We start from the raw sequence: 230,686 nt of genomic DNA, 5'->3' as shown, positions 1-230,686 counted from the left end.
ACACCCATAACTGCTTGATGTACTTGCACTTCAGAAGCATAAAAGCTTCCTTCCCCTAATTGATTAGGATTTGGTTTGTCCAAAAAATCATCGCTACACGAAAACATGGAAAAAACAATCGATAAACTTATAAATATCTTGATTAAATTTTTCATTCCTTAGTTTTTTAAATATTAAAATTTCAATGTTGCCCCAAGAGAAATTGTACGTGCCAGAGGATAAGGTGTTTCATCTACTCCAGGTCTTAACCCACTACGATCGTTCGGTTGAGGATTACCATATTCATAACCCGAAAAGAGGTAAAGGTTGTCTCCATTAACATAAATCCTGGCTCCATCAAGAAAGGAGCTTGCATTTATAGGAATTGTATACCCTATGGATAGGCTTCTCAACCATACATGGCTTGCATCAGAAATATAATAACTGTTTCCTTCGCGTTCCCATTTCCAAAAATTGGAAGTAGGACCCGCATCACCAGACATGGTAGTATACCTAAATCTATCTGCTGCTTTCGTCTCTACATTGAAAACCCCGTCCACATTCATAGTGGTATGTTCTATTTCTGTAAAAACTTCATAGTTTTGCGCTCCGGTGAAAACTACATTAAAATCAAAAGCTTTATAATCTAGGCCCATATTGAACGCATAAACAAATTCTGGATGTGGATTACCTATTTCAACATAATCTTGAAAGTCATAGGTAATCTCACCATCTCCATTAGCATCCCAATACTTGAACGAACCTGGTACGGCACCATCTTGAATAGGTGAAGCGTCAATTTCCGCCTGTGATTGGAACACTCCTATGTTTCTATATCCATGTATCATAGCAATTGGCCTGCCTACCTGAGAAACATGATGTGCACCATAGATACCACCAGTTCTAATTTCGTCATTATCACCATCAATTTCGAGTACTTTGTTTTTATTGAACGAAATATTGAAATTACTACGGAACTTTAAGTCTTCGGTAATATTAGTTTTAAAATTCAACCCTAATTCAAAACCTGTATTTTCTACTTTACCAATGTTCGTAAAGGTGGTCTCAAACCCGGTTATAACGGGTATATTCACAGGCAACAGCATGTCTGTCGTAGTTTTTTTATAGTATTCCGCTACAAAGCTAAGGCGATTGTTGAACATCGTTAAATCGATGCCATAATCAAATTGTTCGGATTTCTCCCAACCTAGGTTCGGGTTGGAAAGTGAGTTTAGTATCTTACCCGCTTGAAAACTTCCGCCAGTAATATAATTCGTTGTTCCAAGCGTAGATAAACTTGGGTAATTACCAATGTCGTTGTTCCCCGTGGCACCAAAACTAGCTCGTAGCTTTAAATCATTCAGCCATGAAACATCTTGCAAAAAACCTTCTTCAGAGACTCGCCAACCTGCTGAAACGGCAGGAAAATTACCCCACCTATTATTCGAGCCAAATCTGGAACTTCCTTCCCTACGATATGTGGCAGAAACTAAATATTTGTTTTTATAATCATAGTTGAGCTGCGCAAAATAGGCTAAAAGACTCCAACTCGATTCTTCAGATTCGGCCGACAAAGATTCTGCTTGTTGCAAAAATCGAATATCATCATCAGGAAATTTCGTTCCATCTCCATCAATCGACCTAACTGTAGACTCCTGTGAAGTATACCCCAATAAGGCGGTAATACTATGAACATCGTTTAACACCTTTGCGTAGGAAAGCAATTGATCTGCAGACCAATTAAAGGTTTCCATATATTCCTCGGACAGATCTGCATCATTCGGCGCCGGCTGGTTCCATGTAAAACCTGACAAAGTTGATGGCGTAAACTGATTATATCTAGAATTGACTATACTAGCATTAAGCGTTGATTTGAACGTAAAGCCTTTCAAAAACTTGAACTGTGCGTAACCGTTGGCCAGTAACCTGCTTGTGTTCATGGTGGTTTTTTGTTCATGCAGTATTTGTACGGGGTTGGCGCTATTAAAAATTAAGTCACCCGGAGTATCCTTATCACCCAAATAGGCATTAAAACTTCCATCTTCCTCATAAACCGGTTCTCTAGGGTCTACCCATAATGCAAGTCCGACAGGCGTATGTCTAGATCCTGCACCGATAATTCGTTCATTCGTTTTGGATCCAGATAAATTAACCCCCACGGTGATATTATCAGTAATCTTATTGTCTACTTTGGCCCTAACATTGAAGCGTTCAAAATTTGTTTTGATAACGACCCCATCTTGATTCATGTAGCCCAAGGTAATTAACGATGTTGTCTTTTCATTACCAGAAGCGATCGAGAGGTCATATTTCTTGAATAAGGGCGCATTAGCTAATATCTCATCCATCCAATCTGTAGAAATCGTGTTATTCTCCGGATTGCGAATGCCTGCAGGAATTTCACTTTCAGCAGGTTCCGATCCATTGGCAGCGATATATCTATCGATCCAACTCGATTTTTGAAATTCCCCAAATTCTACGGCATTCATCATATCAAGTCTACGTGAATTTGGAACATCCTGAAAACCCGTGGTCACATCTAATGTAACACTGGTCTTACCTACTTTCCCTTTTCTTGTAGTAACGAGAATTACCCCATTTGAGCCTCTAGCCCCATATATTGCGGTCGAAGCCGCATCTTTTAATATGGAAATAGATTCTATATCGTTTGGATTCAAACCATCGGAAGATTCAAGAGGAAATCCATCAACTACCCATAGCGGATCATTTCCTGCTCCCAATGACCCCAAACCTCTAATGGAAATATCAAGATTCTGGCCGGGGCGGCCTGAGCTTGACGCAACGTTAACACCAGGTGCCTGACCCAATAACATCCTTGATACATCTGCAGCCGGTACATCCTTTACTTCTTCAATATCAACTACTGAAACTGCCGAAATGATATCTTTCTTTCGTTTAGTACCATAACCCACCACTACTACTTCGTCAAGAGCATCGGTATTCTCAGTAAGGGTTACATTAATATTCTGCTGACCTGCTACGGGCACCTCTTTAGATATAAAACCGATAAATGAAATCAACAAAACAGCATCATTACCTACCTCTAAGGTGAAGTTGCCATCAAAATCGGATTGGGTACCATTGACCGTACCTTTCTCTACGATACTGGCACCCGCTAAGACAACCCCATCTTCATCGACAATCACACCACTTACCGAAGATTGTATGGGCTTCGATTCCATTATTGGCTTTATGTCATTTGATCCTACAGTGGAAACGACCTTTTTAAGAACAATATATTTATCGTACACCTCGAAGGTTACCTCTCCATCTTGAAAAAGTTTGTCCAATATTATATCGATAGGCTTTTTCTTCATTTTCAGCGTTACCTTTCGATTTAACTCTAAATCTTGGTTCTTATAAAAGAACCGAAAATCAGTTTTGCCTTCTATCTCTTTAAAGGCCTCTATTAGTGTTACCTCTTCCAAGTTCAAGCTAATTTTTGTGATTTGGGCATAGCCTTCGTTGGCATTCATTTGAAAAAATGAAATAATTAAAAAGAAGACGGTCATCTTCATTTTCAGATTAAGTTGCGAAGTCGTTTTTTCAAACATCTTCTTGATGTTGGTCATTTTCATAATTGGGAATGATTTTGTTGGTTAGCGACTGTTGTTCTGTCATGTCGTAAATCGAATTGTGTGCTGTCAATTTTATTTAATTCATTGGCTTCATATAATTTTATATTTTCAATTGTTAATCTCGCTTCAGAGCGAAGAAGGAAATATTACGATGCTATCATCGTTGCCTGCTTCAAAGTCAAATTTTGTATTTCTTTTAAATACATTCAGTATTTCGGATAAAGTTTTCTCCTGAAAAGTTCCGGTATAGCGAATGTCGTTCAACTCTTGGTGCTTGTTAATAATCTTTACATTATAATTCCGTTCCAAAACCTTTACAATATCTCCGAATCTGTCATTAACAAAGAATAATTTACCATCCATCCAAGCGATAAAGCGCTCCACATCAACTTCCGCTATTGTAAATTCGCCATTTTGCATTTTAGCCTGTTGGTTAGGGGAAATAACCATCCTATCAGTATCATTATATTGTTCAGTTGCACCATAGACGCCCACGCTCCCCTCGACTAGCACAGTAGAAGTACTCTTCTCGTTATCGTAACTGGAAACATTGAATTTCGTACCAAAAACACGAACGTTCATTCGTTCGGTATGTACCACAAATGGCTTTGCCTTATTTTCCTCGACATCGAAAAAAGCCTCTCCTTCAAGATATACATCCCTATTACCAGCTTCGGCAAAAACTTTGGGGTATCTTAATTTTGTTCCCGCATTTAGGTGAACGACCGTACCATCTGAAAGTTCGATAACAAAACGCCTGCCATAGGGCACCATCAATTTATTATATACAAGACTGGTTTCTGAGGTGGAAGATGCGGCATATTTAAGTTTATTGTATTCTTGCTGTACGATTTTATCACCTTTGGCATTGGTAATAGCGACATTCTCAGTTTCATCAATAACCTTAAAGCTACCATCTTCTAACTCTAACACAATCTCAGATTCAGGAGCAGCTACTTGTGGCACCGAAACAGATTTCATCTTATCATCCTTTTGCACAAAGGTGTATAGACCAAAAGAAGTAGTAATCAACAAAATGGCTACGGCCGCATATTTGAAAAATGTATGCGCTCCTTTGGGAGCGTCACCCTCCTTTTCGGAAGTTGCCTTTATGATGCGCTGGTAAGCAGTTTCCACATCAATTTTTCGATAAGCAAAATCCAACCTTTGATTGGTCTTGATCATCTCTTCAAAATAATCCCTGTTCTGAGGATTACTAAGCCATTTTTGAAGAATTTTCAGTTCTTCTATGGAGATGGTATCAGTAAGAAATTTCAGTATTAAAGTTTTCAATACACCAAAGATTTGTTTATTATAATTTTAGTTATGATGCATAAAAATTGATATACCCTTAAAAAAATTATAACTTTTTTTATTTATTCACTATTTAGCCTTCTTTTTTCTACTGTTTTCGCTTTTTATATTTCCGACATCTTAAAAAAGAGGATTCTCTTAAGACTGCCCTAGTTACTGAATTTGAATTCTTGGACTACCAATGTTCCTATAAAAAAGATGTACATTCGAATTTGCTTTTTAGATGCCGAAATGCCGTTTCATATTTTTTGTCAATCGAATATGTTATACCGCTTGGGACGATATATTATGTTTAGCGCAGGTGCTATTTACTAAAAAAATTATAGTATACTTAAACTTATTGTTACTTTTCACTATTAACTGAAGCGCTGAATTGAAAATAATATCAAATAAAATTGTTGTATAATAATGGATGAAGAAGGTATATGGGCACGTATACAGCAAAGCGATAGCCATGCGCTAAAAATACTTTTTGACCAACAGTATAGGCCTTTGTGTGTTTATGCTTTACAATTCGCCCAATGTCTTCCAGATGCAGAAGATATTGTTCAAGGCGTTTTTATTAAATTATGGACCAAGCGCGAGGAACTTGATATAAAAACCTCTATAAAAGCATACTTATACAAATCTGTGTTCAATGCCTGTATGCAAAATGTGCGTAGAGATAAAAAAACAGAGGGTACGTTGGATTTTATAAAACACAAAGTACTTCAAGAACAAACACAGGAAGACGATTCGGAGCTGTTGGAAAAAATAGAAAAGATCAAGATTTTGGTAGATAGCTTACCCGACCGATGTAAAGAGATTCTATTACTGAGTAAAAAGGAAGGCTATAAAAACAAAGAAATTGCCGATAAGTTGGGAATTTCAATAAAAACTGTTGAATCACAAATGCGAATCGCCTTCAAAAAAATTCGAAAAGGATTTGGAAAAAACAATGATGAAATTGTGCTCATGATATGTGTTTATAATCTTTAAAAGATGTAAAAGCTTGTTAAATTCTTAATGTTTTTTCAAGACTGCATTGAAATCTCTTTGCTCTTTTTGTCTTCTTTTTCTGCATAGCTTCGTTAACTCAAAAATTATTGAAGGCAGTTGTTGGATATCATTTGAGATTCTCATAACAAGTTTGCCTTGCTACACCACAAATTTGCCCACCTTCACATCAAAAAGTTTTAAAACAAGTGAGTCAATGGTATGTTTGTCATGTAATTAATACGAAGTAAAATTTTTCATTTTCATATAGTGTTCTCGTAAAAGAGCTTGGTCTTAGTTGATTGGGCTCTTTTTAGTTTCCCCCTTTTGTGATTGCGCTTTAACTGCATTCTTCTTTTCTTGGAATACCTTAGTGCTCGTTTTCATATCGGCGTACCGGGGGTCCTGTATATAATCTTGCTTTTCCATTTTTATGACTTCGATACTTAAAAAATCGAACTCGCTTACAACTTTTCCGTAAAAACGATAAATTCCCTTGCCCCTAAAGCGATACTGGGCCGCTACAGGTGGAAAAAGCACCGTATCGAACACCTCGCCCTGTTGATCTACCAGGGTGGCAAAGTGCATTTGTTTTCCCGAATGGGTTTTGGTATTTTTTACTGTCACCAGATAGCCATAAATATCGATGTGCCGATTTAGATAACGTTTTAAATCTTTGCTTCCCGATTTATTTTTAGGCGGCTTGACCAAGAGTTCAAACGGACTGCACAGACAGAAACCTAATAACTCCCACTGGGTAAAAGCCATTTCGAGATCAGTAGTATGCAGGGTAGGAATTTTAAAATCTTGATGTTTGGGAGGAAACAATTTCGGATGGTCTATTTTCACGCTCTTGTTCAAAAACATATGGGCATTCCATAACAACTCATGTTTGTTTACTCCCGTAAATCGAAAGGCATCTATCCGTATTAAAATACTCAATTGTTCTATTGATATAATGATGCGATCCAGAAAATCTTCTAAAGAGGCAAACGCCCCATGACACAACCGTTCTTTCAAGATACGTTCCATCACACGACCTTCCAAATCACGTAGGTACATAAACCCCAAATACAATTGTTTACCATAAATACGGTTGACAGCCAAACTTTTATTGATACAGGGCGCATGCACGGTAGCCCCTAACATTCGGGCTTCGTGCACATAAAACTCTGAACTATAAAATCCGCCACCATTATTGAGCACCGCCACCATATATTCCAAAGGATAATACGCCCTTAAAAACAAACTCTGATAACTTTCGACGGCATAAGATGCCGAATGTCCCTTGGCAAAGGCATACCCCGCAAAACTGGCGATTTGTTCCCACACTTCGAAAATAATACGGTCTTCTTCTCCCTTTTTTCGACAGTTTTCAATAAACTTCTCCTTTACTTCTTGAAACTCGTCACGTGAGCGGAACTTACCACTCATACCCCTACGCAAGACATCGGCCTCCCCTAAGGTAAGGTCGGCAAAATGGTGGGCGACTTTGATAACATCTTCTTGATAGACCATGACCCCATAAGTGTCACGCATGATATCGAGCATTACGGGATGTGCTTTTTCTTCAGCCCTACCCTCGTTTCTATGGCGCAATATATACTCGCGCATCATACCGCTTTTGGCAACACCGGGCCTGATGATAGAACTTGCCGCCACCAATCCCAAGTAATTGTCTACCTCCAATTTTTTGAGCAGCATTCTCATGGCGGGCGACTCCACGTAAAAACAGCCCATACACTGGGCAGTTTTTATGAGATTATTGATTTTGGGGTCTTTTTTAAATGCAATGATGTTATGAATATCGACTTTCGAAAATTCATCGGGACGATCACGTTCTAGTATTTCCATCGTTTCCTTAATCTTGGCCAGCCCCCGTTGCGCCAAAATATCGAATTTAAACAAGCCTACATCTTCGGCAATGACCATATCAAACTGTACGGTCGCGAACCCTTTGGGCGGTAGATGAGTGGCCGAAAACCAATGCAAAGGCTTCTCACTGATCAGAATACCCCCAGCGTGTATACTCAAGTAATTGGGCATACCTTGAATCAAGCGACCATACTTTATAACCAATCGCGAAACATCATCAAGATCTTCAAATCGATACCTACCTTCCGATAAAAAGTCGATTTCGCTTTTGGGCAAACCAAATACCTTGCCCAATTCGCGCACCACACCTTTATCTTTAAACGTAACGTAGGTGCCAAGTAAAGCAACGTTCGGAAATGTATCAAATATGTATTGCGTAATCTCCTCACGGTCTTTCCACGAAAAATCGATATCAAAATCTGGTGGATTGGCCCTATACAGGTTAATGAACCGCTCAAAGTACAAATCAAGTTCCATGGGATCTACGTCGGTAATTCGTAATAGATAAGCCACAACACTATTGGCTCCACTACCGCGCCCTACATAGAAAAATTTTTGTTCGCGGGCATAGGAAACAATATTCCAATTGATAAGAAAATACGAGACAAAACCCATAGTCTTGATAAGCTCCAATTCTTTTTTCAAGCGTTCCATAACGGCATCGCCACCATCAGGATATCGATAGGGAAGCCCTTCTTGGCATAATCGCTCTAACATCACCTCGTCTTCCTCCTTTGTTGCATTATACGTTTTTAGGTTCTGGGGCTTTCGTCCGGCAGAAAAGTCAAATTGAATACTACAAGAGTTTAGTAGTCGTTCCGTATTCTCCAAAATAAAAGTGTACTCCGAAAAGGCCATCGCCAAGTTTTGAATGGGAAACATTTTTTCCTCCTCATCGGCTTCCTCGGTCTTGCAAAGCTTGCTCAACAAGGTATTGCTTTCAATTGCCCGTAGCAGTCGATGGGCATTAAAATCACGTTTATTGCGAAATGTAACGGGTTGCTGCACTACCAGTTTGTCATTTAGCGCCAACAACCTGGAGAAAGGCAAACGCCTCAGGTCGGCAATGGAAACACCGATAAACTCGTGTTCAGCAAACGATTTTTTATCGGTCAATACCACTTTTTCAAAAGGATAAACAACATACGCATGTTTGAAAAGTGGAGCTATCGAAGGCAGGTCCTTTTGCTGATGGAGGTGTTCAGACAAAAAATCATTCAACTCTTGATACCCTTCGTTGTTTTTGGCAATACCCACATAACATTGATCGGCGCCATTTCTGAAATCGACACCAAGTATAGGTTTTATTGCATATTCGGGAGCCTTGCGAACAAAATTAAGTGCGGCCGAAGTATTGTTGATATCGGTCAACACCAATTGGGTCACCTGATTGTCTTGCGCCAATTGCAACAGTTCCACCTCTGAAAAGGTGCCGTAGCGCAAACTATAATATGTGTGACAGTTGAGATACAATTGATTGTTCGTTGATGTTTGTCAGTCGAATATCATGAATTACCAACTGACAACTTATTTTACTGTTTTCGATGTGCCAAGACAATAGGTGGCTGACCATTGAACGGGTTGTGCATTCTACCAATGGTTCTTGCTCCCATGGCCGAAGCACGTATAACACTTTTATCGCCATAACGTTTTCTGATATAATCCATAGCATGGTACAGGTTCAATATTTCTTCGGTATCGTCGAATAAATTGATCTGGTAATTGCCCGATACCAAATGACTGAACCGAATACCCACCAAACGGACCAACAAACGTCTGTTATAAAGCGTCTTAAACAGTTCTAAAATCTTAGGAATCAAAATATGGTCGGCACTGGTATAGGGGATTCGTAACTGTTTGGAATAGGTGTTAAAATCGGAATACCTAATTTTCACGGTGATACAGGCCGTCAGTTTTTCGCCGCGCCGTAATTGATAGGCCAAATTTTCTGTCATAGCAATGAGGATACCGTTTAACATCACCACATCAATGGTATCTTTATCGAACGTGCGCTCGGTAGAAATCGATTTTCGCTCGCAAAAGGGAATTACAGGGGTATTATCGACCCCATTGGCCCGTTTCCAAATAACGGTACCGTTCTTGCCCAATACACGCTGCATTACATCTACCGGCATTTCTTGTATGGTACGTATCTGTCGCAGACCGAGGTTACGTAAAGTTTGATAGGTCTTATCGCCTACCATAGGTATTTTTTTTATGGATAGCGGAGCCAGAAAAGGTTTTTCAAATCCGTAGTCGATTTTCAATTGATTGTTGGGTTTGGCCTCATTGGTAGCTACTTTGGAAACTACTTTATTGACCGATAAACCAAAAGAAATTGGTAATCCTGTTTCCTTAATAATCCGTTGTCGCAGTTCCGATGCATATTTATAAGAACCGAAAAAGCGATCCATTCCGGTAAGATCTGCATAAAATTCATCGATACTCGATTTCTCGAATAACGGTACATGTTCTTTGATAATCTCGGTCACATCATCAGAGTGTTTGCTATACGTACCTGCATTGCCTTTGATTGCTATGGCTTCTGGGCAGAGCTCTTTAGCCATTTTCATAGGCATGCCAGAATGTACCCCAAACCCCCGCGTTTCATAACTGCAGGCCGCAACAACACCGCGATCACTAAGCCCCCCTACAAGTAAAGGCTTATTTTTCAATGCTGTATTAATAAGCCGCTCTACGGAAACAAAAAAAGTGTCCAAATCTAAATGTAATATTGTCTTGTTCATTGCATACCAAAATGGTATGCTAATTTATGGAATATTTCCTATTATTTGGAATATTTCCAAATATAATGATGTTAAAAAACAATCTGTATTGGTTCAAAAAAAGAATTAAAATTATGATAACTTTAAAAAAGCCATAATTTAACACCCAGTTAAGAGCCGCTCAAGTGAAACAAAATATTTTTACCGCTTAAATAATCGCCATGTCAAACTTTACAAAAGTCATTCTCTTCCTTTTTATTCTTGCATTCCATATCGATACAACTCATGCTCAAACCGAAAACAAAGCCTTTTCCCACACCGTAAAAACGGAAAAAAAGCCTTGGACCAGCAAACCTTTTTATAATAACCCTGAAAATTTTCAGTTTGCCATCGTAAGCGACAGAACAGGCGGCCATCGCGAGGGAGTTTTCGGCGATGCGCTTCATAAAATAAACAAACTATATCCTGAGTTTGTCATGAGTGTTGGCGACCTTATCGAAGGGTATACTAAAGATGATTCGCTCATCGATGAACAATGGGCCGAATTCGACAGTATTTTAGATCCGCTCTCTACCCGGTTCTTTTATGTAGCTGGTAACCATGACTATTCCAATGCCGAAATGGGCGTTCAATGGAAAGAACGCTACGGAAAAGATTACTACCATTTTATCTATAAAGATGTACTTTTTTTGATACTCAACACAAATGATGGTGACGGCGTTCTATTGGGCGACGATCAAATTACATTTTTAAAGAAGACCATTTCAGAAAATACTGATGTGCGGTGGACCATGATATACATGCACCACCCTTTATGGGCCTTTGGAGACATGAACGGATTCGACGAAATCGAGGCTTCTATGGCAGACCGAAAATATACCGTTTTTGCCGGACACACCCATCGTTATATGCACCATGTCAAGAATGATCAAAATCATTATGTTTTAGGTACTACCGGTGGCGGCAGTAAACTAAGGGGACCAAAATTCGGTGAATTCGATCATGTCGGATGGGTAACCATGACCGATGAAGGCCCCAAGTTGGTCAACCTAAGCCTCTCTGGTATTATCGACCAAGATGTAAGCAACCCAGCAACCCAAATAATGGCAAAAGCCTTGATCGATGCTACCAATTTTAAAACATTGGTGCTTAGCAAGGATGAAAAACGAAAAATTTTGATGACGTTGAATAATGCCTCGGAGGATACCATTCATTTTAGAGGCCAATTATTCCATCACCACCAAATTCAACCAGACATCTCTAAATTTCAGTTAAGTCTACCGCCCCAAAGCCAACAACAACTAGTTATCGCAACAAAACCAATCGGAGATTCAGAAACTTCGGAATGGGACCCTCTAGAAATGCAATGGGAAATGGGATATGACAGTGCGTTTATGGCACCTGAATTTAACCTTCACGGTACGGAAACCATAGAATTAACCCCTTCAACTGTCGGAATCGAAATGACGAAAGAGGATATTTTCATCAAAGAAATTCAGGTAGAAGCTTCGCATCCATACCAAAATATTCAAGCAAGATATACAACCAACGGGGGAAATCCAGAAATGGGATCCAGCATTCTTCCTGAAAAACTGACACTTAACAATAGCACGGATATCAAAATTATGCTTACCGATAATGAGGGATATCGCAGCGCCACCTTTGATAAAAAATATGAAAAAATAAAACCAAGTGCTGCGGTAAAACCGAAACGACCCAAAAGAGGACTGTCGTATACGTATTACGAGGGCAACTTTACCTCGGTACCCAATTTCGCAACGCTTTCATCTCCAAAAAAATCGGGAGTGGCAACAGAACTAGATCCTGATAAAATAGGAGAACGATTAGACCATTACGCCATTCAATACAAAGGCTATATCGAAGTGCCCGAAACAGGTATTTATACCTTTTATCTCAAATCAGACGACGGTAGTAAGCTGTACATCGACGATGAATTGGTCGTTGACAATGACGGTTCTCATAACACGAGCACCAAAAAGGGACTAAAAGCCTTAAAAAAAGGTATGCATACGGTACGAATCGATTATTTTGAGGACTTTTTAGGTGAAGTGCTTCAATTGGAATATGCTGGTATGGGAGTGGAAAAATCGCCAGCATCTTTTTGGCATTGATTTAACCAATAAAGAGGATAAAGGTCATCGTTTTAACGTAAAATGACCCTTAAAAACAGAACCGTCTTCATTTACGAATCGAAACCAATAATCAGAAGATGGCATCGACAGGCCTTGGTAGGAACCATCCCAACCTAACTCAAGCGGCGATATCTGTTGCAACAGCTTTCCGTAACGATCGTAAATAAAAACAATGGATTTGGGAAAATGTTCCGCTCCCAAGATATTCCAATAATCGTTGGCCCCATCATTGTTCGGTGTAAAGAATTTTGGATATCCCAAAGCGACTACCTCTTTCGACAAGGTTCGGCATTGGCCCAAATCACGAACATACACGGAATGTTTACCAGGTAACACATCAAAGGAATTACGCTCTTGAAAATATAGCCCATCAATGGAATATTGAAAATCACCATCACCCGCTACATCAACAGTTATGATCAATTGGTCTGCGAAATTATTTACGCTGGCTGTAAGGTCTTCCGGAACGTAAGCGGGATTCACTTGAAAATAAACGGTTTTATCACAACTTTTACCTTCCAGTTCATTGGCCACCGTTAAATTATAATCTCCTATTTCAGTCACTTGAAAAAAGCGGGTCGTGGCTACTATGACATCCTGCTGGTTCATCCATACCCAACTATCAAAATCACCCCCATCAAGCGTCAAATCCGGATTATCTGGACATACCACATAGGTAGCTTCCAAATTGGGTTCCGGTAAAGACAAGAGTTTCAGCGACACTTGTGATAGGGCATAGCAATCTCCCGCAGCTCGTGATTGCACTCTTGCATAAACAGTTTCCTGTAAACCCTTGTTTTGATATTCCGTTTTTAAAAGAGCATTTTGCCCATTAGCGGCATCCATTTCATCAGCAAAATAAGATACCTGATATGCCAATGGGCTTTGATCAGCCAAAATATAGGCATCTATCTGCGAAAGATCAAATAAGGCAGTTCCGTTTGAATTCAAATCACATTGCACTAAAATAGCGTCTTGTGCTTCGGGGATTTCATAAATAGTTACTTGTCTGGTTTCAATTTTAATCCGCGTGCCGATGGTCACGGTAACGCTTACGGTATAATCACCAGGGGCTTCATAGGTGTGCGAGGGGCTCGGCACTAAAGAGGTGTGCCCATCACCGAAATCCCATTCCGTAAAATCGATAGGTTCGGTGGCCATGACCGAAAACTCGGTAGCATCACCAAAACAAAACTTTTCGGCCTGAATACCCAATTGGAACAAAGAAGTTATAAAAGGTGGCAAGCCGTGCGTACTGACCCCTGACCCCAGGTCAATAAAATTTCCTTTAAAAGAACTTGACAACCCCAATTGCTCTGGTCGCTCTATTACGGAAAGCGACTGAAAGCTGGCGACATAGATTTTACCATCTAACGCCATCTGTAATCCACCCGCCATTTTTCCGGGCACATTCAAAGGTGTTTTTGAGTTGACAATATCGACCGCCTTCAAATCGAACTGGTAGATATCATCATTTAAAATAGATACATAAAGCACATTGCCATAGGGTGAAAATTCAACGCCATAAAAATCACTGCTTTGGGATTGCATTAAAACCAAAGGGTTCGAAACTTTTCCCGTGGCCGTATCAAAATCTAAAATTTCAGCACCGACAAAAGCATGGCTAACGGCCAACTTTGTTCCGTCAGGCGAGGTCTTCAAATACCCTCTACTTTTAAAAACGTCGTTTCCTTCCGTAACAAAATCCAAACTAAAACCGACATTGCTGACAACCGGGGTCGGGTTAACACCGGCCGCAGTAATTAAATAAGCCAAGTAAGCATCGTTTCCCCAGTCGTGCGCGATGACCCATACATCTTTACCGTTCTTATGCTGAACTGCCGTGAGTTTCTCGGCAACGGGATTACGCAATTCAATATTTTTTCTGATAACCCCACCCATTCCGAGATTTTCATTCATATCTACTTCGGAGTAATGCAACCCCCCCTGTACTTGAAAATAGGAAGTGAAAATATAATAGCGATTCGTACTTCCGGGTGCTGGAATGATGATACCTGATTGGGTACTTGAAGAATGCCCCATTAATTCGGTGCCGTTTGGCATAATGTCGTGATTGCGGTTCCAGACCGTACGACCGTCAGTATAAAACAAAAGATTGCCTTCGGCATCGGCGAAAGTAGCACATCCTTCTACGGTGTTCAAAGCGCCATCTTCCAATACCACTGGAGACCCAGAATTAAAGTCGAGTCCGGCATTCTTTCCAAAATACCAGATAGCCGCTTCTTTTTGGGCCGTAGCCAATTGAAAGCACCATAGAACCAAAAAGGTTGTGAAAATCCTTTTCAAAATTTAAGTAGGTTAAGTTTTTTAGTAGAGGTTATGTTGATTTGGAATTCATTTAAGCCCCTCTTTTTTAACGGATAAAAATCCGACTAAGTACATCTTTTACAATTCAAATGAAAAGAAGTTGTGAAAGGTGAAATTATCGTATCGTACACAGCAAATAATGGTTATGAAGTGCTTATCAGAAAAACAATTTATTCTTCTCCTCGGCCTATTTTAAGCCATCTTTAAAGCACAAAAAGCATTATTTAATCAAAAAAAGATATTGTTAGCCAACATTTACATCAATTATGTGTTAATTAGATAATGATTATGATTGAAATCGGGGAAACCAAACATAGACTTAACTATAATATGTGCACTAGAAATAGAAATTTTCTGTTACTCTGTTTCTTTGTGTGCCAATTCATTTGTAGTCATACCCCTTATACTTCCAATACCACCGGAGTGGTTTATCAAACTATAGAAAAATCGGCTATTGAAATTTTACATCCTAACAAGAGTACGGTTTGGACCATTTCCGAACCTGCAAGCATAGCATGGAAAACCTCGAACATTGATTCAAAAAAATCAATACGCTTTTTTCTGGCTCGAGATGACATGGTTGTGCAAGAATTAGGAACTTTTAAAAATACGTTTACTGCCGACGGTATAAATCTGGCCAAGAATATTAGTTCTGGAGACACCTACCAAGTAGTGGGTATTGAACTTTTTCCTGACAATAAATACCAAGTGGCCAAATTTGCCACACCTTATTTTTCGATACGAAACGAAGAGGGCGACGCCCGAAGAAATGCTTCAAAATACGGCAATGGCCAACAAAATATAGCGGAAATAGCAGAACCTCCCCACCGGCAATCGTTTGAAGGCCGAAAGATTTCATATACAAAAGAGCTTGTTTTTGAAGATGAGAAAATAAGTATTGATATATGGGATCATGGGAGGCAAGACAATGATATCGTTTCTATATATCTAAACGGAGAGACCATTATTTCAAAGCATCTTTTGACCTATCGAAAAAAACACATCACCATTAGATTAGACCCAAGCAAATCAAATGACTTGTTTCTTTATGCACATAATTTAGGTAAAGTTCCACCGAACACGGTGTCCATTAAAATTACCGATGGTAAAACCACAGAAGATATCGTATTAAATTCCGATTTAAAAAGTTGCGAAGCTGTTTTAATCAAAATTAAAAAATAACATAAAGCAAGTTTGTCAAAAACCTTTTTTTGACCAAAAATCGATACGGGCGGCTCGATGAATATGCTGAAGAAGGCCATGTTCAATGAATCCTCAAAATACAAACATAAATTTGGGTTATATTTGTTTCAATCATTTCGAGCAACTTGGATAAAAAACAAACCACTTTAAAGGACATCGCGGCTGAACTAGACGTTTCTATTTCTACCGTTTCAAGAGCTTTACAAGGCAACCCCCGCATTAGCGCCCGAACACGGGAAAGGGTGCTCGACTTGGCACAGAAATACAATTATTTCCAAACAAAACATATCAATCCTTTTGCGCCAAAAAAAATCAATGCCGTAGGCGTCATAGTACCGGGGATTAAATACCATTTGTATGCGATGGCCATCTCGGGTATCGAGAAAGTCTTGGAAATGCACCAAATGCAGATCATCATTTGTCAATCAAATGAATCATACGACCGAGAAAAGATTTTGGTCAAAGAATTGTTGGATATTGGTGTGTCGGGGCTGATTGTTTCCCTAGCTGGTGAAACTAAAGAATTCGACCATTTTTTGGAAGTGAAGAAAAGAAAGGTACCCTTAGTTTTTTTCAATCGTTTATGTGATGAGGTCGAATCTGACAAAGTGATAATTGATAATTTTAAAGCTGCCTATGATGCCACTCAGCATTTGATTGCCGTTGGTTGCAAGCGCATTGCCTATATTGGCGGCCCAAAAATTCTACAAATTAGTACCACGCGTCTTTTAGGTTACAAAAAAGCATTGGTAGATGCTAATATTCCTGTTGAAGAAAAATTCATCGAATACTCCGATTTCACGAGAGAAGGTAATCTTAGTACTGCAAGAAAATTACTGTATTCCCCAGAACATCCCGATGGCATTTTGGCCTTTAGTGACCAAGTTGCCATTGGTGTTATGCTTGCAGCGAAGGAGCGAGGACTCAAAATGCCCGAAGACCTTGCCATCATTGGCATCAATAACGAACCTGTCGACGAACTTTTAGAACCTACATTAACCAGTATAGACCAGCCGAGTTATGAAATGGGCATCGAATCTGCAAAACTTGTTATTGATCGGATTGCAAATTATGACAAAGAAATATCAAGAAAAGTCTTAAAATCGAATTTGATAATCCGAAAATCGACCAACAAGAACAAGTCTTAAAAACACGTTCTTGCGGGCAGACCTTTTTTCGAATCTATTTTTGAAGTCTTACTAATACCACCCAATCTTTTTCTCTTTCTTTAGGAGGATAGCCCAAATCGACACGTCCTTCGGCTTTCACATCTTTAATGGAACCTTCCATAAGGTCTCCCCCATTTCTTGGATCATACCATTTGACCGAAAACGAATTTCCCGAATCACCCATGTTCAATGTAGTCGTTTCGGTACCGGGATGAAGATAAACCGCATATACCTCACCAAGCTGTGAAAAACAATAGGATACCTTATCACCCAACAAATCGTCGGAAGGGCTCATTTTCCAGAACGGAAGATACTTTTCAAAAAACACCTTGGCATGATTATTCTGATTCCAGAAAAGATCTCTACTCCGATAATCTTGACAAGTCAAATCTGAATGGGGACTCGCATACCCAAAATACCATTCTACACCATAGCCTCCGGCTATAAGCGTTCCCCAAAGCGCATTTCCGCGAGCATCATCGTGCTCGCTGTCTTCTTCATCTGGCAAAAGTGCTACCTTCGCTTTGCCAGGTTCGTCAACCGCAATAGCCCATTTTTTACCTGTCGCATCCGATTTTTCCCTCCATTTCAAAACCCTAGGGTGCACATCCTTAAAATCTTCCTCGCTTAATTGCAATGAAGCTCCAGTCAATGCTGATTGATCACCTATCAACTCAGCATATCGGTAGTCTTGATCAGGGAAGGTGTGAATCACTCTATGCGAATTATAGGGGTCAAGTTTTGCAACATAATCCGTCACTTTTATCACTTCTTGTATTGGCTGATTGTTTTCTTCGCCAATATTCCAATTCATGGCCAAATGATGACCGAAACGCGCAATGAGTTCGCGGTAGTACAATTTCCCTTCGACCCCAAAAACTCCATTATCCATTAAATGATCGGTCTCGGTCTCATGGGTCTTAAAGTGTAGAAACATTCCCTTTCTATCGCCATAATCAAAAATACGCTCCCATTGTTCCAATTTAGAAACATCTAAACGTGTTTTATGAAACATGGTCTGCCAAGCCTCCTTATTCTTTTTATCATTCGCATAGGTAGTATAGGCCTCTTCGGATACCTTTAGCCGATACGGAAAAACGTTACGATCATCACCATCTACGTTGAACGTCAGAAAGGAAAATACATTCAGCCCTTCGGAAGCCAGATAATTGATGGCTCCAAACAAATTTTTTCCTTTTTCGCCTTGCCATAACAGATCACTGGCATCTTCATCAAAATCTTTTCGATGGGGCTCCCAAGTTTTTAGTAAGCCAAGGGCATTGGTGGTAGCGTCGAAATCGTCAAAAGCCAAAATATTTTCAGGAGCATCAACGCCAACCTTTATGAAATAGTTACCCGAATCCTTGAACTTAAGATAATGGTCATTAACATATTCCAATTTACCCTTCGATCTATTGTCAATTCCCGTTTTATCAGATTCCCCAACAGTAAAATTACCGGTTACGCCATCCATAAAATTGGCACTGGGCGCGTCGTTAGCTCCATCTGCAACGGCAATATTACTGGCCTTTTTAAAAGATACTTCAAAATTCCAAACACCAGTAGTATTAGGTGCAAATCGTACCATCCACTTATTGCCTTTCTCACTTTCCGTTTCTGCGGCATTACCATCCGCAGCATAAAACCCGGGAACTACAAAAGTTTGATCATCATTGGTAAATGTAACATCTAGTCGATAATCTAAAAAAGGATTTATACTATCCAATTCACTTGCGGAAGGACCATTGAATACCAATTCTATTTTATGCCATTTTTTTAGTTCACCCTGAACCGCATAATCGGGTTCGGAGGTACAGGAACAAAACAGGGCTACTATAAAAAGCAATGTACTCGGAAAGGAAAATGTTTTAAGAAAATAGTATTTCATGTTTTGGCTTTTTGATGTTCTCGATTATTGATAGGAGTTTTTGCCTAGTGTGGACCTCCGGTAATTTCTTCAAGCTTGTTGAAAAAAGCTTTTTTTCGAGGAGAACTTATTCCCCAATTAATGGGCACGGACTGATAACCATCATCAAAGCCTTCGTCTTTCATCCTAAAATCAAAATAACCCCATGAGGCATACGCTTTTACTGCCTCGACAAAATTGTTAGATGGTTTATCAAAATCAAAATGATCATCTTCATTAAAAACTATCGGCATGGGACGGTATGATGGCAGTGCGCGTACTTGTGCGACCAACTCCGTAATTCGGGCCGGATCACCAACCCCATTACCGTGTATCAATACATAATCGGATACTTCTACTACTTTATCCGGTGGAAGGGTATTTCCGTTAAAGCTTGTGGACACTAAAAGATTGGGAGCGTTTTTCTTTACTCTTAGAATGAGTTCGTGAATTCTATCTTGACCAATTATAGCGTGTTGATATGCCTTATTGTTACTTTCATTGGCTACTTCCAAAATTATGTTGGTATAGCCCTTCTTCTTTATCCATGCAACGGCATTGTCTACTGCCGCAATAACTGCTTGTTCATCTTTTAGCCGTTCATCTTGCCCAAAATAGAAGAGGCTTAAGTTCACTATCATGCCTAGTTCATCTGCTTTTTCAATGACGCGTGCCATTCTTTTTGCAAAAGCTGGACGCAAACTACCATCGGATTCGTAGGCATTGTTTTCCCAAGGTTGTACTCTTGAGTATCCTTCGGGACTACCCCCTTGAAAATTAATATTAAAGGCCAATAACCCTTTGGCATACCATTCGCCCATAGCAGCTATGAATTCAGCCGTATTACGATCGGCATCCCATGTTTTGGTATCAGGGTACTTCCAACGGTCCACAGTTTCCGGATTCAAGTCATCAAAAACCCCTTGAACCATTCGAGAATTCATCAATAGACCCTCGATTTTATGTCCTTGCCAAGTGCGCCCCTTATAGGTGAGCTCCCCATTGATCAAAAATTTATCGTTCACTATGGTTACTACGGTTTTTCCTGCTTTTTTTTCGGGTGGAGGTTCATTTCCAAATGAAATTGAACAGCCAAATACGATAAGTAGCGATAATAGAATGTGTTTTTTCATGAAGTTTTTAAGTTGGAGTTATTGCCTCTTTATCTTAACAAAGTACCTGTTTCAGATAAACTACCGAAACGGCACATCAATACACAGAATTACAATAATGCAATTAATTGCACAATATGTCTTTTTATATTTAATTATCATTGTGATGCCATATTTAAAGCAATACTATTAAATAAAAATTAATAAAGCAATCAATATCTTAATAATAAAGAGCAACTATTTGCGCAACTACAGCGCCATTTACTGAAACAATCACTGTGCACAAACCAAAATGCCCGTTCAAAGGATTAGAAAAATAATTGAGAATATCTGAGCCCCTCTATGTAAAATCTTATAGCAAGAGGCAATCAACTCAACTTCATTACAAACACCATAAACCTACGCTAAAAAAAAGATTACAACCTACAGCCTCAAAAAGCCAACAAACAAAATTTTGCGCAATTTTTTGTCAATAGGCACTTCCGAAATAAGCAGTAAAATTATACTTCAGTCCGATTATTTATATATATTTGCTCCATAACCAAGCTTATCATCAACGAAAAAATAGACTTGTGCAAAAATGCGCAAATAAAAAGATCAATATAATTTACAGGAAGTTAAAATGGGAAAAACGTACAAAATCGCTGTAGTCAATGGTGATGGAATAGGAACCGAAATTGTTCCTGCAGGAGTTTCCGTGCTAGATGCAGTGGCGGAAAAATATGGATTTAACCTTGATAAAGAAGAATTCCCTTTTGGAGCTGGGTATTTTAGGAAACATGGGAAGTTCATGTCTGACGATGCCTTGGACATTCTAAAAAAATTTGATGCCATTTTTTTTGGAGCAGTAGGTTTGCCAGAGGTAGACGATACTTTACCCGCAAAAGATTATACCTTTCGGGTAAGGACCTCTTTTGAGCAATATGTTAATTACAGACCTGTAAAATTATTTCCAGGTGTAGAGAGTCCGCTTCGCTATAAAACTGAAAAAGACATAGACTTTGTGGTTGTTCGTGAAAACAATGAAGGGGAGTTCGTACAGAGCGGAAAAATAATGCATGGAGACAAGCCGGGAGGTATGGCCATGGATACCAGTATCTTTACCAGGTTTGGTATTGAGCGCATCGCACATTATTCTTTTAAACTGGCCCGTAAACGAAATAATAAAGTTACCAATGTAACTAAATCCAATACACTTATTAATAGCTTGGCCTACTGGGACAGAGTGATTGCAGAGGTGGCAAAAGAGTACCCAGATGTGGAATATACTAAAATGTATATCGATAATGCCTCGGCAAGTTTTGTATTGCGTCCGGAAATTTTTGATGTGATCTTAACAACAAATCTTTTTGGCGATATTTTGTCGGATCTTGGTGGAGCCATCATGGGCAGTTTAGGTTTGGGCGGCAGTGGAAACATCAACCCTGAAAAAGATTTCCCATCAATGTTCGAGCCCATTCACGGATCGGCTCCTGATATTGCTGGACAAAATATAGCAAATCCTATTGGACAAATTTGGTCTGCAGCCATTATGTTAGAACATTTGGGCGAAACGGAAGCAGCTAAAAACATTATGGACGGTATCGAAGCGACAACGGCAAAAGGCAACTTGACGAAAGATCTTCGTGGTACCGCTTCTACATCAGAAGTCGCCCAAAGCGTGGTAGAATTTATTAAGACAACAAAACTATCAACCGTCTAATTGCGATGATAGACCAAAAAGTCATTGATCTTACCTTGCCCATTAATGGGAATAGCAGCGGCGTATTTATTGAACCAGCCAAAACTTTGGCCAAAGATGGTTGGAACGCTACTACCTTGCATCTATATTCACATAGCGGTACTCATATGGATGCACCACTTCATTTTGAGGTAAACGACAAGACCATTGACCAAACTCCTGTACATCGGTTCATATCAGAGGCGTGGGTGGTCGATTTGACCGATATTAGCCCCAAAGAGTCTATCACAGTTGGCCATTTACACAGCATAGCAGCATCGATTGAAAAAGGACAAAGCATTATACTCCATACCGGGTGGAGCAAAAAATTGGGTACCGATGAATATCGAAATGCCCTCCCGAGAATAAGTCCCGAATTGGCCCATTGGCTAGGACTAAAAGGTGTAAACATTCTAGGAGTTGAACCGCCTTCTGTTGCCGATGTCAATAATTTGGAAGAGGTTACTCAAATCCACACCATTTTAATGAAAAATGATGTTATAATCGTGGAAGGCCTTACCAATCTCGATGCGCTTTCAAAAAGTAAAATCACCCTTATAGCAATGCCTTTAAAGGTGGAAAATGGCGATGGCGCACCGGCACGGGTCATCGCATTGGAAAAACAATAAAATTTATGCTGCGCACAACTCTTTTACAATCAATTGAAGAAGGGAATCGACTACTTGGCCGTGAAGCCGAAATACGTGCAGAACTAGCAAAAAATCAAAAATCGATAGTCATTTTAGATGATGACCCTACCGGCACACAAACGGTTTACGATGTTCCGGTAATTACAGAATGGACGGAAGAAATATTAGAAAAAGAACTCCTTTCAAGTCCTGTATTTTTTATCTTGACAAATTCCAGAAGTCTTCACGCTGAGGCTGCTGATACATTAGGCCAACTAATAGGCACACGGCTGCATAAACTAGCGGCCAAACATCAAAAAAAGCTTATTGTAATTAGCCGAAGTGACTCTACTTTAAGGGGTCATTACCCCAACGAGGTCAATGCCCTTGCAACAGGATTACATTTACGAAATGCGAAACACCTACTGATTCCCGCTTTTTTTGAAGGCGGTCGCTACACCCACAATGATATACATTATGTAAAAGAGGGTGATAAATTTATACCCGCTGCGGAAACACCTTTTGCCAAAGACAACACCTTCGGATACGAGTCTTCCAATTTAAGGGAATGGATTATTGAAAAATCGGAAGGGAAGGTAACGCCTGATCACATCGCCAGTGTCTCGGTTCAAATGCTGAGACAGCAAGCACCAGAAGCAATAAAGACCATACTAGAACAACCTAATACTACCCATATTGTGGTCAATGCCACATCTTATAATGATTTACAGGTCATAGCGCTGGTCATTCTCCAAAATACGGGTTCGTTCATTTTTAGAACTGCTGCGTCTTTCATAAATGCGATATCGGGAATCGCCTTACGCTCTTGTTTGAGCAAAAATCAAATCTTAGGAAAGCCTACTCAAAACGGAGCGCTTGTCATAGTCGGCTCCTACGTTCCAAAAACGACTGCCCAGTTGGAACATGTTAAAAAAAATTGTAATGCTGTTTTCCTAGAATTGGAAGTGTCCAATGTTCTAAATCCTATTCTTTTTAGCAAAGAACTGGCATCGTTGGTAAGCCAAATAGACCGACATATAGCCACGGGAGAAGATGTAGTGCTATTTACCAGCAGAACCGTAGTTAAAGGTAGCACCAAAAACGAAAGTCTTGAAATTGTCAATCGCGTTTCCGACGCACTTATTGCTATCATAAAACAAATTGAGAACAGACCCAAATACCTTGTAGCGAAAGGAGGCATCACTTCTAGCGATGTAGCTACCAAAGGACTAGGGGTTCGGCGTGCAACCATTCTTGGCCAAGTACTCAAAGGCGTACCCGTTTGGAAATTAGGTAAAGAAGCAAAATTTCCGGGGTTGCCCTATATCGTCTTTCCAGGAAATGTTGGTGATAATAACGCACTCCTAGAATTGATCACACTTTTGAAATGAAACCAACATGAAAACACAAAAACACTTTCCCAAGCGCTATTTTATGGTAATGGGCACCTTTCTTTTGGCTTTGTTACTCTATGTAGATCGTGTTTGTATTTCGGTCGCCAAAGAACCTATTTCAGGTGCTTTAGACCTCAGCGATAAACAAATGGGATGGGTTTTGGCCGCCTTTTCATTGGGTTACGCACTTTTTCAAACCCCTGCCGGCATGTTGTCGGATTCCTTAGGCCCTCGCAAGGTACTCTCGGCGATAGTGGCCATTTGGTCAGGATTTACCGCTTTAACGGGAGCGGCATGGAATTTCAGTTCACTTCTAGTCGTTCGATTTCTTTTCGGCGCAGGAGAAGCAGGTGCATTTCCGGGCATGTCACGTGCCATTTACAGTTGGATTCCTTTACAGGAGAGAGGCATCGTTACCGGTATCAATTTTTCCGGATCCCGCCTAGGTGCTGCATTCGCCCTTCCCGTGGTCGCCTGGATGATTGATGATTTCGGATGGCGTATTTCATTTGTAATTCTCGGTGGTATCGGTGTACTTTGGGCAGTTGTTTGGTTTCTGCTTTTTAGGGACAAACCGGAAGACCATCCAGGCATTTCAAAACAAGAAAAAGAATTTATTCTCTCGACAAGACAGCAACAAAACACCCAAGCGGAAATCAAAAAAATAAGCTTGGGACATTTATTAAAATCAAAGAATATATGGCTGGCCATGGGGCAATATTTTTGTAGCAACTTTACCTTTTTCTTTGCACTTACCTGGCTCTTTCCGCACGTGAAAAGTGAGTATGGCCTAAACACATTAGAAGCTGGTTTTTACACCGCAATACCTTTAGTTTTTGGAGCTTTCGGAAATTGGACATCTGGGGCACTCAGTGATCGCATCTACAAAAAAGGGAATTGGGACAAATCTCGAATTCTTCCAGCGTCTATCGGATTCTTTCTAGCAGCTTTAGGGTTAATCGGAAGCATTTATATGGACAGTGCCGTGGGAGCTATTGCATTTTTAAGCATTGCCATTTTCGGAGCCGACATGACATTGCCCCCATCATGGGCCTTCTGTGTCGATATCGGCAAAGAACATTCGGGAGCCGTATCAGGCACCATGAATATGGCAGGAAACATCGGAGCGTTTTTGACCGCATTGGCTTTTCCTTACCTACAGGCCTGGACGGAATCTACAACCCCATTCTTCGTAGTTGGCGCGATATTGAATATTATTGCAATTGCATTATGGTACCATATGAAACCACAACAACATTTTTCGACCTATTAAAATCAACCGCATGGTGAAACTAAAAGGAGTTTGCATTGGAGCAGGTTATTTTAGCCAATTTCATTTTGAGGCATGGCAACGCTTAGAAAATGTTGACATTGTAGGTGTTTGCGACTCGACCACAGAACACACTCAAACGGTTATAGAGAAATACGGATTCAAAAATGCCTATAGCGACGTAGAAAAAATGTTTCTGAACGAACGACCCGATTTCGTTGATATCATTACACCGCCCGAGACACATTTAGAACTTTGCCAGCTTGCCATAAAGCATAACATCCATATCATCTGTCAAAAACCACTGGCTCCCACACTGGCCGAGTCAACGGAAATTGCAAAACTTGTCGAGACATCTGCAGTGAGAATGATGGTACACGAAAATTTTAGATTCCAGCCGTGGCATCGCGAATTAAAAAAACTCTTAGATAGAAATACGATAGGGCAAAAATTACATACGATCAACTTACGAATGCGCATGGGCGATGGTTGGCAGACCGATGCTTACATGAACCGGCAACCGTATTTCAGAGAAATGGAACGATTGCTCATCTATGAGACCGGCGTTCATTTCATAGATGTATTTCAATATTTAATGGGCGACATTATTACAGTTTACGCCAAACTAAGAACCTTGAACGCCAACATAAAAGGTGAAGATTTTGCTTGGGTGCATTTTGACTTCGCCAGTCAAGCTTTAGGATTTTTAGATGCCAATCGATACAACGAAAATACAACCGAAGACCCCAGGCTAACTTTCGGAGCAGTATTAATTGAAGGTAATGAAGGAAGTTTGCGCCTCTATGATGATGGAAAAATTACAGTTCATCCCTTGGGAGAACCGGAGAGACTGCATAAATACACTTTTCAGAACCAAAACTTCTCCGGGGACTGTGTTTTTAATACCCAATCCCATTTTATTAAGAACCTTATTTCGGGAAATCCATTTGAAACCGAAGTCTCAAGCTATCTTCAAAATTTAAAAGTTCTTGAAAAAATTTATGAATCCAACGAAAAAGGGATTCCGCTTTCCGTCGAGTAATACTGATCAACTTCCAAATACATCCATAAAAGAAAGAGTTGGCCAACATGGCTTCTCTAAAACCTATTACTATTTCAGGATAAACTTACGATTACACCACGATTAAGGTCAACATACCCTCATATATGAAGCCGATGATTTACAAAGTGGGCATAATACCTTCAATTTGTTTGTAAAAATAACAGGAGCGCTTAACTTAGATGCCAAATAAAGACCAACGCACTATGAAAAGATTCAAAGCTCTCGATGTTTTCCGGGGATTGACCATTTGCCTCATGATCATTGTTAATACAACCGGAGACTGGGACTTTACCTTTGCACCATTGCTACATGCGAACTGGCATGGGTTCACCCCAACTGATTTGGTTTTTCCTTCTTTTCTTTTTGCGGTCGGAAACGCCTTTGCTTTTGTAAAAACCCGATGGGCAGATAAACCGCTGTCCGAAGTTTTTCAAAAAATCATAAAGCGAACCCTGATTATCTTCTTTCTAGGTTACCTCATGTATTGGTTTCCCTTTGTATCATGGACGGATTCGGGAGACCTGACGATGGTTCCATTTAGTGAAACAAGAATTTTAGGGGTATTGCAGCGAATAGCGATTTGCTATTTTATCGGGGCCGTTATGATCTATTTTCTAACGAACCGTCAGCTTATTATTGCCTCGGGTGTTATTTTACTCGGCTACTGGGGATTGCTCAGCGCCTTCGGCGACTACACTTTAGAAGGAAACTTGGTACGAACGGTTGACAGATTTCTTTTGGGAGACAGTCATCTTTATGGAGGAGATGGAATTCCATTTGACCCCGAAGGCCTTTTGAGTACCCTACCCGCGATCTGCAATGTGATCGGCGGTTATCTGGTTGGTAAATTTGTTATTCAAGGCGGAATCAATTACGAAAAATTATCCAAAATGCTCATGGTGGGTGCTGGTTTGCTCGTACTTGCCTATCTATGGAATATGAGTTTCCCGGTAAACAAAAAGTTATGGACAAGCTCTTTCGTAATTCTTACCACAGGACTTGATATCATCGTATTATCGATACTTATCTACTCCATAGAATTCGTCAAAAAACCAGTGAACTATTATTTTTTCGAGGTTTTCGGAAAGAACTCCCTGTTCATCTATCTCTTATCTGAATACCTTGCCATTACTATGCTTTTTATTCGTGTAGACGGAAATCAAAGCTTGTATAGCTACATCTATGAAAAAGGTTTTAGTTGGATTGGCCCGTACTATGGGGCATTCGCTTTTGCCCTAGTTTTCATGCTACTTTGCTGGGCTATCGGCCTTTGGTTGGATAAAAAGAGAATCTATATAAAAGTTTAGAAATACGCTTTGGCCAGCTTCATTGGAAAATTCTTAAATGTTTGAGGCGTTAGGGCCCTCAATGGAGCAAAAATTCCATCATTATTAGCCAAAAGTCGCGTAGTCCGATTTAGATTTTAGCTTTAGATTTACAATGTTGCCTGAAACAATGTTGTACTATGAAGACAAAATTTTTATTATCCTGCTGTATATTCTTATTCTCCCTAGGTTCCGTTTTACATGCCCAAGAAGCCTTTGAGAATCCGATAGTCAAACAAGGCAGGCTAGGTTCCCCGCTAGTAGAAACCTCCCCATTTGTTTTTAAAGACAAGTTGTACCTGCTGGAAAACCATCAGCGTTTTTGGGATTTACCTAATACCAAGCCGGGAGATTATTTTCATGAAGATGAGATTCGCATTCGTGATGTTGCTTCCGATAAAATAGCGTCGGTTCCTTTAAAGAACCACGGCTTCGGTACTGTACTGACCTATAATGACCGCGTTTATGTTTTTGCAGGCAGCTATGGAGAAAACAAGCCATGGCGCAAGATGACGGAAATCAGTATGACCAGTTCTGCCGATTTAAAAACATGGACCGAACCGCAAACCGTACTAAAGGCATCAAAAGACGAATTCTTCTTCAACACAGCCGTTTGCAGGGGAAAAGATAGCTTTATCTTACTTTATGAAACCAATGACAAAAGTTGGAAACCTTTTACATTGCGGTATGAGAAGTCAGATGATTTGATAAACTGGGAGGCCATACCCGACGCCATCTACGGTCGTGATAAATATGTAGGGGGGCCAGCATTATATTATGAAGATAATTGGTATTATACACTTTATCTAGAGGACCTTGAAAATGGGTATGAAACCCGTATCACCAGATCTAAAGACCTTGTTCATTGGCAAGATGCTCCGGCAGATAGACCTTTTGTCACCTTTGACCCAAGCCATAAGAACATTCCCTTAAGACCCTCCGAAGTTTCGGAAAGTAACGCTTCCGATGTAGAGCTCTGTTATTTTAATGGGCAGACCATTCTATATTTTACGGGAAGTGACCAAAAAATTGGTGGCGATCTACAATGGGCAACTTTTGATGGAACACCATCGCAATTGTTCCAACATTTTTTCAAGGATACGAAAGCATCTACAGAAGTCACTCCAGAGCATGAGGGCGATTGGGCACCAGTACTTATCGCGGCAGATAACCAAGATGATGCTATCCGGCCCCAATCAGTTACTACAAAAAATATTAGTGACAAACCTTCGGCTCAACAACTAGCGTATCAAGAACGTCAATTGGGAGCCTTTATTCACTTCGGTCCGGCAACCTATACCGCTTCGGATTTTATGACCGTGCCTCCTGTGGACATTTTCAACCCCACACAACTTGATGCCGAACAATGGGTCAAAACTGCCAAGTCGTTTGGCGCCGAACACATTGTCTTAACTGCCAAGCACCACAATGGATATTGCTTATGGCCCACAGAAACAACCGATTATTCGGTTAAAAACTCCCCTTGGAAAGATGGTAATGGCGATGTGGTGGCCGAATTTGTCAAAGCCTGTCGAAAATATGACATGAAAATTGGGTTATACATTTCCGGTGGCGATAAAAATTTTGGCTGTACGAGTACCCCCGATCCACAAGGAGAGCGAAAATTGGTAGGTGATATCAATGGTTATTTCCCCATATTTCTAGAACAACTAAGAGAACTTTTGACCAACTACGGCCAGGTTTCATACGTTTGGTTCGATGGAGCATATGACCCTTTCGGTTGGGACGTAATGGTGGCCGAAACTCTTAAACCATTGGGAACAGCTTATGGAGATGCCATTCGATCCATGGTGCGAAATTTACAACCGAACGCAGTAGTGATGGGAGGCACCAAACCCGACATTCGATGGTCGGGCAGTGAGCAAGGCTGGGCCGCCTACCCTTTATGGAACATTGTAAAACCCGGCGAAGGACTCAAACATTGGATTGGGCCGCAAAATGCTGGCTGGGTTCCTGCCGAGGCCAACTTGCACACACGAAGCACTTGGTTTTGGGCGCCAAATTCAGACAATACCCTTCGAGACCTTGATTATCTCAAGACCGCCTATACTGAATCGGTTGGCAGGGGCGCAAACCTTCTCATAAACATGACCCCCGACACCAGTGGCCTAATACCAAAAGTGGAGGTAGAAAGGCTATCGGACTTCGGTAAAATTTTAAAAAATACTTTTGACACTCCCTTAGGTAGTGTAACACCCACAACGGGAAAACCGATGAAGGAAGTATCAATAACTCTATCCAAGAAGCAAAAGATCAGCCTTTTAGTCATCGAAGAAGCTATCAAATATGGTCAGCACATTACGAATTATACAGTAGAAGCCTTGATTAAAAATAAGTGGGTTCCAATAGCTGAAGGTCAAAGCATAGGAAGAAAGAGAATTCAAAATTTCGACCCTATTAAGACTAATAAAATCAGGCTTAAGATACACGGTGAATCGAGCCAATTATATATTAAAAGTTTTGAGGTCTTTTAATCCGAGGGCAAAACTATTGAAGTTATTTTCTTTAGGTACCTTTCTAAAAACTACCATCTCTGAACTATTAAAACACCAACTGTCATTAAAGTGGCAAAGCAAGTTGAATTAACTAACATCATATTTTTTTAAGGTAAATCTGCCTTAACAATCTCGATTGTGCCGAATACATTTGACTTCTACAAACAACAGCGAATGAAGAATTATCTACTGAGAATTATAATGCTACTTAGCACTGTAGGCTTTTTATATAATTGCTCGCACGATAAAGGGTTCGAAGGAACATGGGATTATGAGACCAATGACGACCATGGTATTATTGAGCTCATGAGAAATGGTAATTCCTACACAGGACAAATGATTTCATTTCAAAAAGGAACAAAAACTCTTGAAAATTTAAAAAGTGAAAACAATACGCTTTCTGCCGCTATAGCCCCTTCTGGAAATGTACTTCTTTTGAATAGGGACTTTAAAGGAGAAAAGTTGACAGGTCATATTCTTGTTAAGGACACAAAAGTTCAATTCACCGCCACTAGGGCATCTGAAGAATACAGCCCATTAAACAAACCCGAAGTCAATTACATATTATCAGATTCCGATTTGGCCGATTATGAAAAAGATATAGACCACCAAGGTTTCATTAAAGACATTGATAAATCTAGTTTGAAGCGCGGTGCCCGTGTTTTTAATTCCAATTGCATCAATTGCCATGGTACTCCAGAGATGGAAGGCTCAATTCCGCTATCTACAAAATTTTGGGAGCAATCCTTCAAATTCGGAAACGACCCCTATGCCATGTATAAAACAATCACTAAGGGTTCGGGGTCTATGCCGCCACAAATAACGCTGACGCCTCAAGAAAAATATGATGTTATACTTTACATCAGGGAAAAATTTGTACGACCAACAAATAGTGAACAATATTTTAAAGTGAGTTCGGGTTATTTGGCGCAATTACCAGAAGGCGCTTCACGAGGTCCTGCAGTAAAACCGTACCATCCTTGGTCCGATATGGACTATGGGAATTTTTTTATGAACACCTATGAACTGGCAGATGCCGAAACCGGACCCGAACGATTTCATTCAGCGGGGCCTCCTCCTTACCCGGACGAAAACTATCTAAAAAATAACTTTGCCTACAAAGGTATTGCGGTACGCCTAGATGAAGGTTCGGGAGGGATTTCGAACGGCAAGGCTTGGATGATTTTCGACCATGATTTAATGCGTGTGGCGGGCGGATGGACCGGGGAAGGATTTATCGATTGGAAAGGTATTCTGTTGAATGATCAGCACGAGACATACCCTAGAACCATTGGTAAGCTACATTTTGAAACACCTGTTTCACCAGCTTGGGCAAATCCCGCAAATGGATCATTCGCAGACCCTCGGTTCAAAGCACGCGATGGCCGCAGATTCGGTCCGTTGCCAAAAAAATGGGCTCATTACGAAGGTATTTACCATCATGAAAACAGTACTATTATTTCCTATACCGTAGGCAATGCCCATGTTTTAGAGCAACTGGGTATGGAAAAAATGGAATCACAAACCATATTTACCAGAACCTTGAATATAAGTCCGTCTGCAACGGCCTTAAAAATGAGAATTGCTCCCGAGGGAACCAAAGTCGCCATAAAAGGGAAAGGTGCCTCATTAAAGAACTCCCAGGGATTTGTCGTTCTAGAAGTTCAGAAAGAAAAATCGGCCAATATTAAACTGTTCATTACCGAGGCGGGTGCTGATGGACTAGATCAATTTGTTGCAAAAGCCGTAGCTCCGCAATCTTTGACAAAATATACCAAGGGCGGCGATCCGCATTATCCTCAAGAACTTATTACGACCATTGTTAAAGGAAAAGATGAAGGTCCGTTTGCCGTTGATCAACTTACCCCTCCTTTTGACAACCCTTGGAAAAGCAGGATGAAACTCAGCGGAATCGATTTTATGAACGACGCCAATACCGCAGTTGCCTGTACGACTGATGGCGATGTTTGGACAATTACCGGACTAACCGATGATTCAGAAACCTTAAAATGGAAAAGAATCGGGTCGGGTTTGTTTCAACCATTGGGCATTAAAGTGGTCAAGGAAAAAATCTACGTTATTTGCCGAGATCAAATCGTACGTCTTCAAGATCTGAACGAAGATGGTGAAACCGACTTCTATGAAAATTTCAATAATGACCACCAAGTAACGGACCACTTTCATGAATTTGCCATGGGTCTGCAGACCGATCGGCAGGGCAATTTCTATTATGCTAAAAGTGGGCGGCATGCGCGTGAGGCGTTGGTACCCCAGCATGGCACCTTGCTCAAGGTCAGCAAAGACGGCTCACGTACCGATATTATAGCCACTGGCTTCAGGGCAGCCAACGGCGTCTGCATTAATCCTGATGGCAGCTTTATCGTAACGGACCAACAAGGATTCTGGAACCCCATGAACCGGGTGAACTGGATTGAGGGCCAAAACAAATTTTACGGCAATATGTGGGGATACAACCCACCAAAAGACACTACACGCACCACAATGCAACCACCCATGGTCTGGATCGATATGGAGTTTGACCGGTCACCCTCAGAGCTTTTATGGGTCAACAGCAAAAAGTGGGGGCCCTTGAACGGTAGTTTATTGAGTTTTTCATACGGTTTCGGCAAAGTGCAGTTAGTGTTGCACGAAAAAGTCAACGGGCAAAGACAGGCTGGGGTAATCGATTTACCAGGTATTAAATTTCTTTCTGGTGTAATGCGGGGTCGTTTTAATCAAGCAGATGGAAACTTGTATGCCTGTGGCATGTCGGCCTGGGGAACGTCTCAAATGATAAAGGGAGGGGAATTTTATAGACTTCGTTATACGGGCCAGCCGTTATCTACACCGCTAAGCCTATCCGCCGAAAAGGATGGCGTTATACTGACTTTTAGCGCAACATTAGATATAGATAGCCTAGAAGACCTAACAAATTTTGAAGTACAAACTTGGAACCTTGTGAGAAGCAGTAAATATGGATCTAAACGCTACAACACCAAGGCCCTTAAAATCAGTGAAATAATGATGTTTGAGGATGGCCGTACCATCAAGCTTGTGCTACCGGAAATTGAACCTGTCGATGTAATGACGATTGCCTATAAAATCAAAGATGTCCAAGGCAATGTTTTCGAAGGCAAAATACAGAATACAATACATAATCTGAAAGAAGCAACACGATCACTTTAGAAAAATCGTTGAAAAGAGGCAAAGACTTTATCTTATTTGTATTTGAAGATTTCAAACATATCCATCTAAAAAATAAAACCCTGATAATCAAATGATTACCAGGGTTTCTATCTGTACTCGAGGCGGGAATCGAACCCGCACTCCGAAGAACTGGATTTTGAATCCAGCGCGTCTACCAGTTCCGCCACTCGAGCAGCATTAAATTAGGACTGCAAAATTAAAAAAAATGTTGGGATAAACACAAAAAATAAAAACATTTATCCTTTAGCAACACAAATAAATTTTTAAATTTGCACCTCCCTTAGAAAAAGGTTTGCCAAATAAGTGTAAAACAATACGTTACCCATGCCATACCAAGTACCTGAACCCAAAATTTTTGCCTGTACCCAAAGTTCTGAATTGGCAAAAAAAATATCGAAATCGTATGGCACCGATTTGGGCAACGTACTCTTTTCGCGGTATAGCGATGGCGAATTTCAACCTTCTTTTGAAGAATCTGTTCGCGGTACCCGTGTTTTCATTATAGGGTCTACACACCCAAGTTCAGAAAACTTAATGGAAATGTTACTCATGCTCGACGCTGCTAAAAGGGCTTCAGCACGACACATAACAGCGGTCATGCCCTATTTTGGTTGGGCTCGACAAGACAGAAAAGATAAACCTAGGGTTCCGATCGCCGCTAAGCTCGTAGCCAAAATGTTAGAGGCTGCCGGTGCGACCCGTATTATTACCATGGACCTGCATGCCGATCAGATACAAGGTTTTTTTGAAAAACCTGTTGACCATCTATTTGCCTCTACCTTGTTCTTACCCTATTTGAAGAAATTGAATCTTGATAACCTTACCATTGCATCACCTGATATGGGAGGATCTAAAAGAGCCTACGCCTATTCAAGAGCATTACAGTGCGATGTGGTCATTTGCTACAAACAAAGGGCTAAGGCCAATATAATCTCTCACATGGAGCTCATAGGCGATGTTCAAGGTAAAAACGTAGTATTGGTAGACGATATGGTCGATACGGCAGGTACTTTGACCAGGGCAGCTGATTTAATGATGGAGCGAGGGGCCAAAAGTGTTCGCGCTATTACAACACATGGGCTACTTTCAGGAGATGCTTATGAAAAAATAGAAAAATCACAATTGTTGGAGTTGATCATAACAGATTCAATTCCTATAAAAAAAGAAAGTGGTAAAGTGAAGGTACTAAGTTGTGCCGAGCTCTTTGCCGATGTAATGCACAGGGTACACCACAATACTTCGATCGCTTCGAAGTTTCTGATGTAACCCGTAACCGCTTCGAAAAGAATATTCTTGAGAAGATCAAAACAGCGAATTATTAATTTTTAATATATATAATGAAGTCAATTACAATTAAAGGATCAGAAAGAGAAAGCGTGGGCAAAAAGGCAACGAAGGCCCTACGTAATGCTGGAAAGGTTCCTTGCGTAGTGTACGGAGGGGAAAAACCATTGCATTTAACAGCACACGAACTAGAGTTCAGAGATTTGGTATACACCCCCAACGCGCACACAGTCGTGATTGAGTTGGATAATGGTGAAAAAGTAGATGCCATCATGCAAGACATCCAATTCCACCCAGTGTCGGATAGAATTTTACATGTCGATTTTTACCAATTATTCAAAGACAAGGAAATCACCATGGATATACCTGTTAGGTTGCAAGGCAACTCACCAGGGGTACGTAATGGTGGTCGATTATTGTTTAGAAAAAGGAAGCTCGCCCTTAAGGCTTTGCCGGCTAACTTACCCGATTTCTTCGATGTTGACATTTCAAAATTGAAAATTGGCGACAACATTCTTGTTGAGTCTTTATTAAATGACGATTTTACCATTCTTCACCCAGATTCAACAGTGGTGGTACAGGTTAAAACGCAACGTGCGGCCGTAGTGGTTAGTGACGATGAAGATGAAGAAGGAGTTGAAGGAGAAGAAGCAACTGCTGAAGGAGCAGAGGCAACTGCCGAAGGCGCTGAAAGCTAGTAAAAACTAGTATAGTTTTAATACGAAAGCATCCTGATGAATCAGCTATCCGGATGCTTTTGTATTTTTATCCATTTCATATCATCATGCTGCACTTCTTAAAATCAATATTCACAAATAAAAAGGCATTACTTGCGGAAACAGAAGCCATGAAAAAATTTTTGATCATCGGTCTCGGAAATATCGGTGCCGAATATGCAGAAACCCGACATAATATCGGATTCAAGATTTTAGACGCCTTGGCCGAAAAAGAACAATTTTCATTTGAAATAGCCAAGCTTGGTGCCGTTGGTTCCTATAAAATTAAAGGGCGAAGTGTACTTTGTCTAAAACCTTCCACATACATGAACCTAAGTGGAAAAGCCATAAAATATTGGATGGACAAAGAGAAAATTCCTTTGGAAAACATTCTTGTGGTAACCGACGACATTAATTTACCCTTTGGAACGATTCGCGTAAAAACCAAAGGAAGTGATGGTGGACATAATGGATTAAAAGACACCCAATTATTTTTACAGACTACTTCCTATAACAGGTTCCGTTTTGGCGTAGGCTCTGATTTTGGCAAGGGAAGACAGGTAGATTACGTATTGGGCGAATGGAATGAGGAAGAAAAGAAAAAGATGGGGGAGCGCCTTTCTAAATCGGCCGAACTCATTAATTCTTTTGTTTTGGGGGGAATTAAAAACACTATGAACACTTTTAACGGAACATGATCTATTCTTTAAAAGACTTTAAAACTAAAAATCCCTGAATCGGAGGTATTACCATTTTCATCTTTAGTAACCACCTTCCAATAATATACCGTCTTTGACGAGACACTCACCTTTTTAGCTGAACTTCCTGAGGCGAATGTACCAATTAGCGTGGCTGGGGGCGTTTCGGTAGAAAAATATAAATCAAAATCGGCGATATCGTTATCTAGATCAAACCCCGACCATTCAAGGGTAATCTCATTATTAATGTCCTTAAAAACAGATTCGCTTAATTTTGGCGATATTATCTCAGCAGGAAAAGGGGCATATGAAGTTTGTGCACCAGGATTGTAAAACATCCATTTTTCACTCGTACTCGTTTTTTGCACTTTTGTGTTTTTTGAAATAACTACCCAAGAGAAAGGTGTACCCTTCTGTAATGGCAGTGTCTCGGAAAGTAACTGGGTACTCTTGGTCTGTGTTGTACCCGTGTTTAAATTAGTCACCCGAAGTTCATAAGTTTCAGCATGATCGGCCGCCAACCATGTAAATCGAACAACATTGGCCGATTCACTAGAAGTTTGAACCGGGGCACACTCTGTGTTTTTTGCTGGTAAGGACAATAACACTGCCTCCGGTGACTTCGGAGCATCCTTTTTACAACCAAACAACAGCATACCGACTATAATTACCGAAAATACTCTCATTGTTTTATAACTTTTAGTGTTCCCTGCACTTTTCCTCCAATAAAGTTTACAAAATACATCCCAGCAGGCAAGGCATCAAAATCAAGTGTCATTTCTGCGCTGTCAACTATATAACTTCCACTTTTAACCAATTGACCACTGGCCCCATAGATAGTTATCTCAACTTTTTCGACCACCATACCTAAGAAGATATTCGTCGAAGCTCTAAATGGATTCGGATAAATAAAAGGTTGGTCGGATGTTATAAACTTTTCCACATAAACCCCCTGACATGGTAACTCACCATATACTTTAAGACTGTTGGAACCATTTTGCAAGGGCAGAAATAGTTCGCTTGCCTCGGTCTGCAGCAATTCTCCATTCAAGTCAATTGTATAGATAGCTGCACCTTGCAAATTCAATTGCACGTATTTTCCATCTTGGCTGGTTTTTGAAGTAACCACTAAAGGTTCTGGTTGTGTAACAACTACTTCAAAACAATGTTCAAGATATTTCAAACTCCCATCGGTTCCATTAATACATGCCATATAAGTACCTGCCGCCAAATTCTCCAGTGTGTAAGTGCGTGAAAAGTCTTCAGTAATATTGACCCCATTTCCCGTGACGGTAACCGAATATTCCAAGTCGATTTGGGGAACAATACTCAGTTGCCCATCATTGTTGTTTCTACAAGATTCGCTCTGTACGGAAATAGAAAAATTAGTGCTAGGGAACCTGTAAACCGCACATCCGTTGGCATCGACCTCTTGGCCCTCAGCGGTTCCCAGACATGCATCGTCACCATCGTCATAAATGCCATCTTTATCGGCATCAGGCCTGAATTCACCTTCCACACAAACATCCAAAGAGAAAGCCCTGAGCGCACCGCCATCGGATTGAACGTTATCTGAAACCTCTAAAACCCATTTACCTAAAATCGATTCGCCCTTAAAAGCATCTAAGGAACCTAATGGTTTAACCGTTCCGCTTATTGCTGGCTTGCCATCGCATTCAAAACTGTCTGCATCATCATCAAAAGTGGCATTTATATTTTCGAGGTCTCCACAACTACTGGAAACAAGTACCACGGTAGTTCCCGCTGGGGAGGTCAAACTTATCGCGAGATCAGAGAGAAAAGTATGATCCACGGTAAGATTCACATTGATATCCGCCAAAGGCAAATCCTCTAAAAAGGTAATACTCGAAGTTATCGTTGGTTTCCCAATTGGCGTTATCTCGATTGGTAACCCATCACTCTCTTTATTTTTACAACTAAACTGAACTGTGGTAAAACCAAATGGCGGCCCGAAGTCCCCATCTCCACAAGCATTTATCGGCTTCACCCTCCAAAAGTATGTGGTTGCATTTATCAACCCCGATGGTCTATAGGTATTTGAAAATACGGTCGCAGATTCGACAATCGTATTGAATGAGGTGTCAGTAGATATCTCTACCTCATAGGAGGTATATGAACTGTCACTCTCCCATTCCAATGGCATTCCCGTAGAAGTATCTTCGAGACCATTTGCCGGTGAGAGCAACGCTACATCTGGAAAATCGGCATCATAGATGCTCACCTCCAAAACCACTTTTTTCGTCACACTTGAAGAAGTTGCAAGAACTTCAATATTGTAGTTATCTTCTGAAACCGCTCCAGTATTGCTCAAAATCAGGTCAACTGAAGTATTATTACTCGTAGCGGTTTCGGGGAAAAAAGTAATATCTAGTCCGGTCGGAGGTGAAACCACGGTAAAAGTGGTCTCCTCAGTAAAATCCAAGACGGGTTCATAATTAAATGTCACCACCAAATCGTCGGGTTGGCATACCTCATATTCCAACTTGTCGAAATCGAGGAGAATTTGTGATGCTGTTATCGAAAAATTAGCGGTGTTGACGGCAAAAAAAATATTATCATGGGCCCTGACCATAATACGAGCCTTGGAAGTAGGGTTATTCGGGACAATTATTTTATGGTCACCATCATTCGGCACATCTTCCGCCAAGACAATGGGAAACGTGAGCCCATCATCAGTAGAAAGCAGTATATCTACAGTTTGTGCAAGAACAGGCGCTTTATGGGTTTCGGCTACATCCCAAATTATATGCTGTACATCACCTGCAATATACGTCTCACTTTCAGCTTGGGAAGTAACGATAAAAGGACCTGCACCACCTACCACGGCAACGTTGACCACGTCGGATACCACCTGTCCGCCTCCAAGAGCATTGTCACGAACAGTTAAGGCAAAGTTCATTTCCCTTCCTACATCTGAAACAGTTTCCCAGTTAGAATTTACAAGGGGCATGGTTTGGGTAAGATTGCCTGATAATATGCTCGTCAACTTCGGAAAGTATCTTTTTGGGGATAATGAAGGTGGCAGCGACCGAAAGTTCGCCCCACTCGGATTTGTTGGTCCGAAAGTGGCCTGTGTCACGACTCCATCATCGATTTGTTCCCATGTATAACTCAATACATCGCCCGAATCGGGGTCTGACGCACTCCCTTCGAGTATAAATGCCGTGGACCTAGGAATCACAAAATTTCCAATAGGAATTATTGCAGGTGGGTTATTGTCAAGATTCATTATTTCAGCACATCCGATGCTTGCCAAATAGCTAGAAATCTGTACAATGCTGTTATGATGAAAATAATCACTGCCGTTCGAAGCGACGTTGTTGACCCCAGTTATACCGGCATAGCCCATAATCGTAGTACCACTCGCTGGCTCCGCCTGCACCTGTGTGCCCTCAGATTCAAAAGACCAGGTATGGTTGGCACCAAGTTGATGGCCCATTTCGTGGGCAACAAAATCAAGATCATATAGGTCTCCCTCAGGACTGGGGCTCGATGCATAGGCACTACCTTTTTTATCATCTACACAGACAGAACCTACAAAACCCGCATTGCCACCGGGATCATCGTCGTGAAACAAATGGCCTATATCATAATTCTCTTCTCCAATAATATTTCTGAGCGTATTCTGAACTTCAGAATTCAGGTTACCGTCATAAGGGTCTTTTTCTTCATCGGTAAAAATCACCTCATCGGTATTTGCAACAAGCTGAAGTGTAACAGCCAAATCCCTCTCAAAAACCTGATTGATTCTCGTCACAGTGGCATTGATGGCAGCAAGGGCATCGACGACTTCTCCGCCGTGGAATTGTGTATATTCAGCTGAGGCAGATACCGCCAATCTAAATTTTCTAAGAATCTTATCATTGACCAACTTTTGCGTGGTGGTTTGTAACTGCTTTCCTGCTATAGACCCTGTGTCACAGATGAAGTCAATATCTTCAGTACTATTGGCATCCCTATTATAGGCCATATATGCATTCTCACCAACTTTTTGCAAAAAAGTACTGCTTTGCCCATCACCATGTACGACCATGCTCTGTATACCCTTATGCGAAACACTGAATCGTATAACGTCATTCGCATTCTTCAGACTGCGCCCTTTATACGATTTTATAGATGGATATTTGGCGGCAAGTTCAGGAGCTAGTACTTGGGCTTCCGAAACCAGAAAGGGTATGAGCTCTCCATTTTCATCCGGAAAATAAACTGTTTTAAAAGAGCTTTTAGCTGCTGGAAAAGTTTCCAACCCCCGCTTAAAAGCTTTCTCGTCTAAAGAAAATGCTTTTCCTTTTTTAAGTTCAAAACGCTCCAACATTTTTCCCTTTACATCATTTTGTAAAGCTTCCTGTTTCCAAAAATTACGCTGTGCCGTGCCGTAAAAGGAAAGAAATAGTATGGTAATTGAAAAAACTAGACGTAGTTTTGTAGCCATCAAGGGGTTTTTCACTCAGAATCAAATATAAGTCTTTTTATTATTTTTAGTACGTGGTAACAGTCCAAAGCATCTCCAAATACGACAAAAAGCATTCCACGGCCATCACCATTGGCACTTTTGACGGCGTGCATATTGGGCATCGTAAAATCTTGGATCGTTTAATCAAAAGCTGTGCCGAAACGGAGCTTAAATCGACTGTGCTTACTTTTTTTCCACATCCAAGAATGGTACTTCAGAAAGACACCAATATAAAACTTCTGAATACCGTTTCTGAAAAAACCAATATACTCAAGGAATTTGGAATCGACCAGTTGATCATACACCCGTTCACAAAAGAGTTTTCGCGATTATCGGCAACTGAGTTTGTGAGGGATATTCTTGTAAACAGCCTTAAGACCAAGAAAATTATTATTGGCTACGACCATCGTTTTGGCAGAAATAGAACCGCCAACATTAACGACTTAAGAGCTTTTGGCAACGCATTGGATTTCGAAGTAGAGGAAATACCCGCGCAAGAAATCAATGATGTTTCAGTCAGCTCCACCAAAATACGGAAAGCACTTGAAACAGGTGATATACTTACGGCCAATAAATATTTGGGCTATAAATATATGCTGACGGGCACTGTAAAAAAGGGCAAGGGTCTAGGTAGGCAGCTTGGGTTTCCTACGGCCAACGTTTTCATTGAAGAATCATACAAGTTGATTCCTAAAAATGGCGTATACGTTTGTAAGAGCACCATTAAGAATAAAGTGGTATACGGAATGATGAACATAGGCTACAATCCTACAGTGGCAGGAAATGGAGCCGAGAAGAGCATTGAAGTCCATTATCTGAATTTTGATGAAAATCTCTACGAGACTACTATACAGGTTGATATTTTGAAGCGTATTCGTGATGAACACAAGTTCGATTCTATCGATGCCCTAAAAATACAGCTTCAAAAAGACAAAAAAACTTCGCTTGCTTTCATAAGACAATAAATGCTAGACCGGTGGCTTTTTTCGAAAATCGATAATTCCCCATTGATCATTTTCCGAATAATATTTGGAATTTTAGTGGCTTTAGAATGCTATGGCGCCATGGTCACCGGCTGGATTCAACGCACCTTGGTCGAACCTCGTTTCACCTTTAACTTCATAGGCTTTGAATGGCTACAACCGTTACCCGGAAACGGCATGTATTTGTATTTCTTTGTCATGGGAACCTTGGGTCTCTGTATTGCCTTGGGGTACAAATACCGATTCAGCATTATTGCATTCACCATATTGTGGACAGGTGTCTATTTAATGCAAAAAACATCCTACAACAATCATTACTACCTACTTATATTAATCTCATTTTTTATGTGTTTTTTTCCAGCAAACCAGAACTACTCTTGTGATGCTAAAAAAAATACAGCCTTGAAGACCGATGCGATGTACTCTTACGTCAAATGGATAATAGTACTTCAACTATTCATCGTATACACTTATGCCGCTATTGCCAAAATGTACGGAGATTGGGTCGATTTCAGAATCATCAAGATATTAATGCAAAGCAAGGCAGATTATTACCTGATCGGCGAGATGCTTCAACAACCTTGGATGCATCGGATAGTAGGGGTTATGGGCATTTTGTTTGACCTACTGATCGTACCCGCGCTTTTATGGCGACCGACGCGAAAAATAGCCTTTTTCGCATCCCTATTTTTTCATGTTTTTAATTCCGTTGTTTTTCAAATTGGAATTTTTCCCTATTTAGCTCTCGCCTTTAGTGTATTCTTTTTCGAACCCGAAACCATAAGACAACTCTTTTTCAAAGGAAAAAAACCTTATACAAAGCAGGAGTTCAGTCCACCGTCCTATAAAAATATTGCGCTTTTCGGCGGAAGCCTCTATTTTTTGATTCAGTTAGCATTACCCCTGCGGCACTATTTTATTAAAGATGATGTGCTTTGGACAGAAGAAGGCCATCGCATGAGCTGGCGCATGATGCTACGAAATCGAAGCGGCAAAATACAATTCAAGGTCGTGAACCGAGAAAAGAATAAATCGACGATTGTAGACCTAAATGACTATCTGACCTCGAAACAGAAACAAAAGATTGGAGCTTATCCCGATTTTATATGGCAATTTGCCCAGCAATTAAAAAAAGAATACGCTCAAAAAGGAGAAGACATTTCAGTGTTCGTTTTAAACTCCAAAGTAAGTGTTAACGGTAAACCTTACAGGGCCTTTATAGACCCAAAGGTAGATTTGGCCAGCGAACGCTGGCATCATTTCAAACACCATGATTGGATACTGCCATCAGCCCCAACAAACTAAAGAGAACCATGGGCGAAAAGAAATTGACCAACTCCCTTTTATATCTAATGGCCATTGGGGCCGGACTGGTAGTGGCCAATAATTACTACAATCAACCCCTATTAAACCAAATTGCCAATACATTTGGAGTTTCAGAATCGAAAGTAAGTAATATACCTCTCTTTACGCAATTGGGCTATGCTTTTGGCTTGCTGTTCATTATCCCCTTGGGAGATAAAATTTCCCATAAAAGAATAATAATGGTCGATTTTCTGGCCATTGTACTCTCACTACTTCTTGCTGCCACAGCCAAATCGCTACTTATGCTGACTGTTGCAAGCTTTTTCATTGGTGCCTCGTCGGTAATTCCGCAATTATTCGTTCCTATGGCTGCCTTACTCGCCGATAAAAATAGTGTGGGTCGCGCCATTGGTATTGTCATGAGCGGTCTATTGATCGGTATCCTAGGCAGCAGGTTCATAAGCGGGTTCGTTGGTGAACATTATGGTTGGCGAAGCATGTATTACTTGGCTTCGGGCCTTATGATTATCTATTGGGTTTTACTAAAAATACATCTGCCAGAACTTCACCCCGATTTTAAAGGAACCTATGTAAAACTCATGAAGTCAATACTACATTACTTCAAAAAAGAGCGTTCGGTACGATTGGCCGCTTTGAGGGGAGGATTGGGTTTTGCTGGATTCAGTGCCTTCTGGACTACCTTGGTTTTCTTGATGGAAGATTCTTTTAATTATGGTAGCACGGTAACCGGATCTTTCGGTATTTTAGGAATCTTCGGCGCTCTTGCCGCTTCAAAAGTCGGAAAAATGAGCGATCACTTGAATAAAAATTTGCTTATTACCATAGCATCAATGGTTATGATTCTATCTTGGGTCATATTTCTATTTTCTGAAAAATCAATTTTTGGTTTGATCATAGGGGTCCTTTTAATCGATATGGCGCTACAATCGCTTCATATTACGAATCAGAATATCATTTTCTCTAGAAATCCAGAAGCGCGAAATCGCGTAAATACCATCTATATGGTCGGCTACTTTATCGGAGGAGCGCTAGGAACCGTTACAGGAGCCTTGGCTTGGGAAACCTATAAATGGACGGGTGTAGCCACTTTGGGACTTGTCTATTCCCTGTTGGTATTGGTATTTCATTTACTTTTCAAAAAACCTGTCGAATAACCAGGGGGTATCGCTCAACTTCATTCCCATCAGTCTTAAAATGGATAAAATTCGTACAAATTCACGTATTTTACCATAACAGTACACCAAGTATCCGTTTATAATCGGAAGATTAGTATAAATTTGCACCGTAAAATCAGGAAAGAATGTTGCAGCTTCAAACTTTAAGAGATAATAAAGATACAATCATAGCCGCTTTGCAAAAACGGAACATCGATGCGGCCCCCATCGTCGACAGTGTGCTCCTATTGGATGAAAAGCGACGATCGACTCAAACCGAACTAGATAATACCTTGGCAGAAAGCAATAAGCTATCTAAGGAAATCGGCAACCTCTACAAAACGGGAAAAGCACAAGAAGCCAATGTTTTAAAGGAAAAAACCGGCACTCTTAAAGAAGACTCAAAGCGCTTTGGTGACGAGTTAAATGCCATAACCGAGCAATTGCAGCAACTGCTCTATCAAATACCGAATGTACCCCACGAGTCAGTACCCGCCGGAAGCACCGAAGACGACAACGAAGAAGTCTTTAAAGAAGGTGATATCCCCGTTTTGAAAGAAGGTTCTTTACCGCATTGGGAGCTGGCAAAAAAGTATGACATCATAGATTTTGAACTCGGTGTAAAAATTGCGGGAGCGGGTTTTCCTGTGTACAAAGGAAAAGGTGCCAGACTACAACGTGCCCTGATTACTTATTTCTTGGATAAAAATACAGAAGCTGGCTACACCGAAATGCAAGTGCCCCATATGGTCAATGAAGCATCTGGCTATGGCACCGGACAATTGCCCGATAAAGAAGGGCAAATGTATCATATAGGTGCAGATGACCTCTATTTAATACCAACGGCCGAAGTTCCCGTAACCAATATTTTTAGGGACGAAATTGTCAATGAACAAGATTTTCCTATTTGCATGACGGCTTATACCCCTTGCTTCAGAAGGGAAGCAGGAAGCTATGGTGCCCACGTACGTGGCTTAAATCGCTTGCATCAATTTGACAAAGTAGAAATCGTACGTGTTGAACATCCCGAAAAATCGTTTGATGCACTAGATGGTATGGTCGAGCACGTGAAAAATATTTTAAGGGAGCTGAAACTTCCTTATCGCATTTTGCGTCTTTGTGGCGGAGATCTTGGCTTTACTGCCGCCCTAACTTATGATTTCGAAGTCTTTTCAACAGCGCAAGACCGATGGCTGGAAATAAGTTCGGTTTCGAATTTCGAAACCTACCAAGCCAACCGACTTAAACTTCGGTATAAAGATGAAAACGGAAAGTCGCAATTGGCCCACACGCTAAATGGAAGCGCTTTGGCACTACCACGGGTCTTAGCTGGAATTTTAGAGAACTACCAGACGGCCGAAGGAATTCAAATTCCTGAAGTCTTGGTGCCTTATTGTGGTTTCGACATGATAAAGTAGAAACAAATTCCATGGGTACCGTAAATAGTTACAATACCCATGAATTTCGAAGATTACATTTCTCCTTCGCCGACTTCCTCTCCTGAAGCATAAACCACATAGTTTTTGTTCGTGGTGTTAAAAGTGACGGATATTGGTTTTTCGTTTCTTACCAAATCGACATAGTCACTAAATCGATCTATAGGTTGATAACCCACACCGGTTTTGATGCTTTCATTGTAAGTGTTTGCAGGTAAAGCACCATCTCTAAAAATAAGATAAAGCCTATAACCATCTGCACAATACAAATTGATTCTTCCAGAATTTTCTCCGTTCGGATATAGGAACGCTGCGTAGCGTTCACAGTTTTTTCTAAATGCTGCCATTTTTATTAAGTTTAATATTACTACTACATTATATATCTAGTTTTATAAAAATAATGTAAGATAGTTGGCCGTTAATACCTCGTTGTACGGCTGGCCAATAATTTTGTATGGATGGAATAAAAATGAGGATTACCGCTCTACCCGTTTTAAATACCCGAGCGCCAACCATAAATAATCTGCGTATCTTTACAAAAAACTTGATTTGAAGCAATTTCTCTTCATTTTGGCTTTCTGCTTCGTGCAATTGGCATTGGCCCAAGATGATTTCTTGGCCAAACAATATTTTAATGATGGCGACTTTGAAAAAGCGGTAGTTTTTTATGAAAAATTGTTGGATAAAAATCCGCGAAGAACCGATTATGCTGAAGCACTCATTGCCTGTTATCAGCAACTGGAGCGCTATAAAGATGCCGAAGCCTTCTTGTTAAAAGCCATCAAAGGCGATTATGCCTATCCTACCCTACTCATTGAACTAGGATACAATTTCACATTGCAAGACCTTCCGGACGAGGCTACGATATATTATGAAAAAGCCATTGCAAAAATCGATGAAAATCCGAATTTTGGATATGGTGTGGGTTATCGTTTTCAAAAGTACGCTTTGCTTGACCAAGCTCTAAAGGCCTATTCCAAAGCCATGGAACTGAACCCCAAACTAGATTACAATTACCATATGGCCCGCATCTATGGGGAACAAGGCGATATCGATAAAATGTACGAATCGTATCTTAGGTTGATTAGTGAGGGAAAAACATCCAAATCGAATGTATTACGAAATATAGACGCCTTTATTACCGCTGACCCCGAAAACGAAAATAATATAAAATTAAAAAGGGTACTGCTACAACATGCGCAAAAAGACCCCGATCTCTTGTGGAACGAACTTTTAAGTTGGCTTTTCGTTCAACAGAAACAATATTCAAGTGCATTTAGACAAGAAAAAGCCATTTATAAGCGAATGGAAGGCAGTTCCATGCAACGCATGGAAAGTCTCGGCGATATGGCCATGAAAGAGGGAGCGGTAGCAGTCGCAAAATCGATTTTTGAATATATTGTAGAAAACACTAATGATGAAGTCACCCAACTAAATGCAGAATTGAACCTTATCGATATCCAAATTTTAGATGCCGACGAAAAGAGCCTCTCAGAAATTCAAAAAAGATATGACGAGTTGATAGATATTCATCGGTACAAAGGTAAAACCCTGCAACTCCAAATAGCCTATGCTAATTTTTTGACCTTTAAAAGAGACACCCCACAGGCCGCCATCGATATTCTAAAAAAAAGTCTTGAACTACCCCTGAACGAACGCGGAAAGGCTTTTATAAAATTGGCCTTGGGCGATATTCTAGTCTACGGCAAAAAATTCAACGAAGCACTGATTTATTTCTCTCAAGTGCAACAAAACCTCAAAAACGATGTGCTTGGACAGAATGCGCGCTATAAAGTGGCACAGACCAGTTTTTACAAGGGTGATTTTGATTGGGCACTAACCCAACTAAAAGTGCTTCGGAGTTCAACCTCACAGCTCATTGCCAATGACGCCATGCAGTTGAGCCTTTTAATATCCGACAACTCGCTGGAAGATTCTACCCAAACAGCCTTGAAAAAATATGCACGCGCCGATCTCTTGGGCTATCAAAACAAGACCAAAGAAGCCATTGCGGTTTTAGATGATATCTTACAAAACCACAAAGGGGAAAAAATCGAGGACGAGGCCTTGTTAAAACAAGGTGAACTTTTGGAGCAGCAAAAAGATTACGAGTCCGCAGAATTCAACTACATCAAGATTACGGAATTCTATAGCAATGGAATTTTGGCAGATGATGCCCATTTTGCATTGGCCGAACTCTACCGAAACATAATGCATGAACCTGAAAAAGCAAAAGCCCAGTATGAAAAAATAATTTACAACTATCAAGATAGTTACTATTTTCCACAGGCCCGTAAGAATTTCAGGATGTTAAGGGGAGACAGCATCAATTGACTTTTACAAGAGCAAGCTAGTCCAAATTTAGCCAGGCGAACACTTTAATTTGAATACATGTATATCTACAACGTAACCACCAATATTGAAAATGCCGTTCATGACCAATGGCTGCAATGGATGAAAGAAACGCACATACCTGACATGCTGGCCACCGGTAAGTTTCTATCGGCAAAAATGTGCAAAGTTTTGGTGGAAGAAGAAATGGGAGGCATGACCTATTCGGTACAATTTACCACGGCCAACAAGGAAACCTTGCAGAGCTATTATGACCAAGATGCATCTCGGTTGCGTGAGGATGCCCTCAAGCGTTTCCCGAACCAATTTGTATCGTTTCGTACCGAATTGGAAGTTGTAAGCGAACATTGAGCAGCATGACCCATATGTTCACTTATGGTTCTTTGCAAGAGGAAAAAATTCAATCTGCCCTGTACGGCCGCAGCTTAAAAGGCAAGAAAGATTGTCTATTAGGCTATGTGATGCTAGAACAGAAAATATTTGACCAGTATCCTGTAATCCGACCTTCATTATTAAAAACTGACGTTATTTGCGGTATGGTATATGAAATATCGGAAAGGGAATTACTAAAAACAGACGTTTATGAAGGAAACTCCTATAGACGAAAAGAAGTAGTGTTGCAATCTGGAAAGTCAGCCTGGGTATATGCAAAAAACACTACGGATTAATTGATAAAATGTCAGGGCATGTCCAAGAAAAAAAGAAAGAAAGGTAAAGTCCATTATTCGGAAAAAGGAAACAATCCTAAATTTAAGAGTAGCAGCCCTGTAAAAGCAAAAAAATACTTGGGACAACATTTTTTAAAAGACGAAAGTATTGCGCTTCAAATTGCAGAAACACTGTCGTTAAATGATTATGAAAAAGTTATCGAAATTGGTCCGGGTACCGGGGTGTTGACCAAATATTTATTATCGCGTGATATCGACTTGATCGCTATGGACCTTGATGAGGAATCCATTACCTACCTCAATCATAGTTTTGCGCTAGAGCATTCTGAAATTCTAAACGGAAAGGGCTCGCTCAAGGTTATTGAGGGAGACTTTCTAAAGTTTGATATCAAAACCCTATTCGGGGAAGACCAATTTGCCATTACGGGCAACTTTCCGTATAATATTTCGACGCAAATTGTTTTTAAAATGTTGGACTATCGTGACCAAATACCTGAATTTTCGGGAATGTTCCAAAAAGAAGTCGCCCAACGCATTTGTGAAAAAGGAGGTAATAAAACTTTTGGCATTCTTTCCGTTCTGGTACAGGCCTTTTATGATGCAGAGTATCTTTTTACCGTATCTCCCCAAGTTTTTGACCCTCCTCCCAAGGTAGAATCGGGAGTAATACGGTTGGTTCGCAAGAAAAATTTCAAACTAGATTGCGATGAAAAACTTTTCTTTAGGGTCGTGAAAGCGGCATTTAATCATCGTAGAAAGACCATTCGTAACAGTTTAAAAACATTTGACCTTTCAGATAATCTAAAAGAAGATGCTATCTTTGATCTTCGTCCGGAGCAATTGGCCGTAGCTGATTTTGCCGAGCTTACGAAGAAAATAGCAAATGACACCATTTAAACTCACAGATGAGCTTTTAGCTGAAATCGAACAGCTGATCGAAAACCAAAAGAATGCCGACCTCAAGGCGCTTTTGGAAGAGGTACATTATGCCGATATTGCAGAGATTGCCAACGAACTTGATGAAGAGGAAGCAACTTATCTGATCAAACTATTAGATAGTGATAAAACTTCCGATATTCTCACCGAAGTCGATGAGGATGTTCGTGAGGCTATTTTGAGCAACCTTTCTTCAAAAGAGATTGCCGAAGAGCTTGGTGAACTAGATACCGATGACGCCGCGGATATCGTTGGTGAACTTCCTAAAGAAATTGTACAAGAGGTTATCTCGGAAATCGAAGATCGAGAACACGCCAAAGACATTGTAGACCTTTTGCGCTACGATGAAAACTCGGCAGGCGGTCTCATGGCCAAAGAGCTCGTAAAGGTCAATGAGAACTGGAATGTGCTGACCTGTGTTAAAGAAATGCGTGCCCAGGCCGAGAACGTTACTCGGGTGCATTCCATTTATGTGGTCGACAATGAAGAAAGATTGAAAGGTCGATTATCGTTAAAAGATTTGCTGACGACTTCTACTACCACGCACATCAAAGATGTATACATTTCGAATGTAGATTGGGTAAACGTAAATGAAAAACCCGAAGAGGTTGCTAAAATAATGTCCAAATACGATTTGGAAGCCATTCCCGTCATTGATGAAGTTGGTCGTCTGGTAGGTAGAATTACTATTGATGATATTGTAGATGTCATAAAAGAAGAGGCTGAAAAAGATTACCAAATGGCTGCAGGTATTTCACAAGACGTGGAAGCCGATGATAGCATTTGGGATCTAACCCGTGCCCGTTTGCCATGGCTGTTCTTGGGGCTGGTCGGTGGCGTGGGCGCAGCGGCTATCATGGGTGGTTTCGAGGCAATGATTAGCAAACACGCCATTTTATTTTTCTTTACCCCTTTGATAGCGGCCATGGCCGGTAACGTAGGCGTACAGTCAAGCGCGATTATCGTACAAGGTCTTGCCAACGATGATCTCAAGGGGAGTGTGGGAAATCGATTGATCAAAGAAATGCTTTTGGCTTTATTGAATGGCGTAATTTTGGCTGCTATTTTACTTTTGTTCACTTGGTTTTGGAAAGGTGAATTTCTGGTCGCTCTGGCCATATCTATTTCCCTGATTGCCGTAATTTTAGTGGCAGGCTTTATAGGCACATTTATTCCCTTGTTTCTCCATAAAAGAGGAATCGACCCCGCAATAGCTACAGGACCCTTTATCACTACCAGTAACGACATTTTTGGAATCTTGATCTATTTTTCGATCGCCAAGATCGTTCTGGGTATTTAAACCTGCCTTACTTTCGATAGAAATTTTTCGTTATATTTATTGCTCTACGTTTCCCCTTCAACCTTAAAACCATAGTTATGAAACAAATGGGCATTTCAGGAGGCGGAACTAAAATCGCCGGATTCTTCGGCATCGCAGAATCAATCATCTATGACCGCGGGTATATTCCCGATGTAATTTCAGGAATTTCCGCCGGGGCCATTTTGGCGTTACCATTAGCTCTGGGCAAACGACAAGAAATAAAAAATCAGGTTCTCAACCTTGAAATGGATGACTTTTTCAGCACCTCTCCTATCAAGAAAAACGGAAAACTCAATACGTGGAATGCAATTTGTAAAATAATTGGCGGGAAACATTACTTGGGTGAGCAGAACAATCTGGAAAAACAATCGCCAAAGTAATCTCAAGAACCGAATTTGAAGCCTATAAATTAGATGTCACCAAAGCAATTTGCATTGTGGGTTCGGTGGATTTTTATACCGGAAAACGATTCTATATCAATCTTAAGACAGTCTCTTATGAAAATTTCCTAAAATTCGTTAACGCATCGGCATCGATTCCCATTTTTACTTCCGGGGTTGCCATGAACGGACCCATTTATGATTTTGAAGGAGAAACAATAGACTTCCCAAAACTACTTTTATTCGACGGCGGGGTACGAGACCATAGTCCGACCAACAAAATATTATCGAGTGAAAAAAGTGAGTTCCAAATATCGGAAACCACAAGTATCTTCTCCCAACCAGATAATATCAGACAGGTTCTGACTCCCAAAAATTTCGTACCAAGCAATTTACTCAATATTCTTGAACGCTATGTAGAGATTACCAATGCAGAGGTTTCCAAGAATGATGAAGAACAAGAGAAAAAGACCATTGAAAGCAAGGATATTTTCGACCACGGAACTTTCTATCTACCCCGCATCATGCAAGGAGTTTATGACGTGGATAAAGCAAGTCTCAAAAAACTGTACGAGGAATCAAAAAAACAGGTCAATGATGGCACTTGGAACTCCAACCAAGCCATAGTATAGTAAAAACTTTTGATTCCTCTCGCATACATGCCCCATTGTTGGGGTTGTAATTGTATATAACAAAATTCAAAAAAATTATTCTTCTGTAAATCATCCATTTAATAGTACCATTTCATAATTATTATATAAAAACATTCTGTATCAAAAAGGTTTAAATAAACCAACGCCTTTCGCAGTTTCAAGGATGTTCTTATATTGAAGATCTAAAATGCCGAAGAATGGCCAAAATACCTATGACAGAAAAAATGAAGGTTTTACATATAGATACAAATCACCCTCTTTTGATTCAACAATTGAATGATTTAGGATTTGAGAACGATGAGGATTATACCTCATCAAAAACGGAAATAGAGAATAAAATCCATCTGTATGACGGACTCATCATACGTAGCCGTTTTTCGATAGACCAATCTTTTCTGGAAAAAGCTATTAACTTAAAATTTATTGGCCGATTAGGCGCAGGATTGGAGAATATCGATACCCGTTACGCCAAAGAACAGGATATTTTCTTGGCTGCCGCCCCTGAAGGAAACCGTAATGCCGTTGGTGAACACACCTTGGGCATGCTGCTTTCTTTATTCAATAAATTGAACAAAGCCGATAAGGAGGTACGATCCGGAAAATGGGATCGGGAGGGCAATCGTGGTGTTGAGCTCGATGGTAAAACAGTCGGAATTGTCGGTTATGGCAATATGGGCAAAGCTTTTGCCAAAAAACTTAGGGGCTTTGATGTCGAGGTTATCTGTTATGATATTCTAGGTGGGGTGTGCGATGAAAATGCCAGACAGGTCGGTATTCTCGAACTACAACAAAAAACCGATGTACTGAGTCTGCATGTGCCGCAAACCGAGAGCACCATAGGAATGATTAATGAAGCATTCATCAATGCCTTTAAAAAACCGTTTTGGTTATTCAATACCGCCAGGGGCAAATGTGTGGTAACCAAAGATTTGGTCGTTGCATTGAAATCAGGTAAAATTCTCGGTGCCGGACTCGATGTGCTTGAATATGAAAAGTCGTCTTTTGAGAGCATGTTTATACCCCATGAAACATCAAATACTGGCGAGAAGCAAGAAAATAAAATGCCAGAGGCCTTTCAGTACCTGGTCGAATCGGATAAGGTGTTACTCACCCCACACGTGGCCGGCTGGACAATAGAAAGCAAAGAAAAGCTGGCTCAAACCGTTGTAAATAAAATCAAAGCAAAATTTTGCTAACTTTAATAGCTGAAGCGAACTGTTCTTATTTTTTCGGGCTCAATCGCTGCCATGTTTTACCTTTTTTAAACTCGGTAAATATGCTTTGACGTAGACTTCGGCATAAAGGGTTAAAAAGAACTTTTTCATCATGTCTGATTGTGTTCATAATTGAATATATCATTTTTCATCGTTTCAGATTTAATACTTCAACCCAAAAGTTAATGGCCATGCAATACAAAGCCGATTCCCCAGATGATTACATCGCGCAACTCCCTGAGGAAAGGCAAGAAGTGGTTTCACAAATAAGAACGGTGATCCTTCAAAATCTGCCTAAAGGGTTCGAAGAGCAAATGAGTTATGGTATGCTGGGCTATGTGGTGCCGCACACTATTTATCCTAATGGGTATCATTGCGACCCTAAATTGCCCCTACCCTTCATAAACTTGGCTTCTCAAAAAAATTTTATAGCAGTTTATCATTCGGGCATATATGCGGATCCCAAATTATATGATTGGTTTGTCTCGGAATATGCCCGACAGTGCAAATACAAACTCGATATGGGCAAAAGTTGTGTGCGTTTTAAAAAAATGGATGATATTCCTTACAAACTAATCGCCGATCTGTGTACCAAGATGACAATCGATGATTGGATTACGCTATATGAAAAAAACATAAAAAAGAAGTAAACTATGAAGAACAGGGTAACTGGTCTGGGCGGATTCTTTTTCAAGAGCGATAACCCAGAGAAAACAAAGGAATGGTACAAAAACCACTTGGGACTTGCAACGGATCAATACGGTTGTACTTTTTGGTGGAAAGACAAAGACGGCAAGGATTGTTCGACACAATGGAGTCCGATGGATGGAAAAACTACCTATTTTCAGCCTAGTCAAAAACCATTTATGATGAACTTTAGAGTAGAGAATCTGATTGAATTACTTGACGTTCTGAAAAAGGAAGGCGTGACCATAGTCGGAGAAATTGAAGAATACGATTATGGTAAATTCGCTTGGATAATGGATCCCGAGGGAAACAAACTGGAACTCTGGGAACCCATTGATAGCGCATTTCTTTGATTCCAAAATATTCGCTACATTTAGATTTGTATTAACCAATACCAAACCGTGATGTCAGAAGATAATAAAGATTTTGAAGATAAGGCCGAAGACGCCTTTGACAGTGCCAAAGAAAAAGCAAGTGACTTCGCTGATGAAGCAAAAAAAACGGCCAATGAGTTCACCGAAAGTGCTAAAGAGGCCTTTAGTGGGACCGGAGGGGAAAACAAGAAAGTGCTGGCCGGTATCTTGGCCATTCTATTAGGGTCTTTGGGAGTACATAAATTTATATTGGGGTATCAGAAGGAAGGTTTTATCTTATTAGGTATTTCTATTGCGGCTTATGTACTATCGTGTTTTGCCATTGGACTACTTTTTGTTTGGATCCCAGGTGTCATCGGTTTGATCGAAGGCATTATTTACCTCACCAAATCTGACGAGGAGTTTTACAACACCTATCAAGTGGGCCGAAAACCTTGGTTCTAAAAGACGAAGTACGGATTTGATTGGCTTAGGAAACAAATTCCGGAGCTGAAAACCCTTTGGCCATATTTTAGTCGCAAAGTGCATTTCAAAAAAATAGGATAAGGTGAAAGTTCTATCCAACCAGCACTAGAACGAGTTAATATCGTTACACCAACCTAATTTCCGTTTTGGAAGGCTTCGGTAAACTTTCGTTCCAATTCGGCCTGAAATTCTTCCATAACCGGTTTTACGGTACTTTCGGGCAAATCGGCAATCTTAATATACATCAGTCCGTCTACGGAATTATTGAACAACGGATCAACATTAAACGCCACAACTTTTGCATTTTGCTTGATATACTTTTTTATCAAGACTGGCAGGCGAAGGTTGCCCGGCTCTACTTCATCGATTAGTCTATCGAATTTATTGAGGTCGGCTTGGGTTTCATCGAAAACGAACTCTTTGTCGGCATCCTTTAATTTTACTTTAAATTCTTTTTTCGGTCTTACATATTGGGCAACATAGGGGTCCCAATAGTTACTCTTCATAAACTCGATCATCAACGATTTTGAAAAGTTCGAAAATTGATTGCTTATACTTACCCCACCTATTAAATACTTGTGTTCGGGGTGGCGTAAGGTGGTATGTACTATGCCTTTCCAAAGTAAAAACAATGGCATGGGCTTTTGCTGATACTCTTTTACGATATAGGCCCTACCCATCTCTATCGATTGCTGCATCATTCCGAAAAGTTCAGGCTCGAATCGAAAGAGGTCTTGTAGATAGAATCCATCAATACCATATTTTGCAAAAATTTCCGAACCAAAACCCATGCGATAGGCGCCCACAATCACTTTCTCTTGATTATCCCATAAAAACATGTGATGATAGTAATTGTCGAATTCGTCAAGATCAATCGAATTATTGGTTCCTTCCCCAATGGCCCGAAAGGTAACTTCGCGTTGCCTTCCGATTTCCTTTAGTGTAAATGGCATTTCATTTGCCGGGGCAAGAAAAACCTCATAATTCTTACTTTGCAACAGTCTTCTATCTTTCTCGGTCAGTTTTTCGATTTCACCCTGAATGACCTCGGTGCGAACTGCCGTTGCAATTTTTCGCGGAGCTTTAGGAATTTTTAAAGAGGAGGGAATCTGGTCGATAAGTCGCTCTTTCTCGTATGCATTGGAAAGAATATACGTCTTTCTGCGTAGCAGGGCGGTATACTCTTCTAAAGTCTCTTGCTCATCTTGCATGTTCACCGATATAGGCTGACCTATGCGAACCTTGATCGGTCTGTTTCGCTGACTGTATACTTCCGAGGGTATTTTGGCCGTGCGGAATACATCGTTCATCTTAGCCAAACGATAGAAGAGTTTGCTATTCTTGGCGTGGAAATATATAGGAACTACCGGCACTTTGGCCTTGCGTATCAATTTCAATGCGGCCTCTTCCCAGGGCCTATCGACAATTAGTTTCCCGTCTTTGAAAGTCGATACTTCCCCTGCAGGAAAAATACCTAAAGGATGGCCATCCTTAAGATGCTGTAATGCACTTTTGAATCCAGAGATACTACTTTTAACATTTTTATGGTTCTCGAACGGATTGACAGGAATAATATAGGGATCGATAGGCACCATTCGCTGCAATAGGAAATTAGCCATTATTTTATAATCGGGTCTTTGTTCGGCCATCAACCTCAAAAGCAGAATACCGTCTATGCCGCCCAGTGGATGATTCGAAATGGTAATATACGCACCTTCCTTTGGCAATCTCTTAAAATCTTCTTCGGGAATCTCAAAATCGATTTCGTAATGTTTCAGAATGGCATCGGCATATTCTGTACCATTGAGGTGTTTTATGGAGTCATAAAACGAGTTGATACTCGATAATCTCGTAACCTTCATGAGAGACCAAGCAATAAGGTTACCGAGAAACCCGAACCTATCAACATTAATCGCTTTGGCCACTTCTTTTGCGGTCACTAACCCCATAAATATAGCTTTTTAGGAAAAGCTAAAGATAGAAAAAACACAAGACTGCCCTCCTATTTTAACAAAAGATAAGAGCCTTGGATATATTATTTCACCACTAGCTGCAAAGTTTCTTTTCCTCTTTGTTCCAGTAATACTTCGTGTCCGTTCTGTAAGGAAGCTATGGCTTCGGCATTAAAATGGCGTATGGTGTATAAAGACACTCCTTCGTGGCACACTACCTTAAATCGACTTTTTAAAATATTCAAAAGCTCGTCAAGCCTACCGAACCGATTATCGACGCAAACCGAAAAGCTAATGGCCGAATTCTGTATAAGATCTACCTTCATTTTATGTTCATGAAAAAGCAGGAACAGCTCACTAATACTGCTTTCAACAATGAAGGAAAAATCCAAAGACGAAAGTTTCATCAGAACCTGATTTTTCTTCAATATAAAACAAGGCACTTCTGGTTCTATACCGACTCCTTTTCCAACGGTGGTACCAGGATCTTTAGGACTTATAAAAGATTTTACATGTAATGGAATTTCTTTGCGCTGCAGTGGCTGCAAGGTCTTGGGATGAATAACCGACGCCCCATAAAACGCTAACTCAATCGCCTCTCGATATGATATTTTATTTAGTAATTGGGTTTCTTTAAAATACCTAGGGTCTGCGTTCAAGACACCGGGAACATCTTTCCAAATGGTCACTGAATCGGCATTAAGGCAATACGCTAATATAGCTGCGGTATAATCGGAACCTTCCCTACCCAATGTTGTGGTAAAATTGTTGTCGTCACTACCCAAAAATCCTTGGGTTATATTCAAAATCTTCCGATCCACTTGATCAACAACATTTTTTTGTGTCTTTTCCCAATTAACGGCAGTATCCCTATAACTATCATTGGTTTTTATCAGATTTCGTACATCTACCCAATTATTCACAATACCGATCTCGTTCAGATAAGCACTAATAATCGTAGTAGAGACCAATTCTCCGTAACCGACCACTTGATCGTACACAAAATTGTAATTCGGTGATTTATTCCAGGTCAAAAAACCTTGAACCTCATCAAACAATAGTTTGATCCGTTTAAAAATCGGATGTTGGTCATTATCAAAAAGATCTGATAGAATGCCGCCGTGATAATCGATTACCTCTTGAACGACCGAGGCCAGATTCACCTTATCATCAAAATAGGCTTTGACTACGGCCTCCATGGCATTGGTCGTTTTGCCCATGGCAGAGACTACTAATATGGTATTCTCATGCCCTGTCAGTTCTAAGACACTGACCAAATTTTTTACGCCATCGGCATCTTTTACCGATGCCCCTCCAAATTTAAAAACCTTCATATACTGTTTATAAAATTTTGTATCCCTAATTCATCCAATTGTACAACATCCCAATCGCGCATCACTTTGGCACCTTTACTTTCATAAAAAGAAATTGCCGGTTCATTCCAATCTAAAACCTCCCAACATATACGTTTCACTCCAAGCGCGTGACCGTAACGTACCACTTCGGTCAATAAAGCAGTCCCAAGTCCTGAACCTCGCATGGCCTCGGTAACGATTAAATCCTCTAAATGAATAACCGCACCTTTCCATGTAGAATACCTTGGGTAGACCAAGGCCATACCTACAAGCTCATCTTCCGACTCGGCAACAAAACAATGGAATAACTTCGTTGGTCCAAAACCATCTCGTATTAAATCTTCTGCCGAGACCTCTACGGCATTATCTTCTTTTTCAAAAACAGCCAATTCTTTAATAAGTTCCAGTACTTCTGGCATATCATTAGCTACGGCTTCGCGAATTGCAAACTTCATATTTGTTACAAATAAAACACAAAGTTATAAATTTAAAAAAGGAAATATATCCACAACTACCTTAGTTTCACAAAATACCCGATATTTGTGGTCATCTAAACAGTCCACCCTTTATGCAGCAAAAACACAAGACCCTAGGCGAGTTTATCATCGAGAATCAATCAGAGTTCCAATATTCTTCAGGCGAACTCTCAAAATTGATCAATGCACTGCGGTTAGCCGCTAAAGTAGTGAACCATGAAGTGAACAAAGCGGGACTGGTCGATGTATTAGGAGCCGCTGGCGACACAAACATTCAAGGAGAGGATCAACAAAAACTCGATGTGCTCGCGAATGAAAAGTTCATTCAAACGCTTAGCAACAGGGAGATTGTTTGTGGCATTGCCTCAGAAGAAGAGGATGATTTTATCAGCATCAATAGCAATGACAAAAACCACCAAAATAAATATGTGGTACTCATTGATCCTCTAGATGGCTCATCGAACATCGATGTAAACGTGTCGGTAGGCACCATTTTTTCTATCTACCGCAGGGTCACTCCCATCGGTACACCAGTTACTTTGGAAGACTTTTTACAGCCGGGCAGAGACCAAGTCGCTGCTGGATATATTGTATACGGCACCTCTACGATGCTCGTTTATACTACGGGCCACGGAGTAAATGGATTCACCCTGAACCCCGCCATTGGCACATTCTACCTTTCACACCCGAATATGGAATTTCCCGTAGATGGAAAAATATACTCAGTGAACGAGGGCAATTACATACATTTTCATCAAGGGGTAAAAGACTACATCAAATATTGTCAGCAAGAAGAAGGTGATCGACCTTATACCTCGCGATATATTGGTTCGCTGGTTTCTGATTTTCACAGAAATATGATTAAGGGTGGCATATATATGTATCCCAAGAGCAGTGTTACCGAACAAGGGAAACTCAGACTTTTATACGAATGCAACCCAATTGCGTTTTTGGCCGAACAAGCCAACGGATTGGCTATAGGTGGCCGCACTAGGGTATTAGATATACAGCCTACCGAACTACATCAGCGAATTCCGTTTTTTTGCGGAAGTCGAAATATGGTTGCAAAACTTCAAGAATTTCTAGAAAAATACCATTGATAGTCACCTAAAAAGAGGCACTATTGTTTTAGAAGGTATATATAATCATCAAAATCGATACGACCGCTAAAGACCTGTACAGATCTTTTGATAATCTTGTCTGCAGTTTCACCAGAGAATCCAAGTCCGGTTGCATATTTACGCAGCAATGCCATTTCATCGTCGTCAATATGGTTGTCTGCAAAAATTATTTTGAACAGATCGTACAGCCGCTCAAGCCTTTTCTCCGAATTTACCGGTGGGTCTATAGGAAACTTTTTTGCGGGATCCATTACTTCTTCATACTCTTCTTCGGTAATATCCAACTTGCGGGCAAATTGATCCAAGACAGCCTGCTCTTGCTCGTTTATCGACCCATCGGTCGAGGCCAAAGTGGCTATTGCGGCAAAATGCGCCAAATTTCTTCTATGTTCACTATTACCGTATAAATCAACGAAAGACATATATCACAATTTTATTGGGGGCAAATATAATTTTTTTAGAGGTCATATTTTATAATCTCCAAAACTTTGTTTTCTAATCAAATTCGTATTTTCACAAAGCTATGGAAAAACCACTTCTTGCATTCACGAATAAAGGTATTTATTGCAGTGCGGCCAAAGTTTATCTTGATCCTTGGAAACCTGTAGACAACGCTATAATTACCCATGGCCATGCCGATCATAGTCGCTGGGGCAATAATCGGTATATCACCCATCACCGAAATGTTCCTATCATAACACATCGCCTTGGCGAAATCGAAGTAAGCGGAAGGGAATGGGGCGAAACCTTTACCATTAATGGCGTTCAGTTTTCATTGCACCCGGCCGGTCATATCATAGGATCTTCCCAAGTTCGAGTCGAATACAAAGGGGAGGTTTGGGTATTTACCGGCGATTATAAAACAGAGAACGACGGCATCTCTACCCCATTCGAACCTCTAAAATGCCACACTTTTATTACCGAATGTACTTTCGGATTGCCTGCTTTTAAATGGGTACCTCAAGATGAAGTCTTTTCGGCCATCAATGAATGGTGGGCACAGAATCGGTCAGAAGGAAAAACATCCGTTCTCTTCGGATACAGCTTGGGAAAGGCACAACGGTTATTGAAATATTTAGATACCGATATCGGAAAAATATACACTCATGGGGCTATCGAAAATATGACGGAAGTATTACGCCCTTTGGTCGATTTTCCCGAAACATCACGTATCACCCCAGAAACAAAAAAAGAAGCACTCCTCGGAAACATCGTATTGGCGCCGCCCAGTGCCCACGGTAGCTCTTGGATTCGAAAAATGGTGCCTTACGAAACGGCCTCGGCCAGCGGCTGGATGACCTTTCGGGGCGCCAGACGAAGGCGTGCCATTGACAAAGGTTTTGTACTGAGTGACCATTGTGATTGGCAGGGGTTGATCGAAAGCATTACGGCCACCAGTGCCGAAAAAATTATTTGTACCCATGGCTACAGCGATATATTTTCACGTTACCTACGCGAACAAGGCTATGATGCTCGTACCGAGGAAACCCAGTACGAAGGGGAACTGGCAGAATTAAATTCGACTAAAGAAGAAATCACGTCAACAAACTGAAAAAATTGCGCCTCAGAACTCACCTATGTTCTGTTTTGTCAGCAATACATATGAAATGAAAACATTCGCAGCACTCATAAAAACCCTCGACAGCACCAACAAAACTACGGTGAAGGTGACGGCACTGGCCGATTACTTAAAAGTGGCAAATGATGCCGATAAGGTATGGACCATCGCCATTCTCTCCCATCGGCGTCCACCACGCCCCGTAAATACGACGCTATTGCGGGCGTGGGCCTCCGAATTGGCGAATATTCCGTTGTGGCTGTTTGAAGAAAGTTATCATATCGTTGGCGACTTGGCCGAAACCATTGCCTTGGTCGTTCCGTCAACAGCGTCATCCTCTAAAAAAAGCCTTACTCAATTTTTGAAAGAGATGATCGCCTTAAAAAGCAAAACGGACACTGAAAAGAAAGCCTATCTTTTTGAAAACTGGAACGCACTTGATTATTATGGCCGTTTCGTCTTCACCAAATTGATTACGGGCTCATTTCGAATTGGGGTCAGCCAAAAGCTAATGACCCGGGCCTTGGCAAAGGCGACAGGTTTAGATGAAGATGTGCTCGCATATAAGTTAATGGGCAATTGGGATCCCAACACGATTTCGTTTCAGAAATTGATTCTGGAAGAAAATAAAAGTGATTACCTATCAAAACCTTATCCGTTCTATTTGGCTTATGCCATAGAAAACGATGTGGAAGATTTAGGTGATGTTTCACAATGGTCAGCCGAACATAAATGGGACGGAATTCGTTCCCAGGTCATTCTTAGAAACAACGAATTATTTGTATGGAGCCGTGGAGAGGAATTGGTCACGGACAAATATCCTGAGTTTGAAAAATTTGTGGGTATTATTCCCAATGGAACGGTCATCGATGGAGAAATACTGCCCTATCCCAAAAATCAAATCGGCACCTTCAATGATCTTCAAAAACGCATTGGAAGAAAAACGGTTTCTAAATCTCTTTTAGAGAAAGTCCCGGTCATTTTAAAAGCATACGATTTACTGGAATGGGAAGGCGTAGATATTCGGAACAAACCCTTTTCCGAACGCAGAAAGTTACTGACCGCACTATATCGTGAAATTCATACTGCTAAAAGCAATCTTGAAAATCAGATTCCCCTGCATCTTTCTGAAACCATGCATTTCACGACCTGGAATGATTTGACCCGAGAGCGGGAACGTTCCCGCGAGGCACGCAGTGAAGGCTTAATGCTCAAGCGAAAAGATTCTCCGTATTTAGTTGGCCGAAAGAAAGGGGATTGGTGGAAATGGAAAGTTGACCCTCTCACCATCGACGCCGTACTCACTTATGCCATGCGCGGTCATGGTCGCCGTAGCAATCTTTTCACCGACTACACCTTCGCCTTATGGCAAGAAAATGAGGAAGGTAAAAAAGAGTTGGTCACTTTCGCCAAGGCCTATTCCGGGTTGACCGATGCCGAATTCCGAAAGGTCGATGCCTGGATAAAAAAGAACACCCTCGAACGTTTCGGTCCGGTACGTAGTGTAAAGCCCCATCATGTTTTCGAAATTGCCTTTGAAGGCATTGCATTGTCTAAACGCCACAAAAGCGGAGTGGCCACGCGCTTTCCGAGAATTTTGAGATGGCGGCATGATAAAAAAATAGAGGATGCCAATGCGATACAAGATTTAAAGGAATTAATACTTGCCGAAACTCCTAAAGCTATAGAAACCAAAGACAGCTCCAAAAATATTATAGAATGATATTGGTCTCGCAAAACTATTATATTCCAAAAACAATGACCCCCAAAAAAGATGGGCTATTGCTTTGGCCTAAACATTCACTTCGTTTGTAAGTCATGACCAGGGACGAACTGTACCATATCGCCGAAAATTGGTTTCAGCAACAAGACTGGAAACCTTTTCCGTTTCAAAAAAAGACATGGCAAGCCTTTTTACAAGGGAAACATGGATTACTGAACGCACCCACGGGTAGCGGGAAGACTTATGCGCTTTGGTTTCCTATCGTACTCCACTACATCAAAAAAAATCCGGAGTACCGCACCAAGCATAAAAAAGGATTAAAAGCTATTTGGATTACCCCTCTACGTGCGCTATCCCTAGAAATAAAACAATCCGCAGAGCGAATAACCGAAGATTTAGGAACACAAATGACAGTGGGCATACGCACCGGAGATACCAGCACTAAAGAAAGAGCACAACAGAAAAAACTGATGCCCGACCTCTTGATTACTACCCCAGAAAGCTTGCAACTACTGCTCGCTACCAAAGGGTATGATCGCATTTTTAAAGACTGTACGGCCATAGTCGTCGATGAATGGCACGAACTTTTAGGCACAAAAAGAGGCGTTCAAATGGAACTGGGTCTGTCTCGTTTAAGGAGTGTGGCCAAAAACCTCCGTATCTGGGGTATTTCGGCTACCATAGGAAATCTGGATCAGGCACGACAGGTGCTGCTCGGGCCAAATTCAAACGCCTTGGAAAATTCGGTGATGATCAAGGCTAAACTGAATAAAAAAATTACGGTCAAAAGTATCATTCCGAAAGAAATGGAAACTTTCCCTTGGCGGGGCCATTTGGGCCTACGTTTGCTTGAAGAAGTAATACCTATTATCAATAACAGCAAAACCACCCTATTATTTACCAATACACGTAGCCAGTGTGAAATATGGTTTCAAAAAATTCTTGAAAAGCATCCTGAATACGCCGGAGAGATGGCGATGCATCATGGCAGCATCAATAAAGAGACGCGGCTTTGGGTAGAACAGGCTATACGCAATGAAAGCCTGAAGGCGGTGGTTTGCACCTCGAGCCTTGACCTCGGAGTCGACTTTGCACCTGTTGAGACAGTAGTACAAATAGGAGGACCTAAGGGCGTTGCCCGATTTCTGCAACGTGCTGGCCGAAGTGGTCACAGACCTGGCAAGGAAAGCGTCATTTATTTTCTGCCCACGCACGCGCTCGAATTGGTCGAGGCATCGGCCTTACAGCAAGCTGTAAAACAACTAGCGGTAGAAGACCGCATACCCTATTTGAATAGTTTCGATGTTTTGTTACAATACCTTACTACCTTGGCAGTTTCCGACGGATTCTATCCTGATGAAATTTTCCCTGAAATTCAACAAACCTTTTGTTATCAAGCCATGTCAAAAGACCAATGGCAATGGCTCTTAAATTTTTTGGTTTTAGGCAGCCAGAGCCTTCAGACCTACGACGAATATAAAAAGGTAGAAATCGAGGAAGATGGCAAATTTAAAGTCAATAACAGAGGAGTGGCCATGCGACACCGCTTTCAAATTGGCACAATCGTAGGTGATGCCAATTTAACCGTAAGGTATCAAAAAGGTGGATATATCGGCTCGGTCGAAGAATCATTTATTTCAAAAATGACCCAAGGGGATGTCTTTACCTTTGCGGGGCGTAATTTGGAATTCATCCGTATCAAAGACATGCAGGTACACGTGCGAAATTCATCCAAAAAAACCAATAAAGTTCCTAGTTGGATGGGCGGACGACTGACACTTTCGGCGCAAATGTCGGAATTGCTGCGAAATGAACTGTATTCCGCGGGATTGGACAAAAAAAACCAATCGGTAGAAATAAGATCGCTTTCCCCTTTGTTTGACCGCCAACGCATAGAAAGTATTGTGCCCAATTCTCAAGAATTTTTAATAGAAACCTTCAAAACCCGAGATGGGTACCATCATATTTTTTATCCGTTTGAAGGTCGGTTTGTGCACGAAGCTATGGGTAGTTTGCTGGGGTACCGAATTAGTCTGCTCTTTCCAATCACCTTCTCGCTGGCTTTTAATGATTACGGATTCGAACTACTTTCCGATAAAGAAATCGATATACAACAAGTCATCGACAACAATCTATTTAGCAAAGATTATCTTTTAGAAGATCTGCAAAAGAGTCTAAACTCCACTGAAATGGCCCGTAGAAAATTTAGGGATATTGCAGTTATCAGCGGCCTGGTCTTTACCGGATACCCTAATAAGGGAATAAAAATGAAACACCTTCAGAGTAATTCACAACTGTTGTTCGATGTATTTCGAGATTACGAGCCAGACAACCTGCTGTTTCAACAAGCGTTTACCGAGACCTTTGAACATCAATTGGAAGAAGGTCGTTTACGTCTGGCCTTGGAGCGCATCGCTATCCAAGAAATTGTTTGGAAGGCTTGCAAAAAACCGACACCCTTTTCTTTTCCCATTATCACGGATAGATTGCGGGAAAAACTCAGCAGTGAAAAACTGGCCGATCGCATCAAACGCATGACCGCTATGCTGATGAAAAGAAGATAGCCGTACGTTTATAATTTTCAACGGTAACCACGGGACTTTTTGCTAATTTCGCATGGCATGAACACCCAATCTACTCTAATTCGAAATCAAACCATTATTTTTCACCCTTCGGGCACCCTTTTTTGGGAAGAAAAATCAATGCTCTTAATTAGTGATGTGCATCTTGGTAAAGTCTCGCATTTTCGAAAGTTCGGGGCTGCGGTACCGTGGAATGCGATTACAAGAAATTTTGAACTAATGGACGAAGCCATCAACTTCTTCTCACCCGAAGAGGTCGTATTTTTAGGCGATTTATTTCATTCTTCTCTTAATAGCGAGTGGAAACTTTTCGAGCAATGGATGGCCACCGTTATCTCGAAAGTCATTTTGGTGGCTGGCAATCACGACATCATATCTCCCCTGAAATATGAAAATTTGGGTATTGATGTGCTCTCTGAAATGATTTCCGATGAATTTTTATTGACGCACCATCCTGAGGAACGCGATGGTTATTTCAATTTTTCGGGGCACATACATCCGGCCATTCGGTTACGGGGCGAAGGTCGGCAATCACTCCGGTTACCATGCTTTTTTAAAAGTACGAATCAAATGATATTGCCAGCTTTCGGCACTTTTACCGGCAGTCACATTCTTGAACCTAAACACGACAATGAGGTTTACGCCATAACCGAAGACGCCGTGTTTAAAATAGAATTGAGCATACCAAATCGCGGAAGACATTTTTCATAACAGCGCATTTTTAGGCTATTTCAGTTAATTTTTGTCTCTTAAAAAGACTACATTGGTATGGATAACTCCACCAAATAGCCAACGCGCAACATGAAAAAAAAACTCGCCATCTTCAACCTTTTATCAGTAATCTTGGTAATCGGAGTCAATTATATCTCACAATCCGTTCGCCTGAATGATTTAACCATTGGTGAAATCAGTGCTAAATATGTTAACCTTTTTACTCTCGCTAGTTACGCTTTTGCTATTTGGGGCCTTATATTCTTGAGCCTATTGGCATACGCCATTTTTCAGGTACGCCGTGCTTTTTTTAGTCAAAAAGAAAGTACGTTTATTGAACAGACGGGCTATTGGTTTGTTATAGCCAATATTTTGAACTGTAGCTGGGTTATTGCTTTTGTTTATGATTATACCGCTCTGTCGGTTTTAATTATGCTAGGCATTCTGTTTTCACTCCTAAAAATCGTTCTCAATACCAACATGGAACGCTGGGATGCCCCAATCGAAATCATCGCATTTGTTTGGTGGCCGATTTGCCTTTACAGTGGTTGGATTACCGTTGCCACGATCGCCAACATCTCCCTTTATTTAACCAAAATGGGTTGGGATGGTGCTTTTCTTTCAGAAGAGCATTGGACGATTGTCATGATAATCGCAGCCACAGCAATCAATATTGCCATGATTGTTTACAGAAATATGCGAGAATTTGCCGCTGTAGGCATTTGGTCCCTATTAGCAATTTTTGTGCGACACAACGGTTCACTTGACACGATAGCCTATTCGGCATTGTTCTGTAGTTTTATCCTATTGGCCGCAATCGGCATACATGGCTATCAAAATCGGAAGACCAACCCAATGTCCAAATTGATGGAACGGATAAAAGAATAACAAACTATTCTCAATGGTAAATAACAAAAAATACCTCTTGCCATCATTTCAAAATTCAAACCATACTCTTCATATCGTTGCCCCAGGAAGGATAGGTAAAGATTGTTCGTTGTATATCATTTGTGGTCATTCCATTATTTATGGCCATAGCAAATAAATTTATGGTCTCTGCGGCATAAGGTCCCAAGAGGTGTGCTCCAATTATTTTATCGGTACGTTCGTTTATTAAAATTTTATAGGAATATATTGGACTATTGAGACGTTTGGCATTGAACCAATCGGAAGCCGATTCTTTTTTAATGACCACATTTTTATAACGTTCCTTAACTTGTTTTTCCGAATAGCCTACGGATGCAAGATTAGGCAATGTAAAAACTGCGGAAGGCACCACGGGCACATCGATTTTTTTTGTATTTCCCGCTATAATATTATGAGAAACAACATACCCTTCTCGCCCCGATAAAGGTGTCAGTGGTACAGAATGATTCGAAACATCACCACAAGCGTATACATTTTGGTTGGATGTACTTTGTAGGTATGTATTCACTTTCACTCCATTTTCATCGAACGCGACATTCCCTTTTTCAAGTCCCAACTCAGCCAATGCAGGTACGCGCCCTGCAGTATTAAAAATTAACTTAGTCGAAATACGCTCCGATTTCCCATTCTTTTCATAATTCAACTGGTATTTCTTTTTTGATTTTTTCACCGCATTGACAGTGGCATTAAATATGAAATCTATGCCCATTAGTTTTGAATATTCGGTCAATTCATCCACTAAATCCGTATCAAAATCGGCCAATGGTCGATTACCAGTATCGATTACCGTCACCTTGGCCCCCGCTCTGGCAGCCATATGAGCAAATTCCATACCCACATAACCGGCGCCGATGAACGTCAACCTCTTTGGCATTTTCTTTAAATTAAGGAAATCATCACTGGTCTTTAAATGTTCGGCCCCTTTAAAAGGTAATTCGCGTGGTGTATAGCCTGTGGCAATCACAATTTTATGGGCCTTCACCGTTTTACCTTCTACGGACAGTGTATTTTCATCAAGAAAATGGGGCGATTGATGATATAGTTTTACACCCAGCTTTGAAAGTTTGTCTTCCGTCTTCACAGGAACCGCGTTCGTAAACCCTTTTTTAAATTTTTGCAGTTTTTTCCAGTTGAGGCGAGGTAGTGTTACTACTTTCTTTTCTTCAAGGTGTCCGGCCATTTCCAGAACTTCAGTTCCTGCCAAGAGCACTTTTTTCGGATCACAGCCCCTATTGGCACAAGTACCCCCAAACTCGCGATAATCGGCCATGGCCACAGTAAGTCCACCCTTGATACATGCTTCAGCAACAGTCTGCCCTGCGGTTCCGCTACCAATAACAAATACATCGAATTCCTCTATTTTCATAATTTTTGTATTTCTAGAGATGTGATTCCCGCTGTCACAATATCCAAATTTTAAATACCAAAGATTAACCCATATTCTAAAATTATGAACGCTGTCAGTTAAGCACATATTCCTATCTTTGCAGTTCAAAAATTGAAATAACCCTCATAGCAACAGGGTTAATTCGACCATAAGGTTTGACCTATTCGATATGGATATAATCAGACCATAGGGTTTCATTAAAAATTAACGGTTGACCCCAGCTACAATTCAACAACTGTTCGAACAGTCTCCACAGACACGGAAACTGAGGGACGCTATTGCCCAAAATGCCGATCTTGATAAAAGCATCGTATTAAAAGGACTCACGGGTTCTTCATTATCCTTTGTACTTTCGGATGTCTTTTTGAATTCAGAAGTTCCTTTTTTATTGGTTTTCGATGATAAAGAAGAAGCGGCCTACTACTTAAACGACCTGGAACAAATGATTGGGGAAAAAGACGTGCTCTTCTACCCCGGAAGTTACCGTCGGCCCTACCAAATTGAGGAGACCGACAATGCCAATGTCTTGCTTCGGGCAGAAGTTTTGAACCGTATCAATTCTCGAAAAAAACCCGCGGTTATTGTCACCTATCCCGATACCCTTTTTGAAAAAGTAGTTACAAGAAAAGAACTCGACAAGAATACCCTGAAAATAAAGTTAGACGATTCTATTTCGCTCGATTTTCTAAACGAGGTACTTTTCGAATACCAGTTCAAACGTGTCGATTTTGTTACGGAACCCGGTGAATTTTCGGTTCGTGGGGGTATTGTCGATGTATTCTCATTTTCACATGATGAGCCCTACCGCCTTGAGTTTTTTGGCGACGAAGTCGATAGCATCCGTACTTTTGATGTAGAAACGCAACTTTCGACCAATAAGGTCACTAAAATTACCATCATCCCCAATGTAGAGAACAAGTTTTCAAATGAGTCTCGTGAAAGCTTCCTCAAATACATACCAGAAAACACGGTAGTCTTCGGAAAAAACACCGACCTAATTTATGATCGGCTAGATTCATTCTTTCAAAAGGCCGAAGAAGCATTTACCAAACTTTCGTCAGAAATAAAACATGCCAAACCGGAAGAACTGTTTGTAAACTCCAAACTACTTCGAAGTCAGTTACAGCAATTCTCAGCTGTAGAATTAGGTGCGGCTTCGACTGTGCTGCACCCAACAGGTGACGCCACAGCGGCACCGGTAATAGTTTTCAACACCAAACCCCAACCGGCTTTCAACAAAAAATTCGATTTGTTGATCGACGACCTCAACAACAACCATAAAGCCGGTTATTCGAATTATATATTTTGCGCGTCTGAACAGCAAGCCAAACGGTTTCATGATATTTTTGACGAAGTTGGTCACGATGTGCATTATAAAACACTGGTTTTTCCATTATATCAAGGGTTTATTTCCGATGATCTTAAGCTCGTTTGTTACACAGACCACCAGATTTTTGAGCGCTACCATAAATTCCACCTTAAAAACGGATACGCAAAAAAACAGGCAATTACGCTCAAAGACCTCAACAAACTTGAAATCGGTGATTATGTGACCCATATCGATCATGGTATCGGAAAGTTCGGTGGACTTCAAAAAATTGATGTCGAAGGCAAAAAACAGGAAGCCATTAAACTGATGTACGGCGAGCGCGACATTCTCTATGTTAGCATTCATTCGCTACATAAGATTTCAAAGTTCAATGGAAAAGATGGCGCCCCGCCAAAAATTTATAAATTAGGTTCTGCCGCCTGGAAGAAATTAAAGCAGAAAACGAAAACAAGGGTAAAGAAAATAGCTTTCGACCTTATAAAAGTTTATGCCAAGCGACGGTTACAAAAAGGGTTCCAGTACGACCCTGACAGTTACCTGCAATATGAATTGGAAGCTTCGTTTATTTATGAAGATACCCCCGACCAGACCAAGGCCACTGAAGATATTAAAAAAGATATGCAAAGTGAGCGCCCCATGGACCGTTTGGTCTGTGGTGATGTGGGTTTTGGAAAGACCGAAGTGGCAATTCGAGCAGCTTTTAAGGCGGTTGACAATGGCAAGCAGGTAGCCGTTCTCGTTCCTACTACTATTTTAGCCTTTCAACACCAACGCACTTTTGCCGAGCGGCTCAGTGATATGCCCATAACGGTCGATTACTTAAATCGTTTTCGAACGCCCAAGGAAAAAAAGGAAACGCTAGAAAATTTGGCTTCCGGAAAGGTCGATATTATCATCGGCACCCACCAGCTGGTCAATAAAAATGTGCAGTTTAAAGATTTAGGGTTGTTGATTGTCGACGAAGAACAGAAATTCGGAGTTTCCGTCAAAGACAAGCTCAAATCAATAAAACAAAACGTTGATGTTTTGACCCTTACAGCAACGCCTATACCACGAACGCTGCAGTTCAGCTTGATGGCGGCACGGGACTTGTCGGTCATCAATACTCCACCACCGAACCGCTATCCGATAGAAAGTGAAGTCATTCGTTTTTCCGAGGAAACCATTCGTGATGCCGTACAATATGAAATTCAACGGGGCGGACAGGTGTTTTTCATTCATAACCGAATCGAAAACATCAAAGAAGTGGCCGGCATGTTGCAACGTTTGGTGCCCGATGCCAAAATAGGAATCGGACACGGCCAAATGGAAGGTAAAAAACTGGAAACTCTAATGCTGGCCTTTATCAATGGGGAATTCGACGTGTTGGTTTCCACCACCATTGTAGAAAGTGGTCTGGATGTTACCAACGCGAATACGATTTTTATCAATAATGCCAATAACTTCGGGTTGAGCGACCTCCACCAAATGCGGGGCCGAGTAGGTCGAAGCAACAAAAAAGCCTTTTGTTATTTTATTACGCCCCCTTTTCATATGATGACGAGCGAGGCACAAAAACGTATTCAGGCACTCGAGCAATTTACCGAACTCGGCAGTGGTTTCAATATTGCAATGAAAGACCTTGAAATAAGGGGCGCCGGTGATTTGTTAGGTGGAGAACAAAGCGGTTTTATCAATGAAATCGGTTTCGACGCCTACCAGAAAATCTTGGCCGAGGCCATTGACGAACTTAAAGAAAATGAGTTTAAGGAACTGTATGAAGAGGTAGAAGGCCATCACGAGAAAGTCTTTGTAAAAGACACGCAAATCGATTCTGATTTTGAGTTGCTCTTCCCCGATGATTATATTAATAATATCACCGAGCGCCTGAACCTCTATACCGAACTGAATCAAGTTAAAGACGAAGAGGGGTTACAGAAATTCGAGGCAGAATTAATCGACCGTTTTGGAGAGCTTCCCTCGCAGGTAGAAGACCTCTTGAACTCGGTGCGTATCAAATGGATTGCCAACAGTATAGGGTTGGAAAAAGTCGTTATGAAAAAAGGAAAGCTCATTGGCTACTTCATCTCGGATCAACAATCGCCATTCTACCAAAGTCCCGGTTTTATGAAAGTAATGCGGTTTGTTCAAAGCCAGCCCCAACTCTGTAAGGTAAAGGAAAAACAGACGCGAAACGGACTGCGATTATTATTGGTCTTTGAACGCATTACTTCGGTCGACAAAGCACTGAAGGCCATGGCACCTTTTGAACAACAAATGGCCGAGGTTTCATAGTTCTTAATTTACTTTCGAACTACAGCATGGTTATAACTTCGATTTTATATATTTTAGGAGGATGATTTTTCAATCACTTTACTAACACTTCGACCATGCTACCCGTCAAAACAATTTCAATTTTCTTATTATCATCAATTTTCGCCCTGTTTATTTCATGTACTGAAACACCATCAAAACCGCGTGTACTTATTTCTACGGATATCGGTGGAAGTGATCCCGACGACTTTCAGTCTATGGTACACCTTTTGCTCTATGCCGACACATTGGACATTGTCGGTTTGGTATCCTCTCCACCAAATGGTGGCCGTAAAAAGCATATTTTAGAAGCTATCGAAGCTTATGAAACCGATTATACCAAATTAAAAGAGCGATCTACCGAGTATCCCTCACCAGATTACCTGAGATCGATTACTTCACAGGGCGCCTTAGATCCCCAAAAAACCGACAAGCCAGACACGGCCATTAGCGAAGGGGCGCAACGGATTATCGACGAAGCCCACAAACCCGATATAAGACCACTATACGTTCTTGTATGGGGCTCGATTACGGATATCGCCCAAGCACTACAGGCGGCGCCCGATATCAAATCGAAAATAAGGGTGTACTTTATAGGGTCGTGGAACACAAAACTAGACCCCCTAGCTAGAAACTACGTCTACAACGATCATCCCGATTTCTGGTTTATAGAAAATAATACTACTTTTCGCGGCATGTATATGGGCGGATATAATGAAATGGATTACGGAAACGAAAGCTTTGTAACTTCGAACGTAAAAGGAAGGGGTGCCTTGGGAAATCTTTTTTACCAAAAGAAGAAAGATATTAAAATGGGAGACACCCCTTCTGTACTTTATTTGCTCCACGGAGATCCCGAAGACCCAGAGTCGGAAAGTTGGGGAGGTCGCTTTCAAAAAACGGGCCATGGCCCAAATTACTTTACAGACCTACAACAACCCGAATATCAAGAGGGCGACAAACCCGGAGCAAAAACTGTTAACAAATGGCGCCGCGACTATCTAAACGATTGGAAAAAAAGGCAAGGCGTACTTTTAAATTAGCCTTCCTCAATTTTAATGTCGGTCATTTACGAATTTGAAATTAATTAGCTACGGCGCACGGCCATTGGTTTTGTGATTGGCTTTGCCTATATTTAGCTCAATCAAACCACCCTATATGAAATCAAAGCACAACTCTCGTAGAGAATTCGTAAAACAAAGTAGCCTCGGTGCTTTAGGCCTTACCTTATTGCCCTCAATGTACGGCAAAGTTGCCCCTAGTGACCGTTTAAGAGTAGCCCACATCGGTGTGGGAGGCATGGGCAACAATCACATGGCATGGTTCGCAGGCCTACCCGAAGTCGATGTGGTAGCCCTTTGTGATGTCGATGAAGCACATCTGGCATCCAGCTTAAAAACAATGGAAACGCTGCAGCCCGGCAAAAAGGTGGACGGTTATGGCGATTTTAGACATATTCTAGATCGAAATGATATAGATGCCATTACCTGTGCTACTCCCGATCACTGGCACGCCCAGATTGCAACGCTAGCTTTTCAGGCCGGTAAAGATGTGTATGGTGAAAAACCGCTCTCGTATGATGTAAAGGAAGGGCAAATGATGCTCAAAAACCAACAGAAGCACAACCGTATTTTTCAATTGGGTACGCAGATACATGCTACAGATAACTACCACCGCGTTGTTGAAATCATTCAAGCAGGTGCCATTGGAAAGGTTCATACCGTTCGTTTGTGGAAAAACGATGGTTCACCTGATTTGGGCCACCCCAAAAGTGTGGCCGTGCCAAAAGGTTTGAATTGGGACATGTGGCTCGGACCGGCACCTTATGTAGATTATGTACCCGAGCGCTGTCACTTTACCTATCGCTACTTTTTAGACTATTCCGGAGGAATGTTTGCCGATTTCTGGTGCCATATCGCCGATGTCGCCTTTTGGGCATTAGAACCCAAGGGATTAAAAAGCATAGCCGCCAGAGGTGAAGAAGCTGCGGGAATTTCCGATACCCCCAAGTGGATCGAGATTGACTATGAATTCGAAGATCTAAACTTACATTGGTCTACCAACCCACCCAAAGTTCCCGGTGCCCAAGAAATGGAAATCGGCGCCTATTTTGAAGGAGACAAAGGAACTTTGATCTGTGATTACAACAACCGTAAGATTACCATCAACGGAGAGACCGTCACCGATATACCAGAAGTACCAAAAAGTATTATTCGGTCGCCTGGCCACCAGCAGAATTTCGTTGATGCCGTAAAGTCGAGAACTCAATCCGAATCAAATCTGGCCTATGCCCGAGAAATGACATTGCCTATGCATTTGGGCTTGATTTCATGGCGATTGGGAAGAAAACTCGAATGGAACCCTGATAAAGAAAAGTTTATCGGTGATGCCGAGGCCAACAAGCTGTTATCACGAAAGGCTCGAAAGAAATGGCGATTGGTATAAAAAGACGGCACTATTTTTTTCATAGATAGAATATACACCCTCATGAAAAAACAACTGATTTGGGCCTTATGTACTATGTTTCTACTAACGGGTACATACGCCCAAGAAACCAAAACACAAATTAAACAAGAAAAAGCGATTACCGTTTTAATTGCCGAATATGCCCAAGTCAGGGAAACCAAAGACACCGTAGCGCTAAAACAGCTGCTAACTACCGAAATCGATCAATTGGTTTCAACAGGGGAATGGCGTCGCGGTAAAAAAGGAGCCTTAGAAGGAATGATGCGAAGTTCGAACAGTAATCCGGGCAGCAGAACCCTGACCGTTGATTACATTCGATTTTTAAACACCGATACGGCCATTGTCGATGCGCGTTATGAAATACAAAATACCGATGGTAGTACTCGAAAAATGTGGAGCACTTTTATTGTTGCCTACGAGGAAGGCCGTTGGAAAATAACCGCCATTCGCAATATGCTGCCAAAGGAGTAACCGCAAGCGACTTCCAAAAGTTTTAAGGGAGGTTCATACCCATATAGAATTGATGTGGATAATGGTATAATATCCTGCAAGGGTTTTGAATATTCATTATGACACCATAAATTTGAGCTTAATCGAAACTAACGTCGTTCCAACAAGGGGCAAAAAATGAATAGCCTATGAATTTTGAACCTCATCATTTGTTGGAAGCAAAAACCCGTGGTGATTTAATCGCGATTGCGAAAAAAAATAAAATTCCGATAGCCAAGACCTTAAAAAAAATAAGTTACGAGGAAGAACTTGCCAGATTGCAGGCCGAAATGGTCAACCTCCAAAATTGGATAGTGCAGCAAAAATTACGAGTTGCCGTACTATTCGAAGGAAGGGATGCATCAGGAAAAGGAGGTTCGATAAAACGATTTAAAGAGCACCTAAATCCCCGAACATCAAAGGTTGTTGCATTGACCAAACCTACCGATGTAGAACAGGGTCAATGGTATTTTCGACGCTATATAAAAGTGTTGCCCAATGCTGGTGAAATTGCCTTTTTCGACAGAAGCTGGTACAATAGGGCGGTTGTAGAACCTGTGATGGGCTTTTGTTCCAAAGAACAATATAAAAAATTCATAGTTCAAGTTCCCGAATACGAACATTTACTTTACGAGGATAATCTAAAACTTATAAAATTTTGGTTTTCCATATCTAAAAACGAACAAAAAAAGAGGTTTAAAGACCGATTGAACAATCCTTTAAAAAGATGGAAATATAGTCCTGTAGATATGAGAGGACAGGAATTATGGGACAGCTACACGCACCATAAGGAAGAGATGTTCAGTAAGACACATACCAATTTTAGCCCCTGGGTCATCGTAAAAGCAAATGATAAGAAACAGGCCCGACTTGAAAGTATGCGGTACGTACTATCGCAGTTCGATTATAAAAACAAAGGAGAATCAAAGGTTTCCCTATTACCCGATCCCAATATCGTAATGCGGTACCACAGAAGTATTGTTCAGATCGACAAATAAAAAATTTATCAAATCCGACTAGTCTCGAGGTAGCGTAAGAAATAATTTATGAGCAAATCTGAATTAAACAACAAAGAAGTCGCCCTGCTCAACTCGAAGCTAGGCCTACATGCACTTTTAAAAAACAAAAAGGTCGACCTTGTCAAATCATTGGAGGAGGTAGAATATTATCTCGAACTACAAAAAAGACAAGAAGAGCTAATAAAACTGCAGGCCTGGGCCATTGAGAACGACGAAAAGATTGTCATTCTTTGTGAGGGGCGTGATTCCGCCGGAAAGGGCGGGGCCATACGAAGGTTCACCCAGTACATTAATCCGAGGCATTACAGAATTGTCGCCTTGAACATACCGACGGACGACGAAAGAAAACAATGGTTTTTTCAAAGATATATCTACCAATTGCCAAAGCCGGGCGAGATTGTATTTTTTGACAGAAGTTGGTACAACCGGGCCGTGGTTGAGCCTGTGAATAACTTCTGTACCGAAAGCGAATATGAGATCTTTATGTCGCAGGTCAACGATTTTGAAAAAATGGTTATCCAGTCGGGGATCCACCTTATCAAACTTTACTTTTCCATCTCGAAAGAAGAACAGGCCAAACGTTTTAAAGATATTAAAAAAGACCCCTTAAAACGTTGGAAAATGACGGCCGTTGATGAGCGGGCACAAGAATTATGGGATGAGTATAGCACGTTTAAAGAGCAAATGTTCGAAAAAACGAACACGGTACATGCTCCGTGGACCATTATCAGCGCCGACAAAAAATCAAGCGCTCGGTTGAATGCTATTTCACATGTTCTTGAGACGATTCCATATAAGTAAATCCGGGATTAAGTAAGTTAGGTCACCCTAAAAGGACGGTCGTTCAAATATGACCACAGGCGTTTCTTATTAAGTGCCTGTAATAATCGGATAGCATCAATGATGCTATCCGATTGGTGTGTATAATTTGAAAACACCATAGAACTACTAATTCAAACAAAGTCAAAGTGAATATATTCTCTTATCATTTAGTCGAACTTCCCTTTTTTGAAGCGATAAAGAGAATATTCTCGAATCCAATTCCTAAGAACTCCAAAGGGCTGATTCACTCAGAGTACATGACAGCCATGAAATTGGGTTCCCCAATCTTATCTACCTCTAGAATTTTAATAGGACAAGTGGCTATTTTTATACAATGGGAAAATGAAACTGCACTTGAAAATTATTTGGTACAAGACCATTTTGGAAGATTATTAGCAAAAGGTTGGCATGTACGCTTGTCTTTTATTAGAGAATGGGGGAAGTTTAGTGAATTCAAAATACCAGACTATAAAGACAAATTAGAAAGTCCAAATTCTCCAGTAGTTGCTGTAACAATAGCAAGAATGAAACCTTTTGCAATTCCCAGATTTATCAATTGGGGTAGGCCTGTAGAAAAACTTGTTAGAGACCATTCAGGAACTACACTTTCATTGGCATCAGTAAAGTTTCCGAATACAGTCTCAACTTTTTCAATTTGGAAAACGGAAAAAGAAATGACCGATATGGTTCATGGTCATAGTCCGGTTGAAAAGCCTAATAGACATTCCGCTGCAATGAAAGAAAGGATTTTCATTTTGAGTTCATCACATTAAGATTTAAACCTATGGCCGAGTTTGGTAAGTGGAAAGGACAATCAAATTTTATCCCCAACACTTAAGAGTTCCAGCAAAAATGGGAATAGCATATAAAAAACAAAGTATACAAGATTGGATTACTCAGCAATGGGTCATTATTTTTGGGGAGAAAATTGACAAAACAAAGCACAAATGGCTTTTAGGTCCTTTTGGAGGCACAAATGGCATTGGTCAAAAATTTATTAGCCAATTAGCAGAAAAAGAACATTTGGTTATTGAAAACCAAAAAATGAACAAGGGTTTAATTGAATCAATCGACCAACTAAATCTCTCTACAAATGAATTAAACGCTTTATCTCAAGATGTGATTGACTTTTATCAAAACACATCTAATTATGACCTTCAACTAAAAGCAAAATGGAATCCATTATTTAAAGGTTTCGGCATTTTGGTAAGAATAATATTCAGTAAAAGAATAGAACAACTAAATGTTCCGATTCAAAACGTAGAGAACTCATCAGGATTGACAAGTGAAATAATTCAACTACTCGATTCTGAAACAAATGAAGTTAAAAGAACAATTTGGCTTCGAGCATTTAAATCAACAGGCCAAATAGTTTATTCGGGAGTTTATGAAACTTGCACTATACCATCTGGCAAGTCATGTATAAAAGCAATTTTCACTTTGCCAAAAGGAAATGCAACAGTCATTTTAACTCCAAAAATTGGAGAAAATGGGGAACTCATTCTAGATTCCGAAGGACAAAAAATTGGAGATAGCGGGTTTTACTTTTTGCTAAAAGACTCAAAAGGACAACTATGGACTAAGTTCATTAAATCATTTAAAGACCAGCTCGTAGTAAGAAGTGAGAATGATAGAATTACTGCCACACAAACTTTGACATTATGGAATTTAAGAGTTCTGAAATTTGAATATGAAATAAAAAAACGAAACACAACAAGTTATAGCCAATATCACAAAACTTAATGTTAGAAGGAATTGTAGATTTATTAGTTACTGTTTTGGATTTATTCTTAATCGGTTCTTCCTCAACGAAAAAGAGATATTTCAAAATTGACCGAATTGTTCAGGACTGGGCAACAAAAGTTGGACTTCATACTCAATACGAATATTAAGGTGAAAAGGCTCGGTCTTTGAGTATTAAAGATGACGCTGGGAATGACTACCAACTTTGGATTGAAACCTTAAAATGGGGTCGAATAAAAGTTGGCACCACAAATAATAAAAGTGAAAGAAACCAGAAAATTTGGAATATGAAGTGTAGAATCTCAAATCTGACAAAAGTTTTATTTGAGGCTTATGGAATTACTGAACAATGGATTTCGAAAAGCGGGAATAGCAGAACGTTAAAATAAATTCTGGCCACAACAACGCCTAAAATTTCTTGCTGATTCCATAAACGAAAATCACGCGCAAAAAGCTATCTTTAGGTTCGGCTGTATTGTCTCTCCGACAAATCACAGCAACGAATCTTAGCCCAACCCCTAAACACCAATTTAGTATGGGAGATCAGAATATAAATATAAAATCCGACGACCAAGCGAAAATTGATTTTTTAGGTCACTTGATCGATGATCTTAAAAGTCTTGAATATATGTTCAATAATGGGATGATAGAGGATGATATCATACGCATTGGTGCCGAACAAGAATTCTGTCTGGTTAATGAACAATGGCGACCCGCCAAGAATGCGCTCGAAGTACTTAAAACTATCAATGACCCACACTTCACAACTGAATTGGCACAATATAATTTAGAAATCAATCTAGACCCTATTGAGCTTTGCAAAGATGCATTTGCCAAAGTTGAAAGTCAAATCCGGTCACTTTTGAAAAAAGCAGAAACGGCAGCAAACAATAACCATAGTAAAATTATACTGACCGGAATTCTCCCTAGTATTTCAAAACAAGAACTGGAATTCGAGTATATGACCCCCCATGAGCGTTATTATGCATTGAACGATTTACTTAAAGAAGCGAGAGGTGGAGATTTCAGGTTGCACCTTTTAGGAGTTGATGAACTTTCTATCATGCACAATTCGGTTATGTTCGAAGCGTGTAACACGAGTTTTCAAATGCACTTGCAAATAAACCCGAATGACTTTATACCCAGCTATAACTGGGCTCAGGCAATTGCCGGACCCGTTCTTGGTATAAGTGTAAATGCACCTTTGCTATTGGGCAAAGAGCTATGGAGCGAAACACGTATTGCCCTTTTTCAACAAAGTATTGACACGCGATTCGTTTCTATGGCGCAAAACGAGCAAGAAGCCAGAGTCTCCTTTGGAAATAATTGGATAACCGGAAATATAGTGGACTATTATAAAAACGAAATTTCCCATTTCAAGACGTTGCTTACTAAAGAAATTAAAAGCAGCTCGTTCGATGAATTAAAAAAAGGTAAGATTCCTAAGCTGGGCGCCCTCAATCTGCTCAATGGCACAATCTATAGATGGAACCGACCATGTTATGGTGTAGGCAATGGCAAGCCACATATCAGGATCGAGAACAGGTACATTCCATCAGGGCCCACCGTAACAGACGAAATGGCCAATTTTGCATTTTGGGTCGGACTCATGACTGGTCGGCCAGCAGAATTTGACAATCTTCCGGATGTTATGGAATTTAGGGACGCTCGATCCAATTTTATTCGCGCAGCCCGAACAGGTTCCGAATCGATTATGAACTGGGTGGGGAATGCGATTCCATTAGATGAACTTGTGCTGAATGTATTATTGCCTATTTCAAGAACCGGACTTGAAAAGATGAAGATTGACAAAACAGACATAGATAAGTACCTCGGGGTAATCAAAGACAGAATTTCCACACATACAGGTTCACAATGGATGGTAAAAAATCATCGCAACTTTAAGAAAAAACTAAAACCTGATGATGCATTGATTGCGCTTACGGCAGCCATTCATGAAAATCAGAATTCCGGAAACCCTGTCAGTGAATGGCCACCCCTCTATGACTTTACTTCTTTTACTTCTACGGCGCGTTTGGCCTGTCATATAATGACCTCTAAACTGGTAACGGCACACGCTACCGATTTAGGACTTTTGACCCTTCAATATATGAAGTGGAATAACATACACCACTTACCTGTAGTTGATACAAATGAAAAATTGGTCGGTCTTATTACCTGGCAGTATCTAAAACAATATTGGGATTTGGTTCATAATACCGATAAATTGATAAGTGCTGGTGAAATAATGGTCAAGAATGTTATCACTATTGAAACATCGACCCCAATAAAAGAAGCGGTTGAACTCATGAAGAAACACGAAATTGGCTGCTTACCTATTTTACATGATACACAACTGGTTGGCATTATAACAATTAAAGACATAATTCATTTTAATGACTAAAGTTCATAGTAAAGCACTGGGTGAAACGATTCATGTCAATCGTATTATCGGAAGAGTTGATGGCAAGACGCCAGGGCCATGCTTAATATTTTTTGGAGGTATTCATGGAAATGAGCCCGCCAGTGTTTTTGCATTGCATCAGGTAGTTCAAGAGCTAGGGCATAAACAAAAAGACCTTTCAGGTTCATTTATTGCAATAAGTGGCAACCTTTGGGCGCTTGAAAGATCGGTACGATATCATAAAGCGGACCTGAATCGATTGTGGAGCGCCCATAGAATGGAGGCACTTAAAAAGGAAGGTGTCAGTCCAAAAAACGAAGATGAAAAGCAACAACTTGAAATATTCGAATTGCTACAAGGCATTTTGGATACCGAAACAGGGCCATTTTATTTTTTTGACCTCCATACTACGTCTAGCGAAACCGTTCCATTTATAACCGTAAATGATAGCCTGATAAACAGAAAGTTCACCTCTCAGTATCCCGTTCCACTCATTCTAGGTATCGAAGAATATCTCGATGGCCCTCTTTTGAGTTACATCAATGAACTAGGTTATGTTTCATTCGGATTTGAAGCAGGACAACATGATGAACTAGTTTCGATAACAAACCATAAGATTTTCATCTACCTATCACTTGTTTTTTCGAATGCCCTAAATCAAAAAGCTATAGAATATGACCAATACCTATCAATTTGGAATTCAATCATGCCAAAGCACCCGGCATTTTATGAAATTTATAATAGATTTAATGTAAATGAAAATGAACACTTTGTTATGAAACCGGGCTTTTCGAATTTTCAATCTATTGATAGAAATGAAAATCTGGCTACAATCAATGGAAACGCCATCTATTCAAAAGAGAAGTCCATAATATTCATGCCGCTCTACCAAAATCAAGGTAGCGACGGTTATTTCTTGATAAGAAAAATACCAAAATTTTTTTTATGGCTTTCAAGTATCTTAAGAAAGTATATGATAGACCGCGTTTTTGTATTATTCCCTGGTGTAAAATGGGATTCAAAACTAAGGGATACAATGGTTGTCGACCTTCGCATAGCCAGGTTTATTTCTAAAAAGCTATTCCACCTTTTTGGATACCGAAGTAAACAAATCGACCAGCACCATTTACTCATTAAAAACAGAGAATATCGGTCAAAAAAGCAAGATTATTGTCAAGAAAAATGGTTTTAAGGAAAAGTGAGTAATATGGGCTGTACCAAATAGGGCAAATAACTCCTAAATCTAAAACATGGACATGTTTAAGAAGTCCTCCAAAAATTTTAGCTCTTAGCGAGCTAAGAATAATGAATTTGACTTTTAAAAGATGTGTCAATCAACGTAAAACGGTAAGCATCTCTAAAAAATGACCGATTTTATATAAACTAAACTATTTAGAAGTAGCAGAATAATTCTTAATTTAATCAGCAAAAATATCTTATTCAAGACTTGTAATAGATGAATGAAACAAACCCCAAGGTTGACGAATATTTTAAAGCTGCCTCAAAGTGGCGGGAAGAACTGCAACAATTAAGAACAATACTTATTGATTGTAATCTTACCGAAGAATTAAAGTGGCGAACACCCTGTTACACATTTAAGCAGCACAACATCGCCTTATTGGGTAGTTTTAAAGCCTACTTTTCACTTAGTTTCTTTAAAGGAGTTTTATTGAAAGATGTACACGGTCTGCTAGTAGCTCCTGGAGAAAACTCTCAATCTGTTCGAATGCTTAAATTCACCGATGTTCAAGAAATTGTCACAGCGGAACCGCTCATAAAAGCCTATATTTATGAGGCCATTGAAATAGAAAGGGCAGGACTCAAAGTAAATTTAAAACAAAGCACAAATCTTGTATTTCCCGAAGAATTCCAGCAGAAACTCGATGAATCTCCCACTTTGAAATCTGCTTTTGAAGCTTTAACTCCTGGTCGTCAAAGGGCATACAATCTCTTTTTTTCCGCACCCAAACAGTCTAAAACCAGAGTAGCACGGGTTGAAAAATATCGGAAACGAATTCTCGACGGAATAGGAATCAATGATTGTACGTGTGGCCAATCTAAAAAATTGCCGCAATGCGATGGTTCGCATAAATACATTTAGCAAAGCGATAAATCCGAGATATTTTAGAACCCTTTTAATATAGGTGATGCATAAGTTTACATCGATTCCTTTTTTCCTCTTTCTTGCCCTTATCGGTTTCTCAGATTTATCAGCACAGAGTGAGGTTGCGCCCGATAACATCAAATTTGTGCGGCAGGGGGTCCGCAGATTGGTATTTGACGCCGATCAAAGCATTCCGCTGGCCGTATTAAACCCCAATGAGGTCATTGAAATGTCGGTCATGTACCCCGTTCAAAATTATTTAGACGATCATGCCGAAGTAGTTTGCATTAACAATCAACTGTCGATTAAATCGAAAAAAGAGACGCAAACTTCAATATGGTTCGGAGGTTTTAACCCTTTTGCAACTTACACAATAGATTTAGCCTACTGCACGGGTGAAGGTGCTATCGGTTTTGAGTTCTCGGACGCCAAAAAGACAGCCCAGTTTTTCATTACGATTAAGTACAAGAGCGGTCAACTAGTTGATGTAAATCAAAAAGTCGTTAAAAACTCCCAGACGATTTCAAATGAATCCATCGCCACGAAAAATGGCAAACAAGGAACGGTAGGTGGTAAACTTATCCTTCAAATGTTGGGTAGCGGACTGACATTGTTTGCCCAACGTGACGGTTTGCCCACACCTATAGGACAAAGCGATTTTAATCAGCATATTGATTTACGCAAAAAGGAATATATCAATACATTTCATTCTTCTTTGTATCTGAATATTACGAATGGACAGCTACGCGTTACTAAGGTGGCATCGGCTTTGAGCAGCGGTATGGGCTTGGCCGATATACGGGCTATCACCTATGAAGACGGTGAACCTTTGCTCGACCAAGATCGGCTTTGGTACACCATGAGCATCAGGGGTCGTGCACTCCCCCATCATCTTCAAGGTGTTTTTAGCCTCGACCCTACCGTGTTCGATATCAAGTTTGAAGGTATTATTCTATTTGACCGTAATGACGGACTCCTAAGAAATGAAGTGGCGTCTCATATTTTCTTTGATCGACAAGAAGGTCTATGGCGGGGTTTGACCACCGGATTTAGTGCTCTTGCACGTCCCAAAGAAGAAGAAAAACAACTTTTGGCCGTGGAGAGCAGAAAAGACCCTCGTTTTGGGTTCTCTGTAATGAAGGCAACTCCGTTCGGCATTGTAGGCGATATTGAAGACCCGCATATTTTATTTGATACTACGGCCAACAAATGGCGCATCCTGACTTGTGAAAATCAGGAGGGTTACAAAGCTATCATGTTAGAATCGGAGTTTTGGAATAAAGGTTATCGACGAATTGCTGGTCCGGTTACGCATAATTCCACGGGTACTTCCATTCAAAAAATAGGAAATAAACGATATTGTTTTTCTGGAAGTAAAGAACGTGAAATTTACATCTATACTTATCCCGACCTTAAAGAGGCAGGTACCTTAAAAATGGATTTACCTCCATGGGACTGGAACTCGGGGACAAGGGTTTGGCCCAATGTCGTTCAATTGCCAGAAGGCTATCCCTTTCGTTATGTCGCCTTAATGATGGATAGGTTGAACTATCCGGGTTTAGAAGGTCCGAATTGGTCTTATGGTGCTTTATACCTATATCACGGTTATGATTAATTTAGGGCCCTAAGCAATGGAACATTTCAGTTCGATTGCTTTATATTCGTATATATTCAGAATTCGTATGGGCAATTTACTTCGACAAGTATTATAAGAATAGTAATTACCGAAAAAACTACACTATGAAAATAAATGACGCCTTCCATTTTGACCTTTATCAGGCAAATACCGCACGTTATAATACCATGCAATACCGTCGCTGTGGCAAAAGTGGTATTCTTTTACCGCTATTATCTTTGGGACTATGGCATAATTTCGGTCACACCGATGACTTGACCGTAGGTCGTAGTTTATTACGTTGCGCGTTCGACAACGGAATTACCCATTTTGATTTGGCCAATAATTATGGACCCCCATTTGGTGCGGCCGAAGAAAACTTTGGCCGTATTTTTCAAAAAGATTTTAAACCCTATCGCGATGAACTCATCATCTCCAGCAAAGCGGGTTGGGATATGTGGCCAGGGCCGTACGGTAATTTTGGTTCGCGCAAATATTTAATCGCTTCGGCGAATCAAAGCCTGAAACGAATGGGTTTAGAATACGTTGATATTTTCTATCATCATAGACCGGACCCCGACACTCCTTTGGAGGAAACCATGGGAGCATTGCATCATCTTGTTCAATCAGGTAAAGCGTTATATGCGGGTATTTCACAGTACCCTGCAGCATTGACCGCCAAGGCCGCCAAAATCATGAAAGATTTGGGAACACCCTTATTGATTCACCAACCCCGTTATAATATGTTTGACCGCTGGGTTGAAGACGGGTTATTGGACGAATTGGAAAAACAGGGAATGGGATCCATAGCCTTCTCGCCACTCGAACAAGGTATTCTGACCAATAAATACCTAAAAGGTATTCCAGAGGATAGTCGCGCCAGCAAAGATGGCCGCTACTTAAAGAAAGATCAAATAACTCCCGAAGTTCTCGAAAAAGTCGGCAGCCTTAACAAAGTGGCCGAAAAACGGGGGCAGAGTCTGGCTCAAATGGCCATCGCATGGCTACTCAAAGACCACCGTATTTCAACGGTACTTATAGGCGTTAGCCGTGAAGCTCAATTGCTCGATAACTTAAAAGCCCTTGACAATATAGATTTCAGTGAAGCGGAGCTCAAAGAGATAAAAGAGATATTGGGATAATAAAAATACTGGATGTCCATTTTATTTAAAACAAGAGTTCTATTTGTATTAAGCTTACTATGCATTGCGCCATTAGTTAAAGGTCAATCGAGCGATTTTACGACGGAGACCGAGATGCTTTTGAACCGTCTAAATTTGGAAAATGCAGGGCTACATGTAGTGTCTAAACAAGATAACCTTGAAGCGACAGGGAAAGAACTCTTGAAATACTACAAGAAAAGAAGCTTTGTAAAACACCCCGTTACGGAAGGTTCCTCAGATATTAATATTTCCGAAAAGGATAAAAAATGGGCAAACGATGCCCTTAAGCATGTATTTGTTGGGCAACCGGCATACCCCTCTCATTTTTGTGGTGATGATATCGACTGGAATTCCAGACCCGTGCCCGATAACGAATGGGTATGGCAACTCAATCGCATGTATTTTTGGAATGCCATGGGAAAGGTCTACGCCAAAACGAGCGATGAGCGCTTTGCCAAAGAATGGTGTGCCCAACTAGTCGACTGGACAAACAAAAATCCGCGAGACGAGGCTCATAAATACGCATGGCGCTCCATCGAAGCAGGTATTCGGGGCCGCAGTTGGACGGGCCTATTCCATCAATTTATCAAATCGGAACATTTTACCCCAGAGGTATTGGTGGCATTTATGAACAGCTGCTATGAACATGCTGAATTCTTGATGACGACCTATAGTTCGGGCAGTAATTGGGCGCTGATGGAAGCGGAAGGCATGGCCTTTATTGCATTTACCTTTCCTGAATTTAAAAATTCGCAGAAATGGAAATCCGAAGCAATTCTTCGACTCAACAAAGAAATGAGCCTACAGGTAAATGCCGACGGACACCAGCGGGAACTAGCCATGGGCTACCACATAGGCAGTATCGGATGGTTTTATAGAACCTATGAATTGGCCAAATTAAATGGTCTGGAAAGTGCATTTCCTGCATCGTTTATCAACAGTCTAGAGAAAATGTGCGAAGTCCCTATGAAATTAGGGCTTCCCGATGGAACAAATGCGCAGTTCGGCGATGCTTGGGCAGGGGAGCCTATGCAATATTCGGAGAAATTCAAAGATTGGTCTGATCGTTTTAACCGTAAGGATTTTCTTTTTCTCGCAACAGGTGGCACACAGGGAACAGCACCAGAACAAAAGGCCTATGCTTTGGAAGAAAGCGGGTTGTATTCGCTGAGAAGCGGGTGGAACAAGAATGCCGTGAGTATGGTATTAAAATGTGGTCCGAATGGGGGCGGACATTGCCAGCCTGATAACGGAACCTTTACCCTGTATGCCGGTGGACGAACACTGATGCCCGATTCGGGAAGTTACATTTACAGTGGTAATCCCGAGGGCCGCAAATGGTTCAGACAGACCAAATCACACCAAACACTTACCCTAAATGGGGAAAACACACAGTACGATCCGAAATTGCTCCTCTGGCAACCAGGCGAAGACCTTGACATCTTAGTTGTTGAAAATGCCGGCTATGATCAGCTCACGCATCGACGCTCCGTATTTTTTGTAGACAAAAGATATTTTGTCATTGTTGACGAAGCCATAGGAAAAGCCACCGGCGATATTGATTTGCATTTTCAACTCGCTCCCGGTAACGCTGTATTCGACCACAACCGTTTTTCCGTTAATTCTGATTTTAAGGAAGGTTGGAATGTACTCGTGCGTACACAAAAACAAAAGGGGCTGGAACTATCGGAGGAAGAAGGCTGGGTATCGTTTGAATACACCAAAAAAGAACCCAGGCCGGCCTTTCGCTATCGATTAAAAAAGACAAGCGCACAGCAGCCAGTGCACTTTACAACCTTAGTAACACCTTACGAAAAAGAAATACCCGATATCAAAGTAAAACTTGATACCCTTTCAAAAGTAAGTCATGACCACCTTCAAATTACCGTAACAGAAAACGGTAAAAAACGAATTGTAAAATACAATTTGTAAAATATTTCGCAGGCAAGGTAATCAAATATTGGAGGGAGTAATCGATAAACTAAACCCACTTTAATAAGCAGATTAAATGTTACTAGGCCCTATTATTGAAAACAATTTGGCGCAACTATAGGGATGAATTCGCATCTATTGGACAATAGTCTAAGAAACGAATTTATGAAAAACAATATTTTTATAATTACATTACTATTAGTCAGCAGTTTAATATCTTCTTGCTCCTCGGATGACGATTTAGTTTATCAAAGTGAATTTGAAAATAGCGAGAAGGCTTGGATAGATTTTAGAAACGCATCAAATAATTCATATAAATATGTAGTTCTTAATGGTTCCCTTTTAACTACTTATGGATGGCAAACTACCATAACTGTTTCTAACGGGGTAATTATTGAACGAGATTTCAGATACACATCTGGTGCAGAAGATTTTATTCCTGTGGACCAATTGGAATGGACTGAGGATAAAAATAATATTAATAGTTCAGAACACGAATTTACAAGCGCCTCCCCTGCATTGACCCTTGATGAAATCTATGAAAAGGCCAAACAGGAATGGCTAATAAAAAGAAATGATGCAACGACATACTTCGAGACAAAAAACAATGGGTTAATCTCTACTTCCGGCTATGTTAAGAAAGGTTGTATGGACGATTGCTTTATCGGAATTACAGTTAGTAGTATAACGGCGCTATAAAAATTGACTTTACTTCAATATCCGAGACGGAAGCCTTTGCTGTGCATGCCAAACTAAAGTCGAAGGTAAAAGAGGCCTGCCCTAGCGGGAAACCATAGGAAGGAAGGTTAACTGTTTAATCTTAACTCCCCGACACCCGACTAAAGCATCGGCACCCACCCCTCTTGGCACAAAGAGTGAAGCCCTTTAATTGAACCTTTATCAAAAAATTGAACCAAGTGGCTCCTTCCTTTTTCAAAGGGAGGTGTCCCGCCCGAGCGGGACGGATGATTTAAAAGCTCAAAACACCAATAGTCCAAACTAAATCTTTCCTTCCTATATAAACAGCAAGTCCAAAATTCCATTGGGTTTTATTATCTTTCAAGAGTGGTTGGAAATTTTGACTATTTCGTACCACCAATGTAACAAAGTACACAAACCAACATCAAAAAAATGAAACGTAACCTTTATGCTTTCCTAGTATCAGCAATCCTTTTTTCTTTTTATGGCAGCGCCCAACCCCGACAAGAACTGGTCGAGGTCATTGTAACTCCCAACCATACCGACTGGACCTATGATATTGGTGATCAGGCAGAATTTTCAATTTCGGTATACAAGCACAACGTGCCTTTAGATGGTATTGAAGTCAATTATAGCATTCAACCTGACCCAGGATATCGATCTATTGCAATTTTAGACGAAGGAACCCGTAAACTCAAAAATCATACAACTAAAATAAAAACCAAAAAATTCAATGAAGCCGGCTTTCTTCGATGTACCGTTTCCGTAAAAGTAGATGGAAAAGAATATTCATCGTACACCACTATTGGCTTTGAACCTGACAAAATCAAACCTACCACAACATTGCCCAAAGATTTTGAGGCCTTTTGGAACGAGGGTAAGGAAAAATTGGCAAAAGTACCCATGAATCCGGTATTGACCTTAATGCCCGAACGCTGTACCGACAAGGTCGATGTCTACCATGTGAAATTGGACAATGTAAAAGGCAAAATTTATGGTATACTGGCAAAGCCCAAGGCGGCAGGAAAATATCCGGCCATATTACATGTGCCCGGTGCAGGCATACGCGCTTACTATGGTGATGTTGGGGAAGCTGCGGAAGGTTTTATCTCTTTCACAATTGGTATCCATGGTATTCCTGTTAATCTTGACCAAAGCGTATATGACGATTTAAGGGCAGGACCTTTAAACAACTACCAAGCATTTAATTTAGATGATAAAGAAAACGCCTATTACCGCCGTGTCTATCTTGGTTGTGTCAGAGCCGTTGATTTTATCGAAAGTGTCGACGGTTTTAATGGGGAAGACATTGCCGTAACCGGAGGTAGCCAAGGAGGTGCACTTTCGATTGTAACAGCCGGACTCGATGATCGCATCGATTATTTGGCGGCGTTTTATCCCGCGCTCTCAGATATGACGGGATTTCTACACGGCCGCGCCGGTGGTTGGCCACAGATTTTTGTCGATGAGTTTACCAACAAAACCGAGAAAATCGAAAATTCAAAATATTTCGATGTGGTGAATTTCGCGCGATTTGTTAAAGTACCGGGCTGGTACAGTTGGGGCTATAACGACAATGTCTGTCCGCCAGCATCTACCTATTCTGCATATAATGTGTTGCCTGGCAAAAAAGAATTACATCTCTTTCAAAAAACCCAACATTGGACATACCCCGAACAGCAAGAACTTAAAAACGAATGGCTGTTCACCAAACTAAGGGAATAATGCAGATTAAAAAATAAGCTGCCAATCTCATAAGGACTAATTAATGAGCGAAAAAATAAACCTTAGGGAAGCCATGTCCATTGGTATTGGCGGCATGGTAGGCGGTGGTATTTTCGCAGTACTTGGTCTCGCGGTTTCCTTGGCCCAAGGTGGTACCCCCGTAGCATTTTTATTCGCCGGGCTTTTGGCTTTGATTACTTCCTATAGCTATGTGAAATTATCACTCGCCTACCCAGATCGGGGCGGCACCGTCAAATTCATTAATCAAGGTTTTGGCAAAACGGTGTTCAGTGGTGGACTCAATAATGTGCTCTGGGTCAGCTACATCATTATGCTAGGGCTCTACGCTTCGGCCTTTGGCTCGTATGCTCCGAATTTATTTGAATTGACTGCCGATAAGACTTTAGACAGCCACCTTTATTCAAGTGCGATAATCGTTTTGGCAACAGCTATCAACTACTACAGCATCAAGGTGGTGGGGGAGATAGAATCGTATGCCGTAATCATAAAACTGATTATCCTTCTTTCGTTTGTGCTGGTCGGAATATACGGATTGACAGACAACCCGAACCTCGCTCAGTTATCCTTTGAAAATTGGGAAAGCCCCATAAACCTATTGACAGGTGGTATGGTCATTTTCGTGGCCTATGAAGGGTTTGAACTAATTGCCAATTCTGCACCTGATATTGAAGACCCAAAAAAGAACATCCCCAGAGCCTATTATTACTCCGTCATTTTCGTTATTTTTTTGTACATCATAATTGCTGTTGTCACAGTGGGCTCCTTGCCATTTAAAGAAATCGCAACCGCCGAAGACTACGTCTTGGCCGAGGCCGCCAAACCCATGTTGGGTCAAATCGGATTTTCCATCATCACCGTTGCCGCCTTGATATCGACTTTTTCTGCCATAAATGCCTCGTTGTATGGTGGTAGCAGAGTCAGTTATGAGATTGCCGAAGATGACGAATTGCCACATGAACTGACCAATATGTTATGGAATCAGCCAATAGGTTTGTTCATTACTGCGGTACTCACAATACTATTGGTCAACACCCTTCACCTTGAAAGTATTTCAACGGCCGGAAGCATTGGTTTTTTATTGATTTTTGCCATGGTGAATTATTCAGGTTTTAAGTTATCGAACAAAATCAATGCAAACAAAACAATTCCTTTGGCTGGCTTCACCTTATGCCTATTGGCAACTATAATTTTGATTATTCAGCAATATTCTGACAACAAAATCGGGGTAATCGTTGCAATTTCAATTATCTTGATATGCTTTTTGATCGAACTGATTTATAAAAAGATGGAAAGCCATAAACTAGGCGCCTAGGAAGCCAACACTATTTTCTTCGGAAATGAGCCGGAATCACTTAAATATTACATCATGCAAAGCAAATCTTTTTACGTATTCGCAGTACTATTGCTACTTTTTGGTAGTTGTAAGGAAGATAAGCCTTCCCCCTATACCGAAAACGGCATTCTCAATGAAGTGGTCAAAATTAGAATTGATTCTACCCTAAAGAAATTTGTCGATTCAGGAAATATTGCCGGAGTTTCGGCATTGATTTTTGAAAAAGACAAAGAAGTCTATTACAATGCCTTCGGATTTGCCGATCAGAATGCCCAACAACCTATGGGCCGCAATACGATCGTACAAATTTATTCCATGACAAAACCTATTACAGGAACGGCCCTAATGACCTTATATGATGCCGGAAAGTTTGAGCTTGACGACCCCGTATCGAAATACGCACCAGAGTTTGCAGATATCAAAGTCTATGCGGGGGAAGATACACAAGGGCAACCTATTCTTGAAACACCACATCGCCCAATGACCATTCGGGACCTTACGCGTCATACCGCCGGTTTCGGAAGAAACAGCGATATTCCAGGGCTGGGTAAGCTAATCTCTGAGGCCGATGCTTTAAATCGTGAGAACACTTTGGTACAAATGGCCGAAAAAATGGGAAATACCCCACTTTATTTTCATCCTGGTGAACGTTGGGAATATGGCCCATGTGTCGACGTACAGGCTTTTTTAGTCGAACGTATTTCTGGGCAGACTTATGCCGACTACGTCAGGGAGCACGTTTTAACTCCGCTTGAAATGAACGAGACCCGGTACTTCGTTCCTGAAGAAGATAGAGACCGTTTTTCAGCGATGTACCTACGGAAGGGAGAAGGCAATCTAATGCAGTTGCCCGACGAACAATCAAAATCAGATTACTTGAACCATTGGCCTCTGACACGTGGTGGTTCTGGTTTGACTTCAACCCTCGATAACTATATGCGTTTTGCCCGTATGCTGGTGCACAAAGGCTCTTTAGATTCCGTCACCATTCTCAAACCGGAAACGGTCGAATTGATGGCGACCAACCAACTGGCCGACAGCGTGAAGGAACGTTCTTTTTTACCCAGTAAGGGCCAGGTAGGTTTTGGAATCGATTTTGCGGTGCGATTGAAGCCTCCCGTATCCGCAGAAGAAAATAACGGTGTAGTCGGTGAGTTCTTTTGGGATGGTGCCGCAAGCACCCTTTTTTGGGTCGACCCTGTGAATGAACTTACCGCTGTGTTATTTGTTCAGTTGTTTCCTTATGACCAGATAGGACTTCATAAAGGTTTCAGAGATGCCGTTTACGGTAATTTTGAAACAGGCAATTAGAACTATATCTAATATCTTGACTCTATTTTACAGGGTATAGCAGTTAAATCTATTAAATTTGGTGTGATTTTTGGACGTACTAAACCATGAGAAATACTTTTTTTGCCTTCCTATTTTTGACTACTTTTTTTGCCTCTGCCCAGCACACCATCTCAGGAACTTTTACCCCTGCCAAGGATTATACTTGGTTGCTTGCCTACCGCTTAACGCCTATTGGGGAGGCTTATGTGGCCGATACTGCGATTGACAAAGGCAAATTCACGTTGAAGATTCCTGAAAACTCCCGAACGGGCACCTATCGATTGGTATATGCCGTACCTAAGGAAGAATTTTTCATCGATATCATATACAACGGAAAAGAAGATGTACAATTGGACTTCAATGCGGATCAGGGTGTTCGATTCACCGAATCAAAAGAAAATATTCTTTTCGCATCTTATTTCAATGAAATCAATAAAATAGAACTACAAATTGTTAATTTTTATTCCCAAGAAAAAACAGATGTACCAGAGTTCGAGGCTATTCTCAAAAAAATGGCGGCGACCCAACAATTGTTCGAAAGCAGAACTGAAGGTCTTCTTTGCAATCATTTTATCAAAGCCAATCGCCCGTATATTCCAGAAAGATATGTATCCGTTTTCGAATACGTTCGACTTAAAAAAGATTACTATTTTAAGCATCTCGACATAAACAGTAGCATATTACAAGCTTCGGGCTTCTTGACCGAGAAATTGACCAATTATGTATTCACTGCAGTTCCTTTGGAGGAAATGACCCCTACCCAAATGGAAAAAGCAATGGAAGATAACGCGCGTACGCTCGATGAACATTTGTCAGAAGTAAGCAACTCATACAAGTTTCATGTATTTCACTCCCTTTGGAATCAAGCGACTGCCAATAATTTGAACCTTCTTTCCGATTATATTTATTCCTCTTATTTAAAACCATTTGCTAGCACTACTGAACAACAACAAGTTGTGACGGAAATCGATGTGAACAAGCGGCTACGAATCGGAGCCATTGCGCCTGAAATAACTTGGAAAGAAGGCAATTTTGACAAGAAATTAAGCGACTTATCAGGGGCTGAGAATTATGTGTTGATCTTTTGGAGCAGCACCTGTTCGCATTGCTTGAAAGAGCTACCTCAATTGCACAAGGCGTTGAGTCGCGAACCCAACGTCAAAGTGGTTGCGGTAGGTCTTGAAGATGACGATAGTACTTGGAAAACGGAATCGGCCAAATTGGGAAATTTCGAACACGCTATTTCTCTGGGAAAATGGGAAAGTGAATATGCCAAAACCTATGCTATTGGCCACACCCCGACTTACTTTATCCTAGACAACGCTAAAAAAATCGTGGCAAAGCCAGAAAGCGACAGAGACGTGATATCGTTCTTAGAGGGGAACTGATAGTAAGTCGCATATTGGGCTACAAGGTCTTTAGATCCTTAATCGTTTTAAAGGCAATGTCGACCTGATCATCATCGACTAAAATTGTAAATTCGTTTGTTGTAGAAATTACTTCGTAAAGTACAATGCCTTCCCAAGCCAAACGTTGAAAAATAAAGTAGTAGATACCTGGTACAGAAACATTTTCAGCAGGAAGTTTCACGGTGATTGACGATAGGTCTTCGGCTTTTTGTGTACATTTTTCACTTTTGAAAACAGTTTCCACCGTATCATCCATGATATTACTGATAACAATATTGATTTCATTGACACCTCTTGAGGAGGTATAAAAAATATCTTGATTATCATTGATCGCTTCCAAAAGTTTGGCCTGTTGGCCAAGAATCGAGTCAGAAGCCAAAAACGTATAATCCGTCAACGACGAGCGTACGGTAATCTCACCAATATTCTTGAGTACTTTGATTATTTTATGTGTGGCCCGAAACTCCAAATCATCGGAAAGTCGCTTTAAAGCCATAACGATGGCACCATTGCGAATTTCCTTTCCAAGTTCCCCTTCGATTTCAGGCTTGACAATTCTTGATAACGATGTAAGGTTGATGATGCCCTGTGCCAAAGCGCTTTGTAAAAAAGGTTTTTTCTTGATATAGTGCTCAACAACCGAGGAAATGGTTTTCATTTAAAAATCGATTTGGTACAAAAATAACATATTGTTATAAATAAAACAAATTGTGCAAAATTAAATTAATGTATCCTGTGCTTCAAAAATGGTAAAAAGCCCCTTCGAGATGCTCTATCCTAAAAATCTTACTGTTCTTTAAAATAGCAATGATGTCAAAACGCACTTCGATGTCTAGATTTCGCTCGGTGACATAATTATCCGCTCCATTGACCAAAAGCTGAATTTTCTTTTTGGTCACCGTGTCGGCTATATTAATAATCTGGTCATTGCTCCGGGCACGCACTTCCACTATTGCCAGAATATCGTCTTTTTGGGCAATGATATCGATTTCCGCCTTCAAGAACCTATAATTCCGGCATTTGATGGTATATCCCTTCTCTATTAGATAAGCGACAGCAAGGTCTTCACCTTCTTTTCCAAACTCATTGTGTTTTCCCATAAAAATCAATAAAACCAACTCAAAATAGTGTATTTCATCGAAAAGGTTGACACTTCAACGTCTAAATTATGAGTAAGGTTGTAAATTCCTCATCAGAATAACGAAAATACTGGAATCAGAATACTATCCAAAGAGTTTAAGCGTTAAGAATTTGCCCCTAAGCACATGAACGTTCTTAAAGCCTAAAATAACTATGGAATACTTCGTTAATTGTAATTCTTCTACATTAGCGCCGTACACTATTCCCTTGGATTCAACCAAGGCGGCGCATCTCTATAGAAGACTTGGTTTTAGTGCCTCTGTGGCTACTATTGAACAAGCTGTTGGACAAACGGCCAGCACATTAGTAGACAGCTTAATTGCCGAGGCATTTAACATGGCACCCATTCAAGCTCCCACATGGGCAGATTGGACCAATGCCAACTACCCAGAAGATGATCAGCAGCGCAATCAAATTAAGAATACCCAACTTTCGGAATTCCGATTGACTTACTCCAATGCATTACTGGACAACAATCTAAGAGATCGATTGAGTTTTTTTTGGAGCAATCATTTTGTCACAGAAATAGACATCTACAACTGTAATTCCTTTCTATATTATTATATTGATTGCCTACAGCGCAATGCCATCCGAAATTTCAAAACATTTGTTAGCGAAATTGGTCTGACAAGCGCAATGCTTTACTATTTAGATGGCGTTTATAACAACGGAAATAATCCCAACGAAAATTACGCCCGGGAACTCTATGAACTTTTCACTTTAGGAGAGGGAAACGGCTATACGGAAGAAGACATTATTGAAACTGCAAAAGCATTGACGGGCTACGTAGAGCGAGGCGAAATAGGCTGTACAGCGGTAACGTTTAATCCAGAACGTTTCGACGCTGGTAGCAAGACCATTTTGGGGCAAACCGGAAATTGGGGGTACGACGATGTCATCGATATTCTATTCGAGCAACGAGCTGACGAGATTGCGGAATTTATCTGTAGAAAGCTTTATGAATTCTTTGTGCACCCTGACTCAAGAGATGAGACAGGCAACGCACAAATTATTATAAGTGGAATGGCAAGCACGTTTGTGTCTTCCGATTTTGAAATAGCTCCCGTTTTGGCACAGCTGTTTAAAAGCCAGCATTTTTTTGATGACAACGCCATTGGCGTGATTATCAAGAGTCCGTACGATATGTACTTTAACTTTTTTAAAGAAACCAGCTTCACATACGACGATCTCAATATCGAAGAAGTAAACAATTACACCCGACTTTTAGGCCAAACACTCTTCGACCCCTTTGATGTTGCCGGTTGGCAACGTGATCGCTCATGGATAAACACCAATTTCATGATCGGTCGTTGGTTGACCATTGAAACTATTATCGAAGGTTTCTATCAAAGTGATAATGAACAGTTCCGATCTTTTGCCTTGTCGATTACAGGAAATGACGGTACTGATAGTAACAATCCTGATGTAATCGCAAGACAGATTATAGACTTTATATTACCCAAAGGCCTGCTTGGCGAACCAGAATATGAGAAAGCCTTCGCAATATTCAGAAGCGACGTAGATGACACCTATTATGAAGGCGGTATCGATGAATCATGGACATTGGCCATGTGGCAACAAGCCCCATTTCAAGTGTATCTTTTGCTACAATATCTAGCAAGACAACCTGAGTTTCAACTAAAATAAACCCTACATACTATGTGCGATAGCAATCATACTACCCCCCATAAAGGCATAGACCATGATGGTCACGATCTCGAACACAAAACTTGGAGCAGACGATCGTTTCTTCAAGCCTTGGGCATTGCCGGTTCAGGATCCATGATGATGGGCAGCAATTTTTTGACCGCTTCGGCACCTTCCGCATTGACTTCGGCCATTGCGGCAGCAGAAACAGACAATATTTTAATTTTGATACGACTCTCCGGAGGTAATGATGGTTTAAGTACCGTTATTCCTATTAATCAGTATGATTCATATGCCAATGCGCGACCGAACATCTATATTCCCGAAAGTAAGGTCTTGAGGCTAACCGACGAATACGGAGTGCCCTCCTATATGAAATCATTACAACCCATGTGGGAAGAAGGTCAATTTAAGGCTGTTCATGGTGTAGGTTACGAAAATCAAAGTTTATCACATTTCACTGGTTCCGACATTTTTGCCAACACCGATTTGACTTCTACCGGGTTTAGTGGTTTAAACACGGGGTGGATGGGTCGCCATTTTGAGAATTTATTCCCAGATTATTTAATGACCCCACCGCCAGCACCAGCTGCTATACAAATTGGACAATATGGAAGTTTGGTTTTTCAAGGTGAGGAAACCAACTATGCGTTTGTGACCTCCAATGTAGATCAATTAGAAGAAATAGCCGAATCAGGTGTCGTTTATGGAATGGAAGATGCATTGTTCGATAGCTGTATGTATGGTGATCAATTACAATTTTTGAGGGGTGTTGCCAATACTACCTATGAATATTCAGGCTTGATACACGAAGCCTATGAACGCGGACAAAATCAAGTAGAATATCAAGATAACGGTTTCGCTAGACAATTGGCCCTTTTGGCCCGATTGATAAAAGGAAATTTGGGAACCAAGGTTTATATGATATCAATGGGGGGCTTTGACACCCACGGCAATCAAACACAGACCCATGAACGCCTGATGACAAACCTATCGGTGGCCATAGATAATTTTTACGACGACATTGCCTTTACACAACAAGATGATAAAGTACTGAGTATGACCTTCTCTGAATTCGGAAGACGTATATTCGAGAACGGTTCTAATGGTACCGATCACGGTAAGGCGGCCCCGACCTTATTTTTTGGTTCAGGTCTGAATGGGAGTGCTTTTGTAGGGGAACACTCTTCATTGGACAACCCTAATGGACGTGGCAATTTAGAATATACCATGGATTTTAGAGATCTTTATGCTACGGTAATGGCCGAATGGCTTTGTGTAGATATACCCTTGGTAGAACAACATCTACTAGACCACCCCTATACACCTGTAAATCTAGGGTTTAACTGTAGTGGAACTGATTTCCCCGACATTGTTTACAGTGATGGACAACCAACATTGCCTACGCAGCCAGATCCAGATTCTGATAATCCCGAAGATCCTATCGAACAAACACCTGATGCCTTGAACGGCATCGTTCACCGACCCTTCTATCCTGTAGAAAACAACCCACATATTTATTTGGAAATGCCGTTTAGCGCCCATGTAGATATTCAATTGTACAATATTCTTGGTCAAAATATGGGTACGGTCTTTAATGAGATTATGATGGAAGGATCAACAGAAATTAATATTCGTGAAAAAATGCCATTGTACTTAGCAGCTGGAAAATATATTTATAGAATTCAAGTACAAGATCATAAAATGAGCAAATCTGTAATGCTGGCTTAAATTCGCCCCCGATCTCTTTAAAACCTTCAACAATAACGATTGCGGTATTGCTGGAGGTTTTACTTTTTAGTTTTATGAAGGTTTGTTCCCTTGTAAAAAACGCTATTTTTGTGGCCTAATTCACTTTTGATGCCTGAAACCACAAAAAATGCCCTTTCAAAGGCCAGTAGATATACTGTCACCGCCGCACTGCCATACACCAATGGTCCTATTCATATCGGTCATTTGGCCGGAGTTTACGTTCCTGCCGATATCTATGTCCGCTACTTACGCCTGACGGGGCAAGATGTCGTTTTTGTTGGGGGAAGCGATGAACATGGAGTGGCCATTTCGATGAAGGCCAAAAAGGAAGGGGTAACCCCAAAAGATATCATTGACAAATACCACGGTATTATTAAGAAATCATTTGTAGACTTCGGTATCACCTTTGATAACTATTCCCGTACCTCTGCCCCGATACATCATCAAACAGCTTCCGATTTCTTTAAAAAATTGTACGACCAAGGCGATTTTATCGAAGAAACTACAGCACAATTGTATGATGATGAAGCCAAACAGTTCTTGGCCGATCGTTTTGTAATTGGTACTTGTCCGAAATGTGGTTATGACGAAGCCTATGGCGATCAGTGCGAAAATTGTGGGTCTTCGTTGAATGCTACCGATTTAATCAATCCGAAATCTACCATTACCGGTGGAATTCCTACTTTAAAGGAAACCAAACACTGGTTTCTACCCTTAAATCGCTACGAGGATTTTTTAAGAAAATGGATTCTGGAAGGACATAAATCGGACTGGAAACCCAATGTCTATGGGCAGTGCAAATCTTGGATCGACGGCGGATTGGAGCCACGAGCCGTAACCCGGGACCTTGATTGGGGCATTCCCGTTCCTGTCAAAGGCGGAGAGGGCAAGGTACTCTACGTATGGTTCGATGCGCCCATTGGCTATATTTCATCAACCAAAGAGTGGGCAGAAAAGAATGATAAAGATTGGGAGCCCTACTGGAAATCGGAAGACACTAAATTGGTGCATTTTATCGGCAAGGACAACATCGTTTTTCACTGCATCATTTTCCCTGCAATTTTAAAGGCGCACGGCGATTACATTTTGCCCGACAATGTTCCGGCCAATGAATTTTTGAATCTAGAAGGCAACAAACTCTCCACTAGTAAAAACTGGGCAGTCTGGTTGCACGAGTATTTAGAGGAATTTCCGGATATGCAAGACGTACTGCGCTATACCTTGACCGCAAACGCCCCAGAAACCAAGGATAACGATTTTACTTGGAAAGATTTTCAAGCCCGAAATAATAATGAATTGGTTGCCATTTTCGGAAATTTCATTAATCGTGTCGTGGTTTTGACCCAAAAATATTATGAAGGAATAGTTCCGGAGCCTTCAAATTTTTCTGAAGTCGATCTGGCAACTTTGCAAGAACTTAGAAAATTTCCACAAACCATATCCGATTCTTTGGAGCGCTATCGTTTTCGGGAAGCAGGACAAGAATTGATGAATTTGGCCCGTTTGGGTAATAAATATTTGGCCGATGAAGAACCTTGGAAGGTCATCAAACAAGATGAAGACCGGGTGAAGACAATCATGTTTGTGGCCCTTCAGATTGCTACAGGTTTGGCTATCTTAAGTGAACCCTTTTTACCGTTTACCTCGAATAAATTAAAAAACATTCTAAATTCTACGTTGACCGAGGATGAAGTTTCAACCTGGCAAGACGTTCCCACCAAAGAGGCTTTGCTTCCATCCAATCATAAAATTGGACCATCGGAACTCCTTTTTAGAAAAATTGAGGATGAGGAAATTCAAGCTCAGCTTAATAAGCTAGAGGCTACCAAAAAAGCGAACGAAAACGAAAATAAAGTAGTAATGCCACAAAAAGATACAATCAACTTTGATGATTTCACTAAAATAGACATGCGTGTCGGCACAATTTTGGAAGCCGAAAAAATGCCGAAGACAAAGAAATTAATGGTATTGAAAGTAGATACCGGTATTGACACCCGCACTATCGTCTCGGGTATTGCCGAAAGTTTCGAGCCCGAAGACATCGTCGGTAAAAAAGTGACCGTATTGGTCAATTTGGCTCCTCGAGCGCTCCGTGGCGTTGAAAGTGAGGGAATGATTTTGATGACCGAAAACACAGATGGCAAATTGGTGTTTTTAAATCCTGATGAAGAGAATGTCGGGAATGGGGAAGGCATCAATTAGTTTGCGGGTATATTCATTGATCAAGCATCGTAATAAAGCGAGCCGGTTGTAAGAATTGCATCTGACATCAGGCTTTCTACAGGGTCTTCACAGAATGACCCTACTTCGTCGAATTCACTAATTGAACCAGGGCCTATGCAACTTCTCAAATATATTTCCAATCACACCAATCTCCCTGAAAAGAGCATTCAGAATACGGTGACCCTACTCAATGAAGATTGTACCATTCCTTTTATTTCGCGCTATCGCAAAGAGCGCACGGGTAATTTGGATGAAGTGCAAGTGGGGGCCATCCTAAATTTCAAGAGTCAATTTGAATCTTTGGAAAAACGAAAGGATTCCATTATTAAAGCTGTCGAAGAACAAGGCTTACTTACTACTGAGCTTCGCCAAAAATTTCAACAATCGGCAGATTTAACTTCTTTGGAAGATTTATACCTTCCTTTTAAGAAAAAACGAAAGACAAAAGCGGAAACCGCCCTAAAAAATGGATTGGAGCCACTGGCCAAAATCGTTATGGTCCAAAATGCTACCGATATTGATGCTATTGCCTCAAGATATTTGAATAAAAACATCGAAAATAAAGAAGAAGCCCTTGAAGGCGCACGTCATATTATAGCCGAATGGATAAATGAACGTAGTGATATCAGAAATCAGATTCGGCATCAACTGGAAAAATTAGGTCAGATAACCACCAAAGTAATCTCCACAAAAAAAGAGGATGAAAAAGCCCAGAAATTCAGGGATTATTTTGATTGGAGCGAACCTATAAACCGTTGTCCTTCACACCGACTATTGGCCATTCTGCGCGCGGAAAACGAAAAATTCATACGTGTCAAAATTGAAATAGATGATGAAAGCGCTATTGAAAAAATACGGCAACGCCTTTTAAAATCAAAAGGACCCTGTACGGAGCACATCAATCAAGCAATTGAAGATACATACAAGCGCCTATTATTTCCTTCGCTATCGAATGAGCTTTTAAAAAAGGCCAAAGAAAAAGCCGATATAGATGCCATTCAAGTATTTTCTAAAAACCTAAAACAACTTTTGCTCGGCGCCCCTTTAGGCGAAAAGCGCATTCTGGCCATTGACCCTGGGTTCAGAAGCGGTTGTAAAGTCGTCTGCTTAACAGCCCAAGGAGATTTAGTACATAATGAAACTATCTATCCGCATGCCCCAAAAAATGATAGTTCTGGAGCCATAAAAAAAATAAGTTCATTGGCCGATGCCTATAAGATAGAGGCAATCGCTATTGGTAACGGTACGGCATCCCGAGAAACGGAACGCCTGATAAAACGCATATCATTTAAGAACCCCATAGAAGTCTTTGTTGTCAGCGAGGCCGGCGCTTCCATTTATTCCGCATCAAAAATTGCCCGTGACGAATTCCCAAATTATGATGTTACCGTTAGAGGTGCCGTTTCCATTGGACGTAGATTGGCCGATCCCTTGGCCGAACTCGTCAAAATTGACGCCAAATCGATTGGAGTTGGCCAATATCAACATGATGTGGATCAAACAAAACTAAAGACCTCATTAGATTCTGTGGTAGAAAGCTGTGTGAATGCCATTGGGGTAAATATTAACACAGCAAGTGTTCCCTTATTGAGCTACGTATCGGGTATTGGCCCGAAACTGGCTGAGAACATCTTCAATTATCGCAATGAGAACGGTGCATTCAAAAGTCGCTCTCAAATTAGAAAAGTACCACGTTTGGGCGCAAAAGCTTTTGAGCAAGGTGCCGCGTTTTTACGGATTAAAGAAGCTAAAAATCCTCTGGACGATTCTTCCGTGCATCCTGAAAGCTATGCTGTAGTAGAAAAAATGGCCAAAGATAAGGGTGTCGTTCTCACAGAATTAATCAGCAACAAATCTATATTGCAAAATATTGACCTAAATTTATATTGTACCGATAGTATTGGGTTGCCCACACTGAAAGATATTTTGGAAGAATTGGAAAAACCGGGATTGGATCGGCGCGAAAAAGCAAAGGTATTTGCATTCAATCAAAATATTCGGGCGATAACCGACGTTCAAGAAGGGCAATTACTACCGGGAATTGTAAATAACATCACCAACTTTGGCTGTTTTGTCGATATTGGCATTAAAGAAAGTGGACTCATTCATATTTCCAACCTATCGAATAGCTTTGTTAAAGATGTAAACGAACATGTACATCTACACCAGCAGGTAATAGTAAAAGTTTTGTCGGTAGACGTAGCTAGAAAGCGAATTCAGTTGGCAATGCATCAGTAAATTCGATGGTTATGAAAAACCTTTTAACTATTCTATTTCTCGCTTCATCGGTCTCCTTGTTCTGTCAAGATACTTTAAATGACAATTCAGAGACACGTTGGAGCATGTTCAAATACGATTTTGGTAATATTATCAAAGGCGTTGGCTATTCGTACAGTAGGCCGCTACACTGGAAAGGAAAACAATGGAAAACTTTTGGAGGGGTGGTTGCAGGCACTGGAGTACTTTATCTTCTAGACGACGACTCATCTCGTTTTATAAGCAACCAACGGGAAAGCGTACCACAGTTTATAAGAGACTATGGTGAATTCTATGGCAACCCTGAAAACAATTACATGGTTACTTCAGGAGTCTACTTAACTGGTCTAATAACAAAAAACGAAAAATTACGAAGAACAGGGGTACTTCTGATATCGTCGGCTACGGCCGCGGGGCTTTTACAACAAATTTTGAAGTCATCGGTGGGTAGGGCCCGACCAGTAAGTGGCAAAACCAAGGATACATTCATGCCTTTTAGTGACAGTAGAAATTTTCATTCCTTCCCCTCTGGCCATACCATTATGGCGTTTACAAATGCCTATGCCATCGCCAAGCAGTTTAAAAGTCCCTGGGTAAAATCGGGAATCTATTTAGTCGGTTTGATCCCAGGAGTTTCCCGTGTTTGGGATCGCCAACATTGGGTTACCGATTTTGCCATAGGAATTGCCATTAGCATCTTCACTGTTGAATCAATCGACCGGTATTTAGATGCGAAATACGATAAGAAATACAATGATGGTTCTAAAAATTTAAGTTGGAACCTCAATTTTGGTCCCGGTCAAATGGGTCTTGCCATACATTTCTGATGGCACCTACATTATGGTAATCAATAATTTGTAACTTTAGACAAAATCATTTTTTATGTTGTCTAAAAAGTTGGAAAAGGCATTAAACAAGCAAATTAGGATTGAGGCCGAATCGTCACAAATTTATCTCTCCATGGCCTCATGGGCCGAAGTTAAGGGTTTAGGTGGAATTGCAAAGTTCATGTACACACAATCGGATGAAGAACGATTGCACATGCTCAAACTCATAAAATATGTCAATGAAAGGGGCGGTCACGCCCAGATATCGGATCTAACCCAACCTAAAACCGAATTTGGCACCTTTCAAAAAATGTTCAAGGAGTTACTAGACCATGAAATTTTGGTTTCCGCCAGCATCAACGACTTGGTACATATTTCTTTGGAAGAGAAAGATTATGCCACCCATAATTTTCTACAATGGTATGTGGCAGAACAAATTGAAGAAGAAGCATTGGCACGAACCATTCTAGACAAGATTAATCTTATAGGTGACGACAAAGGCGGCCTCTATCTTTTCGACCGTGATGTTCAGCAAATTACAGCCAACAGCGCCGCCGATACACCTAATTAAATTTAACAAATATCTTTTATTTAGATTGATTTAAAATAGTATTTTTGGTGCGTTTGGAAAAATTGCATCATGGGCAAAAAGAAAAAAGCAGCCAAGAAAGAAGAAAAGAAAGCCAAAAAATCTTTGAAAAAAGAACGTAAAGCAGTTCTTAAAGAGATGGTTCCCAAAGGTTGTAAAACTAAATGTTGCAAAAAATATAAAAAATGCGAATCCAAACGTTGTGGGCGTTGTCCATGTTTCGACCTTCTAAAAAAGGTAGCTTAAACCTCCATACTTTCTTTTTTTCATATTCGATTACCAGAAATTTTCTGTTTTTCATTATTGTTTGTTTGTCTTTTTTTCAGACAAGTGCACAGACAATTTCAAAACAGTCTTCACCTCCCCTTTCAGCAGCAAATAACGAAGAGGGTATGTCTCCCGAAAGGTTAATGCGCATCGATGCTATGCTCCAAAAAGCAATTTCAGACGGAGAAGTACCGAGCGTTGTAGCGCTTATTGCCAGAAATGGGAAAATAGTTTTTCACAATGCCTACGGCATGGCCGACAACAAATCTAAGAAAGCAATGGAGAAAGATGCCATTTTTAGAATTGCATCTCAAACCAAGGCCATTACATCCACAGCCGTGATGATGCTCTGGGAAGAAGGGAAATTTAAATTGGATGACCCTATTTCCAAATATCTCCCCGAATTCGGAAAAGCCGAGATACTGGATACGTTTAACGAATCTGACTCTACCTATTCTACAAAACTTGCGAAAAACCAAATAACAATTCGTGATTTAATCACGCATACCTCCGGCATTGGTTACGGAATGATTGATGGTGATGACCGTTTTAGAAAAATATACCAGAAAGCGGGGGTTGTTGACGCTTTCACTTCAGAGAATATTAGTATTGGGGAAAACATTAAAAAGCTATCTCGGCTTCCACTACATCATGAACCGGGTGAAAAATTCACTTATAGTGAAGGCTTGGATGTGCTAGGCTATTTTATTGAAGTGATTTCGGGAGTGCCATTTGATAAATTTCTGCGAACCCGTATTTTCGACCCATTGGGCATGAACGATACGTGGTTCTACCTTCCGAAAGCGAAACACAATCGTTTAGTCTCTGTTCAGTCAAAAAATGAAGACGAAGAATGGGAGAGGTTCGAAGATTCAAGATTTGAGATCGACTACCCTATAAAAGGAGCCAAACGGTTTTTCTCAGGTGGCGCCGGACTTTCAAGTACCGCAAAAGACTATGCCACCTTTTTGCAAATGTATTTGAACGAAGGAGAATTGAATGGAAAAAGAATTCTTAGCCGTACCACGGTGCAAAGTATTATGGGCAACCAAACAGCCGATAAGTTCGGTAATGGGCTGAAACATTACGGACTCGCCTTTGGTGTAGTGACATCCGACGGTCAAGATGCTGGAGGACAAGGGAGCACGGGAACCTTTGATTGGGGAGGATACTTTAATACCCAATATTTTGCCGATCCCGAAGAAAATATAATCGGCATCTTAATGAAACAGACCCAAGGACCTGTAAATGACCAAACGGGCTGGAAATTTAGACAAATGGTCTTTTCAGCCATTGACGATTAAAAAACCACTAACGTACCAAATTCGCTATTGATTCTAGAATATTTTTTTAGAATGCCCGTTCTCTTGTTTCAATTTGTTAACCTTTATAACCGAATACCATTAAAACACTAACATACAAATTAACTACAATTATGAAGAAACACTTGACACTACTATTAATTTTGGTCTGTACCGGTATCAATGCCCAAAAACTAAAAATCGCACAAGGCGAATTTGATTTTTTAAAGGGTCAAAAAGAAGTAAACGTTGAATTCGTTTACGATAATATGACCCTACTTAAGAAGAACCTTACCAACGAGCAATATGTAACGGAGCATGCTGCCGAATTGGAAGAAAAAACTAAAGGTAAGGGCACATCTTGGGAAAAAAGCTGGTATGCAAGTAGAGAATTGATATACGCCCCAAAATTTCTTGAACTAATGAATCGATATTTTCATGAAGATCATGGAATTTATTTTGCTGAAGATTTAACCGATTCGCCATATACACTAATTGTTGAGACTGTTTGGGTTTATCCAGGTTGGGATGCAGGCGTTATGAAGCAACCTGCAAAAGTAACTACCTTACTGAAGTTTGTCGAAACAGCGAACAAAAGCAATGTTCTTGCCGAAATCACCAGTAAAGAAGCTCCAGGAGACCAATGGGGCAGTAGCTTTAGCAATGAAGACCGCATTGGTGAAGGGTATGCCAAAACAGGAAAATCATTCGCAAAATTGATTCTGAAGAAAGCTTTTTGATATTACTCACTAAGCTACGAATAAGTAATAAAATCTTCAGTTAAGCTATACCTTTCCCTCTGTTTCCATATCCGTAATATGGGCAACCGTTTTAACCAATCGAGAGTGGTTTTTCACAAACGGATTGGTCTTGTCCCAAACATACCCTGCCAAAACAGCACAAATCTGCGCTTTGATTATTGTGTTTTCTTGTTTGTGAAAAAATATTTTTTGAAGGTTTCCAGTATACCATTCCTTCACATAAGTAGCAAAAACGCCGACTCCTTCTTTGATATATTGCGAATATTCAATTTCCCAATCGACTTTTTCATCTCGCAATTCCCGTGTAATCAATTTGGCCGCCAAGAGTGCCGATTCTGTAGCAAAAGTTACACCAGAGGAAAAAACGGGATCCAAAAATTCAGCGCTGTTACCGGTAAGCACAAAACGCTTCCCATATAACTGTTTTACCGATTTCGAGAAATTCTTTATCATTTTAGGCTCAAACTCATACTCCAGACGCTCAAATCGGTCATTATAATAGCCCGACAACTTCATCATAGTCCTAAGTTTTTGGCTGTTATCGCCTTCAAAAGACTCCAAATATTCCGTTTTCCCAACATAGCCAATACTGGTGTATCCATTTGAAAAAGGAATAACCCACAACCAGGTGTCAGTATCGATTACATCAAAGGTGATCAACGTACCCTCTTTTCCTTTGGGCCTATTCTCCTCTTTAACATGTGTAAAAATCGAAGAATGTTCGGGTATCGTAGAGGGTTTTTCCAAATCAAGCAACCGGGGCAATACACGACCGAAACCACTGGAATCAATAATATATTTCGCTGAGACCTGAAACTCTTGGCCTTCTTTATCTTTAATTGTTGTGATGGCTTCTTGATCGGTAAAGGCCACATCAACGACCTCTTGCTCAAAGGCAATTTCGACACCGCGTTCTATAAGCGTATCCGTTAAGGTCTTATCGAAATCTGCACGGGGTACCTGCCAAGTCCAATCCCAACCCGAAGTATGTTTCTTTGAAAAATCGAAATTGCAAATTTGACCGTTCTTCATAAACCGGGCGCCTGCCTTAATTTCAAATTTCTGTTTTTCGAGACAGGGCAACAAACCCACCTCCTCGAAATGATGCATGCATCTAGGCAAAAGGCTTTCACCAATTACAAATCGAGGAAATTTACTCTTCTCGACAACTTTAATTTTTAGTCCCTGATTAAACAAATAAGCAGCAGCAACACAGCCTGAAGGCCCCGCCCCAATAATTAATACCTCCACCTTTTCATTATTCATCCCTTCAATAAAATATAGATTCGTTAATTATTATAAATTTGCAAACCAAATTAACTAATTTTATTTATAAATTGATGCTTATATAAGCTTGATCCAATCATAAATGCCAAAAATAAAAGGAAAGTTAGAGATAGAGGATTTTTACAAAGTTATTTTTGAAGATGAACCTATCTCAGTTGACAAAAAGGTCTTTGAAACTGTGCAAAAGAGTTTTGATTTTCTTAAAGAATTTTCGAAAAACAAAGTGATATATGGTGTAAACACGGGTTTCGGCCCGATGGCACAGTATAAGATTAAAGATTCGGAAAGAATTCAATTGCAGTATAACCTGATTCGAAGCCACGCATCGGGCACGGGCAACCCTATACCCCCGAAATATGTCAAGGCGGCAATGCTTGCGCGTTTAAACACCTTAAGTTTAGGCAATTCAGGGGTACACACATCGGTTATTTCCTTAATGACCGAATTGATAAATAAAGATATAATTCCTTTGATTTATGAGCATGGTGGGGTCGGTGCTAGTGGAGATTTGGTACAATTGGCCCATTTGGCACTAGTACTTATCGGCGAAGGCGAGGTTTTTTATAAAGGGGAAAGAAAATCCACCCAAGAGGTCTTTGAAGCAGAGAACCTTGAACCTATTACCGTTGAGATTCGGGAAGGGTTAGGATTGATTAACGGTACTTCGGTCATGACGGGAATTGGTGTAGTCAACACCATTTACACAAGAAGGTTGTTGGAATGGATGATTGCTTGTTCTTCGGCAATCAACGAAATCGTTCAGGCATATGACGACCATTTGTCTAAAAATCTCAACCAGACCAAAAGACACCTTGGGCAACGGGAAATTGCGCGAGCAATGCGCAGTCACCTGAAAGATAGTACCCTTACACGCAAACGTGAACACCACTTATATACCGACAATAATGGTGTTACCGTATTCGAGGAGAAAGTTCAAGAATACTATTCACTGCGTTGTGTACCTCAAATCTTAGGACCTATTTTAGATACCCTGAACAATGTAGAGGCTACAATGATCGAGGAGGTAAATTCAGCAAATGACAACCCTATTGTCAATGTAGAGGACCAAAATGTATACCATGGTGGTAATTTTCATGGGGATTATGTATCACTTGAAATGGACAAACTTAAAATCGTGGTCACTAAAATGACGATGTTGGCCGAAAGGCAACTGAACTATTTGATGAACTCAAAATTGAATGACATCCTTCCGCCCTTTGTAAACCTCGGCAAACTAGGGTTGAATTTCGGTATGCAGGGCGTTCAGTTTACCGCCACCTCGACTACCGCCGAGAACCAAATGCTCTCAAACCCCATGTATGTACATAGCATACCGAACAACAACGACAACCAAGATATTGTAAGCATGGGCACCAATGCGGCATTGATTACCAAAAAAGTAATCGAAAACGGTTTTGAAGTCATGGCCATTCATCTTATCACTATAGTTCAGGCTATTGAATATTTGAAGGTTCAAGACAAAGTTTCTTCCAAAACCAAAAACATGTACGATGCGATTAGAATGATAGTTCCCCCCTTTGAAGAGGATGTAGTAATGTATCCTTATGTTAATGAAGTCAAGAACTATATTATTAACCATCAAAACAAATAAAACAATGAAAGCGCTACAAATTCTATTTATTGCCTTATTTCTTAGCACCTATTTAGTGCAGGCACAAAAATTGGCCATGGTCAAAGAAAAAGACCTTGTAGGCTATATTGATCAATCAGGAGAATATGTTATTCAGCCTAAATTCGAAAAAGCGCTGAGCTTTTCCGGAAAATTTGCCGGCGCCGAGAAAGATGGAAAATGGGGGTATATCAACACCTCAGGGGAATGGGCCATTCAACCGGAATATGACCGGGTAAAAGATTTCAATTCCGGAATTGCGTTGGTCTTAAAAGACGACCAATGGAACTATATTGACGCTTCAGGAAAGGTTTTAGAGACACCCGTACCTGATAAATACTATGATTTCAATGATGGCGTCGCTATTTTTAGAAAAGAGGATAAAATAGGCCTTTTGGGAACCGATGGAAAATTCATCTTGGAACCTAAGTTCGACGAGATTAAAAATTTCTGGGATGGCCGTGCCAAGGTAAGAAATGGCGAACTCTGGGGCATGATTGACAAGAAGGGGGAACTGACCATCCCCACGGAGTACGATGAAATCGGCCGTTATAACAAAAATGGGCTCTGGGGAAAAAAAGGAGAAGATTTGGGTATTTTCGTTGATGGCAATCTTAAGGTTGTTTCAGGCATAGACAAAGTTTGGGATTTCAGGGATGGATCTACCCTCACATACGCCAGAAGTAATAAAAAAATGGGGTTTCTCAACAACAAGGGCGAATGGGTTATCGAACCCAGGTTTGACAAGGCCAGAGCATTTAAAAACGGGTTGGCACCTGTAGCCAATGGCAAAAGTTGGGGCTACATCAACGAGAAAGGTGAAGAAGTCATCAGTTTTGAGTACAAAGACGCTGAAATATTCGCTGATAACGGCCTGGCACCGGTGAAAATAAAAGATTGGGGGTTTGTCAATAAATCAGGATCACTGGTCATACCCGCCGAATATGATATATCGGTAGGCTTTGCATTTTTTCAAAGCGGTGAAGACAAAGGTTTTATCGATGGACTGGCTCGGATAAAAACTAAAAAAGGTTGGGGATTTCTTGACGAAAAAGGAAAAGTTATAGGCGATCAATGGTATAAGAACGCTGAAAATTTTGTCGATACTTCGCAATAGATTCTTGCAAATTATTACATGGAAAACAAAACAAAATACGCACTGGTTACCGGTGGGTCGAGGGGAATAGGCCGAGCAATATGTGTGCAATTGGCCAAAGATTTCGACTACAAAATTCTTATTAATTACAATAAAAATATTGAAGCCGCCGAGCAAAGTCTAAAACAGGTAGAGGAAGCAGGAGGCTCTGGCGAATTATTACAATTCAACGTTACCGATGCCGATGCGGTCAAAAAAGGCCTCGACCAATGGCAAGATAACCACAAAGAAGCTGTCATCGAAGTCATTATAAACAATGCAGGAATTACTAAAGATGGGCTTTTCATGTGGATGAGCCGAGAAGACTGGTCTGACGTTATTGATACAAGTTTAAATGGCTTTTTCAATGTTACCAATCATTTGATACAGAAATTATTGGTGAACCGTTACGGAAGGATTGTCAATTTGGTGTCGGTTTCCGGGTTGAAGGGCACCCCTGGACAAACCAATTATTCAGCTGCCAAAGGAGCCATTATTGCAGCGACCAAAGCACTTGCACAAGAAGTAGCCAAAAGAAACGTTACAGTAAATGCAGTTGCACCAGGATTTATCAAAACCGACATGACAAGCGAACTTAACGAAAAAGAACTTAAAAAAATGATTCCGAGCAATAGATTCGGCAAGCCCGAAGAAGTGGCACACTTGGTTTCGTTTTTAGTTTCCAAAAATGCATCTTATATTACCGGTGAAGTGGTGAACATTAATGGGGGCATCTACTCCTAAAATGATTTTGACAGATGAAGCGAGTGGTGATTACGGGGATGGGAATTTATTCGTGTATCGGAAAAAACTTGAAAGAGGTAAAAACATCCCTCTATGAAGGGAAATCCGGAATTGTCTTTGATGAACAAAGGAAGGCCTTTGGCTATCGATCTCCGCTGACCGGCATGGTAGAAGCTCCAGACTTAAAAGCACTGCTTACAAGACGACAAAGAATCAGTATGGGCGAAGAAGCCGCCTTTGCCTATGTTGCCACGATGGAAGCCATTGAAAACGCCAAATTGTCCCAATCATTTTTTGACAAGAATGAAGTCGGCATTATTTATGGCAATGACAGCACGGCAAAATCGGTTATAGAGTCCATAGATATTGTTCGAGAAAAAAAAGATACAACATTGGTAGGTTCTGGGGCCATATTCAAAGGCATGAACTCATCTATCACCATGAATCTTTCTACCATTTTCAAATTAAGGGGTATCAACCTTACCATCAGTGCAGCCTGTGCAAGTGGTTCCCACGCTATTGGAATGGCCTATCATTTGGTAAAAAGCGGAATGCAAGATTGCATCATCTGCGGGGGAGCTCAAGAAATTAATCACTTTGCCATGGCAAGTTTTGATGGTTTGGGTGTATTTGCTACAGATATCGAAAATCCTGAAAAAGCTTCACGTCCGTTCGATCGTAAAAGAAACGGCCTTGTGCCCAGCGGCGGGGGCGCCACGGTAATTGTCGAGAGTCTTGAATCTGCCCTTGAACGAGGTGCGCCCATTCTTGGCGAAATCGTCGGTTATGGTTTTTCCAGCAATGGCGAACATATCTCGACACCGAATGTTGAAGGTCCGGCAAGAGCCATGACTAACGCACTAAAAGATGCGGGCATTGAGGCAAGCAGCATTGATTATGTAAATGCCCATGCCACCTCTACGCCAGTAGGAGATGCCAATGAAGCCAAAGCACTATATCAAGTCTTCGGTGAAAGTGCACCTTACATAAGTTCGACCAAATCGATGACCGGACATGAATGTTGGATGGCAGGGGCGAGTGAAATCATCTATTCTATGATTATGATGCAAGATTCGTTCATCGCTCCGAACATAAATTTAGACGAACCCGATGAAGATGCGGCCAAATTAAACTTAGTTAAGAAAACCTTAAATAAAAAAATTGACGTATTTTTGTCCAATTCATTCGGATTTGGCGGTACCAATTCCGCATTGATTATAAAAAAAATGCTTGCTGCTGATGAATAAAGAGGTTATCATTGAAAAAATAGACGACTTTCTCATTGATGAATTTGAGGTTGAGGAAGATGAAATTGCTCCAGAGGCCAACCTAAAGGAAACTTTAGAACTTGACAGTCTAGATTTTGTCGACCTTGTCGTTGCGGTTGAAAGCAACTTCGGGGTGAAATTATCTGGCGAGGATTTCGTTAATGTGGTCACTCTTCAAGATTTTTATGACCTTATCGAACGAAAATTAGGTTGATTACCGTAAAAACGGGAAATGGCAACGGAATGGAAAGGAAAATCCAGAGGCACGGTATTAGGTTATAGAATTTTTATTTTCTTTATCAAGAAATTGGGCCTTCCAGCGTCTTATTTTTTACTTTATTTTGTCGCCCTTTATTACTGCTTCTTTTCCGGGGACAGTGCACGTTCTATCTACTATTACTTTCGAAAAAGAAGAAAATATTCGACCTTTAAAAGCCTATACTCCGTTTACAAGAGCTATTTTGTTTTCGGTCAGACCATTATTGATAAAGTAGCTATATCTTCAGGTCTTCGCAATAGGTTTACCTACGAATTTGATGGCATTGAACGTATAGAAAACCTACTGAAGAAAAAACAGGGCGGCATTATGATCAGTGCTCATGTGGGCAACTTTGAAACGGCTGCGCACTTCTTTGAAGACCTTGAAGACCTTGACTCAGAATCATTGATCAGCCTGGTCACTACCGATGCGGAACATGCCAATATCAAATCATACTTAGAAAGTGTTACCTCCAAGTCAAAAATCAAATTTATATTGGTCAAGGAAGATATGTCACATATATTTGATATTAAGAATGCATTGGATAATGGAGAATTGGTGTGCTTTACAGGTGACCGATATTTTGATGGTCAAAAAACCTTGACTGCCAATTTTTTAGGAGAAGACACGCGTTTTCCCGCTGGCCCCTTTCTGTTAGGTTCCCGCCTTGATGTTCCGGTGCTCTTCGTATATGTAATGAAAGAGACTCGCAAACATTATCATTTATATGCAAGAACTGCAGAGGTGAAAAAAAGGGATGCCCCGGCATTACTCGAAAGTTATTTAAACAGTGTTGATTGGATACTAAAAAAGTATCCTTTGCAATGGTTCAATTATTATAATTTTTGGAACACAAAAGAAAACGAATGAAGCAAGTACTGGTAATTTATTATTCCCAAACAGGACAACTGCACGAAATTCTCAATAATATTACAAAGACTATTGCAGGGGGAGACCAAGTAAATATCTCCTATTTAAAGATTGAACCAAAAAAACCTTTTGAATTCCCTTGGGACTCAAAAAAGTTCTACGGAGTTTTTCCTGAATCTTTTCTTCAAATTCCTACGGAATTAAAGCCTGTGCCCCCCGAAATACTCAATAACAAATATGACCTTGTTATTCTAGGATATCAAGTTTGGTATTTAACCCCATCCATTCCCATAAATTCTTTTTTAAAATCGGATGCTGCTGAAAAGTTATTAAAAAACACTCCCGTAATTACCGTTGTTGCTTGCCGTAACATGTGGATCCAAGCACAAGAAAAAACGAAAAGGCTGTTGGCAGCTGTAGGTGCAAATTTGGTGGGCCATATCGCTTTGGTCGATCGGCACATTAACCACATTAGTGTCATCACCATTGAGCACTGGATGCTTTCAGGCAAAAAAGACCGTTACAAAGGTGTATTCCCCAAACCTGGTGTTTCCGACAACGATATTCGAGCCGCAGAAAAATTTGGTTTACCGATACGAGCGGCATTACTGAACAATAATTTTGAAAGTTTGCAACAAGAACTACTGGCCTTAGATGCCGTTCGAGTCAATCCTTTTTTGGTCATGACCGACGAAAGAGGTAATATCGTATTTTCAAAATGGGCGAACCACTTGATAAAAAAAGGAGGCCCCAGGGATCCCGAAAGAATGAAGTGGATCGGAATATTCAAATATTATTTGTTATTTGCGGTCTGGGTTATAACCCCTATAGTTTTTATTGTATTTTTGCTCACTTATTTGCCCATGTACCAAAAGAGAAACAAGGAAAAACGCTATTATTCCTCTGTTTTACTAAAGGATAATTGATGAAGGACGTTTACATTACTAGAATATCCAAGTTTTTGCCCAATAGGCCCGTTGACAACGATCTTATGGAAAAAATACTGGGAATAATTAACGGGAAAGCCTCTAAAGCCAGACGTATAGTATTGCGTAACAACCAAATCAAAACCCGATATTACGCGGTTGATGATGAGGGTCAGGTCACCCACAACAATGCGCAATTGACTAAAGAAGTCATAGAGCTCCTGTGCGATGAAGAATTCACCACAAAAGATATTGAGTTACTGTCGTGTGGCACCTCTAGTCCGGATCAAATATTGCCTTCCCACGCCTCTATGGTCCACGGATTTCTAAAAAATCGGAACATGGAAATCAACTCTGTTTCTGGCGCATGTTGTTCAGGTATGAATGCCCTAAAATACGGCTATCTCTCTGTAATGACTGGTCAAGTAGCTAATGCTGTTTGTGCAGGGTCGGAAAGAACTTCTTCTTGGATGAAAGCTGATGTTTTCGAGAATGAAGTAGAATACTTGAAAGAATTGGAAGATAGTCCCATCTTGGCTTTTAATAAAGAATTTTTACGCTGGATGTTATCCGATGGATCGGGCGCCGTTTTATTGCAACCCGAACCGAAAGGAGAAACTCCATTGAAAATAGAATGGATGGAGGGCTATTCTTATGCCCATGAAATGGAAACCTGTATGTACGCCGGTGGTGACAAATTGCCTGACGGCCACTTAAAGCCATGGAGTGAGTACCCCGCCGAAGTATGGGGCAAAAAATCATTGTTTGCCATGAAACAAGACACCCGATTATTGGGTGACAATATCTTGGTCAAAGGGGTCGACAGTTTGAAATTGGCCTACGAAAAAAATAATATTACGCCTGACGATGTCGATTATTATCTTCCGCATATTTCTTCTTATTACTTTAAGCAAGGTTTATATGATGAAATGAAAAATCAGGGGATAGAGATGCCTTGGGAAAAATGGTTCTTGAACTTACAGAAAGTCGGCAACGTTGGGGCGGCATCCATTTATGTCATGTTGGAGGAATTGGTAAATTCAGGTAAATTAAAAAAAGGAGATCGAATATTGCTGCACGTTCCTGAAAGTGCAAGATTTTCATACACATACGCCTACTTAACCGTATGTTAAATGAATTTACTCCCGTACGCCATAACCGATGAAAGTGTTCTTCTTGACCTAATCCCTCAAAAAAAACCTTTCGTGATGGTAGACAAATTACTCTATTTTTCACAGGAACAAGTAGTTTCCGGACTTTCTATAACAGCAGAAAATCTCTTTACGGAAAACGCTATCTTCAATGCGCCAGGGTTAATTGAGAATATGGCCCAAACGGTAGCCTTACATACTGGATACGAGTATTATTTAAAAAAAGAACCTGCTCCAACAGGATATATAGGAGCAATTAAAAAGGTAGAAATCATGGCCTTGCCAAAAATTGGTCAAGAACTGATAACGACTGTCACCATTTTACACAGTATAATGGGAATTACTTTGGTACAGGCCGAAGTTAAATGCAATGAAACTATAATTGCCCTTAGTGAAATGAAAACTGCATTGGCATAATAAGTGAAACAAGTCCGCAATAATATAGACATCAAAAAATTTCTTCCGCATAGGCAGCCCATGCTTATGGTTAATAATATTGCCTATATCGATGCCGATTCGGTAACTGCAGAATTTAATATTTCTCCGGACTGCGTTTTTGTCAAAAATAATGTGCTCTCAGAAACTGGTCTAATTGAAAATGCGGCCCAGGCCTGTTCCGCAATTGTGGGACAAAGCTATTTTGAAGTCGATGACCTCGAAGGAGAGGGTAATAATATTATTGGGTACATCAGTGCCATCAAAAAAGTGGTTATAAGCGATTTGCCCAAAGTAAATGAAACCTTGATAACAAAGGCCAAGCTCATTTCACGATACGACACCGATACCATGAGCATCTGCACAATACAGGGCAGCACTTTTAGAAATGATGATTTAATCGTAGATTGTACTTTGAATTTTTTAATTCATGAGCTCTGATGAAGAAGAATGAAGTGCCCCAAGACAAAAGCAATCTAGAATCGGCAAATATCAAAGATATGTATTATGCCGTTGACGAGAACGGTGAGTATACCACCGAGCTGAGTACAGGTTGGGCACCAAAAACCATCGCACTTGACAATGCCATACAAGACATAGAAGAGCGGGTAGAAGAAGCAAAAGCACAAGTTTTAAACAACAAATTAAGCCCTATTGCCTACTACATGGAACTTCATAAAATGGATCTTGGTATTTTAGCAAGTTATGTTGGGTTCTGGAAATGGCGGGTAAAAAGGCACTTCAAACCCGCAGTATTTAAAAAGCTTACACCAAGAACATTACAAAAATATGCCGATGCCTTCGATATTTCCATTGAAGAATTGAAGAAAGTAGATTCCTGAACCATGAAGATAGATTTCACACACAAACAAGCTGCCCATTGCGAAAATGGCGTAGTATCGAACCTTATGCGCCACAATGGTTTTGAGGTCAGCGAACCCATGGTATTCGGCATTGGCGCAGGACTACTTTTCAGCTACCTGCCGTTTATAAAGGTAAATCACGCCCCAGTTTTCACTTATAGAGCAATGCCAGGTTTAATTTTTAATCGATTTGCCAAACGAACGGGCATCAAAGTAAAGCGGGAAAAATTCAATAGCCCGATGGCCGCCAAGGCAAGATTAGATGAAAACTTAAAAAAGAATAATCCGGTAGGGCTTCAAGTCGGGGTATACAACCTTCCCTATTTTCCCGACGAATATCGCTTTCATTTCAATGCACACAATATGGTTGTTTATGGCAAAGATGGGGGCAACTATCTCATTAGTGACCCCGTTATGGAGTCGGTGACCACGCTTACCGAAAAAGAGCTCGAAAAAGTACGTTTTGCCAAAGGGGCCTTTGCTCCGAAAGGCCACATGTATTACCCTATCGAATTTCCGGAAGCGCTTGAATTGGAAAAAGCCATTGTCAAAGGCATAAAACAAACTTGTAGGGATATGACCGCCCCAGTACCCATTGTCGGGGTAAAGGCAATGCGCTGGGTCGCCAAAAACATCAGAAAGTGGCCCGACAAATTAGGAACTAAAAAAGCAAACCATTATTTGGGACAAATTGTTCGCATGCAAGAAGAAATCGGAACCGGAGGTGGTGGCTTTCGCTATATATACGCTGCCTTTTTGCAAGAATCAGGTAAGCTTTTGAATAACGATGCGCTACTAGAGCATTCCAAAGAAATGACCATTATCGGAGACCAATGGCGTGATTTTGCAGTGGATGCCTCCCGCATTTACAAAAATCGCAGCAGTCAGACCGATGCCTATAACAAAGTAGCAACTCAGCTTGAGGCCATTGCCAAAAAAGAAGAAGCCTTTTTTAAGGCGTTGCGAAAAGCGGTTTAAATAGTCTCTGGCAAAGGCGTAATTTCAGTCAATGCAATCTCTGTTTTTACGAATTCTATGAAGATTTATATCTTATGATCCAAATCAACCAACTATCTAAAAAATATAAAGGCACCGACTTTTTTTCGGTATCCAATTTGGATTTGATTATTCATGAGAAGGAAATTTTTGGATTGTTGGGTCCTAACGGGGCCGGAAAAACAACCTTGATCTCGATGCTTAGCTCTTTGCTAAAACCGACCTCAGGTTCATTTTCCATAAATGGGCTTACCTATCATGATAATAAAAATGAGCTTAAGCAGCTCATTGGTATCGTTCCTCAGGAGTATGCTCTCTACCCTTCCCTGACTGCCTATGAAAATCTTTCTTACTTCGGAAGTATGTACGGCTTGAAGGGTGAAGAATTGAAAGACAAAATCCATGGGCATTTAAAAACTCTGGGGTTGGATCAATTTGCACATAAAAGAATCAAAGCTTTTTCCGGGGGCATGAAGCGTCGCATCAATCTTATTGCGAGTATACTACACCAACCGAAGGTGTTGTTTTTAGATGAACCCACAGTTGGCGTTGACGTACAATCGAAAAATGCAATAATAGCCCATTTACTGGCGCTGAATGAGACCGGCACCACAATTATATATACCTCGCATCACTTGAATGAAGCGGAAAACTTTTGCACCCGTGTCGCTATTATCGATCATGGTGAAATTGTTTGTAAAGGTTTTCCCAAAGAACTAATTGCCGCACAGGAAAATGCTTATAATTTAGAGGAAGTCTTCTTGTCCCAAACCGGAAAAGCCCTTCGCGACCATGCATAAACTGTGGGCCTCGACATACAAGGAAATGCTTTTGCTGGTTCGCGATATTGGCGGATTGGCCATTCTATTTATCATGCCGTTACTCTTGTTAATTGTTATCACACTCGTTCAAGACAGTACTTTTAAGACGATTACCGACACCAAGCTTCCTATTTTAATGGTAGATTATGATAAGGGTACCGTTTCGGAAAACATAAATAAGAATTTAGCAGAATCGAATTCCTTTGAAATAATTACCAAATCCTCGGAGGAGGAGGCCAAAGAACTGGTTTTAAAAGGCGATTATCAATTGGCAATCGTCATACCCGAAAATCTTTCCGTAGACCTCGATCAGAAGGTCAATGAAAACGTAGATGGTATACTCGCCAAATTCGGATTGGAAGAAGAGGAAGGAAGTATTCCCATTGTAAATTCAAAAATGGAACCTAAAGAGGTAAAACTCTATTTTGACCCCGCCACACAACAATCCTTTAAAAGTGCGGTAAAGAACGGTATAGACCGGATGATATCAAAAATTGAAACCCAAACTATTTACAGGGCATTTCAAGAACAATTGACCGAAGATGCATCCGAAGTTATTTTTGATACCGAGAGTTTTATCACCTTTACCGAGATTGTTCCGGGCAAGAACAGTGAAAATATTATTCCGAATTCGAGTCAGCACAATGTTCCGGCTTGGACGCTCTTCGCCATTTTTTTCATCATTTTGCCCCTATCGATAAATATGGTCAACGAAAAAAACCAAGGTACTTTTGTTCGCTTGCGTACCCATCCGGTTTCATATGCAACAGTTTTAGGCGGCAAGACCTTGGTCTACACTAGTGTTTGCTTGATTCAATTTGCGCTAATGTTGCTGGTCGGGGTGTTCCTGTTTCCGGTAATGGGACTGCCAGAATTGGATGTTTCCGGAAGACTACCGCTACTTTTTGTAGTGGCCTTATTTGCCGGCCTGGCCGCCGTCGGATTGGGACTATTATTAGGCACGGTAGCTAGAACACAAGAACAATCGGCACCTTTCGGCGCCACCTTGGTTGTAATTTTGGCCGCCTTGGGCGGCGTTTGGGTTCCCGTATTCGTCATGCCAAAGTTTATGCAGCTGCTTTCGAATATATCTCCAATGAATTGGGGGTTAAATGCCTTCTATGATGTATTTTTACGCCATAGTGGATTTGCTGAAATTATACCCGAAATAGCCCTACTGTTCGGCTTTTTTGTTGTCACTACTTTAATTGCCATTGGCTATAACCAACGAAAAAATGCGGTCTAAAACCAATAAAGAAATCACATATACCAGCGAAATACGGGTACGCTTCGTAGAAACCGACCCCCTGGGCATCGTCTGGCACGGTAACTATATTCAGTACTTTGAAGACGGCAGGGAGGCCTTTGGGCGTCACCACGGCATTTCGTACCTAGACCAGAAAGACCATAACTTCTCCACACCTATCGTAAAAAGTAGTAGTGAACATAAATTGCCGTTACGTTATGGTGATGTCGCCACGGTAAAAACCATCTATATTGATTCTAGGGCAGCTAAAATGGTCTTCCGATACGAAATTTTCAACCCAGAAGGGCAACTGGTCTGTACGGGTGAAACTATTCAAGTTTTTGTAGAACTTGGCGGTGAAATGTCTTTGACTATTCCCGATTTCTTTTTGGACTGGAAGCGAAAAGTCGGACTTTTAGATGAATAACACCTATCTCTCACATAATAATATTGTTTCATCCTTTGGTTTTGATTCACAGGCAGCAGTAGTCAATATCAAAAATGAGGTGTCGGGACTACAACTGGTCGATAACCCAAAAATGTTGCCCGAACCATTTTACTCTTCCCTTATCCCAGCTGAAAAAACCCGGTCCGTTTTTGAGACTTTAAATCCACAACAAGAATATACCCGCTTAGAGCAAATATTATTAGTTTCTTTAGAAAGGGTAATCAAGAAATCTCAATTGGAATTAAATGACAGGGTCGGCCTCATCATATCGACTACCAAAGGAAATATCGATGTGCTTTCGGAAGACAGTCCTTTTCATAAAAACCGGGCGTATTTGGGTGAGTTAGGCAAAATTGTACAATCTTTTTTTGGGTTTAAAACAGAACCTATTGTTGTTTCAAATGCTTGTGTATCGGGAATTCTCGCCGTAGCCATCGCCAAACGATTTATTAGCCAAGGCCGTTTCGACCATGTTTTTATTGCCAGTGGTGATTTGGTTACCCCTTTTATACTATCGGGCTTTCATTCTTTTCAAGCGTTAAGCCCTACCCTTTGTAGACCATATTGTAAAACTCGCTCAGGCATTAATATTGGGGAAGTGGCGGCAAGTGCCCTGGTCACGAGAAGTGATGCCAATTTAGCGGAGGAAGCCGTCAAAATTTTAGGCGATGCCTCTTGCAACGACGCCAATCACATTTCGGGTCCGTCACGCACAGGAGAAGGACTGTACAGGGCAGTAAGATCGGCCCTCAGTGAAGCCGGTCTGGTTTCCGAAGAAATTGACTATATATCGGCCCATGGCACGGCAACCTCTTTCAATGATGAAATGGAAGCTATCGCTTTTGACCGATTAGGCATGCAAAAAACACCTTTGAACAGCCTAAAAGGATATTTCGGGCACACCTTAGGTGCCTCTGGCCTTATGGAAGCGATTATAGGCATGCATTCATTGCACCAAAACACCCTATTCACATCTAAAGGATTTCAAGAATTAGGCGTATCAAAACCCATAAATGTTATCACAGAAACCACCCCAAGAGAGCTGAAAACATTTCTAAAAACAGCTTCAGGCTTTGGGGGGTGCAATGCAGCCGTAATCTTTCAAAAATTGCAAAAATGATGAAAGACAATTACCGAATAGCATCCTATTGCCACATCAAGAACAATGAAATATCTCTGAATGGAGCGCTTATATTTAAAGGAGAGGGGCCTTTCAAAACTTTTATAAAAATGGCTTACCAACATTTCGCCGTTGATTATCCCAAATTCTTTAAAATGGATAATTTGAGTAAGTTGGCATTTATGGCGGGCGATGTACTTTTAAAACACGAAAAGGTATCCCCCGAACAGGAAGAAAATATCGCCATCGTTTTTTCTAATCGGGCATCAAGTTTGGATACAGATCGAAAGCATCAGGAATCTATTCAAGACGTAACGGCGTATTACCCGAGTCCGGCAGTATTTGTATATACCTTACCTAATATTTGTATCGGTGAAATTAGCATCAAGTACAAACTGTATTCCGAGAATAGTTTTTTTATCTTTGATGCCTTTAACCCCGATTATTTATTCGAATATAGCAGTAGCATATTAGATTCCGGAAAAGCCGAAAAGGTACTTTGTGGCTGGGTTGATTTCGATGAAGAAAACTACGAAGCTTTTATATATCTAGTTTCACGAGAAGGCAGTTTCATACATAGTACAGAAGAAATAAAAAGATTATATTAAATACCATGGGAGATATAAAACAAGAACTAAAATCAAAAATTATAGAGCAATTGAACCTCGAGGATGTTACTGTGGATGAAATCGCCGATAATGATCCGTTGTTCGGAGATGGATTGGGACTAGATTCTATCGATGCTCTTGAACTTATCGTAATGTTGGATAAGGACTACGGTATTAAACTATCAGATCCCAAGGAAGGGAAAAAGATATTCGAGTCCATTGAAACCATGGCCAATTATATTACGGCCAATAAAACTAAGTAGTCGCATTATGGCTGCTTCCTTTGACTTATGAAAGGCAGCCGACCTGCTAGTTAAAACGGTATCCCTAGAGCCCAAATGGCCGACTAAATCGAAACTTTTTTCCTCTAACCAGAAGGTTTATTCTTCGCCGTCAACTAAGGAAAGAATCTCCTATATCGTCGATATTCGTACTTTCGTAATGAATTATTTCAGTTTCTATAAATGAACAAAGGTATCGCCATAACAGGAATGGGTATCATTTCCGCCATTGGAAACAATGTGGAGGAAAATTATAGTGCCCTGATTTCAGGTAAAACGGGAGTTTCCAAAATTTCCCAGATTGCCACTATCCATAAAAATGCCATTAAAGTAGGTGAAATTGATTTGACCAACGAGCAACTGGAAGCGCAATTGGGCTTGACCCCAGATAACAACTACTCAAGAACCGCCTTATTGGGTGCGATTGCTGCCAAACAAGCCGTGGCCAATGCACAAATCACCAATATGAAAGACTATCGTACCGGTTTAGTCTCCTCTACGAGTGTTGGCGGCATGGATATGACCGAAAAGTATTTTTATCAGTATTTGGAAGACGAAGCTGTGCAAAAATATATCGACGGACACCATGCAGGCGATTCAACCCAAAAAATTGCCCAACAATTGGGTATTGATAAAAGTCTTGTAACAACAATCAGTACAGCCTGCTCCTCAGCGGCCAACGCGATTATGTTCGGGGCTAGATTGATAAAATCGGGGAAATTGGATCGTGTTATCGTGGGCGGATCCGATTGCTTGTCTAAATTCACCATCAACGGTTTTAAGACCCTAATGATCTTATCCGATACTGATAACACTCCTTTTGACGAAAATAGAAAAGGACTGAACTTAGGCGAGGCTGCTGCATTTTTAGTACTTGAATCGGATGAGGCAGTTCGTGCAGGAAACAAAAAAGTTTTGGCCTACGTAAAAGGATACGGTAATGCCAATGACGCGCATCATCAAACTGCTTCGTCAGAAAACGGGGACGGCGCTACCCTTGCCATGGAAAAAGCCTTAAAGGTTGCCGGAATGCAGCCAGAAGATATCGACTACATCAATGCCCACGGAACAGCAACAGCGAACAACGATCTTTCAGAGGGGCGGGCGTTTCAACGTATTTTTGGCCATAAAACACCTGATTTCAGTTCAACTAAACCCTATACCGGACACACGCTAGCAGCAGCGGGAGGAATCGAAGCCGTATATGCTGTACTCGCGCTTCAAAACAATACCATCTATCCCAATCTCAATTTTGAGACGCCTATGAAAGAATTTAATCTGGTGCCTCAAACCCAAACCAAAGAAAAGGAATTGAACACGGTATTATCCAATTCGTTGGGGTTTGGTGGTAATTGTTCCACAGTCATTTTTTCAAAAAAGCCATGAGTAAAGTTTATATCAGCAGCGTAGCTTCCATCTCATCACAAAGAACTTTTGATAATTCGGAGTTTCTAGATGAAATTATCGACCATGACGATACGGTGCTGTCCGTTGTTGACCCTAATTACAAAGATTATATTCCTCCCGCCGCTGCCCGTAGAATGGCTAAAGGCATAAAAATGGGAGTCGTGGCTTCAAAAATCGCGCTCCAAGAAGCGGAGTTGGAAAATGTAGATGCCATTATCACAGGAACCGGACTTGGTTGTACGGTAGATTCCGAAAAATTTGTCAGTGCCCTTATCGATAATGACGAACAATATTTGACACCTACCTCCTTTATTCAATCAACGCACAACACTGTTGGCGGTCAAATAGCCTTGGGGCTCGGTTGCAAGGGCTATAATTTTACCTATGTGCATGCTAGCATTTCTTTTGAATCGGCACTTTTAGATGCACAATTACAACTGGAAAACGATGAAGCTTCAACAATTTTGGTGGGAGGGGTCGATGAATCTGGAGACCATACGGTTAAAATACATCGACTGATAAACCACATAAAAAAGGAAAAAGTAAAGTCTTCCAGCCTCTTTAAGTCTAAAACGAAAGGAGCCGTATTCAGTGAAGGAGCAAACTTTTTCGTGCTATCAAATTCAAAAAAAAATGGCGCGTATGCAGAGCTAGGGGCTGTTGCGACCTACAATACTTTGGCCAAAGAAGATTTGAACGAGGCGCTTACTGTTTTTTTAAAGGAAAACCATTTAGACATTGATGATATCGATATCTTGGTTATGGGCAATAATGGCGATGTTGCTTTTGATGGTTGGTACCACGAACTGAGTGACGGTTCTTTTAAGAATACCCCGCAAGTAGCTTTCAAACATCTATGTGGTGAATTCTATACGGCATCAGCCTTTGGTACTTGGTTGGCTGCAAAAATGATTAAGGCACAAAGGGTGCCTGAAATCGTAAAACTCAATAAGGAAGCTACCACGCAGATTAACACCGTATTGCTATATAACCAATATCGGGGCGAAAATCATAGCTTCACCTTATTACACAAATGTTAAGGTTCAGTACCATAAACGGGCTTGCAATTGCCATTCTCTTTATTCTATTTACAGGAAGCACATTTTATAATATACCCTGGTGGCCCTATCTGGTTTGGGCGCTGGTTTGGTTTACATTGACCACTATCGGTTCATTTCATGTTCGATGGAATTACCACATCAATGCTTTGCATTCAAATAAAAACAAGGTAGAAAATCATATTGCCCTGACCTTTGACGATGGACCACACCCAGAATTTACTCCTAAAATTTTACACCTTTTAGCGCGGTACAATGCCAAGGCCACCTTTTTTTGTATTGGCAAAAACATTGAAACCAACGAAACCCTATTTAAAGACATTGTGACTGCAGGGCACACTATCGGGAACCACACTTATTCGCATACTAAAAGTTTTGGTTTTCTGAGTGCAGAGAAAGTAATTGACGAATTACAAAAAAACAATGTTATTGTACAACAACTTACGGGTAAAGAAATAAGACTGTATCGCCCAGCTTTCGGGGTTACGAATCCGAATATAAAAAAGGCACTAAAAGCGACAGGGTTACAAGCGATTGGATGGAGCATACGTTCATTGGACACCACCCAGCGCTCCGAAACACAAGTACTAAGGAGAATCACCAAGAGTATCGCCAAAGGCGATGTAGTGCTACTACATGACACGAGCGACAAAACCGTAGCAGTTCTGGAACAGTTATTGTTATTTTTGCAAGAGCAGAATTTACAGTCGGTCACGATTGACCAGTTGTTTAACATTAAGGCTTATGCATGACATTCCCATCTTATCCACAGTCCACGCGATAGCGACGCGAGTCGGAGTTGGTTTTTTACTTCTTTTCCTATTTTCGGCTAGTCTACTTGCACAAACCAAAATGGCTCCTGCCGAGGCTACAGCACTCGAGGCAAAGGTCAAAAAACTAGCGCTTACCACCGAAACTATTACCAGTGACTTTATACAGTACAAGCATCTTGATTTTTTATCCAGTGATATAAAGTCAACAGGAAAATTGAGCTATAAGTCTCCGAATCTTGTGAAATGGGAATACCTTACTCCTTTTGAATATGCGCTTATATTTAAAGAGGAAACTCTTTACATCAATAACGAGGGAAAAAAAAGTAATATGGATATGGGTTCCAATAAGCTATTCGAACAACTCAACAAGCTCATCACAAATAGCATTAAGGGAGATATGTTCGATACGGAAGAGTTCCATATTTCTTACTACGAAAAAGATCATGATAGCGAGGTTCATTTTGCGCCAAAAAACCAAAAATTCTCCGATTTCATTAAGGTATTTCATCTTACTTTCAATGAAAAAGGAGAAGTAATAGCGGTAAAAATGGTTGAACCTTCCGACGATTACACACAAATTATTTTTTCAAATCGAATGGTAAACACCCCTTTGTCGGATGCGGTATTTGGTCATTAGTATTTCCGTATTCTTATTATCATGCGGTTCGTATCCGAAACGTCATCAATTTGAATTGTCGGAAACCACGAAAGACTACAGTATCAATCCCTATTTTTCAGATCCGGCAAAAGACTATGTCTATAAGGCCGATATATCGATTTTTGAGAAAAATTTCAGCGGCATATTCATAGTGAAGAAATTGGGGCCAGATATACACAGAGTGGTTTTCACTACAGAAATGGGCAATAAGATTTTCGATTTTTCCTTCTTGAAGAACGGGTTTAAGGTAAATTATGCAGTGCCCAATATGAACAAAAAAATATTGATTCGTATCTTAGAGAAAGACTTTAAAGCCCTGATTACCGAAAATCCTTTATTGAAAACAAGTTTTAAGAAAAATGAAGAAACCATTCTAGAATGTGTAATTGGCGATTCAAAGCATTACTATTATTCCAAAGAACAAAGACTGTACAAAATAGTACGTGTAGCTCGTGGAAAGGAAAAAGTAGAATTCAAATTTTCGGAAATTGATGGGAACAAGTCAACTAACATCCAAATTCTGCACAAAAAATTTGATTTGAAAATCTTATTAAAAGCTATTTAACATGAGAAGAATAATTATCATAGCGATACTGTTTTCATCTGGCTTCATCTTCGCCCAAGGAAATACAAAAATGGCACTGCGAATGGGCTTGAACAATGCCAAAATTTTAAATTCGACCTTACACACCAAACCAGGTTTGTATGTAGGATTGGCTTTGGCCGTACAATTTACCGAAAACTATACCCTTCAGCCCGAAATCACTTATTCAAAACAGGGTGGCGCATCAGAAACCCAAGGGCTCGAAGATATCGACATAAATTACGTATCACTTGGTGTTGGAAGTAAAATTTTTACCCAAGACCAACATTTTCATTTTATCTTGGGCCCTAGTTTAGACTTTAACTTTGACGATAACTTCATTAGTCTTGTGAATGCCAACGGTGACAATCTTGAGGTCACACCAATCGACTTTTCGCTTTTCGGAGGTATTGGATATGAATTCGATTTCGGACTGGCCCTCGAACTGCGATACAAGCAAGGATTATTGGATTTAGATTTCAACGATGACGGTGATTATGGTGATGATATTGAGAAAAATCAGTTGAATAGGGTAATACAAATAGGCGCATTATATAAATTAAATTTCTAGCGGAAATACGCTTTTGACATTAAGTTCGACTCAAAACTTTACCTTTGGGGCGCTATATAAATACCAACGGTTTTAGAATATGTTGATAAAAGAACTATACACGATAAAAGCTTTTGAACAAAATGGAGAAAATGTTGCCGCCACGGTAAAACTTTATAAAGAGCATGATATTTTTAAAGGTCATTTCCCCGGAAACCCCGTAATGCCGGGGGTTTGTATGATTCAAATCATTAAAGAACTTACCGAAAAAGCTGTAGGCAAAGAGTTGTTTTTATCTACCTCTTCCAATATAAAGTTCATGGCTATTATTAATCCTGAAAAAAATGACACTTTGGTGCTAAATCTGACTATTTCTGAGGATGATAACCAAATAAAAGTAAAAAACACTTCCTTTTTTGACGATACATTGGCATTAAAATTGAGTGCTACTTTTAAAATCTTGAATTAGATGAAAGTTGTAGGCCTACTTATTGTTCTTCTTTTTTCTACGTGGGCAAACCCTGACCTTTCGGAACTTCGAAAAAATTACCCAAAGGCATCCAATAGTGAAGCGATTACCAATGCACTGCAAAACGAGCTTATCAATGTGACAAAAGAAGATGCAAAAGTATTAGTAGCCTATAAAGGGGCCGTGTCTACATTAATGGCCAAATATGCGAAAGGAATTAGGAATAAAAAAGATTTTTTTAAGACCGGGGCCGAACTTATTGAATATGCCGTTGAAGCAGAACCGGAGAATGTAGAGATTCGGTGCATTCGATTGAGCGTTCAAGAAAATTCACCTAAAGTCGTAAATTATAAAGACGATATTCCTGAGGACAAGCAATTTTTATTAAACAATTATAAAAGTACTTCTTCAAAAGCCGTTGCTGCGTTTATTAAAAATTATGTTATGGAATCTTCCCTCTTCGATACGTCTGAAAAGCAATTGTTTTAGGAAATCCATTATGTATCTTTGTTGAAACTTAAGCCCTTTCACCGAGAAGTGGGGTTTATAATCGATGAGCCTTGCCGACTTTCACCCCTTCCAACGCTGAAATTATGACACAGCTCGAATGTTGTGTTATAATTCCAACCTACAATAATTCCAAAACCTTAAAAAAGGTGCTGGATGGCGTATGCACATATACATCTGACATTTTGGTAATCAATGATGGCTCTACCGATAACACTTCAAAAATTCTTGCCGATTATCCTTCAGTCGAACAAATTCATTTAGAGGAAAATAAAGGCAAAGGCAATGCGCTCAAAATCGGATTTAAAAAAGCTGTAGAACAAGGTTATCAATTCGCGCTGACCATTGATTCAGACGGACAACATTTTCCGGAAGACATTCCCATTTTTATAAATGCACTAAAAGAGGAATCTTCAAAAAAGGTGCTATTGATCGGTGCACGGAATATGGGTCATTCCTCAGTGCCGAAAAAAAGTAGTTTCGGCAACAAATTCTCCAACTTTTGGTTTTGGTTCGAAACGGGAAAGTGGCTAAAAGATACTCAATGCGGCTATCGTTTGTATCCATTATTTGCATTGAAAGACCTTAAGTTTTATACACCAAAATTTGAATTTGAAATAGAGGTTATCGTACGTGCGGCGTGGCATGGCATCAATGTTAAGAATATTCCCGTGCAGGTGAGTTATGACGAATCGGAACGTGTTTCCCATTTTCGGCCCTTGGTAGATTTTACGCGCATCAGCATTTTAAATACGTGGTTGGTTATTCTTGCCATCTTTTATATAAAACCTAGGGACCTACTTCGAAAGCTCAGAAAAAAGGGATTCAGGCGATTTTTATATGAAGATTTCCTGCATAACCAAGATTCAGCAAGAAAAAAGGGACTGTCGATTGCCTTGGGGGTTTTCATCGGACTCTCACCGCTATGGGGATTCCAAACGCTTATCGTGATTTTTTTGGCTATCCTTTTTAAATTAAACAAGGTCATAGCCTTTGCGTTTTCTAATATAAGCCTTCCCCCGTTTATTCCTTTTGTACTCTACGCAAGTTCTAAAGTGGGGCAGTTTATTTTAGGGCAGCAGTACTCGTATACCATGGAAGAAATCACTACAGATTTCGAAGTACTGAAACATCTGAAGGCCTATATCGTCGGAAGTCTTGTGTTATCAACGACTTCAGCTATCGTTATTGGCCTTTTGGGATATATATTTTTATCCATTTTCGAACGAAAAAGAATAGCCGTCAACAATGGGTAGGTTATTCTATAGCACATATCAATTCATAGCAGCACGTAAGTGGTGGGGTGCCCTTGGATCGGCACTCCTGCTCGTTGGTCTGATATCCGTAGGTTCCAAAATTCAATTTGAAGAGGATATTTCAAAATTGATACCCATAAACTCCGAAAATGCCGACTATCAAAAGGTACTAAAGACCGCTAATTTTGCTGACAAGATCATTGTAAACATTCAACGTGATGAAACAGGTTCTGTCAATGACCTCACCCAATACGCCACCGCATTTATAAACAGTCTGAACGCCCATTGCGACACCTATGTAAAAAATATACAGGGTCAAGTTTCCGACGACGATATTTCAGGTACTTTAGACTTTGTTTATAAAAACTTGCCTCTCTTCCTCGATGCATCCGATTACAACGAAATCGCCCAAAAAATCAAAGAAGATAGCATTGCCGCGATTACTAAAGAAAACTACAAGACTCTCATTTCGCCGTCGGGCATCGTCGTCAAAAAAACAATTCTCAAAGACCCTTTAGGACTCTCTTTTATCGCTCTTAAAAAGTTACAGCAATTGGGTGTCAGTGATGGTTTTATACTAAAAAACGGATTTTTGATGAGCGAAGACGAGCAACATATTTTGCTTTTCATAACTCCCGTTCATCCTTCGAACGAAACTGCCGAAAATGAAAAGTTTGTAGAAAACCTCTACCAACTTCAAGACCAGTTGAACCGAACTTATACCGGCAAAGCCAAAGCAGACTATTTCGGGGCAGTTTTGATTGCTGTTGCCAACGCCCAACAAATCAAAAGTGACATTCAATTTACCGTGGGTATAGCCCTAACACTGCTCCTTCTTATTCTTGTTTTCTTCTACAAAAAATTGACCCTCCCTCTTATTTTATTTATGCCAACAATTTTTGGCGGACTCTTGGCCATTGCACTTCTTTACCTGATACGCGGTCAAATTTCGGCTATTTCACTAGGTATCGGAGCCGTGCTGCTCGGGGTAACCCTCGATTATTCGCTGCATATTCTTACCCATATTCGAAATGGCGAACCCATCAAAAAACTTTACAAAGAAGTTACCTCCTCAATTTTAATGAGCAGTGTGACTACCGCCTCAGCTTTCTTGTGCTTATTGTTCCTAAAATCTCAGGCGCTTCAAGATTTGGGTATTTTTGCGGCTGTCAGTGTCATGAGCGCTTCGGTGTTTGCGCTACTTTTTATTCCCCAAGTTTATCGAGTATCGGAAAAGCAATCCATTCCGAAAACCTTTTTAGACCGCATTGCCGCACATGATTTCCATAAAAACAAATGGGGACTTGCCGTACTTGGCCTCTTATTGCTTGCAAGTATCTTTACCTATAAACAAGTAACCTTTGACAAAGACATTTCGAAATTAAACTACGAACCCAAACCTTTGGTCGATGCGAGACATCGGCTAGAGTCACTGACCGACATGGGTTCAAAATCCATTTATGTAGCCGCTTACGGGGGTGACAAGGAAAAAGCGCTACAAACTAACGACACCATCTTTTCCGTACTTCAGCGACTAAAAAACGATGGCCGTATTATCAATTTTAGTTCTATTGGCGCCTTGGTGCATTCCCAAAAGGTACAGGAAGCTAAAATCATTCAATGGAAAACGTTCTGGGACACCAAAACGATTGATTCCGTTAAAAACAACCTAGTTACGAGTGGAAACAGTTTTGGTTTTAAACCAGATACCTTTTCGCCTTTTTACACCCTGCTGAATGCCGATTTTGAGCCTCTGCAAATCGAGGACTATAAAAGTATAAATGCTTTTTCCATCGATGACTACGTGACTACAGCAAACAACTTCACCACGGTTACCTCTTTGGCAAAAACAGATTCCACCGGGGTATCAGCTATACATAATGCATTAGTCAATATACCTCAAACCTTGGCAATCGATCGTCAAGGTATGAATGAAACTTTCCTAGGGACGCTAAAAAATGATTTCAACCGATTAATCGGTTATTCGATTCTCGTTATTCTACTCTTATTATTTTTCTTCTACCGTAGTTTTTCTTTGACTTTAGTTACCAGCATCCCCATATTTTTGACCTGGTTTTTAACGCTTGGGGTTATGGGCTTGTTGGGCCTGCAGTTCAATATTTTTAATATTATTATTTCAACCTTTATCTTCGGCTTGGGCATCGATTACAGCATATTCATCACCAAGGGTCTACTTATGGAGCTGCGTACCGGGGAAGAAACATTGGCCACCCATAAAACGTCAATAATCCTTTCGGTCATTACGACCATCTTAGGTGTGGGAGTGCTCGTTTTCGCAAAACATCCGGCGTTATATTCTATTTCGTTAGTCTCGTTAATCGGTATTCTATCCGCTGCTTTTGTCGCCTTTACCGTACAACCTCAGTTATTCAGACTATTCGTAGGCAGTAAGCATAAACGCCCTATCAGCTTTCGATTATTTGTTCATTCCGTACTTTCTTTTACGTATTACGGCCTAGGGGGCATTGTTCTTTCTGTATTCGGAGTGTTACTTAGAATCATTCCCTTAAGCCAAAAAATAAAAATGGCATGGTTTCATAAATCCATTTCCAAATTGATGGGATCGGTATTATACACCAACCCTTTCGTTAAGAAAAGAATAATCAATACGCACAACGAAAGCTTTGACAAACCAGTAATGATTATTGCCAACCATACCTCATTTTTAGACATTTTGGCCATAGGTATGTTGCATCCTAAAATTATATTCTTGGTAAACGACTGGGTCTACAACTCCCCTATTTTTGGCAAAGCCGTTCAGGCAGCCGGGTTCTATCCGGTCTCCAGCGGTTTGGAAGAAGGCGTCGAACATCTGAGAAAAAAGGTAGCCCAGGGGTATTCGCTCATTACTTTTCCCGAGGGCACCCGTTCCAAAACGAACAAAATAAAACGCTTTCATAAAGGCGCCTTTTTTCTTGCTGAGCAATTTCAATTGGATATTTTACCCGTACTTATCCACGGAAACTCGGAAGTGCTCCCAAAAGGAACCTTTATTATCAAAGATGGTAGCATCACCTTAAAATTATTGGAACGAATTTCCGCTGATGATACTACATTCGGAGTAGGATACCGAGAGCGTACCAAAAAAATAGGTGCTCATTTCAAAGATGAATTTCAACGGCTGAGAAATGAAATCGAAGACGAAACCTATTTTCATCAATTGATTTTAGAGGATTATCGGTATAAAGGGGATTCACTGTATTCTACCGTCAAGAAAGACCTTCAAAGTAATAAATCAGTGTATAAAGTATTATTGGAGCATATCCCTAAAAAAACTCATATTGTGCATCTTTCAAACTCTCAAGGCCAATTCGACTTTCTATTACTATTAGATTCCAATAATCGAAAAATAACCACCTATATTGAAGATTTAAATGTCAGAACTATAGTTAAAAGTAGCTATATCACCAACAATTACAACAACCTCCATTTTGTCGGTTCGATAGAAAAAGCTTTAACCGAGAGAGCCGAAGTTCTTGTTATTGGTCTAAATTCCAACCAGAGTAACGTGTGGAATTCCGAAATAAGCAATGAAATTCTTATATTAATCGTATTGAACACGAATAAGGGTGTATGGCCAAAAAATATGGGCGTACCGGGTTTCAATATCGTGACCCAAAATAATAATTTTATTGTTCTCAACCGAGGTAAGGTAACCCAAGCATGAAAGAGATATACGACGTAGTGGTAGTTGGTAGTGGTTTAGGCGGACTAGTTGCCGCCAATATTCTTGCCAAAGAAGGACTCAGTGTTTGTGTTTTGGAAAAAAACAATCAGTACGGTGGAAACTTACAAACCTTTGTACGCGAAAAATCCATTTTCGACACGGGTGTGCATTATATCGGCGGACTCTCGGAAGGTCAAAATTTATATCGCTATTTCCGCTATTTGGGAATTTACGATGACCTCATCCTTAAGAAGATGGATGAGGACGGATACGACATCATCACTTTCGATGGCGACCAAAATGAATACAAACACGCCCAAGGCTATAAAAATTTCGCAGCCTCGCTCACAGCGCAATTCCCCGATGAGGCCAAAAACATTCAAAAGTATTGCGAGGCCATGCAAAAAACCTGCGATAAGTTTCCGCTATACAACCTGAAATTGGGCAAACCCTATTACGACGAGGAAGAACTTTTTCAGCTACCCGCCCGTGACTATATTAATTCTTTTACGAGCAATACTAAATTGCAGGCCGTTCTGGCGGGCTCCAATCTATTATATGCCGGGGAAGCAGGTAAAACACCCTTCTACGTGCATGCGTTATCAGTCAACTCCTATATTCAAAGTTCGTATCGATGCGTGAATGGTGGAAGCCAAATTTCAAAATTGCTCGTTCGCAAGCTGAAAGAGAATGGTGGTGAGGCCTACAAACACCAGGAAGTGGTAAAATTCGGTTATGAAGACAAGAAGATTACTTCTGTCACTACCAAAAAGGGGAAGCAAATAAAAGGGAAACTTTTTATCAGTAACATCGAACCTAAGCTAACCCTAAAATTAGTAGGCGAGGAAAAATTCCGGAAATCGTACACAAAAAGGGTAGACCAAATTGAAAGCACCATTTCAGCCTTTAGCCTGCACATCGTATTAAAACCCAAAACTTTTCCCTACCTCAACAAAAACTACTACCATTTTAAAGACCACACCAAGGTATGGGACAGCCATAGTTATACGCAACAAAGTTGGCCTGAAAGCTATATGGTATCTATGGGAATCAAGAAAAATACAGATGACTGGGCAGATCAATTAACGGCAATAACCTACATGCGTTATGAAGAGGTAGCACCATGGGCCGACACCTTTAATACAGTCGCCCAGAAAAATGATCGAGGACAGACCTATGATGAGTTCAAAAAGGCTAAAATCGAGCAATTTTTGACCGAGTTGGAGAAAAAATTTCCGAATATCCGTGATTGCGTACAATCGGTCTATACATCTACCCCACTATCGTATCGTGATTATATCGGTTGCAACAATGGTTCTATGTATGGATATTCAAAAGACGTAAAAAGTCCGCTAAAATCATTTATTTCACCAAAAACCCGGATCAGCAATCTCTTTTTCACGGGTCAAAGTTTGAACATGCACGGTATTTTGGGTGTTACCATTAGCGGAGTGGTTACTTCATCCGAAATATTGGGCAGGGAATATTTATTGAATAAAATATTGGAAGGGGATAATACCCCAAAAGAAAAACCAATCGTTTGATGGAAAAATTCAAGACTACACCAATACCACGGGTACAGAACATTTCCAAAGAAGAGTTCATTTCGAGCTATTACAAGCCACAGCGACCCGTTTTAATTGAAGGCCTTACCAAAAACTGGTCTGCCTATAAAAAATGGAACCTCGATTACATTCAGCAGTTATCGGGTGATCAAGTCGTTCCGCTTTACAACAACGAACCGACAAAAGGCAAGCAAAACTCCGCTGCACCGGCAACCGAAATGAAATTGTACGATTATATAGAACTTTTGAAAACCGAACCTACGGACCTTCGTATTTTCTTCTATAACATTCTTGAACGTATGCCCGAGCTTGCCAAAGATTTCGAGTATCCCGACATAGGCTTGAAATTCTTTAAAAAACTGCCTGTTATGTTTTTTGGAGGGACCGGATCAAAGGTATTGCCGCATTACGATATGGACCTTGCCGACTTGATGCACTTTCATTTCCATGGTACGAAAAGTGTAACGCTTTTTAATCCTGAACAATCAAAATACCTCTATAAGGTACCTTTTTCCGTACACAACTTGGAAACCATTGATATGGATAATCCCGATTTCGAAAAATATCCGGCGCTAAAACATGTCACAGGTATAGAAGTAGAAATGAACCATGGTGATGCGCTTTACATGCCTAGCGGATACTGGCATTTTATAAAATACTTAAACGGAGGATTTTCCATCACACTCAGGGCCCTTCCAACAAAACCAGGACGCTTGCTAAAAACAGCGGGCAACGTGTTCTTTATGCGTCATTTTGAGAACATTATGCGCAAAACGATGGGACAAAAATGGGTCGATTTCAAAGAAAGCGGAATGATACGCCGCACCAATAATAAATATGGGAATCTAAAGGTATAATGTTCAAAACCGTCAACACAACGCGTATTTTACATTTTCTGCCACTGCTCTTGTTATTGGCATCTTGCGGTGTCTCCAAATCACTAAAGAGTGTTCCTGACATTGGTAAATACGATGCCGAAACACCTAATCGAATCAAAATTTCAGATTCATTGTACGTTTCCGAACACGGTCGACTTACCCATAACAAACAAGGCCTTTGGGAATTGTATGCAGAGGGAAACCCTTTACAAATCGGTCTTACCACCGGGAGTCTTACCCAAGAGCTTTTTCATAAACAGGAAGACGCATTACTTACCAAAGTCGATGAAATGGTGCCTTCGAAAACCAAGCAATACCTGCTTCGCAAATTCTTGGCCTGGTTCAACAGGAAAATGTACCTGAACATCAGCAACGAATATAAAACGGAAATTTACGGACTCTCGCAATATGCTTCGGATACCTATGACCACATTGCCGAAGCGTATCCCAGAATACTTTATCTACACAGTGCGCATGATATTGGCCATGCACTTCAAGATTTGGCGTTGGTAGGTTGTACCTCCTTCGCGGTTTGGGGCAATAAAACAGCGGACGGCAAGCTTATCATCGGCCGGAACTTCGATTTTTATGCCGGAGATGAATTTGCGAAAGAGAAAATCATCGCCTTTATCAACCCAGAAAAAGGGCATAAATTTATGTCGGTAACTTGGGGCGGTATGATCGGTGTGGTTTCAGGTATGAACGACCAAGGCCTCACGGTTACGATTAATGCCGGAAAATCAAAATTCCCTACAGCCGCCAAAACGCCCATTTCCATAGTAACCCGAGAAATATTGCAATATGCCTCGACCATAGAAGAAGCCGTTGCCATAGCAAAGAAACGAAAGGTCTTTGTTTCAGAATCTATTTTTGTGGGTAGTGCCAAGGATAAAAAAGCAGCCATCATTGAGGTATCGCCAGAAAATTTCGGGGTGTACGATGTCCCCAATTCCACTCAATTGATATGCTCTAACCACTTTCAGAGCACTGCCTATGCCAATGACAAAAAAAATCAAGACCATATTTTAGAGAGCCATAGTCAATATCGCTATGATCGTATGGAGGAACTTCTGGGTGAAAGCACCCAAGTTACCCCGCAAACCGCTGTTGACATTCTTCGCAATAAAGAAGGATTGAATGACAAAGCCATCGGTTATGGCAACGAGAAGGCTTTGAACCAATTACTCGCGCATCACGGTATCGTATTTAAACCTGAGGAACTCAAGGTCTGGGTTTCGGCCAACCCTTATCAACTAGGTGAATTCGTGGCCTACGATCTGAACACGGTTTTTCAGGATGCGGAGAAGAAAACGCTCAAAGTAACTTTGGCAAAAACAGCAATGAACATTGCGGAAGACCCATTTCAATACAGCACGGCATTTAATAATTATCAGATTTATCGGAAACTAAAAGAAAAAATAAGTGCCGCCATTACAAACGATGAACATCTATCACCTGAAACGCTGGAGGCATTAAAAAAAAGTAATCCTGATTATTGGGAAGCTTACTACCTCATAGGAAGATATCATTATGAAAAGGGATATTACACCGCCGCACTGAACGCTTTTACACTGGCTAACACCAAAGAAATTACTACTTTGCCTGACCGGAAAGGGGTTGAAAAGTATATTAAAAAATTAAAACACCGTTTACATCCATGATTCCTGAAATAGAAAAAGCATCATCAGAACGTATAAAAGTCTTTCAAGAAGGCAAATTGAAGGAGCTCATGGTATACTTACAGGAGAATTCGCCCTACTACCAACGCCTTTTCGAAGAATACAAAATAGAACCACAGCAAATAAATACTTTGGAAGATTTGAACAAGATTCCGACAACGTCCAAAGAACAATTACAGCAGTACAATGACGATTTTTTATGTGTTCCGAAATCAAAAATAGTCGATTTCGTAACCACTTCCGGCACGTTGGGCGAACCGGTAACCGTCGGGCAGACCGATGCCGATTTAGATCGCCTCGCCTATAACGAAGCGATTTCTTTTGCTTGTGCAGGCGTAGAACCAGATGACATCCTGCAACTCACCACCACCTTGGATCGGCGATTTATGGCGGGACTCGCCTATTTTCTGGGAGCACGAAAACTGGGTGCGGGCATTATCCGGGTTGGGGCCGGTATTCCCGAACTGCAATGGGATACCATTCTCAAGTTCAAACCTACTTACCTGATCGTGGTTCCCTCTTTTCTATTAAAGCTCATTCAATATGCCGAACAAAATGGAATTGATGTAAACGCTTCTGGAATAAAAGGAGCTATTTGTATCGGGGAATCGTTGCGCAACCAAGATTTCTCACTCAATATTCTGGCAAACAAGATAAAATCGGCTTGGGATATCGAACTGTATTCCACCTATGCTTCCACCGAAATGAGCACGGCCTTTACCGAATGCCATGCCCAACAAGGCGGACACCAGCATCCGGAACTGATTATCGTAGAAGTGTTGGATGACAATGAGAATGCGGTGCCAGCAGGTGCGGTCGGCGAACTTACGATTACCACGCTTGGTGTCGAAGCTATGCCTTTGCTTCGATTTAAAACCGGTGATATGGTGGTGGCCCACACTTCTAACTGTAGCTGTGGTCGCAATACCATACGTTTAGGACCTTTGGTAGGAAGAAAAAAACAAATGATCAAATACAAGGGCACCACTTTATACCCGCCCGCCATGGACAATCTTTTGAACGATTTTAGCGAAGTGGAAAGTCATGTCATCGAAATATACCACAACAGTATCGGCACCGATGAAATAGGTATAAAGATTGCAACCGACACACCGACCGACCGATTATTACAAGCGATAAAAGATCATTTTCGATCCAAACTTAGGGTATCGCCAAAAATCGAGTTCTGCGAAATCAAGATCGTACAAGAGCTCCGGATGTCAAAATTGGGCCGTAAGCCCGTTACCGTTATTGATCGCAGGTGACGAGAGCAACGAAGCAGTTACATGACGCCATTGCGAGCGCAGTGAAGCAATCCGTTGAATTTGTCTCCGACCTCAACAGTTTGCTTTGTCGTCTCAAGTTGCAAACCTCAGAAACAATACGTGCGGCCCCTCGCAAAAACGCCATTGCGAGCGTAGTGAAGCAATCCGTTGAATTTGTCTCCGACCTCAACAGTTTGCTTCGTCGCCACAAGTTGTAAACCTCAGAAATAATACGTACGGCTCCTCGCAAAAACGCCATTGCGAGCGCAGCGCGGCAATCTGTTGAATTTACCTCTCTAATTTAAAAGCTTACCTCATTACATTGCAAACACCCAACCCTCAGATAAATCTTTCCAATGTGGGTTTATAGACTGAATCAAAAGTTCCTTTCGTTTTCTATTACCTGCCTTTAGTTGCTTTTCTCTGGCTATGGCTTGAACAATGCTATTATATTCCTCAAAATATACAAGTTTCCCACAGTTATATCTGGCAGTAAAACCTTTATAATATTTCGTTTTATGTTGATAAACCCTTTTAACCAAATTACTTGTTACCCCACAATAGATTACGGTGTTATTCTTATTGGTTATTAAGTAAACGAATGATTTTTTCATCTTGTTGTTTTAAAGTTCCATGACGCCATTGCGAACGAAGTGAAGCAATCCGTTGAATTTGTCTCCGACCTCAACAGTTTGCTTTGTCGTCTCAAGTTGCAAACCTCAGAAACAATACGTACGGCCCCTCGCAAAAACGCCATTGCGAGCGCAGTGAAGCAATCCGTTGAATTTGTGTCTCATATAGATTTATCACTTCGCCACAATTTCTTTGTAAAGAGACAACTTTATAAAAACCAAGCAATCCCATGACCGCATAAATACAGAACATGGGATTGCTTTATCAGGTTTGTGGAAATACTACTTCCCCAACATCAAAAGTTCGTTGCAGCGGACTTCGGTTATATAGCGTTTTTCACCCTCTTTGGTTTCATACGAACGGTGCGTCAATTTACCCTCAACAGCGACCTGCTTGCCTTTGATTAAAAAGTTCTCGACAATATCCGCGGTCTTACCCCAGGCAACTACATTATGCCATTGGGTGTCTTCTACTTTTTCGCCCTTCGCATTTTTATAGCTTTCGCTGGTGGCGATTGAAAATTTGGCGAGCTTGTTGCCTCCATCCAAGTTTACGATTTCTGGGTCGTTACCCAAGTGTCCAATCAACTGTACTTTGTTTCTAAGTGCATTCATAATAAAAGGTTTTAATGTTAAACAGTTAATACTATCGAACGGCTGTAATACTGAGACGAACCCAATATTAATTCGACACTGCAAACATAAAACGGACATCAAAAAAGATTCGGTTCGGAAATAATTACTTTCGTTTGTAAACGTTTGTAGTCGTTTAAAAATGGCTTGATGCCCCTAAATATGGGAACTAGAAACATCAAAGAGAAATTGTATTTTTAAACCGGATACTACATTTTTGACTAAGTTGTCGCATCCCCCTCTTTAAATAGAGCTGTAGATTTGCCCTTCAATTGGACATGACCATGGGCAAAACAGGAATGGCAACGGCCTTTAACGCCTTCTTATAACCTCTAAATTCAACTTGAATATTCTTAGTATTCGAATTGACCGTATTATCAAATAGATTTTCATAGTAGGCTATGCCTTCCAATAAATTGTTTTTAAAGGATGTCCATTTTTTAATGTGCTTAGCCGTTATTTGATCTGTAAAACTAGCGATGTCATTTTGTAAATAATCGATATACATTTTCAATTCTTTAACGAACATATTCGGTCTATTCGCTTCGGCAAGAACAGAAGTATTTCCGTAGATATGTTGAACCATTTGAGATAATGACACTTTTTTATCAAAATAAGCCAAGTTGGGTCCTGGGCAAATAACAACACCTTGCTGTTGCCCTTTGATGCGCATATCATTTTCAATATATGAGGCATTGGCGAGCCCAACGCAAAGGCATGATTTTTCTGTAATTTTCGTTTTAGTCGCTTCATAATTGCTGTAAGACATCGTTTCTTTTTTAGCTTCAAGCTCGTTCAGCTTTATATCTTGATACTTTTTTGATGCGGTACAAATACCTTCAGGACCAAACTCTTTACTCAATGCCAGAAACTTTTTGGGGCAAGAGCTTCCCGCCTTATAACTTTTTATTCGGCTTTGTTTATAAAAATCATTGGACGAGCCCTTAATGGTATTAAAAGGAACTCCCAGAGGTGAAATATCACTTAAATACAAATCCGCTTCTTTAGCATTCGCCAACAAAGTCCGTGTTTTTTCATCCACTGATGTGGCCTCAGGTACTAATAAGAAAGGAGTTCCCCAACCTACGGAATCCACTTCGTAGGTGTCCATTAAAAAATTGTGTTCAGCTGCCGTACCTACACCACCTTGTACGGTAATATTAATAGGTAATGGTTCTTCAGGAACAAACAGTTCTTTATCTTGTAGGGCCTTTTTTAAAACCGTGTGCGTGTCTTGTAGCAATTCGTGTTTTTTGTTTTTGAATTCTTCCAAAATAGGACCTAACAAATTGCCCTCGGTAGCAAAGGCGTGACCACCACAATTCAAACCCGATTCTATGCGGTACTCGGAAACCCAAAGGCCTTTTTTAGCTAAAAACTTTCCTTGAATGATCGCCGAACGAAAATCGCTGACCTTTAAAGTGATTCTCTTTTTCAATTGGCCTTTTGCATCGGGGAAAAAATCTTTGAAATTTTCGAAATAGCTATACAATCTTGGGTTCATCCCTGCCGAAAGCACTACAGAAGATTCGAGGTTGCTATTGGCGAAGCCTCGGAGTGCCGCGTGCGCATCATTAAATGCTACTGGTAGTTGTTCGTTTTTATTGAAATTATCTTTGTCAATTTTGGTCATGATATTCACATCGATATCTCCGGCAACCAGCTGTGAATCTATATACTTTTTGATATTTTCCTTAAACAACATACCTTCTTCCAACAAACTCAAAAGGCCTTCTTTTAAACTGGATTTATTGGGAAGAATCGCTATAAAGTTTTCAAGGGCAGACTTGCTTTCCGATAATTCTGTTTTAAATCTTTCGAACTTATCTTTCACGAGCGTATCGACTAAGTTTAAGTAAGCAGTGATACGTTTGGCGCGATAATCTTCGGCTTTCTTTGAAATCTCTTGATATTTCAAACCGAATTTCTCACTGTAAAATGCATTCATTCTTTCTAAAAGTTCATCATCAACAATAGAAATTACGGACGAAATTCCATATTGAGCGACACGAATCGGACTATCTACGGTATAGGCTAAACCCATTACAGGAATATGAAAACTATGTGCTTTTTTAGGTACTACCATGAGTGTATTTTAAAAAATAATTAAACTCCAAAGATTGTAAATTCATCGAAGTTAAAAGCTGATAAAAATCATACTTTATATCTTTTATCGCCCAAGATTCAAAAACATAATTCCGGTTTAATCATAGACCGATTTGATAGCCACAGTTAATGGAGACGCCCACATATATTCATGTTTAACGGTACACTCCCAAGATTTCAGTATCTTTGATTTTTTCCAAATAAGACGATCAATGACAAGAATTTTAGTTTTTGCAACGCTATTTTTGATTGCGTTTCAACTCTCCGCCCAAGAAGACCAAAAAGATAAAAAAGAAGACAAATGGGATGTCGCTGCCCCCCAAGGCAACTTTAACTATAAAGACCATACGTTCACGACCGATGAGGGCACTTGGATAAACCTAGATGTGAGTCCTGATGGAAAAACGTTGGTTTTTGACCTTTTGGGCGATATTTATACGCTTCCCATTTCAGGTGGTAAGGCAACTCCGCTCCGTACTGGAATTCCTTTTGAGGTGCAACCTCGTTTTAGTCCCGATGGAAAGCATATCTCGTTTACAAGCGACGCCGGTGGAGGCGACAATATTTGGGTGATGAATGCCAACGGCAGCGATCCCAGACAGCTTACCAAAGAAGACTTTCGATTATTGAACAACGCCACCTGGATGCCCGACGGCAATTACCTTGTGGCACGTAAACATTTTACTTCGGGGCGATCTTTGGGTGCTGGCGAAATGTGGCAATACCATATCAGCGGTGGAACCGGACTGCAATTGACCAAAAGAAAGAACGACCAGCAAGATGTCAATGAACCCAACATTTCCCCAGACGGCAAATATCTTTACTATAGCGAAGACGTCTATCCCGGAGGTTCGTTTCAATACAACAAAGACCCCAACAAACAAATCTATGCCATCAAAAGATACGATTTCGAAACGGGCGAAACCACGACGATTACCGGAGGCCCTGGAGGCGCCGCGAGGCCACAGGTATCTCCCGATGGCAAAAAACTGGCTTTTGTCAAGCGGGTACGTACCAAAACGGTGCTTTACCTACATGATCTGGAAACTGGGGAAGAATGGCCCATTTATGACCACCTGAACAAAGACCAACAAGAAGCTTGGGCTATTTTTGGGGTGTACGCCAATTACAATTGGATGCCTAACAATAAGGAATTAGTTTTTTGGTCTGGAGGAAAAATACATAAAATAGATATTGAGACCCTCAAGGTTACGCCCATACCTTTTACCGTCGATGCTGAAATCAAAATAGCGGAAACCCTTCATTTTGAAAGTCCGGTTGCCCCGGAAACATTTACGTCTAAAATGATTCGGCATGCGGTGACCTCCCCAGATGGAAAAAACCTTATTTTTAGTGCACTAGGGCACCTTTGGACCAAAAAACTGCCCAATGGCAAACCTAAGCGCTTGACACAGGCCACCGATTTTGAATTTGAACCCAATTTCTCTCCCGACGGAAAACAAATTATTTATGTAAGTTGGAACGACGAAAATTTAGGAAGCATTCATTCGGTACCCGCTACTGGAGGAACACCCAAAAAGCTGACCACTACCAAAGGAATTTACAGAACGCCAGCCTATAACCCTTCGCAAACCCTAATTATATATCGAAAGGAAGACGGCAACAACGACCAAGGAACGACTTTCACCAAGAACCCCGGTATTTATACGATGACATCGACAGGAAGCGATATTAAATTGATTTCCAAGACGGGGGAATATCCCTCTTTTACTCAAGATGGCAAACGTATATTTTATCAGACCGGAGGCACCTATTTTGGCAATTTGACCAAAACGCTGGTTTCCGTAGACCTTAACGGAAAAGATAATAGAACCCATATCAAATCTAAGTATGCCAATCGGCTCGTACCCAGCCCTAATAACCAGTGGATCGCCTTCACCCATTTGCACAAAGCCTATATTGCGCCCTTGGTCTTGAACGGAACCGAAATTGACCTTGACGACAAATCGAAATCAGTACCGGTATCGCAAATCGCAAAAGACGCAGGCATCAACATCCATTGGTCAAAAGACAGTAACAAAGTACATTGGACATTAGGCGACGAGTACTTTACCAACAATATCAAAGACCGTTTTACCTTCTTGCCCGGCTCCCCGGAAAAAGTAGTCAAGCCTGATAGCACAGGCATCAAAATAAATTTGAAGATTACTACCGATATTCCTAAAGGAATTATCGCTTTTACCAATGCACGTATGATTACTATGGAAGGTGACGAGGTCATCGAAGATGGTACCATAGTCATCAATGGCAACCGAATCGTTAAAATAGGTTCATCCTCATCGGTTTCGATTCCAAAAGATGCTAAAGTCTATGATGTTAAAGGAAAGACCATTATGCCCGGCATTGTAGATGCCCATGCCCATTTAGGTGCGTTTCGATACGGGCTCACCACACAAAAGCATTGGCCATTATACGCCAATCTGGCTTTTGGAGTCACAACGGCACATGATCCATCCGCCAATACCGAAACGGTGTTTACAATGTCCGAATTGGTCAAAAGCGGTGATATGGTCGGGCCGCGCGTTTATTCCACCGGGTTTATTCTCTATGGTGCCGATGGGGATTTCAAGGCAGTCGTAAACAATTTGGACGACGCCCGTTCTTCAATCAAAAGAACAAAAGCTTTTGGTGCCAAATCGGTAAAAAGCTATAACCAGCCCCGTCGCGAACAACGCCAGCAGATTTTACAAGCGGCAAGGGAAATGGAAATGAACGTGGTTCCCGAAGGAGGTTCTACCTTCTTCGCCAACATGAGTATGATTATGGATGGCCATACCGGTATCGAACATAATATTCCTGTAGCACCGGTCTATAAAGATGTCAAAGAACTATGGAAAACCAGCAAGTCGGGCTATACCCCTACACTTATCGTAAATTATGGTGGAATGAACGGCGAGTACTATTTCTACCAAAAAGATCAGGTTTGGGAAAATGAAAAACTGCTAAAATATACACCCCATGCCATAGTTGACGCCCGTTCAAGACATCGTACCATGGTGCCTGACGAAGAATATGAAAATGGTCACATTTTAGTCAGTAATGCAGTAAATGCTTTGGCCAATGCAGGCGTGAAAGTGAATCTAGGTGGTCACGGACAGTTGCAAGGTCTTGGTGCACATTGGGAATTATGGATGCTGCAACAGGGAGGAATGACCAATATGGAAGCCTTACGTGCCGCCACCCTTAACGGCGCCCAATATATTGGAGCGGGCAACGATATTGGATCGTTAAAAGAAGGTAAGCTAGCGGATTTGATCGTACTCGACAAAAACCCTTTGGATGATATTAGAAATACCGAAACCGTGAAATATACCATGGTCAACGGCCGTCTTTTTGATACGGACACTATGAACGAAATTGGGAATACAGAGAAGGAACGCAGTAAATTCTGGTGGGAAAACAATCGGTACAACGCTGCTTTTAAATGGCATGAGTCTTCACAAAGTTTTACACTTCCCAAATGCAGTTGTGATTTAGGCCACAACTAGGCTCATCAAAGAATACACCGGTTATTTACTGCCCTGTAGCCTAGTTAGGTTGCGAAAGAGGGGTATTTGCCTCTGCGGGCGGAGAGTTAAAAAAAACATCGTCATTTTACCTTGTTTTATAATCTCTTTAGTGGCATTTGTCATATTGTTTTTTTGCCTTAATTTAGAGACTCTCAGAACATTAAAAAAATGGAACAGGTTACAATAAAAGCCTCAATCAAATCTTCGTTGAATAAAGTTTGGGACTATTGGACAAGCCCCGAGCATATTGTCAAATGGAATACAGCTTCTGAAGACTGGCACACAACAAAGGCAGATAACGATCTTCGGGTTGGAGGTAAATTTATGTCGCGAATGGAAGCCAAAGACGGTAGTTTTGGTTTTGACTTCGAAGGAACCTATGACGAGGTGGTACCCCATAAGCGTATTGCCTATACCCTGGACGATAATAGAAAGGTAGTCGTTACCTTTACCGAGAAAGAAGGCAAAACAGAAGTTGTCGAAACCTTTGAAACCGAAACGGAGAATCCCGTAGCTATGCAACGTTCTGGATGGCAAGCTATTTTGGATAATTTTAAGGTTTATACGGAAAAGCATTGATGCCCTAAAACCAATTTATGTTAAGCAAAAAACAATATGCAAACGGGCAAAAAACCTATAAGTTAATGGATAATATGCTCACCTACTTTTTCAAAAACGGGGCTTTAAAAGCCAGAGGTCCTTTCGAAGATGAAAAAATGCAGGGGGAATGGAAATTCTATCGAGAAACGGGCCAGCTTTGGCAAGTGGGCAATTTTAAGAATAACATAAAAAACGGCCCATGGGTACGATATGATAAAAACGATATCATCGAATACAATGAAGTTTTTGAAGACGGTAAAATCGTAAAAAAAGCAACATAACGCTATTATCTTAATGACATGAATAACGCAAAAAGTAGTGTGGATAACTATGTACAGGATTTCCCAAAAGAAACACAGGAAATTTTGGAACTAGTGCGCACTTCCATCAAAAAAGCGGCACCGGAAGCGGAAGAAACCATCAGCTATGCCATGCCCACCTTTAAATTACATGGTATCTTGGTTCATTTTGCCGCATTTAAAAACCATATCGGGTTTTATGCCCTCCCATCAGGAAACAAAGCTTTTTCCAAAGAGCTTTCAAGTTATAAAACAGGAAAAGGGTCTATTCAATTCCCCATTAATAAACCCATACCATTAGAATTAATTACCAAAATCGTCAAATTTAGGGTTAGCGAGAACATTGACAAAGCAACTGCCAAAAAACAGTCTAAAAAGAAATCTAAAGATAGTTGACAAAGAAAACAAAGACCAATGAGCAGATTGCTATTCGCACAACCTATTTCAGTATTGTAGGCAATATGGGGTTGGCCTTGGTCAAGGGGTTGGCCGGCCTTTTCGGAAATTCATACGCACTTATTGCCGACGCCATTGAATCTACAACCGACATTTTCGCCTCGCTATTAGTCCTCTTTGGATTAAAATATGCCAAACGGCCCGCAGACAAGAACCACCCCTACGGGCATGGAAAAATAGAGCCCTTAATTACTTTCGTAGTCGTTGCTTTTCTAGTTACCTCGGCTACAATAATTGCTTATGAAAGTATTCAACACATAAGAACACCCCATAAAATACCAAAACCTTGGACATTGCTGGTACTTGGTGCAATTATTATTTGGAAAGAAATATCATATCGAATAGTTATTAAAAAGGGAATAGAAACGAACAGTACATCCTTAAAAGCAGATGCATGGCACCATCGAAGTGACGCTATTACTTCTGTAACGGCATTTATCGGAATCTCCATAGCCCTATTTTTTGGCAAAGGTTACGAAACGGCAGACGACTGGGCCGCTCTTTTAGCTTCGGGTTTTATATTGTACAATAGTTATTTGATATTCAGGCCCGCCCTCAGCGAAATCATGGATGAGCACCTCTATGAAGACCTGATAGATGAAATCAGGGCAATCTCGATTCAGGTTGATGGAATTTTAGGCACTGAAAAATGTTACATACGCAAGGCTGGTATGTACTATCATGTCGACCTTCATGCTATGGTCGACGGACAAATATCAGTAACACAAGGGCACGACTTGGCCCATAAACTTCAAGACGCCCTAAAAAAAGAAATACCTAGCTTAGGTCATGTGTTGATTCATATCGAACCAGACGATTTATAATACAGTAAAAGAATGTAAAACGCTAGATTTGAGAAAATTCTACTCCAAATTCTTTCTGATATACCTACGGTATTCTAAAAAGAGAAATAACAGCGACTTAAAAAAAAGAACATGCAACACCCCTTTATTGCTGACAAAACTTTTAAAGATTTTAATAACGTCAAGCAGCGGCTTACCAAAGCGGAATATGAAAACTGTATTTTCGAGCGCTGTAATTTTGCTGACGGAGATCTTGCCAACCAAAATTTCATGGAATGTAAATTTATAGCATGTAATCTCAGTAATACCAATCTTACCAATACCATTTTCAAGGATTGTCTGTTTAAAGAATCTAAAATGGTCGGCGTCAAGTTTTCAGACTGCAATTCTTTTCTGATGTCTTTCACTTTCGAAAATTGCATACTCGACTTTGCTTCTTTCTATCAATTAAAAATTAAAAACACTCGTTTTATTGCTTCTAAACTTGAAGGTGTCGACTTTACAGAAACCGATTTAAGCGGGTGCCAGTTTGACCGATGTGACCTTAAGGGTGCTATTTTTCAGCATAGCCTTTTGGAAAGAGCAGATTTTAGAACGGCCTTCAATTATAGTCTGGACCCTGAAATTAATCGTATCAAAAAAGCCTTGTTCGCTGCCCCAGAAGTTGTAGGCCTGCTCCAGAAATACGATATTGTAATAGAACAACAATAAATACTAAAAATGTCACGCACTACCTTAGTTATAGTTCTTCTACTCATCAACCTTGGCCCACCACCATTTCTTGTCGCGCAAAAAATAGCGAAAACAATTGAAATCAGGGGCGTTTATGGTAATCCGAAACCGCTTTGGGAAAAAGGCCATAGTCTGAAGGAGCTTGGTGTCAATTCCATTTTCGTGCATAGTGGCGCATTGACCCACGAGATGGTGAAACGTGCCAAATCTGAAGGTGCCCTGGTATTTGCCGAATTCGCGACCTTGAACGGAAAAAACTATGTTGACGAACATCCCGAAGCTTGGGCAATAAATGAATTGGGTGAAAAAGTGAAGGCCGCCTCTTGGTTTATGGGCGTATGCCCTACCGAACCTGGTTTTCGAAACTACCGTATGAACCAACTGCGCGAATTGATTAAAGAATTTGAACTCGATGGTGTTTGGATGGACTACGTACATTGGCACGCGCAATTCGAAGAACCAGAACCCATACTACCTGAAACCTGTTTTTCCAACAGCTGTTTAAAGACATTCGCTAGAGATTTCGAAATTGAAATTCCCGAGGGCAACACTTCGGAAAAAGCCCAATGGGTACTCAAAAACAAAGAAAAAGAATGGCGTGATTGGCGATGTAAAGTGATTGCCTCTTGGGCAGAAGATATGAAAAGCATTATGGAACAAATACGACCCAATGCCCTTCTGGGGCTATACCATTGCCCATGGACCGATGAGGAATTCAATAATGCCAGACGCCGTATTCTTGGGTTAGATTATGACTTGTTAAAGCAGACCGTTGATGTATTTTCTCCAATGGTGTATCACGGAAGAATGGAACGAAAACCAACTTGGGTGGCCGAAAACATAGCTTGGTTATGCGACAGGTTAAACATCAAAGACAATGCCTATCCGAAGGTATGGCCAATTGTTCAGGCACATAATGACCCACGTATCATTTCCGCCAGAGAATTCGCAACCGTTTTAAAAGGCGGTCTAGAATCTCGGTCAAGCGGGGTAATGATGTTTACTACAAATGCTGTTGCCGAAGACAGCCACAAAATCGAGGTTATGCGTAAATTGTACCGTTCCATCGATTCCATTCAATCATCAAATTAAACTTCCCAGTTCTTATATTAGCCGTTTGTAATCGGATAATTTGTAACTTGTTGCTTATAAATTCGTTGCAATGAAGCGCTATTTCTTCCTATTTTTTCTTATTTGCATAAATGCTCATGCTCAAAATACTGTAGTGCACGAAGAAGGAAGCATGGTAGCCAATGCAAATTTATCAGAAATTGCTTGGATGGAAGGTCATTGGAAAGGTGAGGCTTTCGGTGGCATCACCGAAGAAATTTGGGGTCCGCCTTTAGGTAATTCAATGCTGTTTTCTTTTAAACTCGTTGTCGAAAATACAGTGGAATTCTACGAATTGGGACATATACGGCAAGTTGGTGAAACCTTGGTTTTCGAGCTTAAACATTTTGGAAGCGACTTAAAAGGATGGGAAGAAAAAGACGAAGTCCAAAGTTTTAAATTCGTCAAAATAGCTGGTAATCGTGCATATTTCGATGGCTTTACTTTTGAAAGTATAAGCGATACCGAAATCAATATTTATGCACTCATGGAACACGCCGACGGTACAAAGGAAGAAGTGAAATTCAATTATAAAAAGCAGACTTAATTTGGAAAAAGAATGTTTGGAATGCGGGGAGAAAATTATGGGTCGGGTCGACAAAAAGTATTGTTCCGACTACTGCCGCAATGCCTATAATAATAAAGTCAACAAAGACAGTAAGAATCTCATTCGCAATATTAACAACCGCCTGAGAAAAAATTACCGCGTGCTCGATAGTTTCCAGTTGAAAGAAGGCAAAACAAGAACAACGCGAACCCGCCTGCTCGATAAAGGCTTTGATTTTGATTTTATCACCAATCTTTACACCACCAAAAAAGGAACGACTTATTATTTCATTTATGATTTAGGTTATCTCCCTTTAGAAAATGACTATTACATGATTGTGAAACGCGAATAAACTATCCTTTCATTTACCTTTTTCAAAACATCCATAACCATTAGAAGAGAATGAACGCCGCCCAAATACTTATGGAAAAAATGGAAAACTTCGGAATATGGGAAGGTATGTTATCCGTGGACAGAAATGAATATGTGAAGGTGGGGAATAGTATCGATACCAATATCTATTTTATCGTGGAAGGCAGCCTACGCATTTTTGTAATCGATGAAACAGAAGAGCATACTATTCGATTGGGTTATAAAAATAATCTAATCGCCGCTCTCGATTCGTTTATTACCAACAGACCATCTGACCTCTACATTCAGGCACTTAAAAAAACGAGATTAAAGGTAGTTGGTAAAGCGACGTTTCTTCATTTCATAGAAAGTTCCACTGAAAACAGTAGTCTTTGGCGCATTATGCTGGGTGAACTAATTTATCAGCAAATGGAAAGGGAACGGGACATATTAACATCATCTCCCGAAGAACGATACAAAAGGGTTCTAGAAAGAAGTCCGCGGCTTTTTCAAGAAATACCGCATAAATATATTGCCTCTTATTTGAGAATGGCCCCGGAAACTCTATCACGTATTATAAAATCTTGATTTCAATCAATGTTTAGTTCCCCCGAAGTGGGCAACTTTGTAAAAAAAATAATGAAGATAGCATCAAAGGAACTTTTAGCGGATTTAATCAACCGTACCGAAAATTGCCTGACGGAAGCCGAAAAGCTATATGTACGATCAAATGAGGAACTCAACTATAAAAGCAGCCCTCACACTTGGAGTATTTTGGAGTGCATTGAACACCTGAACATGTACGGGGATTTTTATCTTCCCGAAATAGAAGAAAAGATGGCTAAAAATAATGCGTATCCCTCCATTTATTTTACCAGTGGTCTTTTAGGAAATTTCTTTGCAAAAAGTATGCTTCCAAAAGAAAAGCCCAACAAAATGAAAACCTTCAAAGACAAGAATCCGAATGGTTTTTCTTTGGAAATAAAAAGTCTTGACCGGTTTTTATCACAACAAAAAAAGCTTTTGGAGCTTTTGCATAGCGCTGGAGAAGTTAATCTGAGCAAAACAAAAACGGCAATCAGTATTTCTAACTTTATCAAATTGCGTTTAGGAGATACGTTTAGGGTGGTTGTTTATCACAATCAAAGACATCTGGTTCAGGTGAACAAAGTGCTAGAGCAACTATCTTTGGGCGCTCTTGTTTAACAACGTTATCAATTTTACTGATTCATTCGGCTTCAAGTGTCGTTTGGGCTTATCCTAAAATAAAAATGCCCCCTAGGTGGGAGCATCATTTGCTTAATTAGAAATAAACAAGCCTTACTTATAATTCTGTCCGCTTAATTTTAAGGCGGCGATAACGATATCTTTCCTACTGATCTGACCTACGAGTAGACCATCTTTCATCACGGGCAATCTTCTTCTGTGATGCTTGTCAAAGATGCCTGCGGCATCAAAAATGCTAATATCATGAGGTATAGTCTCTACCTCCTTAGTCATAAACTTTTCGACACTTTTGTCTAAAATGGGTTGATTGAAGTAACGGCTTTCCGAAATTTGTTTCATACAGTCCGCTTCTGAAATAATGCCCACCAAGAAACCATTATCATCAAGTACCGGCCCCCCAGAAATTTTAAACTTGGCGAGTGCCTCCATGACTTCTAAAATAGATTGATCTGGTGTAAATGTCACCAATTTCTTGGTCATATAATCTTCAACTAAAATAGGTGCATCAAATTCCTTCTTCGTAGTCCTACGTATTCCTTGAAAACTTTTTATTCCCATATCATTTGATTTTAGGTTAATCTTAAATATAATGAATATTTTCGAATTATCTAAATAAAACTAACGAAACACATTGGCACATTAGAATTTTATAGTTTTAAATTATAATTTCGCTGTATGAAAAATAGCACATTTGAAAAATAGAATCGGGATACTTGGTTGCGGATGGTTGGGGTTGCCTTTGGCTGTGTCTTTTGTAAAGAGTGGGTACCACGTTTACGGAACCACTACCTCCAAAGATAAATTGGTCGAACTCGAAAACAAAGCCATTAATCCCTTCTTGATTCGCCTTTCCGAAGTCGGAATTGATGGTCCCATTGCTGATTTTCTCTCCGAAATAACCATCTTGGTCGTAAATGTGCCTCCAAAGCTTAGAGGAAACAATGCAGAAAATTACTTTCAGAAAATATCATTGTTGCATCAAGCGATTAAAAAGTCAACCGTTAAGAATATAATTTTTATTAGCAGCACTTCGGTCTACGGAGACATTCAGGGAGAAGTTACCGAAGCAACTATCCCAAAACCGGTCACCGATTCGGGAAAGCAACTTTTAGCATGCGAAGCACTATTTCGTAATGACCAAGAATTAAAGACGACGATTATACGTTTTGGTGGACTCATTGGCGATGACCGACATCCGGCCAACTTCCTTTCAGGAAAAAAAGGGCTTTCAAATGGTTCGGCACCTATCAATCTCATTCATCAAACGGATTGTATTCGAATCATCGAAGCAATTGAAAAAGAGGGGTGGTGGAACGAACTCTTCAATGCCGTATACCCACATCATCCATCCAAAAAAGAATACTATACGGCATCCTGCTTAAGAAAGGGCCTCCCAATACCAAGCTATATCGACGATAATTCATTAATTGAAAAGTACGTAAAATCGAATCATCTAATGACTGTTAAAGGATTTCGATTCAATACATCAATAACGGATTGATTCACCACAGAAAATCACACTTTCACAACAAAAACCGCCCGATCATGTTAATACGAAAGGCATTTCATCGATTAAAAAGTACCTTTATTTCATAATTTTAAAACTATTTGCATGGAAAATTCTAATTTAAAAAGGCGCATTCTTTCAGAATTTGAAAGTTTAGTTGCCGTAAGTTGTCCGAAGCAAAAAGTTCCCCAGAAGTACAAAAATCTGCATGTTGCCATTTTAAAAAATCACTACAATGCAGCAGATGTTGCGATTGACTATCATCGGGGAAGAGTAGAAATGGACGTCATTTTAGACGATAAGGATTATGATCCAAAAAAGGTAAACCTTTGTGTACCAACATTGCATGTAAACTTATTATTCAAGAATCTATTTGATTTTTTGAAAACATGTATTGACAAAGACAGTAAGAGTTTAGCCTTTTACTCGAACCTATTGCATTCCTATTCGGGCGAAGGCAAAGATGCATCGCTTAGATTAGCTTAATCAAGAATTCTAAATTAACTCATATTAAAGGATGCCATTCGGCGTCCTTTTTTGTTGACTTATACGGGTTTAACGGTTTCATTAACGAATAGCACAAAATATTTTATTAGTTTAGCGCACCAAAATTCAACAGTGATGAAGAGAACAGTATCCGTATTATTATTAATGGCAGGTTTTATAGGAGTTGGCCAGAGCACAAGTGAATTGCAAAAACACTACGAAGCTTTTTATAAAGAAATGCGTTTACAGGGTGATATGAACGGTGTAATCAGTGCCCTTACCCATCTTAATGTGCTTTCACCTTCAAAAGAGCGCAAAGACACTTTGGCCTATATTTATGCCAATAACAACAAACATATGCAGGCCCTCAATACCATAGGGGTCGAAAAAGACGAAGCAGACTCCGATTTGGCGGTACAGGTTAAGGCGATTTCGCTAAAAGCGATCAATCAACCCAAACGTGCGTTAGAGCAGTTCGAAATTTTGAACAAAAGAACGCCCAGTCCATATTTGGCTTATGAGTTGGCAGATTTAAAGATACAGACGGGTGATAATACCGGGGCTTCTACAAATATCGAATATGGCATCGCCAACGCCAAAGACGATATGAAATATGCCTTTTACGAACGACAACAACCTTACGAAGTTTCTCTTAAGGCTGCTTTTTTACATCTTAAGGCACTAGTAGCCTTCAATGCGGACAAAGAAAATGTAGATGCAGCGATTGCACTTATTGATGAAGCGCTTAAAATTGACCCTAGCTTTAATCTTGCCAGTCTAAGTAAGCAGGCATTGGAGTCAAGAAAAAATCCGCCACCAGCCCCAGAGGGTGAGAAATAATAATAACCAGAAAAGTTAGCACGTTTCACCTTTTTTTGACAAAAAGAGGAAAGAAATGCTTTGGGATTACCCCCTATTCCTCAAGTATCAACTTGGTGTCGAGCGTATTGTTTACAATGACATTAAACTGATTGCGCAGGGCATTGTAGGCGGTAATCATTTCCAATACCGGCTCTTCTACATCTAAACGATATTCTAGGTTGCCCTTTATCTTCAAAATATAGGTTTTAAAGACTTTCTGACGACTTTTTATCTGTGGAACATCGAATACCTCAGGATATTTCGAAGCTTCCAGAAGCTTTTGGTTCTCAATAAGATTTTCGATAACCAACTTTACATCTTCAGGATTTTCCACTGTGTACAGTGCGTCGAAGGCAGTGTCCATCGCCGAAAACTTTGGCCAATCTTTTATAATGTCAGTAGCCTTTGCATTGATAACGGCTTTCTTTGGCCAACTTGCAGTCGCGATAATCGAATTAGTATTGTCTTCGACAACCAATGGTCCCTTATTCTCTTTACAGGAAGAAAACAAAAACAAAATGGCGCATGAAATGAATAATTTACCCATAGGGCGAATGTACAAATTTTAATAAACGGTATCTTTGAAGGCTAAAGGATTTAACTCGATTTTAATGCAAAAGAATATTCTTATTTTGGGTGCTTGCGGACAAATAGGTACCGAATTGACTCTGGCTTTACGGCAAGAATATAGTAATGACCAAGTCATTGCCAGTGATATTCGTGAAGGAGGCGAGAATTTAATGGATTCCGGTCCCTTTGAAATTTTAGATGCCACCGATTATGATGCTTTGGAGGAAATTGTCGCCTACTATGAAATAGACGAAGTATACCTTATGGCCGCCATGTTAAGTGCAACTGCTGAAAAATTCCCTATGAGGGCCTGGAATTTAAATATGAATTCTCTTTTTAATGTATTGAACTTGGCCAAGGACAAAAAGATATCTTCCATATTTTGGCCCTCTAGCATCGCTGTTTTTGGTCCGAATACGCCAAAAATGAACACACCCCAACATACCATTATGGAGCCTAGTACCGTGTACGGCATCAGTAAGCAATCGGGGGAACGCTGGTGCAATTATTACCATCACAAATATGGCGTAGATGTGCGAAGCATACGTTATCCAGGGCTCATAAGCTGGAAGACGATGCCCGGAGGCGGAACTACCGACTACGCCGTAGAAATATATCACAAGGCCTTATCAGATGGTGAATACACCTGTTTCTTAAAGGAAGACACCAATTTACCAATGATGTTTATGGACGATGCTATTCGTGCTACGATGGCCATTATGAAAACCGATATCACAAACATTAAGGAAAGGTCATCTTATAACTTGGCGGCCATGAGTTTTACCCCCGACCAAATTGCACGTAGTATTAAACAAAGCATCCCTGATTTTACCATTACTTATAATCCCGATTTTCGACAGCGCATCGCCGATTCTTGGCCCAACAGTATCGATGATACAGAAGCAAAAGCTGATTGGGGATGGAAAGCAGAATTTGATTTGGAGAAAACGACAAATGAGATGTTGCGGAATTTAAAACATTAACCTCGCTCGCTATTCTCAATTTTATGACCCTTCAGTGGCGGGTTTTAAGGAAATTATATTTTGCACATCCTCATTACCGCCAGAAACCACTACATTCGAAACTTCAGTTTCCTTTCGATAGCCATAATCATGGAATTTGCTATATCTTTTCCAGTAGCATTTTCTATGCCTTCAAGACCTGGGGAAGAATTCACCTCTAGTAAAAGTGGCCCTTTGTTCGACCGTATGATATCGACCCCAGCCACGGCTAGATTCAACACTTTTGCCGCTTTTATAGCTAATTTTTTTTCTTCTGGCGTTATCCGTATTATCGAAGCTGTACCTCCCTGGTGTATGTTCGCCCTGAATTCACCCTTGGCCGCCTGACGTTGCATGGAAGCTACTACTTTGCCATTAACCACGAAACAGCGAATATCTTGCCCGTTGGCTTCCTTGATAAATTCTTGCACCAAGATATTGGTCTGTACACTTTTAAAAGCATTGATCACACTTTCCGCCGCTTTATTGGTTTCAGCCAATACCACGCCCTTACCTTGGGTACTTTCCAATAATTTTATAATCAAAGGTGCACCGTTGACCATTTTGATAAGGTCTTTGGTATCCATGGGTGATTTTGCAAAACCGGTAATGGGAATATGAATATCGTTCTTCGAAAATAATTGCGAAGCAAACAGTTTATCGCGAGACTGCGTGATGGCCTCGGCCGAGTTTTGACAATATGCGCCCAGATTATCAAATTGTCGAATAAGGGCACAGCCATAGAAGGTGACCGATGGTTTTATTCTAGGGATAATGGCATCAAATTCTTTTAAGATATTGCCACCTCTATATCGAATTTCGGGAGAATGCGCATCGAGCTTCATATAAGCCAATTCCACATTCAAAAACACGATTTCGTGCCCGCGTGCTACAGCCGCCTCCATCAGTCTTTTGTTGCTGTACAGTTCAGGATTACTCGCCAAAAGGGCTATTTTCAGTCCTGTTTTCTCCTTAAAATAAGGAGCATATTTCTTATTGATTTGCTCTTCACTAAAATCTTGGATTTTATAGGTTTCCGCCGGGTTGACAAGGTAGCGTTCGTTAATTGCCTCTCTACCCAGTAACATTCGGAACTCCATGGTATCCCTGTTTGCCAAGGTAAGTTCGATCTCAAAAACGGAATCGCCCAAAGTAACAGGGGTCTTCACCACCAGGCGTTCTTCTGAGATTCCGGAAGAACTTTTGACCATTCTTCTATCGACCAATTTTGCCTCACATGGAATGGCGATGCTTCGGTTTTCCTGTAACGGATTCACATCGAATTTCACCCATTCTTGAGCCTCTTTGGAATGTATTTTTATATTTGTTGCTTGTATTGACGAGGTTTTGGCACCGGAATCTATTCGGGCCTTTATCGCAGGAATTCCTAAGTCTTTAAACACACACCACTCTTCGCTTCCTATCAGTTCAAGTTCTTTCAATTGTTATTTTTTCTTTAATTCAAAAATATCTTTTCTTCTGTCATTCAAGTTCCTCACCGCTCCAAATTTATTGAGTTCGCGAAGCAGATCAATATCAACATCGGCAATCAGTATCATTTCTGCATTCGCAGTAGCCTCTGCTTTGATTCCGTTGGTAGGGAATGAAAAATCACATGGGGTAAACACCACAGATTGGGCAAATTGAATATCCATATTCTGCACATTTGGCAAATTGCCCACGCTACCGGCAATAGCCACATAACATTCATTTTCGATTGCCCTTGCCTGTGCACAGTTACGCACCCTGGAATATCCGTTTTGCGTATCGGTCAAAAAAGGAACAAAAAGGATGTCCATACCTTCATCGGCCAAAATTCGGCTTAATTCGGGAAACTCGGAATCATAACATATCAGCACCCCTATTTTTCCACAATCGGTATCGAAGGCCTTTAATTGAGTACCGCCCTGCATGCCCCACACTTTGGCTTCATCGGGAGTAACATGCAATTTCTCATAGCGCTCCATACTACCATCACGGCGACACAAATACCCTACATTGTATAATCGCCCGTCTCTTATTTCGGGCATACTACCCGTGATGATATTGATATTATACGAAATAGAAAACTCCGAAAATTTTTGTACGATGGCTTCCGTATGCTTTGCCAGCTCTCGAATAGCTTCTGGCGTAGACAAATGGTTATCTTTTGCCATCAAAGGTGCATTAAAAAACTCAGGGAAAAGTGCAAAATCGGAACGGTACCCAGATACGGCATCGATAAAAAATTCCGCTTGCTGCAATAGTTCTTCCAAATCTTTGTAAGGTCGCATTTGCCATTGTATGAGCCCTAAGCGAATAATCTTTTTTTTGGTAGCTGCCTTTTTAGAGGGCCTTTGATAATAGATGTTGTCCCATTCCATTAAGATGGCGAAATCATTTGATGCCGCATCACCTTCTAGATACCCTTTCATTACTTTAGCGGGGTGAAAATCGTTGCTAATCTGAAAGTTCAGCACAGGATCTTGAATTTCCTTTCTACGAACTTTCGCGATGTACTCCTTTGGCGTCAATTCACTCGAATATTTATGGTAAGTAGGCATTCGACCACCAAAAACGATACTTTTCAGGTTGAGTTTTTCACATAGTTCCTTTCTATAGTCATACAATCTACGACCCAAACGCAACCCACGGAACTGCGGCTTAATGAATACCTCTATACCGTACAATACGTCTCCTTCGTCATTGTGGGTATTAAAAGAGTAATTTCCGGTAATATCTTGATAGGTGTGATTATCATCAAATGTGTTGTAATCGACGATAATGGAAAGTGCGACCCCGGCCAATTCGCCATTAACCTTAATGACCACCTGTCCTTCGTGAAATTTGTCGATCAATGATTTGATATGCTCCTCTTTCCAATAGGCCCCTGGCATATTTGTATATGCCGATATCATTGCCGTTTTTAATTCTTGATAGTCATCAAGATCTAAAAACTTCAATTCAATATTTTCTATATCTTCAATTTTCATTGGAAAAGGATTATTTGAACCCTCGTTTTAATGAGCATTCAAGTTGCTTAACTTTAATACTAGCGTCGCGTAAAATATAAAAGTCGGCCAACCTTTACTTAAGAACTAAAAAGTTGAAGAAAATTGGGTTAGTCTTCATCATCTTCCTCAGACAACTCTGGGTCTGGAACAGCTTCTGGATCATCATCCTCGAAATCTTCATAATCGTCTTCATCATAATTCTCCATAGTATACTCCAACTTGGCGCTTATTTTGACCAAATATTTGGTATCTTCTGTCAATACCTCAACAGCCTCAATGCGCTCTCCCTGGGCATTTTTGAAGGTAATGATATTGCGGTCATCATACCCATCAGGGTAACGTTCTACCAGTAGTTTTAGCACTTCCGGTGTCAGTTTTTTAAAATCAACGATTACACGTTTTAGATTGTCCATAGGGCAGTTATTGGTTTAAAAGATAAGCAAAAATAAGAGGTGCAACAATAGTTGCATCACTTTCTATAATATATTTCGGAGTGTCGATATCGAGCTTCCCCCATGTAATTTTCTCATTGGGAACGGCACCCGAGTACGATCCGTAACTTGTGGTACTATCGCTTATTTGACAAAAATAGCTCCAGAACGGAGTATCGGTTCGCTCCATATCTTGGTAGAGCATTGGCACTACACAAATAGGAAAATCACCTGCAATACCGCCTCCAATCTGAAAGAATCCAATACCCTTTTGGGAATTGGCAGTATACCAGTCAGCCAAAAACGTCATATATTCAATACCCGATTTCATGGTACTTGCCTTAAGTTGCCCCTTTAAGACGTAGCTTGCAAAAATATTACCCATAGTACTGTCTTCCCAACCTGGGCAGACAATAGGTAGATTTTTTTCTGCCGCCGCATACATCCAAGAATCCCTTAGGTCGATTTCATAATGTTCTTCCAAAACGCCCGAAAGCAACATCTTGTACATAAACTCATGTGGAAAATACCGTTCACCGGCATCTTCGGCATCTTTCCAAATTTTAAAAATATGCTCTTGCAACCTTCGAAAAGCCTCCTCTTCAGGTATGCAGGTATCGGTCACCCTATTTAGGCCTTTTTCCAATAACTCCCATTCATCTTGAGGGGTCAGATCCCGATAGTTGGGCACCCTTTTGTAATGGCTATGCGCTACAAGGTTCATAATATCTTCTTCAAGATTGGCTCCTGTACAAGAAACTATCTGCACCTTGTCTTCACGTATGATATCAGCAAATATTTTGCCCAACTCGGCCGTACTCATCGCACCCGCCAAAGAAACCAGCATTTTAGCACCAGCCTCTAACTGCGCCTCGTACCCCTTTGCTGCATCGACCAAGGCGGCTGCATTGAAATGTAAATAATACTTCTCAATAAAATTGGAAATCGCTCCCTTATTCGTCGTCATTCTTGAATTTTAAATTGTTACCCCCCGATTTATAATCGATGTCAAAGGTATTGTCATATTCATCATCGACGGCTTCGTCACTAAATTTATAACTTAACATTTTGTAAAACAATTTGGCTGCCAAAAAATCGGAAGATTTATCGTTAGCCGTAGGACATAGTTCTACTATATCAAAGCCAACAACGTTTCGCTCTTCAAAAACCCTTTTCAAGAACTCCAACGTCTCATACCAGAACAATCCTCCCGGTTCTGGCGTACCTGTTGATGGCATGATAGAGGGGTCAAGGGCATCTAAATCAAATGTTATCAATACATTGTCGGTCATCGCTTCAATAACCTTGTCCATCCAATATTCATCGTTTACCATATCATGGGCAAAGAACATTTTTTCTTCGTCCATAAAGGTCTTCTCAATGGCATCCATACTGCGAATACCCACCTGTACGAGATTGGTATTCTGGCTTGCTTCGTGCACGGCACAAGCGTGATTATATTCGCTGCCTTCGTAAGTTTGTCTCAAATCGGCATGTGCGTCTATTTGCAAAACGGTAAGATTGTCGAAGCACTCGTTAAAAGCTCGAATCGTACCTATAGAAATAGAGTGTTCACCGCCAAATAGCGTCACAAACTTATTGCGTTTAATATACTCCTTAGTGGTTTTGTGAACCGCATTTACCACTGCCTCGGGAGAACTGTTTTCTGTAATGGGTTCGGCCAAATAAATACCCTGTTCATAAACCTCCGAATCGGTTTCAATGTCATAGAGCTCCATGTTTTCAGAAGCTTCAAGAAAAGCTTGCGGACCTTTATCTGCACCCTTGCCCCATGTACTAGTGCCATCATATGGTACGGGGATCAAGACGATTTTGGCCTCTTCTAGTTGTGCGAACTCGTCGGGTATGCCGGCGTAATTCTTTTTTGTGCTCATGGTCTAAATATTTGTTATTATACTGTTTTTCAATAAATTGTTTATTTGTTTGAATTTACATATTCCGATGAATATCTAATCATAACCGCTTAAGAAAGAAGCAAAATAACTTTTTTTTAATTTTCTTCAGCCGCATCAATCGTCTCCATCTTGGTATTGTTTGTTTTATCTTTCTTAGAATATCCTAAAATTTCCAGCATTTTTTCCGATTTCTGTTGCTCGCTGAATAGTTCATAGGTCAGGTTACCGTTTTCATCCCGGTCGATTAGAACATGCTTTGGTTGCGGAATCAGGCAATGCTGTAATCCCCCATAACCGCCTATGTTCTCTTGATAGGCTCCCGTGTTGAAAAAGCCAATATAAAGCGGTTTTTCTTTTTTGTATTTTGGAAGGTATATCGCGTTTCTATTCTGTTCACTATTGTAATAATCATCACTATCGCAAGTCAAGCCTCCTAAAAGCACTCTTTCATATTCTTCATTCCATCGGTTGATAGGCAACAATATAAACCGCTTGTTGATTGCCCAAGTATCGGGAAGGGTAGTGATAAATGAAGAATCTATCATATTCCACTTTTCACGATCGTTCTGCTGCTTTTGGTAAAGCACTTCATAGATGGCACCACCACTCTCGCCTACCGTAAAAGTACCAAACTCGGTAAAAATATGGGGTACGGGAACATCTGCTTCCGAACAGGCCAAAACAATTTGATTGATGATTTCATCGACCATATATTGATAATCATATTCGAAAACTAGCGAATTTTTTATGGGAAAGCCACCGCCGATATTCAAACTGTCCAATGACGGACAAATTTTCTTTAACCGCACATATACTTTGAGACATTTAACCAATTCATTCCAATAATAGGCATTATCACGAATACCCGTATTGATAAAAAAATGGAGCATTTTCAATTCTATCTGTTCATTGTTCTTGATTTGGTCTTCATAGAACGGAACAATATTTTTATATCCGATACCTAATCGCGAGGTATAGAATTCAAACTTCGGTTCTTCTTCAGAAGCTATTCTAATTCCCACTTTAAACGAATCATCGATGGCCTCACAAAGTAGATTGATTTCTTCGTAATTGTCGACAACGGGTATACAGTTTTGGTGACCTTCATTGATCAACCTTGCTATATTTTCAATATACTGCGCCCTTTTAAATCCGTTACAGATTACATAGGTATCATCTTTTATCTTCCCATCGCGCTTTAATTGCTCTACGATATCTATATCGAATGCCGACGACGTTTCTATATGAATATCATTTTTTAAAGCCTCGTGAAGAATATGCTGAAAATGTGAACTTTTAGTACAATAACAATATTGGTATTTTCCCTTGTAATTATGCTTTCTTAATGCATTCTCAAACCAGTTTTTTGCTCTGGCCACGTTTTGGGAAATTCTTGGTAAATAAGTAAACTTCAAAGGACTGCCATACTTGGCCGTAAGTTCGGCAAGTGGAATACCGTGAAACTGCAGGTTTCCCTCGTTCAAGTTAAACTCCTCTTGCGGAAAAAAATAGGTCTGATCTATTAAATCTATGTATTTGGTATTCATTAAAGTGGTTTTGTGAAAAATCTATAAATGCGATACGTAAAAATGCAATGCTTCTTATACGTTCGTCGAAAAGGTATTGGACTTCAAAATTCAAATCAAAATTTTCTTCTCCGTGTTCGGAACAAAAAAATTCATGCGTTGGCTTCGCTTAATAGCGGAAGCTACCGAAGTAGGCCTAAAATTTCGGCCTCCGATCAGGTAAGTAGCTGCGGAAAAAATAGAACTAAATTCCCGCTGTTCAAATACAAAAACAAAATGCATGTTGTTCAACTAAAAACTATAACAAATGAAAAGAAAAAAAGTGAAAAAAAAAGGATTTATAAAAAATTTTAAAGAAGCTTAATAGACAGAACCAAGAAACTGGCACCATCAGCATTAAATTTTAACACAATCTATTGATTATAAATTATTTAATTCCTATTTTGGAAGTGTAAAATCATAGCTATGAAATCTATAAAATTAGTATCCGGTTTTCTTTTTTTTTGTTTTCTAACCTTAGCAACAGAGGTAAAAGCTCAGATCTCACCAGGTGTCTACCACACTGAACAAGAAAGCGATGGACAAACGATACATCATGAAATAAAGGTGAACAGCAATTATTTTGTATATACGTCCTACACCACCAATCCTGCTAATTTCATAAAAACGCTTGGTGGGTTCTACACCTCTAAAAACGATATCTTAAAAGTGAGTCTGGAATTCAACTCGGACTATGAAACAAATGGTAGTACCGAATTGGCATTGCCCTATACGATGAAAGAAAGTAGCTTGGTGCTACGAACCGCGGACGGACTGGTCTTCGAACCAGCTGCGAAAATCGCGCAGGATTTGGATGGACAATGGCTTTTTGCGACACGTGGACCCGACAAGGGCCAAGAGCGAAGGGGAGAGGAAAGCCCTAGAAAGACTTTAAAATTTCTGATGGATGGGCATTTTCAGTGGATAGCTTATAATACCGAAACCTTTGAGTTTTCTGGTACCGGTGGTGGTAGCTTCACTTCAAAAAACGGCCTATATACCGAAACAATAGCATATTTCTCTAAAGATAATTCACGGGTAGGCGCAACCTTAAAATTCAATTATCAACTGAAAGACATGGATTGGCATCACAAAGGCAAGAACAGTAAAGGCGAACCGATGTACGAGATTTGGGCGAGAAGACAGTGAACAGTGAACAGTGAACAAAACTAAAAAATTTGCAGCGGAGGTTGCATCTTAACCTTAAAAAGTGACCTCGGCAAGAATCGAACTTGCATCTAAAGTTTAGGAAACTTCTATTCTATCCATTGAACTACGAGGCCAAAATATCAAGACGGCAAAAATAAAGTTTTTTTTGACAGTCTTAAAAGACAATGGCAAGTTATTTCGGCCAGATCAACCTGTTATTCTAAAACTTTCAAAATCAACATTCAAAATAATTCTTATTTGTATCTAGTAAAAGTAATTTGGAGAAGTGCTATATCGAAAAATTACCCGCTCTAACATTCCTGAAAACAAGGAGGAATCACGGGAGAAACTATTGCCTTCATCGTAATCTAACTTTCTGCAAGCCTTCCCTTTACCAGGTTTTTATGATATGAGAGAAGGTATAAAGCGAAGAACAGTTTTATTTTGGTACTAGTGCAACGGTCTTTCGTTTAACAAAATCCAACAACAACGGAACAGCAGGGTATACCATATTATGCCCGTATCCATCTAGCTCCATCAATTCAATATCGGGGTGATCGACCACTTTCATCATTCTGTAGAAATAGGCATTCTCTTCGTACCGACCCAACATTTCGAGTTCGCGATTTCCGGTAATCAGCAGCATGGACGGAGCGTCTTTACGTACGTGAAAAAGCGGGGCAAATTTATCGATTATAGGCTGTGTGCCCCTAATTCCCATTTCTTTTCGAATAGTAAAATGGGTAATGGTGTGGCCACTAAAAGGAATTAAGCCGGCTATTTCATCGGTATCGATATCAAATTTTTCCAGATAAGTCTTGTCCAACCCGACCATACTTGCAAGGTAGCCCCCAGCCGAATGCCCGCTTATAAATATTTTTTTCGGATCTCCCTTATATTTGGCGATATTCTTAAACGTCCATGAAACCGCAGCGGCAGCATCTTCGATATAGACCGGATGTTTCACTTTTGGATGCATGCGATAATTCACTGTTACAACGATTACCCCCTTGTTTTTCAACCCATCAGGAATGTGTTTTTCACCACTTTCCAAGCCACCACCATGAAACCAAACAACCGTTGCCAAACCTTCTGCTTCTTTAGGATAGTATACATCTAACTTGCACCGCTCTTTGATGTACGCATCCGAATTGCTAACATTGGTCTCGTAATACGGGATGTCTTCCTCGAGAACATATGTATCACTTTGGGCGTTTATGCGGGTAATTCCCAAAACCAATATGAGAAGAACTAGGGTGATTTTATTCATAACATTTTATTTATTCGGTTGGTCTGTATTTAAGAAACTTGGTTACTTTCTGAGGTCAATCTATAAATAGATTTGGCAGTGCCAGTGAAAACCAAGGGAATAAGGTTACCAAAATCAACACCAAAAAACTAACGAGCAAAAAGGGAAGGCCGGCCTTACTAACTTCTCCAATCGATATCTTTCCAATACTTGAGGCGACAAAAAGACAAACACCGACCGGTGGAGTGGTCAGTCCAATTATTAAATTCAAGACCGCGATTACCGCAAAGTGAATAGGATCAACATCAACGGCAAGCGCCACTTTCAGCAAAATAGGGAACAAAATAAGTAGGGCTGCTATGGTCTCCATAAATGTGCCTACTACGATTAATAACAAGTTGATGAGCAACAAGACGACATACTTGTTATCGGTAAAACCCAAAATTTCGTTGGATATGCTTTGCGGAATTTGCTCTGTAATCAGAATGTAACCGAAGAGGTTTGCAAAACCAACCAAAACCATTAACGAAGCGGAAGTCTTCATGCTATCGAGCAAAATGACCTGTATGTTTTTGTAATTCAATTTTTTATAAACGAATTTACCGATTACCAAGGCATAAACTACAGCTATAATCGAAGCTTCCGTCGGCGTGAAAATACCTCCGATAATTCCATAAAGGATGATAAAGGTCATCAAAAGCGACCAAAAGGTATCGACAAAACCACGGGCAACCTCTTTTAAACTACTACGCGCATGTTTGGGATAATTCTTTTTCTTAGAAATAAAATAGGCGGTGAATAAAAGACCAATACCCAGTAACAACCCTGGAAGTGCACCTGCCAAAAACAATTTCCCCACCGACAGACCGCTCAACGTTGCCGCAATAATCATCGGCACACTTGGCGGTATTATTGGCCCTACGGTAGAGCTAGCGGCGGTGACCGCACATGAAAAACCAGTGTCATAACCTTCCTTTTTCATTGCAGGTATCATTATCGACCCCATACTGGCCGTATCGGAAATTGCCGTTCCGGAAATTCCTGCGAAAAGCATCGAAGCCCCGATATTCACCAATGAAAGTCCGCCGCGAATGTGTCCCAAAAGATGGTTGCAGAACTTAATTATTTTTTCGGTCAACCCCCCTTGGTTCATCAAGTTACCCGCCATAATGAATCCCGGCACACTCAACAGTACAAAAACATCGATGCCTGAGTACATCTTCATCGGAACAATTATAAGCGGGACTCCCTTTGCAATCAAATAACTCAAACAGGACAGTCCCAAAGCAAAAGCAATCGGAAACCGAAGCACCAGACACAGCACAAAAACGATTACGAGTATCCAAATCATACTTTTGTGGATTTGTATATTTTATGGATTTTTCTCCAGAGATAATAACTTATAGATGCTGACATAATAAACATACTACAGAATGCTACGCCCATATTGAAACCCATACTAGGTGATTTTTCGGGAATTCCCAAGACTATGAATTTTATGGAATAAAAGGCCATAATCAAAAAAAGAAGCAGCGAAATTACAGGAATACCAAGATTCAAAATTTTCTTGAACCGTGCAGGAAAGCGATTATAGAACATATCAAGATGCACATAAAAGTCATTCTTCATGGCCAGACCAGCCGCAAAAGACATGGCATAAATAAAGAAAAGCCGGGAGGCTTCTTCTGTCCATGACGGTGTATCAAAGGGCGAAAAACGGCAAAAAATCTGAAGCAAAACCGTTGCCATTAACCCCCATGTACTTAAGAGTGTGCCAATTTTTAGTAGACGCCCTATTGCTTTATATAGCATCGTCTTTTTCTTGTTTCAGTTCGTCGTAAATCTTCTGCATTTCTGGGGAAAGACTATCGTAAATGGCCTGTTCACATTTTTTTGCAAAAGCTTCCTTATCCACCTCGATAAATTGCATTCCGTCGGCCTTTAATTCATTTTGTACACTCTTTTCATTTTCTAAAAAAAGGCGATGTTCATAGGCCTGCATTTCTTTACCTGCCTGTAGAAATATTTCCTGAAGGTCTGGGGGTAATTTTTGGAATTGTTTTTCTCCTACTACGGGGTACACCCAACTTATAACATGCCCTGTCAAATTCAGGTATTTTTGCACCTCGGAGAAACCTGCGTTATTGATCATCGCAAACGGATTTTCCTGTGCCTGGATCGTGCCTTGTTGCAGCGATGTGAAAACTTCGGAAAATGCCATAGGGGTCGGTTTTGCACCTAAAGCGCTCCATGTGGTCACAAATGCCGGCACGTTGGGCACTCTTATAATCAGTCCTTTTAAATCATCGGGATGACGTATTGGTCTGTTGGAAGTCAAATGTCTTGGCCCTCGTTCAAAATGCCCCAGAGCCCGAAGCCCTGCTTTTTTTATCATTTCATCCTCCATCAATTTTCCGACCGGACCATTTATATAACGATTCATATCGGTAGAGTCTTGCATCAAAAAGGGGAGTTCACAAAAAGTGGCTGCCTCGAACCAATTGGTCAATGTAGACCCTGTGGTCGTCATATCGATTACTTCTGCCTGTATCAGACGAATGGCCTCAATTTCCTTGGCCAATTGTTCCGAAGGATAGATTTCAACCTTAATACGCCCGTCGGAGCGTTCTTCCAAGATTCCACCAAAATAGACAAAAGCTTTGAACCAAGTATGGTCTTCATTGACCAGCAGTGCCGTTCGTAATAAAAATTCGGGTTCTTCCTTTGGGCTGCAACCGCTCAGGACCAAGAAAAGTAAAATCAGGTGACAGAGTCTCCGCGTAGTATGTTTGGTCTTTATACTGATACTCATGGTGGTTAACGGCGCATTTCTAGCGTGAAAACCAAATATAATCAATTTCCGTAGACCTCAACGATCATCTCGATTTCTACGGCAATATTCCCAGGCAAAGACCCCATACCTACCGCTGCACGGGCATGTTTACCCTTTTCGCCAAAGACAGCCACCATCGTATCTGAAAAACCATTTATAACTTTGGGGTGGTCGGTAAAGTCGGGCTCGGCATTCACCATACCCAAAACCTTGACAACCCGTTTTACTTTATTCAAATTACCTAATTCAGCCTTTAATACCGATAGTTGATTGATAGCCGTCACCTTTGCGGCCTCATACCCCTGTTCTATGGTCAGTTCAGCACCGATCTTTCCCGTAATATTTTCACCATTGGCCTGTAGTGGACCCTTCCCGGATAAAAAAATCAGGTTTCCCGTTCGAACCGCATTGACATAATTGGCAACCGGTGCAGAAGGTGTACTTAATGTGATGCCCAGCTCTTTTAAGTTGCCCTCGGGATTATAATTTATATCAGCAGCTTCAATTGCCGTGCTTTTGCTGTTCGACTTATCAGTATGTTCAGGTTCCGTTTTACAGGAAATAAAGGCAATAAGCAGTAATCCAAAAAAAGTAATCCTCATAGAAAAGTTGTTTTATATTCGCGTTATCAGGCATTCGCCAGCACTTCTTTGACCCGTTGGGCCACGGTGCGTTCTTGGCCAGGTTCCATCATCCAAGTGGTAATACCCACCTCTTCCTTGCCTCCTACCGTTTCTATCGAAGGATGGCCATCCCGTAACCGTTTCCGCATTTCATCTTTTGTAATCTTGACTACGCTTTCGTCCCATTTAATACGTAAACTCGGAACATGGTTCGCATGTGGCGGCACATGAATTTCCGTCTCCACACCTTTTACCGAAAGTGCACTATCACTGATTAATTTGATCTGATTCTCCCAAAGTTCCCATTCTTCTTTATGATCTTTTGCCAAGTACACTTCCAGAGCTGCCAACATACCCAATACTTCCTCTTTGTTAACTTTCATTCCACGGGCAATGGTGGTTCCGCGAGGTGGGGTATGTAAGCGAGCCGCCTCGATATATTTCCTTTTCCCTAGAAGGAGTCCGGCACTTTGAGGTCCCCTGATTCCTTTTCCTCCAGAAAAGGCAACGAGATCAAATCCCATTTTGGTGAATTTAAAAAGATTATCTACGGGCGGAACGTCCGCAGCGCAATCGATAAATGTAGGAATACCATGTTTTTTACCCAAGGCCACAAATGCTTCGCGATCTATTTCGCCCATGTCGGTATTGGCATTTAAAAACCAAAGCATTGCCGTATTCTTATTGATTGCCTTTTCGAGCTCTTTTGCCGTTTTTACCTGTACCAATTTAGCACCGGTATTAAGAAGTGCGTGGGTGTACCCAATATCGTGGGCCTCTTGTACGATTACTTCGTTTTTAAGCCCTGTTGTATCAGGAAGCTGGGCCACTTTTTCAGTATCCATGCCACAAATAACACCAGCAAGCCCAATCGTCATGGCGCCAAAGGCACCCGAGGATACGGTGGCATACTCACACTCTAAAAGCTGGGCGATACGTTCACCAACCTTGTCGTGCAACTCGTCGAGGTTTACATATTCGGTGGCTCCATAATTTATGGCCTCGGTAACTTCTTTGCGCATTAAAGAACCGGTCATCGAAGTATAAGTGCCTGCCGCATTGATAAACGTACGGACACCAAGCTCTTTAAAAAAATCACGCGCGATCGGCTTGGCAATCGTGGTCTCAACGGCCTTTGCCGTTAACATACTCGGACCCAATATTCCTCCAACCAAGGGAAGGGCCGATAACGTCTTCAATACTTTTCTTCTACTACTCATAAGTTCCGATTTTAGCCATTATTAATCTAAAGAAGCAATACAGTCCATTTCAACCAATGAATTACCCGGCACCCCGCCATAGGTCGCCACTGTTGTTCTGACAGGTGGATTTTTTCCAAACCTACCCCTGAACACCTCGTTCATGCCTTTGTAATCGCCCAAATCGGCCAAGTAGACATTTACTTTCATTACTTTTTCCATGGAAGAGCCATTGCGCTCCAATTCTTTTTGAAGTTCTTGCAGCACAATTTCTGTATGCGCTTTAATTTCATAGGGTTCTACGTGTGCACCCTTTCCGGCGATATAAAGTGTATTGCCGTGTTTGACGGCACCTGAGAACAAGGGAATGTCTTGGTCCATAACAATGTCGCCCACCACCTCTTTCTTAGGTTTCTTTTCATTTTTACCCATTGCATTGGCCGCACCAACACCGAACAATGCCGCCAGGCCCATTCCTATTTGTTTGAATGATGCTCTTCTTGTAGTTGTCTTGTTTTTCATCTCCGTATTCTTTTTTATGTTATAATTAATTTCATTTAAATCCAAAAGCTTCAAATCGCTCTAGCCTATTCGTTCCAAACTGGCGCGCCTCTACCATTCAGGTCATAGACCACTTTACCGTCGCGAATGGTCATTTCACATTCCAATCTTTTATCGCCTTTCAATTTTTTTCCTTGGGTATCGATATACCCAAAATCACCGTCCCTAAGATTTAGCAAAGTAACATCGGCAACGGCGCCGACAGAAAGATGCCCCAAATCGGTGCGTTTTATGATTTGTGCCGGATTCCAAGTAACGGTGGCAATAATTTCATTCACGGGCATGTTCATATTTACGAATTTCGACATGATATTAATGATATCTTTCATGCCCCCGTTCATGCTCCCCGTGTGCAGGTCGGTGCTGATCGAGTTTGGCTTAAACCCTTGTTGCAGTGCTGGTACGGCCTGTTCAAAAACAAAGCTACCACCGCCATGTCCTACATCGAAAATAATCCCTCTTTTTTGAGCGGCAAAAACGAAATCACGAACCTTACCTTGTTCATCAACCACTGGAATTCGACCATTTACATGGGCATAGGTATGCGTAAAAATATCGCCTGGTCGCAATTTTTCCATAAACAGTTTTTCGATGGATAATTCTGGATCACTGCCTCCAAAGTCAATCATTACGGGGATGTCGGCCAACCGCCCTGCTTCGACCGCCCTTTCGGTTGGTGTCCAATCAAATCCACTATAATGCGCCAGCTTTACGCCCACAATAACTCCAGGGTGCTGTTTAGCGACAATAGCCGTAAGTTTGGGGCTCATATCATCGATATTTTGCTCTATTGCCCCCCCTTTCATACCCGAACCTACAATATTCAAAAAGGAGAGTACCCTCGTCTTCGATCGGTCAATTGTCTGTTCTTTAAAAATTCTAAAATTTCGCCATCCTGCACCACCGACATCGACGATTGTCGTTACGCCACTTCGAAAACTAAAACCATCGGGTGGTAGGGCGGTAAAACTATTGCTGAGATAGGCATCTGGTTCGGTTCCATGAAAATTGTGACTGTGGATGTCGATCAAACCGGGACTTACGAACAGTCCTTTGGCATCAATGACCTTCGCTGCTTGATTTTGAGGAATATTTACATCCACTTTTGCGATTTTGCCATCTTTTATGGCAACATCCATAACTTTGTCAATGCCGTTTTTGGCGTCAACAACTTTGCCCCCTTTAATCAAAATATCAAAATTTTGAGCAGTCAAGCCTGATAGTCCTATAAACAAACATAGGATTGTTACCAGCCAATGTCTCTTACATGTTTTCATAGTAGTTCTTTAACGGTTAAAAGGTTCCAACTTAATCGTCGCGTTTTGGAGTCCATTTAGATTTTATCCATGGAATTTCTAATTTTTTTGACTTCATCTGTTCCGACAGCGCTCGCATCATTTCCAAAATTCGAGCGAATATAAGTGAGCACACCACTTATTTCTTCATTGCTCAAAAAGCTGTGTTGTGGCATTACCCCATTATAAGCTTCACCTTTGATTTCAATACTTCCTTCCATACCTTTCAGTATTATTTTAACCAATCGCTCTTTATCCCCAGCGACCCAATCGGTATTTGCAAGTGGCGGAAATCGTCCAGGCGCTCCTCTTCCATCTTTCTGATGGCAAGTGCTGCAATATGTATAATAGGTGCTCTCCCCTGGGGAAGAAGCGTTTCTACCCAGATTATCATTGACCTGATCCGGGGTGCGAATGTGGGTCGCTAATTTTCTTTTCTCCATATCGGCTAGGTCCGCCTCTCCGAAGGCGCCCTTATCCCCATAAAATGTAATTTTCCAGATTCTTCCCTTTACTGAATCAGAAAGATACATTGCCCCGTCTTTGTCAAAAGCGATTCCCATAGGTCGAAAATGGGCGTCTTTTACACTCTCTATAGGGTCGATCCCAGCAAAGCCATCGGCAAAAACTTCCCAATCGCCACTGGGTGCCCCGTCTTTAAAGGGTACGAAAGCAACAAAATAACCAGATTGCGGGTAGGGTGCGCGATTCGTAGACCCATGAAAGGCAATAAAGGCTCCATTTTTGTAACGCTCCGGAAACTGGCCTCCCTTATAAAAGACAAGATCATTAGGCGCCCAATGGCCAGGAAACCCAATGATAGGGTCATCAAACTCATCACATCTACCTATGATTTTGCCATCTCCTCCATATTCGGGACCCAACACTTTTTTACCCTGCATTTGATCGTAATAGCAATAAGGCCAACCAAAATTCGACCCTTCCGTTACTCTAATAAATTCTTCCGATGGCAACAAGGCGCTTTCCCAAGGAGAATATTTATCGGGGAACAGGCGTAATAAATCATCTCTACCGTGCATTACAATGTACAGATTTTCATCTACAGAATTCCAGTCCATCGCTACCACACTTCTAATACCTGATGCGTATTTATAGCCGTCTTCTTGAGTCTGACCCAATTTATTCGCATCGAAACGCCAAACGCCGCCATGATGCTCGAGTTGGGGACAAGGGTCTAGACCCTGGGCCCCTGGAGTTCTTTTAGGTTCTTGGCATGCATTTGAAGGTGCGCCAAAGGGAACATATAAATGACCCTCATTATCGAAAGCAATGGGCTTACCAATATGTTCGTGTTTACCGTGTTCGTGGTCATCGGTAACCACGATTTCCACTTCACCTTCCGGTACCATGGTTCCAGGAGTCAGTTTATAACGATACACCACCAATTCAGAACTAAAGTAAATATACCCGTTATAAATTCGCATGGCGGTTGAATAGCTCCAACTTTGACGGGACCTATACCCTCCGAATTTTTCTATAATATCAGCTTCACCATCATCGTCAGTATCTGCAATTGCAATGATGCCCGCTTTTTCATCTGAATTTCTAAGATTTCCGTATAGCACACCTTCATCGGAAACGGCCATATGCCGAACTCTCTCAGGAACACTGTCTACCATAACCACGGACTGAAAACCATTGGGCAGTAATAGACCACCATTTGAAGGTTGCTCGGCACATCGGGACAATCCGAGAATTATAAAAAGACAGATTAACCAGACTTTGGTAAATTGGGCGAACTTCATTTAAATACCAATCTTACAAATTAAATATACGGCAACTTATCAAGCCGCGCTTCACACATCTTCTGAGCAGAAGTTGCTCAAGCCTGCTTAATACTATATCTAGAGGGAACTAGGATACAATGGTTAAGATAATCTACTTTCTCAATATAAACAAGGAACGCGCCAAAAAATGTGTTCGAACACACTACTTTCTCCAATGTTTTCCAAAAAATAGATGATAGTCAAAGATTATTCGAAAATGACAGTACCGAAATATTCAGGGCGATGAAAATCAGGACGTTCCGCCTTAACCGGATTCCAACTGAGGTAGTGGGCCTCTGCAGTTTTATTACCACACTTATAGAAATTGGCTTTGGCATGAAGTCCTTTTAATTGTAGTCCTTCGTCATGCAACAGGCTTTCCGCAGGAATAACCAGCGTCATTTCCCAAGTATGTTCTCCAGTTTGTTCTTTAAAAGAAGTCGTTCCCAAAGTCGATTTTACCTGAATTTGTTCTTGTATCGACTTTTCATCAACAAAGTGTCGGTCACTTCTTCCCGGACCATAAGCCAAAAGAGGTGTTCCGATACAATTGAATTCAAAATTATAGTAATTGCCATCGGCTTGGGGGTCAAAGAAGAATTCAACGCAACTGTCGTTCGACACCGCACCATTGACATCAACGACTTCCGCTAAAATACTCTTCTCTTCAATATAATATTTAAGCCAAATTTGGTTATTGCTATGTGCAATTCTGAACTGTGCCTTTGGACGATAGGAGAATGCATCCCAATTGATCAAATCAATGTCATGGAGTTCCGTTTGGCTTTCAAGCAAATCAGAAACTTCTTGTAAACTGGCATCGCCGCTATGTTCAATTTCCTTTACTTTCAAGGTTCTGTCGTCTTGGCCCGTGAAACCACAGGCAATGCCCATGGCCCAAACATAATATAGTAGTATGAACGGTTTTGAATTCATTTCGCTGCTGATGAAAGTACAAAAAAATCAGTTATTACCAAGTGTAACCATTCCTTGATCAATTGATTTTCAATATCGTTTAAAAAACGCATAGCTACGAACTATTCCCTTTCCGAAACTATTTTCAAATCTGAATGTTCCTTTCTTAATTTCGAAATACCTTCTGGAGAGATTTTCGTCTGCCACAGATATACTTTTTGAAGTGCTTTCAACTTAGGAATTGCAATCAAAGCCCCGTCTGAAATGTCGGTATCGAATAAGTTAAGTGATTCCAAGTTTTTAAGTCCGACCAAATGATTCAGGCCAGCATCGGTGATGGCATTTCCACTTACATCCAATCGTACCAAATTTTCCAGCTGGCCAATTTTCTCAAGATGTGCATCTTGCACATTAGAATTGCTGATATCAAGCCAAATCAATTGCTCTTTTAATTGCACCAATAGTTCAACATCGGAAAGCTCTAATTTTCTTTCGCTCAAACTAAAGTTGGCCCCCATAAAGTAGTTGTCTTTCATCAATCGATTTAAAACAAAACCACGACTTCGAAGGGAGTCGACAACCACTTTATCCGGTGCTACGACAGTCCGGCCATATAACTGATTTTCCCGATCCAGGCCAAAGAAGTTTTCCGCCATAGCGATAACCTCCTTCTCTGGATTCAATTGTGTAAAATAGCCATCGGGTGGCGCCCCTACCTTGATCCACCATTCAATAAGTTTCACTTCATTATCGGTTAAGGGTCTTTTTCCTTCGGAGGGCATAAAATCATCATGGTCTTCAGGCAGCGAAATCCGCTTAAAAAGCTCACTGTTCAGCGCATCTCCAGGAATTACAACTTCCCCTCCTTCACCACCTTTCAGTATCTCATTGTAGGTCGTTAGTTTCAATTTGCCCTTCTTTTTCCCAGCGTTATGACAGCTTGTGCATTTACTATCGAGCATGGGGGAGATCAAATCTAAAAAGACATCGGCCGAATCTAATTCGGTCACTTTTTTCCGAGGCTCCACCTTTGGGGGCATACCCGCTAATCCTCGAATCGTATTTGGGGCATACTCCAATAAATAGGTCGAGCCATGGGTTAAGTTACCCCCCAAATGTCCCGTAATAAAAACCGACACCGTAACCAGGCCTGTAAAAAACCATTTGGTATAAAGAAAAGGCTTTGTTGTCTTTTTGGTTATGTAATAACAAGCTATAGAAAATAGAAGAACCCCTACTCCCATCCACTTATGCCAAAATAGAGTATCGGGCTCGTAATCTCCGGAAAGTGAAAGAAAATAACCGAAAACCACGGCAAAAAATGCACTTAAAGCCCCTAGTGCCCATACATAGGAAATAAAGGGTGTTATCGCCTGAAATTTAGGCTTTGTAGAAGCCAGTTGGGCCAATGCCGCCAAAAATAAAAAACCGATGGGGAGATGGACCACCAATGGATGCAATCTTCCCAAAAAAATAAAAATATCGGCAGGGTCGTCCAAAAACCCAATGCTACTTAGTATACCCAGCATACTTTTATTTAAGCGGAACGCCTTTTAATGGTTTGCCGTTGGTAGTCAAAATCTGAAAATGATGCACATTATGTCCCGAGTAGTTCCAAACCACATTTTTATCGGTATCGACCTCTAAAAGTTTAATTGGCCCTTTGGACGCATAGCTGGCGATAACGGTATTGCCATTGGGCAACCTTTGGGCACCACACGGATCTGCCAAAGGCGTACCCTCCAAATCGTCATTGGTAACCTTCCAAACCACCTCTCCTTTGGGATTTAATTCCACTACCGTATTCCCATGAGTAAGGGTGACTACCGTGTTTCCGTTTTTAAGTCTGATGGCAGTAAAGGGCCATGTTTCGGCCTTGCGTCCGTCAGGACTGATATTGTCGGTATTAAATACATTGACGACTGTGCCATCGGGTTGGTATTCCTTTACGGCGAAGGCCAACAAATGAGGAACCAGATAGTTCCCATTTTTAAGTTTTCGAGCCATACGTGTCTGCATGTGTATGTTATCGGTCTCAGGTTGCAAAGGCACACTCTTCACCAGATCGCCCTTTTTATCGACTTCGACAATTCGTGGGCTGCTTCCCGATTCGGTAATCAAGGTACGACCATGCGACAAACGGACCGCAGTACCCAACTCCATTGATTTCTCCGTTTTTTTATAGGAAAAAATAATTTCTTTTCTCTTATTGTATTCGCGAACTTCATCGCCCCAACAAATCAGAATATTTCCATTTTTCAACACGTACCCATCTCTGGCACCTGGTTTTTGACTGTCCCACACTATTTGACCCTTCTCACCGATAATGCCCGTAAACTTAGGCCCGGCCATAAAAAAGGAATGTGATGTTGCAGTTGATGGTTCTTGGGCCATCACTACTATCGGAAGCAGTAGCCAAACTAATATCGTTCCTTTTTTAAACAAGCTTTTAATTTGCATTTATTCTCTTTTGTATTACGCTAAAATATCTTTGATTACGTGGCCATGCACATCGGTCAATCGCATATCGCGACCACCAAAGCGAAAGGTGAGCTGTTCGTGATTTAGTCCCAATAAGTGCATGATAGTGGCATGCAGGTCGTGAATGGTAACTTCATTTTCAATAACGCGATAACCATAATCATCGGTTTTTCCGAAAATGGTTCCGCCTTTTATCCCTGCCCCGGCCATCCACATGCTAAAAGCCGAGGGGTTATGATCACGGCCATTAGAGCCCTGTGCGAAAGGCGTTCTGCCGAATTCACCCGTCCAGACCACCAAAGTTTCCTCTAATAGTCCTCTAGATTTTAAATCTTTTAAAAGTCCTGCAATCGGCTGATCTACGGCGTGGGCATTGCGTTCATGCCCTTGTTTTAAATTACTGTGCTGGTCCCAGCGATCGGCTCCTACATTGGGGCATGTCAGTTCAATAAAGCGAACACCCCGCTCTACCAATCTACGGGCCAATAAACATTGTGATGCGTACCCTTTGGTATGGGGATCATCGGAATCAAGGCCGTACAATTTCTTGGTGGCTTCCGATTCAGCACCAAACTCGGTCAATTCAGGAATGGAAGACTGCATTTTATACGCCAGTTCATAGTTTGATATGGCAGATTCCACAGCATCAACTTCGCCCATTTTTCCGATTAGATTTTGATCTAATTGCTTTATAAACCCTAATTTTTGCTCCTGTAAATTTTGAATGGACTCCTGTGGTCTAATATTGGCCACCGGTTCGGCACCCGCCCTTAAGACCGACGCTTGGTACGAAGCCGGTAAAAAGCCATTCTTAAAATTATCTAAACCTCCAGGGGGAATCAATCCACCATCAAGTACCACATAACCCGGTATGTTCTTATTTTCACTTCCCAGTCCGTAAGTCATCCAAGAACCCATACTCGGGCGCCCTTGAATGCCGCTTCCGGTATGCAAGAAATAATTGGCGTTGGTATGTTCTGGAAAATTGGAAGTCATCGATCGTATGAGCGCTAAATCATCAACACAAGTGGCAATGTGTGGGAACAACTCGCTCACGGGCATACCACATTCGCCATACTGTTTAAAATCCCAAGGGCTTTTCAATATCTTACCTACGTTGTCAAACTGGGTATTATCAACCTTGAATTTTTTTCGGGGATCTTCCCCATTCTCTTTGGCAAGACGGGGCTTAGGGTCGAAAGAATCTACTTGCGAGACCCCACCATCCATATATAGGAAAATAACATTTTTCGCTTTGGGCAAATAATGGGGACCCAAATACAGGTCTGAACTAGCCGCTAGACCTTTTTTTGGCCTATCGCAACCCACCAAAGGCAAACCTCCGAACAAGCTTGCGAAAGCCAAGGTTCCAAAACCACCTTTGCATATGCCCAACATCTCACGACGTGAAAGGGGCCGCTGCATAAAATTATGATACTTGCTCATTATATGAGGTATATAAATTCCTTTAGGTTAAAAATGCTATGACAATAGTCTTTCCAAATATTAGTTTCTTTATCAAGACCTTCTTCTTCCGATTGATTTTCCATACCGCGTAAAACCTCTATAAAAGTTGCAGCTTTTGCCAATTCTTCAGCACTCGGCTTACGAGAAAAAGTACGCATATAAATCCACTCTATTTTCTGATCAAAGGTCAACTCTTTTTGTGCCAATAGTTGTTTTGCCATGCGCTCGGCCTGTTGCACCACAAAGGGATCATTCATTATAATCAACGATTGTGACGGCACATTGGTCACATTACGCTTTCCGAATGTACTGAACGGTATCGGACGATCGAAGGTAACCATCATGGGCTCTAAAAAATTACGTCGTACTTCTTGATAGATACTTCTGCGTCCCGCACCATCTAAAGGTCCCGATTTGTTTGGTCTACCCCGCCCTTGCATAAATTCGGTCAAATGCGTTTTGATCGGCGGGCCGTACAAGGTAGAATCCATACTCCCCGAAACCACCAAAAGCGCATCACGAATAGCTTCTGATTCTAATCGTCGAACCGGAAACGAAGCCAAATAGATGTTGATGGGATCTTTCTCCGCCAGTGCATCACTTCTAACCGCACTTCTTTTAAAAACTTCGGAGGTAACAATATGCCGAATCATTTTTTTAATCGACCAGCCATCATCTTGAAATTTTACGGCAAGATAATCCAACAATTTAGGGTGCGATGGAAGCTTTCCTTGCAATCCAAAATTATCAACAGTTTCAACAATGCCCTTCCCAAAGAGATGGTGCCAAATACGGTTGACCATAACACGGGATGTCAGCGGATTGTCTTTATGCAACATCGCCTCTGCCAATTCAAGGCGACCGCTTCCTTTCGATTTAAAGGGAACATCACCCAAAGGTAAGGCCGACAGAAATCGGCGCGGTATCTTTTCTTCGGACGGTTCTTGGTAGCTTCCCCTGTTAAAAATTGGGCTATTGATCGCAAAACCATCGTTCACTCCATAGAAAAAAGAGGTATTGACCAGTGACTTTTCTAGATTTAGACTGCTATCCAAAGCTGTTTTCAATTCAGGAATCCGATCCGGCAATTGCCCTTTTTTAAGTTTTCCGTTCAACGACTTGACAAGTTTGGACGAAAGAGCTAAGGGTTTATTACTATTCGCGGTCAATGTACCTTTCGGTATTTTATGTCGTATTTCTTTGGGCCACAACGAGTCATAGGCGATAACATATTCCGCTTCGACATAAGCATCCTCGGGCAAGATGTAATCATGCCTATTGTACTCACCTGGCAAAATCTCAATGTATGCCTTATGCCCTTTCCAAGGGCCAACCTTAAGTTTGTAATTGTTCCATTCCGATTCGCCGACCTTTTGCTGTATATTTCCATAAATCGGGTTTTGAATCAACTGAAAGTTGTCGATTACGATACGCACAAGACTATTTTTTCCACGAGCCTTGACTCCTATAAAGTCAGTATTCAATACAAAATCAGGCGAGCGCAGCACTCCAAAAACTCCGGCCCCGAACGTTTTACTGCTTGCACGGCCCTCATCCAACCCCATTAATCTTCCGGTAGCTTTATCGACTAACGGATTTCCTAAGGTAGTTTCTTGCCCAAAAGCCAGTCCGTCACTTACCCAACCGCCAAAATCGGCATTTCTAAAATCTCCTAGAACCTGATAATCGGTAGCGCTTTCTTCTGCTACGGCAGTGTTTTGAGCCAACGCTTCTTTTTCAGATGCCTTTAGACCCTCTGACCATTTATCGGCCACCAATTGACTCATGTATGTTTTTAGGTCATTGACCGTTTTAACCGTTTTTTCATCTTCGCGGGATAAATCGGCGGGAACCGGTGAAAACCGTGTACTCTCCATGATACCATAAAAAGCATAATAATCGGCTGCTGAAATAGGATCGAATTTATGGTCATGGCATTTAGCGCAGGAAACCGTCAAGCCTTGAAAGGTCTTGGAAGTAACATCGATCATATTGTCAATGCGATCCGCCTCATCTTGACGTATATCAACCGGACTGTGTGTTCCCTCGCCCATCGCATAAAAAGCAGTACCCAAAGGTGATTCAGGGTTTCCGGAAGCGGCATCGTAACGCTTTTTTTGCATAAGATCGCCCGCCAAATGTTCTTTTAGCAGTTGATCATAAGGTAAATCTTCATTGAACGCCCGAATTAAATAATCTCGATATTTCCATGCTCCGGTAATGGTGTAGTCAAATTCATGTCCTTTGGTCTCGGCATAGCGCACCAGATCCATCCAATGTCTTGCCCACCGTTCACCATAGGCAGGGGAATTCAAATAGCGATCCACCATTTTTTCATAGGCATCTTTACTATTATCGGTAATAAAAGATTCCACATCGGTTGGCGATGGCGGCAAACCCGTAAGCAGATACGCTACTCTTCGTATCAACACGTTTTTATCGGCTACTGCCGATTTCTCCAGTCCTTTTTTTGCCAATTGTTCATTAATAAGATTGTCGATGGCCAGCTTATCGTTGGTTGCCAGGTCAGTGGTCGGTTTTATAAAGGCCCAGTGCTCTTTCCACTCTGCCCCTTGATCGATCCATTTTTCCAACAGTGCTTTTTCCCGGTCGGTAAGTTTGAGATTTGAGTCGGGTGGCGGCATTATCATATCCTCTTCCACGTTATTTATTCGCGCTACCAGGAGGCTTTTTGAAGGTTTGCCAGGTACGATCGCATGACCGCCTTCTTCCAACTCGGCGGTTGCTCCCTCATAGACATCCAACCGTAGATCAGCCTTGCGGCTACTCACATCGGGACCGTGGCACAAATAGCAATTCTGAACTAAAATAGGCTTGATATGAAAATTAAAATCAACAGTTTCCGGCAATGGTTCTGTAAACTCCTTCGAATCACCACACGAGATATGTAGTACCACGAAAAAGAAAACCAACCCTCTAAAAAAACTTCTCTTGCCGTAAAATAGCATGCTCTAGCCTTATGAATGGTTTCAAATATACATATTAAAACGCGAACATTCCAAAACAAAACCTTTAACTCATGTTATATATTTTTAACTAATTGTTAATTTAAAGGTGCCGTTTACAACGCGTTTAAAATAAATCAATCGAGAGCTTTTAGCGCTGCAAGTCAATATCGGTAAATGACAATTGCGTTACGACTTAAATTCACTAATTTTATACTGATGTTTGTGCTTTGCCCAAGAAATGGACAACGTATGATTGAATACGAACGAAAAAAGAAAAAATCGAATTTTGAGCGTGGAATATATTGATTACTATAAAGTATTGGGAGTTTCCAAGAACGCTTCCGAGAAAGACATAAAAAAGGCCTATCGCAAAATGGCCCGAAAATATCACCCCGATGTCAACCCGAATGACCCAACGGCCGAAAAAAAGTTCAAAGAGGTAAATGAAGCCAATGAGGTATTGGGAGACCCCGACAAAAGAAAAAAATACGACAAATACGGTAAAGATTGGGAGCATGCCGAAGCATTCGAACAGGCCAGACAGTCGCAACAACGGCCGAGATCAGGTGGAGGCCAGCAATATTCAGGCGATTTCGGGGGCCATGACTTTTCCGACTTCTTCGAATCGATGTTCGGTGGCGCAGGAGGTGGCGGCGGATTTTCGCAAGGTGGTAGCCAAGTGAAATTTCGAGGGCAAGATTTTAATGCCGAGCTTCGACTACAGCTTCGCGATGCCTATACAACCCATAAACAGACCCTTACCGTTAACGGGAAGAATATTCGCATAACCATTCCCGCAGGAATCGAGAACGGACAGACCATTAAAATCAAAGGACACGGTGGACCCGGTAGAAATGGCGGACCCAAAGGAGACCTTTACATCACCTTTAGTATTGAAAATAACACGCCCTTTAAAAGAGACGGAAGCAATCTATACAAGAACGTCGACCTCGATATTTATACGGCAGTGTTGGGAGGCGAAATGACCGTGGATACCTTCGACGGCAAAGTCAAGCTAAAGGTTAAACCCGAGACGCAAAACGGTACCAAGGTCAAATTAAAAGGAAAGGGATTTCCGATATACCGAAAAGAGGGACAGTTCGGAGACCTTTTTATAACCTACGACCTGAAGACCCCGACAAATCTTAGTGCGCGGGAGAAAGAACTTTTTAAAGAATTAGCGGCCATCAAAAAATAACAGCTTATGATACTTCGAAATCTTATTAGCGTTACCGATTTTTGTACAAGTCATGACATCTCGCAAACCTTGGTGGTAGAGCTCAAATCGTACGGCCTGGTCGAAATCGTAGAGGAAGATAACGTTCAGTATATTCCTGAGGAAGAGCTGCCCAAAGCCGAAAAAGTCGTACGCCTCTATTACGATTTGGATATCAATTTGGAAGGCATTGAGGTGATTACCCAGCTTTTAAACCGTATGGAGGATATGCAGCAAGAAATGACCCGTTTAAGAAATCGCTTGCGCTTGTATGAGTAGTATTGTGCCCAAAAGACCACCAACCTATTTAAAAATCCATGATAAAACTGCGAATAGTGCCCTTTCTTTGCCTTGCGCTCACCATTTTGGGCTGTAAAGAAGCGGAAAAAGAAAAAATTGCCGAAAGACCAAATGTCTTATTTGCCATCATGGACGATGCTACCTATATGCACATGAGTGCCTACGGTTGTTCATGGGTCGATACGCCAAATTTTGACCGGGTAGCAACAAACGGTTTGCTTTTTAATAAGGCCTATACCGCCAATGCGAAATGTGCGCCCTCCCGTTCCAATATTCTAACCGGTAGAAATTCATGGCAGTTGGAAGAAGCCGCCAACCACTGGCCCGTTTTTCCAACAAAATTTAAGGTATTTACAGAGACTTTAGCGGAAAATGGATATACCGTAGGTTACACCGGTAAAGGTTGGGCCCCGGGTATCGCCAAACATAAAGATGGAAGCAAAAGAGAACTGCTGATCAAAGCCTTTAGCCAAATAAAGACCACCCCGCCCACACCGAAAATCAGCAACGTCGATTATGCCGCCAATTTTGATGCCTTTCTACAGCAAAAGGAAGATAAGCCCTTTTTCTTTTGGTATGGCGGACTTGAACCGCATCGGGCCTATGAATACGGATCGGGTATTGCCAAGGGCGGGAAATCGCTCAGTGAAATTTCCGATGCCGACGTTTATGATTTCTGGCCTGCCGTCGATTCGGTAAAGACCGATTTGCTCGATTATGCCTTTGAAATCGAATATTTTGACCAGCAATTGGGGAAAATGCTCCAAAATTTGGAAGACCGCGGCGAACTAAGCAATACCCTCATTGTCGTTACCTCCGATAACGGAATGCCTTTTCCAAGAATAAAGGGTCAGGAATACGAATATTCGAACCATTTACCGCTTGCCATGATGTGGGCCGATGGTATTCAAAAGCCAGGTAGAAAAATTGATGACTTTATCAGTTTTATCGACTTTGCCCCAACCTTTTTGGAAGTCGCCGGCGTACCCGAAGCAAAAAATGACATGCAGCCCATTACCGGCCATAGCTTTACCGATATTTTGTATTCGGAAAAAGAGGGCTTCGTTAAGCCCGAACGTGATTTCGTACTTATCGGCAAAGAACGCCATGATGTTGGGCGGCCCCATGATCAAGGCTACCCCATTCGAGGTATTGTATGCGACAGCATGCTCTACTTACAAAATTTTGAAACCGACCGATGGCCTGTCGGAAACCCGGAACGAGGCTACCCCAATACAGACGGCAGCCCGACCAAAACCTTATTACTACATAACGTCTATGCCGAAAATGACGATTTTAACTATTGGAAATGGTCTTTTGGGAAACGACCAAGCCAAGAACTTTATAACATTTTACGAGATCCCGATTGTATGCACAACCTTGCGTTACAAGAAAACCACCAAACTGTTTTGGCCGAATTACACCAGCAATTATTCGATGCCTTAAGCGAACAGGAAGACCCCCGTATGGCTGGCGCTGGTGCTATATTCGACAACTACAAATATGCGAACAAGGGCGGAGTAAACTTTTACGAACGTTATGGAAAAGGCGAAGAACTGCAATGGGGCTGGATCAACGATTCTGATTTTCAAGACCTCTCAAAGGTAAAACGGGTGCAGGATAGCTTAGAGCCGTAAATTATTTGATTTAAAAAGGTACCCCACGTTTGTATATAATAATGTGAGGAAGAAATGAACCGCTTCAATTGGGCAACATCTAAAACTTGCGGTCCGGAGAAAAGGGCGTTAGATCGAGTACGGGTATTTTATCGGAGATAAGCTGTGCCACCAATTTCCCCGTAGCGGGGCCTAAACTCCAGCCCATCATGGCATGGCCCGTAGCAAAGGTCAGATTGGTATATTTCTTTGATTTTCCAATATACGGCAAGCCATCGGGGCTCACCGGGCGCAGTCCGCTTTTAGCGGCAGCCATTTCGCGCGCAGTAATTTTAATATCAGGGTAAAACTCAGCAACCGCTTTGGCAATGGCAGTTACCCGTGCCGCCCGAATGGTATCGTTGATCCCTGAGAATTCCATCGTGCCCGCAAACCGGGTAAACCCGTTCATTGGCGTAACCGCTACTTTGGCTTCCATCAATATGGCCGGCATTGAAATACCGGTAGGTCGTGCGACATCGATACGGTAGCCCTTACCTGCTTGAATAGGAAGTTTTATATTCAATTTTTTGGCGAGGCCCTCACTCCAAGAACCTGTTGCAATCACCACTTCATCACAGGCATACGTACCCTTTGATGTAATCACTTCTTTTACCGTACCTTGGTTTATCGTAAAGTCAAGCACCGCTTCATTTGTTCTTAAATCAACCCCTGCATCGGTCAAATACTGCTTTAATCGCGGCATGACTTCCGTTGGGGTCGTATGCCCATCGCATTTATAGTGAATGGCCGCCTTGGCTTTTATGGCCACATCGGGTTCAATAGTCCGTAGTTGGTCTTGGTCTAAAAAATCTACCTCAAGCGCCAGTGCTTTGGCCTTTTCGGCTACGGGCATTTCGTGCTGTTCTTCCGCATCGGTTTGATATAACATCAATAACCCTTTGCGTTCCCACTGAAAATCACCGAGATCACCCGATTGTAAGATATCGGTATACAGCCGGTGGCTCATCAGGTTGATATCTTTAATTACGGGGATTGCTTTCGCCACTTTAGCGGGCGTCGAAGATTTATGAAAGTACCATGCCCATTTAAAGAAATCTACATCCCATCGGGGTTTCATATAAAATGGACTTGTCGGGCTGAACATCCATTTCATACCCTTTACAATCATACCCGGGGCTGCCAACGGAATAATATGGCTTGGGGTAATATAGCCGGCATTGACAAAAGAGGCTCCGGCCGTAATGTCCGATTTATCGATTACGGTAACCTGATGCCCTTCTTTTAGTAAATAATACGCAGAACAGAGTCCTACGATACCACCGCCTACAACAATAACGTTCTTCCCCATGTTAAGAGATTATTTTGAAATCTGTCACTATTTTTTTTATGCCCTTTTTGTGCGCTATTTCGTTGATCCCGCACGTGCGGGATGAACCGTAGTACAGCAAAAATATCTCTAAATCACCTGAAACCCGTGAGCATACCGATCTTCATCGTCAATGGTAATCGTATTGTGCCCAAACACATGTGCAGCACCCTGTACGGTGGGTACAATGGCAGAAATTCCGGCAATTGTATCTTCTTTTAAGACCCGACCGATAAATTGCGAACCGATAAAACTTTCGTGTACAAAATCTTCGCCTTTTTTAAGCAGGCCCTTGGCATACCATTGGGCGAGACGCGCCGAAGTACCCGTACCACATGGGGAACGATCTATCGCCTTATCCCCATAAAAAACAGCGTTGCGACCTGTGGCCAATGGAGAAATGGTATCGCCTGTCCAAAGCATATGGCTGACATCTCGAATAGTATCATCAAGCGGATGCACAAAGGCATTGGGATATTTCAGGTTTATTTTCTCTCGTAATTCTTGACTGAACTGCACCAACTGCCCTGCCGAAAAGTCTTGTATGCCATGAAAATTTGGTTGGGGATCTACGATAGCATAGAAATTGCCGCCGTAGGCCACATCAAAAACCAGTGAACCTAATTGTGAGCTTTCTACAATAAGTTCAGACGCGGCCAAATACGATTTTACATTGGTCAATCGTACCCAGTCGACTTTATCCCCTGTCTTTTGGTATTCGATTTCAATAAGGCCGGCGGTCGCTTCCATGCGCACCTTACCCGGAGTTTTTGGCGTTAAGAGTCCCTCTTCCAAGGCAATCGTAATACTGCCGATGGTGCCATGACCACACATGGGAAGACAACCACTTGTTTCAATAAAAAGGATCCCCAAGTCGTTTAGGGGATCACTGGGCGGAAATAAAATACTACCGCTCATCATATCGTGGCCCCTGGGTTCAAACATGAGTCCTTTTCGGATCCAGTCATACTCCCTCAAAAAATGCTGCCGCTTTTCGCTCATGTTACAGCCTATCAATTCAGGGCCGCCATGGGCTACCAGTCTCACAGGGTTACCCGCTGTATGGGCATCGATACAAGTAAACGTATGCTTCGCCATTAGTTACATATCATTGGATCTCTACGCCTGTGTCAAAGATAAATCTTTATACGCGGGCAATGTTGGTCTTGTTGCCAAACCGTGCGCTATAATATTCAACACGCGCTCCCGTTCGTCGCCGATCAAAGGTAATCTTGGCGCTCTCACATGCTCTGTACCAATTTTTGTTGCCAATTCGGCCAACTTGATGTTCTGAACCAATTGCGGGCTGATGTCAAGTTCCAATAAGGGAAGGAACCAGCGATAAATGGCAAGGGCCTCTTTAATTCTTCCGGCCTTGACCAGTTCGTAAATAGCAACGGTCTCGGCAGGAAATGCACAAACGAGTCCGGCTACCCAACCATCGGCTTCCATCAAAAGGCTTTCCATCCCTAAGGTATCAACCCCGGTAAAGGTTTTTAAGCGATCCCCAAACCTATTCTTGATGCGGGTAATATTCGATATATCACGCGTCGACTCTTTGACCGCTGCAATATTATCATGTTTTAAGAGTACTTCTAACATATCAAGGGTAACCTCGATACCATAGTCAATAGGGTTATTGTAAATCATTATCGGCAAATCGGTATTTTTTGCCACCTCACTGAAATAAATCACCGTTTCATGTTCGTTTGCCTTGTAACGCATCGGCGGCAACATCATTAAACCACTAGCACCTTGTTCTTCGGCACGATGGGCCGCGGCGATGGCTCCTTTGGTGGTTTGCTCGGCAATATTGATGATTACCGGCACTTTACCTTCAACAAAGTCAACAGTCTCAACCACGAGCGTTTTCTTTTCCTCGTCGGTAAGCGTACTGGCTTCACCCAAGGTACCCCCTAAAATAATACCGTGTACACCTGCATCAAGTTGGGCCTTAATATTCACTTTGAACATATTCATGTCAAGTTTGTCTTCAGCCGTAAATTTTGTAGTAACTGCGGGCATAACGCCCCTCCATTCGATTTTCATAAGCTTATTTTATTGAATTATATGTTTTAACAAGCCCGATTTTCATGAGCCCATTCCTATTCATGCTATTAGCGCAAACTAGATTACGCCACGATTTAGTACAAAAATAAAACAGGTAATGGAATTTTTGTTAATAATATTTTACCTGAAAACAGTACTATGTTACCAAATATAGTTGGGTAAAATAGTATTTTAGGCATATATACACGCATAAATGAAAGTTTTTCCTTTTCAAATTCCTAAATCGCCCTCAGAGAATCTGATTGTTCAGATCGATCAAGAAATGGAGTTTTACGGAAAATTACATCAGCATGAGGAAATTCAAATCAGCTATATCGTTCAAGGGCGGGGAAAGCTGGTGGTGGGAGATAGCGTTCACTCCTATGGCCTGGGCGATTTTTTTGTTATTGGTTCCAATATGCCCCATGTGTTTCAGAGTATTGTAAATGAGAAATCGCATATGGTATCCCTTTTCTTTTCAAAACGTTCTTTCGGGGAAGAGTTTTTCAACCTTCCCGACCTCGTAGCAATCAAAAGTTTTTTCGACCACTCGGATGTTGGGTTTCGCCTCACCAAAAGAGATCCGGAAATCGAAAAGTTGATGATACAGTTTCCCCATTTGGACAAATTCTCAAGATTTGTAAAATTTCTAAATCTTTTGCGAACCTTATGCCATGCGGAAAGACAATCATTGGCCGGCTTTGTCTATCAAAAGAAAATTACCAATGATGACGGGGAACGGTTACGGGCCATCTTTGATTACACTATGAAAAACTTTCATAAAGAAATCGCTTTGAAAAAAATAGCGAAACTAGCCTTTATGACTCCCAATGCCTTCTGCCGCTTTTTTAAACAGCGTACCAACAAAACCTTTTTTGAATTTCTTATCGAGGTACGTATCGCCCATGCCTGTCAGCTGTTGATCGAAGACAGCGACCTAACAGTTGCAACGATTGCCGAGGCATCGGGGTTTTCTTCGCTTTCCAATTTTAACCGAAAGTTTAAAAAATTGAAAAATACAACGCCATCCCAATTTGTAAAAAATAGCAGGGCGCGTACATAGCACTGCCATACATCCGGTTTAGGTTTAAATACGGCAGTAACTTCTCAAAAAAAATGGATTACTTCAATTCAAAAATGGATTCAGGTACTTTGCCCGTCCATGACTTCGGAAGACTGTCACGACCAAATAAACGTGCAAGGACCAACGCCGTATTCTTGTTGCTATTATGGTCATCTAACATCTTCGCTTTTTTGATGCCTGGCCCCTTGATACCCCAGGGCACGGTCATCTCGACCGGGCTCATACCGCCATGACCGGTACCTTTTCCGCCATGATCTGTAATAAGTAAAAAGTGGGTATCCTCATAAAGTTCGTCTTTCTTTAAATCACTGATTAGGGTTCCGATTTTAACATCGGCTTCTTCGATGGCCGTAATATATTCGGGCGACATCCATTCATGACCGTGGCCTGCATGATCTACGTGTACACTATATAAAAAGATGAGTGTCGGGTCGTCTTTGTGTTTTAAGGCAAAGGACTTTGCCTTGCTGTAATTTTCCTCGTATGCATCGTCTTCCAGAAAATTCACCTCATCGAGATATTTTTGATTGATAGGATTTATCAAATTGCCCCAATTGTAATAGTACGCCGTTTTTATATTGGGCATTTGATCTTTCAACACTTTAAAAATAGAAGGATAATACCCATCGGAATCTTTTTCCAACGGCGGTAGTTGATGGTCTGCCAAGGTCCAATTGTTATTATCTACGCCATGCTCTTCGGGGCCGCTCCCGGTGAGGTGGCTCGTCCAGTTTGGCAATGTTACCGACGGCATTACCGATCGGGTAGTGAATGAAATTGTTCCGTCTTCGAACAAGGCATCGAGATTGGGATGTTTTGCGGTTTTGAAGCCTTCGACACTTAACCCATCAAGACCGAGCACAATAACCCTTTTGGCCAAATGGGAATCACTGGAGCCGTCAGTTGATTTGGTTTGGTCTTGACAACCCGTTAGTTGCACCATTAGCATTATAAGACTGATTTGAATACACTTTATCATACTATTTATTTAATAATCGTTAAGCGACTGTTTTGAAGCTACGGGCGCAACCTGAGGCGATGCACTACGGCTAAAGTAAAACAAAACCAAAAATACCAGTATCATGATGGGAACGGCGACTTTGATGTTTATATCGATGAAAAAATCGACCCAAGAGGTATTGTAGCCCACAACCTCTTTGAGCATTAGTACGGTAACACTGCCCAAATAACCCAAGGCATCGGCTGTATAGAAAAGGAAACCAACATTCCCTTGGTATTTGAGAAAGGCAATCAATCGTTCAAAAAGTAGGCAGTGAAATAAGATATAGGGCAAGTAGACACCCACACCCGTACTGATCATCCACATTACCGGACTTATAAGCGATTTTTCAAAAAGCAAGGTCGACAACAGAATGACCAAAGCCCCAAACCCGATCATATACATGCCTAGATTAAATGCCAATCGGTTTTTTCGTATCAGTATGCCCAAAGCCGCTATTATCAACACGATAATAGCAACAGGAATTTCGGTAAGCGTGATCAATTCCGGTTCTCGGCCATACCCCAGCTCTTCCCAAAACTCGACAATGAAATTGTCTCTAAAATCACGGACAATGGTGAGTAGAATGTAAATGACCACCAAGCCGGCAAACCCAATACCATGCTTCTTCATGAAATCTTTTCGCTTGGTGACATCCATTGTGGTACGTTCGGTACGTTCTTCCCTGTCTAATTCATCAGGAACTTTTGACTTGTTCAGCATCCATACAGAAATCATAAATATGGGCAGGAAAAGCAGACCCGTCACAAAAGGCATGGCATATTCGCCAACCCCGTAGTTTTGAATCAATAGCACGCCAACAGTCTTTACGAGTCCTGTAGAGAAAATAAACGTAGCACTCAATGCGGCGGCCAATAGCTCTGTATTTCTTCTGCCTTCCAGATAAGAAAACACAACCCCGAAGACCATACCCAAGGGCAATCCATTAAAGAAAAGTGTGACTATTTTCCATTTGGGGGGCACTATGGCAAAAAGACCCAACATAAAAAGTCCGAGGCCGACAAGGCCCAACAGCCAATAAACTCTCCTTTTAGGGGGCATTTCCGATATGATCTTGATGCCCACAAATTTCGAAAGCATGTAACCCAACACTTGACTGATGACCAAAAGGGTTTTGGGATCCATTCCAAAACCTATATCCAAATCTTGATACTGCCCGGCCAAAAACGACTTACGCACCGCATACATACCCGTATAGCATAAAAAGGCCGCCACCATGATCCAGATCGACGACATTCCCGGAAGTATTGATTTTCTTGTTGTAGTATTGGCTGTAAGCGTTTGAATTGGATTCTTATTTTCCATCAGGTAAATGTAACGGGCGAGACACTTCGATTAGATTAAGATGATGTAAAGCAATGGTTATCTTTTTCAAAGAAATCGATTTTATTTAAAAGAAACTATATTTGTTTATCACTTTCTTTAACAAATACTCACAATTTAACCAGTTTTTAATGCCAAATCAACAATCTTTCAATTTTTAAAAAAGAAATGGTAGTTAAGTGCAAGATTTAAATAGCCGACCACACCTTACCTTTAAACCAAAACTCGCCTTATACAATACAACCATGCCCATAAAAAAGACCGTTATGACAGCAAATGAAATGGCGGAAGCATTAGTCTTCCATGAAGCTGAAAAACCGTTCACCATTGAAAAAGTGTCGCTTCCCACACCGCAAGTCAATGAAGTTTTGGTTAAAATAGCATACACCACTATCTGTACAAGCGATTTACATACCTATTACGGGCGAAGAACTTCGCCATGTCCAAGTATTCTGGGCCATGAAATCATCGGACATGTAGTTTCTTTGGGAAAAGCCATCAACACCGATTACAATGGTGAAGCACTTAAGGTCGGAAATCTGGTCACTTGGTCAGTTTACGCGCATGATGTACATGGAACTATGGCCAAAAAGGGATTTCCCCAGAAATCCCATAACCTTTTTAAATACGGACACCAACAAATGGCGCTTGATAAGCCATTAAGTGGGGGATTCGCGACACATTGCCTGCTCCGTGAAGGAACTGCCATTTTCAATCTCTCCGACCGATTGATCCCCAAAGAACTAGCACCGTTGAACTGCACCCATGCAACAATTGCAGGGGCGATTCGATTGGCGGGAGACCTCAACAACAAGAACGTGCTTATCGCAGGCGTTGGAATGCTCGGACTCTCCGCCTGTGCCATGGCCAAAGAATCAGGTGCTAAAAACGTGTATGCCATGGACTGTGATAAGGCTCGACTGAATTTTGCAAAGACATTTGGAGTAAATCAAATCATTCAGGCTTCGTTGGAAGTGCAAGACATCGTCGAACAATTAAAGCCCCACCATGAGATAGATGTCGTCATAGATACAACAGGGGCACCTGAAGCCATGGAAAAGAGTTTATCACTATTGAGTATCGGAGGTATGGCCGTATGGGTCGGTGCAGTATTTAGCCAAAGAAATACTCAGGTCAATGCAGAAATGATTGTGCGCAACCTACTCACCATAAAGGGGCTACACAATTATAAGCCCAAAGATTTAGCCGTCGCAATTACCTTTTTAGAAAAAAACCATAAGAAGTATCCTTTTGCAAGCCTAGTGAACAAGGAGTTTTTGCTACACGAATTGGAAAGTGCCTTTAATGAAGCCCATAAAGGCGGCCATTACAGAGTTGGTATTCGACAAGACCCATCCTAATTTTTTATAATTTATACACTAGCAATCACTTATATTCACTTCGACGGCCAGGCCGCCTTCCGAAGTTTCCTTATATTTTGAACTCATATCCTTTGCAGTCTCCCACATCGTATTCACAACTTTATCCAAAGGTATTTTTATGTTTTCCGGCTTAGTCTCCAAAGCCAGCTCTGCGGCATTAATGGCTTTTATCGCACCCATCGAATTCCGTTCGATACACGGAATTTGAACAAGGCCCGCAATGGGATCACAGGTAAGTCCCAAATGATGTTCCATAGCAATCTCTGCCGCAATCAAGACCTGTTCGGGAGTACCCCCCAAAAGCTCGGTCAATGCCGCTGCAGCCATGGCGGAAGACACGCCAATTTCTGCTTGGCAACCTCCCATGGCTGCAGAAATGGTTGCCCCTTTTTTGAAAATACTTCCGATTTCGCCCGCTACCAAAAGAAATTTTTTAATGTGCTCAAAATCGGCATCGTGATTCTCGATGACCAAATAATACATTAAAACAGCCGGAATTACACCTGCACTGCCGTTAGTAGGGGCAGTGACTACGCGACCTAAGGAAGCGTTTACTTCATTTACGGCAAGCGCAAAACAACTTACCCATTTTAATATTTGTCTGAATTTAACCTCGGTTTGACGTATGGTTTCCATCCACTCTTTCTCATTGGCGTATGGGACTATCCCCTTCAAATTTTGGTGCATATCGAAAGCGCGGCGGCGAACATTAAGCCCCCCTGGGAGATTACCTTCGGTATGACAGCCCACATACATGCATTCTAACATGGTTTCCCAAATTTTTTGTAGCTGGCGATCTATAGCATCGCCATCTCTAAGTGAAAGCTCATTGGCCAGTACGATTTCAGAAATGCTTTTTTGCTGCTCTTTGCAGTAGGCCAAAAGTTGCACTCCCTTCTCAATCGGAAAGGGGAAAGTGGCAAAAACGTCTTTATTCTTTTTGGCATTTTTACGTTCTTTGACCACCACAAAACCTCCACCAATAGAGTAATAAGTTTTGGTTATTTTCTTTCCTGTTGATAGGGTGGCCTCAAACTTCATCCCGTTTGCATGAAACGGCAAAAACTCACTTTTAAATATAATATTGGTGTTAGGGTCAAAAGCAACTGCCCTTTTATTGGCAAAGTTCAATACCCTATCCTTTTTGATTATGGCTGTGATTGTGTTGATATCCTCTATGGGAATCTCCACAGGGTCTGCCCCCGAGAGCCCCAACATTATGGCCAAATCGGTGGCGTGACCTTTTCCCGTTAATGATAAAGAACCATAAACGTAAACGTTAATTTGCACCACCTCATCAAACAATCCTTCCAGGTCGAGTTCTTTTATCCACCGTTCCGCAGCCCGCCACGGACCCAAAGTGTGGGAACTTGAAGGACCCACACCGATTTTAAGCATATCGAAAACACTGATGCATTCCATGAAACAATCCCTTTATCTACCTACAAATATAGCGGGTGAAACTTCATATTGAATCATGTAACCAAAAATATGTGTGGCCATTCTTTTTCCGATTCAAGAAAATCAGAAGGACTGATATACTAAAAAAAAGAGGCTATCCCCCAAAAAGTGGATAGCCTACTTCAATAAAATTTTATTAGTGCGGCAACTAAAGATTACCTACGAATCGATTAACCTGAAATAATTCGGAAGTTAAGGCAATACTGAACCCGCCTGTTACGGTCCATGCAATCCCAAACCAGGTTGAGTTCGTACCCGACCATCTACGAATTTTTATCGTATAGGTTTTCCCCGGTTGCCCGGTAAATTCCGCTATCTCATAACTATTGTCCCAAGAGCCGCTGTATCCCACTTGCGCTCCATTTTCATCGTAGATAATAAGATCTAGGTCAACCGTTAGTTGGGACATATACCAGCTCCAAAACAAAATGGATGTTTTTGAAGCTTTTGATGTCCAAGCCAGTGCCACTTTTACTTTTCTTGGACCAAAAAAGTAATTGGGAACGGAAATTTTATATTCAAATGTCGATAGTTTATCATTTCCAAAGTTAGAAGAACTGAGCAAGCCTACATCCCAACCTCGCCGGCTTGGAGCGTTATTGGCCGATTTTCGATTCCTTGCAACATTCGTCCCTTCAACTGCATTGACAGCACCGGCACCGTCCAATGCATCAACGCCATTGCTGACATCTTGCCACCAAGTACTGCCCGTAATATTTTTTGTTGCACTAGCAAGTAGTATCGCCCTACATCCTTCAGGCCAATGTTTTAGGATCGTATTTGTTCCTTGGATAAGTGCGGAAACCCCAACAACTGCAGGAGAAGCCATACTTGTTCCACCCATGGTAATCCCATCCGCTGTTACACCAGTACCATTGGCACATATTTCCGGAAGTTCTCGGTCACCATGGGAAGAACTTGGGTTTCGGAATACGGAGTCCGTAGACATAGCCGAGGCACTATCATTGTGATTTCCTACTGAAATAGTGTTATATCCTTTGTGATTTACGAATTCGCTGCTCGGCGGATTAATATTATCAACATCTCCGTTCCAGAAATTTCCGGCCGCATGAACGATCAATGGATAAGGATACCTTACTGCAAGATAATCCCCATAGATGTCATCTCCTGACAAAGCACCGGAACCCGGCTCACTAGATCTATGGAAACTTTGATTGATAACAGTACACTCTTTATCTTCCACGGCCCAGGTCAATGCATCCCTATCCTTATCGTTGGCCGAATACAAACTGCACCCGGGAGCATGCCCGTTCGGAGTACCCGATTCATTATTTCGGATGATCGCATGTACATTTTGGGAATGATTGGAAGTAGTTGGATTATTCTTGAATTCGTCGGAAATTACCAGATTTGAAGTGTCACTAGGTCCAGATTCCCAGACGGCTACTTTTACTCCGGAACCATCTTCCCCGTTAGATTGAACAACATCGGAACCGGCAATTGCCATTGAATTACCAAGATCTTCAATACCTTCGGTTTCACGCAGTAAAAGTCCGGCAACTTCTTTGTTTGAGGCCAATTCGCGGATAGCGGCGGTTTCAACTACTGCCGTAACTAAAGGAGCCGATCTATCAACTTTCACAACTTTTACTTTACCCTCAAGTGATTTACTAAATTTTACCGAACGCTCATACATTTTCTTTCTTAGTTGATCAGCTCGTTTCTTAACAGATTCTTGATCACATTCGTTCTGTGTGCGGTCAGAAGGCGAGGCTTCAGGCTCTTCAACTTCATACCATATATCTATCAAAACGGTTTTAGGTGGTTTTTTGGAGTTAATCAAGGAAAAAAGTGTAGGGTGTATCTTGCCGAATTTTGAATCCAATTTTTTTCTATGGTCCTCCAGGATCTTTTCGCCGTCCACCCGTTTTCCTTTATGGTCGATCTCAAATGATATCGGCTTGCCACTTTTACGATCAGTTGCTTTATAAAATTCGAAATATTCCGTGTTCGGAATTTTATCATTTGAAAGTCGCTCTACCCCATTTTCAACAAGTTTTAGTCGTACAAAACTCCCGATAAGCAAGTTATTGTCTACTTCTGCATTAGTGGCAACAACTGTAAATGGAATTTCAAGGGATTCACTTAATTTTTGTGATTTTGAATTTACGATGGGCTGGATTACCAGAATATGTTGCCCAGCAGGGAGTCCTTTTTCGGCACTCCAAATAAATAGCCCTTTTTTTCTTGTCGGAGAAACTTTTCCATCTATGCCTCGCACCCCGATACTTCGAATAACCGAATCTACATCGGCATTAGGTGTCGTAGTAATTTCAATTGATGAATTCGTAGTTAAAATTTCATCGTTTACCAGATTAACCTGGAGATTGCTTTTTTCATTTGCCATAATGCATTACTTTATATAATTATTAATTGTTCTCACGGTATTTATTTAAAAGGGGAAGCAATTGGTCAAACAGATAAATTGGGAGGGAATCTTTTAGCGAAATCTTAACTTTAGCCAATTCTTATATCATCAGCTTATGTTTTTACCGATAGAAAATTACAATTGTTTTAATCATCAGGCAGAAGGTTTGTATAGCTTGCAACGTCCCATGTGTATACTGCATAAAAACGGTATACTTTAAAAAATCTTTGTTTGAAAAAGTATCTTTATTTTCCCTTAGTACTTCCTCTACCATAATTTATATAGCCCGTACTAACCCTTTTCTCCTTTCAACAATTTCATCCCAGAATTAGCTTCGTTTTTCCCGTTTATTTTTTAGGTTTACATAAATATGAATCAATGGATTTCGGATATGTAAGGGTTGGCTCAGGCAACCAAAAGATGAACTTTCAGATGAATACCTCCCTGAGGTCTGATATTCTACCCAAGCTTTCTTTCTCAATACAATGGCTTTCCATACTAATTTTTCTTATACTGCTACCTATTTCTGGGGTATCACAAAATCAACCCAACATCGTGTGGATTACCGTTGAAGATATGAGTCCGCATTTAGGATGCTATGGCGACCAGACCGTACCTACCCCTAACATTGACCAGTTGGCCAAAGAAGGTATACGCTACACCAATGCGTATGCAACTTACGGTGTTTGTGCACCCAGTAGGCATACACTAATTTCGGGCATGTATCCGACGTCTACGGGAGCCATGGCCATGCGTACTTGGAAAAGGACAAGTTCTTTGGACAAGATTACCGACCCCGAACTTTTGAGCATTCCCGTATACGAAGCTACACCACCCGAAGGGGTACGCTGTTTTTCGGAATATTTAAGGGAAGCGGGCTACTATTGCACCAATAATTCAAAGACCGATTATCAATTTAAAGACCCCATCACCGCTTGGGACGAAAGCAGCCAAGATGCGCATTGGCGCAATCGACCATCGAAAAAGACTCCGTTTTTTGCAGTTTTCAATAATGTCATCACCCATGAAAGCAAGACTTTCAAGGACTATTCCCCTAAAGTTACCGATCCCAACTCAATTCCAATACCACCCTATTATCAAGACACGGAAGCTGTTCGCACCGATTTGGCCCGACATTATGATAATATTCATGCTATTAATCAATGGGTCGGCAAACTGATGGAAGAATTAAAAAAAGCAAAAGTGCTGGACAACACCATCGTATTGTTTTTTAGCGATCATGGTGACGGACTGCCCAGGGCAAAACGGTGGGTCTATGACTCTGGCATCAAAGTGCCATTGATCGTTCGATGGCCTAATGGAGAAAAAGCGGGTACCGTGAATGACGAATTAGTTTCTTTTGTTGATTTTGCCCCAACGACCTTAGCCTTAGCGGGACTCAAAAAACCATCTTATATGGAGGGTATAAAATTTCTTGGAGATGACCGGGAAGAACCCCGCGAGTATATTTATGCCTTTAGAGACCGGATGGATCCAGCACCTGAAACCATTAGGGCGGTACGTGACAAACGGTACAAATATGTTCGAAACTACCGCCCCGACCTACCTTATCTGGGTTATATTCCGTATCGCGATCAAGCTGCTATGATGCAGGAAATATTGCACTTAAAAAAGGAAAATAAACTTAGTGCAAAACAATGGCAATTCTGGGCCCAGAAAAAACCACTGGAAGAACTTTATGATACTCAAAGTGACCCCCACGAAATCAACAATCTAGCTTCTCGACCCGAGCTTTTCGAAAAACTCGACGAGCTAAGAACTGCCCATCACGAATTTGTCGCCACCTATGGTGATTTGGGTATGATCCCTGAATCAGAGCTTATTCGAAAATTGTGGCCTCCGAATGGTGTTCAGCCACAAACTAAAACTCCCGAATTTTCAGTGGAAAATGGCAGTATCGCAATTTCTTGCGATTCACCCGGGGCATCCATTGCCTACAAAAAAGAAGGTGAGAGCCAATGGCATTTGTATTCAAAACCTATAAAAAATACTAAGAAAACAGTCCAGGCCGTTGCCATTAGATTAGGTTGGAAAGAGAGCAAGGTAGCAAATGGGAACTTTTAATTTTAAACAGGGTAAAATATATAATAGAAAACTCCAATCATTCGGCCACCAAAACGCTTAGTGATTTTTCTTGGATGGAGATATTCAAATTTCCTTTATCGATTTCTTGGAGCTCCCCATCTATCTGCGACTCAAAATAGTTTTTATCGTTTCTTGAAAGCTGTAGTTGCTTGGTCTGAAAGCTTTTAGCTTCTTTTAACCAATACACTTTACGTAAGATGATCAACACCCCTAGCCACAACATTTTCATGCGGCCTATTTTTGAAACGATAAGCACATCCAAGAGCCCGTCTTGAAGGGATGCTTTTGGTGTTAAGCTCAGGTTGTACCCCATTTCATTCGAATTGGATATCAAGATGATAAACGGATCTACGAAATGGTTTAAATCATTAATGGAAACCGATAGTTTTTGGTTTTGTCCCATATCCCGAAGGGAAATCAGACAGGCCCGAACATAGCCAGAAAGCGTTCGTTTCTGCGAAGATTCGTAATGCTTTATAACACTTGCATCGAAACCAATACCCATATTACTAAAAAAATGACGGTCGTTAATTTTACCAACGTCAATTTTTACCGTCCATTGGTTTTTTATAATCTCCAATGCCTTTCTTAATTGTTTCGGGATGCGCAGGTTGGATGCCAATCCGTTTCCTGAACCTATGGGAATAATACCTAATGGTATAGTACTACCAATTAAGCACGAGGCGACTTCATTAATCGTGCCGTCGCCGCCACAGGCTACGATAATATTCGCCTTCTCAGAAATGGATTCTCTAGTCAATTGTGAAGCATGCCATTTATATTCAGAATGCTTTACAGTCAATTGATGCACACCTCTTACAAAATAAAGTTCAAGAAGCGTTTCGGTCAAAGATGACCTACCATGACCGGCAATGGGATTGACAATGAAATGAATTCGGATCATTTTTTTAGATTCTTCAGTTTAAGGCCACCATTTTGATAAAGATAGTCGGCCACCTGATAATTGGAAATCGCGGTTTTCAAGAAATCATTGTCTACTGGAAGCGGGCTCAAACTATTATTCATTGGGTTCCATTGATAAAAATTGGCCGTTTTTCCATCTCCCAACACCATAACTTTATCGTTTTTAAGATACCCCAATTTTCGGTAATTACCGATTAGTGCACGTTCATTTTCTGGTTTCATCTCAAGAATGTTCTGACCGAAAAGGTTGGTGTCATAATCCCACCCAAGAGCAGCAAAGAGTGTGGGGAACATATCGATTTGCGAACTTAGTTTGTCAACTTTTTGTGGAACAGAATTCGGTAGATTATAGATTAATGCGGGAATATGGTAGTTGCGCACATCAAGTTCCCAACGGCCGGCACTACTGGCACAATGGTCGCTCATAATAACAAAAACGGTGTTTTTAAACCATGGTTTGTTCCGTGCCGTTTTTAGAAACTCCCCAATGGTGTAATCGGTATACTTTATCCCCCCATATCGGCCACTACCTGAGGGAATATCAATTTTTCCTTCGGGATAGGTGAACGGTTTGTGGTTCGAAGTCGTCATCACAAAATCGAAAAAAGGTTTTCCGATCTTATGAGCTTTATCTGCTTCCTTGATGACCTTAGTATAAATATCCGCATCACAAACTCCCCATGCGTTCTCATAGGTGACTTCCTTATCTTCGATATTGGTTCGAGTAGTTGTAATACTTTTATCCAGTAGAAAACCGCGGCCCCTATCCACTATATTAAAACCGTTACCACCAAAATAGGTATTCATATTATCGAAGTATCCATCACCGCCATAAAAGAAATTGCGGTCATAGCCCTTTTCCCTGAAAACTTCGCCTATGGTAAACAAGCCCGTATTGTTTTTTCGCTTTAAGATACTGCGTCCCGGTGTGGGCGGAATAGACAATGTTATCGCTTCCATACCGCGAACGGTTCGGGTACCCGTCGCAAATAAATTGGTAAAAAACAGGCTTTCATTGGCAAGCGAATCAAGCGTTGGGGTAATGTTCAGGTCGGCACCGAGCGAATTTAAATATTTACCACTTAAACTTTCGATACAGATAAAGATGATATTTGGTTTTATTTCTACATTAACACTATCTACACTCTTAATGTGTCTAAGTATTTCTTTTTCCGATGGAACAAGAAAAGTTTCTCCGTTGTTCGCTAAATAAGTTTTTATGCTATCAAAAGCCTCCTTTTCAGGAATAGTATCGTAGAATTCGGAATAGGCCAGCTCGTTGTTTCGAAAAGCTGCAAAAAAGGAATAGATGCCGGCTTTCGACAATTCATTAGTGTAGCGATTTTTTGACCATTCGGCTTGATCAATCGTCACGAAAAGTACAGAGACAATTACGATGGCGAACCATGGCAAGGCCGCCACTAATTTTTGTTTGAAAGCTGTTCGGTTGTGATATGTTCGTTGGAAAACCCCGGATTTAGAAATCAAGAATATTGTAAAAGCTACAAGAATCAGTAATGATCCTATCAAAATTGGCAAGGGATATGATTCATTAATGTTCTGTACCACCTCATAGGTATAAATCAAATAGTCTACAGCGATAAAATTATAACGTCTTTGAAATTCGTCCCAAAAAGTAAACTCCCCAAAAAATGAAAAATAGGTAATGAGTATTCCCAAGAAAAATCCGAAAGCGGTTATAGTCTTGTCCACGAATGAACCGTACCACTTTACGGGAAACAACACTAAATAGAACAAATAGGGAACGGTAAAAAACGAAATGGTTGCAATATCAAAAAGGAGTCCGACAACCAAAGTCTTTAAAAGACTATAAATTCCCGTATCGACCTCACTAAAGCCCCATATCAGAAAACTGATTCGTACCAAAGAAGAAATCGATAGAAAAAGAAGAACGAACGCCTTCAACAACGCAAAGCGCTTTGGAAACAATTTAGACCACATTTCGTAGAATTTATACCAAATGTAGCTTTGGATTCTAAAGAGATTTTAAAGTTGCTAACTCTCTTAAAAAAGGTTGAACAAGCTTCGACCTTTTCTAAAAAATTGACGAATCGGGCGAAACTTTACAATTAATTTTAATGAGCCCTATAAGCTAAGATTGTTCTAATTTCAAAGGAGGGCCGACTACCCGCATCTCATTTTTTGAAAATATCTTTGCGATTTCTTCTTTATCAGGTTCACGATTCAAGGCGGCCATTGTGACAAAGAAATCTTCTAATTTTCCGGCAGGTTGCACCGTAACAATCATTTTCCCTTTCTCGGATACTTGTGTTCATGCATGCGGAACCTTTCTGGGAAGAAAAATACTGTCGCCTACGGACATATGATATTTTTCATCACCGACCTGAAAATAGTAGGCCCCCTCAATGATATAAAATATTTCATCTTGTGAAAAATGAACGTGCAATGGTGTTCCCCGCCCTTGGGATAGCGAGGTTTGCTCAAATATTGCTAGATCTCCCTTGGTATCGTTACCTGATATTTTGACATCCAAAATATTCGAGTTCACAGCTTTTAACCTTAAATGACCATGCAGTCGACCTTCGCCTGTCTTGACCTTAAAACCCTTGTCGTTTCTTTTTATAATTCTTTCATTTGGTGTAACTGCCCATAAGGGCATTGTCACGATCCCTAGAAGTACGGCAATGAATCCCTTTCTTTTCATAATGTGGTTTTTAATTCGTATTTGACTGATACTAATTTCCGATGCAATTCAATAGCTGCGTGATAATTAACAGAAGATTGGCTAAGGCATTCATTATGAGTAATTATCAACTGTCGATTGTTGCACGCAACCTCCGATCCGAAGCAAAAATCAAAATACTCATCAGTATAATTGAAACGATAGAGGCGGGTAGCGTCCCTAAATCCAACCCTCCATTCGCCAAAGGTTTGGTCAAAAAATCACCAAAAGTTGCCCCAAAAGGCCTTGTGAAGATAAAGGCAATCCAAAAAAGTACGATTTGATTGATTTTAGTAAAGTAATGTAATAACACAACGAATATAATGATGCCCGCAGTTACTACGGCCCCATTCAAGTAACTCAATCCTATGACGTCGCTGAGATAATCACCGAAAGCAGTTCCCAGACTGTTCGAGAACAAAATGGCAACCCAATAGTAGACTTCTTTGTTGCGTTCAAAAATGGGAAATACTTCCAAATTTTTAAACTTTTTAAACCAAGCAAAAAGAGTCGCTAAAAGTCCGCCAAATAACAAAAGGCTACCCCAAGTATAGCCTAAATGAAGACTTCGGTCTATAAAATCTGAAATCTCGGTACCCAAGGTCGTTGTTGCAATGATGACTAGCCAGAACCAAACAGGAATATATCTTTTTCTCGTCAACTGAATTCCCAAAACAATACCGAAAAAAGCTAATGTTATCAGCAGACCGATGGTATAGCCCAAACCTAAAGTCTGTGCGATAAAATCGCCCAAGGTTTCACCCAAAGTGGTCGCCACGATTTTCATCAACCAAAACAATAAAGTAATCTTTGCAACCTTATTCAAGGTTTTCATTTTGTTGCGAATTAAATTTTATACTTGAAGCCCAACCTAAAAATCTGGGTCTCGAAATAGTTTTGGTATTGGGCGGTAAACCCTTCGTTGGTCAACTGCTGGCGGATACCAAAGCGGTTAAAAATATCACTGGCAGAAAATGTCAAGTCCGCCTTTTTGTTCCATAGGCTCTTTTTAATTCCCAAATCAAAAGAAGAACGAGCGAGCTCTTCCCCTTGGGGAATATTTCGGTCAGAATAGTATATTCCCGTTAGCTGAACAGTAAAACTTTTAGGCAAATCAAATTCGGTACTGACCTTAGCATCCCATGCGTTGGCGGTAGATTTTTGAATATCGAAGGTTCGCTCAAAAGGAAACAACAGATTACCGCTATAGGCGTTAATGGCATTCGTGTACCAATTCAAAGTTCCAGATACTTTCCAGTCGTTCGTAATATCTTGGCTTGCCAACAACTCTAAGCCGGTATTGGTGGCACTTCCTGTATTTTGATAGATACGGTTCACGATATCATAATCAGGATTGGAGTCGTCGATACTAAAAATTCGCATGTACTGATCCTTTATGATTCTGTGATATACTGCGGAAAACAATGAACCGTTAGCCCATAAATATTTATGGGCGATTTCAAATGCATCGGTAAACTGGGGCCGCAAATACGGATTACCAACTTTTAACAATTCAGGGTCATCGTACTTCGGAAATACACGAAGTTCGGGTTCGCCTGGGCGGTCTATTCTACGGTTATAAAATATCGATAACTTGTTATTATCATTCAGTTTATAGGTAAAACGAACACTGGGAAAAAGTTCGAAATAATTGTATTTATCATTATCAGGATAGTATGCATTTACTGGATCAAGATTGTAAAACACGTCGGTTTGTTCCGCACGAAGACCGGCTTCAACATCGAATTTTTCCTTCTCTAAAAGGTAATTCGCATAGCCCGCATACAAGTTTTCGCCCCAATCTGAGAAAGTGCCCAAACCAGGATAGATGATGGATCCATTACCGGGGGTAATCGTATAATCTACCGGCAATCTTCTGATGCGCAATTTTGCACCCAATTCGATTCGCCCCGACTTTAAAGGTCGCACATAATCTGAAGAAAGACTAGTTGTATTCTCAATTGCCCGAATATTGGTCTTGTCACGACCAATGCGTACGGCGGAGCTATCATTTAGCGAATAGGTCTCGTCTTCCAACCCTTGGGTGTACTGTGCGTTAGCACTCAAGGTATGACCAGCTTGCTCAAATTTGTGGCGATAATTCACCGCTGCATTGATGTATCTTGTTACTTCTTCTTCTCGCCAATTATAGAACCGGTTTCGAGAATTTGTATTCAAATCGATAAAGGCCACTTGGGAAGTATCGATATGTTTTTCACGGTCGTAGAGTCCGGAAAAAGTAAAGCTATTGTGCTCGTCTAGATCATAGTCTATACCCCCATTGATAATAGCGCGGAATTGCTTCCGGTTTTCAGGAACTTGGGAAATTAGATTGCGCCCATCATCATAATTCCGGGTGGTAAATTCGTTATTGGGCAGCGCTTCCTGTAAAATAAATTCTGATTGTAGAAAGTAATTTATCTTATCCTTTTTATAATTTAAATTGACACTCGGAATCAATTTAGGGTTGGTCGAAAAACTACCTAAATCGGTCGGGGTATCGTATGTACGTTTTCCCAGAGCGCCCAATCCGAAGGAAAGTCCGACATCGCCGTTCAAACCTGTTTGTTTTTCTTTTTTATAAATGATATTGACGATTCCTGCAAAACCATTGGCATCGTACTTTGCGGAAGGGTTATTGATAATCTCAATTTTCTCGATATTTGAAGCCGGAATGTTCGCCAAACCTTTCTGATTGCCAAAACCTGTTAGGCTACTTTGCTTTCCGTCGATTAGTACTACTACTTTATCGCTTCCGCGCAAAATGACCTTGCCATCTTGATCAAAAGTTACACCTGGCAGGGTTTTCATAGCGTCAAGCACAGAACCGCCTGATTGGGCGATGTTATCTTCAAGACTAAACAATTTTTTGTTCAGGTCAGCGTTGGTAGTTGCCTGTTTTCCGAATACTTCCACTTCTTCCAGATTTTCGGTACTCGGGGCGAGTTGAATTTTTCCCAAATCGAAAAAGGTATTTAGTCCGCCTGCGGTAAATGTTTGTTCAACTGTTTTGTATCCTAGGTAAGAAAAATAGAGACGGTATTTTCCAACGGACATTTCTAATATCTCGAATCTGCCCCTAGCATCTGTAATGGTGCCTGTTATCAAGATATTGCTCTCAAAATTGTGAACCGCCACATTCGCAAAGGGTAAGGCCTCTTGGGTCTCAGCGTCTAGCAACTGCCCATTGAGCGTAATTTTTTCTTGGGAAAATAGCGCAGAAAAGGAAATAAAAACAAGCAACAATGGTAATATTCTTTGCATCAACGAAGCATTTTGTGTTTGTCGACAAAACTAAGGCTTAAACCTAAAGAGAATTTAAAGTTGTGTCCAAAACGCTCTTAAGGCTAAAATTTTGTCTCTGCATTTTATATAGTTATTTGAAAGTTATGGAGAAAGTATGCATGCCTTTCTCGTACTTATAGTCAACCTCAAAATCATAGAGGTCGCAGATACGTTTTACAATAGCAAGGCCCAATCCGGTCGATTTTATAGTCTCCGACTCCCTATAAAAACGAGTATAAAGATTTTCAGGATGTTGCAGGGCCCTAATTCCGTGGTTTGCAATAGAAAGGGTTTTGTCACTTGCTATTACCCTGATATCGGCATTACCCGTCGTGTATTTGATAGCATTCGAGAGCAAATTATTGCAAAGCACCTCTGCAAGATACCGGTCCATTTCTGCCCATATCACATCATCTCTTTCATACTTAATCTCTTTGTCAGAGATTTCATTAAAATTTTGAATGGTTGACCCAACGCAGTGGGTAATATCGACCTTTTCTATATTAGAGAACTGTTGGTTCTCTATTTTGGTCAGCAGAGTCAACCGCTTATTTATTTGCGTAAGTCGTTGAATATCTTTTTGAATAGAAGTTAAGTGCTCGAATTGCGCATCATTAAGGTGGTCGCCATTTATGATATTATCAATCTTCGCCTGAATAATCGCCAATGGGGTCTGCATTTCATGGGAAACATCTTCGGTGTATTGTTTTAGATTTTTATAATCGGAGCGTACTTTATCGGTTAAGGCGGTTATTTCATAATTCAGTTCGGAAAACTCCAAAATCTCACTGTCCATAAACAGAATCGGTTTATCGGATGTCAGTGAAAACCGTTTCATTTGTTCCAAGTTTTCGAAAAACGGATGCCACAATTTTTGGTTCCATGCTTTGTTGAAGTAAAATAGAAAACTGAAAACAAGTAGAATGATAACGAGGTATGATACTACAACAGCTACCAAAATATCTTCCGATTCTACTATCAATGTTCGAACGGTGATGCGATACTTTTTACCCTTTATGTCGGAATAAGTCGTCAACTCTCTAAATTCTTCCAATTCGTCTTGAGACGGATCAAAAATAAGGGTGTCCTTCAAGCGTTCAGTTCCCAACAGCGCCACCTTTTCTATTTCTACTACGGGAGGCAGTTGATACATGGGCCCGTTTTCATTAATAGAAGTTTCTATACGCGCCTCGGTGGACCGCAGTTCTTCTTCGATCTCGCCCTGCAACAAGTTCCGAACATAAAAATAGAGCACTATAGTACTGACTAACATCAGAACAAAACTTATCCAAAGAAAGGTTTTTGAGGTTTTTCGCAGTAACCGTATTTTTTTTATAGGCTCACCCATGGGCTAATCTTCCATAAATTTATAACCACTGCCATAGGCTGTCTTAATGTACTTGGCCCCGGCATCGGTCAATTTTTTGCGTAGGTTGTTAATGTGTACATATATAAAATCATAGTTATCTGCCAAATCACTGTTATCGCCCCATAAATGTTCGGCTATGATTGCTTTGGAAAGCACCCTGCCCTTATTTGTGACAAAGAACAGTAGTAAATCATATTCCTTTCGGGTAAGAGCCATTGGCTTTTTATCTATAAAAGAGGTTCTTGATCTTGTATCAATGGAAATTTCATTAAAGTCTATTTTTTCTGTGCCACCGAACTTGCCCCTGCGCAAAACGGCTTTTAAGCGAGAATTCAATTCCGCTAAATGAAATGGTTTGGTCAGGTAGTCGTCGGCTCCAAGATCTAGACCTTCCAATTTATCGTCTAACGAACTATTGGCAGAAATGATAATCGTTGCTGTGTTCTTATGTTGTTTTTTAAGTTGTTTGAGAATGTCCAACCCGCTGCCGGTAATAAGGTTGATGTCCAATATCAAAATATCGTACTCGTACAAATCTACTTTGTACAAGGCCTCATTGTAATCGGATGCCGCTTCGCAAACGTTACCATCACACTCTAAATAAGTGATCATCGATTTTTGAAGCTCAATCTCGTCTTCGGCTATCAAGATTTTCATTCCTTAAATTTAAGGAATAAATGTAGGCGCTAATTCTTTAGCAATTCTAAAGCATTTGGAAGACAAATTACAAAAAGCCAATCCACTAGTTTTTTAGTATCATATTGGGTGAGGGTGTCGCGGCGTGACTATTTTACCAAAAAAAAGCACGATATCTTAGCCATTGACCTTAAAAGTATACAGAGTATAAAAAATCAATAGCAACAACGAAAATATAAATAATGTCTGGCTTCTTTCTCGCTAGATGAAGCCCTTTTAATATAGCACCAGTAAATTTTCCGGAAGGGGAAAATGCTGTTCCCTTCCCAATGTCGGTATAAGTGGTTTCGAAACAAAATTTGGATGCCTTCGGTTATTTAGAGAGGTATCTTCCATGATAGTAAGACACAACCTTCATAGGTAAGCCAAAAGAGAGAAAAATCAGCTCTTCTTTCATCGAAATGCTCCAACTATCTAGGAAAATGATAGGTATTTCCTCAAATAAAGGCAGTATATGTACAATTACGAGTATATCTTTACTGTGGAAATCGTAACGATTATTTTGTTATTTACCCGGTTTGCCTGTCTCAAAGAATTTCATTGCAGTACATATAAAAATGTAGGTTATCTATTCTGGCCGATAATTGTAAGGTGGTATTTGCCAGATACCAGCGCACTATCGTAAATCTAGTTTCAAAAACAAGTCTATGTTAAAAAAGGATAGTATTTTACCGCTTAGAAATAAAAGTATGAAACTTGTTACGCTCATTTTAATTACAGTATTGACCTTAGCCACAACTTTAGGTTTCGCCCAAGATGAAAGCGCTGAATATCTGGGCAAAAGGTGGACGAGTATAGCAAACAAAATGCCTTCGGAGTGGTATGGCTCAAACGAAGCAAAGTTGGTTGCCGAAAATGTATTGCTCAGTCAAAAGGCTATTGGAGGATGGGAGAAAAACAAAGACTTTCACCATCGTTTTTCTGAATCGGATAAAGCAAACTATAGCAGCAACAAGAATAAAATTGGCGCAACTTTCGACAATGGCGCTACCATTACTGAACTGAAGTTTCTTGCCAAGGTATATGCAAAAATAAAGGATGACCGTTACAAGCAGGCATTTACAAAAGGTTTGGATTATATTTTTGCTGCCCAATATGCAAATGGTGGGTGGCCACAGTTTTTTCCTGTACGCGAAGGCAGTGTAGCATATTCTGGCCATATAACATATAACGACTATGCCATGGTCAATATCATGAAATTTCTTAAAGAGATCGGTTCCGATAACACAGCTTACGCTTCACTTCACCTAAGCACCGATACAAAGGCAAAGGCAAAAAAGGCCTTTGATAAGGGTATTCAATGTTTTCTAGATACACAGATCATATATAAGGGAAAACCCGCTGTCTGGTGTGCCCAACATGATTCAATAACTCTCGCGCCTGCAAAAGCCCGTAGTTACGAGCTACCTTCGTTCAGTGGTTCTGAATCTGTGGGTATTGTACAAATGTTGATGGACATAGCTAATCCTTCCAAAGAAATTGTTGCGGCCGTAAACGGAGCGGTACAATGGTTTGAAAACAATCGGATAGAGGGTATAAAAATAGAAACAGAAACCCAAAAAGACGGAAAAAAGAATAGAATTGTTGTTGAAGATGAGAATGCGCGAACATTGTGGGGTAGATTTTATGATTTGGAAACCAGTACAATATACTTTTGCAGTCGAGATGGTATTAAAAGAAACTCCTTGGCAGAAATAAGTGACGATCGCCGCAACGGTTATAGTTGGTACACAAATTCTCCAGAAAAGGTTTTAAAAAGGTATCCAGAGTGGTTAGCCGAGAATAAACAATCAACGAATTGACTCCTAAATTCTATATTACATAATTTTATGATTGCAAAACAAAAGCTTACCCCAGAAAAGACTATGCTTTGTCAGGGAGATCTATAAATAGTACAACAATAAAATTATTGACATGAGGATACCCTTTTTATTCATTGCACTTTGCTTGGCATGCCACATTTTAACCTTCGCTCAAGTAAATAATAAAAATAGAGTAATCATTTTAACCGATATTGAGGCCGACCCTGATGATACACAGTCATTGGTTCGATTGCTCTTGTATTCGAACCAAATTGATATTAAAGGTATCGTCGCTACAACTTCTTGCTGGCAACAGCACAAAATCGCCCCCGAATCCATAGAACGGGTTATTCGTGCATATGGCGAGGTGCAACCTAATCTCCTAAAACATGAAACCGGGTTTCCGAAACCGGAGGCATTAGTATCGCTAATTAAAAACGGACTTCCCGTTTATGGCATGCTCGGCGTCGGGAATGGAAAAGATTCTGAGGGTTCCGATTGGATCATAAAAGTGCTTGAAGAAAACGACGACCGCCCCTTATGGATATCTGTTTGGGGAGGTGTAAATACTTTGGCCCAATCATTGGATAAAATTAAAAAAACAAAAAGTAGTAGAGAGGCTAAAAGACTCATCTCGAAACTAAGAGTGTATACTATTTCGGATCAAGATGACAGTGGTATTTGGATACGGAATAATTTTCCCGACTTGTTTTATATCGTTAGCCCCGGCGATTATTACGCCAACGCTACTTGGACCGGTATCAATAGCTATGTGAAAGGAATAGATAATACATCGATCAGTAATAGTTGGATAGCCCAAAACATTCAACAAAATCACGGTCCTCTCGGCGCTGAATATCCCGATGTGGCTTGGGGAGTAGAGGGTGACACCCCTGCCTTTTTATCATTGATACCTAACGGACTTAATGAACCGGAACACCCAGAATGGGGTGCTTGGGGTGGGCGCTATGAACTTTACAAGCCCGATTTTTCAAAAACGAAAAAAGGAGGTTCTATTGTGACCTTGGCACCCGAAACAAGGGCTATATGGACCAATACAATCGATAATTATACGCCATATGTAGCTAAAGAATATGGCCGAACATTTAAAAGAGATACGGTTACATTTAAAGGTGATAAGGTCACTTTATGGCGCTGGAGAGATGATTTTCAAAATGATTTTGCTGCCCGTATGGATTGGAGTGTTATGCCCTATGAAGAAGCTAATCATCCGCCAGTTCCTGTTTTGACCCATCCAGAACGGTTAACCGTAAAGTCGGGCGAACGTTTTAGTCTAGATGCTTTTAAATCTACAGATCCTGACGGCGATAATCTTAGTTATCTATGGTTTCATTATCCTGAGGAAAGTTCCTATAAAGAAAGTATAGAATTGGGGGCAGAGAACGTTCACATTGTAAATCTAACGGCCCCAAAAGTTGAAAAGAAAGAAACAATTCACATCATTCTTAAGCTCTCCGATAAGGGCACACCTTCCTTATCTCGATATAAGCGCGTAATTGTAACCGTTGTACCTAAATAATCTGTATTTGCTGGTCGTGAAACATCAGTTGATATTGGCACGAGAAATCGATAATGAATAAATCAATTTATACCAATTTGCGCTAAACGGACCTAGATGAAGAGTAAGCGATGATTGATTTTTTAGTGTATGGCAGACAATTTAAAACCGAAGTGCCGGATTTGAAACAAAACTAATTAGCATTCACCTCCAAAAAAAAGAAAGCCTTTCGATTTCTCGAAAGGCTTATTACTACTGGGCTCCCCCTCTTGGGCTCGAACCAAGGACCCTCTGATTAACAGCCGAAAATGAGGTGTTTTCATATAGCCTCATTGACTATCTTATGGTCTGATTATCAATATTTTATGAATTTTTATTTTGCATTTGGTTCTACAATTTTTACATTTAATAGCCTATTTGTTGTCCCTATGTTGTCCCCAATATTATCACATGCAACCAATAACAGTAAGGTCTTCGAATTAAAATAATGAAAATGTTGTCCCCAAATGTATAAAATATGATCACGCTCAAGATTGTTCTCAAAAAGAAGTTATTGTCAGATGGAACATATCCTGTCTGTTTGCGTGTTACAAAAGAAAGAAAATGTAGGCATTATAAAACTCCATTCAGCGCAAAATTGAGTGAATGGATAGAACCCACCGGAAATTTCAATAAAAGAAATTCAAACCATATCCAATTTAATCGACTACTTGTAAAATTCAAGGAAAGAGCTTACAAAATCATTACAGATTTAGAGATCGAAAATCCCGATTATTCACTACAGGATTTCGACAGAAGCTATAGAATTACCTTCAACCCTGTCAAGAACGATGTTTTCGCTTTTTTTGATGAAATTATAGAAGAAATGACCTTTGCTGGACGCATCGGAAATGCGAAATCTTATAGAGATGCCAAAACCTCCGTTCAAATTTTTCATAAATTCAAGAAGCTTACTTTTAGAGAAGTTAATCCTGCCTTTTTAAGTAAATATGATGCTTTTCTTAGGTCGAGAGGTGGCACCGATGGCGGTATCGGTGTAAAAATGCGGTCAATAAGAGCACTTTTTAATAAAGCCATCGAACGAGGGGTAATCAAAGAAAGTCTCTATCCCTTCAAAACCTATAAAATATCAAACCTGAGAGGTAAGGGTTTTAAACGTGCTTTGGACTTCGAGGAAATCATGCGCATTATCAACTTAGATTTGATCGACAATCCACATTTAATAAACACTAAAAACTATTTCGTTTTTAGCTTCTATACTCGAGGTATGAATTTTGCCGATATGATGTGTCTGGAATGGAAAGATGTTGAAGCTAATATTATTTATTATACCAGGGCAAAAACCAAGGGAAACTTCTCCATTGCCATAATGCCTCCGGTTCAAAAAATATTGAACTATTATCGTATACATGGTTATGGAAACAAATATGTTTTTCCCCTACTCTTTCGAGAGGACTATACCCCAACCCAACTGGCCGATAGAAAACATAAAATGCTAGGCATCTATAATAAAGAGCTAAAGGAACTGGCCAAACTGTGCGGAATTACCAAAAATGTCTCCAGTTATGTGGCCCGGCACAGTTTTGCCAATTGTCTCAAACAAAAAGGTGTTGCTACTGATGTAATTAGTGAATCGCTCGGGCATCAGAATTTAGGGGTTACACAAGCCTACTTAAAAGAATTGGATACGGAGATTGTGGATAAGGCGCTTGAAGTGCTGTTACAACCATCATGGTAAATAATCAGAATAGTTTCCTAAATGGAATCATCAGGGTCAATAAAAGGGTCAACCCAGTCGGCCTTTTTCTTTGCCCAGTGAACTAAGGTAGGCGATTCTTTAGACCTATTGAAATTTCTATTCTGTCGGTTCAACCTTCAATTGAATTGCCGAAATTTATAATCAATCTGATATCAGGATGAAAGTTATAAAATTTTGATTGACCTCCCTAGTTCGTTTTCCATAGTTTCACCAACATCTAGTTCCATAACCCGGACTAGTTTTATCTTTAGTATAAGGTGTTTATCTTAAATATCAATTTTCAGAGAAGATCCGGTTGATTTATTATGGTTTAATAGGGTATCACGTATTAGAATACACTTGGCATAATCTTCTTTTTCCAAATAGAATTTAAGTAGTAGTCTTTGTGTGTCTATATCATATGAATATAATATCTGCAAATAATTATCCCTACATATATGTAACAATATCCGGTCGACTACAGTTATGTTAAAAGGTATCCTTTCATATAAATAAGCGAAAAGCGGTTCCTGATTCTTCCGCAACCTTAATTTTTCTTCCAAGTTTTTCATCTCGTTAGTATTTTTTAGAATCTATTTAATTGCTGTACATGGATCCGTTAAGCACGTTAGTAATTTGAAGCCTATTTTCCTTCTGTCCGGCACGTATTATTTTGATCCCGCAAAATCCTATAGTATTCCTTTCATCACTAACAGGGTAGTTGCTGATCAGGATTCCGTATTCATAAGGATTTTTCTTAAAGAAGATATTGCCAAAATCATCGTCCACTCCACAGTTCCAGTTTCTATGTACCCGGTTACTGCTAAGGTTATAGGAAGAAGCAATACGCACGGTAATCCCCTTCTGATTAAAACGCATCCCTTTGGTAGCAGCATCGTAGAATGAATCTTCAAAAAAACTCAAAAGTCTTTCGTAGGCATCATCATCAATAAAGTCTAATTCTAACCTGGCCTTGCCAGATAATAAGGAGGTATAATCAATATCCTCAATACTAACTATAGGGGTAAAAGCCCCCTCAGATTGCATATTAACAAAACGGGTGTGAGTACTTAGTCCCCGTACGTCTGCATTGTACAAATTGTTTCGCCATTCTTCATCGGCAAATATTTCCCAATCTTGTTCAAATTGAGCGTAGTGAGACAGAAGGCTCTCGCTTGCCAACAATTTAAAATCTCGGTTCTTGTGGTATCCGCAGAACCTACCGGCAATACCCTGTGCTCCATTGGCAAGCTGCTTGTCCCTAGGTTCTATTCCAAAACGGACCTTTTCTTTTAGAATTCCTAAATCTTTACCTGCGGTCAATGCTTGTACCACTATTAAGACAACGCGCTGCCCTCTCTTTAAAATTAGGCTTGATATCTCTTTAATACCTTCATTTATACCAAAATCACAGCCACTGTCCGATCCTATGGCTATTACCCTACATTGGTTTTTATAAGCTCCTAACAATAATCTTCGTAGCTCCAAAGCCCTACTACTGTTCGATTCGCGAATAATTCCTAAACCATCTTCGAAAGTATTCAGATGTCTTACGTAATCCTCAACTTTTGGATGGATATTAAATACAATTTCATCACCCGATCCCTGAGATTGTAACGCTTTAAAAGATTCGGGTAAATCCTCAATTACGCCATCTTGCAACATTTCGGAAATACCATAGTATTGTGGAGGACGCACCCCCATAATAACATCCACATCCGCTGTCCCGGTATATTGTGCATCCAATATATCATAAGGAGTAGCACTTACGGCCAATAATTTAATATCTGGAATCCTTCTTCTAAGTTCACTAAAAAACGCTTCTTGAAAACTGGATTCCTCACCACATCCATATTGGTCCTCATCTCGGACTATTAATTGTACATCAAACTCGTTGACAACTTTATGGGGGTTTGGATGGTTAAAGAAATCACTCATTTTCATCACCTTGATGTTTGACGGTTTTGTCCTTTTTTCTTCGACATCATAAAACTCTGCTTGGAGATTTCTACAGTTTTGATTGTACAGGTCTGTATCCCTCATACTTGTTACAAACAATATGGACTCGTATTTGTTGATCAGTCCAAGGGCTGGCAGTACGTAATTACACAAAAAATAAACTGTTCCGGATTTACCACTTTGCATGGAGGCAACTAATGCCATATTCTGATGGCCTTCTTTAATGGAAAGACCTATGCGAAGGGCATTGATAATTTGATTGGGAAAAATACCTGTGCGCCCAGAGTTGTGTAGGGTGTCTACAATGTTTTCCTCTAAAGATGAGGGAGCATTAAGCTCATTCAAAAGTGTTTCAATTTCGGAATCCCAGTGTTTCTGATAAGCAGTCATATATACAGTATTTTAGATGAACACTGTAAATATAGAACTGGTGTGTGCGCTCTATCTGCACTAATAGCGGATCAAATAAATATGCCGATTTAATTCTTTCCGCTTCTGTGTACAAAACAAATTTTTCAGGATCACCATTGAACGAAAACTCACCTGGTTGAGATACCCTTTCCAACTCACTAAGCCTTGAATTCGGGAATATTATAGTGTTACGCTGTCCAGAGTTAATGCCGACGTACTCAATACTCAAATCAGTTCCAAAGTCTTGGACGTCTATAACTCTAACAGGTTCGTTAGGATTTAAGTTTTTTATTATTGAGTTTGCTGTTATCTCCATTTATAATTTTTAGCTTTTATGGTAAGTAAACAATTTCAACATTAAAATTGAGCTGTAAATATAAATATTCAAAACACCAGTAAGAGACTACTTATAGTGATTGAACAAAAAATTAAAAAGTTTAATTTCTTCTTCTCTTTTTCGCGACTCACATTTTTCTATGTCCCAGCCTTTGTTAGAAGTTCTAACTCTTTGCACTGTTGCATATTGGCTTTTATCGTATGTTTTGAGTTTTGTTAGATAGCTTTTATTTTTAATTTGGCGATTATAGTCTCTTTCCAGTACCATTAGATTTCCTAAAGTATTAATGTGGTTTTTCCATTCCTCCTTATGTTCTGGGCGTATAGTAACATCTTCGTGATGATATGACTCTATATGTTCAATATCAACATCTGTTTTGAAGAGCGATTTTTCTAAATTTATTATTTCTTCATTTGTTTTATAATTCTTTGTTTCTAATTCATCCAAAAATGCAGAAAGTAAACAAACAATATATTTCCGTTTCGCGTTCTCTGTAAGGTTATTAGAAATGAACCAATTTAGATCATTCCCGTTTCCGTTATGTTTCTCTCTATTTCCTATCAAAGTTTTTAATTTTTCGATAATTTCTTCTTCTGAAGTGTTAACCATATCAAACATCAGATCTCGGATCGCATTTACCACTCTGTTTATACTTCTTGAATATCGAACACTATAAATAGTAACGAGCTTGGCTAAAAGTGTATCAAACTCAACCATCGATTCCCACACGTCCTGTTTGTCACGATTGTAGAACACAAAAAGAAATTTTATATCCCAAAAAACACGATATCTCGACCATCCAAGAAGATGTACCGCGAGCATTTCTTCTGGAGAACTATAACTTCTATCGAAATATGAATACCGAAGCTCAATGATTTTCTCCAAATCATCCAAAGAAAGATCGACGTTGTTATTTGCACTTTTAAAATTTGGCCATTGGGTTACATTTAAAAGAGAGTCAAATAGCCTTTCAAAAAAAGTGGTAGGATTTAAATCAAATGTAGCTTTGGGTAAATTATGCCTAGTTATTATTATGTATTGATAAATTCTCAAGATGTTTGTCATCCCGATGTAATCAATCTTGCGTTTTTCATTAGACTTATCTACACGTTCATACAGACTACTAATTTCATTGAAGATGGTGTCTTCTGCATTTTTAAATTTTTTAAGGTATTCAAACATTTTAATTTTAAAAATGTCACTACCATTTAAGTCTAAGCCCGTGGTGTTAATAGTATTGAAAATCTGAATGGTTTTTGACAAGCCTGCTTTTGTCACAATTACAACAAAATAAACCTTAGTAAATATATAGTCTACAAAATCATCGACCAAAACGACTGACTCGTCATCTATCAAAATTTCTTTTAGTTTATCATATATAAATAGTATTCTGCCGGCGTAAGGATTTATGCCATTATCATTAATGTTTTCTGCCGAATGTGATTCTAATACCTCATTTAAATATTTAGCGTGCAATCCATTATTCACATCTGTGGTGAGCCATTTCGAATTAACCTGGCGGCTATCCAATGTATGAGGAAAAAGCCAATTTATAGCCTTAAATATCATTAAAAAAGTTGTGAGTCTTTGTTGCCCATCAATCACACTCACAATATCATTATTATCCTGTTCGGTTAGCTGCATTGTACCTATAAAGACGGGATCATTATCCTCAAATCCTTTATTAATTGTCTTAATAAATTTTTCAATATCTAATTCTCTCCAAGAATAAGGGCGCTGATAAATTGGTATCTTATAGTTGAAGTCGTTCTCCAAAATTGACCCATAATCAGGGTTAGATGTTTTTAAAAGTGTCCTAGTCTGGGCTAGGATTGTGAACTGGTCTTGGGACATTAGTAATTAGTGGTTTTTATATTATATTTTAAATTATGTAAATATTCATTTTTGATTCAATGCTCAATTTTCTGGCTTAAGACATTTTCAACATCAAATCGGTGTTTACATTCTGGACAAGTAATTTAAAATTTTAAGACATCATGCAATTATCATCAACCAATATGCAATCTATCTGCAAATTACTTTATTACTCTGTTTCCTAAGGAGTTTTTACAGTGATTCCACCCCCAGAATTATATTTAAATAACCCATCAATTGTACTTCTTAATTTATCATCCATTGCTTTTTTATACTCAGAGTTAAAAAAATGAATGGTAGTATTTGCTCAACTAAACATATAACTGGCTAATAATATTAAATCATCATGATTCTGTACTTCTATTTTGCTCAATTCGGGATTAGAATATGTCCTACCCGTACTAGCTGTCAGTTGTATTGTAAAAAGGAAAACTCCAAATTCCCTTACGTCTAAAAACCGGAACGTTATGATATATTGTAGTATCAAGTTTTAAGTAAAAAGAACTACTCTGCGAAGGTCTAATATTAAATGTTTTGATGGAAAGTGGTATTTCTCACCATCAATAAGTACATCTGGAAAATGACTCAACATTAGCTCCTTAATAATTTCGTTATACTTTTTTTAAATTTTAAGCTTAATACACTCATGGCTATTGTTATTACTCTGGATTAGTTATCTAATTCTTTTTAACATAAGTCTTGTTTCCATTGGAGTTGATATAATACCTACCACCACGAGAACCTGTTCGCAATGTACGACTGATCACAGAATTGTATGAAGGTGTACTAGATAAAGAGGTTGGCTTATATTTAGGGGTACTATAGGTGGCCGTAATACTTTTCTTAACATAGGTCTTATTGCCTTTCGAATTGTAATAATAATTACCGCCATTAGGGCCGGTATAAATTGTTCTGGTCTTGGTATTGCTAGATGTACTATAATAGCTAGGAGCTTTGGTGGTATTGGAATAGTTGGAATAGCGTAGTGTACTGTTGCCATAGGTAATAGTTCTTGAACGCTCTCGAGCCGTTTTTTCCTTGTGTTGTCCTATGGTAAGTAATTGCATATTACTTGGGTCATCAGTGCCACCTTGAGATATAGGTATTATATGGTCTATTTCATACCCGTAAGGTGTTCTATCATAGCCTTTAGAATTCAAAAAATCCTTTTTATTGGCTTCACTGCGCTTAACCTTCTGTTTACCGGTAGTGCTATAAGTTTGGTTATAGTAGTACTCAGTGGTGCCTACCGTATAGGTAGATTGCGAGTGAACTAAGCATGTAAATGCTAGGGTGGAAGAGAGCAATAAATGAATAAGTTTCATAGAAAATAGCTTTTAAAATTAAACGAGCTACAAACATATTGATGTTTTATGTGGTGTATCTGCATAGATTTATTAGTTTTCAATGCTGATGTTATATATAACGTCATATCGCACATCCTTTTTTATGTTAAATATTACTTTGTTCAGGGACATGTCGTCGGACTTTAAATAAGATTCAGGTTTAAAGCCGTGGGCTATACCACCATCTATACGAATACTAAACCTAAGGTTCTCTGATATAAACTCAAAATATCTATAATGGGGAAGCCTTGAAGTATCAAATAAATCCACTCTAAAATCATAATCTTTTGAAATTTGCTGCAAATCATATTTATAATCTTCCAAATCCTTATAGTTATGAATAATATAGACTGGGTAGTTGGCATTCTGGAAAACATCTTTAGTTAAATGCACCGCCAATTTTTCTATATTAATAGACCAAAGCTGTGGCAGTTGCTCTATAAATTGGAGTAGTAAACGCATTGAAAACTCGGACTGATTATACTTATCGTAATAGGCCACCTTGAAGGTCCTATTCTTAATTCTCGATAAAAAATCTTTTGCATTATTAAGTTGTGAAAACATGATCGGAGCCAAATCATTGCTCTTACTTTGCGGGGGTATTGTACTTATACGTGATTCGTACAAATTACTCGATGTTAAATCCGGAAGGTCTAAAGAAGCAAAGTCAGGAATGGCGACATCTTCAATTTTATAAAATTTTTCTTTCGCTTCATTTGGCCATTCGGCATCCAAGTTGGCATAGGAAGCCATGGAAACATAGTTAAGTGGAGTGCCGTTTTCGAGAATGACCGATAAATGTAAATTGTATTGCAAAATCTGACTGCCTATACCCTTTTTCAGGCTATAGTTATGGGACAATAAGTATATCGATAATTTATCCTGGTTATTGGCATAATCAATTTCTTTCTCGATAATAAGATTGATTTTAATTCTATCCCGTTTAAAATTTTCAAGCCAATCTAAATTTTCAATATCCCAATATGCCATATTATTATTCAGATGAATATTTATTTCTTTAATGCCATAGTGATAATTTAAACGCTTAATCTCGTCATGTAATGATCCAAAAATTGAACTTACTTTAAGTTTACCACTTTCTAGTACATCGGGAATTTGATTATCTATAGCAAGTCTTAACCAGTCAATGGCCATATGCCTATCTAAATTTTCAACATGCCATTGAGTGCTTCTGTCTATTAAACATTTGGTACACGCATTTGGACAGTTACAATAATCCAAAATGCTCAATGAACGTTCCAAAATTTCTTTGATATGAATAGTAAATTGCGAGGCATAGCCTGCACCACCTTTAGCCGTATCGTAGATAAAAACAGTGTGGTATCCCTTATATTTTTTAATACCGAATCCCAGTTCAGATTCTTCGATAGCCAGATATTCTGCCAAGGTTTTAGTAAAGATTACGCCAATGGAATAGGCCAGTATTTGATCATTGACAAATGAGCCGTTCTCATTTTTAAGACGGACTTCGGTAAAATCTGTTTTAAATCTGCCACCGAGAATGATATGATCATGGATGTATTGTGCCTCACATAAATTCTCGCCATCATTACTTTTCCCTCCCCTTAACCTGAAATGGCCATCTAATTTATCATGAGATGTTTCCACTCTTCCACAATCTAAACAAAGACTAAAACCTTCCCCATCACCAGTATTATAAAAAAGAATCTGCGCTTTTTTTTCTTGTTCACTGGTCCGGAAGTCCAAATAACCGGGCTGATTTGTGTTCCATGGTGCTATGTTAAGCAACAGTGGCTCCAAATATTGCGGCTTAGCCTTCTCGGAGATAACCCTTGTTGGTTCTTCATATAAGTCTATGGCAAAGCCAACGGGCTCTATTAGTTCCGTAAAATTCGCTTTATGGTCACCTAATTCCAAACCAACAAAGGAATTGCTTCTATCACAATTAGGGCAATTATCGGTAATTTTTTCACCAACATCCAGTATCCTTTGATATCCACAATTTTTACAGGCTTGTATTTCATTACGTTCCCCTTCATTGCCCCAAGTATTTTTCATAATTATACCTGAGGATTTATAATTTAGCCCATCTATTAAAATGTGATTTCCCGGAGTAAATTCAGTCAATGCCCTAGAGATGGGATAACTTGGATTTTCTTTGAATTTGGTCTGGTTTTTTCTCTGTAGATCTGATAATGTAATTTTTTCAAAATCTACTATACCCGTTGGTAGTCCGGCATTCGGTAAAAAGCCATCCTCTGCTAAATATCCCAACACAAATTTCTGGAGGAATTGTCCTTTCCTGTAGTTCACAGCCTTGTATGCTGCACTATTATCACCGAATTCATTGGCCAAATCTTGCAGCTTTTTGTCATAGCTGTCTTTTTGTTTTCTTATTTTGGCTATGACCCCCTTAAAATTATCCACGACCACTTCAATGAGTTGCTTAGGGCTGATACCTTGCATAGGAGTATCCTTTACAAGACCTGTTAATGCCTTTTCAAAATCTAACCTAACTGAATCTTCTAACCAGTTTAAAAAATTTTGGGCAATCGTGGGTTCCCCTTCAAAGAAAAATTTTTCTATATTTTCTTTCACGTTTAGTCCCCTATTTTCATTCTCCCGTTGTCTAACGAAAACTCCAAACAATAGCGAATTAACATGTCTTTCTACAATGCTTTTGCTATCAAACTTCAATTTTGGCGGTGCAATTGGGTGTTCCAATGCCCATTTAGGATTATTCATGGTACGAAGGCCAATTGGATTGGGAGCGCAAAAAGTTAATGCCAGAGACTTGTTTTCTGAGCGTCTTCCAGCCCTACCGGTCCTTTGTAAATAATTGGCTGGCATTGGCGGGACGTTGCTCATAACCACTGCAGAGATTCCGCCAATGTCAACACCCATCTCCATGGTTGTGGAACAACTAAGTATGTTAATCTCCCCATTCTCAAATTGTTCTTCCAAATCCTTTAGTCTTCTTTTACTTTGTTGGGCAGAATGTTCCCCGGCCAAATATAATTTTTCAAAATCGAATATTCGTTCATGCAGGTCATTCCAAAGCCCTTTCTCTCTGGCAGCAGCGCTATTTTTTTGTAACCAAATCCCTACCTCATTAACCGTTAAGGGCATGTTTTCCTTATTTAAATGATAAGGATGAGGATAAGTGGGAAATTGGTAACTTTTGCTTTTATCTATTTGATAGTTTCTGATATTTTCTTCTAAAAGGTTCCCTTTGATCCACGGGGAATAGTTGCGAAATACTGAGTCCAACAATCGATTTGTAACTGGGCATAAATATTCTTCCCCAGCCAGTTCAAATGCCGTTTTCTCAAAGAAATCTAATTTATACCCATCACCGTCCCTGGTAAGGACCTTTTGCAGAAGGGTTCGCCATATTTTTTCCAAAAGATCGTTTAACATGTCTTCCCTTTCACTAGTTATATCGTCCTTGCTAAGCCACCCTAGCCCAGCGCATATCAATAAAACCAAACGTGATTGTACAATGGAATTTGGATTATACGCAGGCCATTTCTTGCCATTGGTTATATCTGAATTCGATTGATATAGGAGATAGCTAGTATGGTATCTGGTTGAAAAATTCCTTATAGATTGGTCCAATTGAAAGTGAAAACCATAGCGAACAATATAGTCCAAAGATATTTTTAGTAAACTTTTCCATTCCTGAAGGTTTATGTTCAGGGTATCTGCAATTAGAGGTAAAGTTTCATTGTCGAGCGATGGGTATACCAAATTAACCAATCCAAGGTTTTCAAGTGATCTTTGTCTTGGCAATCTCCGGGCAAATTGGTCAAACAATAGCGCCTTAGCATAACTTTCATTTTCAGTTGCCAAATTACTTCCTCGCGCACCTTTCTTAAACAGCGTACTAAAGCCCTCTTTTATTTTTGTTTCCTCAATGATATCCTTCCAGGAAGATCTACTGGTTGATAAGACGGAATTATTGCCATTTTGCTTTAAAATTGAATCTATGAAATCAATATCTTGTTGAATTCTAGCTTTTCTGAAGGGAAGCGTATTCTCAAGATCTATTATCAATTTAGCCCTCTCTGCCACTAATTCTTCTCTACTAGAATCTACTTGATTTTCTTTTAGCCGCTTTGTCAGATAATGATATACTTGGTACCTGATCCAGTCGGTTTCGCTGTCAATATTTATTAATGCGGCTATTTTTGCAGTGCCTTGTCTACTATCCGTGAACGAGATGTATTTTCGCCCCTTATATAAAGTTTTATTCGAAATGTTATTGGCATTTTGCGTTTGATCCAAAACAATATCCGATAAAATTCTGTTGGTAAAAGCTGAGGATATCCGAAAGTGTATAGAATTTTCGCTATGTACTCCGCAATGTGGACATTTATTGTCCTGTGCCATCAGAAGATTATCTCCGGTGACTATTAGGTTTTCCTTAGATATTGAACAACTAACTAGTTCTGAATTTATAAGATTATGATTTCCATCATTCTTTATAAAGCGCACTAAATTTCTATTGGGGGTAGCTTGATCTGTTTCTTCGTTTTCCTCATTTTCAATATGAAAGGCCTCATATCCAACGCTCGCCTTTTGCATTACTAAACCCCCTGCCATTTCACCATCCATCATCATATTGCCGCAACTATTACATGCTACAAGTTCTAACAACGGTTGCCCACAATCACAATTTGCCCCTGCAATGGTATACATAGTACCCAATGCTTTATTGGGTTTATGACCTTTATGTTTATCGCATTTAGGGTCAGTACATACATAGACTCCTCCTATACCTCGGGTAAAAAAATGGCCTCTTACCGGAAGTAATTTTTCCCCATTTATTTCTTGTTCGGCAAGGATATCCATTACTTTTAATTGTTCTGCCTTATCGGTTATTTTTAATTTATTTCCAATTTCACTCTGGCTTAGTCCAGCAGAGGTTAACAATTCGTTTCTTAAAAGTTTAATGTTATTTTGGGTTAATGTTGTGGATAAATTGGGAATATCCTTATCTGCAATTTTATTATTAACTCTTTTTCCTTGAATTACTTCTATTTGGTCCGCGGCTATTCCACACAAGTCGGCCATAAATCTTTTGAGCATAACTGTGTTTCCATTTCCTACCGTGGCTGAAGTGATGGCAAATCTTATGTTGCTAATATCAACTCCAAATGCAGTTACAACCCTACGTATCAATAATGCCATTTCTGCCGCTTTAGACCCAGTCAGTGTATGAGCTTCATCAAGTAAAATCCATCTAAGGGTCCCTTGTGATTTTTCAAGAATCGGCACATCGGCATTACGTACCAACATATATTCCAACATAGTAGGATTGGTAAACAAAATCTGTGGAGGTGTTTCCCGGATCTGTTCCCTAGAAATGAATTGGGGAAGGGCCTTATTTTTATCTTTCAGATTGGATTTGTTGTCTGTGTCACCGGTTAACAATGCATAGTTTATTCCGCCTAAAGCTGAACACCATGCGTGCATTCTTTTTCTTTGACTGGCAATTAAGGCATTCAAAGGATATAGAAAGATGGCATTGATACCTTGCTGCCCATTACAATTCTCATAGATATCATGTAGTACTGGCAGCATAAAACATTCCGTTTTACCAGATCCCGTACCTGTCGTTACTGCTATTGATTTCTTTTTGTTTAGTAGGATATTCCAGCTCTCAAGTTGGTGCTTATACGGATAACGAGCTTTAGGGAATTGAAAATCAGGATCTTTAATGGCGTCTAGGGCATTAATGAAGTCTTGTTGAAATACCCCTGTGGTTTCCCCAAACTTTGACTTGCACTGTTCCCAAGGAAAAGTATTTTGAAAAACTGCCTCCGCCATAATAGGTTCCTGGGAAAGTAAATGTTTAAAGTAATCCTGCATTTCCTTGTCACCGGTGGCCCAAAGAGAGAGAATAGCATCGGTTAATCTTTTCTCGGTCTTTTGATAAAATTCTTGAAAATTCATGGCTTTAATTATTTTTTAAGGCGTGCAATATGGTTTTATTGTAAAATTCTGGCTTTAAATACTGGCAATATTGAATGTTTCTTCTAATGGAGTCCAATAATTCATCTCCAGCCCAAATGGGATATTCTATTTGAGTGTCTGTAATGGATTCAGCAACCGCAATTGGTGCTTTTATTAAAAGTTTAACTAGTTTATGTTGTTGGATAGGAATACTGTAGTCTTTGGTTATTTTTGGGCTTAGGGATGGCAGTTCATTGAGTACCCGTTCACCTAATTGAGACCTTAAATCAGAAATGTCGGCATTATAAATTTTCTTTACATCTTTTAATGAACCATTCATAAAATGAAACAATTCTAATAAATTGTTTTCCTGCAAATAATCAGAAATTAAACTAACTATGTTCGTGAAGTTATTTGGATAAAGTTCATTTATTTCCTCTAATGTATCTTGCCAGTCCTTATTTTTTATCCAATGAAAGCAAAATCCTAAATCCTTCTCCATTTCCGGAATATATCTTTGAATAAAAATCTCAGGTTCAATTTGATGTATTCCTAAATACAAAAATGCCCTACTGGCAACTTGTGAACTTCTTGAGATAGCCCGTAATTGGTCGAAAGTAGAAAAAGGAATATCCTCTTTTACGCATATATTAAAATAGGCAAGTAATTGTTTCCATATCTGACTATTAAAGTCGTTTTCCATTATTTCGGTATGATAGGCATTTATACGCTCATCCCTGTCTGAACCAATATAATTCTCATCAGTGTTCACAAATCTTGGCATTAATTGTTTTCCATTTTCCTTAGAGGAGATAACAACAAACTGACTGGTTATTTGAGTATTTGGAATAATATATGTAGCTCCATCCTTAAGAAGTGGAAGTAACGCAATATCATCTTCCGAACAATTCAATGGGATAGCATATAAATCTAATTCATCCTCAGAATTATATAATGACAGCTTATTTTCTAACTGACACTCTACATTTAAGGTGTAACTAAAACCAGAAATTTGGTAGGTTTTTGACTCTCTACCTTCTATAATCTCCAAGTAAACTTTGTTTCTGTAATCCATTGCATCGGCTAAATAAAAAAGCCTTACAATCTCATCTTTAAATGAAATTACTGGCTGAGAGGCTTCATTAAGTGGCATGGTGATTTTTACGTCAGGTTTTAACCTGTTCCTTATTTTAAGAATTGTTTCTTTGTTGGGAGAACTTAAAATTCTAAGACCGTACAGGTTGGCCAATGATAGTTGGTCATTCTCTTCTATAATTTTGCCTTCTCTATCGGTAATGGTCATCCCTTCAAAAGGTGATGCCATTTCAAAATAAAGTTTCTTTTGTCCGCTCTTACCAACTGAACCTTTGATTCCTGTAGGTATCTTGGAATACTCAGTCCGGACTTTTAATGAAAAAACATTTGCTTGATTTTCTATGTTCAATATTGAAGATTCATCTAATTTGAAATCAAACGAATCAAAGTTTTTTAGGCTCAATTGAGCCTTGCCAATAGATTTCTCCAAATAATTAATTTGTAGGCTACCTATATTAAAGAACATGTCGAAAGCAGCAACACCTTCTTTTTCTATTTTAAGGTCAATACAGCCTAAAGGAAGATAACTCAACCTTCTTAAATCCTGCCAGGTTTCGGCAGAATTATGGCGTTTTACCCAAGTTTTAAATTTGTCCTGGTGTAGCTTCTTATTATTTTCGTCCCAAACAATTATACTGGGTTTCTTTTGGACCACCGGCATACTGGTCTTTTGCATCCAATAAGGTCTTTGACTTTCAATTGTCCAATCAAAGGAATTAACTTCACTATAGTAGGTTCTTTTATCTGAGCCAAAATTAATTTCCATTTCTCCTTCAAAGGTCAACCAAGCTAATTTCTGCCCATAAATGGACACTTCAAAATGAGATTGTTGGCATTTCCATTCTTTTGGAAAAAGTATAGCTGTCTCCTTATCAGGAGTTCCATATCCTTTTATTAATCTCCATTCGTTGTCAGAATATTTAGCCCATAGGCTCGGCTCCTGAAGATTGGGAACGGTTTGTATAAAATCTTTTATAATAATTTTTTTGCCTTCTTCCAAGACATATGCATAAGGTAAATTACTTTCTCCAATCCATTTTTCATTTTGTTGTTGATACCAATATGATTTAAAAGATCCATTCAACATTTTGCGGAATACACATATTAATTTTTCATTCAAGTAAAATTGGTATTCTTTACCATTTGCTTCAAATCCTAAAATATTTGACATGGAGTCAACATCGTAAATATTAGCAAATCCAATTCTTAAACTAATACTGGTTTCTTCTTCTTTAAAGCGTAAGAGCCAATAGTTTTGGGGCTTGGATAAACGTTGTTTTCTTACTAAGGTTTTCTCCCTTACTTTTAGGGTTGTGGAAATATTTTTTAGCGCTTCATTAGCCTTAAACAGGTCTTCATAATTATCTTCTTTGTTTAGAATTGACTTAACTATTTCTAGACAGTTCTCATATATAATATCGTTTTGGCTAGAGGCTGGAAGTAGGTTAATAATATGAGGTTTAAACATAAAATCCTCAATAGTATCCGGCATCTCATCCAGTACAGCAAGAAGGAAATCCTGATATTTTCCTTGGTTTTCGGAAATGTTTGCTAAAGGAAGTCCTCCTTGTAACAATAAAGTCCTGAAATATAGTGTGTTCTGTTTGGCAATCCATTTTACACCAAGCATTTGAGCTCCTTGTTTGGCAAGTTTGAAAAATTCCTTTTCATCAAAAATAAATCTGATGTTCCCCCCGATAGAATTAAATATTTCTTGCTTGCTAGGTTTTCCGCCAGTGTAGTTGTTCTTCCACCACCCGGCATAATAAAGTGCAACATCCCGTGGGTCTATTGATAGTGGTTCAGCGAATTTTAATTCATGGGCTAGCCTTTCAAAATGCCCATCGCTTAAAATATACTTCCAAAGAGGTCTGCCATCATGTTTTGGTAAATTGTGGTTTTTAAGAATGGTATGGAAGAAGCTCATTTAATATTTTTAAGTTCAACGGGTTTCACTATTGGAGTTGTTCTACTCCATATTCAGTATGGTTCTGTAGTATTGTGTAAAGACTTATTTTATTACCTAAGTTGTCCCATTTCTAACTTGTTTAAAAATGCATTACAAATAGCTAAATCATGTAAAATCCCGTCCCTAATATCATACAACATTCCAAACTTATTCTTATAAATAACGCCATTATCAGGTTCCGGTTATCCGGAATGTCTATAATGAAATTCATAGACCGACATGCCTTTACCAAATTCACAAGCAATACATCTACTCTTACTGGTTTGTATTTCACCAACAATTACAGAACCTTCATTTTTCCTTTGCCATGACTCATTCATTTCGCTAAAAGCATCCAAAAATTCTTCCGATTCCTTATTTCTTAAAATTTCATATTTGATAAATACCTTCATGACGTCCATTAACGCCATTGTTTTTAGGGCAATATCCAAATCACTTTGAAATAGTCTGGTTTTTTCTACTGTAAATTTTTCGCTTATTGAACTTGTGATAATGTCTTTCCTAGTCATAACAATGTTTTTAATGTCAGAGATTTGTTTTAATTGAATGTTCAACAAACATAAGCCGGAACTGTGCGGTGGAAATGCACTAATTGAAATTGTTAAGGCTATTCTGTAATCTTGCCTTAAGTTTTATTCTTAGTTCTTCTGGTTCCAATAATTTGAGCTGCTCCCCAAATGAAAGGACCAGTTTCTCTAATTCGTAGTTGGGTATAACTTTTATAGAAAAGGTAAAACCTTGGTCATTATCCGTAATTTTTTGTTGTGATCCATGTAGCGGTTTCGTTTTGATGTAGGGGGCCAAATCAGGTACGGCATGCAATATAATTTTTGATTCCTTTACTCCGATTGATTTTGAAACCCCAATGATATCTTCAAAATATTCATTGAAATCTATTTCGGTATTTTCAATAAAAGGAAGATTAGAATTCTTTATTTGTATAATTCTATCAAGTGCAAGATTGGTTAAATTGTCATAATCTCCCCCTTTTCCAAATAGAAACCAACGGTTATTATATTGTTTTAAATGATAGGGAAAGAAAGTCAACATAGTGTCCTCATCACTCTTAAATGATCTATAGGTTATGCTAAGGCATTGTTTGTAAAGCATGGCATTGAACAAGGGAGAAATATACTCTAAACCCTCCAAAAATTCATTGGATTCAAAACTCATTATTTCCTGTGACTGATTTGATAACTTAAAGGTTTGGTCCAGTTTAGGCAATAGTTCATTGATCCATTCAAACTGTGGTAGCCCCTTGAAGCGGGTCAATACCAGCATGGCCGATTTTATTTGTTCGGCTTCCAGTTCATTGATTGGTTCCTTTTTTATTGAGAATTTGGGGTCGGCATAGCGATAATAAACATTTCTGCCAATTTTGGTTTTTTCTAAGTCTATAGACCATCCTTGGGATGATTCCATAAACTTTATATCGTCATACAATTGTCTTCTTTGTATTCCATCCGAATTTGGATTGTACTCGTACAAGTCAGTATTACATTCCTCTAAAAGAGCACTTAAGTCATAATTTTTCCCTGGATTGCTAAAACACCGGTCCAATGCGTGGTATCTGATAAGAACATTTTTCGTTATTGCCATAAAGATCTAATCTGGATTAAATCTTAAAAATAGGGAAAACAACTAATTGTAGGCCATGATAACTGGCATTAGATGAAATAACTTTCACCAAGTCTATAAGATTATTCATTAGAATAGTTATGGCTTTCTAAGTTAGCTTCTATTTCTGTCTTGTCCTAAAATATGGCTATAGAAACTATATGCAACAAAACGTAATTTTCTTACCAAAATTCTTAACCTTTTTAATCCCAAATCTTACCATAACCTTACCTGCGCATGGATCCTGTGGAATTTCTTCCGCGTTCCGGTAGATAAGCGAGAAGAAGAAATTCCATAGGGCGCACCCTACTTTTGGTTTGGAACGCTATCTTTTTCCTTTATCCATTTTTGGTAGGAATTATAGTGCTCGGGATACTGGTCGAAATACCCTCTCAAACTCGATATAACCTTTTGCTCCCCTTTGGAATAGGCCTTTTCT

The 230,686-nt window shown here is 40.4% G+C and carries 187 protein-coding genes and 2 tRNA genes (1 of these 189 cut by a window edge); 121 read left to right on the top strand and 68 right to left on the bottom strand.

Annotation, left to right across the window (positions count from 1 at the left end; translation table 11 throughout):
• From BLS33_RS16205 to BLS33_RS16195, 3 genes are all read right to left on the bottom strand, one after another.
• Positions 1-155, bottom strand: the 5' portion of a protein-coding gene (locus tag BLS33_RS16205; protein ID WP_089891761.1) for a RagB/SusD family nutrient uptake outer membrane protein. 1,360 nt of this gene lie to the left of the window's left edge; 155 of the gene's 1,515 nt are visible here — the first part of the coding sequence; its start codon is at positions 153-155; its stop codon lies beyond the left edge, outside the window.
• 18 nt (positions 156-173) lie between these two features.
• Positions 174-3,578, bottom strand: a complete 3,405-nt coding sequence (locus BLS33_RS16200; protein WP_089891756.1) for a SusC/RagA family TonB-linked outer membrane protein — start codon at positions 3,576-3,578, stop codon at positions 174-176.
• A gap of 126 nt (positions 3,579-3,704) precedes the next feature.
• Positions 3,705-4,871, bottom strand: coding sequence for a FecR family protein (locus tag BLS33_RS16195; RefSeq protein ID WP_089891753.1), 1,167 nt, complete (start codon positions 4,869-4,871; stop codon positions 3,705-3,707).
• Positions 4,872-5,300: 429 nt separating this feature from the next.
• Here BLS33_RS16195 and BLS33_RS16190 point away from each other — a divergent pair, with 429 nt between their 5' ends.
• Positions 5,301-5,870 (top strand): RNA polymerase sigma-70 factor, encoded by a 570-nt coding sequence (locus BLS33_RS16190; RefSeq protein ID WP_089891751.1) that lies wholly within the window; start codon positions 5,301-5,303, stop codon positions 5,868-5,870.
• Between the two features lie 291 nt (positions 5,871-6,161).
• Here the strand turns inward: BLS33_RS16190 and BLS33_RS16185 are convergent, their stop codons facing one another.
• Positions 6,162-9,215 (bottom strand): DNA polymerase III subunit alpha, encoded by a 3,054-nt coding sequence (locus BLS33_RS16185; RefSeq protein ID WP_089891748.1) that lies wholly within the window; start codon positions 9,213-9,215, stop codon positions 6,162-6,164.
• A 59-nt stretch (positions 9,216-9,274) separates the two neighbouring features.
• Complete coding sequence (gene dinB / locus BLS33_RS16180) at positions 9,275-10,489, bottom strand: DNA polymerase IV (protein WP_089891746.1); 1,215 nt, start codon at positions 10,487-10,489, stop codon at positions 9,275-9,277.
• Positions 10,490-10,689: 200 nt separating this feature from the next.
• On the opposite strand from dinB, the gene BLS33_RS16175 reads away from it, so the two are divergent.
• The gene (locus tag BLS33_RS16175) at positions 10,690-12,600 is read left to right on the top strand and encodes a PA14 domain-containing protein (RefSeq protein ID WP_089891743.1); all 1,911 of its coding nucleotides are present in this window, start codon (positions 10,690-10,692) and stop codon (positions 12,598-12,600) included.
• Between the two features lie 24 nt (positions 12,601-12,624).
• Here BLS33_RS16175 and BLS33_RS16170 read toward each other — a convergent pair whose 3' ends face one another.
• Entirely contained in the window at positions 12,625-14,928 is a 2,304-nt protein-coding gene (locus BLS33_RS16170) for a T9SS type B sorting domain-containing protein (protein WP_143017632.1), read from the bottom strand.
• A gap of 444 nt (positions 14,929-15,372) precedes the next feature.
• Between BLS33_RS16170 and BLS33_RS16165 the strand changes: the two genes are divergently transcribed.
• Positions 15,373-16,131: a hypothetical protein gene (locus BLS33_RS16165; protein ID WP_176801412.1), complete on the top strand. Its 759-nt coding sequence runs from the start codon at positions 15,373-15,375 to the stop codon at positions 16,129-16,131.
• Between the two features lie 146 nt (positions 16,132-16,277).
• Positions 16,278-17,300: a LacI family DNA-binding transcriptional regulator gene (locus BLS33_RS16160; protein ID WP_089891731.1), complete on the top strand. Its 1,023-nt coding sequence runs from the start codon at positions 16,278-16,280 to the stop codon at positions 17,298-17,300.
• Positions 17,301-17,334: 34 nt separating this feature from the next.
• Here BLS33_RS16160 and BLS33_RS16155 read toward each other — a convergent pair whose 3' ends face one another.
• Both BLS33_RS16155 and BLS33_RS16150 read right to left on the bottom strand, forming a co-directional pair.
• Positions 17,335-19,209 (bottom strand): DUF5060 domain-containing protein, encoded by a 1,875-nt coding sequence (locus tag BLS33_RS16155; RefSeq protein WP_089891729.1) that lies wholly within the window; start codon positions 19,207-19,209, stop codon positions 17,335-17,337.
• A 44-nt stretch (positions 19,210-19,253) separates the two neighbouring features.
• Positions 19,254-20,360: a hypothetical protein gene (locus tag BLS33_RS16150; RefSeq protein WP_089891727.1), complete on the bottom strand. Its 1,107-nt coding sequence runs from the start codon at positions 20,358-20,360 to the stop codon at positions 19,254-19,256.
• Between the two features lie 601 nt (positions 20,361-20,961).
• Here BLS33_RS16150 and BLS33_RS16145 point away from each other — a divergent pair.
• From BLS33_RS16145 to BLS33_RS16110, 8 genes are all read left to right on the top strand, one after another.
• The gene (locus BLS33_RS16145; protein WP_089891723.1) at positions 20,962-22,041 is read left to right on the top strand and encodes an isocitrate/isopropylmalate dehydrogenase family protein; all 1,080 of its coding nucleotides are present in this window, start codon (positions 20,962-20,964) and stop codon (positions 22,039-22,041) included.
• Positions 22,042-22,046: 5 nt separating this feature from the next.
• Positions 22,047-22,688 carry a cyclase family protein gene (locus BLS33_RS16140; protein ID WP_089891720.1) on the top strand — a complete coding sequence of 214 codons (642 nt, stop codon included), beginning with the start codon at positions 22,047-22,049 and terminating at the stop codon, positions 22,686-22,688.
• 5 nt (positions 22,689-22,693) lie between these two features.
• Positions 22,694-24,079, top strand: coding sequence for a four-carbon acid sugar kinase family protein (locus BLS33_RS16135; RefSeq protein WP_089891717.1), 1,386 nt, complete (start codon positions 22,694-22,696; stop codon positions 24,077-24,079).
• A gap of 7 nt (positions 24,080-24,086) precedes the next feature.
• On the top strand, positions 24,087-25,355 hold the full coding sequence (locus BLS33_RS16130) for an MFS transporter (RefSeq protein ID WP_089891714.1): 1,269 nt from the start codon (positions 24,087-24,089) through the stop codon (positions 25,353-25,355).
• A 10-nt stretch (positions 25,356-25,365) separates the two neighbouring features.
• Positions 25,366-26,394 carry a Gfo/Idh/MocA family protein gene (locus tag BLS33_RS16125; RefSeq protein ID WP_143017630.1) on the top strand — a complete coding sequence of 343 codons (1,029 nt, stop codon included), beginning with the start codon at positions 25,366-25,368 and terminating at the stop codon, positions 26,392-26,394.
• Positions 26,395-26,618: 224 nt separating this feature from the next.
• The gene (locus tag BLS33_RS16120; protein WP_245731497.1) at positions 26,619-27,722 is read left to right on the top strand and encodes an acyltransferase family protein; all 1,104 of its coding nucleotides are present in this window, start codon (positions 26,619-26,621) and stop codon (positions 27,720-27,722) included.
• Positions 27,723-27,880: 158 nt separating this feature from the next.
• Positions 27,881-30,235, top strand: a complete 2,355-nt coding sequence (locus tag BLS33_RS16115) for an alpha-L-fucosidase (RefSeq protein WP_089891709.1) — start codon at positions 27,881-27,883, stop codon at positions 30,233-30,235.
• 195 nt (positions 30,236-30,430) lie between these two features.
• Entirely contained in the window at positions 30,431-33,442 is a 3,012-nt protein-coding gene (locus tag BLS33_RS16110; RefSeq protein WP_089891705.1) for a DUF6797 domain-containing protein, read from the top strand.
• Between the two features lie 114 nt (positions 33,443-33,556).
• Here BLS33_RS16110 and BLS33_RS16105 read toward each other — a convergent pair.
• Positions 33,557-33,636, bottom strand: a tRNA-Leu gene (locus BLS33_RS16105).
• 151 nt (positions 33,637-33,787) lie between these two features.
• Here BLS33_RS16105 and BLS33_RS16100 point away from each other — a divergent pair.
• From BLS33_RS16100 to pth, 3 genes are all read left to right on the top strand, one after another.
• On the top strand, positions 33,788-34,729 hold the full coding sequence (locus tag BLS33_RS16100; protein WP_089891702.1) for a ribose-phosphate pyrophosphokinase: 942 nt from the start codon (positions 33,788-33,790) through the stop codon (positions 34,727-34,729).
• 71 nt (positions 34,730-34,800) lie between these two features.
• A complete protein-coding gene (locus BLS33_RS16095; RefSeq protein ID WP_089891701.1) occupies positions 34,801-35,445 on the top strand; it encodes a 50S ribosomal protein L25/general stress protein Ctc in 645 nt (214 codons plus the stop codon).
• 86 nt (positions 35,446-35,531) lie between these two features.
• Positions 35,532-36,161, top strand: a complete 630-nt coding sequence (gene pth / locus BLS33_RS16090; protein WP_089891911.1) for an aminoacyl-tRNA hydrolase — start codon at positions 35,532-35,534, stop codon at positions 36,159-36,161.
• 8 nt (positions 36,162-36,169) lie between these two features.
• Here pth and BLS33_RS16085 read toward each other — a convergent pair whose 3' ends face one another.
• Both BLS33_RS16085 and BLS33_RS16080 read right to left on the bottom strand, forming a co-directional pair.
• Positions 36,170-36,847 carry a hypothetical protein gene (locus BLS33_RS16085; protein ID WP_089891698.1) on the bottom strand — a complete coding sequence of 226 codons (678 nt, stop codon included), beginning with the start codon at positions 36,845-36,847 and terminating at the stop codon, positions 36,170-36,172.
• A complete protein-coding gene (locus tag BLS33_RS16080) occupies positions 36,844-40,614 on the bottom strand; it encodes a reprolysin-like metallopeptidase (protein WP_089891696.1) in 3,771 nt (1,256 codons plus the stop codon). The genes BLS33_RS16085 and BLS33_RS16080 overlap by 4 nt, the downstream gene beginning before the upstream one ends.
• Positions 40,615-40,667: 53 nt before the next feature.
• On the opposite strand from BLS33_RS16080, the gene BLS33_RS16075 reads away from it, so the two are divergent.
• The 4 genes from BLS33_RS16075 to serS all read left to right on the top strand — a co-directional run bounded on the left by BLS33_RS16075 (position 40,668) and on the right by serS (position 45,516).
• A complete protein-coding gene (locus BLS33_RS16075; RefSeq protein ID WP_089891694.1) occupies positions 40,668-41,600 on the top strand; it encodes a bifunctional riboflavin kinase/FAD synthetase in 933 nt (310 codons plus the stop codon).
• Entirely contained in the window at positions 41,601-42,923 is a 1,323-nt protein-coding gene (locus BLS33_RS16070; RefSeq protein WP_089891667.1) for an HTTM domain-containing protein, read from the top strand.
• An 8-nt stretch (positions 42,924-42,931) separates the two neighbouring features.
• A complete protein-coding gene (locus BLS33_RS16065; protein ID WP_089891908.1) occupies positions 42,932-44,098 on the top strand; it encodes an MFS transporter in 1,167 nt (388 codons plus the stop codon).
• Positions 44,099-44,244: 146 nt separating this feature from the next.
• On the top strand, positions 44,245-45,516 hold the full coding sequence (gene serS, locus BLS33_RS16060) for a serine--tRNA ligase (RefSeq protein ID WP_089891664.1): 1,272 nt from the start codon (positions 44,245-44,247) through the stop codon (positions 45,514-45,516).
• A 53-nt stretch (positions 45,517-45,569) separates the two neighbouring features.
• Here serS and BLS33_RS16055 read toward each other — a convergent pair whose 3' ends face one another.
• Positions 45,570-45,881, bottom strand: a complete 312-nt coding sequence (locus BLS33_RS16055) for a hypothetical protein (protein ID WP_089891661.1) — start codon at positions 45,879-45,881, stop codon at positions 45,570-45,572.
• A 202-nt stretch (positions 45,882-46,083) separates the two neighbouring features.
• Between BLS33_RS16055 and BLS33_RS16050 the strand changes: the two genes are divergently transcribed.
• The 11 genes from BLS33_RS16050 to BLS33_RS16000 all read left to right on the top strand — a co-directional run bounded on the left by BLS33_RS16050 (position 46,084) and on the right by BLS33_RS16000 (position 54,563).
• On the top strand, positions 46,084-47,868 hold the full coding sequence (locus BLS33_RS16050; protein ID WP_089891658.1) for a tetratricopeptide repeat protein: 1,785 nt from the start codon (positions 46,084-46,086) through the stop codon (positions 47,866-47,868).
• Positions 47,869-47,925: 57 nt separating this feature from the next.
• The gene (locus BLS33_RS16045) at positions 47,926-48,237 is read left to right on the top strand and encodes a DUF4286 family protein (RefSeq protein ID WP_089891655.1); all 312 of its coding nucleotides are present in this window, start codon (positions 47,926-47,928) and stop codon (positions 48,235-48,237) included.
• 5 nt (positions 48,238-48,242) lie between these two features.
• The gene (locus BLS33_RS16040; RefSeq protein WP_089891652.1) at positions 48,243-48,554 is read left to right on the top strand and encodes a gamma-glutamylcyclotransferase family protein; all 312 of its coding nucleotides are present in this window, start codon (positions 48,243-48,245) and stop codon (positions 48,552-48,554) included.
• A gap of 18 nt (positions 48,555-48,572) precedes the next feature.
• The gene (gene rsmA, locus BLS33_RS16035) at positions 48,573-49,451 is read left to right on the top strand and encodes a 16S rRNA (adenine(1518)-N(6)/adenine(1519)-N(6))-dimethyltransferase RsmA (protein WP_089891649.1); all 879 of its coding nucleotides are present in this window, start codon (positions 48,573-48,575) and stop codon (positions 49,449-49,451) included.
• A complete protein-coding gene (gene mgtE, locus BLS33_RS16030; RefSeq protein ID WP_089891645.1) occupies positions 49,438-50,790 on the top strand; it encodes a magnesium transporter in 1,353 nt (450 codons plus the stop codon). The genes rsmA and mgtE overlap by 14 nt, the downstream gene beginning before the upstream one ends.
• Before the next feature lie 77 nt (positions 50,791-50,867).
• Complete coding sequence (locus BLS33_RS16025) at positions 50,868-51,191, top strand: patatin-like phospholipase family protein (RefSeq protein WP_089891642.1); 324 nt, start codon at positions 50,868-50,870, stop codon at positions 51,189-51,191.
• A 56-nt stretch (positions 51,192-51,247) separates the two neighbouring features.
• Positions 51,248-51,823 (top strand): hypothetical protein, encoded by a 576-nt coding sequence (locus BLS33_RS16020; RefSeq protein WP_089891639.1) that lies wholly within the window; start codon positions 51,248-51,250, stop codon positions 51,821-51,823.
• A gap of 245 nt (positions 51,824-52,068) precedes the next feature.
• Positions 52,069-53,040 carry a 2-hydroxyacid dehydrogenase gene (locus BLS33_RS16015; RefSeq protein ID WP_089891905.1) on the top strand — a complete coding sequence of 324 codons (972 nt, stop codon included), beginning with the start codon at positions 52,069-52,071 and terminating at the stop codon, positions 53,038-53,040.
• A gap of 209 nt (positions 53,041-53,249) precedes the next feature.
• Complete coding sequence (locus BLS33_RS16010) at positions 53,250-53,708, top strand: DUF1801 domain-containing protein (RefSeq protein WP_089891902.1); 459 nt, start codon at positions 53,250-53,252, stop codon at positions 53,706-53,708.
• A 3-nt stretch (positions 53,709-53,711) separates the two neighbouring features.
• Positions 53,712-54,098, top strand: a complete 387-nt coding sequence (locus BLS33_RS16005; protein ID WP_089891635.1) for a VOC family protein — start codon at positions 53,712-53,714, stop codon at positions 54,096-54,098.
• Positions 54,099-54,149: 51 nt separating this feature from the next.
• Positions 54,150-54,563 (top strand): TM2 domain-containing protein, encoded by a 414-nt coding sequence (locus tag BLS33_RS16000; RefSeq protein WP_089891632.1) that lies wholly within the window; start codon positions 54,150-54,152, stop codon positions 54,561-54,563.
• Between the two features lie 155 nt (positions 54,564-54,718).
• On the opposite strand, the gene BLS33_RS15995 is transcribed toward BLS33_RS16000, so the two are convergent.
• The 3 genes from BLS33_RS15995 to BLS33_RS15985 form a co-directional block, all read right to left on the bottom strand.
• The gene (locus BLS33_RS15995; protein ID WP_089891629.1) at positions 54,719-56,533 is read right to left on the bottom strand and encodes a GNAT family N-acyltransferase; all 1,815 of its coding nucleotides are present in this window, start codon (positions 56,531-56,533) and stop codon (positions 54,719-54,721) included.
• 86 nt (positions 56,534-56,619) lie between these two features.
• Complete coding sequence (locus BLS33_RS15990; RefSeq protein ID WP_089891626.1) at positions 56,620-57,870, bottom strand: aspartate kinase; 1,251 nt, start codon at positions 57,868-57,870, stop codon at positions 56,620-56,622.
• Positions 57,867-58,346, bottom strand: a complete 480-nt coding sequence (locus tag BLS33_RS15985; protein WP_089891623.1) for a GNAT family N-acetyltransferase — start codon at positions 58,344-58,346, stop codon at positions 57,867-57,869. The genes BLS33_RS15990 and BLS33_RS15985 overlap by 4 nt, the downstream gene beginning before the upstream one ends.
• Positions 58,347-58,459: 113 nt before the next feature.
• Between BLS33_RS15985 and fbp the strand changes: the two genes are divergently transcribed.
• Entirely contained in the window at positions 58,460-59,467 is a 1,008-nt protein-coding gene (fbp, locus tag BLS33_RS15980; RefSeq protein WP_089891620.1) for a class 1 fructose-bisphosphatase, read from the top strand.
• A gap of 20 nt (positions 59,468-59,487) precedes the next feature.
• On the opposite strand, the gene BLS33_RS15975 is transcribed toward fbp, so the two are convergent.
• Positions 59,488-59,910 carry a TerB family tellurite resistance protein gene (locus tag BLS33_RS15975; protein WP_089891617.1) on the bottom strand — a complete coding sequence of 141 codons (423 nt, stop codon included), beginning with the start codon at positions 59,908-59,910 and terminating at the stop codon, positions 59,488-59,490.
• 101 nt (positions 59,911-60,011) lie between these two features.
• On the opposite strand from BLS33_RS15975, the gene BLS33_RS15970 reads away from it, so the two are divergent.
• The 5 genes from BLS33_RS15970 (at position 60,012) to BLS33_RS15950 (ending at position 66,950) form a co-directional block, all read left to right on the top strand.
• Entirely contained in the window at positions 60,012-61,040 is a 1,029-nt protein-coding gene (locus BLS33_RS15970) for a ligase-associated DNA damage response exonuclease (RefSeq protein ID WP_089891613.1), read from the top strand.
• 55 nt (positions 61,041-61,095) lie between these two features.
• Positions 61,096-62,769 (top strand): ATP-dependent DNA ligase, encoded by a 1,674-nt coding sequence (locus tag BLS33_RS15965; RefSeq protein ID WP_089891610.1) that lies wholly within the window; start codon positions 61,096-61,098, stop codon positions 62,767-62,769.
• A gap of 95 nt (positions 62,770-62,864) precedes the next feature.
• Entirely contained in the window at positions 62,865-65,333 is a 2,469-nt protein-coding gene (locus tag BLS33_RS15960; RefSeq protein ID WP_089891607.1) for a ligase-associated DNA damage response DEXH box helicase, read from the top strand.
• 57 nt (positions 65,334-65,390) lie between these two features.
• The gene (gene pdeM, locus BLS33_RS15955; protein ID WP_089891603.1) at positions 65,391-66,062 is read left to right on the top strand and encodes a ligase-associated DNA damage response endonuclease PdeM; all 672 of its coding nucleotides are present in this window, start codon (positions 65,391-65,393) and stop codon (positions 66,060-66,062) included.
• Positions 66,063-66,152: 90 nt separating this feature from the next.
• The gene (locus BLS33_RS15950) at positions 66,153-66,950 is read left to right on the top strand and encodes a hypothetical protein (RefSeq protein WP_089891600.1); all 798 of its coding nucleotides are present in this window, start codon (positions 66,153-66,155) and stop codon (positions 66,948-66,950) included.
• Between the two features lie 55 nt (positions 66,951-67,005).
• Here BLS33_RS15950 and BLS33_RS15945 read toward each other — a convergent pair whose 3' ends face one another.
• A complete protein-coding gene (locus tag BLS33_RS15945) occupies positions 67,006-68,355 on the bottom strand; it encodes a dihydrolipoyl dehydrogenase family protein (protein WP_089891899.1) in 1,350 nt (449 codons plus the stop codon).
• 232 nt (positions 68,356-68,587) lie between these two features.
• Between BLS33_RS15945 and mfd the strand changes: the two genes are divergently transcribed.
• The 19 genes from mfd to BLS33_RS15845 all read left to right on the top strand — a co-directional run bounded on the left by mfd (position 68,588) and on the right by BLS33_RS15845 (position 94,253).
• A complete protein-coding gene (gene mfd, locus BLS33_RS15940) occupies positions 68,588-71,980 on the top strand; it encodes a transcription-repair coupling factor (RefSeq protein WP_089891597.1) in 3,393 nt (1,130 codons plus the stop codon).
• A gap of 95 nt (positions 71,981-72,075) precedes the next feature.
• Positions 72,076-73,041, top strand: a complete 966-nt coding sequence (locus BLS33_RS15935) for a DUF1593 domain-containing protein (RefSeq protein ID WP_089891594.1) — start codon at positions 72,076-72,078, stop codon at positions 73,039-73,041.
• 115 nt (positions 73,042-73,156) lie between these two features.
• Entirely contained in the window at positions 73,157-74,443 is a 1,287-nt protein-coding gene (locus BLS33_RS15930; protein ID WP_089891591.1) for a Gfo/Idh/MocA family protein, read from the top strand.
• Between the two features lie 42 nt (positions 74,444-74,485).
• Positions 74,486-74,935 carry a YybH family protein gene (locus tag BLS33_RS15925; RefSeq protein ID WP_089891589.1) on the top strand — a complete coding sequence of 150 codons (450 nt, stop codon included), beginning with the start codon at positions 74,486-74,488 and terminating at the stop codon, positions 74,933-74,935.
• A gap of 167 nt (positions 74,936-75,102) precedes the next feature.
• The gene (gene ppk2, locus BLS33_RS15920; RefSeq protein ID WP_089891586.1) at positions 75,103-75,951 is read left to right on the top strand and encodes a polyphosphate kinase 2; all 849 of its coding nucleotides are present in this window, start codon (positions 75,103-75,105) and stop codon (positions 75,949-75,951) included.
• Positions 75,952-75,999: 48 nt separating this feature from the next.
• On the top strand, positions 76,000-76,773 hold the full coding sequence (ppk2, locus tag BLS33_RS15915) for a polyphosphate kinase 2 (RefSeq protein WP_089891583.1): 774 nt from the start codon (positions 76,000-76,002) through the stop codon (positions 76,771-76,773).
• A 167-nt stretch (positions 76,774-76,940) separates the two neighbouring features.
• Positions 76,941-77,567, top strand: a complete 627-nt coding sequence (locus BLS33_RS15910; RefSeq protein WP_317039868.1) for a hypothetical protein — start codon at positions 76,941-76,943, stop codon at positions 77,565-77,567.
• A 79-nt stretch (positions 77,568-77,646) separates the two neighbouring features.
• Positions 77,647-78,537, top strand: coding sequence for a hypothetical protein (locus tag BLS33_RS15905; RefSeq protein ID WP_089891581.1), 891 nt, complete (start codon positions 77,647-77,649; stop codon positions 78,535-78,537).
• Positions 78,538-79,072: 535 nt separating this feature from the next.
• The gene (locus BLS33_RS15895) at positions 79,073-80,941 is read left to right on the top strand and encodes a glutamate-cysteine ligase family protein (protein WP_089891575.1); all 1,869 of its coding nucleotides are present in this window, start codon (positions 79,073-79,075) and stop codon (positions 80,939-80,941) included.
• A complete protein-coding gene (locus tag BLS33_RS15890; RefSeq protein WP_089891572.1) occupies positions 80,934-82,133 on the top strand; it encodes a succinylglutamate desuccinylase/aspartoacylase family protein in 1,200 nt (399 codons plus the stop codon). The genes BLS33_RS15895 and BLS33_RS15890 overlap by 8 nt, the downstream gene beginning before the upstream one ends.
• Before the next feature lie 264 nt (positions 82,134-82,397).
• A complete protein-coding gene (locus BLS33_RS15885) occupies positions 82,398-83,042 on the top strand; it encodes a DUF1801 domain-containing protein (RefSeq protein WP_089891569.1) in 645 nt (214 codons plus the stop codon).
• A 46-nt stretch (positions 83,043-83,088) separates the two neighbouring features.
• Complete coding sequence (locus tag BLS33_RS15880; RefSeq protein WP_089891566.1) at positions 83,089-84,660, top strand: hypothetical protein; 1,572 nt, start codon at positions 83,089-83,091, stop codon at positions 84,658-84,660.
• A gap of 125 nt (positions 84,661-84,785) precedes the next feature.
• Positions 84,786-85,802: an L-glyceraldehyde 3-phosphate reductase gene (gene mgrA, locus BLS33_RS15875; protein ID WP_089891896.1), complete on the top strand. Its 1,017-nt coding sequence runs from the start codon at positions 84,786-84,788 to the stop codon at positions 85,800-85,802.
• Between the two features lie 12 nt (positions 85,803-85,814).
• Positions 85,815-87,755, top strand: coding sequence for an alginate lyase family protein (locus BLS33_RS15870; protein ID WP_089891562.1), 1,941 nt, complete (start codon positions 85,815-85,817; stop codon positions 87,753-87,755).
• 165 nt (positions 87,756-87,920) lie between these two features.
• The gene (locus BLS33_RS15865; protein ID WP_089891892.1) at positions 87,921-88,454 is read left to right on the top strand and encodes a hypothetical protein; all 534 of its coding nucleotides are present in this window, start codon (positions 87,921-87,923) and stop codon (positions 88,452-88,454) included.
• 432 nt (positions 88,455-88,886) lie between these two features.
• Positions 88,887-90,179: an acetylxylan esterase gene (locus BLS33_RS15860; protein WP_089891559.1), complete on the top strand. Its 1,293-nt coding sequence runs from the start codon at positions 88,887-88,889 to the stop codon at positions 90,177-90,179.
• Positions 90,180-90,222: 43 nt separating this feature from the next.
• On the top strand, positions 90,223-91,512 hold the full coding sequence (locus BLS33_RS15855) for an APC family permease (protein WP_089891554.1): 1,290 nt from the start codon (positions 90,223-90,225) through the stop codon (positions 91,510-91,512).
• A gap of 54 nt (positions 91,513-91,566) precedes the next feature.
• On the top strand, positions 91,567-92,844 hold the full coding sequence (locus BLS33_RS15850; RefSeq protein ID WP_089891550.1) for a serine hydrolase domain-containing protein: 1,278 nt from the start codon (positions 91,567-91,569) through the stop codon (positions 92,842-92,844).
• Positions 92,845-92,930: 86 nt separating this feature from the next.
• Positions 92,931-94,253: a TlpA family protein disulfide reductase gene (locus BLS33_RS15845; RefSeq protein WP_089891547.1), complete on the top strand. Its 1,323-nt coding sequence runs from the start codon at positions 92,931-92,933 to the stop codon at positions 94,251-94,253.
• Positions 94,254-94,272: 19 nt separating this feature from the next.
• Here BLS33_RS15845 and BLS33_RS15840 read toward each other — a convergent pair whose 3' ends face one another.
• Both BLS33_RS15840 and BLS33_RS15835 read right to left on the bottom strand, forming a co-directional pair.
• Entirely contained in the window at positions 94,273-94,932 is a 660-nt protein-coding gene (locus BLS33_RS15840; protein WP_089891543.1) for an aspartate kinase, read from the bottom strand.
• Between the two features lie 82 nt (positions 94,933-95,014).
• Positions 95,015-95,374, bottom strand: coding sequence for a YraN family protein (locus BLS33_RS15835; protein WP_089891540.1), 360 nt, complete (start codon positions 95,372-95,374; stop codon positions 95,015-95,017).
• 193 nt (positions 95,375-95,567) lie between these two features.
• Between BLS33_RS15835 and BLS33_RS15830 the strand changes: the two genes are divergently transcribed.
• The 9 genes from BLS33_RS15830 to BLS33_RS15790 all read left to right on the top strand — a co-directional run bounded on the left by BLS33_RS15830 (position 95,568) and on the right by BLS33_RS15790 (position 107,016).
• Positions 95,568-97,061: a DUF1800 domain-containing protein gene (locus BLS33_RS15830; RefSeq protein ID WP_089891537.1), complete on the top strand. Its 1,494-nt coding sequence runs from the start codon at positions 95,568-95,570 to the stop codon at positions 97,059-97,061.
• Between the two features lie 12 nt (positions 97,062-97,073).
• Entirely contained in the window at positions 97,074-98,792 is a 1,719-nt protein-coding gene (locus tag BLS33_RS15825; RefSeq protein WP_089891534.1) for a DUF1501 domain-containing protein, read from the top strand.
• 129 nt (positions 98,793-98,921) lie between these two features.
• Positions 98,922-101,015 carry a methionine--tRNA ligase gene (gene metG / locus BLS33_RS15820; protein WP_089891529.1) on the top strand — a complete coding sequence of 698 codons (2,094 nt, stop codon included), beginning with the start codon at positions 98,922-98,924 and terminating at the stop codon, positions 101,013-101,015.
• A 135-nt stretch (positions 101,016-101,150) separates the two neighbouring features.
• Positions 101,151-103,274 (top strand): Tex family protein, encoded by a 2,124-nt coding sequence (locus BLS33_RS15815; RefSeq protein WP_089891525.1) that lies wholly within the window; start codon positions 101,151-101,153, stop codon positions 103,272-103,274.
• Positions 103,275-103,285: 11 nt separating this feature from the next.
• The gene (locus tag BLS33_RS15810) at positions 103,286-104,119 is read left to right on the top strand and encodes a phosphatase PAP2 family protein (protein WP_089891890.1); all 834 of its coding nucleotides are present in this window, start codon (positions 103,286-103,288) and stop codon (positions 104,117-104,119) included.
• A 55-nt stretch (positions 104,120-104,174) separates the two neighbouring features.
• The gene (locus tag BLS33_RS15805; RefSeq protein ID WP_089891522.1) at positions 104,175-104,690 is read left to right on the top strand and encodes a ferritin; all 516 of its coding nucleotides are present in this window, start codon (positions 104,175-104,177) and stop codon (positions 104,688-104,690) included.
• 69 nt (positions 104,691-104,759) lie between these two features.
• Complete coding sequence (locus tag BLS33_RS15800; RefSeq protein WP_089891519.1) at positions 104,760-104,954, top strand: hypothetical protein; 195 nt, start codon at positions 104,760-104,762, stop codon at positions 104,952-104,954.
• Positions 104,955-105,019: 65 nt separating this feature from the next.
• Positions 105,020-106,279 (top strand): serine hydrolase domain-containing protein, encoded by a 1,260-nt coding sequence (locus tag BLS33_RS15795; RefSeq protein ID WP_245731495.1) that lies wholly within the window; start codon positions 105,020-105,022, stop codon positions 106,277-106,279.
• A 131-nt stretch (positions 106,280-106,410) separates the two neighbouring features.
• On the top strand, positions 106,411-107,016 hold the full coding sequence (locus BLS33_RS15790) for a hypothetical protein (protein WP_089891512.1): 606 nt from the start codon (positions 106,411-106,413) through the stop codon (positions 107,014-107,016).
• Between the two features lie 45 nt (positions 107,017-107,061).
• Here the strand turns inward: BLS33_RS15790 and BLS33_RS15785 are convergent, their stop codons facing one another.
• Complete coding sequence (locus tag BLS33_RS15785) at positions 107,062-108,303, bottom strand: NAD(P)/FAD-dependent oxidoreductase (protein WP_089891510.1); 1,242 nt, start codon at positions 108,301-108,303, stop codon at positions 107,062-107,064.
• 103 nt (positions 108,304-108,406) lie between these two features.
• Between BLS33_RS15785 and BLS33_RS15780 the strand changes: the two genes are divergently transcribed.
• The 32 genes from BLS33_RS15780 (at position 108,407) to BLS33_RS15625 (ending at position 139,461) form a co-directional block, all read left to right on the top strand.
• Positions 108,407-109,936 carry a flexirubin biosynthesis tyrosine ammonia-lyase FlxA gene (locus BLS33_RS15780; protein ID WP_089891507.1) on the top strand — a complete coding sequence of 510 codons (1,530 nt, stop codon included), beginning with the start codon at positions 108,407-108,409 and terminating at the stop codon, positions 109,934-109,936.
• Positions 109,937-109,940: 4 nt separating this feature from the next.
• Positions 109,941-111,071 (top strand): WG repeat-containing protein, encoded by a 1,131-nt coding sequence (locus BLS33_RS15775; protein WP_089891887.1) that lies wholly within the window; start codon positions 109,941-109,943, stop codon positions 111,069-111,071.
• Between the two features lie 18 nt (positions 111,072-111,089).
• Entirely contained in the window at positions 111,090-111,833 is a 744-nt protein-coding gene (gene fabG / locus BLS33_RS15770; protein ID WP_089891505.1) for a flexirubin biosynthesis SDR family reductase FlxB, read from the top strand.
• A gap of 14 nt (positions 111,834-111,847) precedes the next feature.
• The gene (locus BLS33_RS15765; RefSeq protein ID WP_089891502.1) at positions 111,848-113,080 is read left to right on the top strand and encodes a beta-ketoacyl-[acyl-carrier-protein] synthase family protein; all 1,233 of its coding nucleotides are present in this window, start codon (positions 111,848-111,850) and stop codon (positions 113,078-113,080) included.
• Positions 113,073-113,315, top strand: a complete 243-nt coding sequence (locus tag BLS33_RS15760) for an acyl carrier protein (RefSeq protein WP_089891499.1) — start codon at positions 113,073-113,075, stop codon at positions 113,313-113,315. Before BLS33_RS15765 ends, BLS33_RS15760 begins: the two co-directional genes overlap by 8 nt.
• Before the next feature lie 18 nt (positions 113,316-113,333).
• Complete coding sequence (locus tag BLS33_RS15755) at positions 113,334-114,230, top strand: LpxL/LpxP family acyltransferase (protein WP_089891496.1); 897 nt, start codon at positions 113,334-113,336, stop codon at positions 114,228-114,230.
• Positions 114,227-115,156, top strand: coding sequence for a flavodoxin family protein (locus BLS33_RS15750; protein ID WP_089891493.1), 930 nt, complete (start codon positions 114,227-114,229; stop codon positions 115,154-115,156). Before BLS33_RS15755 ends, BLS33_RS15750 begins: the two co-directional genes overlap by 4 nt.
• A complete protein-coding gene (locus BLS33_RS15745; RefSeq protein ID WP_089891491.1) occupies positions 115,156-116,289 on the top strand; it encodes a dialkylresorcinol biosynthesis protein DarB in 1,134 nt (377 codons plus the stop codon). The genes BLS33_RS15750 and BLS33_RS15745 overlap by 1 nt, the downstream gene beginning before the upstream one ends.
• A complete protein-coding gene (locus BLS33_RS15740) occupies positions 116,290-116,724 on the top strand; it encodes a hotdog family protein (RefSeq protein ID WP_089891488.1) in 435 nt (144 codons plus the stop codon). It begins immediately after the preceding gene.
• A gap of 3 nt (positions 116,725-116,727) precedes the next feature.
• The gene (locus tag BLS33_RS15735; protein ID WP_245731494.1) at positions 116,728-117,183 is read left to right on the top strand and encodes a hotdog family protein; all 456 of its coding nucleotides are present in this window, start codon (positions 116,728-116,730) and stop codon (positions 117,181-117,183) included.
• Positions 117,183-117,584 (top strand): flexirubin biosynthesis protein DarG, encoded by a 402-nt coding sequence (locus tag BLS33_RS15730; RefSeq protein ID WP_089891483.1) that lies wholly within the window; start codon positions 117,183-117,185, stop codon positions 117,582-117,584. The genes BLS33_RS15735 and BLS33_RS15730 overlap by 1 nt, the downstream gene beginning before the upstream one ends.
• A gap of 3 nt (positions 117,585-117,587) precedes the next feature.
• Positions 117,588-118,583, top strand: a complete 996-nt coding sequence (locus tag BLS33_RS15725; RefSeq protein WP_089891481.1) for a BtrH-related acyltransferase DarH — start codon at positions 117,588-117,590, stop codon at positions 118,581-118,583.
• A gap of 74 nt (positions 118,584-118,657) precedes the next feature.
• A complete protein-coding gene (locus BLS33_RS15720) occupies positions 118,658-119,401 on the top strand; it encodes an ABC transporter ATP-binding protein (protein ID WP_089891478.1) in 744 nt (247 codons plus the stop codon).
• Positions 119,394-120,668 carry an ABC transporter permease gene (locus tag BLS33_RS15715; protein ID WP_089891475.1) on the top strand — a complete coding sequence of 425 codons (1,275 nt, stop codon included), beginning with the start codon at positions 119,394-119,396 and terminating at the stop codon, positions 120,666-120,668. Before BLS33_RS15720 ends, BLS33_RS15715 begins: the two co-directional genes overlap by 8 nt.
• Complete coding sequence (locus BLS33_RS15710; protein ID WP_089891471.1) at positions 120,658-121,095, top strand: acyl-CoA thioesterase; 438 nt, start codon at positions 120,658-120,660, stop codon at positions 121,093-121,095. Before BLS33_RS15715 ends, BLS33_RS15710 begins: the two co-directional genes overlap by 11 nt.
• Complete coding sequence (locus BLS33_RS15705) at positions 121,088-122,236, top strand: beta-ketoacyl synthase N-terminal-like domain-containing protein (protein WP_089891468.1); 1,149 nt, start codon at positions 121,088-121,090, stop codon at positions 122,234-122,236. The genes BLS33_RS15710 and BLS33_RS15705 overlap by 8 nt, the downstream gene beginning before the upstream one ends.
• Entirely contained in the window at positions 122,236-122,844 is a 609-nt protein-coding gene (locus BLS33_RS15700) for a 3-oxoacyl-ACP synthase (RefSeq protein ID WP_089891883.1), read from the top strand. The genes BLS33_RS15705 and BLS33_RS15700 overlap by 1 nt, the downstream gene beginning before the upstream one ends.
• 5 nt (positions 122,845-122,849) lie before the next feature.
• On the top strand, positions 122,850-123,107 hold the full coding sequence (locus BLS33_RS15695) for a phosphopantetheine-binding protein (protein WP_089891465.1): 258 nt from the start codon (positions 122,850-122,852) through the stop codon (positions 123,105-123,107).
• 201 nt (positions 123,108-123,308) lie between these two features.
• A complete protein-coding gene (locus BLS33_RS15690; protein WP_089891463.1) occupies positions 123,309-124,511 on the top strand; it encodes a beta-ketoacyl-[acyl-carrier-protein] synthase family protein in 1,203 nt (400 codons plus the stop codon).
• Complete coding sequence (locus BLS33_RS15685; protein ID WP_089891460.1) at positions 124,508-125,572, top strand: beta-ketoacyl synthase N-terminal-like domain-containing protein; 1,065 nt, start codon at positions 124,508-124,510, stop codon at positions 125,570-125,572. Before BLS33_RS15690 ends, BLS33_RS15685 begins: the two co-directional genes overlap by 4 nt.
• Positions 125,566-126,342: a polysaccharide deacetylase family protein gene (locus tag BLS33_RS15680; RefSeq protein ID WP_089891457.1), complete on the top strand. Its 777-nt coding sequence runs from the start codon at positions 125,566-125,568 to the stop codon at positions 126,340-126,342. The genes BLS33_RS15685 and BLS33_RS15680 overlap by 7 nt, the downstream gene beginning before the upstream one ends.
• Positions 126,335-127,000 carry a flexirubin biosynthesis/transport protein LolA2 gene (locus BLS33_RS15675; protein ID WP_245731492.1) on the top strand — a complete coding sequence of 222 codons (666 nt, stop codon included), beginning with the start codon at positions 126,335-126,337 and terminating at the stop codon, positions 126,998-127,000. The genes BLS33_RS15680 and BLS33_RS15675 overlap by 8 nt, the downstream gene beginning before the upstream one ends.
• The gene (locus tag BLS33_RS15670; protein ID WP_089891451.1) at positions 126,981-127,586 is read left to right on the top strand and encodes a flexirubin biosynthesis protein LolB2; all 606 of its coding nucleotides are present in this window, start codon (positions 126,981-126,983) and stop codon (positions 127,584-127,586) included. The genes BLS33_RS15675 and BLS33_RS15670 overlap by 20 nt, the downstream gene beginning before the upstream one ends.
• Position 127,587: 1 nt before the next feature.
• The gene (locus tag BLS33_RS15665; protein ID WP_089891448.1) at positions 127,588-128,175 is read left to right on the top strand and encodes a porin family protein; all 588 of its coding nucleotides are present in this window, start codon (positions 127,588-127,590) and stop codon (positions 128,173-128,175) included.
• Positions 128,176-128,254: 79 nt separating this feature from the next.
• Positions 128,255-128,623: an ApeI family dehydratase gene (locus BLS33_RS15660; RefSeq protein ID WP_176801411.1), complete on the top strand. Its 369-nt coding sequence runs from the start codon at positions 128,255-128,257 to the stop codon at positions 128,621-128,623.
• Entirely contained in the window at positions 128,624-129,112 is a 489-nt protein-coding gene (locus BLS33_RS15655) for a hypothetical protein (protein ID WP_089891445.1), read from the top strand.
• 104 nt (positions 129,113-129,216) lie between these two features.
• Positions 129,217-130,386 carry a DUF2062 domain-containing protein gene (locus tag BLS33_RS15650; protein ID WP_089891442.1) on the top strand — a complete coding sequence of 390 codons (1,170 nt, stop codon included), beginning with the start codon at positions 129,217-129,219 and terminating at the stop codon, positions 130,384-130,386.
• Positions 130,379-134,074, top strand: coding sequence for a 1-acyl-sn-glycerol-3-phosphate acyltransferase (locus BLS33_RS15645; RefSeq protein ID WP_089891439.1), 3,696 nt, complete (start codon positions 130,379-130,381; stop codon positions 134,072-134,074). Before BLS33_RS15650 ends, BLS33_RS15645 begins: the two co-directional genes overlap by 8 nt.
• Positions 134,071-135,618, top strand: coding sequence for a phytoene desaturase family protein (locus BLS33_RS15640; protein WP_089891436.1), 1,548 nt, complete (start codon positions 134,071-134,073; stop codon positions 135,616-135,618). Before BLS33_RS15645 ends, BLS33_RS15640 begins: the two co-directional genes overlap by 4 nt.
• Positions 135,618-136,496 (top strand): cupin-like domain-containing protein, encoded by an 879-nt coding sequence (locus tag BLS33_RS15635; protein ID WP_089891433.1) that lies wholly within the window; start codon positions 135,618-135,620, stop codon positions 136,494-136,496. The genes BLS33_RS15640 and BLS33_RS15635 overlap by 1 nt, the downstream gene beginning before the upstream one ends.
• Complete coding sequence (locus BLS33_RS15630) at positions 136,496-138,178, top strand: C45 family peptidase (RefSeq protein ID WP_089891430.1); 1,683 nt, start codon at positions 136,496-136,498, stop codon at positions 138,176-138,178. Before BLS33_RS15635 ends, BLS33_RS15630 begins: the two co-directional genes overlap by 1 nt.
• Positions 138,175-139,461 (top strand): flexirubin biosynthesis putative acyl-CoA ligase FlxY, encoded by a 1,287-nt coding sequence (locus BLS33_RS15625; RefSeq protein WP_089891427.1) that lies wholly within the window; start codon positions 138,175-138,177, stop codon positions 139,459-139,461. The genes BLS33_RS15630 and BLS33_RS15625 overlap by 4 nt, the downstream gene beginning before the upstream one ends.
• Positions 139,462-139,778: 317 nt before the next feature.
• Here the strand turns inward: BLS33_RS15625 and BLS33_RS15620 are convergent, their stop codons facing one another.
• The 3 genes from BLS33_RS15620 to BLS33_RS15610 all read right to left on the bottom strand — a co-directional run bounded on the left by BLS33_RS15620 (position 139,779) and on the right by BLS33_RS15610 (position 142,812).
• On the bottom strand, positions 139,779-140,075 hold the full coding sequence (locus BLS33_RS15620; RefSeq protein ID WP_089891424.1) for a GIY-YIG nuclease family protein: 297 nt from the start codon (positions 140,073-140,075) through the stop codon (positions 139,779-139,781).
• Between the two features lie 300 nt (positions 140,076-140,375).
• The gene (locus BLS33_RS15615; RefSeq protein WP_089891421.1) at positions 140,376-140,708 is read right to left on the bottom strand and encodes a single-stranded DNA-binding protein; all 333 of its coding nucleotides are present in this window, start codon (positions 140,706-140,708) and stop codon (positions 140,376-140,378) included.
• A gap of 286 nt (positions 140,709-140,994) precedes the next feature.
• Positions 140,995-142,812, bottom strand: a complete 1,818-nt coding sequence (locus BLS33_RS15610; protein ID WP_089891418.1) for a hypothetical protein — start codon at positions 142,810-142,812, stop codon at positions 140,995-140,997.
• A 232-nt stretch (positions 142,813-143,044) separates the two neighbouring features.
• On the opposite strand from BLS33_RS15610, the gene BLS33_RS15605 reads away from it, so the two are divergent.
• The 11 genes from BLS33_RS15605 to BLS33_RS15555 all read left to right on the top strand — a co-directional run bounded on the left by BLS33_RS15605 (position 143,045) and on the right by BLS33_RS15555 (position 152,466).
• Positions 143,045-146,341, top strand: a complete 3,297-nt coding sequence (locus BLS33_RS15605; RefSeq protein ID WP_089891415.1) for an amidohydrolase family protein — start codon at positions 143,045-143,047, stop codon at positions 146,339-146,341.
• Positions 146,342-146,530: 189 nt separating this feature from the next.
• Positions 146,531-146,941 carry an SRPBCC family protein gene (locus tag BLS33_RS15600; RefSeq protein WP_176801410.1) on the top strand — a complete coding sequence of 137 codons (411 nt, stop codon included), beginning with the start codon at positions 146,531-146,533 and terminating at the stop codon, positions 146,939-146,941.
• 17 nt (positions 146,942-146,958) lie between these two features.
• Entirely contained in the window at positions 146,959-147,243 is a 285-nt protein-coding gene (locus tag BLS33_RS15595) for a toxin-antitoxin system YwqK family antitoxin (RefSeq protein ID WP_089891407.1), read from the top strand.
• Positions 147,244-147,261: 18 nt separating this feature from the next.
• Positions 147,262-147,657 (top strand): iron chaperone, encoded by a 396-nt coding sequence (locus BLS33_RS15590; protein WP_089891404.1) that lies wholly within the window; start codon positions 147,262-147,264, stop codon positions 147,655-147,657.
• Positions 147,654-148,541 (top strand): cation diffusion facilitator family transporter, encoded by an 888-nt coding sequence (locus BLS33_RS15585; RefSeq protein ID WP_262495082.1) that lies wholly within the window; start codon positions 147,654-147,656, stop codon positions 148,539-148,541. The genes BLS33_RS15590 and BLS33_RS15585 overlap by 4 nt, the downstream gene beginning before the upstream one ends.
• A 111-nt stretch (positions 148,542-148,652) precedes the next feature.
• Complete coding sequence (locus tag BLS33_RS15580; protein ID WP_089891401.1) at positions 148,653-149,231, top strand: pentapeptide repeat-containing protein; 579 nt, start codon at positions 148,653-148,655, stop codon at positions 149,229-149,231.
• Positions 149,232-149,240: 9 nt separating this feature from the next.
• A complete protein-coding gene (locus tag BLS33_RS15575; RefSeq protein ID WP_089891398.1) occupies positions 149,241-150,344 on the top strand; it encodes a hypothetical protein in 1,104 nt (367 codons plus the stop codon).
• 70 nt (positions 150,345-150,414) lie between these two features.
• The gene (locus tag BLS33_RS15570; protein WP_089891395.1) at positions 150,415-150,909 is read left to right on the top strand and encodes a DUF6265 family protein; all 495 of its coding nucleotides are present in this window, start codon (positions 150,415-150,417) and stop codon (positions 150,907-150,909) included.
• 1 nt (position 150,910) lies between these two features.
• Positions 150,911-151,261, top strand: coding sequence for a hypothetical protein (locus BLS33_RS15565; protein WP_089891392.1), 351 nt, complete (start codon positions 150,911-150,913; stop codon positions 151,259-151,261).
• Positions 151,262-151,332: 71 nt separating this feature from the next.
• A complete protein-coding gene (locus BLS33_RS15560) occupies positions 151,333-151,848 on the top strand; it encodes a Crp/Fnr family transcriptional regulator (protein WP_089891873.1) in 516 nt (171 codons plus the stop codon).
• A 51-nt stretch (positions 151,849-151,899) separates the two neighbouring features.
• A complete protein-coding gene (locus tag BLS33_RS15555) occupies positions 151,900-152,466 on the top strand; it encodes a DinB family protein (RefSeq protein WP_089891869.1) in 567 nt (188 codons plus the stop codon).
• 114 nt (positions 152,467-152,580) lie between these two features.
• On the opposite strand, the gene BLS33_RS15550 is transcribed toward BLS33_RS15555, so the two are convergent.
• Positions 152,581-153,045, bottom strand: a complete 465-nt coding sequence (locus tag BLS33_RS15550) for a CBS domain-containing protein (protein WP_089891389.1) — start codon at positions 153,043-153,045, stop codon at positions 152,581-152,583.
• A gap of 133 nt (positions 153,046-153,178) precedes the next feature.
• Here BLS33_RS15550 and BLS33_RS15545 point away from each other — a divergent pair, with 133 nt between their 5' ends.
• The 3 genes from BLS33_RS15545 (at position 153,179) to BLS33_RS15535 (ending at position 155,320) form a co-directional block, all read left to right on the top strand.
• Complete coding sequence (locus tag BLS33_RS15545; protein ID WP_089891386.1) at positions 153,179-153,988, top strand: SDR family oxidoreductase; 810 nt, start codon at positions 153,179-153,181, stop codon at positions 153,986-153,988.
• 111 nt (positions 153,989-154,099) lie between these two features.
• Positions 154,100-154,480, top strand: coding sequence for a hypothetical protein (locus BLS33_RS15540; protein WP_089891382.1), 381 nt, complete (start codon positions 154,100-154,102; stop codon positions 154,478-154,480).
• Positions 154,481-154,615: 135 nt separating this feature from the next.
• A complete protein-coding gene (locus BLS33_RS15535; protein WP_089891379.1) occupies positions 154,616-155,320 on the top strand; it encodes a hypothetical protein in 705 nt (234 codons plus the stop codon).
• A 73-nt stretch (positions 155,321-155,393) separates the two neighbouring features.
• Here the strand turns inward: BLS33_RS15535 and BLS33_RS15530 are convergent, their stop codons facing one another.
• Positions 155,394-155,888 (bottom strand): hypothetical protein, encoded by a 495-nt coding sequence (locus tag BLS33_RS15530; protein ID WP_089891376.1) that lies wholly within the window; start codon positions 155,886-155,888, stop codon positions 155,394-155,396.
• 64 nt (positions 155,889-155,952) lie between these two features.
• Here BLS33_RS15530 and BLS33_RS15525 point away from each other — a divergent pair, with 64 nt between their 5' ends.
• Complete coding sequence (locus BLS33_RS15525; protein ID WP_089891373.1) at positions 155,953-156,894, top strand: NAD-dependent epimerase/dehydratase family protein; 942 nt, start codon at positions 155,953-155,955, stop codon at positions 156,892-156,894.
• Positions 156,895-156,983: 89 nt separating this feature from the next.
• On the opposite strand, the gene rimK is transcribed toward BLS33_RS15525, so the two are convergent.
• From rimK to BLS33_RS15495, 6 genes are all read right to left on the bottom strand, one after another.
• On the bottom strand, positions 156,984-158,354 hold the full coding sequence (rimK, locus tag BLS33_RS15520; RefSeq protein WP_089891370.1) for a 30S ribosomal protein S6--L-glutamate ligase: 1,371 nt from the start codon (positions 158,352-158,354) through the stop codon (positions 156,984-156,986).
• Between the two features lie 3 nt (positions 158,355-158,357).
• Positions 158,358-159,884, bottom strand: coding sequence for a carbon-nitrogen hydrolase family protein (locus tag BLS33_RS15515; RefSeq protein ID WP_089891367.1), 1,527 nt, complete (start codon positions 159,882-159,884; stop codon positions 158,358-158,360).
• A gap of 128 nt (positions 159,885-160,012) precedes the next feature.
• On the bottom strand, positions 160,013-160,318 hold the full coding sequence (locus BLS33_RS15510) for a hypothetical protein (RefSeq protein WP_089891361.1): 306 nt from the start codon (positions 160,316-160,318) through the stop codon (positions 160,013-160,015).
• 7 nt (positions 160,319-160,325) lie between these two features.
• Complete coding sequence (locus BLS33_RS15505; protein WP_089891358.1) at positions 160,326-161,303, bottom strand: deoxyhypusine synthase family protein; 978 nt, start codon at positions 161,301-161,303, stop codon at positions 160,326-160,328.
• Complete coding sequence (speB, locus tag BLS33_RS15500) at positions 161,290-162,231, bottom strand: agmatinase (RefSeq protein WP_089891354.1); 942 nt, start codon at positions 162,229-162,231, stop codon at positions 161,290-161,292. The genes BLS33_RS15505 and speB overlap by 14 nt, the downstream gene beginning before the upstream one ends.
• Before the next feature lie 116 nt (positions 162,232-162,347).
• Positions 162,348-163,799 carry an arginine decarboxylase gene (locus BLS33_RS15495; RefSeq protein WP_089891351.1) on the bottom strand — a complete coding sequence of 484 codons (1,452 nt, stop codon included), beginning with the start codon at positions 163,797-163,799 and terminating at the stop codon, positions 162,348-162,350.
• Positions 163,800-164,243: 444 nt separating this feature from the next.
• On the opposite strand from BLS33_RS15495, the gene BLS33_RS15485 reads away from it, so the two are divergent.
• The gene (locus BLS33_RS15485; RefSeq protein WP_089891344.1) at positions 164,244-164,966 is read left to right on the top strand and encodes a hypothetical protein; all 723 of its coding nucleotides are present in this window, start codon (positions 164,244-164,246) and stop codon (positions 164,964-164,966) included.
• Between the two features lie 62 nt (positions 164,967-165,028).
• On the opposite strand, the gene BLS33_RS15480 is transcribed toward BLS33_RS15485, so the two are convergent.
• The 15 genes from BLS33_RS15480 to BLS33_RS15410 all read right to left on the bottom strand — a co-directional run bounded on the left by BLS33_RS15480 (position 165,029) and on the right by BLS33_RS15410 (position 182,345).
• Positions 165,029-165,100 (bottom strand) — tRNA-Arg (locus tag BLS33_RS15480).
• A 305-nt stretch (positions 165,101-165,405) separates the two neighbouring features.
• Positions 165,406-166,236, bottom strand: a complete 831-nt coding sequence (locus BLS33_RS15475) for an alpha/beta hydrolase (protein ID WP_089891341.1) — start codon at positions 166,234-166,236, stop codon at positions 165,406-165,408.
• A 55-nt stretch (positions 166,237-166,291) separates the two neighbouring features.
• Complete coding sequence (locus tag BLS33_RS15470; protein ID WP_089891338.1) at positions 166,292-167,566, bottom strand: TRAP transporter large permease; 1,275 nt, start codon at positions 167,564-167,566, stop codon at positions 166,292-166,294.
• Positions 167,563-168,027, bottom strand: coding sequence for a TRAP transporter small permease (locus BLS33_RS15465; RefSeq protein ID WP_089891334.1), 465 nt, complete (start codon positions 168,025-168,027; stop codon positions 167,563-167,565). Before BLS33_RS15465 ends, BLS33_RS15470 begins: the two co-directional genes overlap by 4 nt.
• On the bottom strand, positions 168,017-169,027 hold the full coding sequence (locus BLS33_RS15460; protein WP_089891331.1) for a TRAP transporter substrate-binding protein: 1,011 nt from the start codon (positions 169,025-169,027) through the stop codon (positions 168,017-168,019). The genes BLS33_RS15465 and BLS33_RS15460 overlap by 11 nt, the downstream gene beginning before the upstream one ends.
• 41 nt (positions 169,028-169,068) lie before the next feature.
• Entirely contained in the window at positions 169,069-169,650 is a 582-nt protein-coding gene (locus BLS33_RS15455) for a RidA family protein (protein ID WP_089891327.1), read from the bottom strand.
• Positions 169,651-169,676: 26 nt separating this feature from the next.
• Entirely contained in the window at positions 169,677-170,891 is a 1,215-nt protein-coding gene (locus BLS33_RS15450) for an aminotransferase class V-fold PLP-dependent enzyme (RefSeq protein ID WP_176801409.1), read from the bottom strand.
• 21 nt (positions 170,892-170,912) lie between these two features.
• Entirely contained in the window at positions 170,913-171,392 is a 480-nt protein-coding gene (locus tag BLS33_RS15445; RefSeq protein ID WP_089891864.1) for a RidA family protein, read from the bottom strand.
• A 65-nt stretch (positions 171,393-171,457) separates the two neighbouring features.
• A complete protein-coding gene (locus BLS33_RS15440) occupies positions 171,458-172,708 on the bottom strand; it encodes an amidohydrolase/deacetylase family metallohydrolase (RefSeq protein WP_089891324.1) in 1,251 nt (416 codons plus the stop codon).
• Between the two features lie 56 nt (positions 172,709-172,764).
• On the bottom strand, positions 172,765-174,492 hold the full coding sequence (locus BLS33_RS15435) for a PQQ-dependent sugar dehydrogenase (protein WP_089891320.1): 1,728 nt from the start codon (positions 174,490-174,492) through the stop codon (positions 172,765-172,767).
• Positions 174,493-174,720: 228 nt separating this feature from the next.
• Positions 174,721-175,449, bottom strand: a complete 729-nt coding sequence (locus BLS33_RS15430) for a carbohydrate-binding family 9-like protein (RefSeq protein WP_089891317.1) — start codon at positions 175,447-175,449, stop codon at positions 174,721-174,723.
• A gap of 101 nt (positions 175,450-175,550) precedes the next feature.
• The gene (locus BLS33_RS15425) at positions 175,551-176,957 is read right to left on the bottom strand and encodes a c-type cytochrome domain-containing protein (RefSeq protein WP_089891314.1); all 1,407 of its coding nucleotides are present in this window, start codon (positions 176,955-176,957) and stop codon (positions 175,551-175,553) included.
• A gap of 4 nt (positions 176,958-176,961) precedes the next feature.
• Positions 176,962-177,888: a beta-propeller domain-containing protein gene (locus BLS33_RS15420; protein WP_089891309.1), complete on the bottom strand. Its 927-nt coding sequence runs from the start codon at positions 177,886-177,888 to the stop codon at positions 176,962-176,964.
• Between the two features lie 15 nt (positions 177,889-177,903).
• A complete protein-coding gene (locus BLS33_RS15415; protein WP_089891306.1) occupies positions 177,904-179,355 on the bottom strand; it encodes a DUF1501 domain-containing protein in 1,452 nt (483 codons plus the stop codon).
• Positions 179,355-182,345, bottom strand: a complete 2,991-nt coding sequence (locus BLS33_RS15410) for a PSD1 and planctomycete cytochrome C domain-containing protein (protein ID WP_089891303.1) — start codon at positions 182,343-182,345, stop codon at positions 179,355-179,357. The genes BLS33_RS15415 and BLS33_RS15410 overlap by 1 nt, the downstream gene beginning before the upstream one ends.
• 292 nt (positions 182,346-182,637) lie before the next feature.
• On the opposite strand from BLS33_RS15410, the gene BLS33_RS15405 reads away from it, so the two are divergent.
• From BLS33_RS15405 to BLS33_RS15395, 3 genes are read left to right on the top strand one after another with little or no spacing between them, the layout of a single operon-like run.
• Positions 182,638-183,543 (top strand): DnaJ C-terminal domain-containing protein, encoded by a 906-nt coding sequence (locus BLS33_RS15405; protein WP_089891862.1) that lies wholly within the window; start codon positions 182,638-182,640, stop codon positions 183,541-183,543.
• Between the two features lie 6 nt (positions 183,544-183,549).
• The gene (locus BLS33_RS15400; RefSeq protein WP_089891300.1) at positions 183,550-183,840 is read left to right on the top strand and encodes a chaperone modulator CbpM; all 291 of its coding nucleotides are present in this window, start codon (positions 183,550-183,552) and stop codon (positions 183,838-183,840) included.
• A 38-nt stretch (positions 183,841-183,878) separates the two neighbouring features.
• Positions 183,879-185,498: a sulfatase family protein gene (locus BLS33_RS15395; protein WP_089891297.1), complete on the top strand. Its 1,620-nt coding sequence runs from the start codon at positions 183,879-183,881 to the stop codon at positions 185,496-185,498.
• Positions 185,499-185,577: 79 nt separating this feature from the next.
• Here BLS33_RS15395 and BLS33_RS15390 read toward each other — a convergent pair whose 3' ends face one another.
• The 3 genes from BLS33_RS15390 to BLS33_RS15380 all read right to left on the bottom strand — a co-directional run bounded on the left by BLS33_RS15390 (position 185,578) and on the right by BLS33_RS15380 (position 188,895).
• On the bottom strand, positions 185,578-186,828 hold the full coding sequence (locus BLS33_RS15390) for an NAD(P)/FAD-dependent oxidoreductase (RefSeq protein WP_089891294.1): 1,251 nt from the start codon (positions 186,826-186,828) through the stop codon (positions 185,578-185,580).
• A gap of 108 nt (positions 186,829-186,936) precedes the next feature.
• Positions 186,937-187,944: a 4-hydroxyproline epimerase gene (locus BLS33_RS15385; RefSeq protein ID WP_089891290.1), complete on the bottom strand. Its 1,008-nt coding sequence runs from the start codon at positions 187,942-187,944 to the stop codon at positions 186,937-186,939.
• A gap of 21 nt (positions 187,945-187,965) precedes the next feature.
• A complete protein-coding gene (locus BLS33_RS15380) occupies positions 187,966-188,895 on the bottom strand; it encodes a dihydrodipicolinate synthase family protein (protein ID WP_089891287.1) in 930 nt (309 codons plus the stop codon).
• 214 nt (positions 188,896-189,109) lie between these two features.
• Between BLS33_RS15380 and BLS33_RS15375 the strand changes: the two genes are divergently transcribed.
• The gene (locus BLS33_RS15375; protein WP_089891284.1) at positions 189,110-189,958 is read left to right on the top strand and encodes an AraC family transcriptional regulator; all 849 of its coding nucleotides are present in this window, start codon (positions 189,110-189,112) and stop codon (positions 189,956-189,958) included.
• Positions 189,959-190,016: 58 nt separating this feature from the next.
• Here BLS33_RS15375 and BLS33_RS15370 read toward each other — a convergent pair whose 3' ends face one another.
• Together BLS33_RS15370 and BLS33_RS15365 are read right to left on the bottom strand one after the other, a co-directional pair.
• A complete protein-coding gene (locus tag BLS33_RS15370) occupies positions 190,017-190,958 on the bottom strand; it encodes an alkaline phosphatase family protein (protein WP_089891279.1) in 942 nt (313 codons plus the stop codon).
• 9 nt (positions 190,959-190,967) lie between these two features.
• Entirely contained in the window at positions 190,968-192,305 is a 1,338-nt protein-coding gene (locus tag BLS33_RS15365) for a DUF5690 family protein (protein ID WP_245731491.1), read from the bottom strand.
• Between the two features lie 284 nt (positions 192,306-192,589).
• On the opposite strand from BLS33_RS15365, the gene BLS33_RS15360 reads away from it, so the two are divergent.
• Positions 192,590-193,684 (top strand): zinc-binding dehydrogenase, encoded by a 1,095-nt coding sequence (locus tag BLS33_RS15360; RefSeq protein ID WP_089891855.1) that lies wholly within the window; start codon positions 192,590-192,592, stop codon positions 193,682-193,684.
• 18 nt (positions 193,685-193,702) lie between these two features.
• Here the strand turns inward: BLS33_RS15360 and BLS33_RS15355 are convergent, their stop codons facing one another.
• Both BLS33_RS15355 and BLS33_RS15350 read right to left on the bottom strand, forming a co-directional pair.
• Complete coding sequence (locus BLS33_RS15355) at positions 193,703-195,127, bottom strand: L-serine ammonia-lyase (protein ID WP_089891276.1); 1,425 nt, start codon at positions 195,125-195,127, stop codon at positions 193,703-193,705.
• 187 nt (positions 195,128-195,314) lie between these two features.
• Entirely contained in the window at positions 195,315-197,534 is a 2,220-nt protein-coding gene (locus BLS33_RS15350; RefSeq protein ID WP_089891273.1) for a S8 family serine peptidase, read from the bottom strand.
• 399 nt (positions 197,535-197,933) lie between these two features.
• Here BLS33_RS15350 and BLS33_RS15345 point away from each other — a divergent pair, with 399 nt between their 5' ends.
• The gene (locus tag BLS33_RS15345) at positions 197,934-199,640 is read left to right on the top strand and encodes a sulfatase-like hydrolase/transferase (protein ID WP_089891270.1); all 1,707 of its coding nucleotides are present in this window, start codon (positions 197,934-197,936) and stop codon (positions 199,638-199,640) included.
• Between the two features lie 37 nt (positions 199,641-199,677).
• On the opposite strand, the gene BLS33_RS15340 is transcribed toward BLS33_RS15345, so the two are convergent.
• From BLS33_RS15340 to BLS33_RS15310, 8 genes are all read right to left on the bottom strand, one after another.
• A complete protein-coding gene (locus tag BLS33_RS15340) occupies positions 199,678-200,565 on the bottom strand; it encodes a diacylglycerol/lipid kinase family protein (protein ID WP_089891267.1) in 888 nt (295 codons plus the stop codon).
• Positions 200,562-202,547, bottom strand: a complete 1,986-nt coding sequence (locus tag BLS33_RS15335; protein ID WP_089891264.1) for an LTA synthase family protein — start codon at positions 202,545-202,547, stop codon at positions 200,562-200,564. The genes BLS33_RS15340 and BLS33_RS15335 overlap by 4 nt, the downstream gene beginning before the upstream one ends.
• A 151-nt stretch (positions 202,548-202,698) precedes the next feature.
• Positions 202,699-202,854, bottom strand: coding sequence for a hypothetical protein (locus BLS33_RS25060; RefSeq protein ID WP_218129573.1), 156 nt, complete (start codon positions 202,852-202,854; stop codon positions 202,699-202,701).
• A 24-nt stretch (positions 202,855-202,878) separates the two neighbouring features.
• Entirely contained in the window at positions 202,879-203,271 is a 393-nt protein-coding gene (locus BLS33_RS15330) for a cupin domain-containing protein (RefSeq protein ID WP_218129572.1), read from the bottom strand.
• Positions 203,272-203,377: 106 nt separating this feature from the next.
• On the bottom strand, positions 203,378-204,124 hold the full coding sequence (locus BLS33_RS15325; protein WP_089891261.1) for a COG4705 family protein: 747 nt from the start codon (positions 204,122-204,124) through the stop codon (positions 203,378-203,380).
• A gap of 11 nt (positions 204,125-204,135) precedes the next feature.
• Entirely contained in the window at positions 204,136-206,553 is a 2,418-nt protein-coding gene (locus tag BLS33_RS15320) for a TonB-dependent receptor (RefSeq protein WP_089891258.1), read from the bottom strand.
• A gap of 112 nt (positions 206,554-206,665) precedes the next feature.
• Positions 206,666-207,922, bottom strand: coding sequence for a sensor histidine kinase (locus BLS33_RS15315; protein ID WP_089891254.1), 1,257 nt, complete (start codon positions 207,920-207,922; stop codon positions 206,666-206,668).
• A gap of 3 nt (positions 207,923-207,925) precedes the next feature.
• Entirely contained in the window at positions 207,926-208,600 is a 675-nt protein-coding gene (locus tag BLS33_RS15310; protein WP_089891250.1) for a response regulator transcription factor, read from the bottom strand.
• A gap of 686 nt (positions 208,601-209,286) precedes the next feature.
• Between BLS33_RS15310 and pelA the strand changes: the two genes are divergently transcribed.
• The 3 genes from pelA (at position 209,287) to BLS33_RS15295 (ending at position 213,698) form a co-directional block, all read left to right on the top strand.
• Entirely contained in the window at positions 209,287-210,441 is a 1,155-nt protein-coding gene (pelA, locus tag BLS33_RS15305) for a pectate lyase (protein WP_218129571.1), read from the top strand.
• A 112-nt stretch (positions 210,442-210,553) separates the two neighbouring features.
• Positions 210,554-211,981, top strand: a complete 1,428-nt coding sequence (locus BLS33_RS15300; RefSeq protein WP_089891247.1) for a nucleoside hydrolase-like domain-containing protein — start codon at positions 210,554-210,556, stop codon at positions 211,979-211,981.
• Between the two features lie 496 nt (positions 211,982-212,477).
• Complete coding sequence (locus BLS33_RS15295) at positions 212,478-213,698, top strand: site-specific integrase (RefSeq protein WP_089891244.1); 1,221 nt, start codon at positions 212,478-212,480, stop codon at positions 213,696-213,698.
• Positions 213,699-214,295: 597 nt separating this feature from the next.
• Here BLS33_RS15295 and BLS33_RS15285 read toward each other — a convergent pair.
• The 7 genes from BLS33_RS15285 to BLS33_RS15250 all read right to left on the bottom strand — a co-directional run bounded on the left by BLS33_RS15285 (position 214,296) and on the right by BLS33_RS15250 (position 230,229).
• Positions 214,296-216,047: a DEAD/DEAH box helicase family protein gene (locus BLS33_RS15285; protein ID WP_089891237.1), complete on the bottom strand. Its 1,752-nt coding sequence runs from the start codon at positions 216,045-216,047 to the stop codon at positions 214,296-214,298.
• A gap of 424 nt (positions 216,048-216,471) precedes the next feature.
• Complete coding sequence (locus BLS33_RS15275; protein WP_089891232.1) at positions 216,472-218,259, bottom strand: DUF262 domain-containing protein; 1,788 nt, start codon at positions 218,257-218,259, stop codon at positions 216,472-216,474.
• A gap of 698 nt (positions 218,260-218,957) precedes the next feature.
• Complete coding sequence (locus BLS33_RS24885; protein WP_089891229.1) at positions 218,958-219,605, bottom strand: HNH endonuclease signature motif containing protein; 648 nt, start codon at positions 219,603-219,605, stop codon at positions 218,958-218,960.
• 72 nt (positions 219,606-219,677) lie between these two features.
• A complete protein-coding gene (locus BLS33_RS15265; RefSeq protein ID WP_089891226.1) occupies positions 219,678-225,566 on the bottom strand; it encodes a DEAD/DEAH box helicase in 5,889 nt (1,962 codons plus the stop codon).
• Between the two features lie 4 nt (positions 225,567-225,570).
• Complete coding sequence (locus tag BLS33_RS15260) at positions 225,571-228,588, bottom strand: hypothetical protein (RefSeq protein ID WP_089891223.1); 3,018 nt, start codon at positions 228,586-228,588, stop codon at positions 225,571-225,573.
• Positions 228,589-228,812: 224 nt separating this feature from the next.
• Complete coding sequence (locus tag BLS33_RS15255) at positions 228,813-229,139, bottom strand: hypothetical protein (RefSeq protein WP_143017628.1); 327 nt, start codon at positions 229,137-229,139, stop codon at positions 228,813-228,815.
• Between the two features lie 79 nt (positions 229,140-229,218).
• Complete coding sequence (locus BLS33_RS15250; RefSeq protein WP_089891216.1) at positions 229,219-230,229, bottom strand: helix-turn-helix transcriptional regulator; 1,011 nt, start codon at positions 230,227-230,229, stop codon at positions 229,219-229,221.
• Between the last annotated feature and the right edge of the window lie 457 nt (positions 230,230-230,686).

It is taken from the genome of Kriegella aquimaris (assembly GCF_900103215.1).
Taxonomy (GTDB): Bacteria; Bacteroidota; Bacteroidia; order Flavobacteriales; family Flavobacteriaceae; genus Kriegella; species Kriegella aquimaris.
The sequence above is the reverse complement of the archived record's forward strand: the minus strand, read 5'-3'. Positions and strand labels throughout refer to the sequence as shown.

What these genes read in the sequence shown, in the direction of transcription:
- BLS33_RS16200 (WP_089891756.1), bottom strand. Translation starts at nt 3,578, where the DNA reads ATGAAAATGACCAACATCAAGAAGATGTTTGAAAAAACGACTTCGCAA.
- BLS33_RS16190 (WP_089891751.1), top strand. Translation starts at nt 5,301, where the DNA reads ATGGATGAAGAAGGTATATGGGCACGTATACAGCAAAGCGATAGCCAT.
- dinB (WP_089891746.1), bottom strand. Translation starts at nt 10,489, where the DNA reads ATGAACAAGACAATATTACATTTAGATTTGGACACTTTTTTTGTTTCC.
- BLS33_RS16175 (WP_089891743.1), top strand. Translation starts at nt 10,690, where the DNA reads ATGTCAAACTTTACAAAAGTCATTCTCTTCCTTTTTATTCTTGCATTC.
- BLS33_RS16155 (WP_089891729.1), bottom strand. Translation starts at nt 19,209, where the DNA reads ATGAAATACTATTTTCTTAAAACATTTTCCTTTCCGAGTACATTGCTT.
- BLS33_RS16150 (WP_089891727.1), bottom strand. Translation starts at nt 20,360, where the DNA reads ATGAAAAAACACATTCTATTATCGCTACTTATCGTATTTGGCTGTTCA.
- BLS33_RS16145 (WP_089891723.1), top strand. Translation starts at nt 20,962, where the DNA reads ATGGGAAAAACGTACAAAATCGCTGTAGTCAATGGTGATGGAATAGGA.
- BLS33_RS16140 (WP_089891720.1), top strand. Translation starts at nt 22,047, where the DNA reads ATGATAGACCAAAAAGTCATTGATCTTACCTTGCCCATTAATGGGAAT.
- BLS33_RS16135 (WP_089891717.1), top strand. Translation starts at nt 22,694, where the DNA reads ATGCTGCGCACAACTCTTTTACAATCAATTGAAGAAGGGAATCGACTA.
- BLS33_RS16130 (WP_089891714.1), top strand. Translation starts at nt 24,087, where the DNA reads ATGAAAACACAAAAACACTTTCCCAAGCGCTATTTTATGGTAATGGGC.
- BLS33_RS16125 (WP_143017630.1), top strand. Translation starts at nt 25,366, where the DNA reads ATGGTGAAACTAAAAGGAGTTTGCATTGGAGCAGGTTATTTTAGCCAA.
- BLS33_RS16120 (WP_245731497.1), top strand. Translation starts at nt 26,619, where the DNA reads ATGAAAAGATTCAAAGCTCTCGATGTTTTCCGGGGATTGACCATTTGC.
- BLS33_RS16115 (WP_089891709.1), top strand. Translation starts at nt 27,881, where the DNA reads ATGAAGACAAAATTTTTATTATCCTGCTGTATATTCTTATTCTCCCTA.
- BLS33_RS16110 (WP_089891705.1), top strand. Translation starts at nt 30,431, where the DNA reads ATGAAGAATTATCTACTGAGAATTATAATGCTACTTAGCACTGTAGGC.
- BLS33_RS16100 (WP_089891702.1), top strand. Translation starts at nt 33,788, where the DNA reads ATGCCATACCAAGTACCTGAACCCAAAATTTTTGCCTGTACCCAAAGT.
- BLS33_RS16095 (WP_089891701.1), top strand. Translation starts at nt 34,801, where the DNA reads ATGAAGTCAATTACAATTAAAGGATCAGAAAGAGAAAGCGTGGGCAAA.
- pth (WP_089891911.1), top strand. Translation starts at nt 35,532, where the DNA reads ATGCTGCACTTCTTAAAATCAATATTCACAAATAAAAAGGCATTACTT.
- BLS33_RS16085 (WP_089891698.1), bottom strand. Translation starts at nt 36,847, where the DNA reads ATGAGAGTATTTTCGGTAATTATAGTCGGTATGCTGTTGTTTGGTTGT.
- BLS33_RS16080 (WP_089891696.1), bottom strand. Translation starts at nt 40,614, where the DNA reads ATGGCTACAAAACTACGTCTAGTTTTTTCAATTACCATACTATTTCTT.
- BLS33_RS16070 (WP_089891667.1), top strand. Translation starts at nt 41,601, where the DNA reads ATGCTAGACCGGTGGCTTTTTTCGAAAATCGATAATTCCCCATTGATC.
- BLS33_RS16065 (WP_089891908.1), top strand. Translation starts at nt 42,932, where the DNA reads ATGGGCGAAAAGAAATTGACCAACTCCCTTTTATATCTAATGGCCATT.
- serS (WP_089891664.1), top strand. Translation starts at nt 44,245, where the DNA reads ATGTTGCAGCTTCAAACTTTAAGAGATAATAAAGATACAATCATAGCC.
- BLS33_RS16055 (WP_089891661.1), bottom strand. Translation starts at nt 45,881, where the DNA reads ATGGCAGCATTTAGAAAAAACTGTGAACGCTACGCAGCGTTCCTATAT.
- BLS33_RS16045 (WP_089891655.1), top strand. Translation starts at nt 47,926, where the DNA reads ATGTATATCTACAACGTAACCACCAATATTGAAAATGCCGTTCATGAC.
- BLS33_RS16040 (WP_089891652.1), top strand. Translation starts at nt 48,243, where the DNA reads ATGACCCATATGTTCACTTATGGTTCTTTGCAAGAGGAAAAAATTCAA.
- rsmA (WP_089891649.1), top strand. Translation starts at nt 48,573, where the DNA reads ATGTCCAAGAAAAAAAGAAAGAAAGGTAAAGTCCATTATTCGGAAAAA.
- mgtE (WP_089891645.1), top strand. Translation starts at nt 49,438, where the DNA reads ATGACACCATTTAAACTCACAGATGAGCTTTTAGCTGAAATCGAACAG.
- BLS33_RS16025 (WP_089891642.1), top strand. Translation starts at nt 50,868, where the DNA reads ATGAAACAAATGGGCATTTCAGGAGGCGGAACTAAAATCGCCGGATTC.
- BLS33_RS16015 (WP_089891905.1), top strand. Translation starts at nt 52,069, where the DNA reads ATGAAGGTTTTACATATAGATACAAATCACCCTCTTTTGATTCAACAA.
- BLS33_RS16010 (WP_089891902.1), top strand. Translation starts at nt 53,250, where the DNA reads ATGCAATACAAAGCCGATTCCCCAGATGATTACATCGCGCAACTCCCT.
- BLS33_RS16005 (WP_089891635.1), top strand. Translation starts at nt 53,712, where the DNA reads ATGAAGAACAGGGTAACTGGTCTGGGCGGATTCTTTTTCAAGAGCGAT.
- BLS33_RS16000 (WP_089891632.1), top strand. Translation starts at nt 54,150, where the DNA reads ATGTCAGAAGATAATAAAGATTTTGAAGATAAGGCCGAAGACGCCTTT.
- BLS33_RS15995 (WP_089891629.1), bottom strand. Translation starts at nt 56,533, where the DNA reads ATGGGGTTAGTGACCGCAAAAGAAGTGGCCAAAGCGATTAATGTTGAT.
- BLS33_RS15990 (WP_089891626.1), bottom strand. Translation starts at nt 57,870, where the DNA reads ATGAAGGTTTTTAAATTTGGAGGGGCATCGGTAAAAGATGCCGATGGC.
- BLS33_RS15985 (WP_089891623.1), bottom strand. Translation starts at nt 58,346, where the DNA reads ATGAAGTTTGCAATTCGCGAAGCCGTAGCTAATGATATGCCAGAAGTA.
- fbp (WP_089891620.1), top strand. Translation starts at nt 58,460, where the DNA reads ATGCAGCAAAAACACAAGACCCTAGGCGAGTTTATCATCGAGAATCAA.
- BLS33_RS15975 (WP_089891617.1), bottom strand. Translation starts at nt 59,910, where the DNA reads ATGTCTTTCGTTGATTTATACGGTAATAGTGAACATAGAAGAAATTTG.
- BLS33_RS15970 (WP_089891613.1), top strand. Translation starts at nt 60,012, where the DNA reads ATGGAAAAACCACTTCTTGCATTCACGAATAAAGGTATTTATTGCAGT.
- BLS33_RS15965 (WP_089891610.1), top strand. Translation starts at nt 61,096, where the DNA reads ATGAAAACATTCGCAGCACTCATAAAAACCCTCGACAGCACCAACAAA.
- BLS33_RS15960 (WP_089891607.1), top strand. Translation starts at nt 62,865, where the DNA reads ATGACCAGGGACGAACTGTACCATATCGCCGAAAATTGGTTTCAGCAA.
- pdeM (WP_089891603.1), top strand. Translation starts at nt 65,391, where the DNA reads ATGAACACCCAATCTACTCTAATTCGAAATCAAACCATTATTTTTCAC.
- BLS33_RS15950 (WP_089891600.1), top strand. Translation starts at nt 66,153, where the DNA reads ATGAAAAAAAAACTCGCCATCTTCAACCTTTTATCAGTAATCTTGGTA.
- BLS33_RS15945 (WP_089891899.1), bottom strand. Translation starts at nt 68,355, where the DNA reads ATGAAAATAGAGGAATTCGATGTATTTGTTATTGGTAGCGGAACCGCA.
- BLS33_RS15935 (WP_089891594.1), top strand. Translation starts at nt 72,076, where the DNA reads ATGCTACCCGTCAAAACAATTTCAATTTTCTTATTATCATCAATTTTC.
- BLS33_RS15930 (WP_089891591.1), top strand. Translation starts at nt 73,157, where the DNA reads ATGAAATCAAAGCACAACTCTCGTAGAGAATTCGTAAAACAAAGTAGC.
- BLS33_RS15925 (WP_089891589.1), top strand. Translation starts at nt 74,486, where the DNA reads ATGAAAAAACAACTGATTTGGGCCTTATGTACTATGTTTCTACTAACG.
- ppk2 (WP_089891586.1), top strand. Translation starts at nt 75,103, where the DNA reads ATGAATTTTGAACCTCATCATTTGTTGGAAGCAAAAACCCGTGGTGAT.
- ppk2 (WP_089891583.1), top strand. Translation starts at nt 76,000, where the DNA reads ATGAGCAAATCTGAATTAAACAACAAAGAAGTCGCCCTGCTCAACTCG.
- BLS33_RS15905 (WP_089891581.1), top strand. Translation starts at nt 77,647, where the DNA reads ATGGGAATAGCATATAAAAAACAAAGTATACAAGATTGGATTACTCAG.
- BLS33_RS15895 (WP_089891575.1), top strand. Translation starts at nt 79,073, where the DNA reads ATGGGAGATCAGAATATAAATATAAAATCCGACGACCAAGCGAAAATT.
- BLS33_RS15890 (WP_089891572.1), top strand. Translation starts at nt 80,934, where the DNA reads ATGACTAAAGTTCATAGTAAAGCACTGGGTGAAACGATTCATGTCAAT.
- BLS33_RS15885 (WP_089891569.1), top strand. Translation starts at nt 82,398, where the DNA reads ATGAATGAAACAAACCCCAAGGTTGACGAATATTTTAAAGCTGCCTCA.
- BLS33_RS15880 (WP_089891566.1), top strand. Translation starts at nt 83,089, where the DNA reads ATGCATAAGTTTACATCGATTCCTTTTTTCCTCTTTCTTGCCCTTATC.
- mgrA (WP_089891896.1), top strand. Translation starts at nt 84,786, where the DNA reads ATGAAAATAAATGACGCCTTCCATTTTGACCTTTATCAGGCAAATACC.
- BLS33_RS15870 (WP_089891562.1), top strand. Translation starts at nt 85,815, where the DNA reads ATGTCCATTTTATTTAAAACAAGAGTTCTATTTGTATTAAGCTTACTA.
- BLS33_RS15865 (WP_089891892.1), top strand. Translation starts at nt 87,921, where the DNA reads ATGAAAAACAATATTTTTATAATTACATTACTATTAGTCAGCAGTTTA.
- BLS33_RS15860 (WP_089891559.1), top strand. Translation starts at nt 88,887, where the DNA reads ATGAAACGTAACCTTTATGCTTTCCTAGTATCAGCAATCCTTTTTTCT.
- BLS33_RS15855 (WP_089891554.1), top strand. Translation starts at nt 90,223, where the DNA reads ATGAGCGAAAAAATAAACCTTAGGGAAGCCATGTCCATTGGTATTGGC.
- BLS33_RS15850 (WP_089891550.1), top strand. Translation starts at nt 91,567, where the DNA reads ATGCAAAGCAAATCTTTTTACGTATTCGCAGTACTATTGCTACTTTTT.
- BLS33_RS15845 (WP_089891547.1), top strand. Translation starts at nt 92,931, where the DNA reads ATGAGAAATACTTTTTTTGCCTTCCTATTTTTGACTACTTTTTTTGCC.
- BLS33_RS15840 (WP_089891543.1), bottom strand. Translation starts at nt 94,932, where the DNA reads ATGAAAACCATTTCCTCGGTTGTTGAGCACTATATCAAGAAAAAACCT.
- BLS33_RS15835 (WP_089891540.1), bottom strand. Translation starts at nt 95,374, where the DNA reads ATGGGAAAACACAATGAGTTTGGAAAAGAAGGTGAAGACCTTGCTGTC.
- BLS33_RS15830 (WP_089891537.1), top strand. Translation starts at nt 95,568, where the DNA reads ATGGAATACTTCGTTAATTGTAATTCTTCTACATTAGCGCCGTACACT.
- BLS33_RS15825 (WP_089891534.1), top strand. Translation starts at nt 97,074, where the DNA reads ATGTGCGATAGCAATCATACTACCCCCCATAAAGGCATAGACCATGAT.
- metG (WP_089891529.1), top strand. Translation starts at nt 98,922, where the DNA reads ATGCCTGAAACCACAAAAAATGCCCTTTCAAAGGCCAGTAGATATACT.
- BLS33_RS15815 (WP_089891525.1), top strand. Translation starts at nt 101,151, where the DNA reads ATGCAACTTCTCAAATATATTTCCAATCACACCAATCTCCCTGAAAAG.
- BLS33_RS15810 (WP_089891890.1), top strand. Translation starts at nt 103,286, where the DNA reads ATGAAAAACCTTTTAACTATTCTATTTCTCGCTTCATCGGTCTCCTTG.
- BLS33_RS15805 (WP_089891522.1), top strand. Translation starts at nt 104,175, where the DNA reads ATGTTGTCTAAAAAGTTGGAAAAGGCATTAAACAAGCAAATTAGGATT.
- BLS33_RS15800 (WP_089891519.1), top strand. Translation starts at nt 104,760, where the DNA reads ATGGGCAAAAAGAAAAAAGCAGCCAAGAAAGAAGAAAAGAAAGCCAAA.
- BLS33_RS15790 (WP_089891512.1), top strand. Translation starts at nt 106,411, where the DNA reads ATGAAGAAACACTTGACACTACTATTAATTTTGGTCTGTACCGGTATC.
- BLS33_RS15785 (WP_089891510.1), bottom strand. Translation starts at nt 108,303, where the DNA reads ATGAATAATGAAAAGGTGGAGGTATTAATTATTGGGGCGGGGCCTTCA.
- BLS33_RS15780 (WP_089891507.1), top strand. Translation starts at nt 108,407, where the DNA reads ATGCCAAAAATAAAAGGAAAGTTAGAGATAGAGGATTTTTACAAAGTT.
- BLS33_RS15775 (WP_089891887.1), top strand. Translation starts at nt 109,941, where the DNA reads ATGAAAGCGCTACAAATTCTATTTATTGCCTTATTTCTTAGCACCTAT.
- fabG (WP_089891505.1), top strand. Translation starts at nt 111,090, where the DNA reads ATGGAAAACAAAACAAAATACGCACTGGTTACCGGTGGGTCGAGGGGA.
- BLS33_RS15765 (WP_089891502.1), top strand. Translation starts at nt 111,848, where the DNA reads ATGAAGCGAGTGGTGATTACGGGGATGGGAATTTATTCGTGTATCGGA.
- BLS33_RS15760 (WP_089891499.1), top strand. Translation starts at nt 113,073, where the DNA reads ATGAATAAAGAGGTTATCATTGAAAAAATAGACGACTTTCTCATTGAT.
- BLS33_RS15755 (WP_089891496.1), top strand. Translation starts at nt 113,334, where the DNA reads ATGGCAACGGAATGGAAAGGAAAATCCAGAGGCACGGTATTAGGTTAT.
- BLS33_RS15750 (WP_089891493.1), top strand. Translation starts at nt 114,227, where the DNA reads ATGAAGCAAGTACTGGTAATTTATTATTCCCAAACAGGACAACTGCAC.
- BLS33_RS15745 (WP_089891491.1), top strand. Translation starts at nt 115,156, where the DNA reads ATGAAGGACGTTTACATTACTAGAATATCCAAGTTTTTGCCCAATAGG.
- BLS33_RS15740 (WP_089891488.1), top strand. Translation starts at nt 116,290, where the DNA reads ATGAATTTACTCCCGTACGCCATAACCGATGAAAGTGTTCTTCTTGAC.
- BLS33_RS15730 (WP_089891483.1), top strand. Translation starts at nt 117,183, where the DNA reads ATGAAGAAGAATGAAGTGCCCCAAGACAAAAGCAATCTAGAATCGGCA.
- BLS33_RS15725 (WP_089891481.1), top strand. Translation starts at nt 117,588, where the DNA reads ATGAAGATAGATTTCACACACAAACAAGCTGCCCATTGCGAAAATGGC.
- BLS33_RS15720 (WP_089891478.1), top strand. Translation starts at nt 118,658, where the DNA reads ATGATCCAAATCAACCAACTATCTAAAAAATATAAAGGCACCGACTTT.
- BLS33_RS15715 (WP_089891475.1), top strand. Translation starts at nt 119,394, where the DNA reads ATGCATAAACTGTGGGCCTCGACATACAAGGAAATGCTTTTGCTGGTT.
- BLS33_RS15710 (WP_089891471.1), top strand. Translation starts at nt 120,658, where the DNA reads ATGCGGTCTAAAACCAATAAAGAAATCACATATACCAGCGAAATACGG.
- BLS33_RS15705 (WP_089891468.1), top strand. Translation starts at nt 121,088, where the DNA reads ATGAATAACACCTATCTCTCACATAATAATATTGTTTCATCCTTTGGT.
- BLS33_RS15700 (WP_089891883.1), top strand. Translation starts at nt 122,236, where the DNA reads ATGAAAGACAATTACCGAATAGCATCCTATTGCCACATCAAGAACAAT.
- BLS33_RS15695 (WP_089891465.1), top strand. Translation starts at nt 122,850, where the DNA reads ATGGGAGATATAAAACAAGAACTAAAATCAAAAATTATAGAGCAATTG.
- BLS33_RS15690 (WP_089891463.1), top strand. Translation starts at nt 123,309, where the DNA reads ATGAACAAAGGTATCGCCATAACAGGAATGGGTATCATTTCCGCCATT.
- BLS33_RS15685 (WP_089891460.1), top strand. Translation starts at nt 124,508, where the DNA reads ATGAGTAAAGTTTATATCAGCAGCGTAGCTTCCATCTCATCACAAAGA.
- BLS33_RS15680 (WP_089891457.1), top strand. Translation starts at nt 125,566, where the DNA reads ATGTTAAGGTTCAGTACCATAAACGGGCTTGCAATTGCCATTCTCTTT.
- BLS33_RS15675 (WP_245731492.1), top strand. Translation starts at nt 126,335, where the DNA reads ATGCATGACATTCCCATCTTATCCACAGTCCACGCGATAGCGACGCGA.
- BLS33_RS15670 (WP_089891451.1), top strand. Translation starts at nt 126,981, where the DNA reads ATGCGGTATTTGGTCATTAGTATTTCCGTATTCTTATTATCATGCGGT.
- BLS33_RS15665 (WP_089891448.1), top strand. Translation starts at nt 127,588, where the DNA reads ATGAGAAGAATAATTATCATAGCGATACTGTTTTCATCTGGCTTCATC.
- BLS33_RS15660 (WP_176801411.1), top strand. Translation starts at nt 128,255, where the DNA reads ATGTTGATAAAAGAACTATACACGATAAAAGCTTTTGAACAAAATGGA.
- BLS33_RS15655 (WP_089891445.1), top strand. Translation starts at nt 128,624, where the DNA reads ATGAAAGTTGTAGGCCTACTTATTGTTCTTCTTTTTTCTACGTGGGCA.
- BLS33_RS15650 (WP_089891442.1), top strand. Translation starts at nt 129,217, where the DNA reads ATGACACAGCTCGAATGTTGTGTTATAATTCCAACCTACAATAATTCC.
- BLS33_RS15645 (WP_089891439.1), top strand. Translation starts at nt 130,379, where the DNA reads ATGGGTAGGTTATTCTATAGCACATATCAATTCATAGCAGCACGTAAG.
- BLS33_RS15640 (WP_089891436.1), top strand. Translation starts at nt 134,071, where the DNA reads ATGAAAGAGATATACGACGTAGTGGTAGTTGGTAGTGGTTTAGGCGGA.
- BLS33_RS15635 (WP_089891433.1), top strand. Translation starts at nt 135,618, where the DNA reads ATGGAAAAATTCAAGACTACACCAATACCACGGGTACAGAACATTTCC.
- BLS33_RS15630 (WP_089891430.1), top strand. Translation starts at nt 136,496, where the DNA reads ATGTTCAAAACCGTCAACACAACGCGTATTTTACATTTTCTGCCACTG.
- BLS33_RS15625 (WP_089891427.1), top strand. Translation starts at nt 138,175, where the DNA reads ATGATTCCTGAAATAGAAAAAGCATCATCAGAACGTATAAAAGTCTTT.
- BLS33_RS15620 (WP_089891424.1), bottom strand. Translation starts at nt 140,075, where the DNA reads ATGAAAAAATCATTCGTTTACTTAATAACCAATAAGAATAACACCGTA.
- BLS33_RS15615 (WP_089891421.1), bottom strand. Translation starts at nt 140,708, where the DNA reads ATGAATGCACTTAGAAACAAAGTACAGTTGATTGGACACTTGGGTAAC.
- BLS33_RS15610 (WP_089891418.1), bottom strand. Translation starts at nt 142,812, where the DNA reads ATGGTAGTACCTAAAAAAGCACATAGTTTTCATATTCCTGTAATGGGT.
- BLS33_RS15605 (WP_089891415.1), top strand. Translation starts at nt 143,045, where the DNA reads ATGACAAGAATTTTAGTTTTTGCAACGCTATTTTTGATTGCGTTTCAA.
- BLS33_RS15600 (WP_176801410.1), top strand. Translation starts at nt 146,531, where the DNA reads ATGGAACAGGTTACAATAAAAGCCTCAATCAAATCTTCGTTGAATAAA.
- BLS33_RS15595 (WP_089891407.1), top strand. Translation starts at nt 146,959, where the DNA reads ATGTTAAGCAAAAAACAATATGCAAACGGGCAAAAAACCTATAAGTTA.
- BLS33_RS15590 (WP_089891404.1), top strand. Translation starts at nt 147,262, where the DNA reads ATGAATAACGCAAAAAGTAGTGTGGATAACTATGTACAGGATTTCCCA.
- BLS33_RS15580 (WP_089891401.1), top strand. Translation starts at nt 148,653, where the DNA reads ATGCAACACCCCTTTATTGCTGACAAAACTTTTAAAGATTTTAATAAC.
- BLS33_RS15575 (WP_089891398.1), top strand. Translation starts at nt 149,241, where the DNA reads ATGTCACGCACTACCTTAGTTATAGTTCTTCTACTCATCAACCTTGGC.
- BLS33_RS15570 (WP_089891395.1), top strand. Translation starts at nt 150,415, where the DNA reads ATGAAGCGCTATTTCTTCCTATTTTTTCTTATTTGCATAAATGCTCAT.
- BLS33_RS15560 (WP_089891873.1), top strand. Translation starts at nt 151,333, where the DNA reads ATGGAAAAAATGGAAAACTTCGGAATATGGGAAGGTATGTTATCCGTG.
- BLS33_RS15555 (WP_089891869.1), top strand. Translation starts at nt 151,900, where the DNA reads ATGAAGATAGCATCAAAGGAACTTTTAGCGGATTTAATCAACCGTACC.
- BLS33_RS15550 (WP_089891389.1), bottom strand. Translation starts at nt 153,045, where the DNA reads ATGGGAATAAAAAGTTTTCAAGGAATACGTAGGACTACGAAGAAGGAA.
- BLS33_RS15540 (WP_089891382.1), top strand. Translation starts at nt 154,100, where the DNA reads ATGGAAAATTCTAATTTAAAAAGGCGCATTCTTTCAGAATTTGAAAGT.
- BLS33_RS15535 (WP_089891379.1), top strand. Translation starts at nt 154,616, where the DNA reads ATGAAGAGAACAGTATCCGTATTATTATTAATGGCAGGTTTTATAGGA.
- BLS33_RS15530 (WP_089891376.1), bottom strand. Translation starts at nt 155,888, where the DNA reads ATGGGTAAATTATTCATTTCATGCGCCATTTTGTTTTTGTTTTCTTCC.
- BLS33_RS15525 (WP_089891373.1), top strand. Translation starts at nt 155,953, where the DNA reads ATGCAAAAGAATATTCTTATTTTGGGTGCTTGCGGACAAATAGGTACC.
- BLS33_RS15515 (WP_089891367.1), bottom strand. Translation starts at nt 159,884, where the DNA reads ATGAAAATTGAAGATATAGAAAATATTGAATTGAAGTTTTTAGATCTT.
- BLS33_RS15510 (WP_089891361.1), bottom strand. Translation starts at nt 160,318, where the DNA reads ATGGACAATCTAAAACGTGTAATCGTTGATTTTAAAAAACTGACACCG.
- BLS33_RS15505 (WP_089891358.1), bottom strand. Translation starts at nt 161,303, where the DNA reads ATGACGACGAATAAGGGAGCGATTTCCAATTTTATTGAGAAGTATTAT.
- speB (WP_089891354.1), bottom strand. Translation starts at nt 162,231, where the DNA reads ATGAGCACAAAAAAGAATTACGCCGGCATACCCGACGAGTTCGCACAA.
- BLS33_RS15495 (WP_089891351.1), bottom strand. Translation starts at nt 163,799, where the DNA reads ATGAATACCAAATACATAGATTTAATAGATCAGACCTATTTTTTTCCG.
- BLS33_RS15485 (WP_089891344.1), top strand. Translation starts at nt 164,244, where the DNA reads ATGAAATCTATAAAATTAGTATCCGGTTTTCTTTTTTTTTGTTTTCTA.
- BLS33_RS15475 (WP_089891341.1), bottom strand. Translation starts at nt 166,236, where the DNA reads ATGAATAAAATCACCCTAGTTCTTCTCATATTGGTTTTGGGAATTACC.
- BLS33_RS15470 (WP_089891338.1), bottom strand. Translation starts at nt 167,566, where the DNA reads ATGATTTGGATACTCGTAATCGTTTTTGTGCTGTGTCTGGTGCTTCGG.
- BLS33_RS15465 (WP_089891334.1), bottom strand. Translation starts at nt 168,027, where the DNA reads ATGCTATATAAAGCAATAGGGCGTCTACTAAAAATTGGCACACTCTTA.
- BLS33_RS15460 (WP_089891331.1), bottom strand. Translation starts at nt 169,027, where the DNA reads ATGAGTATCAGTATAAAGACCAAACATACTACGCGGAGACTCTGTCAC.
- BLS33_RS15455 (WP_089891327.1), bottom strand. Translation starts at nt 169,650, where the DNA reads ATGAGGATTACTTTTTTTGGATTACTGCTTATTGCCTTTATTTCCTGT.
- BLS33_RS15450 (WP_176801409.1), bottom strand. Translation starts at nt 170,891, where the DNA reads ATGAGTAGTAGAAGAAAAGTATTGAAGACGTTATCGGCCCTTCCCTTG.
- BLS33_RS15445 (WP_089891864.1), bottom strand. Translation starts at nt 171,392, where the DNA reads ATGAAAAACAAGACAACTACAAGAAGAGCATCATTCAAACAAATAGGA.
- BLS33_RS15440 (WP_089891324.1), bottom strand. Translation starts at nt 172,708, where the DNA reads ATGAAAACATGTAAGAGACATTGGCTGGTAACAATCCTATGTTTGTTT.
- BLS33_RS15435 (WP_089891320.1), bottom strand. Translation starts at nt 174,492, where the DNA reads ATGAAGTTCGCCCAATTTACCAAAGTCTGGTTAATCTGTCTTTTTATA.
- BLS33_RS15430 (WP_089891317.1), bottom strand. Translation starts at nt 175,449, where the DNA reads ATGAATTCAAAACCGTTCATACTACTATATTATGTTTGGGCCATGGGC.
- BLS33_RS15425 (WP_089891314.1), bottom strand. Translation starts at nt 176,957, where the DNA reads ATGCTGGGTATACTAAGTAGCATTGGGTTTTTGGACGACCCTGCCGAT.
- BLS33_RS15420 (WP_089891309.1), bottom strand. Translation starts at nt 177,888, where the DNA reads ATGCAAATTAAAAGCTTGTTTAAAAAAGGAACGATATTAGTTTGGCTA.
- BLS33_RS15415 (WP_089891306.1), bottom strand. Translation starts at nt 179,355, where the DNA reads ATGAGCAAGTATCATAATTTTATGCAGCGGCCCCTTTCACGTCGTGAG.
- BLS33_RS15410 (WP_089891303.1), bottom strand. Translation starts at nt 182,345, where the DNA reads ATGCTATTTTACGGCAAGAGAAGTTTTTTTAGAGGGTTGGTTTTCTTT.
- BLS33_RS15400 (WP_089891300.1), top strand. Translation starts at nt 183,550, where the DNA reads ATGATACTTCGAAATCTTATTAGCGTTACCGATTTTTGTACAAGTCAT.
- BLS33_RS15395 (WP_089891297.1), top strand. Translation starts at nt 183,879, where the DNA reads ATGATAAAACTGCGAATAGTGCCCTTTCTTTGCCTTGCGCTCACCATT.
- BLS33_RS15390 (WP_089891294.1), bottom strand. Translation starts at nt 186,828, where the DNA reads ATGGGGAAGAACGTTATTGTTGTAGGCGGTGGTATCGTAGGACTCTGT.
- BLS33_RS15385 (WP_089891290.1), bottom strand. Translation starts at nt 187,944, where the DNA reads ATGGCGAAGCATACGTTTACTTGTATCGATGCCCATACAGCGGGTAAC.
- BLS33_RS15380 (WP_089891287.1), bottom strand. Translation starts at nt 188,895, where the DNA reads ATGAAAATCGAATGGAGGGGCGTTATGCCCGCAGTTACTACAAAATTT.
- BLS33_RS15375 (WP_089891284.1), top strand. Translation starts at nt 189,110, where the DNA reads ATGAAAGTTTTTCCTTTTCAAATTCCTAAATCGCCCTCAGAGAATCTG.
- BLS33_RS15370 (WP_089891279.1), bottom strand. Translation starts at nt 190,958, where the DNA reads ATGATAAAGTGTATTCAAATCAGTCTTATAATGCTAATGGTGCAACTA.
- BLS33_RS15365 (WP_245731491.1), bottom strand. Translation starts at nt 192,305, where the DNA reads ATGGAAAATAAGAATCCAATTCAAACGCTTACAGCCAATACTACAACA.
- BLS33_RS15360 (WP_089891855.1), top strand. Translation starts at nt 192,590, where the DNA reads ATGACAGCAAATGAAATGGCGGAAGCATTAGTCTTCCATGAAGCTGAA.
- BLS33_RS15355 (WP_089891276.1), bottom strand. Translation starts at nt 195,127, where the DNA reads ATGGAATGCATCAGTGTTTTCGATATGCTTAAAATCGGTGTGGGTCCT.
- BLS33_RS15350 (WP_089891273.1), bottom strand. Translation starts at nt 197,534, where the DNA reads ATGGCAAATGAAAAAAGCAATCTCCAGGTTAATCTGGTAAACGATGAA.
- BLS33_RS15345 (WP_089891270.1), top strand. Translation starts at nt 197,934, where the DNA reads ATGGATTTCGGATATGTAAGGGTTGGCTCAGGCAACCAAAAGATGAAC.
- BLS33_RS15340 (WP_089891267.1), bottom strand. Translation starts at nt 200,565, where the DNA reads ATGATCCGAATTCATTTCATTGTCAATCCCATTGCCGGTCATGGTAGG.
- BLS33_RS15335 (WP_089891264.1), bottom strand. Translation starts at nt 202,547, where the DNA reads ATGTGGTCTAAATTGTTTCCAAAGCGCTTTGCGTTGTTGAAGGCGTTC.
- BLS33_RS25060 (WP_218129573.1), bottom strand. Translation starts at nt 202,854, where the DNA reads ATGATTGTTACGGTGCAACCTGCCGGAAAATTAGAAGATTTCTTTGTC.
- BLS33_RS15330 (WP_218129572.1), bottom strand. Translation starts at nt 203,271, where the DNA reads ATGAAAAGAAAGGGATTCATTGCCGTACTTCTAGGGATCGTGACAATG.
- BLS33_RS15325 (WP_089891261.1), bottom strand. Translation starts at nt 204,124, where the DNA reads ATGAAAACCTTGAATAAGGTTGCAAAGATTACTTTATTGTTTTGGTTG.
- BLS33_RS15320 (WP_089891258.1), bottom strand. Translation starts at nt 206,553, where the DNA reads ATGCAAAGAATATTACCATTGTTGCTTGTTTTTATTTCCTTTTCTGCG.
- BLS33_RS15315 (WP_089891254.1), bottom strand. Translation starts at nt 207,922, where the DNA reads ATGGGTGAGCCTATAAAAAAAATACGGTTACTGCGAAAAACCTCAAAA.
- BLS33_RS15310 (WP_089891250.1), bottom strand. Translation starts at nt 208,600, where the DNA reads ATGAAAATCTTGATAGCCGAAGACGAGATTGAGCTTCAAAAATCGATG.
- pelA (WP_218129571.1), top strand. Translation starts at nt 209,287, where the DNA reads ATGTTAAAAAAGGATAGTATTTTACCGCTTAGAAATAAAAGTATGAAA.
- BLS33_RS15300 (WP_089891247.1), top strand. Translation starts at nt 210,554, where the DNA reads ATGAGGATACCCTTTTTATTCATTGCACTTTGCTTGGCATGCCACATT.
- BLS33_RS15295 (WP_089891244.1), top strand. Translation starts at nt 212,478, where the DNA reads ATGATCACGCTCAAGATTGTTCTCAAAAAGAAGTTATTGTCAGATGGA.
- BLS33_RS15285 (WP_089891237.1), bottom strand. Translation starts at nt 216,047, where the DNA reads ATGACTGCTTATCAGAAACACTGGGATTCCGAAATTGAAACACTTTTG.
- BLS33_RS15275 (WP_089891232.1), bottom strand. Translation starts at nt 218,259, where the DNA reads ATGTCCCAAGACCAGTTCACAATCCTAGCCCAGACTAGGACACTTTTA.
- BLS33_RS24885 (WP_089891229.1), bottom strand. Translation starts at nt 219,605, where the DNA reads ATGAAACTTATTCATTTATTGCTCTCTTCCACCCTAGCATTTACATGC.
- BLS33_RS15265 (WP_089891226.1), bottom strand. Translation starts at nt 225,566, where the DNA reads ATGAATTTTCAAGAATTTTATCAAAAGACCGAGAAAAGATTAACCGAT.
- BLS33_RS15260 (WP_089891223.1), bottom strand. Translation starts at nt 228,588, where the DNA reads ATGAGCTTCTTCCATACCATTCTTAAAAACCACAATTTACCAAAACAT.
- BLS33_RS15255 (WP_143017628.1), bottom strand. Translation starts at nt 229,139, where the DNA reads ATGACTAGGAAAGACATTATCACAAGTTCAATAAGCGAAAAATTTACA.
- BLS33_RS15250 (WP_089891216.1), bottom strand. Translation starts at nt 230,229, where the DNA reads ATGGCAATAACGAAAAATGTTCTTATCAGATACCACGCATTGGACCGG.